Annotated in this window: 147 protein-coding genes and 2 pseudogenes (1 of these 149 running past the window's edge); 85 read left to right on the forward strand and 64 right to left on the reverse strand. The window is 46.2% G+C overall.

The window, feature by feature from the left end; translation table 11 throughout:
• From D7D25_RS00170 to D7D25_RS00300, 27 genes are all read left to right on the forward strand, one after another.
• Window positions 1-2,641, forward strand: partial view of a TonB-dependent receptor gene (locus D7D25_RS00170; RefSeq protein WP_158602496.1) — the 3' portion only. The gene continues 488 nt to the left of window position 1, outside the view; 2,641 of the gene's 3,129 nt are visible here — the last part of the coding sequence; its start codon lies off the left edge, out of view; the stop codon is at window positions 2,639-2,641.
• A 13-nt stretch (window positions 2,642-2,654) separates the two neighbouring features.
• Window positions 2,655-4,421 carry a RagB/SusD family nutrient uptake outer membrane protein gene (locus tag D7D25_RS00175; RefSeq protein WP_158602497.1) on the forward strand — a complete coding sequence of 589 codons (1,767 nt, stop codon included), beginning with the start codon at window positions 2,655-2,657 and terminating at the stop codon, window positions 4,419-4,421.
• A gap of 334 nt (window positions 4,422-4,755) precedes the next feature.
• Entirely contained in the window at window positions 4,756-6,792 is a 2,037-nt protein-coding gene (locus D7D25_RS00180) for a glycoside hydrolase family 127 protein (RefSeq protein ID WP_076931329.1), read from the forward strand.
• A gap of 9 nt (window positions 6,793-6,801) precedes the next feature.
• Entirely contained in the window at window positions 6,802-8,652 is a 1,851-nt protein-coding gene (locus D7D25_RS00185) for a right-handed parallel beta-helix repeat-containing protein (protein WP_076931328.1), read from the forward strand.
• 2 nt (window positions 8,653-8,654) lie between these two features.
• The gene (locus D7D25_RS00190; RefSeq protein ID WP_221407936.1) at window positions 8,655-9,728 is read left to right on the forward strand and encodes a Gfo/Idh/MocA family protein; all 1,074 of its coding nucleotides are present in this window, start codon (window positions 8,655-8,657) and stop codon (window positions 9,726-9,728) included.
• A gap of 15 nt (window positions 9,729-9,743) precedes the next feature.
• Complete coding sequence (locus tag D7D25_RS00195) at window positions 9,744-11,948, forward strand: alpha-L-rhamnosidase C-terminal domain-containing protein (protein ID WP_122966984.1); 2,205 nt, start codon at window positions 9,744-9,746, stop codon at window positions 11,946-11,948.
• Between the two features lie 49 nt (window positions 11,949-11,997).
• Window positions 11,998-14,730 (forward strand): hypothetical protein, encoded by a 2,733-nt coding sequence (locus D7D25_RS00200; protein WP_122966985.1) that lies wholly within the window; start codon window positions 11,998-12,000, stop codon window positions 14,728-14,730.
• A gap of 13 nt (window positions 14,731-14,743) precedes the next feature.
• Window positions 14,744-15,439, forward strand: coding sequence for an L-rhamnose mutarotase (locus tag D7D25_RS00205; protein WP_076931326.1), 696 nt, complete (start codon window positions 14,744-14,746; stop codon window positions 15,437-15,439).
• Complete coding sequence (locus tag D7D25_RS00210) at window positions 15,440-17,656, forward strand: alpha-xylosidase (RefSeq protein WP_122966986.1); 2,217 nt, start codon at window positions 15,440-15,442, stop codon at window positions 17,654-17,656.
• A gap of 17 nt (window positions 17,657-17,673) precedes the next feature.
• Complete coding sequence (locus D7D25_RS00215; protein ID WP_091906118.1) at window positions 17,674-18,738, forward strand: hypothetical protein; 1,065 nt, start codon at window positions 17,674-17,676, stop codon at window positions 18,736-18,738.
• Between the two features lie 23 nt (window positions 18,739-18,761).
• Window positions 18,762-20,315 carry a sodium/solute symporter gene (locus tag D7D25_RS00220; RefSeq protein ID WP_091906116.1) on the forward strand — a complete coding sequence of 518 codons (1,554 nt, stop codon included), beginning with the start codon at window positions 18,762-18,764 and terminating at the stop codon, window positions 20,313-20,315.
• A 186-nt stretch (window positions 20,316-20,501) separates the two neighbouring features.
• Window positions 20,502-21,185, forward strand: coding sequence for a B12-binding domain-containing protein (locus D7D25_RS00225; protein ID WP_091906114.1), 684 nt, complete (start codon window positions 20,502-20,504; stop codon window positions 21,183-21,185).
• Window positions 21,186-21,196: 11 nt separating this feature from the next.
• On the forward strand, window positions 21,197-22,195 hold the full coding sequence (locus D7D25_RS00230; RefSeq protein ID WP_370453811.1) for a uroporphyrinogen decarboxylase family protein: 999 nt from the start codon (window positions 21,197-21,199) through the stop codon (window positions 22,193-22,195).
• Window positions 22,196-22,207: 12 nt separating this feature from the next.
• On the forward strand, window positions 22,208-22,927 hold the full coding sequence (locus D7D25_RS00235) for a vitamin B12 dependent-methionine synthase activation domain-containing protein (RefSeq protein ID WP_122966988.1): 720 nt from the start codon (window positions 22,208-22,210) through the stop codon (window positions 22,925-22,927).
• On the forward strand, window positions 22,911-27,131 hold the full coding sequence (locus tag D7D25_RS00240) for a malectin domain-containing carbohydrate-binding protein (protein WP_091906168.1): 4,221 nt from the start codon (window positions 22,911-22,913) through the stop codon (window positions 27,129-27,131). Before D7D25_RS00235 ends, D7D25_RS00240 begins: the two co-directional genes overlap by 17 nt.
• A gap of 76 nt (window positions 27,132-27,207) precedes the next feature.
• Window positions 27,208-30,480, forward strand: a complete 3,273-nt coding sequence (locus tag D7D25_RS00245; protein WP_076931319.1) for a glycoside hydrolase family 2 TIM barrel-domain containing protein — start codon at window positions 27,208-27,210, stop codon at window positions 30,478-30,480.
• Window positions 30,481-30,761: 281 nt separating this feature from the next.
• Entirely contained in the window at window positions 30,762-33,632 is a 2,871-nt protein-coding gene (locus tag D7D25_RS00250; RefSeq protein ID WP_076931318.1) for a glycoside hydrolase family 2 TIM barrel-domain containing protein, read from the forward strand.
• A 38-nt stretch (window positions 33,633-33,670) separates the two neighbouring features.
• Window positions 33,671-37,012, forward strand: a complete 3,342-nt coding sequence (locus D7D25_RS00255; protein ID WP_122967327.1) for a glycosyl hydrolase — start codon at window positions 33,671-33,673, stop codon at window positions 37,010-37,012.
• A 245-nt stretch (window positions 37,013-37,257) separates the two neighbouring features.
• Window positions 37,258-38,685: a sialate O-acetylesterase gene (locus tag D7D25_RS00260; protein ID WP_083711168.1), complete on the forward strand. Its 1,428-nt coding sequence runs from the start codon at window positions 37,258-37,260 to the stop codon at window positions 38,683-38,685.
• An 80-nt stretch (window positions 38,686-38,765) separates the two neighbouring features.
• The gene (locus D7D25_RS00265; RefSeq protein ID WP_221407937.1) at window positions 38,766-40,985 is read left to right on the forward strand and encodes a DUF5703 domain-containing protein; all 2,220 of its coding nucleotides are present in this window, start codon (window positions 38,766-38,768) and stop codon (window positions 40,983-40,985) included.
• 88 nt (window positions 40,986-41,073) lie between these two features.
• Complete coding sequence (locus D7D25_RS00270; RefSeq protein WP_076931316.1) at window positions 41,074-43,695, forward strand: glycoside hydrolase family 2 protein; 2,622 nt, start codon at window positions 41,074-41,076, stop codon at window positions 43,693-43,695.
• A gap of 91 nt (window positions 43,696-43,786) precedes the next feature.
• Window positions 43,787-44,719 carry an aldo/keto reductase gene (locus D7D25_RS00275; protein ID WP_122967328.1) on the forward strand — a complete coding sequence of 311 codons (933 nt, stop codon included), beginning with the start codon at window positions 43,787-43,789 and terminating at the stop codon, window positions 44,717-44,719.
• Window positions 44,720-44,830: 111 nt separating this feature from the next.
• Window positions 44,831-45,844 carry a zinc-binding alcohol dehydrogenase family protein gene (locus tag D7D25_RS00280; protein WP_122966989.1) on the forward strand — a complete coding sequence of 338 codons (1,014 nt, stop codon included), beginning with the start codon at window positions 44,831-44,833 and terminating at the stop codon, window positions 45,842-45,844.
• A gap of 5 nt (window positions 45,845-45,849) precedes the next feature.
• Window positions 45,850-46,773: an amidohydrolase family protein gene (locus D7D25_RS00285; RefSeq protein ID WP_122966990.1), complete on the forward strand. Its 924-nt coding sequence runs from the start codon at window positions 45,850-45,852 to the stop codon at window positions 46,771-46,773.
• Between the two features lie 52 nt (window positions 46,774-46,825).
• Entirely contained in the window at window positions 46,826-51,208 is a 4,383-nt protein-coding gene (locus tag D7D25_RS00290) for a hybrid sensor histidine kinase/response regulator transcription factor (RefSeq protein WP_122966991.1), read from the forward strand.
• Between the two features lie 74 nt (window positions 51,209-51,282).
• Entirely contained in the window at window positions 51,283-54,366 is a 3,084-nt protein-coding gene (locus tag D7D25_RS00295) for a DUF6298 domain-containing protein (RefSeq protein ID WP_122967329.1), read from the forward strand.
• A gap of 273 nt (window positions 54,367-54,639) precedes the next feature.
• Complete coding sequence (locus D7D25_RS00300; protein WP_076932259.1) at window positions 54,640-55,170, forward strand: RNA polymerase sigma factor; 531 nt, start codon at window positions 54,640-54,642, stop codon at window positions 55,168-55,170.
• A 10-nt stretch (window positions 55,171-55,180) separates the two neighbouring features.
• On the opposite strand, the gene D7D25_RS00305 is transcribed toward D7D25_RS00300, so the two are convergent.
• The gene (locus tag D7D25_RS00305) at window positions 55,181-56,197 is read right to left on the reverse strand and encodes an N-acetylmuramoyl-L-alanine amidase (protein ID WP_122966992.1); all 1,017 of its coding nucleotides are present in this window, start codon (window positions 56,195-56,197) and stop codon (window positions 55,181-55,183) included.
• A 304-nt stretch (window positions 56,198-56,501) separates the two neighbouring features.
• Here D7D25_RS00305 and metK point away from each other — a divergent pair, with 304 nt between their 5' ends.
• The 9 genes from metK to D7D25_RS18360 all read left to right on the forward strand — a co-directional run bounded on the left by metK (window position 56,502) and on the right by D7D25_RS18360 (window position 62,904).
• Entirely contained in the window at window positions 56,502-57,806 is a 1,305-nt protein-coding gene (metK, locus tag D7D25_RS00310) for a methionine adenosyltransferase (RefSeq protein WP_122967330.1), read from the forward strand.
• Between the two features lie 149 nt (window positions 57,807-57,955).
• Window positions 57,956-58,570 (forward strand): TIGR00730 family Rossman fold protein, encoded by a 615-nt coding sequence (locus D7D25_RS00315; protein WP_255417109.1) that lies wholly within the window; start codon window positions 57,956-57,958, stop codon window positions 58,568-58,570.
• A 14-nt stretch (window positions 58,571-58,584) separates the two neighbouring features.
• On the forward strand, window positions 58,585-59,487 hold the full coding sequence (locus D7D25_RS00320) for a DUF4271 domain-containing protein (protein WP_148038813.1): 903 nt from the start codon (window positions 58,585-58,587) through the stop codon (window positions 59,485-59,487).
• Window positions 59,484-60,248 carry a uroporphyrinogen-III synthase gene (locus tag D7D25_RS00325; RefSeq protein ID WP_122966994.1) on the forward strand — a complete coding sequence of 255 codons (765 nt, stop codon included), beginning with the start codon at window positions 59,484-59,486 and terminating at the stop codon, window positions 60,246-60,248. The genes D7D25_RS00320 and D7D25_RS00325 overlap by 4 nt, the downstream gene beginning before the upstream one ends.
• 84 nt (window positions 60,249-60,332) lie before the next feature.
• On the forward strand, window positions 60,333-60,734 hold the full coding sequence (gene rnpA, locus D7D25_RS00330) for a ribonuclease P protein component (protein ID WP_148038814.1): 402 nt from the start codon (window positions 60,333-60,335) through the stop codon (window positions 60,732-60,734).
• 5 nt (window positions 60,735-60,739) lie between these two features.
• Window positions 60,740-61,003, forward strand: coding sequence for a membrane protein insertion efficiency factor YidD (yidD, locus tag D7D25_RS00335; RefSeq protein ID WP_122967332.1), 264 nt, complete (start codon window positions 60,740-60,742; stop codon window positions 61,001-61,003).
• A 3-nt stretch (window positions 61,004-61,006) separates the two neighbouring features.
• A complete protein-coding gene (locus D7D25_RS00340; RefSeq protein WP_122966996.1) occupies window positions 61,007-61,708 on the forward strand; it encodes a TatD family hydrolase in 702 nt (233 codons plus the stop codon).
• A 412-nt stretch (window positions 61,709-62,120) separates the two neighbouring features.
• Window positions 62,121-62,771 (forward strand): hypothetical protein, encoded by a 651-nt coding sequence (locus tag D7D25_RS00350; RefSeq protein WP_122966998.1) that lies wholly within the window; start codon window positions 62,121-62,123, stop codon window positions 62,769-62,771.
• A 10-nt stretch (window positions 62,772-62,781) separates the two neighbouring features.
• Window positions 62,782-62,904 (forward strand): hypothetical protein, encoded by a 123-nt coding sequence (locus tag D7D25_RS18360; protein ID WP_255417110.1) that lies wholly within the window; start codon window positions 62,782-62,784, stop codon window positions 62,902-62,904.
• A gap of 336 nt (window positions 62,905-63,240) precedes the next feature.
• Here the strand turns inward: D7D25_RS18360 and D7D25_RS00355 are convergent.
• The 6 genes and pseudogenes from D7D25_RS00355 to D7D25_RS00390 form a co-directional block, all read right to left on the reverse strand.
• Window positions 63,241-64,867: pseudogene (locus tag D7D25_RS00355) on the reverse strand (IS66 family transposase).
• Between the two features lie 89 nt (window positions 64,868-64,956).
• Window positions 64,957-65,325, reverse strand: a complete 369-nt coding sequence (tnpB, locus tag D7D25_RS00360; protein ID WP_185140189.1) for an IS66 family insertion sequence element accessory protein TnpB — start codon at window positions 65,323-65,325, stop codon at window positions 64,957-64,959.
• Complete coding sequence (locus D7D25_RS00365) at window positions 65,318-65,641, reverse strand: hypothetical protein (RefSeq protein ID WP_122966999.1); 324 nt, start codon at window positions 65,639-65,641, stop codon at window positions 65,318-65,320. Before D7D25_RS00365 ends, tnpB begins: the two co-directional genes overlap by 8 nt.
• A gap of 90 nt (window positions 65,642-65,731) precedes the next feature.
• Window positions 65,732-67,387, reverse strand: a complete 1,656-nt coding sequence (locus tag D7D25_RS00370; protein WP_122967000.1) for a glycosyltransferase — start codon at window positions 67,385-67,387, stop codon at window positions 65,732-65,734.
• Window positions 67,388-68,207: 820 nt separating this feature from the next.
• On the reverse strand, window positions 68,208-68,840 hold the full coding sequence (locus D7D25_RS00385; protein WP_122967002.1) for a viroplasmin family protein: 633 nt from the start codon (window positions 68,838-68,840) through the stop codon (window positions 68,208-68,210).
• 10 nt (window positions 68,841-68,850) lie between these two features.
• On the reverse strand, window positions 68,851-69,276 hold the full coding sequence (locus tag D7D25_RS00390; protein ID WP_185140199.1) for a hypothetical protein: 426 nt from the start codon (window positions 69,274-69,276) through the stop codon (window positions 68,851-68,853).
• 276 nt (window positions 69,277-69,552) lie between these two features.
• Here D7D25_RS00390 and D7D25_RS00395 point away from each other — a divergent pair, with 276 nt between their 5' ends.
• Both D7D25_RS00395 and murF read left to right on the forward strand, forming a co-directional pair.
• Window positions 69,553-70,722, forward strand: a complete 1,170-nt coding sequence (locus tag D7D25_RS00395) for an aminopeptidase C (RefSeq protein ID WP_122967004.1) — start codon at window positions 69,553-69,555, stop codon at window positions 70,720-70,722.
• A gap of 18 nt (window positions 70,723-70,740) precedes the next feature.
• On the forward strand, window positions 70,741-72,039 hold the full coding sequence (gene murF, locus D7D25_RS00400) for a UDP-N-acetylmuramoyl-tripeptide--D-alanyl-D-alanine ligase (protein WP_122967005.1): 1,299 nt from the start codon (window positions 70,741-70,743) through the stop codon (window positions 72,037-72,039).
• A 3-nt stretch (window positions 72,040-72,042) separates the two neighbouring features.
• Here murF and D7D25_RS00405 read toward each other — a convergent pair whose 3' ends face one another.
• Window positions 72,043-73,176, reverse strand: coding sequence for a metallophosphoesterase (locus D7D25_RS00405; RefSeq protein WP_122967006.1), 1,134 nt, complete (start codon window positions 73,174-73,176; stop codon window positions 72,043-72,045).
• A 308-nt stretch (window positions 73,177-73,484) separates the two neighbouring features.
• On the opposite strand from D7D25_RS00405, the gene D7D25_RS00410 reads away from it, so the two are divergent.
• The 5 genes from D7D25_RS00410 (at window position 73,485) to rfbB (ending at window position 79,687) form a co-directional block, all read left to right on the forward strand.
• On the forward strand, window positions 73,485-75,953 hold the full coding sequence (locus D7D25_RS00410; protein ID WP_122967007.1) for an outer membrane beta-barrel family protein: 2,469 nt from the start codon (window positions 73,485-73,487) through the stop codon (window positions 75,951-75,953).
• A gap of 72 nt (window positions 75,954-76,025) precedes the next feature.
• A complete protein-coding gene (gene trmD, locus D7D25_RS00415; RefSeq protein ID WP_019538667.1) occupies window positions 76,026-76,700 on the forward strand; it encodes a tRNA (guanosine(37)-N1)-methyltransferase TrmD in 675 nt (224 codons plus the stop codon).
• A gap of 222 nt (window positions 76,701-76,922) precedes the next feature.
• On the forward strand, window positions 76,923-77,792 hold the full coding sequence (rfbA, locus tag D7D25_RS00420; RefSeq protein WP_122967008.1) for a glucose-1-phosphate thymidylyltransferase RfbA: 870 nt from the start codon (window positions 76,923-76,925) through the stop codon (window positions 77,790-77,792).
• Between the two features lie 71 nt (window positions 77,793-77,863).
• The gene (rfbC, locus tag D7D25_RS00425; RefSeq protein ID WP_122967009.1) at window positions 77,864-78,412 is read left to right on the forward strand and encodes a dTDP-4-dehydrorhamnose 3,5-epimerase; all 549 of its coding nucleotides are present in this window, start codon (window positions 77,864-77,866) and stop codon (window positions 78,410-78,412) included.
• Between the two features lie 228 nt (window positions 78,413-78,640).
• Complete coding sequence (gene rfbB, locus D7D25_RS00430) at window positions 78,641-79,687, forward strand: dTDP-glucose 4,6-dehydratase (RefSeq protein WP_122967334.1); 1,047 nt, start codon at window positions 78,641-78,643, stop codon at window positions 79,685-79,687.
• On the opposite strand, the gene D7D25_RS00435 is transcribed toward rfbB, so the two are convergent.
• The 4 genes from D7D25_RS00435 to D7D25_RS00450 all read right to left on the reverse strand — a co-directional run bounded on the left by D7D25_RS00435 (window position 79,684) and on the right by D7D25_RS00450 (window position 84,042).
• Window positions 79,684-81,066, reverse strand: a complete 1,383-nt coding sequence (locus D7D25_RS00435; RefSeq protein WP_122967010.1) for a tyrosine phenol-lyase — start codon at window positions 81,064-81,066, stop codon at window positions 79,684-79,686. The genes rfbB and D7D25_RS00435 overlap by 4 nt on opposite strands.
• A gap of 240 nt (window positions 81,067-81,306) precedes the next feature.
• A complete protein-coding gene (locus D7D25_RS00440; RefSeq protein ID WP_122967011.1) occupies window positions 81,307-82,380 on the reverse strand; it encodes a GDP-L-fucose synthase in 1,074 nt (357 codons plus the stop codon).
• A 42-nt stretch (window positions 82,381-82,422) separates the two neighbouring features.
• Window positions 82,423-83,484, reverse strand: coding sequence for a GDP-mannose 4,6-dehydratase (gene gmd, locus D7D25_RS00445; protein ID WP_122967012.1), 1,062 nt, complete (start codon window positions 83,482-83,484; stop codon window positions 82,423-82,425).
• 9 nt (window positions 83,485-83,493) lie between these two features.
• On the reverse strand, window positions 83,494-84,042 hold the full coding sequence (locus D7D25_RS00450) for a hypothetical protein (RefSeq protein ID WP_122967013.1): 549 nt from the start codon (window positions 84,040-84,042) through the stop codon (window positions 83,494-83,496).
• Window positions 84,043-84,528: 486 nt separating this feature from the next.
• Between D7D25_RS00450 and D7D25_RS00455 the strand changes: the two genes are divergently transcribed.
• Window positions 84,529-84,990, forward strand: a complete 462-nt coding sequence (locus D7D25_RS00455; protein WP_255417112.1) for an Arm DNA-binding domain-containing protein — start codon at window positions 84,529-84,531, stop codon at window positions 84,988-84,990.
• Window positions 84,991-85,051: 61 nt separating this feature from the next.
• On the opposite strand, the gene D7D25_RS00460 is transcribed toward D7D25_RS00455, so the two are convergent.
• A complete protein-coding gene (locus tag D7D25_RS00460; RefSeq protein WP_122967014.1) occupies window positions 85,052-87,493 on the reverse strand; it encodes an erythromycin esterase family protein in 2,442 nt (813 codons plus the stop codon).
• 373 nt (window positions 87,494-87,866) lie between these two features.
• Here D7D25_RS00460 and glyA point away from each other — a divergent pair, with 373 nt between their 5' ends.
• Both glyA and recG read left to right on the forward strand, forming a co-directional pair.
• Entirely contained in the window at window positions 87,867-89,147 is a 1,281-nt protein-coding gene (glyA, locus tag D7D25_RS00465; RefSeq protein WP_122967015.1) for a serine hydroxymethyltransferase, read from the forward strand.
• 286 nt (window positions 89,148-89,433) lie between these two features.
• Complete coding sequence (gene recG / locus D7D25_RS00475) at window positions 89,434-91,530, forward strand: ATP-dependent DNA helicase RecG (RefSeq protein ID WP_370453813.1); 2,097 nt, start codon at window positions 89,434-89,436, stop codon at window positions 91,528-91,530.
• Here recG and D7D25_RS00480 read toward each other — a convergent pair.
• The 8 genes from D7D25_RS00480 to D7D25_RS00515 form a co-directional block, all read right to left on the reverse strand.
• Entirely contained in the window at window positions 91,523-94,294 is a 2,772-nt protein-coding gene (locus D7D25_RS00480) for a family 78 glycoside hydrolase catalytic domain (protein ID WP_370453814.1), read from the reverse strand. The genes recG and D7D25_RS00480 overlap by 8 nt on opposite strands.
• A 192-nt stretch (window positions 94,295-94,486) precedes the next feature.
• On the reverse strand, window positions 94,487-95,452 hold the full coding sequence (locus D7D25_RS00485) for a sugar phosphate isomerase/epimerase (protein WP_122967019.1): 966 nt from the start codon (window positions 95,450-95,452) through the stop codon (window positions 94,487-94,489).
• An 88-nt stretch (window positions 95,453-95,540) separates the two neighbouring features.
• Window positions 95,541-97,004, reverse strand: a complete 1,464-nt coding sequence (locus D7D25_RS00490; protein ID WP_122967020.1) for an Ig-like domain-containing protein — start codon at window positions 97,002-97,004, stop codon at window positions 95,541-95,543.
• Between the two features lie 83 nt (window positions 97,005-97,087).
• Entirely contained in the window at window positions 97,088-98,704 is a 1,617-nt protein-coding gene (locus D7D25_RS00495; RefSeq protein ID WP_122967021.1) for a DUF4998 domain-containing protein, read from the reverse strand.
• Window positions 98,705-98,771: 67 nt separating this feature from the next.
• Window positions 98,772-100,547: a RagB/SusD family nutrient uptake outer membrane protein gene (locus tag D7D25_RS00500; RefSeq protein ID WP_122967022.1), complete on the reverse strand. Its 1,776-nt coding sequence runs from the start codon at window positions 100,545-100,547 to the stop codon at window positions 98,772-98,774.
• A 30-nt stretch (window positions 100,548-100,577) separates the two neighbouring features.
• Complete coding sequence (locus D7D25_RS00505; RefSeq protein WP_255417113.1) at window positions 100,578-103,634, reverse strand: TonB-dependent receptor; 3,057 nt, start codon at window positions 103,632-103,634, stop codon at window positions 100,578-100,580.
• A 46-nt stretch (window positions 103,635-103,680) separates the two neighbouring features.
• Entirely contained in the window at window positions 103,681-105,561 is a 1,881-nt protein-coding gene (locus D7D25_RS00510) for a hypothetical protein (RefSeq protein WP_255417114.1), read from the reverse strand.
• On the reverse strand, window positions 105,558-108,254 hold the full coding sequence (locus D7D25_RS00515; protein WP_122967023.1) for an alpha-L-rhamnosidase: 2,697 nt from the start codon (window positions 108,252-108,254) through the stop codon (window positions 105,558-105,560). The genes D7D25_RS00510 and D7D25_RS00515 overlap by 4 nt, the downstream gene beginning before the upstream one ends.
• Before the next feature lie 385 nt (window positions 108,255-108,639).
• Between D7D25_RS00515 and D7D25_RS00520 the strand changes: the two genes are divergently transcribed.
• Window positions 108,640-112,713 (forward strand): hybrid sensor histidine kinase/response regulator transcription factor, encoded by a 4,074-nt coding sequence (locus tag D7D25_RS00520; protein WP_255417115.1) that lies wholly within the window; start codon window positions 108,640-108,642, stop codon window positions 112,711-112,713.
• A gap of 92 nt (window positions 112,714-112,805) precedes the next feature.
• Here the strand turns inward: D7D25_RS00520 and D7D25_RS00525 are convergent, their stop codons facing one another.
• Window positions 112,806-115,460 carry a DUF5686 family protein gene (locus tag D7D25_RS00525; protein ID WP_122967024.1) on the reverse strand — a complete coding sequence of 885 codons (2,655 nt, stop codon included), beginning with the start codon at window positions 115,458-115,460 and terminating at the stop codon, window positions 112,806-112,808.
• A gap of 184 nt (window positions 115,461-115,644) precedes the next feature.
• Here D7D25_RS00525 and D7D25_RS00530 point away from each other — a divergent pair, with 184 nt between their 5' ends.
• Window positions 115,645-117,486: a transglutaminase family protein gene (locus D7D25_RS00530; protein WP_158602499.1), complete on the forward strand. Its 1,842-nt coding sequence runs from the start codon at window positions 115,645-115,647 to the stop codon at window positions 117,484-117,486.
• A gap of 12 nt (window positions 117,487-117,498) precedes the next feature.
• Complete coding sequence (locus D7D25_RS00535) at window positions 117,499-119,703, forward strand: DUF3857 domain-containing protein (RefSeq protein WP_122967026.1); 2,205 nt, start codon at window positions 117,499-117,501, stop codon at window positions 119,701-119,703.
• A 109-nt stretch (window positions 119,704-119,812) separates the two neighbouring features.
• On the opposite strand, the gene D7D25_RS00540 is transcribed toward D7D25_RS00535, so the two are convergent.
• Complete coding sequence (locus D7D25_RS00540) at window positions 119,813-121,966, reverse strand: GH92 family glycosyl hydrolase (RefSeq protein WP_122967338.1); 2,154 nt, start codon at window positions 121,964-121,966, stop codon at window positions 119,813-119,815.
• A gap of 783 nt (window positions 121,967-122,749) precedes the next feature.
• Here D7D25_RS00540 and D7D25_RS00550 point away from each other — a divergent pair.
• The 11 genes from D7D25_RS00550 to D7D25_RS00600 all read left to right on the forward strand — a co-directional run bounded on the left by D7D25_RS00550 (window position 122,750) and on the right by D7D25_RS00600 (window position 139,414).
• On the forward strand, window positions 122,750-126,088 hold the full coding sequence (locus D7D25_RS00550; protein ID WP_255417116.1) for a TonB-dependent receptor: 3,339 nt from the start codon (window positions 122,750-122,752) through the stop codon (window positions 126,086-126,088).
• 3 nt (window positions 126,089-126,091) lie between these two features.
• A complete protein-coding gene (locus tag D7D25_RS00555) occupies window positions 126,092-127,954 on the forward strand; it encodes a RagB/SusD family nutrient uptake outer membrane protein (protein WP_122967028.1) in 1,863 nt (620 codons plus the stop codon).
• A gap of 36 nt (window positions 127,955-127,990) precedes the next feature.
• Window positions 127,991-129,847 carry a DUF1735 domain-containing protein gene (locus D7D25_RS00560; protein WP_122967029.1) on the forward strand — a complete coding sequence of 619 codons (1,857 nt, stop codon included), beginning with the start codon at window positions 127,991-127,993 and terminating at the stop codon, window positions 129,845-129,847.
• 317 nt (window positions 129,848-130,164) lie between these two features.
• The gene (locus tag D7D25_RS00570) at window positions 130,165-131,526 is read left to right on the forward strand and encodes a Gfo/Idh/MocA family oxidoreductase (RefSeq protein ID WP_122967340.1); all 1,362 of its coding nucleotides are present in this window, start codon (window positions 130,165-130,167) and stop codon (window positions 131,524-131,526) included.
• An 89-nt stretch (window positions 131,527-131,615) separates the two neighbouring features.
• A complete protein-coding gene (locus D7D25_RS00575; protein WP_122967031.1) occupies window positions 131,616-132,506 on the forward strand; it encodes a hypothetical protein in 891 nt (296 codons plus the stop codon).
• Between the two features lie 71 nt (window positions 132,507-132,577).
• Window positions 132,578-134,815, forward strand: coding sequence for a S9 family peptidase (locus D7D25_RS00580; protein WP_122967032.1), 2,238 nt, complete (start codon window positions 132,578-132,580; stop codon window positions 134,813-134,815).
• On the forward strand, window positions 134,812-134,997 hold the full coding sequence (locus tag D7D25_RS17810; RefSeq protein ID WP_148038816.1) for a hypothetical protein: 186 nt from the start codon (window positions 134,812-134,814) through the stop codon (window positions 134,995-134,997). Before D7D25_RS00580 ends, D7D25_RS17810 begins: the two co-directional genes overlap by 4 nt.
• Complete coding sequence (locus tag D7D25_RS00585) at window positions 134,979-137,273, forward strand: alpha-galactosidase (protein WP_255417117.1); 2,295 nt, start codon at window positions 134,979-134,981, stop codon at window positions 137,271-137,273. The genes D7D25_RS17810 and D7D25_RS00585 overlap by 19 nt, the downstream gene beginning before the upstream one ends.
• Before the next feature lie 468 nt (window positions 137,274-137,741).
• Window positions 137,742-137,870 (forward strand): DUF4160 domain-containing protein, encoded by a 129-nt coding sequence (locus tag D7D25_RS18705; RefSeq protein WP_370453815.1) that lies wholly within the window; start codon window positions 137,742-137,744, stop codon window positions 137,868-137,870.
• A 33-nt stretch (window positions 137,871-137,903) separates the two neighbouring features.
• Entirely contained in the window at window positions 137,904-138,305 is a 402-nt protein-coding gene (locus tag D7D25_RS00595; protein ID WP_122967033.1) for a DUF2442 domain-containing protein, read from the forward strand.
• 404 nt (window positions 138,306-138,709) lie between these two features.
• Complete coding sequence (locus D7D25_RS00600; RefSeq protein ID WP_122967034.1) at window positions 138,710-139,414, forward strand: porin family protein; 705 nt, start codon at window positions 138,710-138,712, stop codon at window positions 139,412-139,414.
• Window positions 139,415-139,849: 435 nt separating this feature from the next.
• On the opposite strand, the gene D7D25_RS00610 is transcribed toward D7D25_RS00600, so the two are convergent.
• From D7D25_RS00610 to D7D25_RS00665, 13 genes are all read right to left on the reverse strand, one after another.
• Entirely contained in the window at window positions 139,850-140,320 is a 471-nt protein-coding gene (locus D7D25_RS00610; protein WP_255417118.1) for an SRPBCC family protein, read from the reverse strand.
• Window positions 140,321-140,743: 423 nt separating this feature from the next.
• A complete protein-coding gene (locus D7D25_RS00615) occupies window positions 140,744-141,937 on the reverse strand; it encodes a FecR family protein (RefSeq protein WP_122967036.1) in 1,194 nt (397 codons plus the stop codon).
• A 119-nt stretch (window positions 141,938-142,056) separates the two neighbouring features.
• Window positions 142,057-142,614, reverse strand: coding sequence for an RNA polymerase sigma factor (locus D7D25_RS00620; RefSeq protein WP_122967037.1), 558 nt, complete (start codon window positions 142,612-142,614; stop codon window positions 142,057-142,059).
• A gap of 65 nt (window positions 142,615-142,679) precedes the next feature.
• The gene (locus tag D7D25_RS00625) at window positions 142,680-143,786 is read right to left on the reverse strand and encodes an amidohydrolase (protein ID WP_122967038.1); all 1,107 of its coding nucleotides are present in this window, start codon (window positions 143,784-143,786) and stop codon (window positions 142,680-142,682) included.
• Window positions 143,787-143,911: 125 nt separating this feature from the next.
• Complete coding sequence (locus D7D25_RS00630; protein ID WP_122967039.1) at window positions 143,912-144,367, reverse strand: nucleoside recognition domain-containing protein; 456 nt, start codon at window positions 144,365-144,367, stop codon at window positions 143,912-143,914.
• A 37-nt stretch (window positions 144,368-144,404) separates the two neighbouring features.
• On the reverse strand, window positions 144,405-145,079 hold the full coding sequence (locus tag D7D25_RS00635; RefSeq protein ID WP_122967040.1) for a nucleoside recognition domain-containing protein: 675 nt from the start codon (window positions 145,077-145,079) through the stop codon (window positions 144,405-144,407).
• Between the two features lie 93 nt (window positions 145,080-145,172).
• Window positions 145,173-145,325 (reverse strand): hypothetical protein, encoded by a 153-nt coding sequence (locus tag D7D25_RS17900; RefSeq protein WP_158602500.1) that lies wholly within the window; start codon window positions 145,323-145,325, stop codon window positions 145,173-145,175.
• Window positions 145,326-145,363: 38 nt separating this feature from the next.
• Complete coding sequence (locus D7D25_RS00640) at window positions 145,364-146,491, reverse strand: metallophosphoesterase (RefSeq protein ID WP_158602501.1); 1,128 nt, start codon at window positions 146,489-146,491, stop codon at window positions 145,364-145,366.
• A 76-nt stretch (window positions 146,492-146,567) separates the two neighbouring features.
• Window positions 146,568-147,506 (reverse strand): hypothetical protein, encoded by a 939-nt coding sequence (locus D7D25_RS00645; RefSeq protein ID WP_122967042.1) that lies wholly within the window; start codon window positions 147,504-147,506, stop codon window positions 146,568-146,570.
• Between the two features lie 25 nt (window positions 147,507-147,531).
• Entirely contained in the window at window positions 147,532-149,277 is a 1,746-nt protein-coding gene (locus tag D7D25_RS00650) for a RagB/SusD family nutrient uptake outer membrane protein (RefSeq protein WP_122967043.1), read from the reverse strand.
• Window positions 149,278-149,298: 21 nt separating this feature from the next.
• A complete protein-coding gene (locus D7D25_RS00655; protein WP_122967044.1) occupies window positions 149,299-152,871 on the reverse strand; it encodes a SusC/RagA family TonB-linked outer membrane protein in 3,573 nt (1,190 codons plus the stop codon).
• A 130-nt stretch (window positions 152,872-153,001) separates the two neighbouring features.
• Window positions 153,002-154,183, reverse strand: a complete 1,182-nt coding sequence (locus D7D25_RS00660) for a FecR family protein (RefSeq protein ID WP_122967045.1) — start codon at window positions 154,181-154,183, stop codon at window positions 153,002-153,004.
• 458 nt (window positions 154,184-154,641) lie between these two features.
• Window positions 154,642-155,175, reverse strand: a complete 534-nt coding sequence (locus D7D25_RS00665) for an RNA polymerase sigma factor (RefSeq protein WP_255417119.1) — start codon at window positions 155,173-155,175, stop codon at window positions 154,642-154,644.
• Window positions 155,176-155,270: 95 nt separating this feature from the next.
• Between D7D25_RS00665 and D7D25_RS00670 the strand changes: the two are divergent.
• Window positions 155,271-155,411, forward strand: a pseudogene (locus D7D25_RS00670) (aspartate dehydrogenase); the annotation flags it as partial.
• A 99-nt stretch (window positions 155,412-155,510) separates the two neighbouring features.
• On the opposite strand, the gene D7D25_RS00675 reads toward D7D25_RS00670, so the two are convergent.
• The 5 genes from D7D25_RS00675 to D7D25_RS00695 form a co-directional block, all read right to left on the reverse strand.
• Window positions 155,511-157,574, reverse strand: a complete 2,064-nt coding sequence (locus tag D7D25_RS00675; RefSeq protein WP_122967046.1) for a TonB-dependent siderophore receptor — start codon at window positions 157,572-157,574, stop codon at window positions 155,511-155,513.
• Window positions 157,575-157,661: 87 nt separating this feature from the next.
• Window positions 157,662-159,005, reverse strand: coding sequence for a magnesium transporter (gene mgtE, locus D7D25_RS00680; RefSeq protein WP_122967047.1), 1,344 nt, complete (start codon window positions 159,003-159,005; stop codon window positions 157,662-157,664).
• A 281-nt stretch (window positions 159,006-159,286) separates the two neighbouring features.
• The gene (locus D7D25_RS00685; protein WP_122967048.1) at window positions 159,287-159,820 is read right to left on the reverse strand and encodes an RsmD family RNA methyltransferase; all 534 of its coding nucleotides are present in this window, start codon (window positions 159,818-159,820) and stop codon (window positions 159,287-159,289) included.
• The gene (locus D7D25_RS00690; RefSeq protein WP_122967049.1) at window positions 159,811-160,626 is read right to left on the reverse strand and encodes a DUF3822 family protein; all 816 of its coding nucleotides are present in this window, start codon (window positions 160,624-160,626) and stop codon (window positions 159,811-159,813) included. Before D7D25_RS00690 ends, D7D25_RS00685 begins: the two co-directional genes overlap by 10 nt.
• A 20-nt stretch (window positions 160,627-160,646) precedes the next feature.
• Complete coding sequence (locus D7D25_RS00695) at window positions 160,647-161,351, reverse strand: hypothetical protein (protein ID WP_122967050.1); 705 nt, start codon at window positions 161,349-161,351, stop codon at window positions 160,647-160,649.
• 116 nt (window positions 161,352-161,467) lie between these two features.
• On the opposite strand from D7D25_RS00695, the gene D7D25_RS00700 reads away from it, so the two are divergent.
• The 5 genes from D7D25_RS00700 (at window position 161,468) to D7D25_RS00720 (ending at window position 166,160) form a co-directional block, all read left to right on the forward strand.
• Window positions 161,468-162,892 carry an ATP-dependent RecD-like DNA helicase gene (locus tag D7D25_RS00700; protein WP_185140190.1) on the forward strand — a complete coding sequence of 475 codons (1,425 nt, stop codon included), beginning with the start codon at window positions 161,468-161,470 and terminating at the stop codon, window positions 162,890-162,892.
• An 82-nt stretch (window positions 162,893-162,974) separates the two neighbouring features.
• Entirely contained in the window at window positions 162,975-163,781 is an 807-nt protein-coding gene (locus D7D25_RS00705; RefSeq protein WP_122967052.1) for a hypothetical protein, read from the forward strand.
• Window positions 163,782-163,798: 17 nt separating this feature from the next.
• Window positions 163,799-164,467, forward strand: a complete 669-nt coding sequence (gene rsmI / locus D7D25_RS00710; RefSeq protein WP_122967053.1) for a 16S rRNA (cytidine(1402)-2'-O)-methyltransferase — start codon at window positions 163,799-163,801, stop codon at window positions 164,465-164,467.
• Between the two features lie 70 nt (window positions 164,468-164,537).
• On the forward strand, window positions 164,538-165,392 hold the full coding sequence (locus tag D7D25_RS00715; RefSeq protein WP_148038817.1) for a hypothetical protein: 855 nt from the start codon (window positions 164,538-164,540) through the stop codon (window positions 165,390-165,392).
• Window positions 165,393-165,467: 75 nt separating this feature from the next.
• The gene (locus D7D25_RS00720; RefSeq protein ID WP_122967344.1) at window positions 165,468-166,160 is read left to right on the forward strand and encodes a YjjG family noncanonical pyrimidine nucleotidase; all 693 of its coding nucleotides are present in this window, start codon (window positions 165,468-165,470) and stop codon (window positions 166,158-166,160) included.
• On the opposite strand, the gene D7D25_RS00725 is transcribed toward D7D25_RS00720, so the two are convergent.
• On the reverse strand, window positions 166,144-167,415 hold the full coding sequence (locus D7D25_RS00725) for an arginine deiminase family protein (protein ID WP_122967055.1): 1,272 nt from the start codon (window positions 167,413-167,415) through the stop codon (window positions 166,144-166,146). The two genes, D7D25_RS00720 and D7D25_RS00725, sit on opposite strands and share 17 nt — an antisense overlap.
• 89 nt (window positions 167,416-167,504) lie before the next feature.
• On the opposite strand from D7D25_RS00725, the gene D7D25_RS00730 reads away from it, so the two are divergent.
• The 3 genes from D7D25_RS00730 to D7D25_RS00740 all read left to right on the forward strand — a co-directional run bounded on the left by D7D25_RS00730 (window position 167,505) and on the right by D7D25_RS00740 (window position 171,672).
• Entirely contained in the window at window positions 167,505-168,530 is a 1,026-nt protein-coding gene (locus D7D25_RS00730; protein ID WP_185140191.1) for a LacI family DNA-binding transcriptional regulator, read from the forward strand.
• A 242-nt stretch (window positions 168,531-168,772) separates the two neighbouring features.
• The gene (locus D7D25_RS00735; RefSeq protein WP_122967057.1) at window positions 168,773-170,320 is read left to right on the forward strand and encodes an MFS transporter; all 1,548 of its coding nucleotides are present in this window, start codon (window positions 168,773-168,775) and stop codon (window positions 170,318-170,320) included.
• Entirely contained in the window at window positions 170,317-171,672 is a 1,356-nt protein-coding gene (locus D7D25_RS00740) for an alpha-amylase family glycosyl hydrolase (RefSeq protein ID WP_255417120.1), read from the forward strand. Before D7D25_RS00735 ends, D7D25_RS00740 begins: the two co-directional genes overlap by 4 nt.
• Here D7D25_RS00740 and D7D25_RS00745 read toward each other — a convergent pair.
• The 9 genes from D7D25_RS00745 to D7D25_RS00785 form a co-directional block, all read right to left on the reverse strand.
• Window positions 171,660-172,166 carry a flavodoxin gene (locus D7D25_RS00745; RefSeq protein ID WP_255417121.1) on the reverse strand — a complete coding sequence of 169 codons (507 nt, stop codon included), beginning with the start codon at window positions 172,164-172,166 and terminating at the stop codon, window positions 171,660-171,662. The two genes, D7D25_RS00740 and D7D25_RS00745, sit on opposite strands and share 13 nt — an antisense overlap.
• A gap of 344 nt (window positions 172,167-172,510) precedes the next feature.
• Window positions 172,511-174,841 carry an alpha-amylase family glycosyl hydrolase gene (locus D7D25_RS00750; protein ID WP_122967059.1) on the reverse strand — a complete coding sequence of 777 codons (2,331 nt, stop codon included), beginning with the start codon at window positions 174,839-174,841 and terminating at the stop codon, window positions 172,511-172,513.
• A 237-nt stretch (window positions 174,842-175,078) separates the two neighbouring features.
• A complete protein-coding gene (locus D7D25_RS00755; protein ID WP_122967060.1) occupies window positions 175,079-176,911 on the reverse strand; it encodes a glycoside hydrolase family 13 protein in 1,833 nt (610 codons plus the stop codon).
• Between the two features lie 339 nt (window positions 176,912-177,250).
• Window positions 177,251-178,789: a SusF/SusE family outer membrane protein gene (locus D7D25_RS00760; RefSeq protein WP_158602502.1), complete on the reverse strand. Its 1,539-nt coding sequence runs from the start codon at window positions 178,787-178,789 to the stop codon at window positions 177,251-177,253.
• Window positions 178,790-178,806: 17 nt separating this feature from the next.
• Complete coding sequence (locus tag D7D25_RS00765) at window positions 178,807-179,967, reverse strand: SusF/SusE family outer membrane protein (protein WP_122967062.1); 1,161 nt, start codon at window positions 179,965-179,967, stop codon at window positions 178,807-178,809.
• A gap of 55 nt (window positions 179,968-180,022) precedes the next feature.
• The gene (locus D7D25_RS00770) at window positions 180,023-181,654 is read right to left on the reverse strand and encodes a RagB/SusD family nutrient uptake outer membrane protein (protein ID WP_122967063.1); all 1,632 of its coding nucleotides are present in this window, start codon (window positions 181,652-181,654) and stop codon (window positions 180,023-180,025) included.
• Window positions 181,655-181,666: 12 nt separating this feature from the next.
• Complete coding sequence (locus D7D25_RS00775) at window positions 181,667-184,681, reverse strand: TonB-dependent receptor (RefSeq protein ID WP_122967064.1); 3,015 nt, start codon at window positions 184,679-184,681, stop codon at window positions 181,667-181,669.
• 363 nt (window positions 184,682-185,044) lie between these two features.
• Complete coding sequence (locus tag D7D25_RS00780; protein ID WP_122967065.1) at window positions 185,045-186,085, reverse strand: GNAT family N-acetyltransferase; 1,041 nt, start codon at window positions 186,083-186,085, stop codon at window positions 185,045-185,047.
• Window positions 186,086-186,121: 36 nt separating this feature from the next.
• Window positions 186,122-186,943, reverse strand: a complete 822-nt coding sequence (locus D7D25_RS00785) for a 1-acyl-sn-glycerol-3-phosphate acyltransferase (protein ID WP_122967066.1) — start codon at window positions 186,941-186,943, stop codon at window positions 186,122-186,124.
• A 274-nt stretch (window positions 186,944-187,217) separates the two neighbouring features.
• Between D7D25_RS00785 and D7D25_RS00790 the strand changes: the two genes are divergently transcribed.
• From D7D25_RS00790 to D7D25_RS00855, 14 genes are all read left to right on the forward strand, one after another.
• The gene (locus tag D7D25_RS00790; protein ID WP_122967346.1) at window positions 187,218-187,661 is read left to right on the forward strand and encodes a division/cell wall cluster transcriptional repressor MraZ; all 444 of its coding nucleotides are present in this window, start codon (window positions 187,218-187,220) and stop codon (window positions 187,659-187,661) included.
• Between the two features lie 23 nt (window positions 187,662-187,684).
• Window positions 187,685-188,623: a 16S rRNA (cytosine(1402)-N(4))-methyltransferase RsmH gene (gene rsmH / locus D7D25_RS00795; RefSeq protein ID WP_122967067.1), complete on the forward strand. Its 939-nt coding sequence runs from the start codon at window positions 187,685-187,687 to the stop codon at window positions 188,621-188,623.
• Between the two features lie 20 nt (window positions 188,624-188,643).
• Window positions 188,644-188,976 (forward strand): FtsL-like putative cell division protein, encoded by a 333-nt coding sequence (locus D7D25_RS00800; protein WP_122967068.1) that lies wholly within the window; start codon window positions 188,644-188,646, stop codon window positions 188,974-188,976.
• A gap of 158 nt (window positions 188,977-189,134) precedes the next feature.
• Window positions 189,135-191,333, forward strand: coding sequence for a penicillin-binding protein (locus D7D25_RS00805; RefSeq protein ID WP_122967069.1), 2,199 nt, complete (start codon window positions 189,135-189,137; stop codon window positions 191,331-191,333).
• Window positions 191,334-191,455: 122 nt separating this feature from the next.
• Window positions 191,456-192,910, forward strand: coding sequence for a UDP-N-acetylmuramoyl-L-alanyl-D-glutamate--2,6-diaminopimelate ligase (locus D7D25_RS00810; RefSeq protein ID WP_122967070.1), 1,455 nt, complete (start codon window positions 191,456-191,458; stop codon window positions 192,908-192,910).
• Between the two features lie 105 nt (window positions 192,911-193,015).
• A complete protein-coding gene (gene mraY, locus D7D25_RS00815) occupies window positions 193,016-194,275 on the forward strand; it encodes a phospho-N-acetylmuramoyl-pentapeptide-transferase (protein WP_122967071.1) in 1,260 nt (419 codons plus the stop codon).
• A gap of 89 nt (window positions 194,276-194,364) precedes the next feature.
• Window positions 194,365-195,705 (forward strand): UDP-N-acetylmuramoyl-L-alanine--D-glutamate ligase, encoded by a 1,341-nt coding sequence (gene murD, locus D7D25_RS00820; protein ID WP_122967072.1) that lies wholly within the window; start codon window positions 194,365-194,367, stop codon window positions 195,703-195,705.
• A gap of 23 nt (window positions 195,706-195,728) precedes the next feature.
• Window positions 195,729-197,096, forward strand: coding sequence for an FtsW/RodA/SpoVE family cell cycle protein (locus tag D7D25_RS00825; RefSeq protein WP_122967073.1), 1,368 nt, complete (start codon window positions 195,729-195,731; stop codon window positions 197,094-197,096).
• The gene (gene murG, locus D7D25_RS00830) at window positions 197,093-198,211 is read left to right on the forward strand and encodes an undecaprenyldiphospho-muramoylpentapeptide beta-N-acetylglucosaminyltransferase (protein WP_122967074.1); all 1,119 of its coding nucleotides are present in this window, start codon (window positions 197,093-197,095) and stop codon (window positions 198,209-198,211) included. Before D7D25_RS00825 ends, murG begins: the two co-directional genes overlap by 4 nt.
• A gap of 107 nt (window positions 198,212-198,318) precedes the next feature.
• Window positions 198,319-199,701 (forward strand): UDP-N-acetylmuramate--L-alanine ligase, encoded by a 1,383-nt coding sequence (gene murC, locus D7D25_RS00835; protein WP_122967075.1) that lies wholly within the window; start codon window positions 198,319-198,321, stop codon window positions 199,699-199,701.
• 65 nt (window positions 199,702-199,766) lie between these two features.
• On the forward strand, window positions 199,767-200,498 hold the full coding sequence (locus D7D25_RS00840) for a cell division protein FtsQ/DivIB (RefSeq protein ID WP_255417122.1): 732 nt from the start codon (window positions 199,767-199,769) through the stop codon (window positions 200,496-200,498).
• Between the two features lie 149 nt (window positions 200,499-200,647).
• A complete protein-coding gene (ftsA, locus tag D7D25_RS00845) occupies window positions 200,648-201,994 on the forward strand; it encodes a cell division protein FtsA (RefSeq protein ID WP_122967077.1) in 1,347 nt (448 codons plus the stop codon).
• A gap of 21 nt (window positions 201,995-202,015) precedes the next feature.
• Complete coding sequence (ftsZ, locus tag D7D25_RS00850) at window positions 202,016-203,311, forward strand: cell division protein FtsZ (RefSeq protein WP_122967078.1); 1,296 nt, start codon at window positions 202,016-202,018, stop codon at window positions 203,309-203,311.
• A 61-nt stretch (window positions 203,312-203,372) separates the two neighbouring features.
• A complete protein-coding gene (locus D7D25_RS00855; RefSeq protein ID WP_122967079.1) occupies window positions 203,373-203,822 on the forward strand; it encodes a GatB/YqeY domain-containing protein in 450 nt (149 codons plus the stop codon).
• Between the two features lie 24 nt (window positions 203,823-203,846).
• Here D7D25_RS00855 and D7D25_RS00860 read toward each other — a convergent pair whose 3' ends face one another.
• From D7D25_RS00860 to D7D25_RS00895, 8 genes are all read right to left on the reverse strand, one after another.
• Window positions 203,847-204,554: a hypothetical protein gene (locus D7D25_RS00860; RefSeq protein WP_122967080.1), complete on the reverse strand. Its 708-nt coding sequence runs from the start codon at window positions 204,552-204,554 to the stop codon at window positions 203,847-203,849.
• A 199-nt stretch (window positions 204,555-204,753) separates the two neighbouring features.
• On the reverse strand, window positions 204,754-205,695 hold the full coding sequence (trxB, locus tag D7D25_RS00865) for a thioredoxin-disulfide reductase (RefSeq protein WP_122967081.1): 942 nt from the start codon (window positions 205,693-205,695) through the stop codon (window positions 204,754-204,756).
• 149 nt (window positions 205,696-205,844) lie between these two features.
• Window positions 205,845-206,498 (reverse strand): LolA-like putative outer membrane lipoprotein chaperone, encoded by a 654-nt coding sequence (locus D7D25_RS00870; protein WP_122967082.1) that lies wholly within the window; start codon window positions 206,496-206,498, stop codon window positions 205,845-205,847.
• A gap of 121 nt (window positions 206,499-206,619) precedes the next feature.
• Complete coding sequence (locus tag D7D25_RS00875) at window positions 206,620-209,154, reverse strand: DNA translocase FtsK (RefSeq protein ID WP_185140192.1); 2,535 nt, start codon at window positions 209,152-209,154, stop codon at window positions 206,620-206,622.
• A gap of 149 nt (window positions 209,155-209,303) precedes the next feature.
• Complete coding sequence (locus tag D7D25_RS00880; protein ID WP_122967083.1) at window positions 209,304-210,299, reverse strand: YihY/virulence factor BrkB family protein; 996 nt, start codon at window positions 210,297-210,299, stop codon at window positions 209,304-209,306.
• Between the two features lie 145 nt (window positions 210,300-210,444).
• Window positions 210,445-210,945, reverse strand: coding sequence for a thiol peroxidase (tpx, locus tag D7D25_RS00885; protein WP_122967084.1), 501 nt, complete (start codon window positions 210,943-210,945; stop codon window positions 210,445-210,447).
• Window positions 210,946-211,204: 259 nt separating this feature from the next.
• On the reverse strand, window positions 211,205-214,024 hold the full coding sequence (uvrA, locus tag D7D25_RS00890; RefSeq protein ID WP_122967085.1) for an excinuclease ABC subunit UvrA: 2,820 nt from the start codon (window positions 214,022-214,024) through the stop codon (window positions 211,205-211,207).
• 8 nt (window positions 214,025-214,032) lie between these two features.
• The gene (locus tag D7D25_RS00895; protein WP_122967086.1) at window positions 214,033-215,010 is read right to left on the reverse strand and encodes a lytic transglycosylase domain-containing protein; all 978 of its coding nucleotides are present in this window, start codon (window positions 215,008-215,010) and stop codon (window positions 214,033-214,035) included.
• Window positions 215,011-215,262: 252 nt separating this feature from the next.
• Between D7D25_RS00895 and D7D25_RS00900 the strand changes: the two genes are divergently transcribed.
• The gene (locus tag D7D25_RS00900) at window positions 215,263-218,247 is read left to right on the forward strand and encodes a PEP/pyruvate-binding domain-containing protein (RefSeq protein WP_122967087.1); all 2,985 of its coding nucleotides are present in this window, start codon (window positions 215,263-215,265) and stop codon (window positions 218,245-218,247) included.
• An 83-nt stretch (window positions 218,248-218,330) separates the two neighbouring features.
• Here the strand turns inward: D7D25_RS00900 and D7D25_RS00905 are convergent, their stop codons facing one another.
• From D7D25_RS00905 to nosZ, 5 genes are all read right to left on the reverse strand, one after another.
• Entirely contained in the window at window positions 218,331-219,101 is a 771-nt protein-coding gene (locus tag D7D25_RS00905) for an ABC transporter permease (protein ID WP_122967088.1), read from the reverse strand.
• Complete coding sequence (locus tag D7D25_RS00910) at window positions 219,094-219,810, reverse strand: ABC transporter ATP-binding protein (RefSeq protein WP_122967089.1); 717 nt, start codon at window positions 219,808-219,810, stop codon at window positions 219,094-219,096. The genes D7D25_RS00905 and D7D25_RS00910 overlap by 8 nt, the downstream gene beginning before the upstream one ends.
• Complete coding sequence (gene nosD, locus D7D25_RS00915) at window positions 219,807-220,973, reverse strand: nitrous oxide reductase family maturation protein NosD (RefSeq protein ID WP_221407938.1); 1,167 nt, start codon at window positions 220,971-220,973, stop codon at window positions 219,807-219,809. The genes D7D25_RS00910 and nosD overlap by 4 nt, the downstream gene beginning before the upstream one ends.
• A 65-nt stretch (window positions 220,974-221,038) precedes the next feature.
• Window positions 221,039-222,052, reverse strand: a complete 1,014-nt coding sequence (locus D7D25_RS00920; protein ID WP_122967091.1) for a nitrous oxide reductase accessory protein NosL — start codon at window positions 222,050-222,052, stop codon at window positions 221,039-221,041.
• A gap of 53 nt (window positions 222,053-222,105) precedes the next feature.
• Window positions 222,106-224,091: a Sec-dependent nitrous-oxide reductase gene (nosZ, locus tag D7D25_RS00925; RefSeq protein ID WP_255417124.1), complete on the reverse strand. Its 1,986-nt coding sequence runs from the start codon at window positions 224,089-224,091 to the stop codon at window positions 222,106-222,108.
• A 610-nt stretch (window positions 224,092-224,701) separates the two neighbouring features.
• On the opposite strand from nosZ, the gene D7D25_RS00930 reads away from it, so the two are divergent.
• Window positions 224,702-230,611: an alpha-2-macroglobulin gene (locus tag D7D25_RS00930; RefSeq protein WP_122967093.1), complete on the forward strand. Its 5,910-nt coding sequence runs from the start codon at window positions 224,702-224,704 to the stop codon at window positions 230,609-230,611.
• The last annotated feature ends 75 nt before the right edge of the window (window positions 230,612-230,686 follow it).

Below are 230,686 nucleotides of genomic sequence, written 5' to 3' on the forward strand. Positions count from 1 at the left end.
GGCAGGAATGGATATAACCCGGTCGAGCGGAAGCGCCGGATCAGGGGTGAACATTACCATAAGGGGTACCAAAACCCTGGGATATACGGATATCTATGGGACTAAAACAAGAAATACCGAACCGCTTTTCATCATAGACGGTGTGCAGGGCGGATCCTATGCGGATTTGAACCCTAATGACATAGAGAGTATCGATGTATTGAAAGATGCTTCTTCAACGGCAATATATGGATCATTAGGCGCCAACGGTGTTGTAATTATTACTACCAAAAGGGGACGGGAAAACAGGATCAGTATAAATTATGATGGTTATTATGGTGTCAATGGGTTTGTTGATTACCCGACGCCCAGGATCGGTGAATCGTATATGGATGTAAGAAGAGAGGCTTACAGGGCAGTTGGGGAATGGGAATCCCAGGCGGATGATTTCAAGATATTCTCGAACGAAGAATGGGATGCCATACAAAACAACCAGTGGGTGAACTGGATCGACGAACTGGTACGGCAGGGAAGACAACAAAGCCATAATGTGACAGTTTCTTCCAATAATGATAAATTGAATTCGTATCTTTCATTGGGCTATTACAATGAAGAAGGTATCTTTAAAAAAGATGATTTCACCAGATACACGTTGCGGGTAAATCTTGATTACGAAGTAAGAAAATGGTTGAATATAGGAGTGAATTCCCAGTTGACTTATTTCGATCAGAATAGTGTTCCAAGCAGTATGCTTACCCAGGCACTGACCTATATTCCGCTGGGTACTCCTTATGACGAAAACGGAGAAATAAATCTGTTTCCTGTGTCGGGTGACGCACAAAGATTATCGCCGTTGGCCAATTATGCCTCAGAGAATAAGGCGATTGACAATACAATTGCCCTGAGATCGTTTAATACGGCCTATCTGATTATCAGGCCCATTGAGCAGTTAAGCTGGAGGTCTAATCTTTCCACATCCGTAAATGCGCAGAGAAGGGGTATATATAATGGTCAATACTCCACCAGCCAGTATGGAGGAAGTTACATAAACCAGGCTCAGGTGAATAAGGATTTATTCAGGAACTATACATGGGACAATATAATTACCTATGCCGATAATATAGGAGATCATTATCTGGAAGCGACCGGGATTACCACATGGATCAAAAATATGGATGAAAGTTATTCATCGATTGGAAATGACCAACTGCTGGATTCATACCTGTTTTACTCCCTTGGCGCTACAGATCCTGCAAGCCGGTTGATTTATTCAAATTATATACAATCTCAGACATTTGGTCTGGCAGCGCGTCTTTCATACAATTATCTGGGTAAATATTATATTACGGCTACCGGCAGATGGGACGGTTCTTCGACACTTGCACCGGGCCATCAATGGGATTTCTTTCCCTCTGTTTCGGGTGCATGGCGCATAAATGAGGAACCTTTTATGGCATTTTCCTCAGATTGGTTAAGCAATTTAAAGCTAAGGGCCAGTTATGGTACATCAGGAAATGCCGGCGCGCCGCCCTATGCAACACAGGGTGGGAGCGTGTCTGCCAATACGAGATTCGGCTTTAATGATGATCCAGTTTTAGTGTATCAGTTCGCTTATCTGGTAGGGAATCCTTCGCTTGGATGGGAAAAATCAACTTCTACCAATCTTGGGTTTGACATCGGCCTATGGAATAACAGGATCGATCTCAACCTCGATCTGTACAATATTGATACGGATAATATATTGATGGCCAGAAGCCTGCCGCCATCCACCGGCGCCGGAGGATCCAGCTCGGCACAATTCTCCACCTATCAGAATATCGGAAAGACCAATAATAAGGGAATAGAGATCACATTGAACACGGTAAATATAGACAGAAGAGACCTGAAATGGAACTCAACCCTGACATTTACTTCCAATAAGGAAAAGATCGTGTCGTTGATTACCGGTGAAGATATCATATCAGGTCAAAATCCGGAGATAGCGTCCTTACTGATAGGGAGACCAATAGATTCTTTTTACTCCTATAAACTGGATGGCATCTGGCAATTGGGGGAAGAAGAGGAAATGGCTAAATATAAGTTGAACGGAGCGGAAAATGCTTTTACTCCCGGCAGTCTGAAAGTGGTGGACAGCAATGGGGATTTCAATATCACCACAGACGACCGTCAGTATCTGGGGAGCAGATCGCCCAAGTTCACTATCGGACTGAATAATTCTTTATATTACAAAGGTTTTGACCTGGGGTTATCTATGTTGATGAGATGGGGTCAAATGATCGATGCCGAGTTTCTAGGGAGATTCGATCCTTCGGGAGTATCCAATAGCCCGGATTATCTGAATTACTGGACTCCTGAAAATCCGTCGAATGATTTTCCAAGACCCAAAAAAGACGGGAGAATATATGATAACTTTGGATATATGTCCCTTAATTATATTGATGGCTCTTATTTTAAAATAAGGAATGTAAATCTCGGCTATACAATCCCTGCCGCATTATCGGGCAAAATGGGGATTAATAAGTTAAGATTCTATATTACGGCTTCTAATTTATTTACTGTCGCCAAGAGCCATTTGATAAAGAATTATGATCCGGAACGGGGAGGCTCTGAAAGTATGCCCTTGACCAAACAAGTGGTATTTGGTGTGAATTTTAATTTTTAACAGAATGATCATTATGAACACAAAATTACAGTATAAAATAGTAGTTCTGGTCATGACGCTCTCTTTCTTTGGGGCGTGTAGTCTGGAAGAATATAATCCTTCCGGCTCTACGGCCGATATAGTATTCAGTACCGAAGAAGGGATGAATGCACTGGTGAATTCAGCGTATTATAATTTTAGTGCGCAATTTTACGGAAGGGAAGATATCATGTTCCTGTTCGAAGGAGGAACCGATTTATGGTATATGGGCGCCAGGGGAACGTATGCGGAACAACTATTGGTTTATAACGAGAGATTGGATCCTACTACCGGGCAAATAAGAAACACATGGCAACGCCTGTACGAAATCGTGAATTATACCAATGCCGGAATAAACAGGATCGAGAATGTGGTATATTCGGATGAGAATGTGAAATTAGCCAAAGAGGGAGAGTTGCGATTTATACGGGCTTACGCCTATTGGATGATTGCCGAAACATTCGGTGGGGTGACCTTAAGGACTACTGAAACATCCGGGGTTCCTCTGACAGCCGAAAGAAGTCCCCTGAAAGATTTCTATGATTTAATAATAAGTGATCTGGAAAGGGCTGCGCAAATATTGCCGTACCATCAGGATCAGGTAGGGAGAGCCGATAAAAAAGCAGCGTATGGAATGCTTGCAAGAGCAGCATTGACCCGCGCTTCTTATCTGGAATATTTTGAAAACAATAAAGCGGAAGCAGATCAATTCTATCAAAAAGCATTGGATGCAGCCAATGAATTGATCGATAGCCAGGCAGAGTACGGATGTCGCCTTTATGACACGTTTGAAGAGGTTTTTGCCCCGTCAAACAATAAGAACAATGCTGAGGCTTTGTGGACGATAACCCATTCGACCAATTCCGCCCTGAATCCGCAGCCGAACAATGCCAATCGGCTGTTCAGGTGGTACCTGGCAAAATATACCGGACTTTGCGGTATGCCCTCTTTAGAAGTGACGGAATATGGAAGGGACGGCGCGAGTAGATTGATGCCTACCAGATTCCTGTTGGATATTTTCGATGAAGATATCGATGCAAGGTATTATGGCTCCTTTAGAGAGCATTTCATCCTTCCTCTTACTACCCAGCCTTACAGTTGGACTACAACCGATATTGCACGGTTTGAAAAATCTTTTTCTGCCGGTTCCGTGACCATTCAACCGGGTGACACCGCATTGTTTTATACCAAAAAGGTCATCACAGATAAGGATTCCAGACCGTACGGAGTGAAAGATATCAACGATACCTACAGTTCCGACGGGACAATTTCGACCAACGCAAACAATAATCCCTATTATCCGTCACTCATGAAGTTCAGGGATCCCGACAGGACACCCGGATCAGATGCCGGTACTAAGAATGTGATTGTCATGCGTCTTGCTGAAATGTACTTGATTGCGGCTGAGGCAAGTTATAAGTTAAACAGAACCTCTCCTGACGCTGCTTATTATATAAACGTTTTAAGAACGAGAGCTGCGGTAAAAACTCCTGTAGATCGTACCTCGGAGATGCAGGTATCGATCTCGGATATCGATCTCGACTTCTTGTTGGACGAAAGGGCCAGGGAGCTTGCGGGAGAACATCTGCGTTGGCCCGATTTAAAAAGGACCAAGCAGTTGGAGAACAGATTGGGACAAGGGAATCAGAATCCGGATATTACTGCTTTTAATCCCGATAAACATTATGTTCGTCCGATTCCTCAATCTGAATTAGATGTGCTGGAAAATGCGGATGAGTATGGTCAGAATCCCGGTTATTGATCAGGGATTAGTGTAAAAGGACAACCTACGTGATTAGATGCTCCCCAAAAGTTTCGGTCTAACTTTTGGGGGCATTTGTTTTTAGATTATTCCTTGTCAGATGTAATCACATTTGTTTGTGCGAAAGCATTTTGCTTATGTTTTCAATGACAAAAACAAAATGCAAAAAGTCTTTTACGTTCTTTAATCAACGGTGGCAGAATCCCGGTTCTTGATGAGTACAATGCAATATTGAGAACGTCATAAAAATGTGTAGTAACGTAAATAAAGATAACGAATTAAGGGATACCACAAGGATTATCGTGGATTCCTCAAATAAAATCACATTAACACTATGAGAAAGAGAAAGTTTCTGTTTCCTTTAGGGTTGCTTTGTTTCACTTTATCGGTGATGGCACAACAAAAAGGATTGTTAAATACGGTGAACAGCCAGCATGTAGTAATGAACAATGTAGATATGGGATCCGTACATTGGACGAAAGGATTCTGGGCAGACCGGTTTGAAGTCTATAAAGACACGATGATCCTGAGCATGTGGAAGACACTGAATAATCCTGAAGTATCCCATTCTTTCAGGAATTTTGAGATTGCCGCAGGTGATAAAGAGGGTGTCCATTCAGGTCCCCCTTTTCACGATGGTGATTTCTATAAATGGTTCGAAGGGGTGGCATCGGTCTATGCCGTCACAAAAGATCCCCGGTTGGATGCTTTGATGGACGAAATAATAGAAACCTTACAGAAAGTGCAACGTCAGGATGGATATATCCATACTCCCGTGCTCATTGAAGAGAGAAATGAGACGAATAAAGAAACGGCATTCCGTGACAGGTTGAATTTTGAGACCTATAACCTGGGCCATTTAATGACGGCCGCCTGCGTACATTACCGGGCAACCGGTAAAAGGTCACTGTTGGAGATGGCTATTAAAGCGGCAGATTTCCTCCGGAATTTTTATGAAACGGCCTCTGCCGAGTTGGCGAGAAATGCCATATGCCCTTCTCATTATATGGGGGTAGTGGAGATGTACAGAACCACTGAAAATTCTGCTTACCTGAAGTTGGCGCAAAACCTGATCGATATTCGTGGTCTGGTGGAGAGCGGAACGGACGACAATCAGGACCGGATTCCTTTCAGGGAGCAGACCAAAGCAATGGGGCATGCCGTGAGGGCAAATTATCTGTACGCAGGCGTGGCGGATGTATATGCCGAAACGGGAGAACAAAAGCTAATTGAGAATCTGAAGTCGATCTGGGATGATATTGTCAACAGAAAGATGTACATCACAGGTGCCTGCGGTGCTTTGTATGACGGTACTTCTCCTGACGGTACGAGCTATGAACCCGATTCGATCCAGAAAGTGCATCAATCGTATGGCAGGGCGTATCAATTGCCGAACAGTACCGCGCATAACGAGACGTGTGCCAATATCGGGAATCTGCTGTTTAACTGGCGCATGTTACAGGTGTCAGGGGATGAGAAATACGCCGACGTGATGGAAACGGCGCTTTACAACAGTATCCTGTCGGGAGTAAGCATAGACGGAAAACGATTCTTTTATACCAATCCTTTGCGTGTCTCGGCGGATTTCCCTTATACTTTGCGTTGGTCAAAAGAACGTGAAGAATATATCACATTGTGTAACTGTTGTCCGCCAAATACGGTGAGGACCTTGTGTGAAACACACAATTATTTCTATTCGGTAGCGGATAATGCCCTTTGGTTTCATACTTACGGGGGAAATAAACTGGATACCAGTTTACCCAATGGTACAGTGATTCAATTGTCTCAGGTTTCGGATTATCCCTGGGATGGGAAGAACAGTATCCGGATCGACCGGATCTCTGGAAACGATGAGGTTTCACTATTCTTCCGTATTCCGCAGTGGAGTGGAGAGGCTACCCTTTCTGTAAATGGTAAGGCAATCGATATCTCGTCTGAAAAAGGAGCGTATGCTGAAGTCAAAAGAAGATGGAAAAAAGGAGATATCATTGAGTTGGATCTGGATATGCAAACGGTTTTAATGGAAGCCAATCCTCTGGTGGAAGAGGTCAGAAACCAGGTCGCCGTGAAGAGAGGACCGCTGGTCTACTGTCTTGAATCGATGGATATAGAGGAGGGTTATCAGATGGATGATGTGATGCTGCCTGCGGATATGGAGCTTACACCACGCAGAATGGTTATCGATGGTAGCCCGATTATCTGTCTTGAAGGGCAGGCCGACCTGATTGCCGGTGACCCGTCGTGGAAAAACCAGCTTTACCGGCCTGTAGCCAAAGAAAAAGAAAAAGTGAATATACGGTTGATCCCTTATTATGCCTGGGGAAACAGGGGGAAAGGTGAGATGACCGTTTGGATGCCATTGTCAAGATAAAAGAGGAGTATGAAGCAAAACTATTTTTTCACGATCATTGTTTTTTTATCCTTTATAATAACCGATCTCTTTTCGGCAGATATCTGGATTTCATCTACGGGAAACGACAGTAACGATGGTTCTAAGGAATCCCCGAAGCTGACATTACAGGCTGCATTGCGCCAGGCACGCGAAATGCGCAGATTGAATATATCAGGAATCGAGAATGGGATAAACATTATATTGAAAGAGGGCACTTATTACCTTTATGAACCTCTCTATATCCGGCCGGAAGACAGCGGAACACCCCAGTCTCCGACGACCATCCGCGGGGAGAAAGGTGAAATGCCAGTTGTCAGTGGCGGCATGCCCATCACCCAATGGGAAAGAAGCGGAAAATACTGGGTTGCCGATGTGCCCGATTTTAACGGACGTCCCCTCGATTTCCGCCAGTTATGGATAAACGGGAGAAAGGCCGTGCGTGCCAGGGATGTGGTCGATTTTGAGGCGATGCACCGGATTCTGGATAACGATCCGGTCAATCAGGTCCTATGGGTGCCTTCCAGGGCTGTGGAACCCATACTGAATGCACCTTACGCCGAGATGGTGCTGCACCAGATGTGGTGCATTTCCAATCTGCGCATCCGGTCCATCGATATCCACGGGGATTCGGCTGCTGTCCGTTTTCATAACCCGGAGCATAAAATACAGTTCGAGCACCCCTGGCCCAGTCCCATGACTACACCCGGACATGAATCCGCCTTTTATCTGACCAATGCGATGGAACTGCTCGACCAGCCCGGTGAATGGTTTCATGATTTTAAGCAGCAAAAGCTGTATTATCTGCCATTGGACAATGAGGATATAAACGGGATAGAGGCCGTTGTTCCGGCGATAGAGACGCTTATTCTGGTGGAGGGCACGTTAGACCGCCCGGTGGAAAATATCCGGTTCAGCAATATCCGGTTCAGTCATACTACCTGGATGCGTCCTTCGGAAAAAGGGCATGTGCCGTTGCAGGCGGGTATGTTCCTGACGGAAGCCTACAGGATAGACCCGAAGATGAAGAGACCCGACAATAACCACGATCTCGATAACCAGGGATGGCTCGGGCGTCCTGCAGCTGCGGTATCGCTGTCAGGTACAAAAAATATTGATTTTGAGAGGTGTGTTTTCAGGCATTTGGCTTCCACAGGATTGGATTATGCCTGGGGTAACAGAGGTGGGAAAGTAGAGGGTTCTGTTTTCAAAGATATCGGGGGAAATGGAATGGTGATCGGTAGTTTTTCACCGCCGGCCCATGAAACGCACTATCCTTATAATCCGGCGGATGAACGCGAAGTATGTTCCTATCAAAATATTGTGAACAATCTGTTTGAAGATGTGACCAACGAGGACTGGGGTTGTGTGGCCATTGCCGCCGGATATGTGAACAATATCAATATTGAACACAATGAGATACGCGAAGTGTCTTATACGGGAATCAGCCTGGGGTGGGGATGGAACAGTACACCCGTATGTATGGGAAATAATCGTGTCCGCGCCAATCATATCTGGCGTTATGCCAAACATATGTACGATGTGTCAGGTATTTACACGCTCGGCAGTCAGCCCAATACGGTGATATCGGAAAATTATATCCATGATATCTACCGGCCGGGTTATGTGCATATTCCCACACATTGGTTTTATCTCTACACCGATGAAGGTTCTTCTTTTATCACCGTAAAAAATAACTGGACGGAAGGAGAGAAATTCCTTCAGAATGCCAATGGTCCGGGAAATGTGTGGGAGAATAACGGTCCTATGGTGGACGATTCGGTCAAAACCAATGCAGGACTCACCAAAGAATTTCAATATTTATTACACTCAGAAAAATAGGAATGATATTAAATATAGCTGTGTTGGGACTTGGGGAAGGCAGAAGTACAATCTCTGCTTCATTGGCAAGTGAGAAACTGAATCTTGTGAAAATTTGCGACAGGAATGAAGAACTTTGTAGACAACGGGCAAATGAGTTTCATTTTGATGCATATACCACCAAGTACGATGATCTTTTAAACGATCCGGATATCGATGTCATTGCTATTTATACGCCGGATCATCTGCATGCCGGACATATCCGGCAGGCTTTGATACATGGAAAACATGTGGTGTGTACAAAACCGTTCATCCACGATTTATCGCATGCCAGAGAGTTGATCGAATTGTCTGAGAAGAACAACAGGAAAGTATTTGTGGGACAGAGTTCCCGCTTTTTTGAGCCGATGAAGCGTCAACGGACCGACTTCGAGAAAGGAGTAATAGGCGATTTAATAACCGTTGAAGCATTTTATAATGCCGATCATCGCTGGTTTTTGAATAAAGATTGGTCATTGAAATCCGAATTTAAGTGGTTATATGGTGGTCTGAGCCATCCCGTGGACTTCATCCGGTGGTATCTGCCTGAAATCGAAGAGGTGGTGGGATACGGTATGCTCAGCCAAAATGGGGTAAAGGCCGGCCTCAAAAACGAAGATACGATGCATTTTATCTTTAGGGCAAAAGATGGTAGAATTGCCCGTGTGAGTGGGATCTATACCTCCCCGGTACAACCTGCTATGCGTGAAAGCGAGATGAGCTGTATTCTGCGTGGAACAGAAGGTGCAAGTCAGGCCGATTATCATGAATTACGATATTCGGTCACTACCCGTGAAGGCGAGGAAAAGATAATTACCTGGGGAGAAGACTTTAAGAATTACTATTTCCGCTTCGAAGGACAAAGCCATCATGCCGGTGAATACCAGAACTACCTGGAATATTTTGCCGATAGCATTGAGCAGAATTTCACCGCTTATCCCGATATTAGGGAGGGAATCGGGACAGTGGCGCTTCTTCAGGCAATGGACCGCTCTTTACAAACCGGGGAAAAGATCAAAATCGACGATATCTTAAAGGAATACAATATCAACTTATAATTACGCTTCAAATCAATGAAAAAGTCATATCTGTTTATTGTTGCTCTCTTTTTACTGTTTCAAAACAGTCTGTTTGCTTCCGGCACTGCCACATGGATCTGGTATCCGGGAGACTATGAAATATGGTTGGGAAACGAAATGAATAACCGTCGTACGGAACGGGGCGCTTTTTTTCCGCCGTTTTGGAAGATAGACAGCCATTATGTCGTGGTTGAATTCAGTAAAGAGGTAGCGCTGACCGAACCGGAAGAAATAGAAATCAAGGTGGAGGGCAGATACAACATCAAACTGGATGGGAAACTGCAGTTTGGAATGCCGGAAAGATTCTTGTTGCCGGCCGGAAAATACAGCCTGAATATCAAAGTCTGGAATCAGGCTACTCCCCCGGCCATCTTTGTAAACGGAAAGACCGTGAAATCGGACGGAACATGGAAGGTAACTTTTGAAGACAAGGAATGGATCGATGAAAGCGGAAAAGCAAGTGATACATCCACCACATTCTATATGCATGCCGGATCGGCCGGTTTTAATTCGATCGACAATCCCCCTTCAGCATACAAACTTGCCGTAACACCTCAGTCTGTGGTCAGCAAAGAGAGATATGGAGAGGGTGAGTTGCTCGATTTCGGGAAAGAAACCATCGGGTTTCTTCAATTGAAAGGTTTACGGGGAAAGGGAAACATCCATATTTTTTACGGTGAAAGCCGGGAGGAGGCACTCGATACCGCCTATTGTGAAACACTTGACAGGTTTTCTGTGGACGGCGTCCGGATCAGGGATGAATCACTCGGCCTTACATATCCCCTCTCGGACACTTTTACAATGGAGAACAGCAAAGCGTTCCGTTACATTTACATCACGAAAGATGCGGATGTTACCTATAGTGACATCGGTATGTTGTATGAATACAAGCCGGAGGAGTACCGCGGTACTTTCCGTTGCAACGACGAAGAGCTGAACAGGATATGGGATGTAAGCACATACACGATGCACCTTACCACAAGGGAATTCTTTATCGACGGCATCAAACGCGATCGTTGGGTGTGGAGCGGCGATGCGTATCAGAGTTATCTGATGAATTATTACCTCTTTTTTGATTCACAAACGGTAAGGAATACCATCTGGCTCCTGCGTGGTAAAGATCCGGTGACCAGCCATATTAATACAATTATGGACTATACTTTTTACTGGTTCTTATCCATTTACGATTATTATCTGTTTACCGGCGACAGTCGGTTTATTTCGGAGATATACCCACGTATGCAGTCAATGATGGAATTCGTACTGGGCAGGACGAATAAAAACGGAATGGTAGAAGGATTGGCCGGTGACTGGGTGTTTGTGGACTGGGCCGACGGTTATCTCGATAAGCAGGGAGAACTCTCCTTCGAGCAGGTACTTTTCTGCAAAAGCCTCGAAACGATGGCGCTTTGTGCTGAGCTGACCAACAACGAGGAAGATAAGGTTAAGTACGAAGAAATGGCATCCGGCCTGCGGGAAAAGTTGATTCCCGCATTCTGGGATGAAGACCAACAGGCGTTGGTGCATAATCGTGTCAATGGTATCCAACAATCCGAAGTGACCCGCTATTCCAATATGTTCGCGGTATTCTATGACTATCTCACTCCTGAGCAACGGCAATCCATTAAGAACTCGGTATTGTTCAATGATTCCGTCATGAAAATTACCACACCCTATATGCGTTTTTATGAGCTGGAAGCGCTCTGTGCATTGGGTGAACACGACAGGGTAATGACCGAGATGAAAGATTATTGGGGCGGAATGATCCGTGAAGGGGCTACCTCCTTCTGGGAAAAGTACAACCCATCGGACGAGGGAATTGAGCATCTGGAAATGTACGGGCGCCCGTATGGGAAAAGTCTTTGTCACTCCTGGGGAGCAAGTCCCCTCTATCTTCTGGGAAAATATTATCTGGGCATACAGCCGGTAAAAGCAGGATACAGTGAATTTTCCATCACGCCGAATTTAGGCGGGCTAAAATGGATGGAAGGCTCTGTACCGACACCTAACGGAGAGATAAAGATCCGGATGGATGAAAAGACTATCAGGGTGAAAGCCTCTGAAGGGAATGGTTACCTTACTTTTGTCAGTAAATCAAAACCAACCACATCCGTGGGAACAATCGAAAAAATGGATGGAAACCATTACAGGCTATGGATTGAAGAGGGAAAAGAGGTGGTTGTGAACTATAAATTTTGAGTACAGAAAAGTTCCTTCATCGTCTCGATAATACAAATTGGAATTAAAAATGAAGATAAGAACACTATTTATTCTTTCGGCACTCATTTTAATTGTGTCCTGTAAAAAAGAGTCTGTGACTATCCTTACATCTCCTTCCGCATCGGAAAGACTGTTATTCGGAGCTGAACATCTGAAGAACAGCCTGGCGGAACTTAAATATAAAGTGGTTATCAGGGAAGGCGGATCGACAGACCTTTCAGGGAATAATGAAAGAATTATCTGGATACTGGAGAAAGAAGATCCGCTTGCTTCGGGCGTTATCGATGGACTGGGTTTTTCACTCCCCGAAGAAATGGACAGTGAGGGGTATTATATCGCTACTGAGAATAATCGGACACTGGTCTATGGAGAGGACCCATCCGGCGCCCTGTATGGATGTTATACACTATCTGACCTGTTCAATGAGAAGCAACCTCTCCCCGCTGAGTTGGTGGACGCTCCTGAAATGGTTTTACGCGGGGCCTGTGTCGGCCTGCAGAAACCTTATTACCTGCCGGAAAGAACCGTGTATGAATATCCTTATACACCGGAGACATTTCCCTGGTTTTACGATAAAGAGTTATGGATAGATTATCTGGATATGCTGGTGGAGAACAGGATGAATTCTCTCTATCTGTGGAACGGGCATCCGTTCGCTTCACTTGTGAAACTGGATGACTATCCTTTTGCATTAGAGGTGGACGAGGAGACTTTCAGGAAAAATGAAGAGATTTTCTCTTTTCTGACAGAAGAGGCGGATAAAAGAGGGATCTATGTGATACAGATGTTTTATAATATAATCGTATCCAAACCTTTTGCGGAACATTACGGTATAAAAACACAGGACAGGAACAGGGCGATCATCCCTTATATCGCCGATTATACCCGGAAGTCCATCGCTGCATTCGTGGAAAAATATCCCAATGTGGGACTGCTGGTCTGCCTGGGTGAGGCGATGGCTACCCTTGAGGACGATGTAGTATGGTTTACCGAAACTGTGATACCGGGAGTAAAGGACGGGTTGGATGCATTGGGGCGTACCGATGAACCGCCGATTATTCTGCGTGCACACGATACCGATGCCGGGATGGTGATGGATAAAGCGCTACCGATATATAAAAACCTGTACACCATGCACAAGTATAACGGTGAATCACTGACAACCTATGAGCCGAGAGGCCCCTGGTCGGAAATCCATCAGGAACTCAGTGCTCTCGGGTCGGTACATATCGATAATGTACATATCCTCGCCAATCTGGAACCTTTCCGGTACGGCTCCCCCGATTTTATCCGGAAATCGGTACAGGCAATGCATCAGGTGCATGGTGCAAACGCATTGCACCTATACCCGCAGGCTTCTTACTGGGACTGGCCCTACACCGCCGATAAACTGGCGGATGGAGAACGCCTTCGGCAGATAGACCGGGACTGGATCTGGTATAAAGCATGGGGACGTTACGCGTGGAAAGCCGACCGGCCGCGGGAACAGGAGATCGGTTACTGGAGTGATCGGTTGGACGATCTGTACGGTTGTGGAAGTGAGGCTGCCTCTATCCTGGAAGCATATGAACAAACCGGAGAAATATCTCCGAAGCTTTTGCGCCGTTTTGGCATCACGGAAGGTAACAGACAAACTCTTCTGCTGGGGATGTTTATGAGCCAGTTGGTCAATCCTTATAAATATACAATTTATCCCGGTTTCTACGAGTCGTGTGGTCCCGAAGGGGAGAAACTGATAGAATTTGTTGATAAAAAGTGGAAAAATATTCCTCATACCGGTGAATTACCGCTCGATATCGTTGCGCAGGCCGTTGAACACGGCGACAAGGCAGTGGCTGCTATTGATAAGGCGGAAAGTAAAGTGACAAAAAACAGGGACGAATTTTTACGGTTGAAAAACGATGTATATTGCTACCGGGAATTTGCCTGGTTTTTCAATACCAAAGTGAGGGCTGCCGAGCATGTACTGGATTACCAGTACAGCAAGGATATCAATGATCTTGAAAAGGCGATCCCTTTGATGGAGGAGAGCCTGAATCACTACAGGAGGCTGGTGGAGTTGACTAAAGATACCTACCACTACGCGAATAGCATGCAGACGGCCCAGAGACGTATTCCTATCGGTGGAGATGACGGAAAAAACAAGACATGGGAGGAGTTGTTACCCCATTATGAGCAGGAATTGAAAAATTTTATGGAGAATCTGGCATTGTTGAAATCCGATCATTCAATGGGTAGCGATGTCGCAATTCCGGCGCTCGTCCCTGCTGAGGTGACCTTGTTAAATCCAAAATCCCAATGGATACCTGTGTCTGAGGGACAAAGAGGTATATCGGGGAGTAATACGGTAATTGAGAAGATTGCCCCGGAATTGCAAAATATGAAGATGTTGAGTTTGAATGCTGGTGAACAGAGGGAGAACGGAACCACCCTCGAATTTGAAACGGCAGGACCGGTAAAACTACTGGTGGGTTACTTCAGAAACGATCAGAACAGATATGCGAAAGCACCCACATTGGAGACCGATGCATCTGCCAATTTATACGGACAGGCTGATCCGGTGCTTCTCAACGCGATTCAACTGTCGGATCAACCGGCTGTAAATATTCATACCTACTCCTTTTCGCCGGGTAAACATACGTTGACTCTTGGAAAAGGTATGTTACTGGTAGTGGGTTTCACGGGATCTGATGTGCCCCCGAGAAACGCCGGATTGACGGATGAGGATGGAAGCGAAACCGTAGATTGGTTGTTTTATTAAAATAAAAAAAGGTATGACCTTCAGTAGTCCGATAAAAACGATCGCTGTTTTTCTTGTTACTGTCGTTCTTGTTTCATGTACATCCAACGACCGTTCTTTTTCTCCTTCCATTATTGAAATTGTGGATGGACGGTCTGTGATTTCGAAAGAAGAGATGATCCGATATGCCGAAGAGTGTCGGATCGATAAGAATTCATTATACAACTGGGAGAATCGTTGGGTATTGTATCTGGATGAGAACAGATTGGATGAGGTGAAATCCGGACTTGAAGATCGTTTTAAGGGGTTGGAAATAAAGGTCTTTGCAAAACCGTTCTATCACTTTGGCCGCGAGAAAAACTGCAACAAAAAAAGTGCGGCGCAGTGGTCTCATACTATTATGACCGCTAACCTGATTGCAGATACCCAATTGCAGGACGAATATATGGAGTATCACCGTCTGCAATTCGAAGAATGGCCGGAGGTGTCGAACGGCTTTTGCAATGCCCTTTTTCAACAGGTGCTGCTCTTTCGTGACGGCCGACAACTGATGTTGGTGATCAGCATTCCTGCAGGCGAAAACCTGGACGAGCTGAATCCTAAGACGACAGAAAATAATCCGCGGGTGGATGAATGGAACAGTATCATGGCGGGGTATCAGGAAGGAATTGAGAATGCTCCGGAAGGTGTTGTATGGATTGAATTAAAGCAGGTAAAAAGCGGGAAATAGATGAGACAGACTAATTATCAGCTTTTTGATTTTTTAGATTTTAGTCCGTTGTTGGACGAAGGCGACCGACTGTGGCGTGCATGTACACCTACACGGATTGTAGAGAGGGAAGGGGATATCTATATCTCCATCCCTTTTCAACAACAACACAACTCTAACGAAATAAAGCCCGATACAACGTACAGGAAAAAAGAGCATATATTACGTATCAGGAAATACGGGAATAAAATTTTGAGGCTCTCACTCTCTCTGGGTGATGAAATCAGTGAAGATTCCGAAATGCTTTCCTTTGCCGCTGAGCTGAAAACTGATACCTCCTTGTCTTACCTGCAATTAGAAGATAAATGGATCGTAAAAGATACCGCCGGAAATAAAAAGGCGGCTGTCAGCTTTGCAAAACCAATGATAGACCATTGGAGTGATCTTATTCCTCCACCTGAAGATACGATACAGATCAGTTTTTTTCCTGATGGTGAAAAGGAAATTTCGCTTTCTGCATACGACATGTTTTCCCCGGCACGGCATGATGCATTTGCCCTGGCCTATGTAGAGCATAACGGAAAGCCCGACAGAGCTACCTGTTCAATCAAGGCAAAACCGGATGAGTGCTTTTACGGTACAGGTGAACGCTTTACAAAAATAGACCTTGCCGGGAAGACCTTTCAACTGCGTAATCAGGACGGACAGGGAGTCAATAATCGTCGTACATACAAAAATATTCCTTTTTATCTCTCTTCCGAAGATTATGGACTCTTTTTGCACACTACATCATTTGCGAAGTTTTCACTGGCCGACCATTCTACACGTTCTGTACAAATTCTGACAGATGAACCGCTTATTGATCTCTTCCTGATCGGAGGGGACCATCCGGAAGAGATCCTACGCGGCTATCGCCAACTGACCGGATTCCCGTCGCTGCCCCCTCTATGGAGTTTTGGCATTTGGATGAGCCGTATGTCCTATTTTTCCGCTGATGAGGTGAATGAGGTCTGCGACAGGCTGCGTGAAGAAGATTATCCCTGTGATGTGATCCACTTAGATACCGGGTGGTTTAAGACTGACTGGCTTTGTGAGTGGAAATTCAACGAGGAGCGTTTCCCCGACCCCGAAAAGTTTATCGACAAGCTGAAAAAGAAAGGATTCAGGGTAAGCTTGTGGCAATTGCCCTATATCTCACATCAGGCCAAACAATATGAAGAAGCCGCTGCAAATAACTATATCAGCAAAAGCAATAAGAATATCTCCGGAGCTTCCAATTTCAGTATGGAGGATTATGCCGGCACCATCGATTTCACCTGTAGGAAGGCCTCAGAATGGTATAAGGAGCTGCTTAGGAAATTATTGAAGATGGGGGTTGTTTGTATCAAGACCGATTTTGGAGAAGATATTCATCTGGATGCTGTTTATCACGGTATGACAGCTGAAAAGCTGCATAATCTCTACCCGCTGTTGTATCAGAAAGCGGCCTATGAAGTGACAAAAGAGGTTACAGGCGAAGGAATCATCTGGGCAAGGGCCGGGTGGAGCGGATGCCAGCGCTATCCCCTCCACTGGGGAGGTGATGCCGCTGCTTCATGGGACGGAATGGCCGCCTCACTGAGAGGAGGGCTGCAACTGGGACTTTCCGGCTTTGGCTTTTGGAGTCACGATGTTCCCGGATTTCATGGTGTACCTGATTTTATGAATTCTGTTATTCCGGATGATCTCTATATCCGATGGACACAGTTCGGCGTTTTTACCTCTCACTTCCGTTACCACGGCACCTGTAAACGTGAGCCATGGCACTATCCCGCAATTAAGGATAATATAAGAAAATTATGGAAGCTTCGTTACCAGCTAATTCCCTATATTGTACAACAAAGCATGATCACAATCCGGACCGGAATGCCGATGCTGCGTGCACTCATACTGCATCATCCTGACGACAAAACCTGCCGTCATATTGATGACCAGTATTATTTTGGGGAAAATATGATGGTAGCACCGGTAATGAATTCTGACAACAAAAGAGATATCTACCTGCCTGAAGGAGAGTGGATCCATTTTTTCACAAAAGAGTGTTTTAAAGGCAACCAATGGTTGAGAAATAGCGATGTCCCACTGGATACGATACCTGTATTTGTGAAAAAAGGAGCTATCATTCCACTCTATCCGGAAGAGGTCTCCTGTACGGACGAGATGGATTTGAGTAAAGTGATTGAAGTCGTTTTCGCCTGAATTATTGCAAACTGCTTATGATGACATGGAAATCAAACTTTGACGAGACCAAAAAACATTACCTGGATTGGTGGAAGGGGAAAGGTATCGTCTTATCGATGTGGGAGCATCTCTTCAAAGAAGGTGAACCTTATGAAGAGATTCCACCCCCTCCGCGCCATAAAGATATCAACCAGTTTTGGTTCGATCCGGAGTGGCGGTCAGATTATCTGCATTACAGAATGTCGCGGAACTCCTATATGGCAGATATCCTTCCTGTAGCAAACGCACAGCTGGGACCGGGATCTTTGGCTTCCTTGCTGGGTTCGGAATTAGAAGGGCGTGACGATACAATCTGGATTCACCCAAAAAAGGATTTCGATGAAACAATTCAGTTTGATGAAGATAACCGGTGGTGGAAATTACACCAGGATTTGCTGAGTGCTGTGAAAAAAAGATCGGAAGGAAAATATATGGTGGGCTGTCCTGACCTGATAGAGGGATTGGATGTGCTGGCCAGCCTGAAAGGACCCGACAACGTGCTGGTAGACCTGATCCTTGAGCCTGAGAGGACTTTGGAGCAGTTGGCGGAAATAAACAAAGTTTATTTTGATGTCTTCGACCGCATCTATGATATCATCAATATGGAGGGTGAGATGGCTTTCTGCTACTTTTCGCTTTGGGCACCGGGGAAAGTATCTAAACTACAGGTCGACCTCTCCATCATGATTTCAGAAGAGGATTTTAGACACTTTTGTCTCCCTTTCCTGGAGGAACAGACCAGGCAAATTGATTATACACTCTATCATCTCGATGGGGTAGATGCCATCCGCCATCTGGATGCCGTATTGGAGTTGAAAGAGCTGAACGGGGTACAATGGACACCGGGTTACGGGCAACCACAAGGGGGAAATTCCCGGTGGTACGATTTGTATAAGCGTGTCCTTGCTGCCGGAAAATCTGTTATGATAAACTGGGTGACATTGGATGAACTGGAGCCGCTGATTGATCATGTGGGCAATCAGGGATTGCATATTAATGTGGATTTTAAATCTGAAAGAGAGATTGAGAAAGCATTGACAATTGTCGATAAGTACAGATAAACAATAAAAACAGATAATACCGCATGGACGCCCTGATACAATTATCTTCAGTAGATATTGCTGTGATCATAGCCTATTTTATTCTCCTTGGAATCATAGCCTATTGGTCCGGCTTCAGTAAAAAAAACAGAAGTGACAACCTTTTCCTTGCCAATAAATCACTGGGGTGGCTGGCAATTGGTTTAACCATGTGGGGTACCAACGTGGGTCCTTCGATGTTAATTGCCAATGCCAGCAGCGGATACGAGAGCGGTATTGTTGCCGGTAATTTTTCATGGTACGCTTTTCTTTTTATTTTTCTGTTGGCTTTTGTCTTCGCACCCCGCTACCTGGGAGCAGAAGTGACCACCCTCCCGGAATATATGGGTAAACGTTTTGGCGATACATCGCGGCGATACATTGCGTGGTATACAGTCGTTACAACGCTTATTTCATGGCTGGGACTGACACTTTTCTCCGGAGGTATATTCATGGCCCAGATACTGGATCTGCCACTCTGGTTATGTATCGTTCTACTGGTGTTGGTTTCCGCCCTTTTTGTGATTACCGGAGGACTGAAGACAATTGCCTATACCAATGTGTTTCAGATGCTCCTGCTGATTGGTGTCTCATTCCTCTTAGTGGTATTGGCCTTGCACAAAATTGGAGGTATAGGAAGTGTGATAGAGGCCACACCGCCTACATACTGGAAACTGTTCCAGCCGTTAGAAGACAAAGACTTTCCATGGCTGGCCATTCTGTTAGGCTATCCCGTCATGGGTATATGGTTCTGGTGCACTGACCAATCGATGGTTCAATCGGTACTGGGTGCGAAAAATCTTAAGGAGGGACAAAAAGGTGCCAATTTCGTTGCATGGTTGAAACTGATCGATATACCTCTTTTCATCCTCCCGGGAATTCTGGCGTTTATCCTTCTTCCGGATCTGTCAAACTCCACCGATGCCTATCTCTCCCTGGTCCAGGCCGTGCTTCCGGTCGGACTGACAGGCCTGGTAGTGGTGGTAATGCTTGCTGCACTGATAAGTACAATAGGATCGGCGCTCAATTCATTGAGTACGGTATTTACAATGGATATTATAAAGAGGTATAAACCCGATATCGAACAGAAAGAGATCAAGAAGATCGGACGGATTGTGGTATTGACAGGAGCAATATTATCCGTTTTTCTCGCTATCGGTATCTCCTCTATCCGGGGGTTGAGCTTTTTCAATATTTTTCAGTCGGTGCTTGGATTTCTGGCTCCGCCCATGGCAGCTGCCTTTTTGTCCGCTGTACTGTGGAAAAAAACATCTCGAAATGCCGTGAATTGGGTACTCTCTGCAGGAACACTGTGTAGTTTGGGGACGGGACTGCTCTATTACGGCAATGTGGTTTTTCAGGGGATTCACTATCTCTACGTTTCCGCATTGATTTTTGTCATTCTATGTCTGTTTCTCTTTCTCTATTCTCTGTTCGATAAAAGCGACGATACTGCCCGGTTATTGGATTATCGCCCCGTGAAAGTAGACAGATCTGTAAAAATTGTCTGGCTGGTATTAATTCTTGTCATGGTCATGGTCTATATCATATTCAATTAGGAAGGTCAATGCCTTTCTTGGTTCTTGAATGCTTTAGTTGTAATCATACGACTTGCAAAAGTTGAATCAAGAGTCCACTTGAATAAGTCGAATTTAAGTAAAAATAACGCCCTACAGATACTTCTGGATGGGGCAAAATTGAAAAAATATACTTTTTAAAGGCGACTCAATCAATAATAAAAAAGTATGAAGTTGGAATTGATTAATAAATTATTTGAGTGTGTGGAGTTCGGGAAAATTAATATCAACTCGCCTTATCCTCCGCAAATGAAGGGACTACCCGGTGCCGATGAGATCACCCAAGAAGCATTGGTAGCAGGAGTAAATCCCGATGAAATATTAAACCGGGCGCTGATTGCTGCCATGAACAAAGTAGGAGAAAAGTTTACGGAGAAAAAAATCTTCGTACCACAAATGTTGCTATCGGCAAAAGCAATGAATGCCTCCATGAACCATCTGAAGCCTTACTTTGCTGACGGCTCTGTCAAACGGAAAGGAGTTTTTATTGTGGGCACCGTTTTTGGAGATTTACATGATATCGGTAAAAATCTATTGAGTATGATGGTGGAAGGAGCCGGATGGGAGGTGATTGACTTGGGGATAGATGTGAACACAGAGGCATTCGTGGAAAAAGTAAAAGAATATCCCGATGCAGTGGTGGGTATCTCGGCACTACTTACCACCACAATGGTGAACATTGAACCGGTGATCAAAGCCATTAAGCAGGCTTCACCCGCTACCAAAGTGATTGTAGGAGGCGCACCACTCACTGCTGCTTTTGCTGCCTCTATCGGTGCCGATGCATATGGAAAAAATCCCAGAGAAGGCATTATATGGTTAGACTTACAATCCCAAAAAATGAATAACTAATTGACAAAGTAATGAAAGAGTGGATAGACAGCGTGTTAAACCATAAGAGGCGACAGGCCTTTCCATTGATCACCCATCCCGGAATTGAACTGATGGGTGCCACGGTAAAAAGTGCGGTCTCTGATGGAAGGGTGCAGTATGAAGCTATCAGAGCGGCGTCTGAAACATTCCATCTGTCGACCTGTAGCTCCATGATGGATCTGACAGTGGAGGCCGAAGCATTTGGTGCAAAGGTGAATATGCCTGAGGATGAAACACCGCGCGTGGTGGGAAGATTATTGAAGGAGATGTCCGACGTGGAGCAACTGCAAGTGCCGGCTTTGGATCAGGGGCGTCTGCCTGCTTATCTGCTGGCAAATCAATTGTGTGTCAGTAATATCAAGGAGAGAACGCTCTTTTCAGGATGTATCGGCCCCTTTTCTTTAGCCGGCAGGTTGTACGACATGTCAGAAATAATGGTTTCAATCTATACCGAGCCGGAGACAATTCTCTTGCTGCTCTCGAAATGTAGTGCCTTTTTGGTGGACTACTGCAAAGCGATGAAAAGTACGGGAACTGCCGGTGTTATTATGGCTGAACCCGCTGCAGGACTATTGTCGGATGAGGATTGCCGTCTCTATTCGTCCGATTTTGTGAAGCAAATTGTACAGGAGGTGCAAGATGATAATTTTACGGTCATCCTCCACAATTGCGGCAATAGCGGCCAATGTACCCAGGCAATGATAGAGAGTGGTGCCAATGCTTTGCATTTCGGCAACGCGATAGATATAACGGAAGCACTGAGTGAGTGCCCTCCCCACTTGATCGTGATGGGAAACCTTGATCCTGTAAGTCTGTTCAAACAGTCCAATCCCGATCAAGTAAAACAGTCGACCTTGGAACTATTAAATCGTACAAAAAATTATCCTAACTTTGTGATATCCAGCGGATGCGATCTCCCTCCACAAACCCCGCTGGAAAATATTCGCGCTTTTTTGGAGGCTGTAGAAGAGTTTAATCGCTCTATCTGAAGGAGGTGACAGATGTCGGATACATTTCAATATTTTCAGTTTGCGTTTCGGGAAGTCGGACCTGCTTCGGGCGAAATCTTCCGTTTTATTCAATCAACCGATATAGAAGATGAACACCCTGCAAAGATTTTCGTCCACCAGATAAGGGAAAAATTGAAATATATAGAAGGAATTTCAGGAGGTTATCTGATAAAAAAAAACAGCCCTGTTTCCGTGAAACAGGGTAGTGTACAGATCGACCAAACTGAATTACAAATAGGCCGCCAGATTTCAGATTATCTCAAAGAAGCTTCTTCCATGGCTCTTTTTGTCTGTAGTGCAGGGCCGGTTTTCACGGATATGATCAATGAGCAGAGTCAACAGGGGAATATCATGGAGGCATACCTTCTTGATGCAATCGGTTCGTTGACAGTGGAAAAGGCGATGGATCATGTTCAACAGGTGCTTTCCGATGAAATGCGGCAAAGGGGCATGCATATCAGCAACAGATACAGTCCGGGCTACTGTAACTGGGAGCTGCAGGAGCAGAAAAAATTGTTTTCACTTATTGGCAGAAATCCGGTAGGTGTGACTCTCACGGACTCCTCTCTTATGATTCCGGCAAAATCAGTGAGTGGGATTATAGGTATTGGACGCAACCTGAGGAAACGTGCATATGGTTGTAAGATATGTAATAACAGTACCTGCACATATAGAAAAATAATTGATGAGCAAAATGAAGAATATAAATAAAAAAAGATTGTATCCAAGTATAATTCTCTTTTTACTGACCTCTCTCAATTGTATACATCTCCTTTCCCAAACGGTTGTTCCGCAATCAAAGATGGAGAAAGTATATGAGGAGGTAAAAACACCCTATAAATACGGACTGGTGATCGCTCCCGGAACAAATAACGAGAAAATGGATTGCCCCACCGTCTTCCGCAAGGGTGATAAATGGTATATGACCTATCTTCGCTATGATGGTCAATCCGGCAAAGATGGACGGGGATATGAGACATGGCTGGCTGAAAGTGACGATTTGTTACAGTGGAAAACATTGGGACGGATACTCTCTTTTCGTGATGGAAAGTGGGATGAGAATCAGCGTGGCGGCTATCCTGCATTGGAAGATCATACCTGGGGCGGCAGCTACGAATTGAATACCTTCGATAATAAGTATTGGATGACTTATATCGGGGGAGCCGAAAGGGGGTACGAGACAGGCCCGTTGAAGATAGGGGTTGCCTACACGGACAAGGATCCTTCCGTAGCCCATGAATGGCAGGGTTTCGATCGACCCGGGATGTCGCCGAACGACAAAGAGGCGCAATGGTTCGAAAATATCATCCAATATAAAAGCAGCGTGTTTTGGGATAAAACCGGGAAATTCGGTAAGCCGTTTGTTATGTTCTATAACGCCGGCGGGATCAATCCGGAAAACAATGTGAAGGCCGAGAGAATAGGTATTGCCTATTCCGATGATATGGTCAACTGGGAACGCTATGAGAATAATCCCGTCTTTTCTCATGAAGAGGGGATCACCGGTGACGCACACATTCAAAAGATGGGCGACCTGTACGTGATGTTTTATTTTGGAGCATTTCGTGCGGACCGGAAATACAAAGCATTCAATACTTTTTCCTGTTCCTATGATCTGGTAAACTGGACCGATTGGAATGGTGATGATCTGATTGTACCCTCGAAAGACTATGACAACCTGTTCGCTCATAAATCTTACCTGATCAAGCATGACGGCGTTGTGTATCATTTTTATTGTGCCGTCAATGAGCATGACCAGCGGGGGATCGCGGTTGCGGTCTCCAGGCCGGTGGGGCGGTCAAAGTTGAGATTCCCCGAACCGGAGCAGAAAGGGAAAAGAGGGATTATAGCACTTGATAAGGATTGGTATACCATTGCTGCGGAAGAAAACAGTGGTCAGTACGATGCTTTTACCGTGGATAGTAACTGGATAAAAGTGGATATCCCTCACAATTGGGATGATTATCATGGTTATCGCCAACATCTTCATGGAAACAGGCATGGAAATGCATGGTATATGAAAGAGTTCTTTTTGCCGGAATATGATACCGATAAACGGTTTTTTATCCGTTTTGAAGGGGTTGGCACCTATGCTACGGTCTCTTTAAACGGAAAAGATCTTGGCCGCCATCCGGGGGGAAGAACTACTTTTACGCTGGATGTGACGGATGCTGTCAATAAAGGGGAGAATAATATCCTTACGGTGAAAGCCGAACATCCGTCGTTTATCACCAATATGCCCTGGGTATGCGGAGGATGTTCTTCCGAATGGGGTTTCTCCGAAGGATCGCAACCGATGGGGATATTTCGTCCTGTGGTGTTGGAGGTAGTCGATAAAGTCAGAATAGAGCCGTTTGGTGTACATATCTGGAATAACGATACCCGGTTGTTACATATCGAGACAGAGATAAAAAATTATAGTGATAACGAAGAAACATTCGAACTGGTCACCAGATTGAACGACGATAACGGCATTGCTGTATTCCGCTTATCCGACACGATTATGCTGCAACCGGGTGAAACCAGGGTTATCAAACAGGTCAGTCCTGAAATAAAAGATGCCCGCCTGTGGTCTGTGGAAGATCCATACCTTTATCGGCTTGCATCGGTATTGAAGAGAAACGGGGCCACCACAGATGAAGTGACCACCCCTTACGGAATACGAACAGTCAGTTGGCCGGTTATACGAAATGACGGTGATCCCACTTTTCATCTGAACGGTCAATCCTTCTTCCTGAACGGTACGGCTGAATACGAACACCGGTTCGGACAGTCGCATGCTTTTTCGAAAGAAGAGATACAGGCAAGGGTCAGACAGATACAGGATGCCGGGTTCAATGCGTTCAGGGATGCCCATCAGCCTCATAACCTGTTGTATAAGGAGGCCTGGGATAAGAACGGTATTCTTTTCTGGCCGCAGTTTTCTGCCCACATCTGGTATGATACGCCGGAATTCCGGGAAAACTTCAAACAACTGCTTCGTCAATGGGTAAAAGAGCGGCGAAATTCACCGTCGGTGATCATGTGGGGATTACAAAATGAGAGCGTGCTTCCTAAAGAATTTGCCGAGGAATGCGTCGCCATTATCCGGGATATGGATCCTACGGCAACCGTCCAGCGGGTCATTACAACCTGTAACGGTGGTCAGGGGACCGACTGGAACGTTGTACAGAACTGGTCGGGTACCTATGGAGGCGATCCGGATAATTATGCCAATGAGTTGAAAATACAGTTGTTGAACGGGGAATATGGCGCCTGGCGCTCTCTCGATTTTCATGCCGAAGGTGATTTCGAACAGGATGGCCCCTGGAGTGAAGACAGAATGTCCCTGTTGATGGAGCAGAAGGTGCGGTTGGCAGAAACCGTGAGAGACAGCGTCATCGGACAATTTCAATGGATATTCAATTCGCATGACAATCCCGGAAGAAGACATCCCGATGAGGGATACCGTGTCATCGACAAGATAGGGCCGGTAAACTATAAGGGTTTGCTCACATCATGGGGAGAGCCGTTGGATGTATATTATATGTACCGCTCGAACTATGCCCCGCCAAAAGCAGATCCTATGGTTTATATCGTATCCCATACCTGGGCCGATAGATGGAGTTCGCCCGGAAAAAAGGATGGTATACGTGTCTTTTCAAACTGCGATGAAGTGGAACTTTTTAATGATATCCACTCGGAATCACTGGGGCGGCAAAAAAGAGGCGCCAAAGGTACACACTTCGTTTGGAATAATGCGGATATCAAGTACAATGTGCTTTATGCCGTTGGCTACGTGGATGGCAAGCCGGTAGCAAAAGACTGTCTCGTATTGGATAATCTGGAACAATCCCCTAATTTTGAGAAGCTTTATCAGGATGCCCGGCCGATATTAAAGGCGGAAGAGGGTTATCATTATATTTATCGTGTCAATTGCGGTGGAGATGCCTATGTGGATGAATTCGGACAGGAGTGGAGTGCCGATATTGCAAGGAAGGATAATGGAAGCTGGGGTTCGGTCTCCTGGGCGGATGATTTTGAAGATGTGAATCCTTACCAGGGAAGCCAACGTTATACCACAGATCCGATAAAAGGTATCAGGGATTGGAAACTGTTCGGACAGTTTCGGTATGGCCGTCACAAACTGGCATACCATTTTCCTCTTCCCGACGGAAAATACAGGGTGGAGCTCTATTTTGCAGAACCCTGGTATGGCACTGGTGGAAACAATGATTGTGAAGGATACCGGATATTTGATGTTGCACTCAACGACTCCGTCTATATAGACGATTTGGATATATGGGCAGAAGCAGGACATGACACGGCATATAAACAGGTGATCGATGCTGAAATAGTGGGAGGTGAACTGAAAATCTCCTTTCCGGAAGTAAAAGCAGGGCAGGCGGTAATCTCAGCAATAGCCATTGCTTCCGAATATCCCGGTATTGAGCCTGCAAAAGTATCCCCCGCTGCAGGATGGTCATGGAATAATATCGACAGAATTGCCAAAACCCCTGTAGAAACATTGCCGGAAGGAGATGACGGCAGAACAGCGACCCTGTATCCGGCAGAAGAAGCGGATATCGACGGAACCACAGAAAAGAGTGAGGTGAGAAACAGGACGTCAATCGGTTTTACAGGTGACAGGCAAGGCGCTATTACATGGGATGTTTTTACCGGTGTAGCCAATATCTACGCCTTCAGATTTTCCTATATGAATACAAGTGGCGCGCCCAAAGAGGTGCGATTCAGACTGATCGTTGAAGATGGAACGGTATTGAAAGATGATTTGATCACTTTCCCGATGGAAAATGAGAAATGGCGTACATTGAATACAAGTACCGGTGGTTATATCAATGCCGGGCGTTATAAAGTAGAATTGTCGTCGGAAAATATGAACGGTTTGAGATTGAATTCTCTGACTGTACAATAAAGTGTTAAAGTATTGGTATTTATGCAACTAAATTTTCGACTGACGATATTTTGTGACCCATCTAAATTAAAAATAAATGCAACGAGTATCCATATTGCTGTTTTTTCTTCTTTTGTCAGTTGTTTTATTCCCGTGCTTTGCGCAAAACGACTGGGAGAATCATCACCTACTGCATATAAACAGGGAGCCGGCCAGGGCCTCTTTCATCCCCTATGCCGAAGAAAAGAACGACAGGATGTTCTCTTTGGACGGTGAATGGAAATTCAACTGGGTTCCCACACCTGAAAAACGACCGGTGGATTTTTATCGGAATGATTTTGATGATTCCGGTTGGATTGAATTTCCAGTGCCCGCCAATTGGGAAGTAAACGGTTTTGGAACACCTATTTACGTAAGTGCAGGCTATCCATTCAAGATTGATCCACCTTATGTGACCAAAGAGCCGAGAGAGACTTACACATCCTATGCAGAAAGGAATCCAGTGGGTTCCTATCGCCGCTCATTCACTCTTCCCGCCGGGTGGGAAAAGCAACAGGTTTTCCTTCATTTTGAAGGAGTGCAGAGCGCATTCTACGTATGGATCAACGGAGAAAGGGTAGGATATAGCCAGGGAAGTATGGAGCCTTCCGAGTTCAGGATCACGCCTTACCTGAAAAGCGGAGAAAACAGGATCGCCGTGGAAGTATATAAATATTCCGATGGGAGTTATCTCGAAGACCAGGACATGTGGCGTTTCGGCGGTATCCATCGTTCCGTTTACCTCTATGCCACTGAAAATATCCGTATCCGGGATTTTGGAGTAAGGACCATCCTGGATGAAAACTATGAGGACGCGACGCTGCAAATCAGCCCTGCACTGGCGCTGTATGACGACCAACAGGAAGACGGATATACCGTACAGGCACAATTGTACGATGCTGATGGTAAGGCGGTGTTCGACACCAATCTATCGCAGGATGTGACGCCCATATTGAACCTGAATTACCGGGCAGCCGTGATGAACGACCGTTTTCCGCAACGCGGCATCCGGAAGTTTGCCTGGTTGGAATCGAAGGTTAAGAATCCCGGGAAATGGACAGCCGAAACGCCTGTTCTTTATACGCTTCTGCTAACATTGAACGACTCAACCGGCAGAGCCGTAGAGCAGATCACTACAATGGTCGGATTCAGAAGTGTCGAAATCGAGAACGGACAGTTTCTTGTGAACGGAAAACCGGTACGGTTCAGAGGGGTGAACCGGCATGAACAGGATCCCTACACGGCAAAAGTGATGACCGAAGAACGCATGATACAGGATATAAAGCTGATGAAGCAAGCCAATATCAATGCCGTACGTACGGCCCACTATCCCAGTGTACCACGCTGGTACGAATTGTGTGACGAGTATGGACTGTATGTAATGGATGAAGCCAATATCGAGACACACGGTATGCGGGGTATCCTGGCCAGTGATCCGGAGTGGGCACACGCCTTTATGGACAGAGCTGTGCGGATGGCCGTTCGCGACCGGAATCACCCATCTATCGTGGTATGGTCGATGGGAAATGAGTCGGGATACGGATTCAATTTCGCCGCTATTTCGGCCTGGCTGAAAGATTTCGACCCAACCCGTCCCATTCATTATGAGGGAGCACAGGGGGAAGAGAATGACCCCGGCACGGTGGATATGATCAGTCGCTTTTACACACGTTTGCAGGAAGAATATCTCAATCCCAATATACCGGAAGGCGAGAGCCAGGAAAGGGCAGAGAATGCCCGTTGGGAACGGCTGCTGAGTATCGCGGAGCGAACCAACGACAACCGGCCTGTCCTGACCAGCGAATATGCCCATGCGATGGGGAATGCGATGGGGAATTTCAAAGAGTACTGGGATGAAATCTATAGTAATCCGCGAATGCTTGGCGGTTTTATCTGGGAATGGGTAGATCATGGAATTATTACGAAAACCGCCGAGGGACAAGAGATCGTGAATTACGGAGGTGATTTCGGAGATCAACCCAACCTGAAAAATTTCTGTCTGGATGGAGTCCTTTTTTCGAACAGGGAAATCACGCCCAAATATCTGGAGGTGAAAAAGGTGTATCAGCCTGTGCTCATCGAGTTGATTGACAGGGATCCGTTGCGGATAAAGATCACCAACCGGCACCATCATGTCGATCTCTCCGGTTATGATATACAATGGAGCATATCGGTAGACGGGAAAAAAGAAGAATCTCATGAGATCTCTCCCGTACCGGTATTACCCGGTGAATCGATTGTTGTCGATCTTCGTCCGGAAAGAACAATTCCTGAGAGAGGGGATGTACAGCTTATGGTAAACTTTCTGCTCAGAGAAGGCGATCGTTTGACCGAGGCAGGGTTTGAAGTAGCATGGGAGCAGTTTACACTCAGGGATGGATTGACCGGTCGCCAGAATAACCGTAGGACAGAGACAAGTAGAAACATCATAACCTCTGTGGATGGTGATTTGCTTTCCATTTATAATGACTATTTCCAGATTAAATGGGATTTGAAAAAGGGTGATCCCGTTTCATTGCACTATGACGGAAAAGAGATTTTCGCGGACAACAGCGAGTTGCCGTCTCAATTTTCTACCCAGGCCTACCGGGCGCCGGTGGATAACGACAGAGGATTTGGGAACTGGCTGGCGTCGGACTGGGAAAAAAACAGGATGGATAGTCCGGTAACCAAAACGGAGTCGGTACAATGGGAAAGAACGCAGGATAACCGGATCCGTATCGTTACGGTTAAACGTGATTCATACCTGAACGGAAGTATTATTACCCATGCGACCTATACCATCTCCGGCAATGGTACAATAGATGTACAATTCCAATTTACCCCGACGGGTGAATTGCCGGAATTGCCCCGCCTGGGAGTGCTCTTGTCGCTGCAAGCCAACCTGGAGTATTACGCATGGTATGGCCGCGGACCGCATGAAAATTATCCCGACAGAAAATACTCTTCACCTGTAGGTTTGTGGAAATCAACGGTTACGGAACAGTTTGTGAATTATCCTGTCCCGCAGGAAAATGGGAACAAGGAAGATATTCAACTGCTTACGCTCACGGATGCCGATGGGAAAGGAATACGCATCAGTGCCAGGGATACTCCCTTTTCTGCGTCGGCACTGCACTATCTGGCAACAGATCTTGCCGCAGTAAGACATAATTACGAATTGGAACCCAGACCTGAAACGATCCTGTCAATCGATGCCCGGCAGTTAGGATTGGGAAACAGCAGTTGCGGTCCCGGGGTTTTAAAGCGTTATGCGATTGAGAAAAAGGAACATCGGTTGCACTTTACGATTTCACCGGCACAGGCGCCCTTATCGCCCGGAGAGTTGTAGATGGGTACAAATGACGGTTATAAACGTCTCTCAAAAAACAGATATTATATACTTACTTAAGTTTCGTATGCAAATTTAATAGTGTATGCAACTAAAAAGGAGACCTTTAGATATTTTATGGGGACCCATAGTGCTTGATGAGTGTCAAAAGAGTAGTTGTCTGAGCGAAGCGAGTTCTACTCTTTTAGCGAGCACTATTATGGGTCATAAAATATTGTCAGTCGGAGATTTTAGTTGCAATTACACGAATTACGAAACTTAAAATACTTACGATTACTTCTATGCGGACTAAATTTCTTTTATGCTACGTAGTATGCATCCTCTTGGCTGCGAACTTTTCTTTTTTGTACGCACAAAAAAGCGCCCCGAAAACGGTGATTGAGTATCTCTCCGGAAAAGGCGCCGATGATGCGGTAGACTGGGATTTTTATGTTACCGGGGGTATGAATTCGGGAGAATGGACTACCATCAAGGTTCCATCATGCTGGGAAACACAGGGTTTCGGACAGTTTCAGTACGGGATCTCTTTTTATGGAAAACCGTTTCCCGAAGGAATTGCCAAAGAAGAAGGGAGGTACAAATACGAATTTGAAGCTCCGGAAGAATGGAGAAACCGCCATATCCGGCTTGTGTTTGAAGCGTCGATGACCGACACCGAAGTTCGGTTAAACGGATTGAAAGCCGGCCCAACCCATCAGGGTGGGTTTTACCGTTTTTCCTACGATGTGACCGATAAGTTGAGATACGGTGGAAAGAATCTGTTGGAAGTAACCGTAAAAAAGGAATCGGAGAACGCAAGTGTGAATCTGGCGGAACGGAGAGCCGATTACTGGAATTTCGGCGGGATCATCCGTCCTGTATTTTTAGAGATCAAACCGGTCCGGCATATTCACAGAACCGCCATCAAGGCAGAAGCCGACGGATCATTTACAGCAGAATGTTATCTGGGAAATGCGGTGTCGGACGCGTTGAGTATCAAAGCAGAGATTTTCGATGCGGCAGGCCGTAAGGTTCGTGAGACCGTCTCGCCAATAAAAAAAGGAAGCGACTGGACGACCGTTTCCATGCATGTACCGACTCCTGCATTGTGGACTGCCGAGACCCCGAACCTTTACACAGTGCAATTTTCATTGACAGGAGATGCGGGTGAGATCCTTCATCAGACTGAAGAGCGATTCGGTTTCAGAACCATAGAGGTCAGAGAAAGTGACGGGCTCTATATCAATGGTGTAAAGGTGAATATCCGGGGAATCAACAGGCACAGTTTCCGTCCTGAAACCGGCCGCACACTGGACCGTGAAAAAAATTACGAAGATGTACGTCTGATCAGGGAGATGAATATGAATGCTGTCCGGCTTTCCCATTATCCTGCCGATCCGGAGTTCCTTGAAGCCTGTGATGAGTTGGGGCTGTATGTGATGAACGAATTGGCCGGCTGGCATGGTAAATACGATACGCCTATCGGGAAAAAGCTGGTAGAGTCACTGGTTACCCGCGACGTGAATCATCCCTCTGTCATCTGGTGGAGCAACGGCAATGAAAAAGGATGGAATACCGAACTGGATGGTGAGTATCACAGATGGGACCCGCAACAACGTCCTGTACTGCATCCGCAAGGTAATTTCGGAGGCTTTGAAACAATGCACTATCGTTCGTATGGCGAAACGCAGGAATATCTGCGTTTGCCGGAGATATTCATGCCCACCGAGATTTTGCATGGATTGTACGATGGCGGTCATGGTGCAGGATTATACGACTATTGGGAGATGATGCGCAATCATCCCCGTTGTGCCGGAGCGTTTTTATGGGTTTTTGCCGATGAAGGCGTAAAGAGGGTAGATGAAGACGGGCGGATCGATAACCAGGGTAATTATGCGGCCGATGGTATTGTGGGACCCCATCACGAAAAGGAAGGCAGCTTTTATACCGTGAAAGAGATCTGGTCGCCCGTACAGATCATGAATGAACGTATCGGAAAAGATTTCGATGGCAACTTTGTTGTAGAGAACCGGTATGATTTTACCAGCCTGAATGCGTGTACCTTTAAATGGGAACAGGTTTCGTTCCCTTCCGTATTCAATGCCGGGGACGATGTTTCCGTCATACGAAGCGGTAGTCTCAGGGGAAGTGATATCGCCCCGCATGAGAGTGGAGTAATGTCGATCAATATGCCGCCCTTCAGTGATAAGGTGAATGGTTTGTTTGTAACGGTCATCGATAAATTCGGAGAGGAGCTTTGGCGGTGGAGCTGGAGAATCGAAGGAACTGAAAAGAGCAGTGCGGAGGTAAGCAAAAGCGGTACCAGGGCATCCTATGATGAAACAGCGAATCATATCATCCTCTCGGCATCCGGCAGGAAATATACTTTTAATAAGGGAAACGGTTATTTAGAGCAGGTTGAAGCGGATGGGCGCAGCATATCTTTTGGCAATGGCCCGAGATTTTTCGGTGTCCGGAGAGGAGACCGGTCGTTCGATCAATTCTACAATCACGATGATCCGGATGCCAGAAGCGCAGAGAGGATATACAAGGAATTTGAGGATGCCGCCCGTCTCGATACCGTTTTTGTAAGTGAAGAGGGTGACAGGCGCACATTGCACGTTCTCTATAAACTGGGGAATATGAAAGAAGCGGCATGGACAGTGATGCCCGATGGTACAGTCGAATTGAATTATACCTATAATTTCAATGGGGTGGTAGATATGATGGGTGTTCGTTTTGATTATCCTGAGGAAAAAGTTGTCGGTAAGCGATGGCTCGGAGACGGCCCTTACCGGGTTTGGCAAAACAGGCTTCACGGTACAACTTACAATGTCTGGGAAAATAAATATAACGACCCGGTGCCCGGTGAATCATTTACCTATCCCGAATTCAAGGGTTATTTTGCCAATTGCAGTTGGATGAATATTGAGACGCAGGAAGGGGTCATCTCGATCTCCAATGAGACGCCGGATGCATATATTGGTGTTTATCAGCCCCGTGACGGCAGGGATGCCCTGTTATATACTTTCCCCGACAGCGGAATATCGATACTGGATGTAATTCCCCCTGTACGTAACAAAGTAAATACGACCGATCTTATCGGGCCATCGTCACAACCAAAGTGGGCGAACGGGGACAAAAGCGGAAGAATTATTTTAAGATTTCATTGATGATTGTGAGCAAGAAGAAAAGTCAATTATGCCTGTTGATGACAACATTCCTGTTGCTGCCGATGATGATCGGTTGTGGTAATGCTGTGCAAAAGACCAATCTGGAAGAGCAGTTTCGTAATCCCCTGTCGGAAGAAGCCGCTCCCTGGACATTCTGGTATTGGATGTATGGTGCAGTCTCAAAAGAGGGAATCACGGCAGACCTGGAAGCCATGCAGGAGATCGGTTTGGGTGGCGCTTATCTGATGCCTATCAGGAGCGCGGCCGAGAATAAAACGTTTGACTATTCGTCCGCTTATGACCAGCTTACCCCCGAATGGTGGGAGTTGGTCCGTTTTTCCATGGAGGAGGCAGACCGGCTGGGGTTGAAACTGGGAATGCATATCTGTGACGGATTTGCGCTAGCGGGAGGACCGTGGATCACGCCTGAAAAGTCGATGCAGAAAGTGGTCTGGAGTGACACGGTGATCGACGGTGGGGCAGTGGACCAACTGCCCATCCCGCAGCCTGAGAGTTATGAAGGTTTTTACAGGGATATTGCTCTTTATGCAATTCCTGTTACGCGCGATATTTCCCTGGATGATAAAAAACCTGTGGTGACTTCCGACACAAAGGATAGAAATCCCGCTTATCTGGCCGACAGGGAGGCTTCCGGAACGTTCAGAAGTGCTGATCCCTGCTGGATTCAATACACCTTTGATACCCCTTTCCTCTGTAGATCGGTTCAGGTTGTTCCGGGAGGGAACAATTTTCAGGCGCAGCGTCTGGCCGTGTATGCCAGCGATGACGGTATCCGTTTCAACAAGATCAAACAATTGACTCCCCCTCGTCAGGGATGGCAAAACACCGACGAGAACTTTACCTATTCTATTCCAGCCACAGAGGCCCGTTTCTTTCGGTTTTACTGGGATCCTGCCGGCACCGAACCGGGTGCGGAGGATCTGGATGCCGCTAAGTGGAGGCCTAACCTGAGGGTCAACCATATCTTTTTGTCCGGTGAGGCGGCCATTGATCACCATGAAGGGAAAAGCGGACTGGTATGGCGGGTAGCCCAAAGGACACCATCCGACGAGATACCGGACGAAGCGTGTGTGAACCCCGAAGATGTGATGGAGATACCCCTCTCTTCACTGGAAAATAATGATTTAAGTACGACCCTTCCTTCCGGAAAATGGAGAATAATCCGGATGGGCCACACTTCGACAGGGCATACCAATGCTACCGGTGGTGCAGGAAGAGGATTGGAATGTGATAAATTCAGCAGGGAAGTAGTAAGGATCCAATTGGAGAACTGGTTTGGTGCCGCTTTCCACAAGACAGATCCGGTGCTTGCCCGGAAGGTGCTCAAATATATGCATGTAGACAGTTGGGAGTGCGGCAGTCAGAACTGGTCGGAAAACTTCCTGAGCGAATTCAAAGAGCGCAGAGGATATGACCTTTCACCCCATCTGTTGGTCTATACCGGAATACCGGTAGGAAGTGTGGAAGCTACGGAGAGTATCCTGCACGATATTCGTCAGACCATTGCCGAGTTGGTGGTAGAGGTGTTTTATGATACGTTGGCCGGCTTTGCGAAAGAATACGATTGTGAATTATCGGCAGAGTGTGTTTCGCCCACCATGGTAAGTGACGGGATGATGCACTACCGGATGGTAGACAGGCCCATGGGTGAATTCTGGTTGGATAGCCCTACCCACGATAAGTTCAACGATATGCTGGATGCCATCTCCGGGGGACGTATTTACGGAAAGAATATCATCCAGGGTGAAGGATTCACCCAACTCCGTACCATGTGGAATGAAAACCCGAGGATGGTTAAACCGTTGTTGGACAGGAATTATGCACTGGGGTTGAATAAGGTCTTTCACCATGTCTATGTGCACAATCCTTTTATGGATCAGTATCCCGGAGTAACGCTCGACGGGATCGGGCTTTATTTTCAACGTGACCAGACCTGGTGGAAGCAGGGCAAAGCATGGATCGATTATATAAAACGTTGCCAGACATTGTTACAGTCCGGCCATCCCGTCGTGGATATTGCGGTCTTTACAGGAGAGGAAACACCCCGAAGGGCGTTCCTTCCGGAAAGACTGGTAAGTTCGCTGCCCGGGATCTTTGGCGAAGAGAAAGTGAAAGCGGAACAGAAGAGAATCGCGAATGTAGGACAACCCCTCAGGGTAAAACCGGTAGGTGTTACGCATTCCGCAGGAGTGACGGATGCAGGAGACTGGATCGATGCGTTGAGAGGATATGCATACGACTCTTTCAACCGGGATGCGCTGCTGAATGATGCGAAGGTGAAAAATGGAAAGCTTGTCTTTCCGGGAGGTATGGAATACAGTATATTGGTTATTCCGAAACCCTATAGTCTGTCGCCTCATGGTGAGTATATGAGTGAAGAGGTCGCATCAAAAATCAGGGAGATACAGGAGCAAGGCGTTATTGTCTTGCTGGGAGAAAAACCGTCCCGAACACCTTCTTTTCATAATAAAGAGCATGCAACCGAAAACCTGAAAGAGCTTACGGACAGGATCTGGTCGGTTTCCGATGCATATCTGTTGCCCTATCATGAACCGGATTTCCGTCAGTTTGGGTTGGAGAAGGATGTAGACCTGTATGGAGCGAAAGAGATTGCCTGGACACATCGGGCAAGTGAGGGAATGGATATTTATTTTATATCGAATCAGAAAGAGGAGAACCGGAATCTGAATATCTCTTTACGATGCGCAGGGAAACAACCCGAGTTATGGGATCCTGTGACCGGTGGAATAAAAAATATAGAGAAATGGAGCATTGAAAACGGAAGAACCCATATAAGTCTGGAACTCTTCCCGCATCAATCGGTTTTTATTGTCTTTCGGAATCCGACCTCGCATACACAGATAGACGCTGTTACAGCATCCCGGACAATACCATTAGAGACAGCAGAGTGGAACATTGTTTTCGAACGGGATCCCTCGTTGCATTATACCGTAAAAGAGTTATTCGATTGGAGTAAGGAGGAGGATAAGAGCGTGAAGTACTATGCGGGGACGGCCATTTATACAACCAATTTCCAGTTAGACACAGGTTTGGATAAAGAGGATATCCGGTTGGATTTAGGAAAAGTGCACGATATGGCGGAAGTGTATGTAAACGATGTATATTGCGGATCCGTCTGGACATATCCGGATAGAGTAAATGTGACAGAAGTTGTAAGAGAGGGTGATAATGCCCTGGAAGTAAGAGTTGTAAACGGATGGGCCAACAGGATAAAAGGGGTGCATGACAAGCAGATCACAGATGGACATATCTGGACAAATGCCCGTTACTGGATTGAAAACCAACCTCTGCAAACATCCGGCTTGCTGGGCCCGTTGACGCTCGTGGTTTCAGAATAGAATAGGAAACTCAAGTTTCGCAAGTCGTATGATTGCAACTAAAACATTCGTCTGGCGATATTTTGTGACCCATTATAACTCTCATTCGCTAAAAGAGTAAAAACTCGCTTCGCTCAAACAATTACTCTTTTTACGCTCTTCACGAGTTATGGGTCCCCACAAAATATCTAAAGGTCTCCGTTTTAGTTGCATATATACTCTCCAAAGATACATACGAAAGCTGAGTAACAAATAAAATGAATGGGATGGATAAAATTCTAAAAGCAATATTCTTTTGTTTGCTGTTTCTTGCAGGATCAACAGTAAAGGCCGATATTATTTTTCCGGCCTTTATTTCCGACGGCATGGTACTGCAGCAGCAGACCAATGCCCCTTTATGGGGAAAGACGTCCGCCGGCAACCGGGTCACTGTAGTCACTTCCTGGAACAATAAAGAATATGTGACCGAATCTGATAACAGAGGGTACTGGAAGCTGAGGGTTGAAACACCTGGGGCGGGCGGACCCTATTCCATCACTTTTAAAGAAGAAAACAATTCCATTACCCTGCAGGATATCCTGATCGGTGAAGTGTGGCTCTGTTCCGGCCAGTCGAATATGGAGATGCCGATGAAAGGGTTTAAGAACCAGCCGGTAGAGAATGCCAATATGGATATCCTGAAATCGGCCAATCCCCGGATCAGGCTGTTTACGGTAAAAAGAAATTCAACCCTTGCTATCCAGGAAGATGTGACAGGCGAATGGGCACCGGCAACCCCTGCTTCTGTAAAAGAATTCAGCGCTACCGGCTACTATTTCGGACGGTTGCTGCAGGAGATACTCGATGTTCCCGTAGGACTGGTTTGTGCGAGTTGGGGCGGATCATGGATTGAGGGCTGGATGGGAACAGATATGTTACAGTCATTCCCGGAAGTCCGTCTGCCGGAAAAGGAGAGCGATATCAGGGAGAAAAACAGGACGCCCACGACGCTTTACAATGCGATGATCTCTCCGCTGGTTGGTTTTTCAATCCGGGGAGTGATCTGGTATCAGGGAGAATCCAATTATGACCGTTATCACAACTATACCGACCTGTTTAAAACCATGGTGGACGGGTGGAGATCAAAATGGGATCAAGGCCCTTTTCCGTTTTATTATTGCCAGATAGCCCCGTACGACTATGCATTGGTCACACCGGAAGGGGAAGAGGTGATTAATTCGGCTTATTTGAGGGAAGCGCAGTTGAATGCGGAGAGAGCGATTGAAAATTCGGGAATGGTGGTTTTGCTGGATGCCGGATCGGAAAAGGGGATCCATCCCGCAAAAAAGCAGGTTCCCGGAGAGCGGCTGGCATTACAGGCTCTGGCAAAAACCTATAAGATCGAAGGAATTACGGCAGACTCGCCCGTTTACAAAGAAATGGAGATCCGGGGAGATACGGTCATCCTGAGTTTCGACAGGACCGATATGTGGATCACCGCATTGAACGGTGAATTGAATCATTTTACAATAGCGGGAAGCGACAGGCAATTCCACAAAGCCGAAGCATGGATAAGCCGAAGTAAAGTGTATGTGAAAGCGGATATGGTGAAGGAGCCTGTGGCCGTACGCTATGCGTTTGAGAATTATGTGGAAGGGGATCTCTTCGGGACCGAGGGATTACCCGTATCTTCTTTCAGAACAGATAACTGGTGATGATGAACCGACAATTAATTATAGGATTTTTAGTTGTTTGCATTCCTGTTTTTTGTTATTCGCAACCACCGGGTAACAGGATGGATATATATAACCCTGTATGGACCTCACAAAGCGCCGGCTCCCATGAGTCGATGCCGTGCGGGGGCGGGGATATCGGCCTGAATGTGTGGGTGGAGAAGGATGATGTCCTGTTCTATATTTCGCGCAGTGGTTCGTTCGACGAGAACAATACCCTGTTAAAATCCGGGCGCGTTCGTCTCAGGTTGACACCCAATCCTTTCCGGGATAACGATTTCAGTCAAACGCTCAATCTGTCTGACGGTAAAGTGATAATAAGGGGCGGCACTACGGCAATAGAGGTATGGGTGGATGTACATAATCCCATTATTCATGTAGAAGTAAACAGTAAAGAGAAGGTTGAAACCGAAGTGTTTTACGAAAACTGGCGATATAAGGACCGTTTGGTGAGAAAAGGAGAGGGGAACCAGAATTCCTATAAATGGGCGCTGCCTGAAAAGTTATTCACAAAGAGTGACATCATAGAAGTCGAAAAAGAAGCCGTCTGCTTTTATCACAGGAACAGTTCACCGACCATTTTCGATGTAACTGTTTCTCAGCAGGGACTGGACTCGGTGAAAAACAGATTTTTCAATCCGCTGGAAAACCTGATCTCGGGCGGAAAATTATGGGGCGATAATCTGAAATACAGTCACACGGGGTATGGAACGTATATGGATACAGACTATCAATTCTGGTCGCTTAAAAGTAAAAAACCGGCTTCCGGACATCGTATCTGTGTGGCTTTGCATACTGCGCAGGAAGAGGGTATCGACGACTGGAAAAAAGCATTGGATCGGATTTCCCGTCAGGCGGATGTGCTGTCGGCAAAACAAACTGCACAGAAATGGTGGCAGGATTACTGGGAAAGGAGTTATATCATTATAGATAAGGACAGGAAAGGATCGGAAGCATGGAAAACAGGACGGAACTATCAACTCTTCCGTTATATGCTGGGATGCAATGCCTATGGTGCTTATCCGACCAAATTCAATGGCGGGCTGTTTACATTCGATCCCGTGTTCGTCGATTCAACACAGGCTTTTACGCCCGATTACAGGAAATGGGGCGGCGGCACCTTCACCGCGCAGAACCAACGCCTGGTATATTTTCCAATGCTGAAAAGCGGGGATTTTGATATGATGGGTGCGCAATTTGATTTTTACCTGCGTATCCTGAGAAATGCCGAAATCCGATCGCAGAGCTACTGGGGACATGACGGTGCCTGTTTTACCGAACAGATGGAGAATTTCGGTTTGCCCAACCCAAGTGAATACGGATGGAAAAGGCCCGACTATTTCGACAAGGGTATCGAGTACAACGCCTGGTTGGAGTATCAATGGGATACGGTCCTGGAATTTTGCCTGATGATATTGGAGACCAACGCGTACAATAACAGCGACATCACCCGGTATATTCCGTTTATAGAGAGTTGTCTCACCTTTTTCGATGAACATTATACCCGTCTTGCGAAGAGAAGAGGTGCCAAATCGTTGGATGAAAACGGTCATCTGGTTTTATATCCCGGCACGGCGTGTGAAACCTATAAAATGGCATATAATGCGACCCCCACTGTCGCGGCATTGACGGTTGTGCTGGAGAGGCTGGTGGCGTTAGACAACCACCCTGTGGACAAAGAAAAGTGGGAGGGTATGTTATCCCGTATTCCGCCTATCACTACCCGTGTAATGGACGGCAGGGAACTGATTGCCCCGGCAAGATTGTGGGAGCGGGTAAATAATGTGGAGTCCCCCCAGTTGTACCCGGTTTTTCCCTGGCGCCTGTATGGTATCGGGAAAAAAGATATCCATTTGGCGATCAATACCTACCTGTACGATCCCGATATGCTGAAGTTCAGGAGTCATGTCGGCTGGAAGCAGGATAATATTTTTGCGGCTTGCCTGGGACTCACTGATGAAGCGAAGCGGTTGACATTGCTGAAGATGGCCGATGGCCCTTTTCGTTTTCCCGCATTCTGGGGACCCGGATTCGATTGGACACCCGACCATAATTGGGGCGGGAGCGGTATGATAGGATTACAGGAAATGCTTGTGCAGACGGTGGACGACAAAATCTACCTGTTCCCTGCATGGCCCAAAGAGTGGAACGTCCACTTTAAACTGCATCTGAGCGGCAATACAATTGTTGAGGCTGAGCTTGTGAACGGAAAACTGGGAAAGCTGAATGTCTCGCCTTCCCACAGGTTGAAAGACGTAATAAACATGATAGGTGATAGATGATAAATGACTGAAGTTTCGTATGTAAATTTGGGATGTCTCCTGTTTAGTTGCTGTTATCCTACAAATGATAAATAATAAACGATAAGTAATGAGAAAAAATCAGACATTGCTATGTATAGCGATCCTTTTCTTCGGTATTCAACCCGGTATATTGGCCAATAACCCGGAGACATCCGTAGCCGGTTTTTTTGACCTGGAAAAGAGCGGACGGATCATCTATAATTTTAATCCCGGATGGCGATATCATAAGGGAGATGTGGATAACGGGGAATCTCCCCGGTTGGACGACTCCTCATGGAGGGTGGTTTCTATTCCCCATACCGTTGAACTGATGCCGGCTGAAGCGAGCGGCAACCGCAATTACCAGGGACCTGCCTGGTACAGGAAACATTTTGTGGTCGACCAGTCACTAACGAACAGAGATGTATCCCTTTATTTTGAAGCCGTTATGGGGAAATCGATCGTATATATCAACGGCAGAAAAGTAAAAGAACATATCGGGGGATACCTTCCCTTTACGGTTTCGTTGACCGATGCCGGTGTGCAGGCAGGGGATACCTGCCTAGTGGCGGTATTTGCCGATAATAGCGACGACAAGGGGTATCCACCGGGAAAGCCGCAATACACGCTCGATTTCGCCTATCACGGAGGAATTTACCGGGATGTGTGGATGATGGCAAAAGCAAAAGTCGCCATTACCGATGCGGTAGAGGCCAACAAAGTGGCAGGCGGAGGGGTATTCGTTCACTACGACAATATCAGTGAAAAAAGCGCCGATATTTTTGTGGATACCGATATCCGGAACAGGGATACCAGAAGCAGAAGTGTGGTGCTGTTGACCGAACTTTGTGATAGCGAAGGCAATGTGTTGCGATCGGACAGGAAGCAGGTACGGCTTGGCCCCGGAGAGAGCAAAGCCGTGAAACAAAAGATGACCGTGGAAAATCCGGACCTTTGGTCGCCCCGTAGTCCGTACCTCTACCGGATCAATTCGAGGGTGTTGGACGGGAATACACCGCTGGACGGTGGTACCACACGTATCGGAATAAGGAAAGCGGAATTCCGGGGAAAAGACGGGTTCTATCTGAACGGGAAACCCTACGGTCAGCTCATCGGAGCGAACCGCCATCAGGATTTTGCATACGTAGGTAATGCAGTACCCAACTCACAACAATGGCGTGACGCGAAAAAGCTGCGTGATGCCGGATGCGAAATCATCCGTGCGGCCCATTATCCGCAGGATCCCGCCTTTATGGATGCCTGTGATGAACTGGGGCTTTTTGTGATCGTAGCCACTCCCGGCTGGCAGTATTGGAACAAAGATTCGGAATTCGGACGTTTGGCACAGGAAAACAACCGGCAAATGATCCGCCGTGACAGGAACCACCCCTCGGTGCTCGTCTGGGAACCGATCTTAAACGAAACCCGCTTCCCTCTTGATTTTTCGTTAGAGGCATTGAAGATCACGAAGGAGGAATACCCTTACCCGGGTGCTCCGGTAGCGGCGGGTGACCTTCATTCCGAAGGGATTGCGGATCATTATGATTTGGTGTATGGCTGGCCGACCGATGAAGGTAAGGTAAAACAGAGTATCTTTACCCGTGAATTCGGCGAAAATGTGGATGACTGGTATGCCCATAATAACAATAACAGGGCATCCAGAAGCTGGGGTGAGCATCCTCAATTGGTGCAGGCGTTATCACTGGCCCAATCCTATGGGGATATGTTCAACACTACAGGGCAGTTTATCGGTGGAGCGCACTGGCATCCGTTCGATCATCAGCGCGGTTATCATCCCGATCCCTATTTCGGCGGTATTTTCGATGCTTTCCGTCAACCGAAATACGCCTTTCAGCTGTTTAAAAGTCAGGTTGATCCGGAAATATCGCATCCGGTAGCCGAGACAGGGCCCATGGTGTTTATCGCCCACGAGATCACACCTTTCTCCGGCAGTGACGTGGTGGTATTCAGTAACTGCGATTCGGTACGCCTGATTGTCTATGAAACGGATACGATCGTACAGAAAGTGGAAAACGGGGTGAATGGAATTCCGTATGTTCCCGTGGTATTCAAGGATGTTTTTGACTTTTGGGAGATGAGAGAATATACCTACGTACAGAAAAACTGGCAAAAGATCCGTTTCGTGGCAGAAGGGATTATCGATGGAAAAGTGGTAGCTACTACTACAAAGATGCCGTCGAGACGTTCCACGAAACTCAGGCTGTATGTCGATCATGAAGGAACATCGCTGGTTGCGGACGGCTCCGATTTTGTGACGGTAGTGGCTGAAGTGACCGATGACAACGGCAATGTGAAGAGGCTGGCCAAAGAGAATATCCTCTTTTCCGTAGAGGGAGAGGGAACCATTATCGGAGACGCGCATATCGGCGCCAACCCCCGGGCTGTAGAGTTCGGGTCGGCGCCCGTATTGATCCGGTCGACCAAAACTCCTGGTAAAATAACCGTCAAGGCACGCGTGTTATTTGAAGGGGCACATGCTCCCACGCCCGCTGAAATTGAGATAGAGAGTGTCGCTCCTGTGAGGGAAATGAATTACCTGGAAGAGGACGATGACTATTCCGGAGGACCCGGATTTTTCGATGTAAAACGACCGGTAGAAGAACCGATGAGTGAAGAGCAGATCAGAAAAGCGTTGGACGAAGTGGAGCGGCAGCAGACAGATTTTGGTGAGAAGCATCAGAAAAAGTAATTGTTATTATAGTTTATATCGAATAAGATATATTAGATGTCTGGTTGTCTGTTATCTTATTCCGTAATCAATATTATGCCTATTGGAAGATATGGAACAAAGAGAACTTGGAAAAACAGGAATGAAGGTCTTTCCTTTAAGCTTCGGTGCATCCTCACTGGGAGGCGTTTTTCATTCCCTGAAGGAAAACGAAGGGATTGAAGCAGTCCATACTGCTGTGGAAAAAGGGATCAATTTTATTGATGTATCACCCTATTACGGACACCTGAGAGCAGAGATCATCCTGGGGAAGGCATTGAAAAATATTACCAGAAACAGCTATTATCTTTCTACAAAGGTGGGACGATACGGTAAAGACGGTAATAACTATTGGGATTACTCGGCAGGAAGAGCTGTGGAAAGCGTCTACGAAAGCATGGAAAGGCTGAATGTGGATTATATTGATTTGATCAATGTTCATGATATTGAGTTTGCCGATCTGGATCTTGTATGTAATGAGACGCTTCCTGCTTTGGTTGAGTTGCGAGACAAAGGGATTGTAAAACATGTCGGGATCACCAACCTGACACTGCGCCATTTTGTCTATGTGATTGAGCATGTTCCGCCTGGTACCGTAGAGACAGTGCTGTCGTTTTGCCATTTCACCCTGAATGATGATTCGTTGGTCGACTACATGGATTTCTTTGAACAACACGGTATCGGCGTGATCAATGCATCCCCCTTCTCAATGGGATTGCTTACCGAAAGAGGAGCGCCCGACTGGCACCCTGCACCGGAACCGCTAAAAATCCTGTGTAAGAAAGCGGCTGATTTTTGCAGGAGCAAAGGGAAAAGTATTGAAAAACTGGCTGTGCAGTATTCGGTTTCCAATCCGCGGATCGCTACTACCTTATTCAGCACTACACGGGCATCCTCTGTGATCAACAATATAGAATGGACGAACGAGCCATTGGATGAGGAATTGCTGGAAGATATAAGAAGAATTCTGAAACCCCGTTTCCGTGATACGTGGTTGAACAGTTGAACAATATGAGATGGAACCGGCATGACTAAAATAATCGTATGAAACGAGTATGTAAGTCGATTGAATGATCCCGACGAGCCGGGGCGAGTAATGATAATGTGAAAAATAAATATGAAATCTCTCAGTATTTTAGATAGTAAACAGGTCGCATTGGTTGAGAAAGAGAAACCGGTACCTCAGCATGGTGAAGTATTGTTGAAAATAAAGCATGTCGGTTTCTGCGGATCCGATCTGAACACCTTCCTGGGCAGGAACCCGATGGTGAAGATGCCGGTCATTCCCGGCCATGAGATCAGTGCCGTGGTGGAAAAGACTACCGCAGGTGTACCCGATACAATCAGGGAGGGGATGCCCTGTACGGTGAATCCCTATACCAGTTGCGGAAAATGTCCGTCGTGTCGCAACGGACGCGTCAACGCTTGCCAGTTTAATCAGACGTTAGGTGTGCAACGCGACGGGGCGATGAGTGAATATATTGTTGTTCCCTGGCAGAAGGTGATCGCGGATGATGCTATTTCGAGCCGGGATCTCGCATTGATCGAACCCCTGAGCGTCGGATTTCATGCGGTCTCAAGGGCCGAAGTGACAGATCTCGATATGGTGATGGTGATCGGTTGCGGGATGATCGGTATAGGGGCGGTCATCCGCTCCGTACTGCGTGGAGCCCGTGTGATCGTGGTCGATCTGGATGATGAGAAACTGCAACTGGCAAAAAAATTGGGAGCCCATTACCAAATTAATTCGACAACGGAAGACATTTATTCCCGTTTGATGGAAATTACGCGAAATATGGGGCCGGATGTAGTCATTGAAGCGGTAGGAACACCGGCAACATACCGCATGGCAGTGGACGAAGTTGCCTTCACCGGAAGGGTGGTATTTATCGGTTATGCCAAATCGGAAGTTGCTTTTGAAACAAAATATTTTGTTTCAAAAGAGCTGGATATCAGAGGATCGCGCAATGCGCTGCCGGAAGATTTCCGGGCTGTGATGGAATATGTAAAGCGGAACGAGCTACCCGATACCTTTGTCACCGCAATCTATCCACCTGAAAAGGGACAGGAAGCGTTGGAATACTGGGCGGAGAATACGGGAAAAGTATTTAGAATATTTATTGAATTTTAACCGGTATGGATTATACGATCATTGATGCCCATGCCCATCTGTGGCTCAAGCAAAATACCGAGGTGGACGGACAAAAGATAGAAACATTGAAGAACGGAAAATCGCTCTTTATGGGTGAAATTCGCCAGATGGTACCACCGTTCATTACCGACGGGCGAAATACGGCAGAAATCTTTTTGTCGAATATGGATTATGCGCAGGTGTCGGCAGCGGTGATTACCCAGGAATATATCGACGGACTACAAAATGATTATCTTTGGGAGGTACAACAGAAATATCCTGACAGGTTTCTCTGTTGTGGTATGGTCGATGTCCGTAAGGAGGGGTATTTACAGCATGCCGTACAATTGATCCGACAGGGATTCAGGGCCATTAAACTGCCTGCTAACCGGTTTTTATTGCCTGACAAAAGAATCTATCTTACATGCAATGAGATGATGCAGGTTTTTGAATTGATGGAAAAAAATTGTATCTTGCTGTCGATTGACCTGGCGGATGGGGCAACCCAGGTTGCCGAGATGGAAGAAGTAATCACTGAATATCCCGGATTAAAGATTGCCATAGGCCATTTCGGAATGGTTACCCGTCCTCAGTGGACCGGGCAAATTAAATTGGCCGGACACAAGAATGTAATGATAGAATCGGGTGGCATTACCTGGTTGTTCAATGACGAGTTCTATCCTTTCAAAGGAGCTGTCCGGGCAATTAAAGAAGCTGCTTCGTGGGTGGGGATGGAAAAATTGATGTGGGGGTCTGATTATCCCCGCACCATCACGGCTATTACATATCGTATGTCGTATGATTTTGTACTGAAATCGGACTTGCTTACCGAAGAAGAAAAGAGGCAATTCCTTCGGACCAATGCCGAACAATTTTATGGATTTGATAATCTTGTCGATTTACCGTATATCAAAAATATGTCGGAATAAACCGTACTGAAGTTGCATATACCATACCGGCAAGAGAAAGGAATTTAATAGTATGAAACTCAAATTTATATCTCTTTCTTTATGTCTGTTTTATGCTTTCTTTGCATGGACCGATAATACTATCATCATAGAGCAATACTCTACGGAAAAAGGATTGGCTCATGAAACAGTGAATTGTATATTAAAATCCCCCGATGGGTTTTTATGGATCGGTACCTGGTATGGTTTGTGCAGTTTCGATGGAAAAGAATTCAAAACCTATAACAGCAGCCATAAATTTCAGGCAGATGTGCCGCCACGCAAAATCCAGCATATCATTGAAGATAAATACGGGAATCTGTGGCTGAAAACAACCGATCATAAATTATATATCTTTGATAAGAAAAAGGAACGATTCCATGCCATATTCAATCGCTTGTCCAGTGAGTTCTCGGTGAATACACAAATCATTAAGATGACAGAAACAGAAGAAGGGGACTTCCTTTTGCTGACCAAAGACAAGGATCTGCTGTTGGCTATACCTTCCGAAGATATTTTTGTTGACATATTGTTGCAGTATAAATCGGATAACAGAACCGGAGATTCGAAACTAAAAAAGAACATTCTCTATGAAAGTGCCGACTATATTAATTGGATAGGAATGGATTTTTCGATCTTATCCTGTAAAAAGGGGGATGAACTACGAAAAAAAACGGTGAAGTATATTTCGGAAAAACTTTCCCCATTATCTGACGGCTATTATTATACATGTGCTTTTGAGCAGGATGATAGACTATGGTTGGGGAACAGGACGGGAGAGATTATTTGCGTATACCTATCGGATGGAGATATTGATATAAACAAGACGTTGTCAGGTGTAGGAGAGATCCGGAATATAATTCCGGGTGTTGACTCCGTACTGTATGCAGCAGTAAAAGATAAAGGGATATACAGGCTGAACCCGAAAACCAATGAATCGAAAATGCTTATCCCTACGAAATTAAACATTGTCGACTCATTCCGTGACGATAGTGGAATGATGTGGTTTGTGACGGACAGCAATAGTGTCATCGCATTTGATCCCGGAAATGAGAGTACAAGCATTTTTGAATTTCACGGACAGCAACAAATAAACGAAACACTGAACTGGCAGGATGGACAGGAACTGGGCATGTTTTTCCTTGCAACATCGGGAACTGTTTATCAGATTGACAGAAAAAGCATGAAGTGTGCCCCATTGAACGGTATTTCTGATCAGGGTGACGATATAAGCAATAAGACCTCCAACCTGTTATTTGATGACAACGGTATTTTATGGCTTACTTCTTATGAGAATGGAGTTTTCAAAATAAGTTTTCCGGAAAAACAGTTCAATCTGTTCAATCCGTTTTCTGCTTCTAACATAGCTTATTTTGTTTCAGAAAGAGATATAATGCCGGTGAAAACGCTCTTTCGGACCAAAAACGGCGATATATGGATAGGAAACCGGTTATCGGAAGTTTTCTGTTTTAGTAGTGATGGTGTGCTGAAGCATACTTTTTCCTCTTCCAATTATAATATCGGGAATGTGTATCACATTATGGAAGACCGGCAAGGTACGCTGTGGTTCTCAACAAAGGGAAAAGGGCTTGTAAGTGCTATACGGGATGAAAAGAATCCCCTCGGATATCAATTTAAAAGATACCTGCACGATGCGGATATTGCCAATTCTATCAGTAGTAATGATGTCTATTATACATATCAGGACGGTAAGGGGCGAATATGGGTCGCCACTTTTGGCGGTGGTTTAAACCTGATGCAGGAGGAGCAGGGTTTTATTTTGTTTAAACATAAATACAATTCTTTTTCCAACTATCCGGAATATGGGCAGTATATGGAAGTACGGGCAATTACAGAAGGCAAAAACGGTAGAATATGGGTAGGTACAAGTGACGGATTGATGTCCTTCGATGGAAATTTCACCTTGTCTAAAAATATTGCATTCGAAACGTACAGAAATGATTTGAATATAAGTAATGATATTTATAATCTGTATAAAGACAAAAACGGTACCTTATGGCTAAGTGTCTTTGGTGTGGGATTAAATAGGTTAGTGAAGTATGACGAAGAGAAAAAGAAACCTCTGTTTGAATCTTTTGGTATTAAAGACGGAATTAACAGCGACGTCATTTTGTCGATAGTGGAAGATGACCACAACAATTTATGGCTTTCAACGGAAAAAGGAATTTCCCGCTTTGATCCCCACACCAAAACTTTTCGTAACTATGGTAAATATGACGGATTAGCCGACTTTTCGATGGAAGAAACAAGCGCTCTTAAACTGGTTGACGGTACCATATGGTTTGGGAGCAGAGAAGGTATCCTGCAATTTAAGCCGGAAGATATAAGTGACTATCACGTGACTTATCCCACTTATATCATAGACATGAAGGTCTCAAATAGGAATTATGATGAGTGGAGTACCGATAGCATATCGATTAAATATTTGGATGAAGTGGAGTTGAAGCATAACCAATCCATGTTCTCCATTGAATTTGCCGCGCTTAACTATCATATTCAAAATCATGTGTGTTATAAATATATTCTGGATGGATATGAGAAAGAATGGCATATTACCGACAAAAACAGGATCGCCTCGTATACAAATGTACCGCCCGGAAGATATTTGTTCAGAGTACATACTGTTGATGAAACGAATCCTTCACTATTCTCGGAAAGAACGCTCCAGATAAGGATACTTCCGCCCTGGTGGAAATCAACATGGGCATATGTTATTTATATCATTCTTTTGCTCTTCTTTTTATATTTCTTGCTCAGATTTATAGCGCTGATGATTAAAATGAAGAACGATGTCTATATCGAACAGAAAGTCTCTGAACTTAAAATAAAATTCTTCACCAACGTATCGCATGAACTGCGCACTCCGCTCACTTTGATCAAAGGGCCCATCCAGGAATTGAAAGAGAACGAGAACCTTTCAGAGAAGGGGGCTAAGTATATAACTCTTATGGAGAAAAACACCAATCATATGTTGGGATTGGTCAATCAAATCCTGGATTTCCGTAAAATTCAAAATAAAAAAATGCGGCTGCATATTTCTCCAGTTCGTTTGAATACACTTATTGAATCGTTTTACAATGAATTTTCCCTGCTCTCCATGGAAACAAACATCAGCTATGATTATCACTTATTGGGTGATAATATTGTGGTATGGGTAGACAAGGAGAAACTGGAGACAGTGATACGCAATATTATTTCCAATGCGTTTAAGTTTACTCCTTCCGGTGGAAGTGTTTTGATTACAGGTGGTTGTGATGAACAGAACAACACCTGTTTTGTACGTATTGAGGATAATGGTATTGGTATTCCGAAAAACAAACTGGATGAAATATTCGAACGTTTTACCCAAAACAGCTCTTATTATCAGGGCACAGGGATCGGATTAGCGTTGTCGAAAGAGCTCATCACACTGCATCATGGTCGTATAGAAGTTGAAAGTGCTCAGAATGAGGGGTCTGCATTTACTGTAGTGTTGCCGTTGGGAAAAGAGCATTTCAAAGAATCAGAAGTGGAGTTTTATATGAGTGATATTATTGAAACAGATTCCGCTTTACACACCAATGGATTTCCGGTTTCGGCAGTCGTACATGAATATATGGATGACAGATCCGATTTGCCCAATATCCTTATTGTGGAAGATAACAAATCGTTGTGTGATTTTCTGAAGCTTCAGCTGGAAGACTCATTCAATGTACACGTTGCGTATGACGGAGAAGAAGGATTGAAGAAGGTTCACCTTCATTATCCCGATATCGTTATCACGGATCAAATGATGCCCAATGTCAGTGGATTGGAATTGTTGGGACATATCAGGAATGATTTTCAAATAAGTCATATTCCCGTAATTATTCTTACTGCGAAAGACGACGATGAAACCCAAATCAAATCCATGCATTCAGGTGCAAATGCATATATTACCAAACCGTTCAGTAAAAAATATTTGCTTGCCCGTATCGATCAACTATTGAATGATCGGAAAATTTTCAGGGAAAAGTTATGGAATATGGACGAGAATGCATTGCCGTCGAGCAACAGCTATGGGGAATACCTGATCAAAAAAGACGTGGAGTTTCTGAAAGATATTAACCGGATAATTGAAGATAATTTGGAGAATAGCGATTTCAATATCGATACTATTGCCTCCAGTCTGAATATAAGTCGATCCGCCTTTTTCAAGAAACTGAAAAGTATTACGGGACTGGCTCCTGTGGATCTTGTAAAAGAGACCAGACTAAGGAAAGCCGTTGAGTTGATTAAGGGAACAGACCTGTCGGTATCTGAGATCGCTTTTACTGTCGGATTCAAAGATCCCGGTTATTTCGGAAAATGTTTCAAGAAAAAATACAATCTTTCTCCCCGTGATTACCTGAATGAATACAGGTATAGTAAAGTTTGATTACAAAATAGGCTCCTGTTCGTCTATAAATAAAATAATCGTATATGGTATTGCGAAAATTCAATTTTCGGATAATGGTATTTTATGCAGCATTCTTCTTTACAATACCGCTGCTTTTTGCTCAAAACTACTCGTTAGCCGTAGAAGAAGGTAAAATTATATACAACGAAGACCATTTGGGGAATAGGGTGCTGGATTTTTCTTATTGCGGGTATAAAAATTCAAATGAAGATATTCCTTATATAGACAATACGGTTTTTGTGGCGCATCAAATCGGAGATGCCTCCCAAATAATCCAACGGGCCATAAAGTATGTAGAGAGTCTCCCGCTAAATGACGATGGATTCAGAGGGACTGTTTTGCTGGATAGAGGTGTTTTTACTCTTAACGAACCGTTAACGATTACCCAATCGGGAGTTGTGCTGAGAGGAACCGGGAAAAACGAAACTGTGCTGCGAAAAGCTGGGATTGACCGTAATGCTTTTGTCCGGATTGAGGGTACAAATAACATACAATACACAGATACATTTACCATTTCTTCGGAGTATATTCCGGTAAATTCCCGTGTGATAGCTCTGCAAACGGTTTCAGGTCTAAACAAAGGGGATGGGATAATGGTATTCCGGCCCTCGTCCACAGAATGGATTTCCAAACTTGGATGCGATCATTTTGGTGGTGGTATCACCGCTTTGGGATGGAAGGCGGGCGATATAGACATAATGTGGGATCGAAATATTAGGGAAGTAAATGATGGTGCCATTGAAATAGATGCTCCGCTCAGTATGACACTTGACTCCAAAGAGGCAGTGTCTGAAATATATACTTATCAATGGCCGGGGCGGATAACGAATAGCGGGATAGAAAATATACAACTTGAATCGGAATACGATAAAAATTATCCAAAGGATGAAGACCATTGCTGGACGGCTATATCGATAGAAAATGCCCGGGATTGCTGGGTAAGAAAGATCGTTTTTAAGCATTTCGCAGGAAGCGCCGTCATACTTCAACCCTCCGGTTCACGGATAACCGTGGAAGACTGTATCTCTTTGCAACCTGTTTCTGAAATAGGGGGGATGAGGAGAAACACATTCCTGACCATGGGTCAGTTGAATCTTTTTCAGCGTTGCTATTCCGAAGAGGGTATTCATGACTTTGCCGCCGGGTACTGTGCACCCGGGCCCAATGCATTCGTACAATGCGCGACAAAAGATTCAAAAGGATATAGTGGTGCAATTGATAGTTGGGCATGTGGTCTGCTATTCGATATTGTCGATATCGACGGAAATAACCTGGTATTTAAGAATCTCGGACAGCATAAAAACGGAGCAGGGTGGGGTACGGCCAATAGCCTGTTTTGGCAGTCTACAGCAGCGGAAATAGAGTGTTATTCCCCCGATCCGGAGAATAAAAACAGGGCATACGGGTGTTGGGCCCAATTTTCGGGTGATGGGGAATGGTACGGATCGAATAATCATTTGCGGCCGAGAAGTATATTTTACGCTCAATTATCAGAACGATTGAATGTAAATATCGATGAGAGAGCGAGAATCTTACCGATAAATACAAGCGCTACAAGTAGTCCAACGGTCGAACAGGCGATGGAAATGGCACAGGAAGCATATAATCCCAGACTGACCTTGCAAAAGTGGATTGAAGATAATCTCTGTATGGATACTGCCGGAAGCAGTACTCTTTTATCCGTTAGTGAGTTGGATGAATCGGATAATTCTGAGAACAAGCAGTTTATACGTTCCATTGAAATTGTAGATGGCAAGATCAGTATGGATAAGCGTCTGTTGACCGGTGGAAAACAGGATGTGCCTTGGTGGAGCGGAAAATTGAGGACCGGTAATATCCAAAATTCAAAACCGCATATAACCCGGTTTGTACCGGGAAGAGAAGGCTGGGGATTGACCGACAGAATTGATTCTGTGATAGCTTTTATGGCCGGGAATAACCTGGTGGTTCTGGATCATAATTACGGATTATGGTATGATCGGAGACGGGACGATCATCAGCGGGTAAGAAGGAAAGATGGTGACGTCTGGGGACCATTTTACGAACAACCTTTCGCCAGAAGCGGAACAGGAACTGCCTGGGACGGATTGTCCAGATATGATTTATCGAAACCGAATGAATGGTACTGGTCGAGGCTTAAAGAGTTTGCCGACAAAGCTTCGGATAAAGGGATCCTGTTATTCCACGAAAATTATTTTCAGCATAATATACTCGAAGCGGGCGCGCATTGGGTGGATTCTCCCTGGCGGACAGCGAACAATATAAATTCTACCGGATTTCCCGAACCTGTACCGTTCGCCGGAGATAAGCGAATATTTATTGCCGATATGTTCTATGATACCGATAATCCTGTGAGAAAGGAGTTGCATAGGGAATACATCCGTCAGTGCCTTAATTCTTTCGCAGACAATACCAATGTAATACAGTTGATAAGCGCGGAATTTACCGGTCCGCTCCATTTTGTACAGTTTTGGATAGACGAAATTGCCGCCTGGGAACAGGAAACGGAAAAAAATGCCATAGTGGCCCTGAGTACGACCAAAGATGTGCAGGATGCAATATTGAACGACCCTGTCAGATCGGAAGTTGTTGATATTATTGATATCAGGTATTGGCATTACAAAGATAACGGGGATCTGTATGCACCGGAAGGGGGCAAAAATATGGCGCCGCGCCAGTTTGCGAGACAGATGAAAGTCGGTAAAATTACTTTTGAGGATGTCTATAAAGCCGTGAAAGAGTATCGTGAAAAATATCCGCAGAAAGCAGTTACCTATTATTCCCGGAAATACCCGGAAATGGCATGGGCCATTTTTATGGCCGGCGGTTCCTTGTCGCAACTGCCGGTAATACAGGATGCATCATTTTTTAAAGATGCTTTGTTGATGGATGCCAAGGTGACCCCTGACTATTATAAACTTGAAAAATCCGGTATAGGAGCAATCATTTATTCTCGAAATAACCTGGAAAATACCCCTGTGCAGCTTTCTTCCGGGGTATACCAGTTAAAAAATGTTGACACAAAAACGGGTAATGTAGCCATTGTAGACAGTGAAATAGTTGTAAAAGAAACATACACTTTCAACCCCTCTCACGATAAAGAGCAGGTATATTGGTTTAAGCGGATTGGTAATTAAGGTATTAATAATCTCTTGTGTTGTAAATAGATCGAATTGTGTAATTATTTGATTTAGAATCGTTTTAAGGTGTTAGCCTTAAGAAAACACTCTCTTGGAGATTCTTTTTTCTGCGGAAAATGTGTTATAGGACATGTTTGTCAATTTTTTCCAGTATAATACCAGAAAACACCAATTGTCGGGATAAATATGCTGTACGTTTGTCAAAAATAAATAAAAGATAAAACGTATTTTACTATGATTACTCAAATTCCGAATACCGCAGAAAAAATAATGGAAGGAAATCCGATGGAATTTCTTAATCTGAAAGATGTGGATACCTTTACTTATTTGTATGATGTCTATGCCGATTCTCTTTTCAATTATGGATGTAAATTGACCAGTGATCATGAAATGTTGAAAGATTGTATCCATGATGTGTTCATCAAAATATATAATAAACGCTATGAATTGGATGAAGTATTTAATTTCAAATCGTATCTGTTTGTTTCGTTAAAAAATAAGATATTTGATGAATTAAAGAAGAAGACCCTGCTTGCCGAAAAACAGGTAGAAGAGTATCATCCTGTCGCCGCTGAGAACGTAGAGGCTGATTATATTATAAACGAAAAAGAGAGATTTTTTAATAAAAAAGTTACCACCCTGTTAAATCAGCTTTCCGTGCGACAAAAGGAAGCAATCACTCTCTACTATCTGGAAGAAAGAAAATATGAGGATATCTGCGTAATTATGGATATCAATTATCAATCATTGCGAAATTTAATTCATAGAGGGCTTACAAGATTACGGGTAATAGCGAATTGACCCGGAGTGTTCACCGGACCGATTTCTTGTAATCTTCCATAAACGCCTGTGCCATCCAATTGGCCAATGCCTGGCGATTGTTGCTTGAAAGGATACGCCGGCGGTCAAATTCGTTTTGGATATTTCCTGTTTCGACTAAAATGGACGGTGGTTTCAGATGGCGGAGCACATAGAGGTTGCGTTGTTCTACAAATCCTCCGAATCCTCTGCCGGGCTGATGCGTGTCATATTTTACGCGGAACAGGTCGCGCATGGTAGTCGCAAGTAATTTGGAATGCTTGTCGTCGGAATGGTAGAAAAAGACATCGATACGTTTTCCCTTGTTACGGCTGTCTACATGGATGTCGATGGCACGGATATATTTAAATTCCCCTTTGTCTCTCTGGTACAACTCGTTTACTTTGTCCACACGTTGTTTTAGCCGGTCGAGTTGATCCCTGGGAATTGGTTCACCCATGCATGTCTCATTAGAACTGTTGTCCAGGTACATTTCGTCTCGGATTCCGTCGTTTGGATCCTGAATAATCACGTATACTGTGGCGCTTTCCATCATCAAATTACGGGCAAGCCGTAAGGCCATGTCGTACGCATACTCGTCTTCATGCAACACCCTGTTGCCTATCTTGGCAATAGCCCCCGGGTCGGGCCCTCCGTGCCCGCTGATGATATAAAAACAAGCATCTTTCAACCGATCGGACTGCAGTGTGATCTCGCTTAGTTTTTTTCCAAAAATGGCGGGATCGGTTCCACCGCTTGCTATTTCTTTGGAAGGCGGGTACTCGTCCCCCGGATGGAGGGGTGGGATCAGGTAAACCGTACCCAATTCCAGTCCACCCTGGGCATTAAGCCTGTCCGCATTCAGTTCCATAAACTCCCGCACATACGAATCGTTGATCCTGTTCCACCGGCGCAGGAAAGAGAGCACCCCGTCACCCTCCACAGGGTAGGCCATGTCTTGTGCCGTTAACGAAAAGACTCCCACTAAGAATATCCATATAATACTGCCGCGAAAAAAATAAATCTTCATACACAAAACTCATCGTTTCACCCCGTGACCAAAAAATAACAACGAGAGGCGTAAAAATATTTTGTCCTGATTGCCGCCAAAAATAGTTATTTTATTTCTCTTTCCCTCTCATAGGAAGAACAGATAATACATTTTAACCTTTATTCGAAACTTCCTTCCTGTTTTATTACTACCTTTGCAGGCGACATAATGAGTGTGGACAGATTTGAACTGCTTGCAACCACAGAAAAAAATGCTAAAACGCTTTTCCGCATTTTCCTTTCTCTTCATTGCTTCGGTTCTTCTAATTTTTATCAGATTAAAGATGAATTATTTTTTTACCTCCGAATCGGTGTCGGAAGGGCACCCCGATAAAGTAGCCGATCAGATATCGGATGCTTTGCTTGATGAGTTTTTAGCATACGACCGTGATTCAAAAGTAGCGTGCGAAACCCTGGTGACAACCGGACAGGTTGTGTTGGCCGGCGAAGTAAAATCAAAAACATATGTCGATGTGGCCGAAGTGGCACGTGAAGTGATTGCCGGGATCGGTTATACCAAAAGCGAATATCGTTTCGAAGCGCTATCATGTGGCGTTTTTTCCAGTATACATGAACAGTCGGACGACATCAACCGGGGTGTGGATCAGAAGGCCGATCCCATGGATCAGGGGGCCGGCGACCAAGGGATGATGTTTGGGTATGCTACAGATGAGACGGAAAATTACATGCCTCTCTCTATCGACCTGAGCCATGCCTTATTGCAGGAACTGGCCAATATCAGGAAAAATGAGCCGGAGCTGATGCCTTACCTGCGTCCTGATGCCAAGTCGCAAGTGACGATTGAGTATAATGAAGAGGGAGTGCCCCAGCGCATTGATACCATTGTGATCTCAACGCAGCATGATGAATTTGAACAGCCGAGGGGCAATACGAAGGAGGCGGCGCTTGAAGCTGACAGAAGGATGCAATCACGGATAAGATCGGATGTGAAGTCAATCCTTATACCGAGGGTACAGGCGCAATACAGAAAGAGAAAAGATGTGCACAAACTGTTTGACGGGGATATTACTTATCATGTGAACCCCACAGGGAAATTTGTGATTGGCGGTCCGCATGGGGATACCGGATTGACAGGCCGGAAAATTATTGTGGATACATACGGAGGAAAAGCCCCCCATGGAGGAGGCGCTTTCTCGGGGAAGGATCCTTCAAAAGTGGACCGTTCGGCAGCCTATGCGGCACGGCATATCGCCAAGAACATGGTGGCGGCGGGTGTCGCCCAGGAGATGCTGATCCAGGTCTCTTACGCCATCGGCGTGGCTGAACCGATGAATATCTACGTCAATACCTTTGGAAAAAGCAATGTAAGTCTTTCAGACGCGGAGATCGCGAAAAAAATTGGAATGTTGTTCGATTTGCGTCCGAAGGCCATTGAACAGCGATTGAAACTGCGTAACCCGATTTACCGGGAAACAGCGTCGTATGGACATATGGGACGCGAGCCAAAAGTAGTGAAGAAGGTGTTCAATTCGCGGTATATGCCGGAGCCTGTGCGGCTTGAAGTGGAGCTGTTTACCTGGGAGAAACTGGATTATGTGGACAAGATCAAAAAGGAGTTTGGCCTGTAGAAGGAGTGGGATGATTATTTTAAACATGTCGGTTTCATATTGTTTTTTGCCCTTTTTCGCGCCTTTGAACTTTCATTTCCTTTAAGTGGCCCGTCACATATCAATCAATGAAAATCCAAATCCATCAAAAAATGGCTAAAAAACAATGGATGAAAAAATTCAAAAAAGCTTCTAAAAATATGGAAAACGGAAAAAAGGAAGTAGTGGTTTATTGCGCGTCCAGTGCGGAAATCGACCCGCTTTATTTTGATGCTGCTTCGAAATTGGGGGCGTTATTCGCGGAGAATGGCATCACCTGTGTCAATGGAGCCGGAAGACAAGGTCTGATGGGGGCTTTGAATGATGCCGTGCTGAAAAACGGCGGCAGGGTGAAAGGTATTATCCCGCAATTCATGGTCGATGCCGGTTGGGGACACGCCCACCTTACCGAAACAATTATCACCGAAACCATCCACGAGCGAAAGGCTGCCATGGTGAAATCGGCCGATGGGGTAATCGCTCTCCCCGGTGGAGTGGGGACGTTGGAAGAGTTGGCAGAAATCATCACCTGGAGACAGCTGGGTTTATACCAAAAACCGGTTATTGTTTTAAATATCAACAACTACTACCAGCCGTTGCTCTCGTTTTTGGAGAAGATGATCAGTGAAAAGTTCATGAAGGAGGTCTATCGGGAGTTGTGGCAGGTGGCGACCACTCCCCAAGAGGCTGTCGCTCTTATCGGGGCTATTCCCGACTGGAGTAATGATTATACTAAATACGACTAACCAATGACCGCATTGTGCTGGAAGGGATGATACTGGTTTCAGATACTATCCGCGACACTTTTCCTTATTATTTGGGGGCTGAAGTGGGGCAGGTTGTCCCGGAGTCATGGGCGATGACTTTCGGACAGTATGACCTTTTTCCCACTGACAGTACCCGGCTTTTCTTCAATTTTGAAGAGGGGACAACCCTCTCCGCACAGTTGTTACCGGGCGGAACCATGGGTGTGCCACTGCCTTTTTCTCCCTGGATACACTCTGTTTTTTTTCTCCTCTTTCTCTTTAGCTTTATGGTATTCGCTTTCATTTTTCGATGGGAAGGGACAGCATTGAAAAGTAATTTTAAGAGTGTGTTTTCCCCCGGAAAGCCTGTTTCATCCGTACATAAAAGCCAGGTAACCAAGACGGAGGCATGGGGGGAATTCTATCTGCTCCTTCAGACTATCCTGATTTTCTCCATTCTGATTTTTTCATGGCTGTGGAGCCAGGGATTTTCGCTTTTTTCCACCAAAACCCAGGTGCTGGGTTTTATTGGAATTTTTGTGAGCCTTGCCCTGTTGGTCTATCTGAAAATCACGGGTTACCGATTGATCGGCACTTTCTTTTTGCAGAACCAGATGAAGGGTTGGTCTGTTTTCTATTCCCGGATGATGGAGTTGCTCGGAATGGTGTTCTTTCTCCCGGTCGTTTTTTATGTTTATTTACACGAAGTTAGAAATATTATACTGATAGGCCTTATTGTGCTTTTTTTTATCAGTCGCCTGGTCATTTACATTGAGTTATTAAATATTTTTGTTAAAAATAAGATCGGCCCTTTCTATTTTTTTGTCTATCTTTGCGGCATTGAAATCGCACCTTATTTGCTATTGTATAAAGGGGTGCTTTTTGCCATAACTATTGCAGGAGATAACATTATATGAACGCGCGGAAAGTAAAGAAAATTCTCATATCGCAACCTAAACCGAGTAGCGAGAAATCGCCCTATTACGAAATAGCGGAAAAGTTTCATGTAGATACCCACTTCTACCCCTTGATTAAAGTGGAGAGGGTCTCGTTGAAAGAATTCCGTCAGCAACGCATCAATATATTGGATTTCACGGCGGTCATTTTCACAGCAAGAACGGCGGTCGATAAGTTTTTCTCGATTTGTGAAGAGATGAAGATTGTCATTCCTGAAACCATGAAATATTTTTGTATTTCGGAGACCGTTGCGCTCTATCTGCAGAAGTATATTGTCTATCGCAAACGGAAGATTTTTTTTAGTCAGACCGGCAAGATCGACGGATTAAATAACGCTTTTACCAAACATGGGAAAGAAAAATTTCTTTTTCCTGTTCCCGAAGAACATAATGATGAAGTGACCAATTTCCTTGATCAGAAGAAGATAAACTATACCAAGAGTGTGATGTATAGGACGGTAAGTAATGAATTCGATAAAGATGAGAAGTTCGATTACGATATGGTGATCTTCTTCAGTCCGTTGGGGATACAATCCTTATTGAAGAATTTCCCCGACTTTACACAGGGGGACATAGCCATAGGATGCTTTGGCAATGCTACGGCGAGAGCGGTGATAGATGCAGGTCTGAGACTCGATTGCGAAGCTCCGCAACCCGATTATCCTTCCATGGCTGCCGCGTTGGAAGCTTTCCTGAAAGAAAACCACAAACATTGGGCTTGATTTTTTTCTCGAATCTGTAACGATTGATTCCAAAAACAATTATCTTTGTCGATGTAATTGCTTTCGGAGGATTGCATATATTATATGGAACAACGCTTCAGGTTTACAAAGAAAGAGCGGGTAACAGGCCAAAAAAGAATTGAAGAACTCTTTGCGCGGGGGCGGTCTTTTTTGTCGTACCCCTTTCGGATAGTATATCTGGAGACGATGCAAAACAGGACGATACCGCTGTCGATACTTATTTCCATCCCCAAGAAGAGGATGAAGTCGGCAGTTGACCGTAATCGGATGAAGCGGCTCACGAGAGAGGCCTATCGGCTCAATAAGCATCTGTTTCTCTCCCGGGAAAGGGAGAAAGACAAACATTGGGATGTGGCATTTGTCTGTGTGGCAGATAAGCCCTGTGATTATGCTACTGTGGAGAAGGGGATGCGGAAAGCTATGAAAGAATTGAATTACCGGATTGAGGAAAGTAAACAGTGCTGAAAATAATCAAGAACGTGCTGACGTGGATCTTGCTTCTGCCGGTCTATTTCTACCGGGCTGTCATTTCTCCGCTTGCGCCGCCGAGTTGCCGTTATACGCCTACCTGTTCCCAATACACAATAGAGGCGCTTAAGAAACATGGACCTTTTAGGGGGTTCTATTTGTCTGTCAAGCGTGTTATCAGTTGTAACCCCTGGGGAGGATCCGGATATGATCCCGTGCCTGATCCCAAGCTGAAAAAGCGAAAGTCGAAAGCAGAGGTCAATTAAAATATGGAATTTTACGACGTACATACCCATCAAATCTTTATTGAGGATAGCGATGATCCTTATCACTCGTGTATCTTCGATGTCTATCCCCTTGAATTTGAAGTAGCCAAAGAATCCTATTCGCGTCACGCTTTTTCGTGCGGCATCCATCCCTGGTACTCGGAAGAGAGCGATAACCAGATGGCCTATCTGTCAGAAATTGCATCCAATCCCCGTATCATTGCTATAGGGGAAACGGGTCTGGATAGGTTAAAAGGGCCTTCATTCGACCTGCAGATACCTGTTTTTAAAAAGCATATCGAACTCTCTGAAAAATTGTCGAAGCCGGTAATCATTCATTGCGTAAAGGCGTGGGAAGAGCTGATACGGGTCAGAAGAGAGGTGAAGCCCACCCAGCCATGGATCATCCATGGTTACCGTAGCAAACCGGAACTTACCGAACAACTTGTCAGGGAAGGATTCCTTTTTTCCATAGGAGACAATATCAATGTGGATTCCATGCAACTGATTCCCCTCGACTCCCTATTCTGTGAGACGGATGAGGGAGAGATGCCCATTCGTCAGGTCTATCTGCAGACTTCCCGCGCCTTGAATATGAATATAGAGGAATTTGCAGAAAAGGTCGCCGGGAATGTGCGCCGCATATTTCCCACGCTTCAACCCCCTACACCTTATTATCCCGACGAAGAAGAAGCGGAGGACTGAAAACTTTGTGTTACCGGTTTGATTTCTAATGTTTTCCAGATAGAGATACGTTGTTTATTTATTTATAAATGTAGCCTTGTATGCTCCTTTAGACATAAATTATTTAAAATTGAATCCGGAATACTATTATTCTAAAATTGATTGTCCTACTTTGATGCTGTTTGCAGAAAAAGATATAAATATTGACATAAAAGGAAGTATTGAAAACTCAAAGAAAATAGTCAACACTCATAAAAAAACAAATTTTTCAATTGTTGTTATTCCCAATGTAGATCACAGCTTTAATGAACCAGAAAAAAGTTTTTTTTGAGGAGAACGAGAACGGTCAAACACGCTCATTAAATAAACAATCCGACATTTTTTTCAGTCTATGTTAAAGTGGCTAGAAGATATACAATTTTAAATACCCAATATGAAAATATACTTTATTATTACAGCTATAGTACTCATTGTCTTGAGTTCTTGTGACCGAACATATGTTGTCTCAGGAAAAGTGATTAGCGATGTAGATGGGCAGATGATAACGAATGCAAAGATAATTACTTCTGAACGCCTTACGATATATAGTGATTCGTTAGGTAAGTTTAGGCTAAATTTATTCGGACCTGGGTCACGAAGTGATAAATTAGAAGTCTTAGTGATTAAAGAAGGCTACGAGACAAAATATTTTGACTTAAGTAAATATGAGGACGTTCATAATATTACATTAGAATTAAAGCCTTATAATACGCCTTTCATAACAAAATATCCACTTTCATTTGTTACAACAGCTTATTATGTTAATTTGACAATTGTCAACTTGATAGTTTTGTTTACGCTAGGTTTCGTTTTTTTTAAAAAAGTTAAATATCGTTGGCTTTGGATAGCATTAATTCTTCTTGTAAATTTAACATTGAGAGTCAATTATATCAATGGATATATTGATGTCGATTTTTTTCATTTTCCTTTTTATTTTAAGCATTATTCATTTTATCCTTTTACCTTTAAAATACCAATACTATTCTCAACTATTGCATTTTGGAGTATTTATTTCATAGATAGAAATAGAATTATCAAAAATTGATTGTAACTGAATGAAAGAAGACAGGCTATCTCAAACAAACGAGAAAAATCACCTACATACCAAATCCGAAGAAGTACAAGCCATAATCGACCGTATGCCCACCTATTGGGTGAAATGGGTGGCGCTGTTGTAATGTAAGCATTCGGTGTACCCCGTATTGTTTGTACCTTTTTAAAAATTCATGCAAGATTACTTCCAAAAAAGTTGTAAAACATTCGGAGTCGGTTTGGAGTTTTTAGGACTTTTCCTGCACCCACCTGTCGGGTAACAGTTCCGCCAGGTCCCTTGAGTAGTCGTTGTCGTAATCATGGATATGCGCAAGCACATGGATCATCCAGCCGCGGAAGTCCAGTAAGCATTCGATAAACTACAGGTATTAAACCTTTATATATAACAATAGCGACTGTCACTATGAACCTAATAGTTGCAGTCGCTATTGTTTTGTTGAACCTATATCTTGCAGCTTGGGTTAGTTACCGGATTCTGCAGTTTGTCTGGTCAGCACACTTTCCGGATGTTGCAACTTCCATTTGTGCGGAAGCAGATTCAGGAGTTCCTCATGCGTGGCCTTTTTATGATAAGGCATTCGGGCAATGATGTCATTCAGGTAATCCCTCGGATTCACATCGTGTGCCTTGCAGGTAGCCAGCAGGGAACAGATTACAGACATGTTGACAGCCGCCTCGTGGTTACCGCGGAAGAGGTAATTCTTTCGTCCCGGTGTGATGGGGCGGATGACATTTTCCGCCAGATTGTTGTCCCAAAGCAGGCGTCCGTCTTCCAGGCATCGCATCATGTTGTCCCATCGGGTATAGGCATATGTGATGGCTTTGCCGGCCTGTGAGTTGGGGCTGTACTTGATGCCTTCCGTTTCCATCCATGCCTTCATGGCTTCCAGGATGGGACGGGCCAGTTCCTGACGCTTCATCTTGCGCTCACCGTACGACAAGCCCGCTTCATTGCAGCCATGCTCTATCTGATAGACGTGCTGTATCCGGGTCAGCCCATGTCCGGCCATCTCCCTGTTTTCATCAAGGGCCTGTTCAAAATGGCGGCGGATATGCGCCAGGCAGTTGACCGGCCGCACGTCGGGGTTGGTCTTGAAGGCTGTTTCATAGCCTGCAAAACCGTCGCATTGAAGATATCCCTTGAAGTGGTGTTGATTTGCCAGGGATTCGATGACCGCTCCGGCCCGCGATCCCTTGTCGTAATGGAAGATGACCGGTTTCTCCATGACCGACCTGACCATCCATAAGTATTCCTTGTCGGCCTTGTGCTTTTCCCTGTTGATGACCGGAACGGTGGTCTCGTCCGCCCGCACATGGTCACAGGAAAAGACTTCTTGCTTAAGCACCTCATACAGAGGCTGCGGCAGCTCCACCGTTTTCTTGAACCATCCGTCCAGCGTGCTTTCCGTAAGGCCTTTCATCCCAAGATGCCGGTATTGCTGTATCTGACGGTGGAACGGGACGTGATATTCATACTTCTGGAGCAGTATCTCGGCAAGCAGAGTGGCATCGGCGATGCACTTGTCGACAGGCATCGACGGCATGGGGGCAATCTCCACTCCTTTCCGCCCCCCCGGGAGGAAGCCGCGTGTTGTCCTTGAGCGCATATTTGGGGCGGATGATTTCCTTTACATAGAGCATCCCCGGCTTGTGTTTGACAACCCGGGTTACCTCTTCACCCATTCCGCGGTATAAGGACAGGTCCACGCCATCCGGTTCAATCACCTCGGTTTCAAGTACAGGCAGGTCTTCTATCATTTTTCGGTTCTGCCGCTTCTGTTTCTTTTCCTCAGCGGATTCCTTTTCTATCTTTTCCACAGCCTCGTCGCGCTTTTCTTCTGCCTGTCGTTGTAGACCGGCAAATTCATCCGCAAAGAGATCCGGCATGCCGGGGTCGTAGACGGGAAGCTTTTCCGATTTACGCCCAAAGAGTTGGCGGTTCAGCCATGCGACCCGGGCCGTCAACTCCCTGACACGTTCCCGCAGTTTTTCATTCTGCTCCGCTTGTTTTTTATTGGTGGCGGACAATGAGGCAATGGAGGCATTCAGCTCTTCTATCGTCTTGAGTAATATATCCTTTCCGTCCATTGCCTGTCTCTTTTTTATTGATGCAAATATACTAATTGTTAGTGGATTACACAAATATTATCCGTACTTTTGTTCAAGAAAAAAGCAGGTCACACATGGTACTCCTTACGCTCAGCCCTGAGTCGCCGGAGCCTTTGCCGCGGATTCTCCCGGATGCCCTCGACCATCATCACCAGGTCGCGCCATTCCATGGGATAGCTGTTTGATTCAGGGTCGTATTCCGGCAATTTGAAGCGCCCCGCCTCCAGCCGTTTGACGTACATCACCATGCCACCGTCTTCGGCATGAGGCAGTTTCATGAGTTTGCGCCCGGAGCCGACAAAGATGAACACGTCGCCGTTCCTCACTTCGCTCCTCATCTTCTCATGCACCAGTCCGCACAGCGAACTGATGCCCTTGCGCATATCCGTCCTGCCGGGACACGGAAAGTGGCGCATCGTGTCGTTCAGGCTAAACATGGCCGCCTTCGAGACTATGGGTTAACAGTTTCATCAACAGTTTCTCTGATCCGCTCCCGAAGTGGGCACGGAGTCCGTTGGGAAACAGTAAGGCCACACCCTGCGACACCTGTTCACCCAAGGTCAATTCCGCGGTTGGTTGTTTGAAGCTGATGGGAGCCAATTCCTGTTTGAGACTGTCTTTTTCGGCAGAACATTTTTTACGCCAGTAGTGATAGGTTGAATAACTTACACCTATCTGTTGCAGGTACAACTTCAATGGCAGGTCGCTTTGTTGAACCTGCAGTTCCAATTCTTCAAATTCGGATCTATTCATAATAATTGAGGTTTGATTGTATATGCTACTGCAAAGCTACAACCAAACCCCAAGGTTTAAAAGGTGTATTTGTTCGAATGCTTACGGTTCTCAATTCAATATTCTGTTTTTCAATACTTTCTTTCTTATCGAAAATAACTTGTAAGCAATTTTAAAATTTGATTTGAAATCATATAAATTTAATCGTAAAAGGCTACTTATGGCTTCTTTTAGTATATAAAATACATAACGATTATAATTTATGTTTAAATTAGGGTTCTTCAAATGAGCAATAGAAAGTATATATTTATGGTAGTATCTCTCAAATCTCAAATCGGGAATAATACGATTTTCCCGTGCGTGAAAAGCTTTTGCATAAGGTGAGAATCCAATATTCAATCCTTTGTATATAACTCTGTTACAGTAATCCACATCTTCCCCTGTGTGAAAAAATAAAGGATCAAATCCTCCAACTCTCCGAATGCATTCTATAGATACCAACCAAATAGCCGCATTAATAAAATTACATGAATATACACGTGATCTTATTTTATTCAAAATAAGGTCTTTGATAAATATTGGGGCCCCCGACGAAATGTATCTAAAAAAGTTTTTATCAAGGTCGAGCCCATCACCCGTTAAATGAAGGGGACTCAATATCCCATAATTCGAAATGTAAGAAAAACAATCTATTAACTCTCTTATCATTTGTTTTTCTACACGTACGTCTTGATTAACAAGTAATACATAGTCGTAATTGTTATCCAATGCATATTGAAATCCGAGATTATTGGCTTGGCCAAACCCTATATTTTTCGTATTCTCTATTAAGGTTATGTGCGGATATTCTGTTTTTAATATTTTGATCGTGGAATCTTGGGAAGCATTGTCAATAACTAAGATTTTTGTTTTGTATGACGATTCTTCTAAAGATGAAAGACATGATTTAATCCAATTTTCACCATTATATGTAACAATAACAGATAAGATTTCAGGACTCTCATGAGATTTTACCGGATGGTATAATTTGTTAATTTCTGTAACTTCATTTTCATAATAAGCAGGTCGATAGCGCATCGAACCATTATTGTGACCCTGAGATGAATAAAACTTTTCTTCATTACCTGGAATAACGAATTCTCCATGCCCCCCAAAATCGATGATTTTCATTCCAAAATAGTTCAAAACTGTCGGGATGAAAACTTCGTGATGTCCCCAACTTCTTCCCCCCTTTAATGTATTATTCAAAAGCTTCAATGCACCTTTTGAAATCCGGTAAATCGGATTAAAAGATTTAATCATCTGTGACAAAGGTAAATCGACATCGTTTAAATGGAATGAATGCCACCAATACCAATTGGGAAAATCTTTAAACCTCTCTATGTGAGATGAAAGAAAATCAGCATCAATATGGTCAAACGAAGAAAACAGATAATCCCATTCTCCCGTAAAATAGACATCATATTCTATATTCCAATAATAATCATATGTAGGGTAATCTTTAAAAAATTGCAATACAGCAAAGTGGTTGCTTCCGGGTATAATTGTTTCTTTGATTGGTTCATAACACAAATTGTTTAAAGATTCAACATCAAAATAATAAGGAATGATCCCTTCCGGTATATCAACATTTTCTTCCTCTTTATTAAAAAGAAGAAAAACGTCACTCATATTTTTTACAGAGTTTTTAATATTTACGTATCTCTCTATAATTGTTTCATCAATTCTATGGGTAACATATAAGATTACTGTTTTTTTCTCTTCCATCACTAATGATTGTAGTTTTGCAAGTTAAGAAAAAATAAGATGGTCTAGCCTCCTCATTAATCGGACTTTATTTTCCCAGGTGTTGCAAAGTTACCATTTTCCCTGAAAATGAGAAAACGATATAAAACCGTTGTTTTTATATGGAAGGTAATTTTTTTATATATTTCCTCTATAAATCCTTTTTTTGCTTGAATAAACCCTTTTAGTGATAGTTTACATCACTTTAGGCCAATAAATATACTAACGGAAGAAGCGGGTCTTTCGTCAAAGTATAATAAATTTCCTCTTCGAACTCTTATGTTTCTTGAGCGGCGTTCAATACGGATTGTCTGCCAAAGTCAGTTTGCAAAATCGGGGTATGAATCCACCACAAATATAAAGGCTTTACAAACAATCCGAAAAAACCAAAGGAAATCTCCTAGCCAAGAACAAAAAGCCCAAAACCAAAAAGTATCATCATTCAGAGTACGTGTGGAGCACCCCATCGGGAATGCAAAAAACTGAGAATTGTCAATGATGAGTGCCGTTTGAGAAAAAATCAGTTCATCCAAACAGTATTTGCAACCGCTGCTGCTCTCCACAATATGAGGGTTACGCCTTACCCCGCCTAAGGATAAAATTTAAAACTATGTAATGTCAATTCAATACCGCTGATACTTGCCTGACAAAAAAAGAAAGTAGCGCGACTTTGCGATTTGGACACGAATCCGCCTCCTTCCATTGGCCTGTTTGATGGAGCTGGGCGATTGTGGATATCAAACTGACGATTTGGAAAATCCGCATAAAAGCTGTCGGTCTTTCAGGAGATCGCCTCAGGAAATCATTTTCTTCCGAAATCAGCGGGGATCTCACCCCATAATTTTGTTTCCCATTTCAGGATCGGGTTGGGATAGCTGTTGGCTCTGAGCCAGGCCTCAGCACGTTCGATCAGGTCAAAGACCGGTCTGTTTGCGGTGGTTTGCGCTAATTTGGTGTTGCATTTTTTGTTTGCCACCCATTTGATGGCATTCACACTGTCGGAATAGACGGGGATGGTGCTGCCTCTCTGTTTGAGCAGCGCCAGTGCATGTACAATGGCGAGGAATTCACCGATATTGTTTGTTCCCTCTGCCATTGGCCCCATGTGGAAGATCTCTGTCCTGTCCGCCACAAATACTCCGCGATATTCCATTAAACCCGGGTTTCCGCTGCAGGCGGCATCGACCGCGATACTTTCCGGGAGGAATTTTTCCGCGGGCTTGGATGCTCTGCCTGAAGCCGGCTTTTTTTGCTGTCGGGGCTGTAGGGACTTCCATGGGTTTCCCGAGAAAGCCTTTTCCGCTTCCTCAAGAGTGGAAAACGATTTGTAGAGGGCGCTCTCGAAACCGGAAACCTGTGCTTTACAATCATCCCAGGAATGGTAAATCCCTGGTTTCACCCCTTTCCAAACGACGTAGAACTTCTTTTTCGCCATCGACCGGGCCTCACATCGATTCGAGGATATAGGGGGTTAACTCCTCTTCCAGTTCCTGATGGCGGGGTTTCTCCTCTATCATGACGATGCTGTCCACGATGAATTTGGTATATCCCCGCCAGGGCAACGCGCCGAAATACTCTTTGTAATGCAACTGCACATTCTTGCCGCCGGATGTCATCAGTTGTTCCGCAATTTTTTTGTCCTCTACCGAGAATTCAAACTGATTCGACTGTAACCCACCCGGTTTGTCGGCCCGGAATCCCGACTGGATCAGTTTACCCTCGTAGGTTTTAAAGATAACCCCTTTGTAGACAAGATAGTTCAACTCCCCCGATTTTACCCCCGTTCCAAATACATAATAGAAACGTACGTAAATGAAAATTCCGAGGGCGAATATCAATATTCCGAGGAACCATAATAGTCCCTTGCGCATTCTTTTTTTAGTAGGCTTTAAATCATCCATATCAAAATAATTTATGTGTAGAATATAAGACGCGCCTCGGGTAAGCTTAAGCAAGTTTAGCTTACCTCTCGACTTTCTTTATATTTGAGTCCGTAAAGATACCTCTTTTTTGACTTTTTATGGAAATCGTTGTGCAAAAAACAGCGGTAATTCTCCGATTTATGGTATATTTGTGCCTTGCGCGTCATTAGCACTTCATACGTTATGTATTTCATGTGACAACTGATAAAAAATTGAACTATTATTATGAACAGATTGATTGCGGTCTTTATTCTTCTTTTGGCGACCTCAGCCCTTTCGGCACAAAGTGCATATCACTTTTCAGTGATCAAGGAAAATCCTATTACACCGGTAAAAAATCAGGCCAGTTCGGGAACTTGCTGGAGTTTTTCGGGTATAGGAATGTTAGAGTCGGAACTGATCCGTATGGGGAAAGGGGAATTTGATCTCTCTGAAATGTATGTCGTACGCAGAAACTATGAAGACAAGGCGCAAAAATATGCACGCCTGCATGGCAATCTCAATTTTGCGGCGGGGGGGTCTTTCGCCGATGTGGTGGAGACCATCAATGAATATGGCATAATGCCGGAGGATGCATACCGGGGACTCAATTACGGTTCTGAGACACATAATCACGGCGAGCTGGATAAAGTACTGAAAGGCTATATGGATGGCATTATAGGCGCGCGGAGCCTCTCTCCTGTCTGGTCCGACGCGTTTTCGGCAATACTGGATACTTATCTGGGCCCTTTACCCGAAACATTTACCTACCAAGGCAAACAATACACCGCGCATACCTTTAAGGAGTTCCTTGGACTCAGGCAAGAGGATTATATTTCGTTGACTTCCTTTACGCACCACCCTTTCCACCAGGCTTTTGCAATTGAGGTGCCCGATAACTGGCGCTGGGCTAATTCTTATAATCTTCCTATCGATGAATTGATGGAAGTGATGGAGAATGCGATTATGAGGGGATACACCCTTGCGTGGGCCTCCGATGTGAGTGAAGCGGGTTTTTCACGTGAAGGGATTGCCATTATACCCGACGAAAATGCTGCCGAGAATGCGGGGAGTGATCAGGCCAAGTGGCTCGGGCTCTCTACCCGCGAACGGGATGCCAATCTGAGAGCCCGCGTGGGGACTGAACTGCTTGCGGAAAAAGAGATCACCCAAGAGATGAGGCAGGAGTCGTTCGATAACTATCAGACTACCGATGATCATGGCATGCAAATCTACGGTATGGCTAAAGATCAGAATGGAAACAAGTTCTATATGGTGAAAAATTCATGGGGTGAAACCGGTCCTTACAAAGGTCTTTGGTATGCCTCAGATCCGTTCGTGCGCTACAAGACTTTGAGTATTGTCTTGCATCGGGATGCCATACCCGCATCCATCGCGGCGAAATTGGGTTTATAGATCATTAGCTTAAGCTATATGGAAACCGCGGCCCTATACAATCTGTTCCTTCAATATCCTTCCGTCACTACCGATTCGCGGATATGTCCCAAGGATTCTATCTTTTTCGCCTTGAAAGGAGAAAGATTTAATGGAAACCTGTTCGCCGAAAAAGCGATCGAGGCAGGATGCGCTTATGCCGTTGTGGATGAGCCACCGGAGAGGGAAAACGACAGGATCATCCTGGTGAAGGATGTATTGCTTTCTCTTCAGCAGCTGGCCAATTGGCACCGCAAGAAGTTGAAAATTCCTATTGTCGGCATTACCGGGACAAATGGGAAAACAACTACCAAAGAACTGATCGCCGTGGCCCTGTCGAAAGAATTTAAAGTAGCTTATACCCAAGGAAACCTCAATAATCATATTGGTGTTCCCCTTACATTGTTATCCATGAATAAATCGCATGAGATAGGCGTGGTGGAAATGGGGGCCAGTCACCCGGGAGATATCAGGGAGCTGTGTGAGATGGCCGAACCCAACTATGGAATTATCACCAATGTGGGAAAGGCGCATATGGAGGGATTTGGAAGCTTCGAGAATCTGGTCGGCGCCAAATGCGAATTATATGATTTTATCCGCGAGCGAGGCGGAAAAGTGTTTGTGAACAAAGACAACCAGATCCTGTACGAGCGGTCGGAAGGTATGAACAGGATACTTTACGGCAAGAATGATCCGTCGCTCTTTGCTTCGGGCACGATTGCCAATGCCACCCCATTCCTCGAATTCGACTGGAGTTTTTTCGATAGCCCTTACCGTGTCAAGACCCGCCTGGTAGGCGAATTCAACTTCGATAACGCCATCGCGGCGGTTGCAGTCTGCAAATTCTTCGGGATCAATGCCGGGCGAATCAGTGCTGCGCTGGAAGAATATGAGCCTACAAACCATCGTTCCCAGTTCAAGCGCACTGAAAAAAACGACCTCATCATCGACGCCTATAATGCAAACCCCACCAGCATGAGGGCTGCATTGGAGTTCTTCTCTTCCATCCCCTCATCGTTATCCAAAATGGTGATACTGGGAGAGATGAGAGAGTTGGGGGAGAGTAGTGATGAAGAGCACGAGAAGATAATACGGTTTTTGCGGGAACAGCCCTATGAAAAGGTTTATCTGGTAGGTCCCATTTTCAGCAAGTCGGTCGCGGAGAATGATACTTTCCGGTTGTTTGACGATGTGGAGGAGTTAAAAGAGACGCTCAAAAAGGAGCCTGTCTCCAATCGCTATATCCTGTTGAAAGGGTCCCACTCCGTCCATTTGGAGAAGGCGGTTGAATGCCTGTAAAGATTATTGACGGAATTTTACAGTCAGCATCACCATTTCCGAGACTGTGCCGATGCGGTATTGGGGGCCGACGAGCCCGATACCGGAAGTCACATAGATATGGGTGTTCCCTTTTTTCTTGTAACCGTGGGCAACCTCAAAAACAAACTCCGTGGCTATGTTCCCCGGAAAGGCCTGCCCGTGGTGTGTATGTCCGTAAAGCGCGATATCTGCTCCAGCTTCCGCTTCCTCGGCCAGATTGTCCGGCGTATGATTCAGCACGATCACCGGTTTCGACATCTCCACCGACTGGTCGGCAAGTATTTTTTTCAGGGGTTTCCTGGTGGGGACAACCTTGTCTTCACGTCCCACCACGTAAAGAGTGCTGTCTATTAGTACGGCCGAATCGCGCAATAGAGTGATCCCCACATTGTTCAATAGTGCGATTTTCTCTTCCGCATCGTAGCGGTACTCATGATTGCCCGTACAGGAGAATACCCCTAAAGGAGCGCGCAAACGCAGCAGTTCATCACCCATCCGTTGTTGCAGTATGGGTTCGATATGGGAATCGATAATATCTCCTACGAAGAGGATCAAATCGGGCTGCTGTGCCATGATGAGGTCTACAAACCGTTTTGTGTGCTGCCTGTTGATCATGTATCCCAAATGCAGGTCACCGATTACCGCAATCCTTAGGGAATCCCTTTGTCCCGCCGGTTTATGGATAGTTACGGGCACCTGTTGCACTACCGGATGCATGAATTGGTGTCGACCATGGGCCATGATGCCCGCAACAATCAGTATTGTGGCGAGATAGGTCGTTATTTTGAAACGCTGCGATTGTTCCCTTATACGCCATGGCTTGTGTGATATTCTTTGGCGTATGGCATTCGCCAGGTCGATTATCAGCCATATGCCGCCACTGTATAAAAGGAACAACATCCAACTGGTACCCATTACACGGATAAACTGGGTGATGGCCTCCGGCAGATGGCGGTAAAAAATAAAACCAATGGAATAGGCCAGCAGTTCCGTCCCGAAAATGGCAATCATTATGAGGCGTGCTGCTTTTTTCCCTTCAAAGGCGTTCCACCCTTTCAGGAAAACCAATATGTTGAGCGTAAGATGTATGATAAAAGCATTGATCAGCGCGCGCATGTCAGGAGAATTTTGAGGATGATTTTTTCGACGACTATCTTTAAACAATCGATAGTCACAAAGGAATTGCAATAGTACAACAAAAGTTGAACATAGTGAAATGTTTTTCAGGAATAATTTTACACCCTGATGTTTAAATATGCAAAAATCAAATCTAAACAAAAAACATATTACTAAATTTTCGTAACAGCCGCTGTTTTATTCGGTATCTTTCAATTAAATGCTTATTTTAGCGGCTTATAAATAAAACCACTAGACGCGCGTGGTAAATGTTCCAAATGCCGGAATGAAAAAAATAAAGTAATCGTATGAGACCAACATTTGTTTTACTGTTGAGTATTCTGTTCTCGACAACATTATGGGCTGAGTCCGTGACAGTGAGAGGAAAATTGATATCGGCATCCGATCAAAAGGGGCTGCCTTACGCTACCATTTCGGTGGCACGTGAAGCGGCTCCTGCCACTGCGGTGAAAAAACTGGCCACACAGGAGAACGGTACGTTTTCCACCTCACTCGATCCCGGAAAATATGTCTTTACTTTTTATTTTGTGGGAATGGATCAGATGGAAAAACCTGTAGAGATCGGCCCGTCACAAAAATCGGTTGACATGGGTGAAATCGAGATGAGGGAGAGCTCTACCGAACTCGATGAGATCAGTGTGACTGCCCAGGCGCCTTTGGTGAAGGTGGACATCGACAAATTGACCTACAACGCCAAGGACGATCCGGAATCATCCACTTCCAGTGTGCTCGACTTGCTGCGTAAAGTGCCGCTGGTGACGGTGGACGGGGAGGATGAAATTCAACTGAAAGGTTCCACTAATTTTAAGATATATCTGAATGGGAAACCCTCGAATATGATTACCTCGAACCCGTCACAGGTGTTGAAAAGTATGCCTGCCAACAGTGTGAAAGATGTGGAGGTTATCACTGATCCCGGTGCCAAGTATGATGCGGAAGGGATAGGAGGCATTATCAATATTGTCACCGACAAACGGGCCGATGACGGCTATTCCGGTTCCGTGGGCGTCCATGGCGACACTTTTGGCGGTTATGGCGGAAATGCATATCTGGCTACCAAGTACGACAAATTCGGGTTTACGGGAAATGCCGGATATTACAATTTCAGACGTCCGGCATCCGAATCTTCTTTCTATCGTGAAGAGACCGATCCGGCAAATATCCTGTCGCTCAACGGAACCAATAAAGGGAAGGGCGGCGGATTGTATCTGAGCGGCGCGCTCAGTTATGAACCCGACACGTTGAATCTGTTCAACCTGTCGGCCTCCCGGTTTGGGGGAGAGTACAATTCTATTGGTGTCCAGAATGCCATTTCCAAAGGCGCGCGCCCGCACTCCTATGATACCCGGACGAACAGCACCTCACAATATGGGGGAATGAATTTGTCTGCCGATTATCAGCGAAACTTCAAAAGAAAAGGGGAAATGTTAACGGTTTCTTATCGTTTCGAACGTAATCCCAACGACAGTGAATATGAGAGTGAATATGATCATGTGATAGATGAGCAAGAGACGTTCTATTATCCCGACGGATACCGGATGAAAAGTGTGAACAATGCCGGAGGAAACGAACATACCGGACAGGTCGACTATGTGAATCCACTCAACGGAAAACATAGTATTGAGGGGGGTGTGAAGTATATTTTCAGGGATAATTCCAGTGAGGGTGATCATACTTTGTTTGACGTGGAAGAAGGCATATGGAAGCCCGATCCGCGCCGGAAAAATGACCTCGAACATCAGCAGAAAATCACTTCAGGATATGCCGGTTATGGCTATAAAACAGGTAAGGTGGGAATGAAGGTCGGATTACGGGCTGAACATACCCTGCAGGATATCCATTTTATGAGCGCCGCTCAGGATACGATTGTCAAGACCCATTTCTTCGATCTGGTTCCCTCGGCTACCCTCTCCTGGCAGTTGGGGATGACCCGTACACTGCGGGGCGGATACAATATGCGTATTTCCCGTCCGGGGATATGGGTGTTGAATCCTTACGTGAATGATGTGGATCCCAACAATATCAGTTATGGTAATCCACGCCTCGATGCGGAACAGCAGCATAACTTCAATATCAACTACGGCTCTTTCTCCCAGAAGCTCAACTTCAATGCCACCGTCAGCTATTCTTTCGCGCAGAATGCGGTGACGAGTTACAGTTTTATCGAGAATGGGGTCACCCATAACACTTACGACAATATTGGCCGGAACCATACGGTGGGAACCAATGTGTATCTGAGTTGGACTCCCACTCAGATGATCCGCACCTATCTCAACGGGGGGATAAATTACACCGATATCCAGAGTACCGAAAACAGTGAATTAAGGAATAGCGGCTTTTCAGGACGCGCTTTCGGGGGGCTCACATTCACCTTTCCCAAAGATCTGAGGGTAGGTGTGAACGGAGGACTGTTTTCGAGCCGCGTGCAGTTGCAGACCAAACAATCGCCCTTCTATCATTACAATTTTAATGTGATGAAAAGTCTTTTTAATAAAAAACTGGATGTCTCCCTTTACGCGCAGAGTCTTTTTTCCAAATACAGGGAATTTTCTTCCACAACCACCGGGGACGGGTTCACTCAAAAGAACAAATTCCTGAATCCTATGCGTAGCCTTAACCTGAGTGTTACTTACCGGTTTGGTGATTTAAAATCTTCGATGAAAAGAGTGCAGCGGACAATCAGTAATGATGATGTCATGCAGAACCAGGATGGAAGTTCTCAGGGAGGCACTGCACCGCCACAAGGAGGAAATTAATGAGTCTTGAGCCATGCCATTTCTTTTTCCCGTTAAGATTGATTATCTTTACACCACATATATCGATGGAGTATGAGAATTGATATCATTACCGTACTTCCGGGAATAATAGAAGGGGCGCTTCACACCAGTATCCTGAAACGGGCTCAGGAGAAAGGACTGGTCGAATTCGGACTGCATAACCTGCGTGATTACACGCTTGATAAGCATAAGCGGGTGGATGATTATCCGTTTGGCGGTGAGGCCGGCATGGTTATGCAGATAGAGCCTATCGACAGGGCTATCAGTTATCTGAAGTCGCAACGGGACTATGATGAAGTGATCTTCACTACCCCCGATGGCGAGCAATTTACCCAGTCCACCGCCAATGAGTTTTCTCTGAAAGAAAATATTATTATTCTTTGCGGACATTACAAGGGAGTTGATTACCGGGTAAGGGAACACCTGATCACCAAGGAGATATCCATCGGCGATTTTGTGTTGACGGGTGGCGAACTGGTTGCCGCCATGATTGCCGATGCGGTAGTCCGTGTCATTCCCGGAGCCATCGGTGATGAACAGTCTGCTTTGTCCGACTCATTCCAGGATGGACTCCTCGCGCCGCCGGTGTATACCCGTCCTGCTGAATACAAAGGCTGGAAAGTGCCCGACGTGTTGCTGTCGGGACATGAGCGGAAAATAGAGGAATGGCGTCATGAACAGGCATTGGAACGCACCCGCAGATTGAGGCCGGATTTACTTCGATAGTTGCCCGGTTGATATTCGTGAAAATTTGGGATGCCGGATATCGGATTTAGGAAGTAAATAATTCCCAAATCCCAATACCCAAAACATTCGGTAGTTATTCCCTGCGAGCCGAATATTTTTCACCTTTAGAGAAGATAAGACGCGCTCCGGAAATCTTTTGATGGTAAACTCTCGCGATTTCTTTCAGCTTTCACTATCTTTGTGGAAAAAGTGGATTAATTTATGAAGGGAATCGTTTTAGCCGGAGGATCCGGTACAAGGTTATACCCTATTACCAAAGGAATATCGAAGCAATTACTTCCCATTTTCGATAAACCCATGGTCTATTATCCTATTTCTGCGCTGATGTTAGCCGGTATCAGGGATATTCTCGTCATCTCCACTCCGCTTGATCTGCCCGGATTTCAGCGGTTGCTCGGTGACGGATCCGACTATGGCGTCCATTTCAGTTATGCCGCGCAGCCTTCTCCGGACGGGCTGGCGCAGGCATTTATTATCGGAGAGGAGTTCATCGGGGATGACGCCGTATGTTTGGTGCTGGGCGATAATATTTTCTACGGGCAGGGATTTCCCTCCATGTTGCGCAAAGCGGTGGAAGATGCCGAAAGAGAGGGGATAGCTACCATCTTCGGTTATAATGTGACTAATCCGCAACGGTATGGAGTGGCGGAATTGGGTGAGGATGGCAAGGTGTTGAGCATCGAGGAAAAACCGTCTGAACCTAAGTCGAACTGGGCTGTCACGGGACTTTATTTTTATCCTAACCGGGTGGTGGAAATTGCGAGGCAAGTCAAACCGTCGGCCCGTGGGGAGTTGGAGATCACCTCTGTCAATCAGGCTTTCCTGGACGAACAACAGTTGCAGATGCTGCTCTTCGGCCGGGGTTTTGCCTGGCTCGATACCGGGACCCACGATTCCCTCTCGGAAGCGTCCACTTTTATCGAGGTATTGGAGAAACGGCAGGGGTTGAAGATATCTTGTCTCGAGGAGATCTCCTGGAGAAACGGCTGGATTACCGACGAGCAATTAAAGGAAATCGGGATGTCGATGAAAAATAGCCCATACGGAAAGTATCTGCTTAGATTGGTCTAGGTGGGAAAGGTTGCAAGAGATAAAGATTGGGTAATTGGGAATTATAATTGCTGATTCAGTTAAATGTTCGTATGTATATTATACAGACTGAGATAGAAGGAGTTGTGATCGTTGAGCCGAAAGTGTTCGGCGATGAGCGTGGCTATTTTTTTGAATCGTTTTCACAGAAAGAGTTTGAGGAGAAAGTATGTAAAACCGTTTTTGTGCAGGACAACGAGAGCCTGTCGGGATACGGGGTGGTGAGGGGGCTGCATTTTCAAAAACCTCCTTATGGACAGGCGAAACTGGCACGCGTGGTGAAAGGCAAAGTGCTGGATGTGGTGGTGGATATCCGCAAGGATTCTCCTACCTACGGGCAACATCTATCGATAGAACTCTCTGCAGAGAACAAGCGCCAGGTCTTTATTCCCCGCGGTTTTGCCCATGGTTATGCTGTGCTGGAGAATGAGACCATCTTCCAGTATAAGTGTGATAATTATTACGCGCCGGACTATGAAGGGGCAATCCTTTGGAACGATCCGCAACTCGGTATCGACTGGCATTTACCTCCCGAAGATATTATCCTTTCAAAAAAAGACCGGCAAAACCCACCATTTCAATCGCTGAATACTGATTACTGATTTGATTACTGATTTGATTACTGATTGCTAATTACTGAATACTAATTACTGATTAATAAAATTACCGGTTGCTTATGGTGCACATCCGTTTTTTAATTTTAACTCGATTGATTTCCGGTGGTCACTCGGCACAGAGTACAAACGAGCATGTTTCCGCTCTCATTCCTAAGAAAATTCAACTTTCAATTTAATATGTAAGTACCTCGGATGGGGGAGAATAATTCAATCATGGCAAAAAAAATTATCCTGATCACCGGTGGAGCCGGCTTTATCGGATCCCATGTGGTACGATTGTTTGTGAATCAATATCCCGAGTATCAGATCATCAACCTCGATAAGTTGACTTACGCGGGCAATCCTGCGAATCTGAAAGATGTGGAAGGGAAGCCCAATTACAGGTTCCTGAAGGCCGATATCTGTGATTTTGAAAAGATAAAAGAGGTTTTCACTACCTTCAACGTGACCGACGTGATCCATCTGGCTGCCGAAAGCCATGTGGATCGTTCCATTACCGATCCCTTCTCATTTGCGAAGACCAATGTGTTGGGTACCCTTAATCTGTTGCAGGCAGCGAAAGAAAGCTGGAAAGATACCTGCGCGGATAAACTCTTTTATCATGTTTCTACCGATGAGGTATACGGAGCGCTGGAGTTCGACGGTACCCTTTTCACGGAAGAGACCCGCTATGACCCGCATAGTCCCTATTCCGCATCAAAGGCCGCATCCGATCATTTTGTCCGGGCCTACCATGATACCTATGGTTTGCAAACCATTATCTCCAATTGTTCCAATAATTACGGGCCCAATCAGTTCCCTGAGAAGCTGATCCCGCTGTTTATCCATAATATCCGCCAGAATAAACCGCTCCCTGTCTATGGTAAAGGGGAAAACGTGAGGGATTGGCTCTATGTGGAGGACCATGCGCGCGCCATCGATTTGATCTTCCACAAGGGAAAGGCAGGAGATACCTATAATATCGGTGGTTTCAACGAGTGGAGAAATATCGACTTGATCCGGGTAATTATCAAAACTGTGGACCGCCTGCTGGGAAGGGAGGAGGGCGCATCGGAAAAGCTGATCACTTACGTTACCGACCGGGCAGGCCATGATTTGCGTTATGCCATCGATGCCTCCAAAATCAAGAACGAACTAGGATGGGAGCCTTCTCTCCAGTTTGAGGAAGGTATCGAGAAAACCGTGCGTTGGTATATCGAAAATCAGGAGTGGCTCGATGACATTGCCAGTGGAGCCTACCACGACATTTGCGGTGATTAGTCTATCTCTTCGAACCTGGCGGTGAAGAACCGTAATTGTTTCGGTTCATAGACAAAACGGAGCCCTTTGATAGTGTCCCTTTTTCGGTAGAGTGATTGAACGGCTTCTGCCACCAGATCCATATGGCGGTAAGTGTAGACACGGCGGGGAATAGTGAGTCGTACTGTCTCCAGCTTGGGTCGGTGATGGTCACCTGTGTTTTTATCGCGCCCGGCAGAGACGATACCCCGCTCCATGCTGCGCACGCCTGATTCCACATAAAGGTTGGCCGCGAGGCTCTGCGCCGGGAACTGATCCTGCGTGAGGTGCGGGCAGAAACGGCCGGCGTCCAGAAACACAGCATGCCCGCCGGTGGGCTCGATCATTGGGATACTTGCCTCCCGCAGCCGGTCGCCCAGGTAGCGCACCTGTTTCACGCGATGTGCTATATATTCATACTGCAACGATTCTTTCAGGCCGATGGCCATTGCTTCCATATCGCGTCCGGCCAGTCCCCCGTATGAGGGCATCCCTTCATATACAACCACCAACTCCTTTGCCTCCGCAAAAAGATCGTCATCGTTCAAACATAAAAATCCGCCGATGTTCACCAAGCAATCTTTCTTGCCACTCATGGTGCATCCGTCGGCATAACTGAACATCTCCCGTACGATCTCTTTGATGGAGAGGTCGCTATAACCATCCTCCTGCTCCTTGATGAAAAAAGCATTCTCCACACAGCGGGTAGCATCATAAAACAGTTTGATGCCATGCCGGGAGGTCAACTTCCGTACCTCTTTCATATTTTTCATCGATACCGGTTGACCGCCAGCCAAGTTGACCGTTACGGCAAGACATACATAGGCGATATTTTCGGCCCCTTTCTCGTCGATCAGTTTTTGCAGTTTAGCCAAGTCTATATCCCCTTTAAACGGGATGTTCAGCGAAGCATCATGCGCTTCGTCGCGGATGACATCGACAAAAATCCCGCCGTTGCGTTCCTGATGATAACGGGTAGTGGTGAAGTACATGTTGCCAGGCACATATTGTCCCGGTTGGATGGCGATCTGCGACAGCAGGTTCTCCGCTCCTCTTCCCTGGTGAGTCGGGACCACGTGCCTGAATCCGAATATATCCCGCACCGTCTCTTCGAGATGACGGAAATTACGACTGCCGGCGTAGGCTTCATCTCCCATCATCATGCCGGCCCATTGACGGTCGCTCATGGCATTCGTGCCGCTGTCGGTGAGCAGATCGATATATACATCGTCGCTTGGAATAAGGAACGTGTTAAACCCTGCTTCTCTGATCACTTTTTCCCGTTCTTCATGCGGAATCATTTTGACAGGCTCTATCGATTTGATGCGAAAAGGCTCTGCCGGATAGCTGTTCAGATTCATATTGGTGTCTTTTTGATGGTTTTTTCTTTACAAAAGTAATAAGTGTCGAGGAAAAAAACAAGGTTGCTTGAATTTTTTTGAGGGGCATCTTTTATTTTTTTTATGTAGCGGGAGCCCACAGGAATGCCGAATTTATTGGGGCATTTCCGAGGCGCATTTTACATTTAGTGGAAATTCATTTGTAAAAATAAATTTAAGGTGAAAAAAACAGTGCCCGGGCGCTGCCTGGCACGAAAATATTTAACCCTGCATGTACCAATCATACATCCTCTTCACACCTTCATCAATATCGACAGTATGTTTCCATCCCAATGCGTTTAATCTGGAGACATCAGTCAACTTTCGCATGGTGCCGTCGGGTTTTGAGGTGTCGAAAGTTATCTCTCCCGTATAGCCGATGGTTTTTCTGATTAATGTGGCCAGGTCGCGGATGCTGATTTCTTTTCCGGTGCCGATATTGACATGACAATTCCGTATCTCGGTTTTCCCTTTCACCAGATACGGAAAATCCACATTCTCCATAATATAGACGGAGGCGTCGGCCATATCTTCACTCCAGAGGAATTCCCGCAATGGTTTTCCGCTTCCCCATAATTCCACCCTTTCCTTATTGATGCCGTATTTCCGGAATATACTTTCCATATCCTGCCGCGTGCTGTTACCCGAAATTCCCTCCACCGGACGCCGGGCAAGATCCCGCCCGACAGTGTCCCAGTCATCGTTCATCAACGCTTTTGCCAGATGGATCTTGCGGATCATTGCAGGCAATACATGGCTCTTTTCAAGGTCGAAATTGTCGTTCGGTCCGTAGAGGTTGGTGGGCATCACCGCGATATAGTTGGTGCCATATTGGATATTGAAGCTCTCGCACATTTTTAATCCCGCGATTTTGGCGATGGCGTAAGGCTCATTCGTGTATTCCAGCGGCCCGGTAAGCAACGCCTCCTCAGAGATGGGTTGCGGTGCTTCCCGGGGATAAATGCAGGTGCTGCCAAGGAAAAGGAGTTTCCTGACATTATGCCGGAAACTCTCTCCTATGACATTATTCTGGATTTGCAGATTGCGATATATGAAATCGGCCCGGTAAGTGTTGTTGGCGACAATACCACCCACGTGGGCCGCGGCAAGGATCACATACTCGGGCTTTTCCCTGTCAAAAAAAGATTTCACGGCTGCGGCATCCAGCAGATCCAATTCCTGATGCGATTGACCGATCAGGTTGGTATATCCTTTCGATTGCAGGTTTTGCCAAATGGCTGATCCCACCAATCCGCGATGGCCGGCGACATATATCTTACTCTGTTTATCCATCATCAATTCCTATTAATTATCCATTCCTGAAATCGGGCGGGAAACCTACCGGGAGTATTTTCTCGCAACTTCCATATCGTGCTTCACCATGCGTCTGACCAGTTCTTCGAAGGATGTCTTCTGAGGATTCCATCCCAATAGGGATTTGGCTTTGGTGGGATCTCCCAACAACAACTCAACCTCCGCGGGACGGAAATATTGGGGGTCTACTTCTACCAACACACGTCCTGTAGCATTGTCGATTCCCTTTTCGGCAATACCTCTGCCTTCCCATCGCAACTTTATTCCTGCTTCGGCAAAAGCGAGGATGCAGAATTCCCGTACGCTGTGCATCTCTCCCGTGGCGATCACGAAGTCCTCCGGCACTTCATGCTGCAGCATCAGCCACATGCACTCCACATAATCGGGCGCGTAACCCCAGTCGCGTTTCGCATCCAGGTTCCCGATATACAACTTATCCTGAAGGCCCTGTGCGATACGGGCGGCCGCCAGCGAAATTTTCCGGCTGACAAATGTCTCACCTCTTCGTTCACTCTCGTGATTGAACAAAATGCCATTCACCGCGAACATTCCGTACGACTCCCGGTAATTTTTCGTGATCCAGAAGCCATATAGTTTCGCTACCCCGTAAGGGCTGCGGGGATAGAACGGTGTGGTCTCTTTTTGGGGGATTTCCTGTACCAGCCCGAATAATTCTGAAGTAGATGCCTGGTAGATCCGCGTCCTGTGTTCCAATCCCAGTATCCTCACTGCTTCCAAAAGACGAAGGGTGCCAACAGCGTCGGTTTCCGCCGTGTATTCGGGTACGTCGAAACTCACTTTTACATGGCTTTGTGCGGCCAGGTTGTAAATCTCGTCAGGCTGGACGTGCTGGATGATACGGATGAGCGAGCTGGAATCGGTCATATCGGCATAGTGCAGGTTGATGAGTCGCTGCTGTTTCATATCACGGATCCACTCATCAAGGTAAAGATGCTCTATCCTGGCGGTGTTAAAAGAAGATGAACGCCTCAGGGTGCCATGTACCTCGTATCCCTTCTTCAGAAGTAGTTCGGCAAGGTAAGACCCGTCCTGGCCGGTAATGCCGGTGACCAGTGCTTTTTTCATATAGAAGGGCTAATTTAAATTGATATTATACGCCACACTGATACCGGGTGTAAAGAAACTTTTTTTGTGGATAGCGCTCTCTTTACTGCCAAAACCCATATCGCAGTAGATGGAGAAATTGAATTGCCGCACGGCATAACCGGCTAAGGGTGAAAAAGCAAACCCTGCATAACTGGAACCGAATACTGCTCCGATACGCGGTTCCACAAAAAAGCCGTCGGCAATGCCTTCCTGGGTGAAACGATAACCGGCTAACGGCATGATGTAGGTGAAGCCGTCGTCGGCATCATTCTTAATGTTGGAGAGAAATTTCCCTTCCCCGTAAGGATTGTTGAAAGCTTTCACACTTAGGGAGATATAGTTGTTCGGGTTGGACGAGAGCAGGTTGTCCCGGGTGATCCAGCCAATAGTGCCGCCCATGCCGAATTTCTTGTCACGGCCTGTGTTGGCCACTAAACCGGCATCAACCGAAATATTGATATAATTGGTTTCCTGTGCTTCAGCCGACCGGATAGTTAGTGCGGCAAGTAAGATGATGATAAAAATAGTTCGTTTCATTTTTTTGATAATTTTAAGGGTGACTAATAGACGTTTGATTGCGTTTATATGCTGCAAATATACCGATTTAATTCTATTTTGCTTCGTTTTATCCCATTATTTTACTTTTTTAGAAGCTGTTTTGAATTTTTTCATCGATTGTTTTTTAGCCATTTTTTGATGGATTTGGATTTTCATTGATTGAAATGTGGTGGACTACTTAAAAGAAACAGCAACTTATCAGGAATCGTGGAGCAAAATAGTGTAACAATATCGGATTCATCACTTTAAAAGAAAACTTGTTTTAGCGAAAACGGGAGAAAACGCAATGAAAAGCAAAGATAACGCCGAGTTGCGTTACCAAATCGTTAGCTAAGGAGTTTTCTGATTCTTTTTCAACGAATTGTTTTACAATAGTTTGCATTGTTTTTCATTGGGTCGGATAACTCTAATAGAATTAAATTTGCAATTAAAACAATTAGAGTTAGGAGAAGTACCTTTAAGGTGTTGTTCTGCCTGAAAAAGAACGAGTTAAGACCCGACGGCAAAGCACCCGTCATGGGACGCATCACCTTCAACGGCACCATCGCCCAGTTCAGCTGTAAGCTGAACGTCATACCCTCGCTGTGGGACACCAAAGCCAACCGGGCATCGGGTAAAAGCATCGAAGCGCAGAAGATCAACCGGAAGCTGGATAATATCCGCACACAAATCGGCAAGCAGTACCAGCGTATTTCGGATAAAGACAATTTCGTTTCTGCCGAAAAAATCAAAAACGGATATCTTGGTTTCGGAGATGAATACCGCACCCTGTTGTCGATAGCCGACGAATTCTACGAGCAATACGCCAAACGCGTGGGAAAAGACCGCACCGAAGGCTCCTACGAGCAAATGCTTATCAACCGTAAACGCATGGAGCTGTTCCTAGGCGACAGATACAACCTGTCCGATATTCCCATCAAGAAATAGAACCTTCTTTTATTGAGGACTACTATACAAATAGGTATGCATAACCCAAAATTGAAATGAATTATTTAAAACGGACAAGTGACTCGATCCCTGTTCGATATTTTCTTTTGTTTTTAAAACCTTTATTGGTGTAAAAACATTTTAATATTACAGTTCCGCCATCTTTTTCAATAAATATTGCCTCGCCAAAATTGTATTGACCCAAGACAAGAATTTTGTCATTCAATGGAATACTTAATGTAGATTCTGCAACCCTATCTGCATTGAAAACCTTCTTTGCGTACCTCTTTGTCCTGTATTTTATGTGTTTTTCGATTAAAATTTCATTATTTTTTTCAGGTATTTGATTGAAGCCAAGTATTTGTGAAAATGATTTTTTTATCTCTGTTTCGATATCCTTTTTGTTGATAATTCCATTTAATGGCGGAAAATTTAAAGGGAATTGCGGATTATCTATCACAACAATACAATTTTTATCGTTCGATTCAAAGAAGCCCCTAAATGTAGTAGGATAGTTTAAATTGCCGTTAAGGTTATATATGTAAAAGAATTCTTTCCATCTGAATCCTTCAGGCATAGCAATTTTCACATTATTGACAGAATCAGCATAAATTTTATACTCATAAGCTTTGTAAGGGGCATATAATACCTTGATGGAGTCCACATAATTTCTTTTCCTTATAATTCTCTTATTTTCAAATGATTTGTTGTACTGAATGGGTGTGCAGGGTGTGGATTCATTAAGGTATACATACCCATCAAACCTGAATTTTGATAAAGGATAAAATTGATTTATCAATGCTATATTAGCTATGTACCTCAATGATGTAATCGAACTAAAATCTGTGCTTTGACAGTAAAATTTGCAACAATCGACTTTATCAGCAGCCCATTCAAAACTACCATGAACCGGTTTTTGCAAGTACCCTTCTCCAACTGATCCTTTATTGTAGGTTTTATATTTACCACTACCCACACAAAAAGTAACAGTGTGAAAATTATTACCATAACTTTCAGCAGTATATACGCCAAGATTTTTTATAGCAAACGGATGCGTTATACTATGCGGATTGTATGTGCGACTTAAATGCATACTGTGAGCATCTATTATTATTCTGTCGGATTCATTTGGGGCATATGTTGTGATTGCATGTTGCAATATTTTCCACATGTATTCATCCCTTTTCCGGGCAATAGCAATATTTTCAAAGGCATCTTTTTCTGTTGGTATACTCAACGAAATACCTTCCGCGAAAAAACTAAAGTTTTTTTCTCCCATCAGTTTTTTTAGTTTCTCATTCTTCTCCAGTAAATCTATAAGAGCGTCAAATCTTTTTCTTTCCGGGATTATTTCCCATCCTTCTTCAATAATATCCATGGATCCTTTAGCGCGTTTAGCGTAATAAGAACCTTGCTGGTTGTAACTTAAAGTATCCATTTTCATTAAAACATCATCAAGAAACTTTTCACTTTTTTCAATATTTTTATACGCTTCAAAATATTCAAATACGTAATAATCATTTCTTCTCAAATCAAGTCCTACAACATGTATTTTATCTGTGTTTTGTCGATTTCGATTTATTGTTCTTAACCTGTTTAGTAGTTCTACAGTTAGCTCTGCTTCGGAAAAAGAGTCGGTCACTTCTTCCATTATTCGATTTTGATAACTTTCTGGCAGAACTCCTTGTATATATAAGTCCCAGTTCATCACCATATCGAATCCGGCTTCAAAACATATCAGCTTTATACTTTTATCCTTACATAATTTTTCGATGATGTTTTTTTTCTCTTCTTGAATACTGAGGCTTCCGTGAATGGACTCTCCCAATCCTATAATTTTCTTATTCTTAAAGTCATTTAAATCGTCTATTAAAGGTAAAGATACAGCATCTGATTTATTTATCATAGGAGAATATTGTTGCAAAGCATGAGATAAATTCTGACTGGAAGTGAACATTTTAAAGTCGTTTATTTTTAATGATATTGAATCATATCTCATCATACTTTTCCCATAGATATGTACATCCATTACGGTTGCATCTGTATTTTTGAAACTCACTTTATTCAATCCGTTCATATTGAGCGGAAAAACGAGTTGTTCTAAAAATTCTTCATTATTTTGATAAAGTTTTACTTTTAGTAATAAGCTGTCAACTTTTAGACTCGAACAATTAAAAGAGAAATGAACACTATCTTTTGATAATATAAAACTACTGCAAATATCAAATGTTTCCGCTTCTTGTGGGTTATTCCACTTTATCGCCATACTCATCAGATACTTTTTAGAAAAAAACACTTGAAAAGTATTTTTATTTTCAATAATGTCGCTCTTTTTAACGCCAAAAGGTTCAGAAAAAAACTCCCAATTATATAGATTATTATAATCGTTGTTGTTTATTAGGTGCTGAGAATCAATGTTTTGAGCAAGTAGCAATAGTGATAAAATAGTCAATTCAATTCTCAAAATAACTAATTTTTCAAAAATAAAAAACTTCCAAATCATTCGATATCTTTTTTATTTAGTTGATAATTTAGGTTAATTAAAAAGAGTTTACTGACTTCCATTTAAGATACCTGCTTCTATTGACATTTTTATTTTCAAAGTTTTGAGTTTTTTACAAAATTGCAAAAAAAACACCATTATGAGGAATAATAAATGTTAATTTTTTTTGTTAAGTTTCAACTTAGAATTCAAAATTGTCTTTTATCTGCAGTAAAATATTCGTTATTATGTAAAATATCAATCATTATTTTATAGCAAATAAAGTATGAACTCGTTCTGCTCTCTTTTCACGGAAATGCTCAAACAAGTTTGGCATTTCTTTCGGCTTTCATTATATTTGCACCCAATTCTTTTCTTTTTTAAAACTATTCGAATGAAGCAAGACAGGCAGATCGCAGAGATCATAGGGAAAGAGCGTGAGCGGCAGTTAAAAGGCATTGAACTGATTGCCTCCGAGAATTTTGTGAGCGACCAGGTGATGCAGGCCATGGGATCGGTATTGACCAATAAATATGCGGAGGGGTATCCCGGAAGGCGTTATTATGGTGGGTGCGAAGTGGTGGATATGAGCGAACAACTGGCCATTGACCGCCTGAAGGAGTTGTTCGGGGCCGAATGGGCGAATGTGCAACCTCATTCCGGCGCACAGGCAAATGCCGCGGTATTCCTGGCCTGTCTGAAGGCTGGCGATAAGTTCCTCGGGTTGAACCTCTCGCACGGCGGTCACCTGACACATGGCTCTCCGGTCAATTTTTCGGGATTGATGTTCCAGCCGGTGGAGTATAATGTCTGTGAAGATAATCAACAGATCGACTATGATCAACTCGAAGAAGCGGCGCGTAGGGAAAGGCCCAAGCTGATCATTGCCGGTGCGTCTGCCTATTCCCGTGAGTGGGATTATGCCCGTATCCGCAAGGTGGCCGACGAAATCGGTGCCATCTTTATGGTCGATATGGCGCATCCTGCCGGATTGATCGCTGCCGGATTACTTGAGAATCCGGTGAAACATGCCCATATTGTTACCTCTACAACCCATAAAACCCTGCGGGGGCCGCGCGGGGGGGTGATCCTGATGGGGAAAGATTTTGAAAACCCGTGGGGTATCACCACCCCTAAGGGAGAGGTGAAGATGATGTCGGCACTTTTGGATTCAGCTGTATTCCCCGGCATGCAGGGGGGGCCGTTAGAGCATGTGATCGCTGCCAAAGCCGTTTCGTTCCATGAAGCGCTGCAACCCGAATACAAAACTTATCAGATGCAGGTGAAGAGGAATGCCGCCCGGATGGCGCGGGCGTTCATCGACAAGGGATATAAGGTGGTTTCCGGAGGCACGGATAACCATATCATTCTGGTGGATCTGCGCACCAAATTCCCCGATCTTACCGGTAAAATGGGTGAGAGGGTACTGGTGGAAGCCGATATCACAGCCAACAAAAACATGGTCCCCTTCGATAGCCGCTCTCCTTTCCAGACTTCGGGATTGCGCTTCGGCACACCGGCCATCACCACCCGCGGTGCAAAAGAGGAACTGATGGGAGAGGTCGTGGAGATGATCGACACCGTGCTTTCGAATCCGGAAGATCGCACCACCATTGCCGCGGTTCGTGAAAAGGTGAACGCCACCATGCGGGAATATCCGTTGTTTGGTTGGTAATATCAATGTGCCAATGTGACTAATGTGCCAATGTGCTGATTGGTTGATTTAACTATTTGATGATTGATTGTTATTGGAATTTGGCTGATTGGGAAATAAGTAATGAGGAATGGTTTGAGCTGTTCCTCATTTTTGTTTACATTTGCGAAAAACTTGCGGCTTGGAAGGTAATGAAAATTTGCAATGAAAATACTATACCGCATAAAAAGAGCACTCTTTTGTTCCGTTGAGTCAATTATGTCGCGGCGGAAAGAAGAGCGTGATCCGGAACGTATAGCAAGTAACCATAATGAGTATTCTTCAGACTGACATACAATTCGTTCCCGGCGTTGGCCCCAAAAGGGCGGAGATCCTCAATAAGGAGATCAATCTCTTCACGGTCGGCGACCTGTTGAGGTGGTATCCCTACCGCTATATCGACAGGAGCAGGATTTGTTATATCCATGAGATCGATAACTCAATGGCCTATATTCAGCTGAAAGGGAGGATCACCGCGTTTGAATCCTTTGGTGAGGGACGCCGCAGACGGTTGGTGGCACACTTTACCGACGGTACCGGTTTTGCAGATCTGGTCTGGTTCCAGGGCACACGGTTTATAGAAGGGAAGTACAAGCTCAATCAGGAATATGTGGTTTTTGGCAAGCCCTCCCTGTTCAATGGCAAGTGGAATATAGCCCATCCCGATATCGATCCTTTTATGAATGAGTCGGATCGCCCCGAAGGGTTGATGGCAATGTATAACACCACGGAGAAGATGAAGAACCACTATCTTAACTCCAGGGCGATACAGAAGATCATCGACAATGCTTTCGGGTTGATGAAAGAGCGGCTTGCGGAAACACTTTCGTCCGATGTGGTGAAAGAGGCCAAGCTGATGCCGTTCCATGATGCGTTGGAGAACATCCATTTCCCGAAATCAGCTCCTTTATTACGTGATGCCGAGTATCGCCTGAAATTTGAAGAGCTCTTCTATATCCAGCTTAATATTGTCCGCTATGCCTCGGAAAGGAAAGGAAAGTTGAACGGTTTTATTTTCAAAAAAGTGGGTGATCATCTCAATTCTTTCTATAAGCAAAAACTTCCGTTCCCTTTGACCAACGCGCAGAAACGGGTAATTAAAGAGATCAGGAAAGATACCGCCTCAGGAAGGCAGATGAACCGCCTGTTACAGGGAGATGTGGGTAGCGGTAAGACGCTGGTGGCGGTCATGTGCATGCTGATCGCACTTGATAACGGCTTCCAGTCCTGCCTGATGGCGCCGACGGAAATCTTGGCCTCGCAGCATTTTGAGACTTTCACTGAAATGCTTTCGGGGATGGATTTGAAGGTGGAGTTACTGACAGGTTCCACCAAGAAGAAGGAGCGGGAGAGGATCCATGCCGGCCTGCGGTCGGGAGAGATCGATATCCTGATCGGAACCCATGCCCTGATTGAGGATACGGTGCAGTTCCACAATCTCGGGTTTGTGGTGATCGATGAGCAGCATCGTTTCGGGGTGGCGCAAAGGGCCAAGTTATGGGCCAAAAACAACCAACCCCCACATGTATTGGTGATGACCGCCACCCCCATTCCCCGCACGCTGGCCATGACGGTGTACGGTGACCTGGATGTGTCGGTGATCGACGAGTTGCCGCCGGGCAGAAAACCGGTACAGACGCTCCATAGGTACGATAAGAAGCGGGGACCGCTTTATCAATTTATCCGGGAACAGATAAGGGCCGGCCGACAAGCCTATATTGTCTATCCATTGATCGAGGAGAGCGAAAAACTCGACTTGAAGAATCTGGAGGAGGGATACCAGCATATCAAAGAGGTCTTCCCCGAATTTACCGTTTGCAAGATGCACGGTCGGATGAAGCCGGCTGAAAAGGATGAGGTGATGCGGCGGTTCGTGGTCAATGAAGCGCAGATCATGGTGTCCACGACTGTAATCGAAGTGGGTGTGAATGTGCCCAACGCCAGTGTGATGGTGATCGAGAGTGCCCAGCGGTTCGGTCTCTCGCAATTGCATCAGTTGCGGGGCCGGGTAGGGCGGGGTGCCGACCAGTCCTATTGCGTACTGATCACTCCCTATGAGATCTCATCCGATACCCGCAAGCGGATGGAAATCATGACCGAAAGCAATGACGGGTTTGTCATTGCCGAAGCCGACCTGAAGCTGCGGGGTCCGGGCGACCTGGAAGGAACCCAACAGAGCGGTATCCCTTTCGACCTTAGAATTGCAGATCTGGTAAAGGATAACAACATCCTTTACCGTGCCCGCAAGATTGCCGAGGATTTGATTGAAAAAGATCCCGCACTGGAGCAGCCTGAACATCTGGTATTAAAACAACAGTTGGACCGTCTGGGCGGAAACCGCTACGAATGGGGAAGGATCAGTTGAGGAAAACTACGAACCGATATTCTCCCGAACCGATTTCGAAAACCATGAATTCCTTTTCCTGCCTTAAAAGCTTAATTCCCCGGACTTTGGAAATATCATTTCCGCTTTCTGTGATCTGCCTCTTCTCTTTTGCCGGAATATAAACTACGGCACTGCTGTTACCTGGAATGGTTACCTCCCATTCAAAGGAGTTTCCGGTTTTTCGCCAAGCGCTTTTTATTAACCCTTGTATGGAACGGTGGGTGGCGGTAACATAATCCACTCCGTCAACGACCAGGGGTTGCATGTGTATGTTGCGAAATCCGGTGCTGCCTGCCAGGTTTTGAATGCCGGCCAGGTATTCGTAGAACCAGACGATAATATCCCCCAGAAGCATCACGTGGTTATGGGAATTCATGGTGGGGTCGGCGGTATTTCCGTTCCAAAGTTCCCAGATGGTGGTGGCCCCGTTTTCGATCATGTAACCCCAGCTTGGATAATCACGGTTGGTGGCTATTTTATGGGCAATATCTCCGCGTCCCTGTTTGGATAATCCCCGCATGAGCCATTGAATGCCCACTAAACCGGTGCTCACATGGCCGTTGAATTCGTGCATGGTCTTGTCCACGATGTTGGAAAACACCCTTTCTTCAAACCCTTCCGGAACCAATCCGAGTTGCAGCGACAACAAATTGGCCGTGACGGTGTTATTGCTGTATTGAGCGGTTCCTTTGTTGAAGAAACGGGCATTGTAAGCCTCTTTGACGAGTGCGGCTTGATTCGAGAAGGCTGTTGCTTCTTCGGTTTTATTTTGCAACAACGCGAACTTTTCGAGCAGACCCAACAGGTGGTGGTAAAACGATGTTGCCAGAAGGGTGCCGTCTGTTTTGCGGGCCGGATCCGCCGAGTGTATCATTTCGGGAGACTCGGGAGGCATGCACCAATCGCCATATAAATCACGGGGCATGAGGTGATCTTCCATATAATTATCGCGCATATACTTCATCCATTTTTTCATGGAATCATAATGTTTGACGATGGGCCTGGCATCTCCGAACTGCTCATACAACATGTTCGCAATGATTAAGTAAGCTGCCGGCCAGGTTATGTTGTCGTTGTAGTTCCGCCAGTAGGCGGGAGCCACGTCGGGCACGCTTCCTTCCGCAGTCTGCGCCTCTTCTATATCATCCAGCCATTTGGCATACAGGTTGTGATTGTTAAAGATGAAACTTTCACCATGCGAACCTGTTGCCCGGTCACCCAGCCATCCCATCCTCTCGTCGCGTTGCGGACAATCCGTTGGCATTCCACGGTAGTTCCCGCGGATTCCCCAATAGGCATTTTTATAGATCTGGTTAATCGTTGAATCGGAAGTTTCAAAATGGCCGATGGTCTCCATTTCGTCGTAAATGACTTTTCCTTCAAAATCATTCACGGAGGGCACCCTGGGATAACCGGTAACCTCCACATAGCGAAATCCGTGATAGGTGAAAGAGGGTTCCCAGCGTTCGTTTTCCGCTCCCTTTAACGTATAGATGTCAGTCACCCGCGCGTTACGGATATTGCCCAAGTAAATCGTTCCGTCATCATTCAGCACTTCCGCGAAACGTAATTTCACCTGCTCGCCCGCCTTGCCGTTCACCCTCATGCTTACCCATCCCACCATGTTTTGCCCCATGTCGAGTACATAAACGCCTGGTTTTGGTGTGGAAACGGATTTCGGCGGCAAGGTTTCCATGATTTTCATATTCGAATTGAGCTGCGCCTCCAGCTTACCTTGCGGGGCATCCGTTAAATCGACATTCAACCAGTTTCCGTCGTCGTATCCCGGATTATTCCATCCGGGCATTTCTTTCCGGGCATCGTACTCTTCCCCATCATATTCATTATTGGCAAGAATGGGCCCATTAGCCGTTACTTTCCAAGATTCATCACTAACAACCGTTTGCTGGCTTCCGTCTGTATAAAACACCTCAAGCTGGAGGATCATTTTGGGATAGCCATAGTTTTGGGTGGGTGGAAGGGGAGGGAAAGATTGATCCTCGACCGTGCGCATATTAAAAAAACGCCCGTTTCCCAGCACAACCCCAATCGAATTATCCCCTGCCGTGAGAAGATCGGTGACGTCGAAAGTGTTGTACTTCACACTTTTCGTATAATCGGTTGGCGTGGGTGCCAATGCCTGGTCACCTATTTTTTCCCCGTTAATGTAAGCCTCGTAAAGTCCCAGTCCGGAGATGTAGAGCATCGCTTTCTCAACTTTCTTTTCATTTTGAAATTCTTTGCGGAAATAACGGGCTGCCAGACGTGTCTTTCCCTTTAAAATATCGCCGGGAAAGCTCTTGTCAAGCCCGATCCATGTAGCTTTCCAATCCTCATCATCCGTGAACGCCATACTCCATCGTGCCGGTTGGCTCCAATCGGAGCTGCCGAGGTTGGTGGTCGTTTTCACTTTCCAATAACAGGTTGTCCTGCTGGCAAGAGGTTTCCCGTTATAAAGAACATTCGTGGATTGTTCCGAACGAACTGATTGAGAATCCCAGAGGTCGCCCTCATTTGCGTTGAGTTTTTCGAGTGAGGAGGCTACAAGCAGACGATAACCGGTTTGTTTTACTCCCCTGGCATCGGCGCCAATTTCCCAACTCAAGGAGGGGTTGGCAAGATCAATGCCAAGGGGATTCTCCATGAATTCGCACCGCAAGTGGCTTACCTCTATTTTCGCTTCTTGGCTGCATGCTTGAAAAAGAAAAGCGGCTGCCGCCAGGACGGTGAAAAAAGGGTTCAGTCCTCTTTTTTCCAGATGTGTACAGATTGGTTTCATATGATTATTTTATTTCTTTTTATTTTTAATGCGTGTATCTATATCCTGTTTTTCCGTACCTGCTAAAACGCCATAGGAACAACTGGAGGCAGAACGTTTCTGTCCCGGCCAAAGCGACTAAAACAACCCCAAAAGGCTTTCGAGAGTTGAATGCTGTTAGAACAACACTTTCCGCATGAATCGGGAAGTGGCGATTGCGTCATTCATTTCAACCAGTTCTTCTAGTTCCGCGTAGTTTTCCTCTACAATTTTTTCGAATTGACGTACCCACATGATGCTTTCCCCAATGGCTTCCATCGCATCTTCGCGATAAGGATACTGGTCCATGGAGAGCCATCCTTTGTATCCGGTTTTCTTCAAACTCAATAGCAAATCGATATAGACCGTGCTGTGTACAGAAGCGACAATCATGTCATCGTCCCACGCCCCGTGATTGTCATTGAAGTGCATGTGGAAAAGCAGATCCCCGGCACGTTTTGCCAAAACGACAGCTTCAGCCACGTTTTCTCCGGCACAGAAGCCATGTCCGGTGTCGATACATATTCCCACGTTGTCATAACCTGTCTCCTTTGCCGCGAGGATTGTATCGGCCATTCGCGCATGGAAAGAAAAGTTACGCGGCTCTTTGGGCTTATACTCTAAGGCATATTTCAAATCCGGAAACTCCTGTGCCAACCGTGCGGTTCCTTCCCGAAGCCATTCCCGTTTCTGATCGTAGTTGGTGGTCAGGAGGTAATCATAGCCGTCTTGGGCCATCCACAGGTTCACTACCTTGCAGTTCATCTCCAAGGCAATGTCACTCATCTGGCGCAAATAGTCGAGGGACTGTTGCCGGATTTTAGGGTCGTTGTTTGTAATTGTACCCTTGGCATATTCTTTTACCGTGAATACGTCGGGTATAATGGAAACACAGGTCTTTCCATAGTCTTCCAGTCGTTTTTTCATGTCTTTCACGTTGTCGGGACGGATGTCCCAGGTTCCCACCAGTTCAATTCCTTCCACGTGGGGAATTTTGGCTGCCTGAGCCAACATCTCTTCTGTGCTTGGATTTTCCTTGTAACCCTTACAGAACCGGTCAGATGTATTTCCCAAATTTCCTAAAATAACTGAGTACTTGTACATAATAATTTGTTTTAAAGATAATATAACTATTATTTGCTAACATGTCAGTAGCGCGATTAACTGCACTCATTCATGGGCGAGAGTTGGGTTATTCATAAATCTCGGGAATATCAGTGAGCGTGCGCTCATACATTTTCCTGCCGCCTTTTTCATTCGGGTGATGATAAACCTGCCAGCCGTAACTGTTTGAATAATCTTCCCAATACATCAGCGATTTGTTTACCTCTTTCCCGTCTCCGTGGATGGAGGTGGGGAGATCAAATTTACAGCCTTTGATCCCCAGTTTTTCCCGCACTTTTTCCATAAGCCGGTTATTTTCAATTTGTGTCCCGCTTTCATTACAGGGGATATTATTGAGAATGGGAATGGCTCCTTGTGCGCTGATGTAATTAACCAACTCGGTCAGGTTGTCTTCGGTATTGCCTCCATTGGTGCCGATGGTCACCATCACGTACTTGGCCTCGATATAGGGTAGTTCGTTTTTTATATAGTCGAGCAACATCGTGACGGTTCCCCCGCCTCTCCCGCTGGACATGGCATTTCCTTTCAATCTGTTGATGATCATTTGCGTCCAGGATTCTGGAAAATCCGCGGTAGGGAAGTATCCTTCCGGTTGGGAGATTGAATCCCCGTAGATCAACACGTTAACCGATTTTTTTAAAGCGAACACGGTCAGTTGCTTTACCAAGACAAATGAACCTTCCACCAGTCCGAAGCAATAGTGGTCCCATTGCATGCCAACGGCGAATCCTTTTTGCAGGGCGCCGGCTCCCACCCCTCCCTGGCCGTCGTTGGTAACCGAAACTTCAATTTCTTCACCTGTTTTTGGATCGATGATACGAACTTTTGCCTGTTGGTAGATATGGAATATCTCCACGATATATTCCCGGTTTCCTTCGAGGAAAGGAACCGGTTTTTCACTTGCCGGATTTGTTGCGATGGAAACACGTTTGTTGGGTACATCCACAAAAGCATTAAAATCGCCTTCGCTGCTTCTGAAGAGGATCTTGGCATCATGAGCCGGTTTTATGTGATACCTGGCCATTCGCTCAGCTAACGCATAAAATTTGTCGAGTTTCACAACACCCCTCGTTCCGGTTACCTTTAATCCTTCCACAGTGTGCTGAGCCACACCGTTTAACTGCAATTCCCGGACGGGGGTGTTGTTCAGCTTCACATCATACAGGACAGTTCCCTGTAGGGGTTTAGCTGCTTCCACGGTTACAGGGATATCCACACTCACCTCCCGGTGTTTTACAGTGATCACTGCCTTTCCTACGGCGACCGCCTCCACCAGCCCGTTGACAACTGTGGCCACCGATTCATCCGATGAGGACCATTGGAAGGCGGGTTGATGGGCAACAGAAGGAACCTGGAGCGCCGTAACCTGCTCTTTATCTCCCACCTGCAGGGTTAAGGATGGTTTGTTCAGGTGGATATTTTCTATCTTATATTCCTCTTCTATTTTGCTTTTTCCACACCCGGCAGAAAATAAAGTCGGAAAAAAAAACAATGCAAAAATTAGGAAGAACCTGCATCTACGATTTTTCATCTGACTAAGATATTTATTTTTTCATTAATGCCAGTTTTATTCATTGTTATCAAAACAATAGCTGCCTGTTGTTGCAGAAATAGTTATTTCATGAGTAACTCAAAACCATTAATATTCATATCGCTCCATGGAATACCGGTTGCTCCAAAAATATCGTGTGTGTTATAGACTACTCCAATGGTAATACGGGTTGCTTTTTCAATGGTAAATGGGATGCTGTTCACCGATTTCTGGTTGGCTACCAGATCGCTGAACCCCAATACTTCAGGCGTAGATATAACCCGGTTGTGATCGGGCATTACGGTTCCGTGGGCGATGACCCCATACATGTCTACACAATCCGGGCTGGTTGTGTGTGCCGCGTCGATATCCAACACAAAACTGCCCGGCAAAATATCCAACGTTTGGTAGATTTTTCCGTTTGTCACTAGCGGAGCCCCCCAAACAGCGGCACTCCAAACACAGAAAGTCCCCACGTTACTGTCAAAGCTTATGTATGCGTTGCTGCTGTGTGTCCACCCGGTTAGTTTTTGGAACCTTCCAGCGCCTACCAGGGGGAACAGGTCCGAACCGTCTCCCTGAAAAGGTTGCTTTCCATTGATCAGGACGGGTAGACTTACCCCGTTTGTCCCACTCACGTTTAAATCATTGAATAGGTCTATCTCTGCTATCTGCGTGCTGGTAGTTGGGTTGTGGTTATCAAGGACGGATATCTTGAAATAGCGGGAAACGACCGATTCTTTGAATTTAAAAGTCTGTTTATGGCTGTTTGCCTTGAACCTGTCTTCCGATATTACCGTCCAATTTTTGTTGTCAGAGCTTATCTCAAAGGTAAATCGCCGGGCATAACCCGTAGTGCCCGGTTCCTGTGCTTGGACAAAATGAAACCCGTCGAACTTCTTTTCGCTTTGCATGTCCACGATTATCCAATGGGGCATCGTTCCCTGTTGCGTATGCCAAACGGTTTCCACCTCGTTATCGATGATATTCTTGGCTGCTGCGGCAGGATCCTCCCCGGAAACTCCGGCGATTGTCCAGATATCCTTCTCAAAGTTTTTCATTGCCGCCTCTTTCGCGTCGATGTGGGGGGCAGTAAACTCGTCAATAAAGTCACTGGTTGGTTTAAAAACTGTACAGAAATAGTAGGCTTTACCTAAATCAATGTTATTGATGACGATCGACTGATTGCCTAAGGGCATCATTACGCTGTCGGAAACGCCGGAAGTGTTTGTGAACAAGATTCTTACTCCTATCTCCTCGGAGATGTTATCATCGAAAAACATTTCTATGGAAGTAGGAGAGAGTGTTCTCTGGTTCAATAATTTTCGGTTCATCAAACCTTTTTGGTAATTATCTCCATAAATGGTGACGACCACTCCTTTAGGATCGGACGTTTCCCCCTTGCTATTAAGCGTCACCACGCGAAGGGTTATCTCCCCCTCCGGAAGATTTTCCACTGTTATTGTTTGTGTAGTTTCAGCTTTATCGATTGTAAATTCTTGAAAATTGCCGCTTCCGTGAAATACCTTTCCGGTCACAGATTCCGCGGGAGCTTGAAATTCAACTTTTGCACGGTATTTACCCGGAAATGCGTTCAGCTCACCTACAACCGATGGTGGATTGACTCCCTCTTCCGTACAGCCAACACATAAGGCTGTAAAAATAAACAGGCTAGAAAGTAAATATGCTAAGTTTTTCATATGATTGTTTTTTTCTTGTGGGTTTCATATTGATTATGCTTAATGGATAACAGTTCATCCATATGAATTATCGCCATGCTTCAGGCTGAGTCATTCCCGCTAATTTCTTAGCGTCTTCCAACGGTATCGGCAGCACCAGGTATTTGTCGGTATACGATGCATAGTCCCGTATTTTCCTGCGTTCATAATGGAATTTCCCGTCGTCATCCTTGGTTATTCTCATTCCAGTTACAAAACGATTTGTTTCGTTAAGAATTTTCCACCTGCGTTGGTCATGAAACCTCCATCCTTCCAGGCAAAATTCAACGCGCCGCTCGTTACGGATACGCTGCATTATGAAATCGTAGTTTTTTTGAAAGCCGGGAACCTTTTCAATTCTTGGTTGCAACGCCCTTTCCCTGATGATATTCAGCATGGTCATTGCTCCATCCAGATCGCCTAATTCGCACAATGCTTCCGCGCGGTTAAGATAGAATTCGGCCAAACGGAAGAATACCCAGTGCGTGGGTTCGCCTCCTCTGCTGTTTCCCGGTCCCCAGAACTTAACTTGTTTGTCTTTGCGGCTGTAATACCCGGTGCAAGAACGTTGTGTTTCCTGCGAGATGACATCATTGAATCCGTTTCGACCCCCGACAAATGTTTCAATGATAAACGGTTCCGTGCAGTTATAGGGCACGCCATAGTCGGCCATGTTATAGAGTATATTTACGTAGAAACGGGCGTCTCTGTTGGAATAAGGATCTCCCCCCGGCTCCTCACTATACCCCAGTTCGGAGGCTTCGGGCGTGACTGTGATCCTGGTTCGCGTCGCGTCGTTATAGGTTACCGGCAAAGCTCCGTTCGTCATTTCAAAACAGTCAACCAGTTCCTGTGTGGGAGACTCCCCGCAATTCCAGATATGTGAGATGGAAGCATGGGGGTATGTGCCCACATCTACTCCGTTGGTATTGTTAATATGCGAGTTGTCACTCCAGGATCGCCAGATAATTTCCGGAACAGGTGTTGCAAAAGCTCCTACAAAGAGTTCTTTGTATTTTTCCATCGGAACGAGGCTGTATTCAGACATGTTTATGACATCCTGCGCGGCATCGGCGGCACGTTGCCATTTGTCACGATCTTTTGCGGGGTTATTGAGTATACTTGCGTTATTGAGCAGGACACGCGCCCGGATAGCATATGCGACGCCGTTATCCACATGCCTTGCCTCGCTCGCTGTTTGCCTGTTTGGAAGGATACCTGATTTAATCACATCCATCAACTCATCGGATATCTTGCTGGCTATCTCGTCATAGGCCGGTCGCGTGAGCATGTGCCAATCTTTGTAAGTCGCTTCAAAGGGCTCCTCGATCCAAGGCAGCGGCCCATAAAATTCCAGCAGGTTCATGTAAAACCAACAACGCAGGATGCGTGCTTCCGCCATCCAAGTGTCTCGTTCCTGTTCGGTGATAGCCGTTGACAGCGGTAGGTACTTGAGGGCATTATTCGCAAAACGGATCCCTCTCCAGAAATCGGGCCATAATTGCTCCGGGTTCCCGTGCCATGCCCAGTTAATAACAGGATTGCTCAAGGACAAGGAGCCATTGTGCCATTCATACGCGTTATAGGTGGCGGCCCAAAAAGCATTGTCGGTTAATGTTTCTATGGGATTAAATACGAAAGAAATCTGATCCCTGGCAAGATAAATCTCCCCATACGTCTCATCGATAAGGCCTTTGCTGCGTTGGTAGTTGTTGAGTATCTCGTTGATGGTGATCTGTCCATCGGGAGTTTTATCGAGAACGTCTTCACATCCATATTGGAATATCAGCCCTATTGCTATAAATAAACAAACTATTCTTTTCATTGTATTCAAATGTTATAAGGATGACGTTAACTAAAATGAAATATTTAATCCCACGTTATAGGTTTTGAACACGGGATAAAAGAGTTCATGGTTCTGTTCCGGATCCTGGTACTTCACCGGATAATGATCAAAAGTTAGCAGGTTTAAGCCATTCACATACAAACGGACAGACGAGGCGCCGATGGCGTTGGCCGCCCTCGACGGCAACGAGTAGCCCAGTTCAATGTTCTTCAACCGGATATAGTCTCCGTTTACTTGCCAGAAATCGGCTTGCAATTTGCTGGCGTTACTACCGGGTTCCAAACGGGGGTAAGTAATCCTTTTCCCGCTCTGGTATCGCTCCTGACTCCAAGCTTCCTTATGCCACTCGTTAAAGTTATACGTTTCCCATATTTTCTGGCCGGTCAGGAAATAACTTCTGGCGGCGGCACCCTGCCACATCATGCTGAAATCAAAATTCTTGTGTTGAAAGGTGATTCCGGTGCCAAATGTCCATTCCGGCACCTCTGGATTCCCGATTGGAACCATATCTTTTTCATCAATCACGCCGTCGCCGTTCTGGTCTTTATATTTCAGATCCCCCAGTTTGGGAGAAGCGCCCACGCCCGATTGGTCATACCAGTCCACCAAATCCTGTTCGGTGTTGAAGAACCCGGCGGTTTCATATCCGAAACTTTGCCCCAGTCGATATCCGGTGCTGCGTAGGCGATAAGCATAATCTTCCGGTAGCAGCACTTCACTCAGGTAAACCACTTTGTTCCTGTTAAAGGCTGCGTTAGCCTTGATATCCAAGCGGGTTTCCCTGGCAAATGATTTCTGATAACTTCCTGTCAGTTCAAAACCCTTGTTCTCGATTACGCCGGCATTAATTTTAGGAATAATTCCCGAAACGTGTACCCCGCCGGTTCCAAATACCCCGGTTGGTATTAATCCCGTAGCGGGAATCAGAATGTTGTTTCGCTTCTCGTAAAATATGTCGGCATCAAGACTGAAATTATTAAAAAACCGGGTTTCAAGCCCGACGTTGTATTTGTTGGCTTTTTCCCACACGAGTTCGTTGTTTCCAATCTGCGATTCGTGGCTTCCGCTCCATAAGGTGAGGAAGGCAAACCTGGCACCGTTCATGTTGTCATTTCCCACCTGGCCGTAAGAGGCGCGTAGTTTGGCGAAAGAGAGCCAATGGCCGGTATTGCTCATGAAGTTTTCTTCTGACAGCACCCATCCCAACGAGAAGGAGGGGAAGAAGCCCATCTTGTGTCCCGGGGCAAACTGTTCCGAACCGTTGTATCCGAAATTCACTTCCCCAAGATAGCGCCGGTCGTAACTATAGGTGGCCCGGCCTACAAGTCCGATGTAATTATAGGGTAACTCGATATTGACTACCCGTTGGTAACGGTTCAGGAGAATCATCGCTGTCACATCGTGTTTGTCGAAGGTGCGCGCGTAGTGAATGGACGCATCCACGTTGAAGAGGTTATTGAAGGTTTGGTATTGGGCATCCGACAAGGTGCTGTTGGAGTTTGTCCCTGTGGGCTGGTAGCTGACCGAATCGGGGGCAAGGGGATCTTTGACCGCCTCGTAAAGCTGAAAAGTTCGCTGCCTTACTTGCTGATTGCTGGAGAATGCGTCGTAGGAAACCACCACCTTGGCCGACAGGCCTGGCGTGATAAAACCCAAACTCTGCTCCACGCCCAATGTGGCGGTTACCTGGTTGGTTTGTGTGTTCCTGAATCCCGTTCTGTTCAACATGCCGTAAGGTACGTTTTCGATATTTCCTCCCTTAAGGGAATTTGTCAGTACCTCTCCGTCGGGGGTAAGGTCGTTATGGTAATTGCTTGGTGTTTGCAACAGGGAACCGATAACGACGGAGTAGGCATTCACGTCATTCAAGTACCCGGCATTATTGGGAACGACCACCGGATCATTTTTTTTCTGCATGTATCCGCTCACGTTGAGGAACATTTTTAAGTTATCGGTCAAGTCAATATCAAAATTTGATCGGAAGTTCACCCTGTTGGCTTTTGATTTAGGGTCATAATCATAGTCGGCGAACTTTTCGGTTTTGAAGATTCCTTCCTGATACAGGTAGCCAACGGTCGTAAAGTAACGCATCTTCTCTGCTCCGCCGCTCACGTTCACGTTTACCCGTTGCATGGGGGAATAGTCTCTGATGAATTCTCCCACGAAGTCCCGCACGGGATATAACTCGGGGTTGTCCCCTAGCCGGTAGCGTTCCAAGGTGTAATCATCATAGATAGGAGGTCTGTTATTTTGTAATTCCACCTGATTTCTTAACAATGCATAATCGTAAGAAGAGACCATACGGGGGAGGCGGGTGGGGGCCTGCCACGATTGTTCAGTTGTGACATCAATGACCGGTTTCCCTGCTTTGCCCCGTCGTGTGGTGACAATAATGACGCCATTGGCCCCTCGCACACCGTATACCGCCGTGGCGGAGGCGTCCTTCAATACCGTAATTGTTTCCACCTCCCGGGGATCAAGGGCCTGGAAATCCCTTTCAACTCCATCCACCAATGTTAAAGGTGCCTGTCCGTTGATTGTGCTTCTTCCCCGGATGAAAAAATCCATTGCTTCCCCTCCCGGCACCCCGGAACGCTGCAATACGGTCAACCCCGGCAAACGGCCAGCCAATGCGATCCCGAGGTTAGAGGCGGGTGTTTGCCTTAATCCCACTGCAGATATGGTGGAAAGCGCGGCAACCACGCTCTCTTTTTTCTGCTGTCCATAGCCCACCACGACCATCTCTTCCAACTCAGTGAGGGATTCTTCCAAAACAACATCTATAACGCGTTGATTTCCGACGGTTACTTTCTGGGCCTGATAGCCCAGAAAAGAGAAAACCAAAACGGCATCATCACTGGTCGCAACGATAGAATATTTACCATCGGTATCTGTGATGGTACCTTGGCCTGATCTTTCTATCTGAATGGTCACACCGGGCAAAGGTTCATTCTGGTTGTTCACGACCGTACCCGATACAGTAAGTTGCTGATTTTGTTTGGCGTGTATGCTGAAATTACACGACAACGCCAACACAGCCAAAAACAGATACATCTTTGTTTTCATGATCATAAAATATAATTTGTAAAAACACCTCTTTCCTTCATGCTGATTACCGATCCATGTGATACATATAGCTCAATCTCCCCATCGGCATCACACTCCCCGACTTGTAGTAATCCATTATCTCCATGGAATGGGTTACTCCCATGGCTGCTTTAAAATAAAACTCAAGGCTATTGTCCAGCCCGACAGCGGATCGGGGAATAGAGAGTTGAATCACATCGCCGGCTTTGGAAAACTTCCCCTTCGCAACAAGTGATGTTTTGAACCCGTCTTCCAATTTTTCAATGGTAACCTCATTGTCCTCGATCTTCCTTCCGATAACATACTCATAGCCTTCCCAGCCTTTCAGGGAAGGGTTGCCGGTACCCACGAAAATATTCATCCAATTGTCGTTTCCATCGTAGTCATTGAAACTGCCTTTCCCTTTCAGGTATAAATATAGGTGGTCGTTGTCGTGAATAACCCTGATTTCAAATAACTTGTTGACGGGTGCCGCCTGAGAATAGCGTACCGTATTTGAACCGCCAAAGGCATCTCTTGCCATAAATTTATGATCGGTATTTCGTACGATATATTTCACGTCGTTCCACTGTGTCAAGCTGCCCTGAATGTCCATTTTTTTAGGGGTATTCGGCTTGGGTTGGTTTTCTTTTACCCCCTTGTAACGGCGGATGTTAGTGATTAGCTGCAAATAGAAAGCGTCTTGATAACCGCCGGTCATAGGTTCGATATCGCGCGAATACTCCATGTCTACTGCGTCACACAACATGTATTCCCCCTGGTAGGGTTGTTTATACGCGATCCATTCGTTCCACCCGCCTACGGAAATCATCGGTGGATCCATGGCAATGGCATGATCCCATTGTGATTGGAAAAATGCACCCCTCTCCACATCCGAGGCTACGTTTAGCCGGGTGGATGGATTCCATCCACGCCCCCAGTTGACCCAGTCCGACCGGGTTAAAGAAAAGGACATAGGTACTCCTGGATGACTTGCCACAGTGACATTCATCACTCCCGACCCCGTATGTAAGGGCTGTGGAAAGATCCACTCCACCCATGGGAATCCGCCGGGATAAACCGGGTCAGAAGGCCATTGAGGTTTCATGAAATGGAAGAAACTCAGGATTTCGTCTGACAAGATTCCCGGCTTGTAGCCGGTATCGTTTCGCGACGCAGCCTCCCTTAAATCATCTTCCGCCTTGGTATATGCGATAATCAAGGGTTTTCCGTCCACCCTGTACCACGTGTCGGGGAACCGGTGGGGCTTGTATAGTTCTTTGTAAAGCGCCCTGACGGTTTGGAAAGAAAGCGAGTGGGTATAGAATGCGACTTTGGGAGCGTTCCATCCCTCTTTCAGCATCTCGTCGATTACCGCGCATACTTTTAAGCACACGTTGGCATAAATGAGGGCGTTGGTCGTGTCGAAAAAAATAAAATCAATACCGGCCATGGTCAGCATCTGCATTTGTTTTCTAATCACCCACTCATCTTCCGAATTGTAGTATCCCCACAAAGGTTCACCCCAGTAGTGGGCTTGTCCATTCGGGCTGATATCCGGATCGTGGTGGTTAAAATCGGTCAGAAGCTTTAGCCCGTTGGGCAGTGCCAGAATCTTGGAGGCATCATATATTCCCGATGCATACGGCTGTCCAATCCATGGCCAGTAGAATATACCGACTTGCCTGTCGTTTTTTAAGTCTGAAATCACGTCGAAACTACGTCCGAAGTGATCGACCCCAACAAGGTTGAAGTTGTGGTACTTGCCGGGTAAGGGGTCTTTGGCGATCTCTTTTTCCTCCTCCGGCTCCACTTCTTTTCCTCCGATTTCAGCTGGTAATATGGGGCGCGGGTTTGCACACCCCATACAGATGCAAATCCAGAGTATCAGCCAACAAGTAATAAAAGCACCGAATCTTCTCATCATATTTTACTGTTAAATTGATAATCTCCCGAACCCACTTTCAGAACAACGTTCCCGTTTTCTTCCGCCATAAGTGAAATTTCATTTATTGAAGATATACTCTTCCCGTTTTCGGTAACGCTCTTCGCGTTCCGTGCCGGAATATACAGCAACGCCGTGGAATTGGCAGGTATAGTCACCTCCATGACAAACCGGTTGCATTGCTTTCGATACGAAACCCGGATTGGACCTTTCACGGTATCCAATTCACCTTCGGCAAATGTCAGCTCTTTCATGAGGTATGGTTTGATCGTAAACTGTTCAAATCCAGGATAACTGGTGTTGGGGACAATTCCCAGCACGTATTTGTAAAACCATGACCCCACGGACCCCATCATGGGGTGGTTGTGGGAGTTCATGGCATCGCCAGTGAGGTATTCCCAACGTTCCCACAGCGTGGTGGCTCCGTTTGCCAGCATGAATCCCCAGCTGGGGTAGGTGGTTTGTGTGACAATTTTGTAGGCAACCTCCGCATATCCGTTTTCGGTCAAAACCTCCAGTAAGTATTTGGTGCAGAGGTTCCCCGTGGTAAGGTGGTAATCCCGCTTCTTGACATCGTTGACCAAATTGGATAACACACGGGGAGCTTTATTTTCATCCGCGAGGCCCAAATAAAGGGCAAAGGAGTTGCTTGCCTGATTGTTGGAGGCATACCCCCCTGCTTCCTCGTTCCAGTATTCACGGTTAAATGCCGTGTATATCTCTTGGGATAATCGCTTGTAATGGATGGCGTCGTTCTCCCGATCAATTACTTCCGCCATCTCAGCCAACAGAAGGGCACAGTAATACAAATAACCTGTCGACATCAATTGTCCGGGAGTGTCCCTTGACACACCCGATCCGTTCGCATCCATGAGAAAATCGCGTGGGGGGCACCAGTCGCCGTAGTAGCTGTAGTCAACAATGCCGTTGCTTGTTCTCGAGTACAAATAATCAACCCATGCTTTCATTCCTTCAAAGTGGTCAGAAATGATGCGTTTATTCCCGTAAAACTCGTAACATTTCTGAGCCAGGAGCAAATAGCTTGCTGAAACGGGATCGGCAGGCCTGGCGCCAAACAGGAAAGGGGCAACGCACGTGATAGTGCCTTTTTTGTCTTGTGTGTCGTGAACATCATCCATGAATTTGGGATAGAATCGCGAAAAGTCGAAATTATAGATTGCCTGTTCTATCCTGACAGTTAGATCGTTGAGCCATCCCATGCGTTCATCCCGCTGGGGACAATCGGTTGGTACACTGTGCAGGTTGGCTGCTTCCGTATTTACCACCATCCGGTGGATATCGTTCAGGAGGGGATTGCTGCAGTGGAATGATCCCGTTCTTTTAACATCCGAACGAACCACTTTGATGATCACATCTTCGGGTTTAGGGGGGTAAGGAAACCCTTCCACCTGAACAAACCTGAAGCCGTGGTAGGTAAATGAGGGTTCCCATGTTTCTTCGCCTGTTCCACATAGGATGTAACTGTCTTCAGCTTTGGCATTCCTTAGGTTCTCTTGGTTGACAAAGCCATTGTCGTAGACTGTTTCGGCGAATCGGAGGATAATTTTGGTGCCGGCTTCTCCTTTCACTTTAATGGCGGCCCATCCGGCCAGATTCCGGCCGGCGTCAAACACATACACGCCGGGCGAAGGTTCCTTGAACAGGGTTGGGGTTATTTGCTCTACGATTCGTATGGGATCAATTTTTTGTGCCACCATCTCTCCCACGGGATCGTCGGTATTGTGAGCCCACGCCCAATGCGCATTCATCAGTCCTTGGGGAATTCCCGGCTCGTGTATTGGTGAAATATCCAACCGGGCATCGTACTGTTCACCGTCGTATATGCTTGCATACATTATCGGGCCGGTGGTTACGGATCGAAACCTGTCGGATGTGAGGATTTCCGTGGAATTGTCCTGATAGTCTATTTCAACCTGAGCCCTCAATCTTGCCGTTCCCAGCCATCCGGGCGCCACGGGAATAACGATGCTGTTGAGTTGGGGCAGCAGGTGGTCGGTGATGTCGTACGTCACATAATAGACTCTTTTGCTGTAATTGCTTTGGGCCGGATCAAGGACGTGATCACCCACCTTTTTACGGTTGATGAACAGTTCGCTGTATCCTACGCCCGCGATATATGCCCTGGCTTGTTTGATAGGTTTTGGAGGTACGAACGTGCCTTTGAAGTACAAGACCCTGCCGGGCATACCGGGAGCATACCCTATCCAATTTGATTTCCAGTCTTCCTTATCCAGCAAACCCATCTCGAATGAAGCGGGTTCGGACCATGCTGACGGGGTATATGTGTCTTGCCATACCTTTACCTTCCAATAGTAGCGCTTGCGGCTAACCAGGTTCCCTCCGTTAAAAGAAATACCGACAGATGCGGCAGAGTTTACCTGACCACTGTCCCAGATGTCGCCGTGATTGGAGTGGAGCTTTTCTAACGACGAAGACACGATGATCCGGTATGACGTTTGCAGTATTCCTCTTTGATCGGATTCCAGCCGCCAACTGAATTGTGGAGCCAGGTCTATGCCTGTCGGATCTGTTTGGTACTCCGATTTCAGGTCTGTAACCTTTACCTGTTGGAACTTTTCCTTGCCCTCTAGACCGCAGAGGTTCAGGGCAAGGAGCAATAAAGACAAGACAAAACAACTTTTTTTTGTTTTCATATGACTATTTTATTTTTTTTCTTGTCGGTGTATGGAACCTTTGATGTTCAAAATATTCATTCCCTTCGGGTGTGTAATGATTATTTTAAACAAGTCGGTTTCATATGATTCGTTCTGATGTTTAAAAAAATAGATCGTTGCTGTCCGATTGAGACGGGTATTGTATAAAATTGTATAAAAAGTTTCTTAGGCATCGTTGAAACTAAATGGTATGGTGCAAATATAGCGTTGAAAAAAGCTCCGGGCGTTGTAAAAGCTGGTCGTTTTTTTGTACATTCTGGTTTATTTTCATCCCTTCTTGTAATTTTTGTTTTTTTATTGTATAAACTGTTCTTTGGTCAAAAAAATAAGTTGTACTTTAACGTTTGAAAAATTCATTGGCCTTATGAATGGGTTTCAATTGATCGGTAAAATAATGCATCTTAGGAAGACAATATTGATTGTGACTGTGGTCTTCTATTCATCCGTTGTGGCCATTTTTGATCTTCCGGCCCAGAGGCAAACGGTCCAAATGGGGCAACATGCTGCCTTTTCGCCGGATATATCGTTCTTGGATGTAAATGCCTTCGCTCAAGACTCGTTGGGATACATGTGGATAGCCACCTTGGATGGATTAAACAAATACAATGGGTATGAATATCGGCATTTTTTGCATATCCCGTCCGACAGCACTTCTCTGGGAAATGATTTTGTTTTTTCCTTATTGATAGACTCCTCGCACACTTTCTGGGTAGGCACCGCTAACGGGGTGAGTACTTTCAATTTCGAGACAAATCGGTTTACCCATTACTCGGGTAGTGTGACGCCCGTGTATTCTTTTTTTGAGGACCACAACAGTCAAATCTGGGTGGCGACGCCGTTAGGACCGGGCAGGGTTGACAGGGAGATGCAAACCGTGTCTTTCCCGTGGGAACCTCAGTTGGTGAATCTGTTTTGGGAGGACGATTCCCATCGGCTGTGGATGGGATTAAGTGAACGGCAAGGATTGGCTGTTCGGAAAGACAACCGGTCTTGGGAGTATTATTCGGTGCCGGGGAGCAGAAGTGTGACGTGCATGTACTGCGATCCCCAAGGGATATGGTGGCTGGGAACAAACGCGGGAGTTGTCCTGTTCGATCCGGCTTCCCATACTTTTAGAGATCCCGGCTTCCCGGCCATACCCGAAAACACGAAATTAAACCGGACACAAATAAACTTCATCAAGGAGGTGGAACCGTTAAAACTGTTGATTGGTACCACCACAGAAGGTTTTTTCTACTATGATCTCTTGTCTAAGAAACTGCAACAAAACGTGCCGGCACGGTTTAACCCATTTTATTCCGCACAACTCCATACCTGCTACATTGACCAACAGGGGGGCGCCTGGATAGGGACCTACGATAAAGGTTTTGTAATGGGTAACAAGCAGTCGGATTGTTTTAACGTTGACCATGTCTTGAGTAACCAATTCAGGGGAAAGTTCGTTACCCGTGTCATTGAGGACAATGATCATCATTTTTGGATAGCAACCCGTTATGACGGATTATACAGGTACAGCCCATCGGGGGGACTGGTCGGGTATGAGAATCGGAGTTTGTTTCCGGATAAAAATGAATTTCTGGAAGTGATTTTTATTGACTCGCAACAACGTATATGGATTGCTTTTGAAACGCAATTGATCGTTGCCCGTCTAACACGGGAGGGGCGCATTGCCATTATCAAGCGTTTGAACATAGAGAATGTACGGGTTGTAAAGGAAGACCAAGCTGAAAATATCTGGCTGGGTACCTGGGATGGCTTGTACAAAACAACGGTCAGTGACAGTCAGGTGACGATTGATAAGGTCCGTTCATCCAATGTCCCCGATATTTGTATTCTACGTTCGGGCGATATCTTGTTCACGGTGTTTGGGGAAGGTGTTTTCGCGATCCGAAACGGGGATCCGGTTCCTCAACGGATTGATTTCCCGAAGGATATAAACCCGGTGACAAGTACCAGCGTGACTTTGTTTGAAGACTCGCAACACCGCATTTGGATGGGGAGCTACGGGAACGGGGCCGCCTGGTATCTTGACGGCGCGTATGGCCATTTTTCGAAAGATAACGGATTGCAGAGCAACAATGTGCTCTGCTTTCAGGAAGACTTACACCGCGATATTTGGATGAGCACGTCGCATGGAATATCCCGGTTAAAGTTCACAGAGGACGGTGCCGTTTTTTCCGGCTTTTTTAAAAATGACGGCACTTTAGGTGATCAATACCATGAAAAGGCAGGGTGCAAGAGTTCCGACGGGCGAATATTCTTCGCCGGCAACCATGGGCTTACTTTTTTCAATCCCTCGTCCATTGTCCCTAATCAGAATCCACCCCTGATCAATATTGAGGACCTGAAAATATTTAACCAAAGCGTTCAACCCGCACTCCAGGGATCGGTCCTGAGCAAAAACGTCTCCCATACTACAGAGATTGTTCTCACCCATAAGCAAACAACCATTTCATTAGATTACGCGGGGATAGATTTCTCAGCCCCCGCTAAACTCACCTACAAGTATATGTTGGAGGGTTTCGACAGGCAATGGAATGAGGTGGGCAGTTTTCGCAGGGCCACTTATTCGAATATCCCCCCGGGGAAATACATGTTTTACGTCACGGCAATCAACGGCGATGGGGTCGAGAGCGTCTCTCCGGCAAGCTTGAAAATTACCGTAAGACCCGCTCCATGGTTTTCCTGGCAGGCATGGGCCGGTTATACCGTTTTGTGCTTGGTCATGATTTTCACGGTACTTCGGTTCTGGTATAACACGAAGATAAACAGGCAATTGATCGAGATGGAGCACAATGAACGGATGCGGGAAAAGGAAGTCTCAAAAATGAAAATCAACTTTTTCACAAATATTTCTCATGAGTTCCGCACCCCGCTGACACTTATCTCCGCTCCTTTGGAAAAACTTTATACTACCGTTAGATTAGAAGATCACGATTTAAAATTACTGGACACCGTTTACCGGAATGTTCAACGGATGTTGCAGCTGACAAATCAACTGCTGGATTTTATTAAAATTGAAAACGGGGCTTTAAAGCTGAGCGTTCAACAGGCAGACCTTATCCACGAACTCCACTGCATTTACGAGTCATTTCTTTATTTGGCAGAAAGAAAAGGGGTAAAATTAAGGTTTGATCCGCATATCCCCTGTGAAACGATATGGATCGACACCGATAAGATCGAAAAAGCCATGTATAATCTGCTTTCGAACGCCATCAAGCACACACCCCGGAGCGGCACGATAGAGATTTTCACACGTATGCTGGAGAGGGAAGAATGCATTGAACGTTATGGCGAAAACAACCATATCGATTGCAGCTTGTTTTTGGAGGTTACGGTTTCCGATACAGGTCCGGGAATTCCCGAAGATAAACTCCAGGAGTTATTTATCCGATACCGTCAGATCAACGGCTCTTCGGGGCTTCACCATGATTACAGTGGAAGTGGTATCGGCCTGCATTATACCAAAACGCTCGTTGAGAGCCATAGGGGAAAAATTCGCGCCCGTCTCAAACCCGAAAAAGGAATGGAATTTTCATTCGTTCTCCCTGCAAAAGATGTTTATTCGGATGAAGAGAAAGCCGCTGTTCAAAAGGGTATTTTCACCGAGGATATGCCCAGGGTGCAGTCGACGCTGAAACGGGAAAGAATTGAAACGGATCAAAAGAGGGATTGTTCCGTTTTAATTGTCGAAGACAATATAGAGTTGATGGATTTCATTTCGAGCCTGCTTTCAGAACAATACCATGTGTTGGAGGCCAGTGATGGCCAGCAGGGTTGGGAACTGGTTCAAAGTGAATCTCCCGATTTGGTATTAAGTGATGTGCTTATGCCGGGGATTTCGGGTTATGAATTATGTTCGCGTGTTAAAAAAAGTCCGGAATACTGTCATATTCCGATTGTGTTGCTCACTGCGAAAACATCCATGCCTGAGCAGTTAGCCGGGCTTGAACAGGGTGCGAGCGCATATATCTGCAAGCCGTTTCATCCCGATTATCTTTTATTGACCATTGCTAATCTTTTGAAGAATAAGGAGATATTGCGCCTCTATTTTTCCACCCCTCAGCAAAAAGAACCCGATCATATTCCGGTAACCTTGAACAAACATGACCAGGTTTTTATGGACAGGCTAACTTGCCTTTTGGAAGAAGAAATGTCCGATCCCGATTTAAATATAGACTATATTGCCAGGGAACTCGGGTTTAGCCGCACTGTTTTTTTCCGAAAAATAAAAGGGCTGACGCACATTTCACCCAATGATTTTCTAAAAAATTATCGGTTAAAGTCCGCGGCAGAAAAAATATTAAGCGGTACGGTTTCACTGGTTGAAGTGGCGGAACAAACGGGCTTCCGATCTTATTCCTATTTTTCAAAATCGTTCAAAAAGCATTTTGGGACGACCCCCAAGGAGTATCAGAGCGGCAAGAGTGACTTTTAACTTGAAAACCCCGTTTGTGGTTGCCTATTTGCCCTCGTGTTGAAAAACTCGCGCATGGTTGAAAAGTGGCGAAGTCATGCACCAATCGAAAGTTATTTAATCGGTTTTTCCATAAGATTCCATAGCGGATAACTTAACCTTACTCCGAAACGATCGAATTTCTTCTCGGTAAAACCGGTGAAAATGCCTGCTCTGCCCAAGCCGAGGAACCCTATGGAATAACCGCCCTCCAGGTAGAATCTCCTGTTTTCGGTGGATAATCCGTGTATATGAAGAGCTTCATCAAAGGAAAAACGTTGCAGGAAAGGCAGGTTTTTCAGAAAGAGGTACTGTGACTGATAATTCAGGTGCCCTTCCATCCACCATTCCCCCGAAGCGGTATACGGTTCCAACAGATTGAAACTCCGGTTAAAATCGGACGCGGTGAAGAGCATTTGGTTATTCCTGAAATATTTGAGATCATTCAGATATAACCTGTCGGACGATAAGAAGGTGCCACCCGAAAACAGGTAATCGATCTCTTCGAAAGGGGAGACTTTGATGGTTTGAGAGATCGATGCGGAAATCCGCTCATATAACGGAGCCGCGTTATCAGGAAAAAGATCGACTCCTTTTTTGTATAAAACGGAGAAAGTGGGATATTTGGTGGAGACATACCATTTTCGGCCTTCTCTCACGCGGTAGCGGTAGCGTGGGGTATAGGAGAGTTCCACCGTGATATTTGTGGCTGTGTGATTGGGATATAAAGTGGCGTGGGCGGGAATATTTTCAGGAACATCTTTGCCGATAAAATTAAACGAGGTTCGGTTACGCAGTGCCGACCGTTTATCTATTTCCGCGCCGCCATACAGATGCAATCCGTTGGCAATATCGATGTGATGATCGGCTTTGATGTGGCGGCTGTCGTAAAAGCGGATGAAATTCTGTCCCAGGTCGATGGCTGCAAGGGTGTTCATCAGTCTCGACTCGCCGTTCTCACTGTTCAGGTCACGGGAGATATGTCCCGCGGAGGCTTGAAACTGTCCGAGTGACATAGGTGCATAGATCAACGAAGTGGAGAAATGCCATAACCATTCTTTTCGCGCTGTGGCGTAGTAGAGCGACGGGGAAACCGAGAAATTCCGGTTCTTATCGATGGCCCAATTCAAGGAAAGGGTTTGTCCAAGCCAAAGTCCGTCGGTGAAATTGTATTCCCTCAATCCACCCGTTAATCCGCCGTAACGGAGTGAAAGATCCCGGTTCATTTTCCATACGCCTCCCTGTGTGATTTTACCGAACACGGTTTTCGGATTTTCGTCAATCGATAGTACCACTTCATTCCTGTCGCCGGCGGTTTCGGAAACCGTGTCGCCGCCCGAGAGTGAATCCCTTGTCTGATAACTTCTCCGTTCATCTTCCCGAAGCGGTAGTTCGCGGATAGCCGCCCAGTAGGTCGAATCTCTCTTCCATGCCAGCGTGTCCACGTTCATCTTTACCTTTTCAATATCTTTTATCTCGAGCGATTCCCGTTGTTTTTTCACCTCTTCCGGTTCCCTCATCCGGCTCATCAGTCTTGACATCTTATAAGCCTCTTTGGTGGAGAGGTCTTCCTTGTGGGCCAACTTGTCCAATTCATCCGATATTTTTTGTTTTTCTGGCGGTATTTTCTGTTCTTCGGATTCATCCGGCAATGCTGTTTCATTGATGGCGGCAGGATCCGGGGTTTTATCTGCCTGTACCGAGTTGTATTTCATAGACGCGTAGTATTTCCCTGATCCTTTTACACCCATCGTATTGATAGTCATAGTCACATCATAGGTGGTGGGCAGGTAGACCGAAGGCTGCACCTGATGGTAGTTGATGCGGTAATGCAAGGTAGTGCCCAGCTCACTTGCGACCAGGTCGGCAATATATATGTTCCATGTATCTTCCAGGATGTAGATATGACCCGAGAAGAGGTTGGGGTTTTTCTTTCTGGGAGTTACCTTGATCTTGTTGATGATATGCTCGGGCCGGTAATCCACATTCTCCAATTTGAAGGCATAAAACCTGAATGCCCCGGGGGCGAGCGGCGAGATTTTCCCGTTGAGTTCAGCGTTGTAAATGCTTGAGGTCATGATGCTCAATCCCTTGTCCACATTGAATTCTTTGGGAATGGAGCTTTTCAGTGCGGTCACATTTTGTTGGTAAGTGTCAGGAGATGTGAACCGGATATTGCTTTTCGATTCCATTACCAGCGGCTTCCCTATGATGGCGTTGATGTCGAAGTCACTACCGTTTACTTTCATGGCGCGTTTGAAGATCCCCGGGATCTTATCGACAGTCAGGCTTCCTTTTATATAGGCCTCCGAGGTATATTCCTTTATCTGGTAACGGTAATAAGGGGCATGGGCGATCGCTTTGCGCATGATACGGTAGGCCGGATCTTCATTGCTCGCGGTAGCGTAGACCACCACCTCCTTCAGCAGATAAGATTTTTCCTGAAGTTCCACACGGATAGTCTGGTTTTGGTTTCCCATTATTATGTCTTTCTTGACACTCTCGTATCCGAGGGAACGAAATTCACACGTATAGGAGCCCGGCCCCAGGGCGGTTTGAAATTCGCCGAGGTTATCGGCTGCAATTCCTTTGGCAATGTCATGGATATAGACGGTGGAGTTTGGAACAGGTTCCCCTTTTTTATTGACAATAATGCCTTTGAGTTGTTGTGCCTGCAGGTTTGAGGTTATGATAACGCAACCCAACGTGAGGAGCAGATATTGCTTCATTGCTGATGTCAATTGTTAAATGAATATTGTGGCGGTAAAGTTACATATTTCCATTCAACAAATATCCAACAATTACAGGGGATTTTCTTGTGGGATGATGTGTAATTGAAGTTAATTTATTATTTTTGCAGTGCCCGAATATTTTTCAATTATTGCATGAATCGTTCCATTGGGTTTTATGCCTATGAAGTATCTTTTATTGTTGTTAATCGCTTTCCTGCCCATTCCCCTTTTATCTCACAATGACGATGATAATATGATCATCAGTGATCAGCAATCCACATATACCTATATGATGGAGAATAACAAGGTTGTTGTGAAAGAGAATCAGGATGTTACTTATATTTGTGCGAGAAATCTCCAACCGGTTACTTTCTATCGGTTTTATGATATGAATTCCGAGATAACCAAAATCAGGGTAAAGGGGGTAAAAGCTTCTTCTCCCAGATATGAGACTTATACAAAGGAAAATATCTTCTATGATGATAGTAAAGTCTGTCACCTTAGCTTACGCTTTAAAGATAAAAATGAAGTGGGGACGGTAACTTACGAAAAGAAGTATAACGATGTATGTGGATTCTCGTTTGTCAATATCTTGGAGAACCATTTCATCAAGAATAAAACGATCCGGATCATTGTTCCGCGGTGGATGGAAATAGATATTATCGAGAACAATTTCGATTCGGGAATAAACAAATCGGTAATCGTAGACCCTAAGTCGGGAGACACAATATACACCTATCACCTAGAAAATCAGGAAGCATACAGATCTGAGGATTTTATGCCCGATTATATGCTTGCGTTTCCCAATATTCAGATTGTTCCCCGAAAAGCGGTAATAAATAAAAGAACGGAAGAATATTTTTACAGCTTCGAACATATGTACAGGTGGTGCAAGAGCAAGGCTGATATGACCGTGAATGACCACACTGTGATAGCAGAATTGGCCAAGGAGATAACCAAAGAGAGTGGAACCGACGCGGATAAGATTAACGCATTGCTGAATTGGGTTCAGAATAATATAAGATATGTCGCGTTCGAATACGGTATCCAAGGATTTAAACCTGATGAGGCGCAGGCTGTGGTAAGGAAGAAATACGGGGATTGCAAAGGAATGTCCAACCTGTTGAAATGCCTGTTGCTTGCAGAAGGATTTGACGCCCGCCTGGTATGGATAAACACAACGGAATCGGGCCGCGAATGGACGTTGCCTATCCCCTCTGCCGATCATATGATATGCGCGTTGAACTATAATGGCGGATTTCATTTCTTAGATCCCACAGTTAAATTCATGCCTTTTGGCGAAATAGCTTATCCCATCCAGGGAAAAATGGCCATGGTGGAGGACGGCGATCGTTATTTGATGCTTCGCACTCCATCGTTTCCCCCCTTTCATAACCGGACTCGGTTGGAGAGTGAGTATGTGGTGGATGGTGGTAAGTTGGCTGGTGAATCGCAATGGTCTTTTGGCGGAGAACCCAAATATGCGATGATCTCTTCTATCCGATACGCCAGTAAAACCGATGCCGATATCTATCTGAAGAATTGGCTGAAGAGCAACAATCCTGCCGATTCGATTTTGGAAATGGATATCCAGGGGGTGGAGACCGGATCAAAAGGCCTGTCCATATCATACAAGGATCTGCGGCCTTCGTGTGTCCGTTCTTTCTCTGACGAGTTATATATCGATCCGGATGTTTTCAAAGATTTTTCGATGTTGGCTGTCGATACGCTTAAAAGAAAGAACGACTATGCTTTTCCTTTCAGTCAAAGTCTTCAGAGCCACATCCGGCTTATAATTCCTGAAGGTTATCGGGTGAAAGATATTCCCCCGAATATGGAAATAGAGACAGATGATTATCAATTCAGTATTCGATATATTGTAAGCGACGATAGCGTCCTGTATCATAAAGAAATCACGATAAAAAAAACAATGTTGCCGAAATCAAACTTCCGTCGATGGAATGCGGATATAGCCATGTTGAGGAACGCCTATTTAAGACAGATCACCCTTGAAAAAATTTAAACGACTATATTTATGACTACGAAGATTTCCGTCCCTGTTGTATTACTGCTCTTATTATTTTCGACAGGTGCTTTTGCCGATGACCGTCAGGCGCATGCGAAAACCGTAAGGGAAATGGTCTGGGCCTGGGATAAACCCGAGTTCAAACAGTATGAATTACCGGCCGGTTATGAAAACGAATCGGCTGTTATTCTTGCCCGCCATCAGCATATAGAAGCGACCAGCAAAAACCGGTTCAGGATGAATGCCCTTCTGTTTGGGGATATCAACCGTGAGCTATATTATACCAATATCGACAGACGGATGGTTAAGATAAACGGTCTGTCGGCTTTGACTGAATTTTCGGAATTGTCCTTCAGGGAAGAAACCAAAATGAGTGGACATATGCGCTCGAACAGACTTCGGACAATTGTCGGTGCAAGGGTGATCAAACCGGATGGCAGCACGATAGAAGTTGCCGTTGATGAAGAAGCGGTTGCCATGACGGAAGGAAAAAAAGAGAAAGAGATGCTCAAGAAAGTGGCTATTCCAGGCTTACAAGTGGGTGACATTCTGGATTACTTTGTTTGTGATGAGATGGAACTCGAGACCTATAACGTTCCCCCGGAGATATTTGCCTTTTTCGGACAATATCCCGTATTAAAATATTCTATCCATTGCGAATTCGGGAATAAACTCACTGTGGAATACCGTTCTGTCAACGGCGCTCCTGAAATGAGACAGACCATTGATGCCGATAACAATTATATACTCGACACCGAAGCGGAGAATCTTATGAAAGTACGGGCGCTGGATGATACGCGCTGGATTTCGCCTTACAGGAGCCTTCCCATGATTCGTATGTATGTGCTGAATAACGCTTCCAAATTGATATTTAAATCGCCCAATGCCCGTGCCGGCGGAGTGTATGAAAACTTGCCTTATGATGAATATCTGAATGATTCCAAAACTTTTCTGGCGGCCCAGGAAAAGCAAATGTTCTGGATGAAGGAAATCGATAAGAAAGTTAAAAAGACCGTATTGGCCTACAAGGACAAACACCCGTCGATGAGTGATGACGAACTGGCGGTATTGTTGTATGACGCGTTACGTTTTCATTGGCCGAACGATTATGCCAATTATCCGAGGTTGAAGTTTGTTGTCAGGTTGCAACAACTCTTTAAAGAACATGATGTGCCGCACAAACTTCTGTTCGTTACCAGCCGGTTCGGCCCCGGAAAAGACGCAGTGGTCTCGGATGACGATATTTTTGCCGGTTTGTTGGCGAATGATCGCCAACTCTTCTTTTTCGTCAATGGATACAGATATGCCGGAGAAATCCCGCCCCCCTATCAAGGGGAGGCCGCTTCCACGGTTGAGGTGGTGAAATATGCCATGAATAAGAAGTACGGGATAGAAGGCAGTGCGGGGCAATATGAAATTCCGGAGTCAAAAGCAGGCGATAATCGTTTAAACTCCAAGATTGAGGTGAGTTTCCCGGTCGATAATCCGTTACAGTTAAACGTGAAGCGCGATCTCAAATGCACGGGTAGTATGAAAGAAGACTATTGGCCGTTGGTGATTTATGAAGATTGGGATAGAGAAATGAGGGAAAAGCTTGGTATAGGACAAACATTGATGGAAGAGTTGCAGGAAAATAAATCGACCCGTAAGCGTGTGGATGAATATGTCTCGGCGTTGGAGAACCGCAGGGAGAATCAAAAAGAGAATGTCGAACTGGAGCTTACAGCCTATCATGGACAAAAACCGGATAAGATAACAGATTATTCACTCAATGCGATCGGTGTGACCGCTGACCGTCCCGCACTGGATTATACGGTATCTTACACATTAGACGGATTGGTGAAGAGCGCGGGGAGCAACCTCATCCTCGAAATAGGCAGGCTGATAGGGCAGCATTGGGAACCTGACGAGCTGGATGAAAAACGTAATATCGAAGCATATCTCCCGACTGCCATGCGTTTGGATTATGAAATTGAGATAGCGATACCCGAAGGATATGCCGTTGAGGAGTTGGATGCATTGACTTCTGCATATTCAAACGATTGCGGCGGATTTCAATCCGGTTATAAGTTGGAGGGAAACAGGTTAGTCGTGACGGTAAATAAGCTGTATGAGAAATCTTATGTGCCGGTCGACAAATGGGGTGAAATGCTTCTGATCGCCAAGAGAACAAACGATTTCCAGGCAAAAACAATTATTCTCAAAAAGTTATAACACGGGTTTTTACCGTGTTTTGATTACATAATGTTTACGCTTATTTTTCCACTCTTTACTGGCGGAAAGAGTCGGAATAAGATGAAATTGTTAGCAACCCGTTATTTTACTATTCACTAGTAGTGATGACCAGTTCTTTGCCCCGTGCCAATTGGTCGTGTCGAATAAACCATCCGTCTATGGTTTCGTTGCCATATCTGATCTGTTGTATCTTCTTTCCGTTGCCCTCCTTCCTGATGGTAAATTCCCTGCCTTCACCCAAAGAAAATTTCACCTCGTCGAACAGGGGAACAGAGATGATATATTCCGGATCGGCTGGTGAATAGGTATACAGCCCGATGGCGTTGAACACGTACCATGCCGACATCTCACCCGCGTCGTCCATGCCCGCATAAGCCAGTTTCTCGGCGCCCATATCGTAGAAACGATCCATGATACTGTCCAGCACGCATTGCGCTTTCTCCTGCCTGTCGATAAAATAATAGGTGTAGGGTATCGAGTGGGAGGGCTGGTTACCGTGGCAATAATTACCGATAAAACCGGTCATATTATGTGCTTCATATCCCCTCCAGGGCTCGGTAAAGAGAGAGTCGAGTTCCTGATCCACTGCCTCATGAGACGGGTACAATGCAATCATTCCTTCCGGATCGTGTGGTGCGAAGAAGAGTGACTGCCAAGCATTTGCTTCCCGGTACATATAGGCGAAATAGGGATAGTAGGGATCGAAGTCCTCAATCCAGTTTCCGTTGTCGATCTTTCCACGCCAAAACCCGGTGGATGGGTCAAACAGGTTCTTATAATTGTAGGAACGTTCCATCAGTAACGTGTAATGCTCTTCATCGCCCAGTTCCCTGGCGATCAAAGCCGTCGCGTAATCATCATACGCATATTCCACTGTTTTGGTAACAGCAGCCTTGTATTCATCCCATGTGGGCACGTTGGTGGTGTCTTTTTCCGCAATCCAGCCCCGTTCAATGTATTCGTCCAGATAAGGCCTTCCACCACGTCCGGGTACAGTAGCATTCTTCAGCAACAGCTTATAAGCACGTTCCAGATCGAAATCGGTGATGCCGCGAAGATAACTGCCCGCCACGAATACCGAGGCGTGGTCGCCGTGAAAGAAGGTCGGCATATAACCGCCTCTTTTCTCCCCTTTGTCGGTAATCGATTTGATGATATCAGCGGTCACATCGGGTGATAACATAGCCAGTAGTACTAACTTGTTGCGATAGTCGTCCCAGAACGAGGGATTGGTGTAATAACGGAATCCTTCATTGACGACTTCTCCTGTTTCATCCGTGAAATCCCCGTTTATATCACTGCGCAGGGCGGGCCAGAGGAATGAGCGATAGAGGGTAGAGTAGAAGATCCCTTTTTCACGCTCGCTACCACCTGATACTTTGATCTTCGACAGCAAACTGTTCCACTCTTTGTCGGCCTCTTCACGGACCTGTTCGAAACTTTTATTCAGCATCTCCTCTTCCAAGTTCATCTTTGCATTTTCGATGCTGACAAAGGAGAATCCTATTTTGAGTTCCAGCGGGTCTTTCTGACGGTTTTCTCCGAAATTTACCAGTGAAATTTCATGCTGATCGTCTTTTACCTGTTGGATATCCTCTACCGGATAATTGGATACTGCATAGAAATACATTTTTCCTTCGGCATCCTGAAAACCGGAAAAAGTATACTCATCTACCTTTTGGATGCTCCACTCCTTTACCCGATTATTGGAACGGTTCATATCGGCAATCAGCTTTTTGTCTTCACCCTGGGGATAGGTATACCGGTGAAATCCGCAACGCAGGGTAGTAGTCAGTTCCACGTCGATACTATATGTTTCGAGGAATACCTGATAGTAGCCCGGGTGAGCCGATTCGTTATCATGACTGAAAGCGGAGGCATAATTTCCGGGAGCAATCTCTCCGGTCACCGGTAACAGGGGAATATGCAACAGATTCCAGTGCCCTTTATTGGTATGTGAAAAACCATAGATCACTGTATCCTCATACTGATAGCCCGCTCCGCTCCGGAACTGGGTGACGGGACTCAACTGCACCATGGCGTTGGGCAGGGAACTTCCGGGAAAGACCTCGGCCCCCCAGGTACGCACATCCCAGGTACGTACATATCCCAGATCCTCCGGTTCCCATAGGGTGGCTGTACCCAAGAAAGGGTTCACATAATCGGTGAGAGGTTTCTCTGGAGTACTTGTGCAACCGAATAAAACGATCGACAGGAGAATAATGGGTGAAATTAGTTTCATCTTGTTGCTGAAGGTGAGGAAATAAGTGATCATAAATGAATGACAACATCAAAGTTAGTCAAAAATTAATTTATTTTTGAAATGCTTATCGGTAAAATCCAGATAATCCAGATAACATTTCCACTCATATCCCGTCACATCGTGTTCGCACTTTTTGTGCCTAAACGGATTCTCTGTATTCCCTTTCACCTCAAAATCCAATGCGATCTGAAGGCCTCTATCAAAAGAACAAATTTCGTCCGCCGAATCTTCATTTTTCCACTTTTTGAGAAAACGGGGTTTGCAGAGTGGCTCAAATTTAAAAGTTAAAATTTTAAAGTTTTTTCAATTGGAAGGGGATATTTTTTTTATCGGGTCGTCTTTTATAGACAACAGTTGGGTATTTTTTTCGGAAAATTGCTTATGAGTGCTTGATAATTAGGAAATGCATTTTTTTAAGCAATCAAGGCAATTTGATGATTATGTGGCTGTTAAATAGAGATTTGCAGAACTGCGGATAAAAAAGTAGGGGGTCTAAATCGTTCACCCAAATGAACCGTGTTTTTGTGTCTTAAAGACCAGCAAGGATTATTCTGATCAATATAATTTAAATACGCATGCCTATGAGATAGATAAAAAAAGCGCCGATAATAACTAAAAAAGTCGAACGATACCACGAATACCGTTCGACGGGGGTAATTTAATTTTCTTAGTTCAATAATAATTAAATCATACAAATATATGAATACGCATTCGATTGAGAAAACAAAATCTCTCAATTATTACAAATATATTCTAAAAATCATGAGGATAACCGTATTTTTTCTCTGTTTTAGTATCATGTTTTCTCATGCGGCCATAAGTCATTCACAGGAAGTGATGCTTTCCTTGAATTTAAAAGCGACAACAATAAAGGAAGCCTGCAAGGAGATTGAAAAACAAACCGGATTCGTATTTGTCTTTGCTGACAACACGGAAGCGGCAACGGTTAAAAAAGTAGACATACAAGTGAATAATGAATCCATCACCGCCATAATGGACAAACTACTCTCCAACACCGACCTTACTTATAAGATATTGGATAAACAGGTTGTCATTTTGCATGGGAAAGCAAGTTCTGTCAATAGCACTGCTTCAACCTCCGTTTCAAGGGTAAATCAACAACGCTCTATCGAGGTGAGGGGGATTGTGCAAGATACTGAAGGCTCCCCCTTGCCGGGCGTGACAATTGTCGTGGAAGGATCGTCCAGGGGAGTGATTACCGATAACGACGGTGTTTACAGGATTGACGTCCAGCCCACCGATAAATTGGTCTTCACTTTTGTGGGGTTGGAATCCCAAACCATCGAAGTCGACAACAGGCGCGCGATCGATGTCGTTATGCGGGAAAAGACAGATGAGTTGCAAGAGGTGACTATTGTCGCATATGGCAAGCAAAGGAAAGAGAGTGTGATCGGGGCAATATCGGGACTCTCTGTGGATGATATAAAAATGCCGGCGGGAAAGTTGAGTACCGCGCTGGCCGGCCAGATTGCCGGCATCGTTTCCGTGCAGAGCACGGGAGAGCCCGGTTCTTCTTCGAACTTCTGGATTCGAGGTATTAGTACTTTCGGTGACTATAACAAGCCATTGATCCTTGTCGATGGAATAGAGAGGGATTTAGATTTGGTAGACTCGGATGATATCGAATCTTTCTCTATTCTAAAAGACGCGACAGCCACTGCGGTATATGGAGTGAGAGGCGCCAACGGAATTGTGCTGATAACAACCAAAAAGGGGAAGGAAAGTACCAAACCAGCTATCCAGGCGAAATTAGAATATGGCTATTCCAACCCGGTGAAACTGCCCAAGCTGGCGAATGCGGCGCAATGGATCGATTTTTATAACGACGTGAACTATGATATATCCGGTTTTTATCCCATCTCCGCGGAGGAAAAAGAGAAGTACCTGGATGGATCGGATCCTGATTTGTATCCCAATGTGGATTGGATGAAGGAAGTATTCAAGGAGGCGACTCCCAATTCCCGGGCTTCCGTGAGTGTGACCGGCGGAAGCAATATCTTCAAATATTATGTTTCCGGGAATTTTTATAGGGAAGAGGGTATGTATGCCCCGATAAAAAACGATATTTATGATAATTCAGTGGCATTTAATAGGTTTAGTTTCCGCTCCAATATCGATGTGAGTATCACGAAATCCACCCTGCTTACCTTGAATCTGGCGAATCAATATGATACCAGAAACCGCCTGGGAGCTAATCATACCGATCTCTGGACAGGAGTCCTTCAAACGCCGGCAATCTCTTATCCTACCATATACTCCGATGGAAGCTATGCACGGATGAAGCCGTCCAATTCCCGGAATCCATACTATGACCTTAATTTTACCGGTTATTCACGCGATACTTGGTTCAACTCGCAATCCTTGATCAGCCTTACCCAGGACTTCTCCGATATAATCACGCCCGGCTTGACAGCAAATGTGAAGTTTTCTTGGGATGCGCAGAGCGCAAATGTCATTGATCAACGGAAAACACCCAGTACCTATTTTGCCCTAGGGCGCGATGAAGAAGGCTATTTGATTTTTGAAGAAACCAGGACAGGGAGTGATTACCTGCAATTAAACCGCACCAATAGCGGATGGAAGGCTACAGACTTTGAGGCCTCTGTCATCTATGACCGGGTCTTTAATCACCACCGTGTAGGATCTATGTTCCTGTTTAGCATGAGGCAACATACCAACGATTTTCCGGCGGACTTCATAGCAGCTATACCTAATAGAAATACCGGTATCGCGGGTCGCGCCACCTATTCGTTTAAGGATCGATATTTTATTGAAGGGAACTTTGGGTACAACGGATCTGAAAACTTCGCACCAAAACACAGGTTCGGGTTTTTCCCCTCCGTTGCCGTAGGTTATCTGGTAAGCAATGAAGATTATTTTCAATCATTGGTGTCGACAATACATCTTTTAAAATTAAAGACTTCTTATGGCATTATCGGGAACGATCAGATTGGGGGAGATCGCCGGTTTGCATTTAATACCGAGATGAACGGGGATGCCGAGGGTTGGATTTTCGGCAGTTCCGGGCAAGCCTCATACACCGGTATTACAACGGGTCATCCCGGAAATCCGAATGTGGCATGGGAGGAAGCTAAGAAATTCAATTGCGGGCTTGAAATAGGCCTTTTCAATTCTTTAAGACTCGATTTGGATTATTTCTTTGAAAGGCGCGATGGCATATATATCCAACAAGAGAGCGTTCCCTCGATAGTGGGGAATAATGTAAAGCAATATGTCAACTTGGGGAAAATGCAAAATCAGGGCTTCGATTCTTCCTTGGAGTTTTACAAATCATTTGGCGATCTGTTTGTATCTACCCGGGGAAATTTCACCTTTAACCGCAACAAGAAATTGTATGATGACAAGCCGACACCCACGTGGGCTTACCAGGAAGAGGTAAATACACCCCATCTCCAACAAAGGGGATTAATTGCTTTGGGTCTTTTCGAGTCGGAGGAAGAAATAGCCACCAGCCCCAGCCAGTCCGCGTTTGGAAAAGCAAGAGTGGGAGATATCAAATACAAGGATATCAATGGGGACGGCGTAATTGACCAATTCGATTTTATTCCTATCGGTTATTCATCCATACCCGAAATAAGTTATGGTTTTGGCCCCAGCATCAGTTATAAAGGATTTGATGTTTCGGCATTCTTCCAGGGGGTTGCCAATGTGACAAAGTTTATCGAGGGTAACAGCATTTTTGGTTCAAGTGGCAATCTCCTTATTTCAGGACAAATATTCTCAGAGGTGGCCGATAAGAGGTGGACGCTCCGGGATCCAAATCCTCAGGCGGAATTTCCAAGATTATCAGTGGATATTAACCATAATAACAGGCAACGCTCCACCTACTGGCAGCGTGACATGAGTTTTCTCAGACTCAAAAATGTCGAGCTCGGCTATACCCTGCCCAAAAAGGTTACCGAAAGGTTTGACATAAAAACTATAAGGTTCTATGTGACGGGAGTGAATCTCCTGACCTTTAGCCGTTTTAAGATGTGGGATCCCGAGTCGGGGGGGACCACAGGCGGATCGTATCCCATGATGAAATCACTCAATTTAGGATTAAATATAAACTTTTAAATCATGATGACAAAGTCAATTAAATATACCATCCTTTCGGTAGTGGCATGCAGCATGCTGGTATCCTGCAGTAATTACCTGGATGTAAATCTACAGGGTAACCAGCTCACTATGGAAGAGACATTCTCAAAAAGAGCCACTGCTGAAAGGTACTTGGCGCATGTCTATTCTTATCTGTCTACCGGATTTGACATTTTGAACGGAGACTATAGTGTGGTATCCAGAAGTGACGAAGCGTTATTGTCCTATACCTACGGAGCATGGAATAATTTCAGACAGGGGGCCTTTGGAGTGTCGAGCAATGATTATCATATTTGGGCCTCAAGGTATCAGGGTATAAGCCAGGCAACTATCTTTATGGATAATATTCTCAATGTGGAGGATCTGAGTGCTGAACAGAAAGTAATCATGAAGGCTGAGGCCCGTTTCTTGAGGGCTTATTACTATTTTACCCTTTTAAGGCAGTATGGACCCGTATATGTATGGGGCGATCAAATGCCGGATCAGTTTATCGACGCCGAAACAGTCGACAGGCACACCGTTGAACAGAATGTGGACTTTATTCTCTCTGAATATGACAAGGCCATCTGGGATTTACCCGAGCAAAGAACATCCACTTCCGAATACGGGCGTATTACGAAAGGAACGGCCATGGCAGCCAAGGCGGAATTGTTGCTGTATGCGGCCCGTCCTCTGTTCAATGGCTGCGCGTTGTACCGGGGTGAGATGATGAACTTGTATGGCGACTATTTGTTTCCTCAAACGCCCGATCCGAATAAATGGGATTTGGCGGCCAAGGCGGCTAAAGAGGTCATAGACTTGAAGATGTATGACCTGTATAATTATCCCGGTGTGGTGGACCCGTTTGAAAAGGCGATGCGCTCGTATATGGGAGTGTTTTTCGAAAAATGGAACAATGAGGTCATCTGGGGAAAATGGGCATCTGCCACTGAATATGGCGGTTTTTACCAAAGAGCCCTGCCCAGGACGTCAAGACTGCTCGGTGGAGGAAACTCGGGAACCGGAGCCTCCTTGAAATTGGTGGATACCTATCCTATGGCTTCCACAGGAAGATACCCTGTTACCGGCTATGATGGAGTAAGGCCGATCGTCGATCGATTATCCGGCTATGAAGCAACGGGTTTTACCGACAACTGGACACACCCGCTGGACAAATTCGCCACTTTTAAAGCCCACAACAGCCTGAAAGGGAGAGATGCCCGTTTCTATACATCGGTATTGGCCAACGGCATGTACTGGATTGAAAATTCCTTCCAAGGAACCATTCAATTGACATTTTTTAATGGGGGAACCGCCTCTTACTATTCTTCTCAGGAATGCCTGAAAAGCGGATTCTTATGGAGAAGGTTTAGTGATCCCGGGGCTGATGTGGGGAAATATGCCTATGGCAATATTGTGTGGCCTTACTACCGGTTGGCCGAAATCTATTTGAACTATGCGGAAGCATGTAATGAAAAGCCCGACAGGGACGAGGCCGAAGCATTGAAATATATGAATCTGGTACGTGCCCGAAGCGGTCTGAATAAGATTGAGGAAGCCTATCCGGAAGTGATCGGGAACCAAACTTTATTAAGAGAACTATTGCGGAAAGAGCGGATGGTGGAGTTGGCTTTTGAAGGCAAACGGTACTATGACGTGAGGACTTGGATGATTGCAGAGCAGGAGTTTAATTATCGTCCTCACACCTTGAATCTGGCCGCGACCAATTATGAAGATTCCTGGGAACGGGTGGATGACATGTTCGAACCCGGAAGACTGGTGTTTGAACCCAAGCACTATTTTCTTCCGATACATGAAAATCAACAGGCCGAGATGCGCAATATTACGCAGAATTATGGATGGTAATAAAGTTACATCGACAAGAAAAAATATAATAATTGTATGAAGAATAATATAAGACAAATCAGCTTTAGCCTGGTTATCGCATCATTCCTTGGCATTCTCGTGCTTTCATGTGAAGACTACCGGATGAATAAAATGGTGGACGACCAGATCTATTTCTTGGAATTCGGCTTTGTCGCGAAAAATATTCCAACCCTCGAGAAATCCACCCTTGAATTGTATGTGATAAAAAGTGGAGTAGGACAACAGGGCGCGGAGGTGTACCTTGACATCGATCCGGATGCGTTGGCGGAGTATAATGCGGAAAACAGCACCTCTTACATGGTGTTGCCTCCGGAATATTATACACTGAAATCCAATAAACTGGTATTCCCGAAAGAGGGTTATAAGGACTTTTTTCAATTTGATCTTGATACCGATCGGATCAGTGCCTTGCAGGAGGACGGCGATACCTATGTGATACCATGCCGGTTAAGGGTGGAAAATTCTTCCATCGCATTTTCCAGCCCGGAGAGGGCAATCCTGCTGGTGTCTCCCGTAGTCATTGAGCCTTATGTGGAGTTTGTAAAGCAGATGGATAGCATGGAGTATCCATTCTCGGTTGAAACGGTGGGCTATCACTTCGAACTACGTAAGACCTATGACTGGTCCGAAGAGGTCAGGGTAGAGATAGATCTCGACGAGGCGTTGATTGACGAGTATAATGCCGCGAACAACACCTCTTATACGCTATTGCCATCCGCCGTAATTGACAACATGACACCACCCTTTACGGCCGTGATACCGGGTAATGGGACTACTGTGAATTACCACCTCAATCTTGTGAAGGAGGGATTCCGGGATAGCAAAGGAAACTTCCTGTTTGGTGAGTTTATGTTGCCATTACGCATCACCGGTGTGTCGGCTAACAAGATCAATGAACGTAAATCGGTGTTCTTGTTGCAAGTCTCCTTTTCGCCCACAATATTGAATCCATTGGAACGTTGGGCCAAATTCAATGTGGGTGAATTGAACACCTTTGCCACAGGCGATGAGAAAACAGCGAGTGGCATGCTCTACCAGTATGGAAGAAACATACCGCTTCCTCCCACAGGTAATATACCCATCGTAAGAGGTGTCACGTCTCCCACGGATCCGGGCACGTGGACCAACACCAACACCCTTCTCCTCCAACCGGGTAGCGCGGCCGGGAATGCCAACTGGTATTCCGAGGTAAGGACCGATCTGGATAGCTGGAAGAAGGTGGTGGCAGAGACAAACACGGCCAGCGGAGTACCTTCCACATACTTCGGCAGTAACGGTGGAGACCCTTGCCCTGCCGGGTGGCGTGTTCCAAAGATCAATGAATCCTATTCAATGATCTATGGAGGGACTGTCAATTTCGTGACATTGACTGCGGCGAATGACGTGAGAGAGAATAATATCGATCTGTTGGGGAATAACCAGGTGGCTGATTATACGGCCGATTATAAGAAGATAGATGCCACCACCGTGGTTGCCCTCCGGTTCAAAAACACGGTTTACGCCTCAGCTTTCCGTTACAAGCTGGTCGATTATCCCACAGCCGGATCCGCACATATAGAGATTACAGCCAAGTTGGTGCCCAACAGTGTTACCATTGGCGATGTGGAAACCTTCACAGGAAGCGATTGGGCCGACGCGGAGATTCGCTATATTCCTATCGTCGGATATCGGTTACATGCGAATGGCGCCGTTAATAGTTTGGCAAATTCCGGAAAAGAGACCTACTTCTGGGTGGATCAGGTGACTTCCCACACCCAGACCATTTCGCATGGATTCGTCGGCTGGAATGCATCCAATCTTCAATTCGGAACAGGTATGCCTCGATATCGGAATACGGCAATTTGTGTTCGTTGCATTAAAGATGATAAATAAATTGGCATATAATGGATATTCTATTGATTAAGGAATAAGATTGCTGATAATCAGGCATCTAAAATCTTATTCGATATGAACTCCAATGTATGATTATAAAATAAGAAACTGTTTTGAATTTTACGAGTAATTATTTTACGCTTATTTTTCCGCTCTTTCATATTGTTTTTTGCCCTTTTTTGCGCCTTTGAACTTTCATTTCTTTTAAGTAGCCCGCTACATTTCAATAAATGAAAATCCAAATCCATCAAAAAATGGCTAAAAAACAATGGATGAAAAAATTCAAAACAGCTTCTAAGCAATCAAGTAACAATAGAATGTTAAACAGAAGAGATTTTTTGAAGACAGCCGCCGCTACCGGGGTAGGATTGGCGGTAGCTACAGAACAGGTTTTCCCGCGTTCCTCCCGTAAAACACCCACACCCAAAGCAAAAGAAAACGTGTCTATTGCCGTGATAGGGGTGGGTAACAGGGGGAGGCATCTGCTGAGGCTTGCCGCCGTACAGCCTGGTGTGAAGATTGGAGCAATATGCGATGTCAATCCCAAAGCCATTGAGGAAGCGCAAAAGGTATTGGCCCAAAACGGTTACCAAGCGGGGAGTGTGCCCGTATACACAGGCGGTGAATATGCTTATCGCGACCTGTTGAAACGGGATGACATTGATGGCGTGATCGTGGCCACAAACTGGGACTGGCATATGCCCGTGGCCCTTGATACGATGCGTGCAAACAAATATCTGGGCCTGGAAGTGCCGGGAGCAAGAACCGTTGAAGAGTGTTGGGAGTTAGTCAATACCCACGAAGAGACAGGAACGAATATGATGCTATTGGAGAACTGCTGTTATGACAGGGAGTGTATGGCTGTGTTGAAAATGTTGAGAGAAGGCATTTTCGGTATTCCCATGCATGCCACGTGCGGTTACAGGCATTCTGCGTGGGGAAGCCCCAAATGGCTCCAGCCTGTGGATGTCAAGACCACCACAGAACATTTCGTGAAGTATGCGGCCTTGCGCAATGCCGATCAATATCCGACGCATGGCATAGGACCGGTGGCCAATTGGCTCGATATCAACTGTGGTAACCGCTTTTTGTATTTGACTTCGGTGGCAACCAAGGCCAAGACAATTAACGAGTATGTCAAGAATCATCCCCAGGGAGGCCCTGACCATCCCAATGCCAGTTATAATTTCAAACAGGGAGATATTGTAACAACAACCATCAAGACCTATAGAGGTGAGACGATCATTGTCAACTACGACAATTATCTCCCCCGCCCCTATTCGAGAGACTACTCCCTGCAGGGCACTAACGGGATCTGGGAAGGATTATACAGGTCGAGAGGCATTTATATTGAAGGCAAATCGCCCAAACATCATCAATGGGAAAAGGGTGATGAGTACGATAAATACATGAAGGAATACGATCACCCTGTATGGAAGGATCATTACGAAAAAGCCCAGAATGCCGGGCATGGAGGAATTGATTATTTTACCATTAAAGATTTTGTGACTTGTGTGAAAGGCAATCTCTATCCGCCTATTGATGTGTACGACGCCGCTACCTGGAGTGTGATCATTCCGTTGTCGGAAAGATCCATCGCCAACGGCAGCACCCCTGAATTTTTCCCCGATTTCACGCGAGGAAAATGGGAAACAAGAGAGCCTTATTTTGGCGTGTAGCCATCCATTCCTCAGGCAACAAGGCTAATTTAATTTAGCCATTGTTGCCTGAGATTTGGGAATAATCATAATAACAACGAGAAGAGAGGATGAAAGGAAAATGGATTTATTATTGCCTGTTTTTTATCGGCGCGCTGGTTTGGTCGTGCGGTGATGCGGAAGTGATTGACAACACCAATCCCAAAGAAGAGGAAGGGGAAAAAGTGGTTGACGAGCAAATTCCTGTTCCGTTCGATTACAGGGGTGTGGATAATAGGCCTCATTTGACAGGCAATTCATATACGCAAGAAGAGAAAAATGAATTGAAAAGAAAATTTGAGGAGCAGATGAGCAAGGCAAAGACGGTACGGGGTAAAGTGGCTACTGCGGGATTGTTTCTGTTGGCGGAATTTGACTATTGTATCCCCTATGCGTTTCCTATCTGGCATCATACCAACCCCGACGTTGATCCCGAATATAGATATTTTGGCATGTTCATGGAAAAGGGGTTGTTCCTCGATGAAATTCATCATAACGGACTTGTATACAAGCCTTGGGGGGCTTCTTATCCTTCCGGTCCGGTACGCCCTCATTGGCCTAATGTGAAAAATATGGGGGAAACGGTGGACAATGGCTTTACCTGCTCGCAATACGTGGGCTGGGCCTTGATCAATGCGGGGATTACAAAATATGGAAACCAGGAACTGTATAGCAAATGGGCTGGAGATCTCAGGGTATATCCCGGAAGCCAGGAAGTCTCCTTGAAAAGGGGCTACAGGGATATACGGCCGGGCGATTTAATCGGTTTCGAGGGACACATCGCGCTGGTAGTGGCCGTGGTGGAAGACAAGTATGTTATTTTTGGCAGTGCCGACGGTGGTGGAGATGTGAACTGGCGCGGACATGGTGTCAGGTGGCACATGTTTAACCGGGAGACCACGAATTATGACACTTTCCAATATAAATTTTTGATAAAAATGGCAGGGGTCTATAAAGATTAGCTATTGTGCACCCACAGCGGGCGCATAAGCGTTTCCGTTGGGGACAGCGAGGTTATTAAAACGATAATTTGATGCGGGATACAATAATTGCAGCGTCTTTAGGGCTATTCCTGGTCATTTTTGGGGTATCTTCTCAGAACAAATGGACCATTGACGATATTCTAAGAACCGAACAGCTTGTTTTCTCGGAAATATCTCCTGACGGAAAATATGTCTTCTATCAGACAGGAACAACCGGTGGCGGTTATCCTGCCGTGCCGTCAAAATTCTATGCTGTACGTATTGACAACGAACATACCGTCGAGTTAAATATGCCCAACACTGTTCCTTCGGTAAATCCCAAGGCAGGCATATACCAATGGTCCCCCGATTCAAAACAGATATCCTATTTGGCCAGATCGGAGAAAAACAATGGATCCATACAGGTATGGGCTATGATGCCCGACGGAGGGGAGCCCCGCCAACTTACGCGTCATGACGGCGATATCAGCGCGTACGCATGGTCTCCCGACGCATCCCGGTTATTATGTGTGACCAACGAACCGGCTTCCCCCGAGGAGATGGCATATAAGAAGGAATGGGGTGTGGTGCTCTCTCCGGAAGAGAAGATTTGGCCGCAGAAGAAGGTGCTATGGATGGTGGATCTCAAGAACAGCGAGACCCATAAACTGACTGATGCCTTGATTTTGTCAAACACCCCCCAATGGTCGCCCGACGGACGCACCATCGCTTTCCTTTGCCGCAAGACCATGGAGGAAGCTCCCCAATTGTGTGCCATTGACGCGAACGGCAATAAAACACTCGCGTTTTTGACCGAGTCAGAGGATGGAGTTCGTTTCTTTGCTTGGGCGCCTGATGGAAACAATATTGCCTATGTCGTCGCAGGAATGGAGACCCCCGATTATGTCAATTATCACGACGGGGCTTCTCTACTCCCGGGAAAAATATGGCTGCATGACGTAGCAGGGAGGGCTTCTAAGCTGTTGACACAGGATCCGTTCCCTCAATTGGGTAGTCTCAAATGGTCGAGAGACGGCAAGCAACTCGTTTTTACTGCCCAAGACCCTGAAACGGCCGATTTCACCATCTATAACCGCTATATTCCACTCAGGTTGCATGTGCTGTCAATAAGCACAGGGGCGACGAAAGTGATCTCCAGGGATGCTCATCTTTTCCGTGGAGGTGAGAGCATCACCTGGTCTGCCGATAACAGGGAGGTGTGGTTTACGAATGGAGAGGGTGTGGGCTATAACCTGTTTGCCGCTGACGTGGCCACAGGGGAGTTACGCCACGTCACCAGGGGCAAAAAATGTGTGAGCCAGGTTACTTTTGACAAGGATTTCAAAAGGGTTGCTTTTATCTGGCAGGACATCAATACGAAACCCGATATATACACCACAGACTTGACCCTTTGGCGGCCCAAGCGCGTTTCAGATCTCAATCCCTGGGTGGAAAATTATGAGCAAGAGCAAGGGGAAATCATTACCTACAATAATGAAGGATGGGAAATTGAGGCTTTACTTATTAAACCGGCAGACTTTGATCCGAATAAGAAATATCCGCTGTTATTGATTACGCATGGTGGTCCCAATTGGCATAAGCTGAATGAATGGTTGCCCGATTGGGAGCAATATCCCTTGAAAGCCTATTCCTCGGCTGGTTATGTGATGCTGTTCCCCAATTTCCGGGGGAGTGCCAATTATGGTACGGAGTTTATAAAAGTAACCCATCACGACCTGGGAAGGATGGATTTCAGGGACGCCATGCGCGGCGTGGACTATTTGATAGACCAGGGATTTATAGATGAGGAGAGGATGGGAGTTTGCGGTTGGAGCTACGGGGGATTCCTAACTCCATCCATCATCACGCAAACCACTCGCTTCAAGGCAGCGCAATTCGGAGCCGGATTGCCGAGTATCGAGGGCATGTATGCCGGTCTTTGGACAGTGGAAAGGATATTGCACAGGGCGTTCGATGCGCGTCCTTGGGAAAATGGGGCGATGCATATTCAATATTCACCTCTTTACCATGCCCATAAAGTGAGAACCCCCACCTTGATACAGCATGGAGAAAAGGATCCGGCGTGTCCGGTAGGAGGGGCCGTACTGTTTTATAAGGCGTTGAAATCGTATGGAATTCCTGCGGTTTTGGAAATATACCCCGGAATGGGGCATAGCATAACAGACCCTCTTTTATATAAAAGAATTCTGACTAAAAACCTTGAATGGTTCAATAAATGGTTGAAAAATGACACGACAACCTCATTTGAGGATCTATATCCAACAGGAGGGGTCGCTGATGAAACATGAATCCCGCGGACATCCTCCATGCGGGACGCCCGGACCAGTGCCGGGGCGTGGTCGCGGGAATGATGAACCGGAGCTTGAGGGAGATCCTTGCGGGCAAGACACCGATGACGAATGGGGTGGAGGGGGTAAATCTGGGAATAACCACCCGCGAACAAAAAGAAATATGGCAAACAACAATATGATGAAAAAAAAGATGGTATGCCTGGCAATCGTGTTTCTGTCCATGGGGCTTGTGGCGCGCGTGTCGGGTGAGAATGAACTGATAGTCCTCAATACGGAGAACCTCTCGCTGGTCATGGAAGTGGACGACAGGGGCGTGTTGCTGCACCGCTATTTTGGAAAGAGGTTGCAGGATCCCTCCCCGTTCCTGTCAAAAACACTTTACCGTACGGATGAGTACGGGACGAGGAACGAGGCCTACTCCACCATGGGCGGGAAGAACTTCAGGGAGCCGGCTCTGAGGGTAACCCACCACGACGGGGACCTGAACACGGAGTTGAGGTATGCAAGATCGGAACGCATGATTGACCACGATAAGAACAGATCGGAACTGGTTATCCACCTGGAGGATACCAAACACCCATTCCGGGTGAAGCTGGTCTACAGGGCCTACCGTGCGGAGGACACCTTCACCATGCACGCCGAGATTGAAAACGGCGAGGAAGGGGAGGTGGTGCTGGGCAACTACTACTCGTTCTACCTGCCGGTGGAGGCTCGCGGCTATTGGTTGACCCACTTTCACGGGATTGCCACCACCGAGATGTCGGTGGTGGAGGCGAGGCTCACCCCGGGGATGAAGACCATACAGAGCCGGAAGGGGCTCCGCTCGACCCACAGCGAGAACCCCTCGTTCCTGCTCTCCCTGGATGGCCCGTTGCGGGAGAACGGAGGGGAGGTGATCGCGGGGGCGTTGGCTTGGGGAGGCAACTACAGGATCAACTTCGATCTCGACGAGTTCGGCACGCTGAACATCTCGGCCGGGATCAACCCCTACGCCTCGGAATATCGCCTCTCACCGGAGGAAACTTTTGTTACCCCCGAAATGGTGTTTACCTACAGTGCCCGCGGGGCGGGCGACGCGAGCCGGAACCTGCACGACTGGGCTAGGAAGGACGGGCTCTATGATCCCGCGGCCATCCGACCCGTCGTGCTGAACAGCTGGGAGGGGGTCTACTTCGACTTCGATGAAAAAGTGCTCAGGGAGATGATAGACGGTGCCGCCGCGCTGGGTATCGAGATGTTCGTCCTCGATGATGGCTGGTTTGGCAACAACTATCCCAGGAACAGCGCCGCGGCGGGCCTGGGCGACTGGCAAGTGAATAAGGACAAGCTCCCGGGAGGGATAGACGCGCTGGCAAGGTATGCCGAAAGCAAGGGCGTGAAGTTTGGGATATGGATCGAACCGGAGATGGTCAACCCGCGGAGCGATCTGGCGAACAGACATCCGGAGTGGATCGTGAAGGCCGGAGGACGGGAAGTGCCTACCCGCAGGAACCAGTGGGTACTGGACATGACCAACCCGGAGGTGCAGGACTTTGTGTTCGACACCTTCGACAGCGTTTTGAAGCTCTCCGACAGGATATCCTATGTCAAGTGGGATGCCAACAGGCATATCGAGTCGGTGGGGTCGGCCTGGCTTCCCCCGGAGAGGCAGTCGCACTTCTGGGTCGACTATACGCGGGGGCTCTACAAGGTGTACGAGAGGATCAGGGAGAAATATCCGGATATCATCATCCAGGCATGCTCTTCCGGCGGGGGACGGGTGGATTACGGGTCGTTGAAGTACCATCAGGACTTCTGGACGAGCGACAACACCGACGCCTTCAGCAGGGCCTTCATACAGTACGGCACCAACCTTGTATACCCCGCCATAGCCACCGGGGCGCACTTCTCGCACGTGCCCAACAGGCACACCCGCAGGATAATCCCCGCCAAGTTCAGGATGGACATGGCCATGACGGGCAGGCTTGGCTTTGAGATGAAGCTGGCGGACCTGACCTCGGATGAAGCTGCCCCCATCAAGAAGGCCATCGCCCAATACAAGCAGGTGAGGGATATCATACAGTTCGGAGACCTCTACAGGATCGTCTCTCCGTATGACGAATCGGGTTACTACGCGCTGATGTACGTGAGCAAGGACAAGAAAAGGGCACTCTTCTTCGCCTTCTGCCTCGACTACAAGGGCTACCTCTCGACCGTCAACTTCAAGCTGAACGGCTTGGATGGGGATACGAGCTACCGGATAAGGGAACTGAACAATGAAAAGCCCGCTTTCTGGGCCGAAGGGAGGAACATCGACGGGGATTTCCTGATGAAGGAAGGGATCAACCCCAACCTGCAGAACATCTACCAGAGCATGGTACTCTACCTCGAGGCATCACAGGATGGCAGTAAGCCGGAAGAAAAAGGAAAGCAGCAAACATCCACAGCGACAGTTATTCATACAGAGGAATTTTAATATTGAGAGACCGCCTGTATACCCTGAAAAGCCGGACTCATCTGAATGAGTCTGACTTTTCGTCCTGTTTTAATGCAAGTTTCCAATAATCAACGCTATTTGTGCTCCCAGAGAGTACAAATTCCTACTCTTTGTTGAAAGATTTACGATCTGTTAACCAATTAAAGGACAGTCCATACCAGTATGATTTAGAAGAAAATCAACCCAAAGGGAAACAGTCTCAAATCACAACAACGGTTCGAAGATGAAAAAGGTGAGAATAAAATCAGATCAAAACTAAGATTTCCTGTAAAATGATCCACAAAATATTTGCAGGTTATAATTTTATAACCTATATTTGTGGTGTGAAAAAATAATAGTTATGCCTACGCTTTTAATATTATTCGGATTAAGATTCTATTTCTACACGCGTGATCATGAGCCATTCATATTCCCGTAAAGAGTAGCGATGGAGAGGCGAATTTTGAAATTGAAGAGGATCTCCGGTTAGTATACAATAACGGGCTGAAACCAAAAGATGTGAAACTTGCCGAAAGTATTCTCGAGGAGAACAAGGAGAATTTTATGAAGGAATGGAAAAGGGTTTTCGGCGAATAATCCCCGGAAATCAGGATTAAAACAAGTATTACTATGAAAGTTGAAAAATTATGGTTTGAAGGTGAAAAAATTTTCATCCTTACTGATGACGGAAGGGAACTGTGGCAATCGCTGTTATGGTACCCGCGGTTACTGAATGCAACCCCGGGACAACGCCAGAATTACGAAATAGACAACTCCGGCATACGTTGGGAAGATGTGGACGAAGATATGTCGCTGGACAGCTTTCTCTATGATGATCCGGAACCTGTAGGAGTTGCAAGGATTTTCCGCAAACATCCCGAACTGAATGTATCGGCGATTGCCCGGCGCCTGGGGATGAAACAAAGCCTTTTGGCTGCTTATATAAGCGGAAATAAAAAGCCTTCAAAAGAACGGGAGAAGGAAATTATAAATGTCGTGAAGCAGGTAGGGAAGGAACTGATTGAGGCCTGACCCAGAGAGAGGAACGTTTAGTTGTCTAATAATATACTGCAGCGCCATCATCATACCTAATGTCATAGATCCATTCATTACAGAATAGGAGGCAATAAATGATATCATCCCATTTTTTGTATGATCAATAAAGGCGCACCCACTTCTTGAACTTGATGAATGGTTAAACTTTTAATATTAATACCATATAATTTTACTTGACTTTTCTCCCATTTCCAACGTTTGAAGGTGAAAAAGTTGTCGAAGTCAGGTGGCAGCTCTTTTTTTGCAAGCAGTAATTTTTTGTGATTTTTTTCAGTTCACCCGTGAGGGTTTTTTGTTTTCCCGCGTCTTATTCTCGTAAGCGGATAAAAAGACCGCTTCACTGTATTTTTAAACAAACTAACCGTTAATTTAAAAAAGTTATGAAAAAGATTGTATTGGCGTTGGCCATGGTGGCCATGGTTGGAGCCGTGAGCGCTCAGGGATTGTCTTTAGGGATTAAAGGCGGAGTAAACATGTCGAATCTTTCCGGTAAAGAGGTGAAAGACTCCAAGATGAAGTTAGGTTTTAACGTGGGTATGGCAGTTGATTATGAGTTTGAATCCAATATGGCTATCCAGTCGGGATTGTATTTTATTAAAAAGGGAGCGAAACTGTCATCCATAAAAATAGACCAGAAAGTGGGAGAGATCCAGCTTTCGGGCACGGTGGATAAAACAGTCAATGCCATGTATTTGCAGGTTCCCTTGCATCTTGCCTATAAAATAGATGTGAGCCCCGAGGCGCGCCTTGTGTTGCATGCCGGTCCCTACGCGGCTTACGGAATAGGAGGCAAAATAAGCGGCAAGTCCACCGTGAAAGCTCCCGGCAATGTGCCGGCAGATAAAAAAGCAGCCGTCGAGGCTGCCCTTAAGGAGATAAATGCCTCGACAACCGGTGTGAAGACTTTTGATAAAAAAATGGGGTACAAGCCTTTCGATGCCGGTGTCGGCATAGGGTTGGGCGCCGAATTCGGTTCTTTCCTTGTTGATTTGGGATGGGACATGGGCTTGCTCAATATTTCGAGGAATAAGGGGGTTAACGTAAAAAACCAAAATGCGTACCTCTCAGTAGGTTTCAAATTTTAAGAACACCTGTTTAAACAGAGATCATAAAAGGAGCTGTCTCAAAACGAGACGGCTCTTTTTTTATATCAAGCAGCCCAAGGTAATTTTTCTCTAACCGGATTTTGCTTTGTGCGTCTCTGTTCTTCTGGAAGATACCGTTTACAACCACTTCGCTTATCTGCACTGTTGACGGAGCCAAAGTCAGGTTGCGCGTTTGATCAGCAGTTAGTTCCCTTGTCAATTGTGACCTGCTTCGACTCCATGCCCACAAATGAGAATGTCAGGACTCTCCTCCCTGTCGGAATCTTAATGGCACAGTTACCGTTTATATCAGTAACTTCACCTCTCTTATACCGGAACATGGCCGCTTGAGACTTCGGTGGTGACAGCCGTTTTCCTCTTTCCAACGCCTGGAGTCATGATTTTCAACTCTCTTCCCCCGTTACGTTTGTTCTTTTACTGGCCGTGATTGCTAATTTCTTTTGGAAATTTATCGGCCACTAAATTTAATCTGATATTGTGTTCTAAATAGGCTTTCATTCCGTCTAAAACCGTTGTGAAACCGCCTGTATTGTCTTTAATTGCCTGAATTAAATCGTCCCCCGTTTCTTTGAAGCCGTAATTTTTGATTACAACGTAAGTCGTTTCGTCTGTCAGTGCCCTAAACTCGAAATCCACTGTCGTTGGAGGGTTGTCCCATTCAATCGAAATTTTCTCGTGAGGTATGATTTCTTTTACCCGCACTTTACTTGAAACATTATACATTTCCCATTCCCATTTTACGGTTTTTCCTGTTTCTAACTTTCCGCTTGATTTTGTAAACCAAAAGTTGGTTGTAATTGTCGGGTCAATAAATGCCTGAAAAACGTGTGAAACAGGTTTTCTAATAAGCATTTGTGCTTCTACTGTCGGTCTGTTATTTGCCATTCTATTGTTTTTAAAAGTTCAAATTCCCGTTTTAGTCCGGTTGTTTTTGGCAGTCTCGGCTATATAAAAAGCCCTTTCTGTTTGTCTTCTGATTTGGTTAACAGGCTGATACCATGATGCCAGGTGATTTGTGCAAGTGCCGCTTGCACAAATTCATTTTTAGATTGTGCAAGGACTTTGTTGCAACGGTATGAAAAATAGGGGTTATTGGTATATTTTTGTATTTGCAAACTAAAAATGTAGATACCAATGAGTACCTTTCCAACCACCCCGCACAAAGATAAATATAAAATAAGGAATTGGAAAGAATATAATCGGAGTTTATGCAACAGGAGACGTTTGACTTTATGGATAAATGATTCGGTACTGGACGAATGGGAAAAGTTTCCCGAGAGCACGCTTCCGTACTACTCTTATTAACCCTTAATCATGATCGTTGGTGATATATATCTTGTTCTCCTGTTTTTCGTATTTGGTAGATGTCAATAGAGTGACGGTTGTCATTACATTATCCAGATTATCCGATAAGTAAATCTTTCCCGTACAGCTCCGTTTCTGGAGGTTTATGTCATTGTTGAAATCGAATGAGAGGTTGTAATATTTGCCGATCTGTTGGAGCACTTCAGTCATCGGTGTCTTGTCGAAAGAGAAATAGCCGTCTTTCCAACTGATAAACTGAGCCACATCGACCATTTCCGTGTTGAAGACACCTTCGGAGTAAGTGGCCTTTTCACTGGGCTTAATAAATAACTCCTTATTTCCTTTCATTTGCAAGCTGATACTTCCTTCCACCAGCACCACAGATTGGGGTGAGCCTGAATAGTTGGTGATATTGAATTTGGTGCCATGCACCCTTATGTTGAGATTGCCTGTTTGCACATGGAATGGTTTCTCCTCATCGTGCGTCACCTCTATATACATCTCTCCGGAAGCCAGTCGTATCCCCCGACTATTACCGACGAACCGGGCCGGAAACTCGAGTACCGATCCGGAGTTGAGCCAGATCTTGCTGCCATCGGTGAGGGTGACGGTGGAGCGCTTGCCATACGGAACGACCAACGAATTGAGCTCATCCTGGGTTATCTTGATTTTGCTGCTCTCCCGATTGCCTTGCATGATTTCGGCGGTACCTTCTTTATTCAAGGTGACATCCACGTCATCCTGAAACAAAAGGGTTTCCCCGCTAGTGATAAATTGAATATCCTGATTGTTCAGGAGCTCTCCCACAATCAGTTCCCTGTCGGAATCGGAGTGAAGCACCGATTCCCGTAACGGAGAAAACAACATTATGCCGATGACGAGTAACGCAATTGCGGCCGCGGAAGTAGATGCGTACAGGATAAGCCTGCGTTGTGCAACCTTTTTCTTTCGACGGACACTCTTTTGAATTCTTTTGAATAATGCTATCCGTTCATTTTGGGTTAAAGGGCTTTCATTTAATCCTTTTGTTCTTAAGTAGGTGATTGCCTTTTGCAACTCTTCCTCCAATTCCGGATGCTGTTTGAAGAACCGTACCCAATAGTCGTTCAGTGCTTCATCCGGCATCAGTTGCCATTGAATGAACTGTCTGTCTTTCAAAAGATCCGTATAACTCGTGTAAATATCATCCGTCTTCATTCGGGTATCTATTTTCTTGTGCCAAAAGGACTCCTTTTCATATGCTTATTATACTATTAAGACGATTCCAACTTTTATTTGTCCCCCTGATGCTGATAAAATCTTTAAAATTAACATTATCAACTGTTAAAACAGGGAGGGTATGACGACAAAAGAAGGAGAAAGAGAGCGTACTTTTCCCGCAGGCTGAGGATGGCTTTTGAGACTAACTTGCGGCAACCGTGGACGGAAATCTGTAGTAATTCGGCAATCTGCGCGTAATCGTAACCTTGCACATAGCGAAGATAGATGATTTCACGTTGCCGGTCGGTAAGGGATCCGAGTAATTGTTCAACCTCGGTTTTTATTTTTATCTGTTCCTCTTTCTCAATCAGGAGCTCTTCCATGTTCACTTCCATTTGGAAGGGTATCTTTCCGGCAGAGTCGATATTTTCGAGTTTCATATGCTCTTTTTGATTTTTGTGGATATCGAGAAGTCGGTTTTTCAATGATCTGAACAGATAGAATTTCATGTTTGTTATGTCGACTAACTTGCCGGTATCGGTGGTGACCTTCACAAAAACATCATGAATGGCATCTTTTACGGTCTCTCTTTCAAAACCAAGGTAGCAACCATAGGTGAACAGGTCATCCACGTACAGGTTATAAATTGAAGCGATATCTTTTTCTTTTTTCACCGATCTTGTAGAACTTCCTTACTGAGGTGCAAAATAAGTAAAAAAATATTGAATAAAGAATTTTATCAGTTTAATATGGTATTTATAATTTCAAGGAAAATGTCGACACCGTTATCCAAGGCTTTCCTTTCAAACACCATCTCTTTGTGATGCAACCCTGGTTTTGCGTTTGCTCCCAAGGCAACGTATGCCGCCTTGCAGCCAATCTCTTTCGTGTAATAGTGAAAGTCTTCCGCGCCCACGGTATGTATTTCTTCCACAAGCCCGTCGGCTCCTAACACTTTTTCAATCGCTCGGGAGGCGGCATCAATCATATCCGAAGAATACTCGGCCGCGGGACAGCAACTTACGGTACATGCTGCTTTCGTGCGGGTTATCTTGGCGCATGATTCGACGCGTAGATTGAGTTCTTCCAGAAGGGTCCGCATGGTTGTATTGTCGGCGCATCTTACGTCGATGCACATGTTTAATTCTTCAGGTAGTGAGTTTTCCGCATTGTCTCCTGTGTTAACCCGGGTTATATTAATAGAGCTGCTTACCTGCGGGTTGATTTTTATCGTATTGATGGCATTTGCGATCAGAATGGCTGTCTCAATGGGGTTGGCACCCAGATGAGCTCTGCCAGCATGGGCGGTTATCCCTGTAAGTTTGATGTTTAGTCGTGCCAGGGCGGAGTGCCATAACGCCGGTGCGGCCTGGCCGAAAAGACATTCCTGATAAGGTCGGATATGCATGCCGATAATATGGGTCATATCATTTAGTAAGCCGCTGCTTATTACTGTTTTTGCTCCTGTCAGCAATTCTTCCGCGGGTTGAAAAATAAAATATAGCTTTCCGCGGGCAACCCCCGAGGAGTAAATGCTCCTTGCCACAGCTAACGCTATCGATGAGTGCGCATCATGGCCGCAGGTGTGGCGGTATTCTATCCTGCCATCCATTTGATAGGGCAACGCATCCATATCGGCCCTGATCCCCACAAAAGGGCCTTCCCTGTTACTGTCCAGGACCGCGATTATGCCGGTGCTATTGGCCACATTTCGGTGTATTTTATATCCCCATTTTTTTAATTCGGATTCAATGAATTCGGATGTCTTGAACTCTTTATAACCGGGCTCGGGTATTTGATGTAACGCGTCATAAACGGTATGCACATATTCGTTTCTATTTTCCATACATTTTCCTATTGCATAGATAACTAGTGTGATGTGAAGGCTGTTTTGTCAATGGGTTCGTAAGAATCGGTCCTACGGTTCGTAGGATATGAACAGTGAAAGCCGACATTTGAACATTCATAGCACTAGACGAAAAGTTTGGTGAAAAACATGCCCGCGAAAGCAATGAGTAAATTGACAACAACCAGTAACAAATAAGATTTGCTTGGTATTTTTATTGTCCCCAAAATACGTCCGGTATATTGAATCAATGACCCTAAAAGCATTATACCTACCAGCAAGATTGCGATTTGTCCGGCGGAGAGTAGCCCGTCAAGAGCTAATGAGGCCGCTACTCCCATCCCCCCTCCTGTGGAGAGTAAGGCCGTTACCAAGGCAGTGGCTGAAACCCCCGGTAGACCAAAAACCTTCATTATCGGCTCAAAAACCACTCCAATCAGATTTGTCAACCCGGCAAGATTCAATATTCTGATAATGGCAAATGCAAACAGCACATGCGGGAGCATATTCAGCACGCCGAGGCGAAGGCCGTTTCTTGCCCCATCAACAAAACTTTGCAATATATTATACTTGTTACTCATTCTTACCGCTTGTTTGAATTACCGCTTTTCTGAATTGCTACTTGTCTGAATAACTGTTTGTCTGAGATTCTTGGGAGAGATAAAGGAGTAAAATACGGATAATATTTCCTGCCAAAAATTTAAATAGAAGCACGATTAGTAAAGGGATTATCAACGGGATATGAAGAAAGGGAAACAATGCGGCTCCACTGGAGAAATAGTTGGTGATCAATCCTCCCCCGGAAAACTGGAATCCGGTGTAAATCAATCGTTCATTATTATTGATCTGCCCATTGTCATGAAGTTCTTTTGTCAATGCGGCACCTGCATCCACAGACTGTAAGCTCACCATCAACGATAAGCCGCAAATTCCGGGCAGTCCGAGTAAGGGCCTTAGCAGCGGAGTTAACAGCTTTTGAGCTACTTTGAGACCCTCCGCGTCTTCCACTATTTTTATTAATCCAAGCGCAAAAATAATCGCAGGTATCAACGAGAGTGAAAATAAAAATCCATCGCGGACACCCACGCCGTTAGTACCCCGAAAGTCCTTGGCCAATAACCCGTGATCATCGGATACATACCCCAGCTCCCCAAAAGTTCCCAGGATATTGGTAAAATCAAACGCGCTTAAAGGCATGGGAGCATTTTTGAAAATCCCCGAAAAGAACAACAGGGCCAAGATCAATGAAATTACCCCTGTCTTGCGGACTCCTGACTCTGGATTTTTTGACATATATGATCTGTTGTTTATCCTTTTGATGGGTGAAGTACCAGAAAAAAGAGTATATGGCAATCACTTTATTAATAGGACGATTTAAGCGATTTTTTATCCCCTTGTCTTCCGGGAAATTTTCAACATTAGGAGGTTAATGAGGATGCATTCGTAGCCTTCATCCTCCAAGGCTTTCAGATTGTCGTTGGAGAGCAAGCCGGAATCGGCGATAACGACGGGTTTGCTGATGCTGAATTTCTCTTGCATTTTTTGCAAAAAAAGAGCTGGCTGTAATCAGCTGTTTTTCATTTGTTTAGCTTGACTTTATCTCCTGTGTAATTTACGGTAAAATAATTGTCTCCTTCAATCAGTAGGCCGGCCGTCCTGTGCTTTCCGAAATTCCTATAGTGACGTACATTCACCGCAATAACCCGGCCATTGTACCGCCAGTCGACCTCATCCACTTCGGTATGTCCTACTATGATTCTCGCTGCGTCATAATATTCCAGCACTTTATCCAAATCTTCGGATTTGAGCGGGGAGTGACGTTCAGCATCGGAGGCCAAGCCCCGGTACCACAACGGACCACTATCGCCAAAGAGCAGTTCATTCCTTCTGTGCAGTTCTTTCTTGGCTTCTGTCGGGATACCGATGAAACGCCATCCCAGTTCGTTGATCTCCCCTATCTTATACTTCTTTTCGGTGATCTTTGGGTGCAGTCCCGCATGGACAAACAGATTGTCGCCTACAACGAGAATTAGATAACTGTCCCTGATCCAGCGTCCTAACTCGGAATGGGACGCGTACAGATCTGCATATGGAATTCCGGCTTTGGCCGCAAAAATCAGGTGTTCCTCATGAACGTAGCGGATATCGTCTCTCAGCACCAAGTCCTCGTGATTGCCCAGAATAAAATCGAGTCGCCCGCCGGCATCTTCCGCTTCTTTCTCCAGTTTATAAACCAACCACATGATTCCATTGTCGTTACGTCCGCGGTCAAGGATATCCCCTAAAATGAGGAGTTGGTTCTTTCCATATACCCACTCCAGATTGTCGTTCACAACTCCATTTCCTTTCAAGAATGCGACAAAGGCATCGAGTTGACCGTGCAGATCCGCCACAACGAGGGTCTTTTCCGGTTTTTCCTGGCGCCACGAGTGTTTGATACGCTTGTGAAGCTGGAATTCAAAATCGATGCCGCTATCTGGCGCCGCAGCGAAATAATGGAATTTTAAATTTTCAGGTAGTTGAACGAGTGTGGTATCCAGCACGTTTCCATTGTTCCGGGCGGCTATGACCCGAACCGTGTTGTCGGTGTTATGAAGCACATATAAATCTCCATGCCCTTCGATGGTGAAATCCGGCGCCGGTTGCGCGATGAGATGACCGGAGATCAACAGAACAACGGCGATAATCATATTTGTCGGTTTCATTGGCATATACGTGAAATTTTGAAATCGTCGGAAGGTTCATTCCTTCCGACGATTTTGATGGATGACTGCGCGGTTCTTATTCCCAGGAGATGTTGAAGGCGATGCGCCCCGAGGACGAAATGGAATAACGGGAATATCCCATCATACGGCCTGTCTTGGTGGACAAGTCCAGCCAGAAGGCCGTATAAGATGATGGATTGTCCGCCGTGTAGAAATAGATATATGTCACATAATCATCGGGATTGGCTCCGGGTATATAACAGGGGATGCGGGCGGAAGAGGCGCTCGAGTTTTCCGAATAGAAGTACCAGCGGTTTTCGTCTGTGTCGTGGTATCCGTTCGAAATCGACGGCCTGATATTGTTTTCTTCGTCTATGGAAAACGTGAGATCATAGCCGGAATTGTTATAGAGGAAGTTCTTTATTGTGTAACTCCCGTCCCGGTTGTCATAGATGTTGTGTTTAAATGGGGTGAACTCGGGTTTTCTCGAACCCGAATAATCCGTGGGGGTAAACGTGGCCTCTCCCACGAGAGAGACGACCTCTATTTTGGCATCGAGACGGGTGCTTCCTCCTTTTTCATCGTTGCCATATACCTTATAAGGGTTTGAATAATTCTCGTCGATTTCAATGGAAAAGGCATATTGCTCCTTGAACTCAAATTTCCCGACATGTATGGTCAGCTCTGCCGTTGCGCTTCCGGCTTCAAAGACTGCCGTTTCCGCGACTGTTAAATTGGGATCGGCATGCCGGATCCTTACCGGTACGCGAAGCGCCGGGCCTGCTTTTGATTCGTCTCTTCCCAGTTTGATGGCGACAAACTCTTGGATTAGAACACCTTGTTGGTTGGCTTCCAATTCAATTACTTTGGGGATATCCTTGTCGAAATATACTCCCGGATTATCGGCTGCCGGTTGCGGTCCGGACTTCCACTTGTCGCTGTCATCGCACGAAATAACCGTTATTATTGCGCATATAACGGACAGGTATGCTGTAATTGCAATTATATTCTTCATTTTAGTTGTCTTTAAATTAAAAAAGCTATTCTACCCATAAATCATAGACGTCATAGACCTGAGGATCGGGATTCAGCTTTATCGCGTGATTCAGCGACGCCTCTCCTTCATTAGGCAGGTATAGGTTGAGCCACGATGGCGTATGTCCGGGCAGGGAATTGTACCGGTAACTGGATATCCAGTTGCTTCCCTTGTATCCCCGGGTAATGGCCAGCTCGCGCCTTTTTATATCGAAAAAGGAGAGTCCCTCTCCCCAAAGCTCTATCCTTTTCTGCGTGATCAGATAATTGTCCACGAAATCTTCCACATTTTCCGGAGAGATATCATAGGAGGCGTCCTTATACCGGTGTGCGTTAAGAAACGAGGCAAGCGCGTTCATGCCTGAATTTAAACCATCGGTATAGGCTTTGGCTTCCGCTTCGATGAAATACATCTCTTCCACGCGGATTATCGGGAAATCGACCTGCAGTGCGTTTGTATAATCTTCCGAGATATCCCCTTGGTTGGGACGGAATTTGAAACCCACGTAGGCGTCCCTTAGCGCCCATTCAGTGTCGTCCAAAAGGGTGTGGTATTTGGAAGGGGTGGGTTTGGCGCCCGCATCGGCCGGATCGATCCAGGTAGCTTTCCTCCAGTCATTCTCATCGATTTGGTCATACAACCTCTTGTCGATCATCCGGTAGCAATGGTATTGCGAACGGCTGTAACCTCTTGAGTATTCGGTTACACAATTGGAATAGAAGTTGTTGACCCGGCTGTAAACCGCATCGATTGAATTGATGGTAATGGCGAAGATCCATGAATTCACGCTGGCGTCATTGAATCCGTGGGTCAGGCTATGCCATTGATTTTCAGACAGGGGATTGTATTTGTTGATTACCAGACGGGCGTATTGCGCCGCCTTTTGATAGCAATCATTTGCCGTGGTTATTCCCAGCTTGTCATATATGGCCAGTTCTTCGTCATCTTCATGACTGAGTTGGGTCTGTAGATCCTGCGGGTATTTCTGGAATCGGGTGGCGATTTCGAGCCACAAGCGGGCCTTATATGCCTGCACCACGGATAAATCGGCTCTGATCTTTGAATTCCGGTTATACCCTTCCAGGTATTTTTCCGCCTTGTTCAGGTCATTCATGATAAACCTGTACATTTGATAAAATGGAACGCGGGGGTTGTTTTCAGCATTGTTGTCATCGAAGTTTTCATCGATAATCACGGTGGTCAACCCATAAATTCCACGACTTTCGGCTTCGGCATCCAAAGATTGTACTCCTGTTTTTTTGTATTCGTACATCCGCATCAAATCCATATAAGCCATTGCTCGATAAACGAGAGCATTGCCATAAAAACGCCGTATCTTTTCTGTTGCCTCTTCGGGATTTCCAATCGCAATGATCGTGTTATTCGCATTGAGTATCATGCGGTAGTAGTAACGCCACGGCTGTTTTGCCCGGCCGGATGAAAAATCCACCAAGGATGCCCATGGAGTGTTGAAATGGTTATAATTGGTTGTAACATAGGGACAGTCGGTGAGTGCATCCCTTATTATCATCATGGCAGGATAGCCGAATTCCTGATTACTGGACGTGCCAAAGTAATTATAACTGTACATGAACGCGGCCGTGCTGTTGGCAAGTGACTCAAGTGCGGTTTCAGAACCTCCGATCTGATCGCCTGTGGCATAATCGGTCGCGATGGATTCATCGATACATCCGATGAAAGAGAGTAGGATGGTGCTGAGTGCTATAAATTGAATGGATATATTCTTCATATTTCGTCTTTCTTAATTTAGTTAGAATTTGAAATTCAGATTCAACATGTACCTGCTCATGGCAGGGAAATAGCCGAAGTCCACATTTCCATCAAAATCCCGGCTGGGGACGAACCCTTTTCTGTGTGAAAAGAAGAGTAAGTTGTCCACACCCGCGGAAACGGTCAACCCTTCAATCCTTAACCGGTGAACCAGATTTCTGGGGATTCTGTACCCGAGTGAGATATTCTGTAAACTTAAATAGTCGGCTTTTGTCAACCAGCGATCCGAAGCCGAGGTGAAATAACGGTCATCGTACTGCCACCGTGCGAATTCGTTGTTTTTATTTTCGGGTGTCCAGGAGTTTCTCACGTCCTTATGGAAATTGTAACCTGTACGTCCGTTATACGGGGCGGTCATCAGTGTTGAGTAGCCGGAGTCGTATCCGTAGCCGCCAAGCCTGTAGGCAAAAGCGTAGGTGAGCTCCAGGTCTTTCCAGGAGAAACTGCCGCCGAAACCTCCGAAAATTTTCGGTTGTGAGCTTCCGCTCTCAAAGTAGGTAGCTGTGCTATAAGTGGTGGTTGTGGATATTTCACCGGAATTCTCGTCCCAGACATACCAGGTTGCCCTTCCTTCGTCATTGATCCCGGCAAATTTTTTCAGGTACCATGTCCTGAACTCCAGTCCTTCACCGTAAAAGTACCCGCCGGAACTATAGCCCGAGGCTACGGCGTTGCCGTTCAGGTCATATAATGTTTCACCTTTCCTTTCTTCGGCAAGCTCCAATATTTTACTCTTGTTCAAGGAAGCATTCAGGTAGATGCTCCATTTGAAATCCTTTGTGCGGATAATATCCCCGCGCAGATCAAATTCGAACCCGCTGTTGCGCATACTCCCCACATTGTCGTAGTAAGATGAGTATCCCAGGGAATAGGGTACCGATACGGCGGCAAGCATATCGGTGGTTTTGTTGTTGTAATAATCCACACCACCCCTAAGCCGTCCATGAAAGAGTTCAAATTCCACGCCGGTGTTGATGGCGGTTCGGGTTTCCCAGGTAATTCGTTTATTCCCCCGATTCAGGAAGGTGACGGCAATTTCCCCGTCCAGATTTTCAATGCTATAGGTGTCTATGTAACGGTGATTGCCGATCTGGTCGTTGCCGTTCTGACCAAATGATAATTTCAGCTTCAGTTCGTCCACCCACGATACTTTGAAGAAATCCTCCCTTGAGATAAGGTAGGCTCCGCCAAACGAGAAGAAATTTCCCCAGCGATGATCGGGGTGGAAGCGGGAGGATGCATCGCGCCTGAACGATGCGTCGAAGTTATAGGTGTTTTTATAATCGTACAACAGGCGTCCACCGTATCCTTCACTCTGGTAGTTGCGGGTATAGGAGTCGTTGTCGGTGATGGTGATGGCTCCGGCAAGTTCCTGGTTGTCGAAATAATTGAACATATTGGATCTGCTGCCCGAGAGGATGTATGAATTGGAGTCGAACGATTCGTGGAGTAGGGTCACTTTGACATTATGGTCATTGAACCGTTTGCTGTAATTGACCAGTTGCTGAAGGTTCATGGTTTTGCTTTTAGTGGCACTGACCGATACGGTGCCACCGGGATTGGATGATCCGTAGAAGGGTTGTCCCGTAGTGATGTATCTTCTGTCCACCTGGTCGTAGGCGATGTTAAGGGTGGCGGTCAACTCGGGCATGATGATGAAATCGGCCGCCACCTTTGACCCCGTTCTCATCGATTCATATTTTCTGGTTTGGATAAGGGCTTCCTGCAATCTGTTGGATCCAGTATTGATCGGACGTGATATGCCGTCATTGTATGTGCCGTCACCATAATCGTAGACTTTTCCGTTTTCGTCATAGAGGAAATTTCCGTCCTTGTCTCTTACATAAATCGGATAGATGGGGGCTACCCTGTTTGCATTGGAAAAAATATTGTTGCTATTATTGCTATAATCGATATTGTTGGCATATTCGGATACCGCCATGTCGAGATTTGCCGTAAGCCTGAGCCACTTTCTCGCGTTAAATATACCGTTTAACCGTCCGGTATAGCGTTCATAGAATGCCGCATCCGTGATGCCTTCATCGTTGGTGTAACCCACACTTGCCATGAGGGAAAGGTTTTCCGCGCCACCGTTGATATTCAGGTTGTAATCCTGACGCAATCCCGTTTTGTATGTCTCGCTTACCCAATCGTCAGGAGTCTGGAAATATTCCCTGCCGTCGGTTCCGGTCACTATTCTTCCCAAGGTGGCATTGGGGTTCAGTTTCCCGTTATACCCGATCAACTGTTCACCATCGGGTACTGTGTAGAGAAGATACCCCAAGCCTCCTTGGTCGCTGTTTTTCAACCATGATTCATTGGCGGCGCGGTTAGCTTCATACGAATTATAACCGGCCACATTTTGGTAATAGTTATACATTGCCTGATATTGTAGCTCATAAAATTCTCCGGGAGTATTTATGACATCATACAGGTCATTTTGGCGTACTTGGGAAAGGGCCAGTTTGGTGTCCAGAGTGATGGATGTTTTTTTATCCCGGGTGGCCTTTTTGGTGGTTACCAATACCACCCCGTTTCCTCCCCTGGCGCCATAAATTGCCGTGGAGGCGGCATCTTTAAGCACGGTGACGGACTCTACGTCGTTGGGGTTGATGTTGTTCCATCCACTTTCGTAGGGAACTCCGTCAACAACAATCAAGGGCGATCTGCCGGCATTGATGGAGCTGGCACCGCGAATGCGGAAAGAGGGAGTTGCGTTGGGCGAGCCCGACGAGTTTTCCATCTGTACCCCCGGAGATATACCTTCCAAGGCGCTCATGACATTTGAAACAGGCCGGCGGCTGATGGTTTCCGATGATACTACCACGGCTGATCCGGTAAATGCCGATCTTTTCTGCTCGCCGTATGCGATAACCACTACTTCGTCGAGTGCCTGGGTGTCTTCGAGCAGTGTAATGTTGAAAGCACTCCTTCCGGCAGTATTTATTTCCCGCGCCAGATAACCGATATAGGAAACGAGCAGTACCGCATTCTCTTCCACCTGCAAGGTGAAGTTTCCGTCTATATCGGTGACGGTTCCGTTGGTTGTCCCGGCTTCAATAATATTCGCTCCAATCACGGGTTCGCCCTGGGCATCCACCACTTTGCCGGTTATTCGTCTTTTTTGCTGTTGAGTTACTTGTTCTTGTACGGGTTCCTCGGATTTATTTTCGATTTTCTTATTTTTATCAAGAAAAACAACTACCTGATAGTCCAGGATCCGGTATGCGAGTTTTGTGTCTGAAAGAAGTTCATCCAGTATTTTTTCGACACTCTGCGAGTTGACGTTCACGTCTATGCGCTTATTCGCCGTTTTGTTCGCGTTACCCGCAAAAATAAACCGGTAGTCGCTTTTCCTTTCCAGTTCTCTGCAAACCTCTTTGATGGTCGTCGATTTCAGATGGAGCGTGAATTCGGTTTCTTGTGAAAAACCGTTGCTCGCTTGCGAAAACAAGATGCTAAAAAACAGAAAGAAAAGGGTCGCCTTCATGATTGTTACAACATGTCTGTGATTATTGAGAGGAATTTTCCCTCCAATAGGATATTTATTCATAAATTTGTACGATTTTAATTGTCAATTAATAAACGGGATGATTAAATTCGATTCAGTCGGACGGTATTCGCGCTATCGTCCGGCTTTTTTGTGGTATTGTATTTTCATTTTTCCATAGGCAGATATGCATTTAATCGGGTTCGTTGGTGATATATATCCGGTTGTCCTCCTTTTTGTATCGGGTGGATGTGAGTAACGCGATGGTGGTCATGACATTGTCCAGGTTTTCCGACAATATGATTTTCCCGGTGCACGTCAGGTCTTTCAAGGTGACGTCCTTGTCGTGATTGAACGACAGGTTGTAGTATCTTTCTATTTGTTTCAACACCTCGGACATGGGGGCATCGTCGAACATCAGATAGCCGTTTCTCCAACTGATAAAATGGGAGACATCCACTCTTTGTGTGTTGAATGTTCCGTCCCGGGAGCAGACAGCCTGTTCGTTGGGCATGAGTCTTATTTCGTTCCCGCCGACGGATTGCAAGCCAACGCTTCCTTCTACCAAAACAACGGATTTTGGAGAATCGGCATAGGCCGACAGATTAAACTTCGTGCCGTGGACCCTTACGTTGAAGTCGGAGGTGCGGACGCAAAAGGTTCTCTTTTTATCGGGCGCCACTTCGATGTACATTTCGCCCGATGCCAGCCGGATTTCACGGTTATTTCCGTCAAACTGCGCCGGAAACTCAAGCACGGAACCGGAATTGAGCCAAACCTTACTCCCGTCGGAAAGGGTAAGGGTTGAACGCTTTCCGTAGGGAACGATAAGGGTATTGAGTCTCTTCTTGTCCATGGAAATATCTTTCCGGCCTTCACGGTCTGTTTCAACCCGCGCCACACCGGCATTGCTGATTTCGATATCGATATTTTCCTGGAAAGAGGCCGTTTGGTTGTTGGTGATAAGTCGAATATCTTCGGACTGCAATTCGTTTCCTACGATGTAATCAGGGGAAATAACGCTGTCTTTTGCCGGGTCACGGACTACATGTACGTATAGAACCGATAGGATAAACACGGAGACGCATGCGGCGACATATGAGATACGTCGGATTTTTTTCTTGTTTTGGAAGGTATGTACGGATTGTTCCAGCCGTTTGAACGCTTCTTCTTTTTTCTCTCCGGAGAGGTTGTGCGACGATAGGCGTACATTCCGGAAATGGGCTTCTGCCAAGCTTATATTTTCCCGTTCCCCGGGATGTTTCTGCAAAAAATCTTTCCAATAAGCGTTCATTTCATCGGAAGGGAAAAGTTTCCATTCGATAAATTTTTCATCTTTAAGAAAGCGGAGAAAACCGGAACTGTCTGTTTTCATACGACTAAAATATTTATTTTCAATGGTGTCATATGGAATTGAGCGAAGCGAAATCGCCGATTTCCATTGATATCAAAACCGGAGGCAACATCGCTTTAGTCATGATCTTGTGTGATAATGATTATCATGCTCGTTTCATTTACATTTTCTGTGTTATAAATCAAAATATCTTTTATAAGTTCTCGTTTGAATTATTTTTCCCATTGAATTTCAGATGTTTATCGTTTCGGATAATCTCATCTATTTACTGTCCTGTACTTATTCAGCAAGAGGTTTGTATTATAAAGACGAAAAGAGATGAAAAACATCATCCCTTTTGTCTGAAAAAACACATTTTGTGTTTTGAGAAGATTCAACTTTTTTCGCAAGCATCAGTTACCTGTGGAACACATCCCGGGCGGCCTTGCGGTTTGAGCGTAAGCGAGCCGGCAAGCGGCCGAGGGTGGCAAAAGCGAAACTTAAATAAAAGGATCAAGCCGGTTTTCTCTCAGCTTATTCATCGCTTTACTCGTGAGGTTGCGGCACGATTCGACCGATATGCGCATAAGCTCGGCAATCTCCTCGTAACTCTGTTCCTGGATATAGCGCAGGTAGATAATTTCGCGTTGCCGGTCCGTTAACCGGTTCAATACGTTTTCCACCTTCCGGCGTATTTCTTCCCGGTCTTCTTCCTGTATCAGCTCATCTTCAACGGTCACGTTCAGCCGGAACGACATGTTTTCGCAGATATCCTCGTCGGAGGATAAAATTTGCGGATGTTCCTTGTTTGTCCGTTGAATGTCGATAAGCCTGTTTTTCAGTGCCCTGAAAAGATAAAACTTCACATGGGTTATCTCTTCCAAGGAGGCGCTGTTGATGCAGAGTTTGTAAAAAACATCGTGTATGGCATCCATGGCAACCTGTTCGTCGAATCCCAAATGCAACGCATAAGCATATAACTGGTCTATATGCTTGAGATAGATTGATTTGACATATGGTGAAAAGATCGGCACGTGAAGTTGTCATTTGCTAATAATTTGCAAATTAATAAAAAAAAGTCAAGAAAATAAAATTGCGACTCCGTCAAAAAGTGACTATCTTTGCATATATGAATAACAAGAAACTGGTGATTGTTGGATGCGGTTATCTGGCCGATATTGTGGCAGATGCGCTATTAAAGGGGTTGTTGCCCGGTTATGATCTGGTGGGAGTCTATTCCCGGACGGCGTTAAAAGCTGAGCGGCTTGCAGCCCGGTGATCCCCGTGCTACAGGCGCGGATGCCTGCCATAAGCCGGCCACCATCGCTATCCTGTAGCAACACTGCATTCTTACTATTGGAAAATTAATTTAAAATCGCATACTCGCGCCACCCGATAACCAGAATCCCGGTTGAGGAATATTGCCAAAGTCGACATGGGTGGTATTGAAAATATTGTTCGCATTCACAAATAGTTCCACTCGAGGGAATTTGTAGCCGGCTTTCACGTCCAAAAGGGAGAAAGGAGAGAAATCCACCCGTTCATCTTTTTCAGCGTTGACGTATCGCATATAGGACCCGGCCCTTTCCTGCCAACGGAAATTCCATGATACCGACAGGTTTCTGCCAATGCGATGAGTGAGGTTTGCCGTGAATTTATGTTTCAGATAATTGCGGACGTACATCGATACAGGATTATTGACCTCCTTGCGGGAATCATAGTCTTGCGTAAGATAAACATATCCGATCTGTAGTGAGCGGAACGGTTGCGCGGAAGGAAAAATCTCGCTGAGATGTAGAGAAACAGACGTTTCCACACCATAGGTTTTAAGTTTTTCATTTTCCGGCAGGTTCACGGCATGCCATTTTTTGTCGTCGTCCGAATATTCCCAATCGATCAGGTTTTGCCCGTGGTTGAGATAGCCGGTGACAGAGCCGCCAAGAAAGCGGTTGCGATACTTCATCCCCGCTTCTAACGATTGAATATATTCCGGCCGCAATAAATCATTGCCCACATGGTCACCCGCCCTGTAATACAGGTCGGTGAAAGTGGGCATGCGGGTGGCTTTGTTCCAGGAGGCATAGATCGTCAGCGACCTTGACGGCCGGTATGACGCGTTCAGCGCGGGATACAGGTCGAATTTATTCACCACCGCCGTATTATGGTTCATCAAACCGCCTATGGAGAGAGTGAAGTGGTTGAAAATGAAGTTATGCTCCAGGAAATAACTGATATTGGTTCGGTTATCCGAATGAGTATATTTTCCGAAGGTGTCCTCCAAAGGTTTTCCCAGCACACTGCTCAAAATGCCTTCATTGCGGAACTCGCCTCCAAAACCGGTAATACCCCATCGCGAGGCGTACCGCATGGCGAGATTCATGCCGAAAACATCGCTCCGGTGATAGTTGTGGCCCTTGTACCAGTCAGGTACGTCCGGGGTGCCTTGCCGGATGAGCTGGTATTCGTCATGGTGGCGGCTCCAGTAAATATGGGGGATAAATTTCAGTTTTCCGCCGGTTTCACCACGTATGGATGCAAACATACCCTGCGTGTCGTCGTGCTGGTTGGGAAATGAGGGCGAGTAAAACGTATTGGCTCCGTAAGCCTTGCGGTTATAACCTGCCTGGATATCGAGCAGGGTATTTTGAAGATTGAACCGGCTTTGCCAGAGAAGGTTTGCGATGTCGTATTCGCTGTTGGCGATATATCCGTCCGATCTTTTGTATCCTGCCGATAAGCTGTGTAGTGAACCGTCCGTTTTGTAGGCGCCCCTTGCTTCGGCGCCGAAAAGGCCATGCATGCCGCCTTCCAGTTTCGCGAAACCGTTCGATTCGGTATCCTTCCGGGTGATGATATTCACGCCGCCGGAAAAGGCGCTGGCGCCGTAGACCAACGAGGATGGCCCCTGCACGATCTCGACGCGTTCGATATCGGAAAGGTTGACCGGAATGTTAAAAGTGTAATGTCCTGTGTGAGGGTTGGTGAGGTTTACACCGTTGAGCAGGATGGCTGTCTGGTCGAATGACCCGCCGCGAAGGGAGATGTCCGCCTGTACGCCGTGCGGCCCGCGTTGCAGGATATCCACACCTGCCACATAATTCAAAAGGTCTTCGATACCGCGGACGGGCGCCCGCTCAATCTCTTGTCTCGAAATGACGGTTACCTGCTTGGCTGCCAGGTTCAATGGCAGGTCGACCTTTGAAGCGGTAACCACCACTTCATCCAGCTCTGTCAGAGGAATGGAGTCTGTGGTTGTTTGGGTATGTGTCCGTTCCGCCGGTTCCACCGCCGCCGCGTGGGCGTTTATCAACGCGCAACCCGACAGTACGCCGATGGTAACTCTCTTGTGCAGGCTGTTGAAAACGCTGTACGACTTACGGGCGAATCGTTTGAAACGAAATACCTTCATCGTGTTCAATTGTTTCTTACGCATATTTATTTGATTTTATAAGAATGCGGTGCAAAGATATTCCAATTTTTTGTTTGTAGGAAGTTTGTATCATCGAAATAGGGATGACATTTACAATCCGAAAAACCATTTAGCCATGGAAAAATAGATAAGCACACCCATTATATCGGAAATGGTGGTGATCATGGGTGCGCTGGCGGTAGCCGGGTCTAACTTCAGCCGGGTGAAGACAAGGGGCAGCAGCATGCCCGTCATGCTTCCCACCATCACTGTGGCGAGCATGGTGAGGGCCACCACGGGAATGATAGCCGGAGCGCGCCAGGTGGCGATCAGGGAGACTCCTGCCGCCATAGTCATACCCAGTAGTAATGAAACCGCCAGTTCTTTACTCAACAGGCGTATCCAGTCTTGTCGGCGAACATCGCCCATGGCCAGGGCACGGATCATCAGGGTGGCGGATTGTGAACCGGCATTTCCTCCACTGTCTATCAGCAGGGGCAGGAAAAATACCAGGGCAACGACCGTTTCAATCACATTCTCAAATTGTGACATGGCATATCCTGAGAAGACATTCATGAACACCAACACCAGTAGCCATCCCACCCGTTTCTTGTAGAGAAATGAAACGGTAGCCAGCACGGGATTGATGACGGCATTCTGCATCGCGCCGAATTTATGGAAGTCTTCCGTGTCTTCTTCTTCTGCCACATCGAAAATATCATCAATCGTAACGATGCCGAGTAGCGTATGGGTACTGTCCACCACGGGTAAAGCTACCCGATTGTAATCCTTGAATATCTGCACAGCGGTTTCCTGGTCGTCGAAAGCATTTAATACCACCAGTTTATGGTCGACCAGATTCTCTATCATTTCATCCTGACCCGCGAGTAATATATCGCGGATAGGGAGGTCGTCGATCAATTTCCAGTGTTGATCCACCACATATACCACATCCAATGTTTCAGATTCCTTGCCGAAGCGGCGGATATGTTGCAATGTCTCTGCCACGGTGAAGTGTGATTTCACGGCCACATACTGGGGCGTCATCAGCCGCCCGATGCTTTCTTCCGGATATCCGAGCAATTGTGTGGTTTTCTTCAGATTCTCCGTGCTCAACAATTGCATGAGTTGTTGGGCTACTTTTCCGGGTAACTCTTCAAACAGGGCTGTACGGTCGTCCGGATCCATATCATTCATCAGGTCGCTGAGACGCGATGCATGATGTGCCAGGCCGTTGATGATTTCGCCCTGTTTGTCGGGATGGAGTTCACGGAAGACCTCCTTTGCTTCTTTTCCCGGAAGCAGCCGGAACAAGATAATGGATTGTAGCTGGTTGCTATGCTCAATAAGGTAAGTGATATCTGGAACATCGAGTTTGGTGAGTTCCCTTTTCAGGCTAGTCCAAGCCCTCTCTTGTATGAGTCTCTGAAAAGTGATTTGGGTATCTGTCATCATACTCTCCTTTCCGCTTTGCCTGAAAGGAGGGTATTCCCTTACAGGTCAAAGGTATTGCTGTTATTATGTTTTCGGGAATCTTCGTCCATTTGACAATTTCTTACTCAACTTTCGCAAGTGGTATGATTGCAACAAAAGGTCTCCGCTTTAGTTGCATGCATTTCAAACTTACATGCGAAACTTGAATTTGTTATTTTATCGGGGACAAATATACGCAATTTTCTTGTAAAAGCCATGCGGGAAGGTGGAAATACCCTCTGACTTATGGGAAAAAGCGGGATCTAAAACTCAAAAAAGGAAAAATGCACATTCCCGTACTTCCGCTCTTCTTTGAAATGCGGGAGGTGTGAAAAGTGGTGGTTTTTGGAGTGTTCCATCACAAAGAATCCTCCCTCTTTGACCAATTGTTTATTGAGGATAATTTCAGGAATTTTCCCCAGGTCGGGAAGGTCATAAGGAGGATCGGCAAAGATAAAATCGAATTGTTGTCTCAGGGATTGCAGATATTTAAATGCATCCGCTTTTACAGGAAACAACTCCGTTGTTCCGAGTTTTTCCTGTGCCTTGTTTATGAAATTAAAATGGTTTTGATTCTGTTCCACGCTCACCACATAGGCGCATCCTCTTGAAATCAACTCAAAAGCGATACTTCCTGTTCCGGAGAAAAGGTCTAGGGCGGTTATTTCTTCCCAATCCAAAAGGTTGTTGAGAACGTTAAAAAGTCCTTCTTTGGCAAAATCGGTTGTAGGACGGGCTTTCAGATTTGGTGGAACCTGAATACGTCTGGATTTGTATTTTCCTCCGATTATACGCATAAGGCAGCCAATATGTCAGTGGGAAGCGTTCTCTTTTGCTCTTCTGTCAATATCACCTTCGGACTCAGTTCCACCTGCTCCACCCGTCGAATCAGTTTTCTGAGCAGGTCTGTCGTCGCTCTTTGGGAATCGATATCGCCGGAAAGAAAAAGCCTGTCGGTAGATTGGTCGAAACTGAGTTTTTCCCACACACTCGCGATAAAATAAGTGGCGTCATGAGGATCCGTTGCCAGAAACGTATTGGTGGAGAGCAGCCGGTTTCCCGAGAAACAAACTATAGTGACATATTTGTCGTGAAAATCGGCGAAGCAACTCTTTCCGGTTTCATCAGCGCTGTGGGATGTGAACAGACCGATAAGAATAGAAGAGTGGTGGTGGAATGCAGGATTCCATAAATTCCGCGAAAGGAATGAATGCACCTCTTCATCTATATTGAAAAGAGTCCTGAGATCATTTTCCGGAGTTCTATCTGTAAGAATAACACCGTTCGTTTCATGAAAATTGAACCGGAACAACTCGTCCATCCGCTTCTTTTCAAAATAAGCTTCGGGCACAAGCGTATAAAAAGGGGAAACGACAGTAACGGTTACCTGATTGAAAGTCTGGCTGAAAAAACCAAGGTCAAAGATCAGTTTTTTGATGTTGTCTATATAGGAGAGTTTCCCACTTAGCCCGGTTTCCTGAAAATGAAAAATAGAGATGTCTCCCGGCGAATACATACAAAAAGAAAATCCATTCGGCGAGAGCCGAATGGATAAATTGTATCTTTCCGAATATGCCAGATCAATATTTTCGGGTAAAAACATACGCTGATGTGGGAAGATGCTTATTCCCAGTTACCGGCATTATTGTTAGCCACTTCAAGTGATCCCACCTGCATTCCCGGATATTTTTTACCCGGACGATCAAGCACTTCCTGGATTTTCTGATTCACTAATTTTTGGTCAAGATCTCCCAAGTAAACCGAAAAGTGTGTTTTTGCCTCGAACACTTGGATAGGGTACCCCGATGCTGTAATCAGTGAATCGACTCCCATTTCGAATTTAGCCCCCTTTCCATAGGGGACGAATGCCAGCGAATCCGGAATGAAATTGCGGCGATTCGGATACAAAACCTGAACGGTAGGAGAGTAGATAGAGTCTCTTACCAACTGAGGAGCATTTTTTGTTTCATCCCAAAGCCCCGCGGCCCTTATGGCTTTTTCATTCCCTGAATTGATGATTTGCATGGCTTTTACCTCTGTCATGCCTGCTTCCAACTGAGCTTCAGTGAGATCTCCTGCTTTTACCACGGTAGCGATTCTTCCATCTTTTATGAACTGGATCAGCGTGTCAAAACTGGCTGTGTAAGATCCGGACTGGGCACGTAAAGCGACTTGCGCTGTACGGATATCCACCAAGCGCTGGATTACTTCCCTGTCTCGTCTTGCCACTTCGGCATCGAAATCAATCTGTCCTTGGATACTTCTCCAGCTAACATAAGCCAGAAGAATAATGGCTACTGCTAAAAGCACTCTCATTACAACTTTCATGGACTTTTCCTTTTTAATATTTATACTGTTTAAATTCTGATTTTCTGATTTTAGACTACAAATTTAGAAAAAGAATGATAATTGTGCTACTTTTACGGGAAAAAATACCAAAAAAAATGGTAAATCGGTTTTTTATTGAGAAAATCAGCGAGAATTTCCCGTTTCACTTCACGGACGACCAGATGAAAGCCTTGGAAAAGCTTGCCGGTTTTCTTTTTTCAGGGATCGACGATCATATTTTTTTACTTACAGGATACGCGGGCACGGGAAAATCTTCTCTTATCGGGAGTCTTGTGAAGACGATGACCGGCTTCAGACAAAGGGCCGTTTTACTGGCACCCACCGGGAGGGCCGCGAAAGTTTTTTCGGGTTACGCATCCCAACAAGCGTTTACTATTCATAAAAAAATATACCGTCAACAGAAATTCGCGGAGGGATCACCTCATTTTTCCCTTTCTGAGAATCTGCACAAACATACGCTTTTTATTGTGGATGAAGCATCGATGATCAGCAATGAATCGCCCGACTTTTCTATTTTCGGAACGGGAAGATTGCTGGACGACTTGATAGAATATGTTTATTCCGCCCAGGGATGCAGGATATTGTTTGTAGGGGATAGCGCTCAGTTACCGCCTGTCAATCAGGAGAATAGCCCGGCGCTGGACAGGGATGTGTTGCGTTCCTATTCGCTTGAGGTGACGGAAGCGACCCTGACCCAGATCGTGCGCCAGGAGGAAGAGTCGGGTATCCTGTACAATGCCACAATACTCAGGAACGCGTTGAGATTGCAGATGACGGAAGAGTATCCGAAACTGAAGGTGGAGGGCTTTGCGGATGTGGTACGTATTACAGGAACAGAACTGATCGACGAGATATCCGATGCTTACCAGAAGGAGGGCATGGAGGAGACTATTGTTATTTCCCGTTCAAATAAGCGGGTGAATGCCTATAATAACGGGATCAGGAATAGGGTGCTGTACCGTGAGGAGGAGATTTCCGCGGGGGACATCCTGATGATTACTAAAAACAACTATTTCTGGGTGGACAATTTCGAGGATCCCGACTTTCTGGCCAACGGTGAATTTGTGGAGGTCCAGCGCGTCAGGGGTGAGGAAGAGATGTATGGTTTCAGATTCTGTAATGTGTTATTGTATCATCGTGATTATGAAATTGAATTTGAGGCGAAAATCATTTTGGATGTGCTGCATACCGAGGTTCCGGGACTCACGCGTGAACAGAGTGATCGGCTCTTTTTCAACGTGATGGAGGATTATGCCGACATACCGGGTAAACAGCAAAAATACAAGAAGGTGAAAGCAAATCCCTGGTTCAATGCCTTGCAGGTGAAATACGGATATGCTGTCACCTGTCACAAGGCGCAGGGCGGAGAGTGGAAGAATGTATTCCTCGACCTGGGATATATCCAACAATCCTATATGGGTGAGAACTTTTATCGCTGGCTTTACACTTCTATCACCCGGAGCTCCCGCAAGTTATTTCTTGTGAATTTGCCGGATAATTTTGTGGAGCTTTCCAAATAATGATTACTTTTGTAAGCTGTAAAGATCGGAACATTGCTCAAAGTGAGCGTGTAATGGAAATCACCGGCAAAAAGAATATCAGATGTCGAAAAAAAGAAATGAATATATTGATCAGCTTTTGGGCGATCTCAAATTGTTGGAACAACGGCTCCTTTCAGTCCGGGAAAGCGACACGTTGCCCTTCTCTTTTTTCAGCTCCTCTTTCGACCGGATAGAGAAGATTTCACGGTCGCTCCATGAACTGGAACTGATGCAGATCGGAGAGATGAAGCAGCAGATGGAGCGGCTGGTGCGATTCCTGTCAGAGTCGGATGCGCGGGGTAATGCTGTCAGGGGAGTGGATCAGGAGGTACAACAAACCACGCCGGATGATGCAGGCCCACCGGAGTATTCAGAACAAACCCATTACGAAGGTCGATCGGAAGGCTCAGGGCAACCAAAGGATTCTGAATCGCCGGAATATCCTTCGCCAGGGATGGATGAGATGGTGATGGAACAAGAAAGAGCCGGTTTTACAGAAAGAATCATCCTGCCTGAATACCGGGATCCGCGAATCAGCAAAGAGGTTCCCCCCTCCGTGGAAGTGGCGCAAGTTCTTCCGGAACAGAACGGAGAGGAAAAACGGGTGGCGCGCTCATTGAATGATATGATTCAGGCTCCTCCTGCTTTACTGGATTTGAAACGAGGAATCAGTCTCAACGATCGTTTTTTGTTCCAGAGGGAACTCTTCAATAACAATCGCCAGGAGATGAATAGGGTTATGGAGATATTGAACGGCTTGGGTAGTTTTGACGAAGCTGAAAATTACTTGAAGAAAGAGTTGAATTGGAATTTTGAAAGTCAGACGGTAAAGGAGTTTCTCCTGGTTATCAAAAAGGGATTTGAGTGAGTGCGAAAGCAGTGAACATGGGAAAACTCTATGTGGTGCCCACACCCATAGGTAATCTGGAAGATATCACGCTAAGGGCAATCAGAGTGCTGAAGGAATGTGACCTGATTTTGGCGGAAGATACGCGCACCAGCGGTGTCCTGTTGAAGCATTTCGATATAGGGACACCTATGCAATCCCACCATAAATTCAATGAACATCGGTCGGTGGCGCATATCCTGGAGAGGATAAAAGCAGGAGATTGCATCGCTTTGATATCGGATGCCGGCACACCGTCTGTCTCTGACCCCGGCTTTTTGCTCGCACGCGCCTGTGCGCGGGAGGGGATGGAGATAGAGTGTCTCCCCGGGGCAACCGCCTTCGTGCCTGCCCTTGTGGAATCGGGATTGGCTTCTGATCGTTTTTGTTTTGAAGGCTTTCTGCCGCAGAAAAAAGGAAGGCGGACACGGTTGAAACAACTGGCGGAGGAGAACCGGACTATGATTTTCTATGAATCACCGTATCGTGTGGTGAAAACACTCTCCCAACTGGCGGAGAATATGGGTGATGACCGTGCGGCTTCGGTGTCGAGAGAGATATCGAAGTTCCATGCGGAAACGGTGAGAGGTCCTCTGGGAGAGTTGATATCCCATTTTACCCAGAATGAACCGCGGGGGGAATTTGTGATTGTAGTGGCGGGAAAATGAAAGTGAAATTTACAGATCAAACTATTTTATAGCATCAATCGTTTAATTAGAGAAGAAAATTTTTAGTGATATGAAAAAGATTGGAATACTGTTTTTTGTCATGGGACTCATTGTCTCATGTACAAATGTAAGGGAATCGAAAGAGTATAAAGAGCTTCAGGCTCAACGTGATTCTTTGTTGCAGCAGTCTGCCGGGACGGAAGCTGAGGCAGCCGAGATGATGGTTGTGATCAGCGAGGTGGAAGAAAACTTCGCCAAGATCAGGGAAGCTGAAAAATATATCTCCACACAGTCGGCGGAAGGTGGTGAGATGAGTCAGGCTACCCGGGACAGGGTAAATGATAATTTCAAGATGATCAACGAAATATTACAGAGAAACAAGGCCCAACTGGATGAACTGAACAGGAAATACAGTGGGAGCAATAAAGAGATAGCGTCGTTGAAAAATACCATTAACCGTTTGAATAACGAGATGAGAGAAAGCACCACACGTGTGGCTGAATTACAGACCCAACTGGCAGAAAAAGATGAGCAGATCACCCGGCTGTCGCAAGATATCGCTTCCCTCGCTGTTGAAGCCGAACAGCAATCGCTCACCATCCGTGAACAGGACAGGTCGTTGCATACGGCTTATTATGTTTTTGGCACCGCCAGCGAACTGAAAGACCAGAAGATCCTTTCCGGTGGATTTCTCCAACAGACGCGTGTGTTGCAGGATACATTCAACAAGGATTATTTTCTGAAGATCGATATTCGCGAGGTGACGGAGATTCCATTGTACGCGTCAAAAGGTAAACTCTGGTCCACACATCCTGAAGGGACTTACCAGTTTGTAAAAGGAAGCGACGGAAATCTCACTTTCCAGATTACCGACACTCAGCGTTTCTGGAGCCTCACCAAATATTTGATTATTGAAGTGAACTGAGATTGCGGGCGGAAGATGTCAAACTGAAAATCAATGTCGCGGAGTGGCCCAAGACCACTCCGTGATTTTTTACTGATGCAATACAGAAATCTTTTTATTGACTTGGACGATACCCTCTGGGATATTCATAGAAACGGGAAAGAGTGCCTGGAGGAAATTTATCGTGATTACGGATATGAGGAATTCTATCCTACGTTCGAAGCATATTACAGTGTCTATTTGCCCGGAAATTATCATCTCTGGGGCTTATACGGGCAAGGGGAGATCACCAAGGAGACGCTCGTGGTGGAACGCTTCCTGGCTCCTGTGAGGGCGTTCGGGATTGATGACCCGGCCTATGCGAAGAAATTGAGTGACGATTTTCTGGAAAGAACTACCCGTAAGACGAAACTGATTGATGGGGCCCTGGATCTGTTGGATTACCTGAAACCGAAATACAAAATGCATATTCTCTCCAATGGATTCAGGGAGGTGCAGTTCAAGAAGATCACAAATTCGGGGCTAAAGCCTTATTTTGATAAGATAATCCTCTCGGAGGATGCAGCCACCAACAAGCCACATCCCGATATATTTACCTATGCCCTGAAGAATACCAATTCCCGACGCGATCAGACGGTGATGATCGGTGACAGTTGGGATGCCGATATCGTCGGGGCGCGCCAAAGCCGGATTGCGCAGATATGGTTCAACCCGAAAGGGTTGGCTTCGGATGGCTTTGAACCTACTTACACTGTGCAAAAGCTGGCTGAAATTAAAGATATTCTGTAGTTCGTCGTAACGGCATCGTCATACATCGCGGGCCGCCACCTCCGCGGGGAAGTTCAGATCCTTCGAGGGTAATTACGCAATTGCCCAGGGAGACAATATCCCGTTGGCCGTTAATGATATCGGCTGCTTTCACCACTTCAAACCCGTTCTTGTTCAACTCTTCCAATGTGTGGATATTCCTTGCGTAGGAGATCACTTTGCCGGGTGCGAGTGCTAAGAAATTCGCGCCGCTATGCCACTGTTCCCTTTCCTGATCCCAATCGTCGGATTTGCCACCACAAACTATCGGCATCAGGTCGATTCCCAGTTTTCGTAAAACGCTGAGGATGCCGCCCACCGAAGAGATTTTTGTCACCTTGCCATTATCGATCTGCATGTGCACTGTCTGGTAAGGTGAGTCGTCCATGATCAGTGGTTTGTAGACCATTGCCTTGTCGTTGTCGAGCATGGTGAAAACCATGTCGAGATGGATAAACGATTCGGGAGATTCCGGCAGTTGCTGCACGATGACATGCTTCTTCCCCGATCCGGTCTTGCAGAATTGCCGCACCAGAAAGTCTATTCCCTGCGCGCTGGTTCGCATGCCATTGCCGATCAGAAGGATGTCGTCCCTTACCACCAAGATATCACCACCCTCCATCTTTACCAGAGGGTCGTTTTGCGACAGCTCATAACTGTTCACGATGTTTCCACTAAAAAAGAGATCGCTTTTAAAAATGGCATCCATGATGAGCGATTCCCGTATGCGGACACTGTTGGCCATCTTGCAGACCAGTGCGTTATTCCCGATAACGGCCGACGGATCGCGGGTGAAATAATAGTTGTAAAGCGGTTTCAGCGCGTAATATTCTTCGCGCAGGAAATCAGTCAGGGTGTTAATTTGCAGAGGAAGTCCCTCAATGAGTACTTTCGTAAGATGAAGGGCGGAAAGGTCCATTAGATAATCGATGTAGTTCGTTGCCTGTTCCCTGGCACATATCTTGCGGATCAAGTCCTCTTTCAGAGGTTCATGTTCCAATACCTTTTCCAATAAGTCAGCAACTTCGTACACATCCGATATTTTTTTCAATACGGCCAGGAGCTGATTATATTCCCTGCGCGCGATGGAAAGATTCAATATGTCGCTGTATAAAGCCCTTTGCGCATGCCGTGGAGTCATATTTTCCACCTCGGCGCCGGGATAATGGATCAGTACGGCTTCCAGTTTTCCGGTTTCCGACTGAACTTGTAAAGTGCATTTTTTGTTTTCGGTCATAGCGCTAAATCAATAATTATGACAAAAGTAGGAAATATCTATTGCTTTCTTCCCATTTTTTCCCTATTTTTGGAGAAACTATTTTATATATGGGACGAATCACCCTGAAAGATATTGCCCGGGCGCTCAATCTCTCTCCATCCACTGTCTCAAGAGCGATGAAAGACCATCCTGCCATCAGTGAGGATACCAGGAGAGTTGTGCGACAATATGCGGAAGCACACAAATATAAACCCAATACGCTCGCCATGCAGCTCCGCACCAACAGAAATAACACCATCGGAGTGATTGTGCCCGAGATTGTACATTATTTCTTTTCCACTGTCCTTTCAGGGATCCAGCAGGAGGCCGAGAGTGAAGGCTATAAACTGCTTTTCTGCCATTCCCAGGAAGATTACGAACGTGAAGTGAAAAGTGTGGAAACCCTGCTCGATGCGCGGGTATGTGGAATTTTGGCGTCACAGTCGAAAGAGACACGGCAATACCGTCATTTTCAGGAAATCATCGACAATAACATTTACCTTGTGTTTTTTGACAGGATCTGTACCGGAATCAATACCGATAAAGTAGTGGTGGATGACTATGCGGGTGCCTTTAACGCGGTTGAATACCTGATAAGCACGGGATGTGGCCGGATTGCTTTTCTCGGCTCCCATCCCTCGATGCCTATCGCCAATAACCGTCGTATGGGTTATGAAGACGCGTTGAGGAAGCATAAATTGCCTGTTTTGAAGGAGATGAACAGGGTGTGTGACACGCCTGAGCTGGCAAAAAAAGTAGTGCCGGAAATGTTGCGCCTCGATCCGCGCCCCGACGCCTTCTTTTGTGTGAATGATGAGGTGGCTGCCTATTGTATGCGGATGGCGAAATCCGCCGGATTTAAAATTCCGGAAGAGATATCGGTGTGCGGTTTTACCAACAGTTATATTACGGATGTGACGGATCCCGCGCTGACCACGGTAGACCAGCATGGATTCGAAATGGGGAAAACCGCCGCGCGATTGCTGATTAACCGTATTGAAGGCAAAGAGACCAAACCCGGGGTCGTGAGCCGGTTGATCAAAACCGACCTGGTAGTGAAGGGATCCACACGGCAAATGCACACGATTGCATGAATAATTCATACAGTTTTTCTCTGAACTATTTTTCGGCTATTGAACGGAGTGTATATTTGTGTGAATTAAATTTATATCATTCAAAAATTTAGACTATTTCCGCATTCGGCAAAACCAAAGCAAGCTTTGTTTCTGCTCTCATTGAATGAAATAGTTCAATTACATTAGACATTTTCTGTGTTCGGCAAAACAAATAAATTTGTTCTGCTCTTGCTTGACGAAAATGTTCATAATCTTACAACATGAAGAAAAGACGTTTATCTTTTTGGGAGATCTGGAACATGAGTTTCGGTTTTTTGGGCATCCAATTCGGCTTTGCCTTGCAGAACGCGAATGTGAGCCGTATTTTCGAGACCCTTGGCGCAAGGGTGGAAGATATACCCATTCTGTGGATCGCCGCTCCCATTACCGGGTTGATTGTGCAACCCATCATCGGACATTTGAGTGACAAAACCTGGAACCGTTTTGGACGCCGGCGGCCCTATTTCATGATAGGCGCCCTTTTTACTACCTTGGCGCTGTTCTTTATGCCCAATTCCCCCTCCCTTTGGATCGCCGCGGGGATGCTCTGGATTATGGACGCCTCCATCAACATTTCCATGGAGCCCTTCAGGGCATTTGTAGGCGACAATCTGCCTACCGAACAGCGGACGATGGGTTTCGCCATGCAGAGTTTCTTTATCGGTACCGGTGCCGTGGTGGCTTCCGCATTACCCTATATATTGACCAACTGGTTCGGCGTCTCCAACATAGCCGAAGAGGGAGTCATTCCCCAGTCGGTGAGACTCTCATTTTATATAGGTGGTGTGGTGCTGCTTGCTTCAGTGCTTTATACCGTTTTCACATCGAAGGAGTATTCCCCTGAAGAACTGGCTGCTTGTGAGGAGGAGAGAGAAAGAACCACCGGTGTGAAGATGATGGTGAAAGCGCCGGTGACCCCGACTCAGTTTTTAAGGAACGGGGCCGTATGGACTGTCATAGGTCTCGCCGCCACTTTGTTGATCATGTTTACCGACCTGGGAAATCAAAATCAACAGCTTTATATAGTGGGAGGTCTCTTGCTTGTATTCGGCATTATCCTGATTATTTCAGGCTTTATCAGGGGAAAATCGGATCAACCCACCGGACTGGTGGGAATCATGAACGATCTGTTGCATATGCCCAAGACCATGAGGCAGCTGGCTGTGGTTCAGTTCTTTTCCTGGCTGGCATTTTATGCTATGTGGATCTATACCACGCCGGCCATTACGCAGCATGTATATGGTACGACCGATTCCGCGTCGGTTTTGTATAATCAGGGTGCCAATTGGGTAGGGGTGTTGTTTGCCGTGTACAATGCTGTTTCAGCCGTGACTGCCTTTCTTCTGCCGTTGATTGCCCGGCAGGTAGGCCGGAAAGCGACCCATGCCGTGGCGTTGGCATTGGGAGGAATATCCTTTATCTCGCTCTATTTTATCAAAGATCCCATGATGCTGCTTGTTCCGATGATAGGGGTGGGCTTCGCCTGGGCCAGCATCCTTTCCATGCCTTATGCGATCCTTACCGGTTCATTACCGGCCGCTAAAATGGGCACGTATATGGGCATCTTCAATTTCTTTATCGTAATACCCCAGATACTGGCTGCCAGTATCCTGGGCTCAATTACCCGCGATCTGTTCCATGGACAGGTGATCCTGACGATGGTGCTTGCCGGTTGTTCCCTTCTTTTGGGGGGACTTTCCGTCTTTTTCGTGCAGGACCGGGATGATGTGTATCGGTTGCGTAAAAACAGTCTTTATTCTTCAAAATGAAAAAAATATTTCTATTATTTCTTTTGTCGGTGCTGTGGGTGGCATGCGGCAACCGTGACAGGAGCCACGAAAACGGGAATGTTGGTAAAAGCGCGCATCCTGAATGGGTGTACGACGCGGTAATATATGAGGTGAACATCCGGCAGCATACGCCGGAAGGGACACTCCAAGCCTTTTCGGAGCATCTGCCCAGATTAAAGGAGCTGGGAGTAGATATCCTTTGGTTTATGCCGGTACAGTCTATCGGTAAAGAAGATCGGAAGGGTTTGCTGGGCAGTTACTACTCCATCGAGGATTACACTGAGGTGAACAGTGAGTTCGGCACGCTGGCCGATTTTAAAGCTGTAGTGAGACAAGCACAGGGACAGGGAATGAAGGTGATTCTCGACTGGGTAGCCAATCATACTTCCCGTGACGCTGTGTGGGTGAAAGCTCATCCCGAATGGTATGTAAGGGATAGTTTGGGAAATCTGAATATTATGTACGACTGGACTGATATTGCCCAGTTGGACTACTCTGTTCCCGGGATGCGTGAAGCGATGATCGATGCGATGAAATTCTGGATCCGGGAGACTGGCATCGACGGCTTTCGTTGCGACGTGGCCGGTGAAATACCTACTGATTTCTGGGAGGCGGCAAAGGATTCCCTGGTGATGCTGAATCCTGATATCTTCCTGTTGGCCGAGGCGGAAAAGCCGGAACTGAACGAGTCGGTATTCGATGCTTATTACGCCTGGGACTTCCATCATAAAATGAATAGCATAGCACAGGGAAAGGAGCCTGTCGATTCATTACGCGCTTCGCTGCAAAGAATGAATGAACGTTTTTCATCGCATGCCATACCGATGTACTTTACATCCAATCACGATGAGAATTCATGGAACGGTACCGAGTTCGAACGGATGGGTGAAGCGGCAAAACCTTTCGCGGCACTGACCTACATGCTCCCGGGAATTCCCCTGATATACAATGGACAGGAAGTGGGATTGGACCGCCGGCTGGAATTTTTTGAGAAGGATATTATCGAATGGGAAGATAAGGGCGGCTTCAGTGACTTCTACGGGAAGCTGAACAGATTGAAAAAGAAGAATAAAGCACTCTCGGCTCAGGAGCGTGACGGGGAGATGACAGAGATCCCTAACGATTGTGGGGAAAAGGTATGGTCGTTCAAACGGGTGAACAATGGAAACGAAGTGGTTTGCGTTTTCAATTTCAGCCCTGAAACCGTGAATGTGCAATTTGACGGAAATGTGCCGGGTGAAGGATTTTCTTCTTTTCCCGACACATCCGAAGTGCTCCCTGTGAGAGAAATGGAACTGAAACCCTGGGAATACAGGATCTATTCCAAATAGGGTTTCAACTTTTCTATCCAGTGGATGATACGCCCTTCCGTCAGGTCGGGTTCGTAATCGTCATCGAGCGGCAGGCCGACGAATTTACCGTCTTTGATTGCCCTGGAATATTCGAAATCATATCCTTCGGGGGAAACTTCACCGATAACGGTCGCTCCTTTTTGAATGACAATTTCATACAATATGCCCATGGCATCCACGTAGGAGCTGGGATAAATGGAAGCGTCACCCAATCCGAAGAGTGCCACGGTTTTCCCCGACAGGTCCAGTTTTTCCAACTTGGGATAGAAATCATTCCAATCGTCCTGCAAATCCTGCACTCCCCAGGTGGATACGCCCAGGATCAACACATCATGGGTGAGGAACGGCGTTTCATCGCCTTCATAAATATCGGCAAGGGTGGGGGAGTAATCAGCCAGCAATTCGGCTATTTTTTCCGCCGCATTCTTGGTGTGTTCGGTGCTCGAACCGTAAATAATTGCGATCGACTTCATAAGATTATTCATTTTTTTATGTTCGGAATAAACATCTACTGTTTCATACGACTATTTTATTGTTTTATTTCGGTATATGTTTGTTTCCCAACCTTCATTTTCCTTCTTAATTGCACAAAGTTAATATAAGTTTTAAAACAGCCAAAAACAGGGAAGATAATTATCGCATAATCCTATGTGAGTGTCCATCCCCCGGATCAGAAATGTTCTTTTAGCTTATCCGCTTACTTTCAAATTATGGTAATTGAAAATCAAAGAAGGGCATACCACAAAGTGAAATGCCCCCAAAGGTTAGACAAAGATCTTTTGGGGGCATTATTGAAGCAGTTCCCGAGATATCCTGTTTATTCTGTGAAACTGGTATACATTTTGAAACTGTTGGCCGCCACGGTGATGTTTGTGGCCGATGTGGCGCTTAACGGCGGTTCGCCGGGCGCCATAAAATCATACCAGGTGCCGGTTTCCGGGAAGGTGGCCGAGAGAGGGTCATTGGTGAAGTTTCCTATCACCACGACTTGTTTCGCCCCGCCAAATGAGGAAAGGGTGATAAACCGGCCGCTTTCCCAGAAGGATTCCGTTACTTTCCAATCCAAGGTGGCCGTGGCGTTGAACAGTTCGGGATGATCGAAACGGAGGGAGATCAGCTTTGAATAGGTATCGTGTAACCCTTTTCGTTGCGGTACTTCCAGATAATCCCATTTGGTCGGTTTCCTGCCGGTACGGCCGTTTTGCTCGATGGAAACATCATACCCCATTTCGCCGAACTGCCAGATCATTTTCGGGCCGGGCACGGTGAGGAAAAAGGCGGCGTTGGTCGCCAGCTGGTTCATCCGCGCGCCCGGATCGGTTTTGAGTATGCCGTTACCCCATTGGCCCTGTTTATAGGCGGCGCGTTCCTCGTCATGGCTCTCCATATAGCTTACCAGGCTGTTTGCCGGGCGGTTTGCGCCGTAGTAAGCGTCTGTGAAATTGCAATTGTCCCTGTTCCATCCCATAGCCGATTGGCAGTATTGCCAGTTCATGTTTCGCCAGACCATCATCCCCGCATCGCCCAGCTCCCTCTCTTCCTTGTCGTCGCAGAAATGTTCGAGAATGACGTGCGCGTCGGATTTCACCGCCTTGATGGCGCTGTTATAGTCTTTTAGTATGTCCACGCGCGAAGCGTCGTAGTTGCCGGCTGTGGCCTCGGTGCTTCGGTTTTGAGTAAATCCTTTGGTCAAATCGAAACGGAAGCCGTCGATGTTGTATTCTTGCAGCAGGAATTCCAGGTTTCGTTTCACGAAGTCGCGCACCAGGGGTGATTCATGGTTGAAGTCGTGAAAGACACTGTAGGGATGGGGTGCATCTACATTGAAATAGGGATTGTTCGATGCTGTTTTGTTATTAGCTGCATCCCACCACATCTTGGCAAACGGATGGGCTCCGGTGGCGTGATTGTACACCACGTCGAAAATGACGGCCATGCCCCGTTTGTGGCACTCGTCGATAAACTGCTTGTACATCCGGTCGGTGCCGTAGGCTTTGTCCATCGCGAAATAGAAGCAGGGATTGTAACCCCAGCTGTCGTTGCCGTCGAACTCCTGCACCGGCATCAGCTCGATGGCGTTCACGCCGAGCGATTGCAGGTAATTGAGTTTCTCCATGGCGCCGTTGAGATCGCCGGTTGTGGTGAAGTCGCGTAACAACATCTCATAGATTACCAGATTGTCCCGCGACGGGACCTCGAAATTCGGAACCTGCCAGGTATAGGATTCCGGCCGGGTTTGGAATACTGAAACGATGCCTATGGCCCCTTTCGGATAATCCATATTGCCGGGATAGGTGACAGGTGAGATGTATTTGTCGTTTGACGGGTCGAGTATTTTGCGCGCATAGGGATCGGCCATGCGGATAGGATCTGCGTCGGTGTCACCCACGTAGTACTGAAAAGCATATTCCTTTGTCGGATCCAATCCCGGGATTGTGATCCACCAGCAACCGGCGGCTTCATCGCGGAACATCTGCGATTTTTCGTCGTTGCTCAGTGTCCAGTTGTTGAAATCCCCTACCACATGGGCGAAATTCTTGCGGGCGCCGTTCTTATCCTTGTCATACAAAACGAGTGTGACGGTACTGTTGTCCCTAATGTTAATACCATGCTGTAATCCGGATGGCATGGTTCCGGATTTTATTGCAGCCGGTTGAAAGGCTTTGAATTTCGTATCGGTGACAGGGATAAAAAGATCTTCGGTTTGCTTCGACCCATCGGCGGAGCGGATAACAATACCCAGTTTGTTGACCGGTGTTTCTCCCGAACCAAACCATTGACGGATAGATGGGGAGAATGGGATAGTCCATGTGCTCAGTTCACCCTCTACCTTCGTCATTTTGCATTTCGGCAGGTTTTCATCCCACCCGGCGGGAACGAATTGCCATACGCCTTCCGATATAACACCCGTGTGAATATAGACATCACCTTGGTAATTATAGAGTGGTGTGGCTGAACGTGGCTTGAACCAGATGGTCAGCTCCTTGTCGGCATCCGCCTCTTCGGGACTCCAGGAAAGGCCAGCCTTAATTACTACAGGTGGTTCCGGTTCCGGTTCCGGATCCGGAGTAACCACCGGATCTTCCCCGCAGGCAAAAGCGAAAAGCAGGAGAAGCAGTAAGTAGAATGTTTTTGAGTATGGTTGCATATGATTATTTATATTTTAGAATCAAGCATTCCAGCACGTTTTCACCGTTCAAAAAATGCGTTGAAACTTTTGTTTCTTAAGAGACTATATGAATGTGATGATTTATTAACATGCCAATTAAATTACTCCATTATTCCCATTGTCCCATTGTCCCATTGTCCTATTGTCACATTATTCACATTGCCACATTATTCCCATTATTCCCATTGGCACATTGTCACATTAGTGAATTGGCTTTCATTCCAGCACCAGCACCTCTTTGGGCGCGAGTGTCAGGGTTTTTCCCGGCGAAACATTCCTACCCGAGAGCAAGTCAGTCCATCCGGTACTCTTTCTTATTGACTCGGCATACCGGTCGAGGTTTATCTCTACCTGCTTCGATGTCCCGTTCATAAAGATCAATACACTTTCCTTCCTTAAGTAGCGCTCATAGACATAGACGCCTTTTTGGAGCACGTAATGTTTCATCTTGCCTTGGGCAATGATCTTGTTGCCGCGACGCCAGTGAAGCAGCTTGCTGAGAAAGTCGAACGCTTCGTTCTGAAGCTTGTCGCGCCCTTCCCGGGTGAACTGATCGGTCTTATCCCCTGGCCATCCGCCCGGCATGTCGAGACGGATGTCGCCGTCGCTGCGGCTTTTGTTGCCGTGCATCAGCAGCTCGGTGCCGTAGTAGATCTGCGGGGTGCCGGGCATGGTGAGCAGGAAGGTGATCGCCTGCTTCCAGCCGGAGAGATCCCCGGGATACTCTTTCAGGAAGCGGTCGGTATCGTGGTTGTCGAGGAAGCGGAGCACGTTGTGGATATCGGGATAGATGAAATCGTAGGTCATGTGGTCGTAGATAGCGTGCAATCCCCCGTTCCATTCTCCCGTTTCTTCAAAGAAAGCGCTCTGCGACAATCCCATAAAGCGGAAGTCCATCACTGATTTCAACTTGGTGTTGTTCGGATTGAGCGGACTGTTCCTCTGCCAGAAAGAGGTGCCGATAGGGTTATTAAGCCAGGCCTCGCCCACAATATTGTATTGGGGATATTCTTTTTCCACGGCTTCTATCCAGTCGATCATCATATGGTAATCGGCGTAGGGATAGGTATCCTGCCGGATGCCGTCCACCCCGGCATATTCGATCCACCAGATACTGTTCTGGATGAGGTATTTCGCCACGTGCCGGTTGCGCTGGTTCAGGTCGGGCATGGTGGGCACGAACCAGCCGTCGGTCATTTTCTTTTTATCGTATTCCGAGGCGTAGGGATCGAAATACATCTCTTTCATGTGCGAAGTCTGCACATATTCACCCATGTTGTTGAACCAATCGCGTGAGGGCACGTCTTTCACCCAAGGGTGATCGCTTCCGCAGTGGTTGAAAATCATGTCCATCACCACCTTCATTCCTCTGGAATGGGCGTCGGCGATCAGATTCGCGTACTCCTCGTTGGTGCCGAACCGGGGATCCACCCGGTAGTAATCGGTGGTGGCGTATCCGTGGTAGGAGCCGCCCTCCATGTCGTTCTCCAGCACCGGGTTGAGCCAGATGGCGGTTACGCCCAGGTCGGACAAATAGTCCAGCCGGTCGGATATGCCTTTCAGGTCACCCCCGTGGCGCGCGCTGTGGTGATTGCGGTCTACCTTGTAGGGCATCCGCATCGGGATCTGGTCGTTGTCGGAATTGCCGTTGGCAAAGCGGTCGGGCATGATCAGGTAGAGCACATCCGATGCGTCGAAGCTTTTTATGTTATATCTGTCGGGATCACGTTCTTTCAATTCATAAGAACAGGTGATTTTCCCCTTTCCGTCGGTGAACAGGATATCGAATGTTTCGGGTCTGCTTTCCGAGATATCGAGATAAAGGATCAGGTAATTGGGACTTTCAAGCCGTACCGATTCTTTGATCCTCACATTTTTCGAAGTCACTTCCGGAATATAACCAGCAATATTTTCGCCGTATACCATCAACTGCAGTTCCGGCTCTTCCATGCCGCTCCACCAGAAGGCGGGTTCGACATGTACATCACGGGCATATACGGCACCTATTGTTATTACGGTAAGAAAAAAGAATAAAATTATTTTCTTCATACGATTATTATGTTTAATGCAGATAAATAGATTGAGAAAATGATCAGGGATTTATATTTTTGAATTCCTTTACCGTCGGTCCCTTTGGCAAACATATCTTCCGGTTTACCTCCGTCGTCGTTTGTTGGCAGGAAAGGCACAGAAGCAATAGATAAAAGCAAAAGAGAAAAGCTTTTTCATCGTTTGTCCAATTTAAATGCCTGAGCGGCATTATTCTATCGTCATCGTGATTCTTTAGGCAAAAGCCGTGATAATTCTGCTTTGCTGTGCAGGAATCGAAAAGCGACAAAAAGCACGGCAAAGTCACCGTGCTTTTTATAATCCCATTTGCCCTATTATTTATGGTAACTCTGCTGTCGGTATGATAATATAATGTCCCGTCAAATCATTTAAAGCAATATAATAGGTTCCTGCCGTTTCTATTGCTATGTTTGCTCCATTATTCGTTGTGCCTGTTCCGAACGGGAGAGACTGATTATCTTCGGAAGTGGCTCCCCAACTGACATCCCAGGCATCGTTCGCGCGGATTTTCAATTCTCCTACCGTAAGTTCTATTGCATTTGAAGTCCAGATATGTTCGGCTACCTGGGTTAAATCCGTATCGGTATCCCATCCCCCGGCGGTTGCCGTTCCAATTACGCCCATTGAATGATAGGTAACGCTAACATCACCCCTATAGGGGATATATTCAGCTGTTAAAGTTCCCAAGTCTAACTTTAAGGTGTAGTAACCGTCCGTAGCGGGACCGGGTAGGTTGGGAGAGTTGTTTTCCAGCACCAATGCACCATCCCTAAACCCCCAGCAAGGATCCCACACTCCGGCTTTAATCGGAAACTTCTGCTCCCTTCCTCCTGTGAAATGTGCCGTGAAGGTATATTTCGAATCAGCCGAGCTATTGTCGGCGAAGAGGATCTGCAGGCCGTTTCCTATTGCACCAATCTCATTGTTCCATTCCGGCAAACCGGTGATAGCGTTTCCCGTCATATAAACAACATCTTTCGTATAGCCTAAAAGTTGGATGGTATAGGTATACTCCATCATATTGAGCGTAATCCTCACCCAACCCGGTTCCATTACCCGCATGGCTTGGGATTTTTCAATGATAAGATCCCCTTCCAATTCAGTGTTCCCGTCTACGGGGTTACCCAGCACACCATCCCATGAAGCGGCCTCTTTACCCGATTTTGGAACGATCTTGAAATATCCGTTGAAATCCCCGCTTTCCGGTTGTTTCATTTCCACCAAAATAGTAAAGATAGGATCTTCATATACATCTTTACCGCTATGGTTGAATTTGTAGTCGTCAAGATCTTCAATATTCCATCCATTGACATTGCCAATCAGGTAATACTCCTCTTCAATGACGGGTCCTACGGGCGTAACGGTAACGGGACCCAAAACAGCGGGAGTAGGCATCATCACCGACGAAGTGCCGTCGTTGATATAATATTTTACCCGTATGAAGAGTTCACGTGCGTTGGGTGCTTTCCCATAGAGGCTTTTCACCGCTTCGTCCAGATCACGGGGCGTAATGGTTGCGGCATTTTCCCCGCTCTCCGATGGAAGTTCCACCACCTGTTCGACATTTTGCGTAGAGGATAATTCCAGTTTAAACGTCACGGTGGCACCTTCCGCCAATTGCGGCGTAGCTGTTACTTTCACCGCTTCGAAAGGGGTATTCTCTTCCAGTGCTTCCTCCGTCAATGCTATCGCCGAACCAAAGCCTGATCCCAGGGCAATGGTGAATCCGTCGACCGATTGCGCATCTTCCTGTTCATAGGCTTGCGGCGGGGCGGCCATATGGTCGTATACATCATCGCATGATCCGAAGCCGACCAATGCGAGCAGGGTTGTCAAAAGGTATATTTTAGGTTTCATTGCACACATTTTTATAGTTATTCTATTTTACCTGTCCTCTTGGTAAAGTTAATGGATAATCTCTGTCCCGCTTTTCCAGCCACACGAGCCTGGTCGTTTCCTGCGCCGCGGGGTACGAATAGGCCGTCAAACACCATGAACTCGGTCTGCCACCATTCGTGGCCGGGCAACTGGATGCTGGCACGTACTCCGCCGTCGTCATCTCCCTGGGCAGCGGCAGTAAACGCGGGCGATATGAATTCCGCATCGGCTCCCAGAGATAGCGCGGGTATCGCAAACCGGTGGATCTCATCGGTAGTTCCCCAGTGACCGCCATTTACGTTGCCTTGCAGATAAACATGGGGCGGAAGGAAGTCCACCCTAAACGCATACTCACGCCCTTCTATGGCAGTGGTTACCACTACTATATACCATCCGGGATTCCCTATTTTTATATTACCTTCTGCGTCGGATGCGTCGGCCGGTACATTCGTGTCTTCACCAATGGTTACCTCGTTGTAGCCGAAATCATTTCCGTTCCATACCATAGCGTAATTGAATTTGATTTCCGCATTTTCGCCATCTTCGGTTTGTCCGAGATATTGCATTGCCCAGAACTTCCCTGGGGCTCCTCCTACCGGTATCATCTCGGTGGAATTATTCCAATCCCAGTTGCCGGCAACGTTACCGATCAGGTACATCTCTTCTGGCATCGTCATTGGTTCAAGTGCGAAATAACCGAGTACCTGAGGGAGTTGGATCACATTTGAATAGACCGGTTCCACCTTGCTTCCCGCGATGGTGGCGGTGAGACGAACGTACAGTGGATGCGGGTCGGCGGGATAATCACTTTCCTCTTCCACGTCATGCAAGGCGACCAATGCTACGGCTACATCCTGTGCAGATATGTCGAATTTGGCTGTGGAATAAGTACCCGGCAGTGTGGCATATTCCGCGAAATTCTGCGAGAGGGAAATTTGCACTGCATAAAGGGTCGCGGCAGTAAACCCATAATCGGGTTGAGAGGTGGTAAATTCGATGGTTTCCGTATTCTTCAAGTCATATATCCCCGAAGCGTACTTGGGTACGTTGAGCACGAAACTCTGCGGCTGCTGCAGGACAATTTTGTCATTATCCTCGCATGCATGGAAAAATCCTATACCGGCCAGTAGAATTATTAAATTAAATATATGTTTCATACGATTATTTTTATCTTATTAGTGTCATTAGCACATTCATCACATTGGCATATCCTCAATAACCCGGATTCTGTGTCAGGTTTCGATTGGCTCCTATATCGTCTGAAGGAATTGGATACACCCTATAAGTATCGGCAATGGATCTTCCTGCCGGTACATTGCCTTTCCAAGGCCATATATAGGAGGAGCCGGTAAATTTCCCGAAACGGACCAGGTCGGTGCGACGCTGTGCCTCGAAGAAAAATTCACGACCTCTCTCGTCCAGGATAAAATCGAGCGTAAGCTGGCCGGCGGTAATTGTGGCTGCTGTCGCTGCCTCATTTTTGTAGGCGCGTCGGCGAAGGTCGTTTACCAGTTGCAGCGCAGTGGCCTGATCACCTCCCGTTCCGCCTCTTAGGACAGCTTCCGCATAATTGAGATGGATCTCTCCCAGACGGAAGAGCGGGAAATCGGTATACACAATATTACTGGGAGGGAGTGTCCCGTCGCTGTAGGTATTGTAGTATTTCACGATCGGTATTCCGTTATTGGTGAACAGGGAAGGGTCTACAATTTCATTGTTCTCGGTTTGGTCGGTACGTACCATAGAGAAACGGGTATCATCTTCATGTCTGTTTTCTCTTTCGAAAAAGCGTAACAGGGAAACCAACGCGCGGTTACCCTGCCATGCACCCACAGAATTTATTTCGGCTTGCAGGGCGGAAGGAACCGTACTGCTCATCAGGAAGGTCATTCCTCCCCAGGTCTGGGTGTCTTCCCCTTCGTAACGGATTGGAAGGATCATTTCTACCGAATTTTCGTTGTCAGCCGTGAATACATTCTTATACACCGGGTCAAGGGCAAAATTTTCGTCGAGTACCTTTTTGCTGTAAGTAATACTCTCCGTATACTTATTCAGTCCGATATATGTTTCCGCATTGAGGTAGAGACGCGAGAGCAATGCCCAGTTGGCGGCTTTATGTGCACGTCCGTAGTAGGTTGGGTGATAACCCACAAATGGGTCGAGCATATCCGCTTCACATTCCGTCAGCTCTTTTTGGATATAGTCAAACAGGTCTTCCGCCATAATCTGAGAAGGAAGCGTACTGCCTACCGGACTCTCTTCATTCACAAAAGGCACATTCCTGAACATATCCAGCAGGTAGTAGTAAGAGAGGGCCCGGGCAAAGCGGGCTTCGGCGCGGTATGTTTTGATCTGCGCTTTTACTTGCTCATTTGCTCCTCTTGAGGAGAGTTTGTCTTCAGTTGTTTCTCTCAACAGGGCATTCGCCAGATTGATTTGATAATAAAGGCGATAGTAAAATCCTTTGATAAAAACATTGTTCGCAGTCCAAGTTATATAGTTCAGATCGGGTATACCTACGTCATTCCAGGCGCAGAGCGCTTCGTCGGTAGGCAGTGTTTGCAGGTTCCAGAGCCCTCTCAGAAAAGATGCCTGGCTTCCGCCGTCCACACCTGCCACATCGGGATCACCGTCGCCGCCACTATTACCACTGATAGCCAAACCGGCGTAGATTTTAGCAAGCAGTTCCTGATAAGGGCCTATTTCACTTCCGAAAACCACTTCCGACACCAACTCTTCCTTGTCGAGTGGGATGGTGTTTAAGTCATCGAGACAGGAGGATAGTCCTGCAACCATGATAGTGATTGCTACGATGAACAAAAATTTATATTTTACTCGTTTCATATTTTTCAAGAATTAAAAATTTAAATTTAGCCCAAGGATAAATACACGTGGGTGAGGATAGATATTGTTGTCTATACCGTCATTGGTGAATTCGGGATCAAGCCCCTTGTATTTTGTGATTACAAGCGGATTTTGTACGGTAAAATGAATCCTGCCGGAATGAGGCGCGTTGAGCAGATGGGTGAAATTATACCCCAGCGAGATATTATCCATCTTTAAGAAAGAAGCGTTTTGAATATAATAACTCGACTGATAATACACGGCGTCGAAATTGGTGAAAGTCGCGCTGTTCACTCTGTTCTTCAACCAGCCGGAAGGATCGTAGGTGATTGATTTGGACTCACGGTTCGATTGGATGTTGTTATAGGCATAATTTCCCATGTTGGCTCGCAATGAGAAATTGAGATCCCAGTTTTTGTATGACAACTGAGAAGATAGCCCCATAAACAGGTCAGGTGCCGCGTTTTTATAAACGATCATGTCATCTTCGTTGATCTGTCCGTCCGCGTTTTGATCGACGAATACTCCTTCCAACGGTCTGCCGTCTTTATCATATACCTGTTCATATACGTAGAAAGAGCCGGAAGGATAGTTCACGCTGTGGATGGCAATGTTGTTCCCGGTTCCGCCATCGATGCCTCCGAAGCGTACGCCCACATAACTGGGATCGTCGTTAATAGTCAGCTTGGTAATCCTGTTTTTGTTATAAGTGACGTTGTAGCTTACATTCCAGTTCAGATCCCTGCTTACAATGGGTCGTCCCGTGATACTGAACTCCACTCCCTTATTTTCCAACTCACCCACATTGGTAAGTAATTGGTTGCTGAAATTCGTTCCGGCAGCTATGCCTACGGTATTGAGCAGGTCGGTGGTTTTGCGATAGTATAGATCGAATGTGGCGCTGATACGGTTATTGAGGAAGCCGAAATCCAGTCCGGCGTTATAGGTGGCTGTTTCTTCCCACTTCAGGTTTTCGTCGTATGCCAGCGGGCGGATTAGGGGAACTCTGGTATCTCCGAAGAAATAGTTGGCTCCTGCCTGACTGTAACTATATCTTCCCATCCAGGGATAATCGCCGTTGCCCAGATTCTGCTGTCCGGTAACTCCATAACCTAAACGTAACTTCAGGTCGGACACCCCATCTCCGGCATTTTCCATAAAAGGTTCGTTGATGATACGCCAGGCGAAAGCAGCAGAGGGGAAAAGACCCCATTTGTTGCCCGGACTGAACCGGGAAGAACCGTCGTTACGTAGTGTGAGTGTGAGGAGGTAACGCTCCAACAATGAGTAGTTTAAACGGCCAAAGAAAGAGATCACATAGCTTTCCGTGGAATAATCATTTCCTTCCTTATAGAATTCATTCCCTGTTTGGGTAGCCATCGCAGCCGAATAGGGATATGTATTTTCCTCTTCACGATAGAAGCGCTGCCAGGAATAACCGCCCATGGCGTCGAACCTGTGTACACCGAAATTGTTCGTATAATTCAGATAGAAATCGAGCAGGGTGTTGCTCTTATACTCATAATAGGTGGAATTCTCTCCCCAGCCCGCTTTGTAACTGCCCCATACCCAACTCATGGGAGAGTTGTCGGTTATGATTACGTCTCCGTTACTTTCTGAGATGTCGTATCCCATATTGAGGTTGGCTCTCAGTCCTTTCAAAAACGGCAGGTTGTAATCGAGTTGCAGATTGCCGATACTCCGGTAGACTTTTGATTTGTCCGATTTTTGTTCCAGTATGGCCAGCGGGTTAGCCAATCCGATATCGATGGGTGTCCCGTCGGCTTTGAGTGACATATAATATCCATTCCCGTAAGAAGAATTGGTGGAATAGACCGGCATGGTCGGATCAAACTGGGTGGCCGAGTTGATGGCTCCCCGATCTGCAAAACGATTGCTGTTATACACGCCTTTCGCGTTCAACTGTACCCTTAGTGAGCCGTCGAAGAACGTTGGCGACAGGTTGACGCTTCCGGTATATCTTTCCAAACCGGAGGTCCTGAGAATACCGTTTTCATTGGTATATCCCACCGACAGGCGATAAGGAAGAAGATCCCTTACGGCGCCGGAGATACTGAGGTTGTGGTCGGTACTGGCAGCGACCCTGAAGATCTTATTCTGCCAGTTGGTTTCGGTATTACCCAAGGCGGCCGCCTGTTGGCTGCCCTCACCGAAAGAGTCAATAACATAATTCCTGAATGTGGATGCATCCATCACATCCACTATACCTGTTTTGGTGCTGACAGACATGTTTCCGCTATAGGACACCCGTGAATTCCCACTATGCCCTTTTTTAGTCGTAATGATGATCACACCATTCGAGGCGCGTGAACCATAAATGGCGGTTGCCGACGCATCTTTCAATACGGTGAATGTTTCGATGTCATTAGCGTTGATGGTACTTAACGGATCATCCATCCCTTTAATACCTTCAGTATCCACAGGCACACCGTCGATAACGATCAGGGGATCGTTACTGGCCGACATAGATGAACCGCCACGAATACGGATAGTGGAAGACCCGCCGGGCGCTCCGCCCGAGGAAACTACGCTCAAACCAGCCACCTGTCCCGCCAGTAGTGCGGAAGGAGAGGTGGCAAGCCCTTTGTTTATTTTTGTGGCATCCACAGCGACCACCGAGCCCGTCGCATCTTCTTTGCGTACGGTTCCGTAACCGATCACCACCACCTCGTCCAACAGTTCGGTATCCTCCTCCATCGTTACATAGATGGTATTTCTGTTGTTAATGGGAATGGATTGCGGCCTGTAACCGATAAAGCTTATCTCCAGCACGCCGTCGGCAGGAGCCTGAAGCGTGAAATTACCGTCATAATCGGTGACTGTACCCGAGGAAGTGCCTTGTACAAGGATATTGGCGCCGATAATAGGTTCGCCGGCAATATCAGTAACTATTCCTCTCACATTTATCGTAGCGCGGGTTTGGGCACTGGCCGATAAAACCATTAGCATTCCTGACAACATGGTCATCAGAAACACTCTCGTAATTCTTTTGAAATTTACATACATATTGTTAACATTATAAGATTAACTGATTAATACTCCCTTCGTCCTTCACATAGCTATCAGGTGGTACACCAATAAGACACCAACGGTTCATGGACGTTTATATATTATTGACACCCTACTTCCGGCATCAAAATTAGGTTTTCTGATACGGAAGAGAGTTGAAAAGGTGTTAATTAACTTGGTTTGCTTGTGCAAACGATTGCATTTTGGAGGATAAGGTGTGAATTATCAGTTGGTTATGATTCGGTATGAGGCCGCGTGAAAATGTGCGGTTCTGAGGGGGTATGCAAGACCAGTGCGGAAATAGTGGATCTATTCCTGTCTTTTTGATAGTGTCCAGAGGCGGATAAATGACGGAGGTGCCTATTTCCTCTCTTTTCTTTTTTCCATACGCTTTAATTGTGGAAGTGTAACCTTTCTTACCGAACTGCCGGCTATCCTTTTTCGGAGCAGCATAAGAAAACGTTTGCTGGGATTACTCTTCAGGTAAGACTCAATGTGGCGTGCCCGTTTTTCTTCGAGTATCTGGTCTATCTCAATGAGGATCCCCGATTCTTCCACATCGCCGAACTCATCGTTGATGGCAGTGCCAAAGAAGCGCATGGTGGGCGACAGGCTCATATAGGCATTGATCAACGGAGGGATATTATATCCCAAGGCGCGTACTTCCTTGTTAAGTATCCTGTAATCTTCACTGAATTTTTTTCCCGCGAAGAGCTGCCTCATCCGAACAATGTCGGTATTTGTCATGAGCGGATCGATGGGGGTTACCAGCTTTTCATTATCGGGAAAATGCTTGTGAAGGAAATAGAGTATCATGTTGCGCGCATCCTTGTTGTAGGTGCCGTACATGGTGACTTTTCCGAAAAAGTATTTGATTCCCGGATCGATCACGGTGAGCGCTCCCAATCCGTCCCAGAGGTTGTCGAGCGCGAAAATGCCTTTTCTGCCCAGCAATGTCGACTGATACTCGAGTGAAACGAATGACCGGCCCAGTTCTACGGTATGTGGCAGGTATTCCGAAATGAATTGCTCTGAAAAATTGTAAAGATGGGCGGTGGCGAGCATGGGTTTGTTTTGCCCGTCAAACTCCACATCGGAACCGCAGATAAAACGATAGCCGCCTAATATCTCTTCATTCTCGGGATCCCATACGATCAGCTGCCGATAGGGCACATCCATGGTGTCGTATTGGTCGATGTCTGCCTCTAAACCGGTTCCCCCTCCATAGTGGCGGAAAGCGATCTCACGCAGCCTTCCGACTTCTTTCATCAGGTAGGGTGAATCGTGCGCTGTGAACACATAAATCTCATTATTGGCTTTATTGGTCGTTCTGACCCTCTTTTGAACGGTCAGTTCGCTTTTTATCAGATTCTTATCGATAGGATTTATGATCTTCTCCATGATACTTTTTCTTTTTTATTTTTTAATGAGGCGTTGTCATGCCATCGAGTAAACCACATCTTTCACATATCGGGCCCATTCTGCCGGTGTTTTGGATTTGTCGAACATTTGGTAGGGAATAGGCTTTCCAAAGGTGATGGTGAACGATTGGTTGCTGTTCTTGAACATTTCGTCGGGCAGCCAGATCAGCTCCACGTTGAATTGTATACCCGATGATTTGCGCAGGTTGGCAAAATTGTAGAAAAAATTGGAATTCCTGCCTGCAAAATGTACCGGAATCACATCCCTTTTGTATTCAACCGCTTTTATGATGAAGTTTTTCATCCATTCCGGATCTCTGATGAGCCCTTTCTGCTTTCTGGAGCAGAGTCCGGCCGGAAAGGTGATCATCTGGTTGTCAGACGCATAAGCCTCATTGATGGCCCGCGCCGAATCTTTCGCTTGGGAACCGTATTTGTTAATGGGCACAAAGATGGGTTTCAGCGGATCAATATAATAAAGCACATCATTTACAAGATACTGGATTTTCCCGTTGTATTTCTCTCCCAGAATGGCAGAAAGGCAAATGCCGTCCAGTCCCCCCAGGGGATGGTTGGAGGCGAAAATAAACCTTCCCTCATCGGGAATGTTCTCCTCCCCCCTGGTTTGAAGCATTAATTTGAATTCTTTATCGATAAGGGCACGCATAAATGCTACCCCCTCAAGTCCCCGGTTCCGTTCCAGGATGCCGTTAATGTCATCCTGATGGAGAATCCGCTTGAGCCAATTGATCAGAAATTTGGGAATTTTATTGTAGTATCGGGGTGATTTATCCCTTAAAATACGGTCAATATCAACCCGGAATACATTGTGATCCATTGCATCATCCTCTTCTTCTATTTGTCGCAAAAGTACAAAAATAGTGGATATAAGTGAACGTTCACCCCAAAAATCTTCAATTCAGAGGGAAGAGGTGACCATTTGGGAAAGAGCCGGGTAAAATTCCCCACTTTTTGTTTTTTATTAATGATTTCATTCCTAATTATTTATGGAAAGTTTTCCGGCTGTTGAAAACTTTTTTATAAATTTTTGTGTGGAAATGTGGGGAAAAGTGGATTATTTTGTACTTTTACCGCGTTATAAGGTATGCCATATGCTGCAATTTCTGGGAAATATGGAAGCAAAAGCCGATGCAAAGGGAAGGATCTTTGTGCCGGCAATTTTTCGCAAGCGTTTGCAGAGCGAGGGAGAGGAATTTCTTGTGCTTCGAAAAGATATTTTCCAGGAATGTCTTGTGTTATATCCGGGGAGTGTGTGGGAGAAAGAGATCGAGACACTCCGAGGCAGATTAAATAAATGGAATAAAGAGCAACAGCAAATCTTTCGCCAGTTTGTGCTGGATGCTGAGAGGCTTGAAATGGACGCGAACGGACGGATACTTATCTCGAAGCGTTATTTACAGATGGTTTCCATTGGATCGGATGTTCGTTTTCTCGGTGTGGATGACACAATTGAGATTTGGGCGAAAGAGAAACTTGAAAAGCCGTTGGTTGATCCCGACGAGTTTTCGTTGAAATTACAGCAATTAATGGAATAGAATGTAAGGAGTAGAACAGGATTATGTCTTCACAAGGCGGACAAGATGAAACGGTATATCACACGCCGGCATTGCTTGATGAAAGTGTCGACGGGCTGAACATTTGTCCCGGCGGAGTCTATGTGGATGTCACTTTCGGTGGCGGAGGTCACTCCCGTGAGATACTGAACAGATTAGATGAAAATGGGCGGCTTATCGCGTTCGATCAGGATGAGGATGCTGCCGGGAATATTTCGGCCGATCCCCGTTTTACCTTTGTGCGCGGCAATTTTCGCTTCCTGAAGAACTTTCTTCGATATCACGGCGTGGAGGCGGTGGATGGTATTTTGGCTGACCTGGGTGTGTCGTCGCATCATTTTGATATTTCGGAACGTGGTTTTTCATTCCGTTTACCGGGTGAGTTGGATATGCGCATGAATCGCCATGCCCCAAAGAAAGCTGCCGATATCCTCAATGAATATGGAGAGGAGCGGCTGTCTGAAATTTTCTTTCGGTATGGCGAATTGAGGAATGCGCGACAGATCGCCTCGGCTGTGGTACGATACCGACAGGATAAACAAATCAGGAAGACTGACGACCTGCTTGCAATTCTGGAGCCTTTCACCCGTAGGGAAAAAGAAAAAAAGGTGCTGGCGCAGGCATTTCAGGCACTCCGTATTGAAGTGAACGGTGAGATGGAGGCATTGAAGGAGATGCTTTTACAGGCTTTACGGTTGTTAAAACCGGGTGGACGCCTTTGTGTGATCTCCTATCATTCGCTGGAAGACCGTCTGGTGAAGAATTTTTTCAGGACAGCCAATTTCGAAGGGGAGCTGGTGAGGGATTTCTACGGAAATGTGGAGACGCCTTTCACGGTGATAAACCGCAAGGTGATTGTTCCTTCGGAGGAAGAGATACGGCGTAATCCGCGTTCAAGAAGCGCTAAGCTGCGAATTGCCGAGAAAAGAAAGTTAATGGGATGATTTACTGATTGGATGATTAGGTGAAATTTAAGTTCGATAACATACGAAAATCGTTTGTCCATGTTTTTGGGGGGAGTGTCCTCACTGAGGACTTCTTCCTCAAAAACATGAGATTTGTGATTGCTGTCGTGCTGGTGATGTTCTTGTTTATCAGTCATCGATACAAAGTGCTTCAGCAGATGGCGGAGATAGAAAAGCTGCAGCAGGAGCTCAGGGATGCGAAATATGAATCGCTCACCATTTCCTCGAGTCTCACCGAAGCCAGCAGGCAGGGCGAGATTGAGCGGCGTATTGAGGAGGCGGGTTTGGAACTGAAAGTGACCAATGAGCCCGTCTATTATTTGGATAAATAAGCAGCGGGTAAGCTTGCTTATGCTATGCCATTGCGGGAATTGGAAATCGAGGAGCGAAGGCGACTCAATTGGAAATCGAGGAGCGGAGGCGACTCAATTGGAAATTGGGGAGCGGAGGCGACTCAAAACGACGAATGTGATTGGACGACTTGCAGAAAATGACACAACAAAATCGGAATAACAAGCGGGCTATTTTGGGCAGATACGGATTTATCGTTGCCCTGTTGATGCTGTTTGCCGTGATGATCATTGTTTCTGCCGGTAAGATCGTGTTTACCGCGGAAGGGAAAAAATGGCGTGAGGTAGGTGAAAAAGAGACAGTGATCAGGGATCGTGTGATCCTGCCCAAAAGAGGTAATATCTACACACACGATGGTAAACTCCTGGCAACTACAGAGCCGCTATATAATATTTATATGGATTTCTGGGCGGATGGGATGCGGAAAGACACACTTGTCAAGTATGTGGATGACCTGTCGGTGGCGTTGGCTAAGAAATTTCCCGACAGAACCGCTGCCCAGTATAAGAATGTGATTATGAACGGATGGTCGATGCGCGAAAAAGAAGAGCGCCAAATCCGGGAAAATCAGGAGAAAGGGAGCGATAAGCGGGTGGCGATCCGCTCCCGTTACGTAAGGATTTTACGTGACGATATCTCTTATGTCGATTTAAAGCAAATCCGCACCTATCCGTTCTGGAACCAGCGTTCTAACCGCAGCGGACTGATCGCTGAAGTGCGGAATGCCCGCAAAAAACCTTTCGGTAACCTTGCCAACCGTACAGTCGGCAGTGTCTATAAAGATATGGATAAGGGAGGTGCCAGCGGTCTTGAGTTGAAATATGACTCGTTGCTCAGAGGCGTTCCCGGCATAAAATTCCGCCAGAAGATACAAGGTAAATGGATGGATGTGGTGGAGCAACCGGCCGAAGAGGGTTGGGATATTGTCACTACCCTCGATGCGGCCATACAGGATATTACCGAACGCGCCTTGCGGGAGAAGCTGATTGAGACGGAGGCCGAGTCGGGTACAGCCATCGTCATGGAGGTGAAGACCGGGGAAATAAAAGGAATTGTCAACCTCGACCGTATGAGTAACGGGGATTATGCCGAGGGAAATCCTAACGCATTCTCTTATATGAACGAACCGGGTTCCACTTTTAAGACAGTGACTACGATGGTGGCGCTCGATGATGGAGTGATCACTCCTGCCGATTCATTTTATGTGGGGAACGGGCTCTTTCAGTATAACAAGAGATGGGTGCGGGATCATTACTGGCGTAGGGGACAAGACAGGGGCTACATGACTGTGGCCGAAGGGATGGCTGTCTCATCGAATGTGGTGATGAGTAAAATTGCATTAAAAGGATACGAAAACAACCCGACAAAATTTGTAGAGGGAATAGACCGTATCGGTTTGCGAAAACGGCTCACATGGGATGTGCCGCTTAACGGGATCGAAGGCACTTCATCCATCCGTTTCCCTGATGACAAAACCAATTACTGGTCGAAAACCACCCTTCCCTGGATGTCGTTCGGATATGAAACCCAGGTGCCGCCCATCTATATGCTGATGTTCTATAACGGCATCGCTAACGGCGGAACAATGATAAAACCCTTTATCGCCAAGCAGTTTTTCGAAAAGGGAAAAATGGTGAAGAACGTGGAAGCCGAGGTCGTAAATCCCAAAATGTGCAAGGAAACCACGCTGGAGCAGATCCATCAGATGTTGTTGAAAGTGGTGGAAGAGGGTACGGCCAAAGTGGTGGGTTCCGACTATTTCACCATAGCCGGTAAGACCGGTACGGCACAGATCGCTTCCGGAGGAGGTTACGGAGGCTATTACGTTTCGTTCTGCGGTTATTTCCCGGCAGAAGAACCGATGTACACCATTTTTGTAGGGCTGAGAAAACCAAGAGGCGTGCCCTCGGGGGGAGGAATGGCAGGTATGGTCTTTAAGAATATAGCCGAGCAGACCTATTTAAGGAAAGTGCGGTTGGATGTGGAGGCTTGCAGGATAGACTCCACACTGCAAAAACAACCTTTGCTGAAAAACGGTAACTGGGATCGTAACAGATCGCTGTTGAACGCATTGAATTTGCCGGCTGAAGGTCCGGCAGAAGCTGCCGATTGGGTGAAGATGAAATATGACAGCACCACTTACCGGTCGGAACCAATCGCATTGCACAGTGCTCTGATCCCCGATGTGAGGGGGATGGGTGCCCGCGATGCGATCTATCTGCTGGAGAAGTCGGGGTTGAGGGTAAACCTGATCGGAGCGGGAAAGGTGGTGTCCCAATCGCTTTCGCCCGGCCAGAAATTGGTGAAAGGCACCACCGTCACCATTACGATGAGATAGATTCAATGTGCCAATCCCGACAAGTGGGATAAGTAGTGACTCATGAAAAAGAAGTCAGAAGTTAAGAAGTAAAGAAGTTGAGAATTCATTTTTAATTTTTCACTTTTAATTTACTAAAGGGTATGAACTTAAAGAAATTGATCGAGGCTTGTGACGTTGTTGCCCTGCGTGGCAAGGGCGAGGTGGAGGTGATCTCCATCACCTCCGATTCGCGCAAGGTGACTCCGGGTTCCCTTTTTATTGCGGTGGAAGGGATCTTTACCGACGGCCATGCTTATATCGGTAAAGCGATAGAACAGGGAGCCGTGGCGGTGGTCTACGACAAGCCAATGATCGAGGAGTATTTTTCCCGTATTACCTATGTGCAGGTCAAACAGAGTGCGACAGCTCTTGCACAGGTAGCTTCTGCATGGTACGGACACCCGTCGTCATTGCTGAAACTGGTCGGTGTTACCGGCACAAATGGGAAGACGACTATCGCCACATTGTTGTACGATACGTTTCGCCATCTGGGTTATCCTTCCGGATTGCTGTCCACGGTAGCCAATTATGTGAATGGTGAACGGTATCCCACCACGCATACCACACTCGATCCGATCACTCTCAACGATTATCTTCGCAAAATGGTGGACGCGGGATGCGAATATGCTTTTATGGAGGTGAGTTCCCACGCCATTCACCAGAAACGTGTGCATGGTCTCCGGTTTGCAGGAGGTGTTTTTACGAACCTTACCCAGGATCATCTCGATTATCACAAAAATATGCTGGAATACCGTAACGTGAAGAAGGCCTTTTTTGACGATCTTCCGGCTGATGCCTTTGCATTGACCAATATCGATGACAAGAACGGCACGGTGATGTCGCAGAATACGAAAGCTACCCGCTATACCTATTCGGTGACAGGAATGGCCGATTTCAAAGCCCGCATCTTCGAGAAGCATTTTGATGGAACAGACATAGAGATAAACGGAAAAGAGTTGACCGTCCAATTCGTGGGAACTTTTAATGTGTATAACCTGCTGGCAGTATACGGAGCGGGTATCCTGCTCGGAGTCGATGAAGAGGAGTTACTCCGGACGCTCTCGCTGTTAAAACCGGTAGCAGGGAGATTCCAGACACTCCGTTCGCCCCGGGACTATACTGTTATCGTGGACTATGCGCATACACCTGATGCGCTGAGCAATGTGCTGAACGCTATCAATGGTGTGCTTAACAAGAAGGGCCGGATTATCACCGTAGTGGGGTGCGGAGGGAATCGCGACAGAACCAAACGGCCTATTATGGCACGTGAAGCGGTGCGGCTCAGTGATAAAGCAGTCTTTACCTCTGACAATCCCCGGTTTGAAGAACCGGCAGAGATCCTTCAGGATATGCTGAACGGGCTTACTGAAGAGCAGAAAAGTAATACGTTTACCATTGCCGACCGCAGGGAAGCAATTAAAACGGCCTGTGCCCTGGCACAACCCGGTGATGTAATTCTCATCGCCGGAAAAGGTCATGAAGATTATCAGGAAATAAAGGGAGTGAAACATCACTTCGATGATAAGGAAGAAGTGGAGAGAATATTTGGGGAATGAAGAATGAAGAATGAAGAATGAAGAGTGAAGAATGAAGAGTGAAGAGTGAAACAGTTTCTTAGTTATAGCTTCAATTAATACATCGGCAAATCATCAAATCAACAAATGTTATACTATCTATTTGAATATTTAGACCAACTCGATTTTCCCGGCGCGGGCATGTTCCAGTTCGTGATGTTCCGTTCTGCCATGGCAGCTATTTTCTCCCTGCTGATCGGGATCTTTGCAGGGAAAAGGATTATCAGTGCGCTACAACGCAGACAGATAGGGGAGGTTATCCGGAATTTAGACCTGGAGGGACAATACAGTAAGCGGGGGACACCCACTATGGGAGGTGTTATTGTGATCCTTTCCATTTTGGTTTCCACGCTGCTCTTCGGGAAATTGGAGAATATCTATGTTATCCTGATGCTTGTCAGCACCGTTTGGTTGGGCGCGTTGGGATTTGCCGATGATTATATCAAGGTGTTCAAAAAGGATAAAGAGGGGTTAAAAGGGAAATTCAAGATCGTGGCACAGGTTGGATTGGGGCTTATCGTCGGCCTGACTATCTATTTCAGTCCTGAAATGGTTGTCCGGGAGAATACCGAGATCCGGGTGAATAATGTGATAGAGGAAGTCACTTATCAGAATGAAGATGTGAAGACCACCAGCACCACTATCCCCTTTGTAAAGAATAACAACTTTGATTACAAATGGCTTGTCAACTGGATGGGCGACTTTGCCGATACCGCGGTATGGATCATTTTTATTCTGGTGGTGATTCTCATAGTGACAGCGGTCTCCAACAGTGCCAACCTGACGGATGGACTGGACGGACTGGCCTCCGGCTCTTCGGCTATTATCGGGGTGGCATTGGGCATCCTTGCGTATGTCTCGGGACGTGTCGACTTTGCCTCTTACCTGAATATAATGTATATACCGGGTGGTGACGAGCTGATGGTGTTTGCCTCTGCCTTTGTCGGCGCTTGCGTCGGTTTTCTGTGGTATAACGCTTATCCGGCCCAGGTATTCATGGGCGATACCGGTAGTCTGACGATGGGAGGTATTATCGGTGTTTTTGCCGTGTTGATCCACAAGGAGCTGCTGTTGCCCATTCTATGTGGGGTATTCTTTGTGGAGGCGTTGTCGGTGATCGCGCAAGTATTCTATTTTAAATTTACGAAGAGGAAATATGGTGTGGGTAAGCGCATCTTTAAGATGACGCCCCTGCATCATCATTACCAGAAAACGGGTGATGGAAGTATCGATGCGCTTATTCAGAAGCCATTTGCTCCATTGGCCGAGCCGAAGATCGTGAGCCGCTTCTGGTTAGTAGGGATGATCCTGGCCGTATTGGCGCTGGCGACACTCAAGATGCGGTAATGATAGTGAGCGGAAAAAGAGAGGCGGGGATTGAGTACACCCGTAAGGCGTGTTGAACCGACCGGCTTGTTCAATTAAATAAAGCAATGATGGATAAAAAAAGAATAGTGATCCTTGGTGGCGGCGAAAGCGGTGTGGGTTCTGCCATACTGGCCCACAAGCAAGGCTTCAGGGTGTTCCTTTCCGACAGTAATATGCTGAGCGACGCACATCGTGAAACGCTGGAAACCTACCGGATCGATTTTGAGGAGAAAGGACATACCGACGAATCTATATTGACGGCCGATGAAATTGTGAAAAGTCCCGGTATCCCCGACACTGCTCCCATCATGCGGAAGATATTGGCGAAAGGTATTCCTGTGATCTCCGAGATTGAGTTTGCCGGAAGATACACGAATGCGAAGATGATCTGCATCACCGGAAGTAACGGTAAAACCACCACAACCAGCCTGATCTACCATATCCTCCGCTCGGCAGGATTGAATGTGGGACTCGGCGGTAATATCGGAAAGAGTTTTGCCCGCCAGGTGGCAGAAGAGTCTTATGACTATTACGTGTTGGAGTTGAGTAGTTTTCAATTGGAAGGGGTGTATGATTTTAAGGCTGATATCGCAGTGCTGCTGAATATTACCCCCGATCATCTGGATCGTTACGATCATAACCTGCAAAATTACGTGGACGCCAAAATGAGGATTATCCGGAATCAGAAAACCGACGATGCCTTCATTTACTGGGTCGATGATCCTTTAGTGACGAAAGAGATTGAGAAGTTGAAGCCAGCGGCCGCCACATATCCCTTTGGAGAGAAAAAAACCGGTCAAATGGCAGCATATACCGAAAACGGGAAACTCTACATTCAAAAGAAAGAAGATATATTCGATATGGAACTGGAATTGCTTGCTTTGGAAGGGATGCATAACGTCTATAACTCGATGGCATCAGGAATTGTCGCTAAACTGATGGATGTCAGCGATGAACAGTTGCGTACATCCCTGTCCGATTTCAAAGGAGTCCCGCACCGGCTCGAGAAAGTGGCTACGGTGCGTGGCGTGCAGTATATTAACGACTCCAAAGCGACCAATGTGAATGCATGCTGGTATGCCTTGCAAAGTATGCGTGCGAAAACCGTATTGATCCTTGGAGGAACCGACAAAGGGAACGATTATGCCGAAATTGAAGAGTTGGTACGTGAAAAGGTAAGGGCACTGGTCTTTCTGGGAAAAGACAATAGTAAACTGCACGCATTCTTCGACGGTAAAGTGGATGAGATACGCGATGCGGCTTCGATGACCGGGGCGGTGGAGGCAGCCTATCAACTGGCGCGGAAAGGCGACACGGTATTACTCTCGCCCTGTTGTGCCAGCTTCGATCTGTTCAAAAACTACGAAGACCGCGGCGACCAGTTCAAGGAGTGCGTCAGACGGCTTTAATCAACAAATCAACAAATCAAATTATGCTTGACGACAGTAATCAAATGGCTGATTCCGATCAGTTTTATGATGGGGCGGCAGAAACGGAGTCTTCGTTAGGTGAGTTCGGACGTAAGATATTCAAAGGTGATAAAGTGATCTGGCTGGTCTTTATCATTCTGTGTGTTATTTCACTGGTGGAGATATTCAGTGCTACCAGCACCATCGTCTATCGTCAACAAAATATGTGGGGGCCGATACTCCGTCACGCCATGTTCCTGATTGGCGGGGTGGGAGTGATCCTGCTTATTCACAATATCCCCTACCGCTACTTCTCATCGTTGATATTCGTACTGATGGGAGCCATTGTGTTGCTGATCCTGACACCGTTCATAGGTACCAGCGTCAATGGGGCCGACCGGTGGATATCTTTTATGGGTTTCACTATCCAGCCTTCGGAAATAGCCAAGATCTCACTCATGGGGACCATCGCCTTTCTTCTCAGCAGACAGAACGGGGAGAACGACGGCCTTCTCTTCCGATGGATGATCGGCTTGATGGTGGTTGTCTGTGGGATCATCGCCATGGATAACCTCTCGACAGCTGTGTTGCTGTTCGGGATCTGTTATCTGCTGATGTTCATCGGCAACGTGAAATTCCTGCGGTTGTTGAAAGTCGCAGGGGTGGGGATAGGAGCAGTACTCCTGTTTATTCTGCTGTTGAATGTGATCCCGGAAAACTGGACCGACTCCGGACCCCTCAACCGCATGGGTACATGGAAAAACCGCATCGCGAATTTCAGCACGCATAAAGAGTTATCGGAAGAGGAGTACTTTACCATTACCGACGAAAATTATCAGGTGGCACATGCCAAGATAGCCATTGCCAACGGCAGTGTATTGGGAGTCTTTCCCGGCAACAGCACCGAACGCGATTTTCTGCCACAAGCCTATTCCGACTTTATCTATGCTATTATCATTGAAGAGATGGGGCTCCTGGGAGGGGTTTTTGTCCTGCTGCTCTATGTGATTATTCTGATTCGCGCGGGAATGATCGCGCGGAAGACTGAGAAACTCTTTCCCAAGTACCTTGTCCTGGGGTCGGCGTTGATGCTCTCCATCCAGGCTTTTGTCAATATGGCGGTGGCAGTCAACCTGATCCCGGTCACCGGACAGCCATTGCCATTGGTAAGTCGCGGTGGGACTTCCACGCTGATCACCTGTGCCTATTTCGGGTTGATCCTGAGTGCCGACCGGTTCGGCATCGGCAAGAAGAAAGAGGAGAAAACTCTTGAGACAAAAGCCGACCAGGATGAGGAGAGTGATGACGATCTTCCCAATCCCGCCAATGAAATAAAAGAGTCGGTCGACAAATTGGAAGATAAGGTTGAATTTGAAATTATTCAGGTATGAAGCGAGTAATTATCAGCGGCGGTGGCACAGGCGGACATGTTTTTCCGGCAATAAGCATCGCCAATGCCGTGAAGGAGCGATGGCCCGACAGTGAGATACTTTTCGTGGGAGCGGAAGACAGGATGGAGATGGAGCGGGTGCCGGCAGCCGGGTATAAAATCGTTGGCCTGCCGGTGGCCGGATTCGACCGGAAGAATCTTCTCAGGAACGTCTCTGTGATGGTAAAACTCTTCAAAAGCATGCGGAAGGCGCGTAAGATCATTAATGACTTCAGACCCGATATCGTCGTGGGCGTGGGAGGATATGCCAGTGGTCCCACATTGAAGGCGGCATCGGTGAAAGGTGTGCCGACCCTTCTGCAGGAACAGAACTCTTACGCAGGGGTAACCAATAAGATGCTGGCACGCAAGGCGGACACTATTTGTGTGGCCTATGAAGGGATGGAACAATTTTTCCCGAAAGAGAAGATCGTCCTCACCGGTAATCCCTGTCGCCAGGATCTGGTCATATCGGAGGAGAATCGGAGGCGGGGACACGTTCATTTTCAGTTGGATCCCGCCAAGAGGACTATGCTGATGTTGGGAGGGAGCCTTGGTGCCCGTACCCTCAATCAAAGTATCACACGCGCGTTTCCAAAACTGGCTGAAGCTGATGATCTACAGGTGATCTGGCAATGCGGAAAATATTATTATAAGGAGATGCGGCAACTGCAAGCCGAAGGTAAGATACCGTCAAACGTGCATCTGTTTGATTTCGTCTCGCGGATGGATTACGCTTATTCTGTGGCTGACCTGATAATATCCCGTGCCGGTGCCGGCTCTATCTCTGAATTCAGCCTGTTGGGAAAGGCGGTCATTCTGGTGCCTTCCCCCAATGTGGCCGAAGACCATCAGACAAAGAATGCCCGGGCGCTGGTGGACAAGGGCGCGGCTATTATGATTCCGGATGATGAGGCTTCCGGTGTCCTGTTCGACAAGGCGATGGCACTGGTAAGAAATGATGAAGATTTGAAAAGGCTGGGCGATAATATCGCGAAACTGGCACAACCCGATTCAGCAAAACAGATCGTCGACGAAATAGAAAAGATCGTTTTCCCGAAAAGGGGAGGGGATTGAGAGAGATTGATTTAGATTGAATGAGATTGAGAATGATTGATTCAACATATTGACACATTATTCACATTGGCACATTAGCACATTAGCACATTATTCACATTGGATAGATGAACTATGAATCGATATATTTTATAGGTATTGGCGGCATCGGCATGAGCAACCTGGCCCGCTATTTTCTTTCGAAAGGGAAAAAGGTGGGAGGTTATGACCGTAGCGAATCGTTGCTTACCCGCTCGTTGCGGGAAGAGGGCGCATTTATCCATTATGAGGATGATATTCATGCTATTCCGGCGCCATTTTTCAATAACGAGAAAACGTTGGTAGTCTATACACCTGCCGTCCCCGCGTCACATGGTGAACTTCGCTATTTCCGCGGGAACGGATATGTGGTGATGAAAAGGGCGCAGTTGCTCGGCGAGATCACCGCCAGCAGCGATGCTGTCTGTGTGGCGGGAACCCATGGAAAGACTACCGTGTCGAGCATGATCGCCCACCTGTTACGGCAGTCTCAAGTGGATTGCAATGCCTTTCTGGGAGGTATTCTGAAAAATTATAATAGTAATCTGCTGCTCTCTCGCGCGAGTCACATTACGGTTGTGGAGGCTGATGAATACGACCGTTCCTTCCACTGGCTGAAGCCGTGGATCGCGGTCGTCACTTCGGCTGATCCCGATCATCTCGACATTTATGGTACGGAAGAGGCGTATAGGGAGAGCTTTGAGAAATTCACCTCACTGATCCGGCCCAACGGGCACCTGATCATCAAGAAGGGGATACCGATGACCCCACATGCCGGAGAGACGGTGAAGATATGGAGCTATGGAGAGTCAGACGGTGATTTTCACGCGGAGAATATCCGTATAGGAAATGGGGAAATTCTGTTCGACTTGGTGACACCTTCGGAGGTTATCAGGGATATTTCACCGGGTGTTCCCGTGAAGATCAATATTGAGAATGGCGTGGCTGCCGCGGCTGCGGCGCTGCTGAGCGGTGTCACACCTGGCGAGATCCGGGAAGCCATGCATACCTTCCAGGGAGCCGCCAGACGGTTCGATTTTCGTATCAAGACCGACCGGATAGTTTTTATCGACGATTATGCCCATCACCCGCGGGAACTCTCGGCAGCCATCGAGTCGATCAAAGCGCTCTACACAGGTAAGAAGATAACAGCTGTTTTCCAACCCCATCTCTATTCACGAACCCGTGATTTCGCGCAGGAATTCGCGGAGAGTTTGTCGCTTTTGGATGATGTGCTACTGCTGGATATTTATCCGGCCAGGGAAGAACCCATTGAGGGAGTCTCCTCACAACTCATTTTCGACAAGATGACATCGGCGCGGAAATTGCTTTGCACAAAACAGGAATTGACCGGTCTGCTCCGGAACAAGGATGTGGAAGTATTGGTGACGTTCGGAGCGGGAGACATCGACCAGCTTCTTCCCCAAATAGAGCAGGTGTTGAAAGAGAAATATCTGTCGGGAAGTAAATGATTTTGAAGAGTTCATGTGATTAAATAACAAATTGTATCTTTGCAGGTGATAAATATTTTTATCAGGTGAAAAGAATTCTCATCATATTGATTGCGGCAGTGGTCATTGGCTACCTGATCTTTTCGGCATCCTATTTCAGGGAAATGTCGAGAAACAGAGCATGTGAGAGGTTTGGCGTAGTGATTCAAGACAGTGCCCACTACCGGTTTGTATCGCCGCAGGATATTGTGAATCTGGTGAAACGGTACGACCTCGATCCGGTCGGCAAGAGATTCGGTGAGATCAACACGCTGGCCATCCGGGATACCATCCTTACCAACAGGCTGGTAGAGTCCGCAAGGGTGTACATCACCCCGGGCGGTTCTGTGATGGCGACGGTGTCTCAACGGAAACCGGTATTGAGAGTTATCTCTGATATAAAGGGCAATTTCTATGTGGATCATGAGCGAAGTATTATGCCTGTATCCGGTAATTTCGCTGTGTATGTACCTGTCGCCACTGGGGTTATTGACGAGGAATTTGCCCGGACCCGGTTGTATGACTTTGCCCTCTTCCTTCGTTCCCATCCCGATTGGGATGCATGGATAGAGCAGATAGTAGTGCAAAAGAACCAGGATGTGGAGTTGATCCCCAGGGCAGGTAATTTCAGGATCATTATGGGAAGCCTCGACGATTATCAGGCAAAGCTGGCCAAATTTGCCCGTTTTGTGGAGGAAGGACTGAATGTGGTGGGATGGAATCGTTATTCTGCCATCAATCTGAAGTATGATAACCAGGTGGTTTGTACCAAAAAATAGGTATGCTGCCGGTGGAAAATTCATTTACGGTGGATATACCCACATTGCTTAGCTGCAAATGATGTTAAAAAGCAAACAAAAGGCATTGTCAGGACGTTTGTTAAAAAATAATGTGACTGTAACTCAAGGTTCATCTTTGACTGAATAATATGACGCAATCAGGATTTATAGCTGTAATTGATCTTGGCACTTCCAAGATCAAAGGAGTTGTTGGCCGTAAAAACGAAAATGGGGTTATCTCCATTCTGGCAAGCAGCTCCATCGATTCCGGGAACTCGATCCGCAGAGGTATGATTTACAATATCGAACAGGCCGGAGCAAATGTGCATAAACTGATCATGATGCTTGAAAACAGCTTGGAGCGAAGAATCGGCAAAGTGTATGTTTCTCTCTCAGGCCAATCATTGCATACGATGGAATTCAGTGAGATGCTGCGAGTCTCGTCCGGAATGGTCACCGAGGAAGAGGTGAACCGGTTACGTAAATCGGCCGAGAAATTCCAGCCCGAGCTGAAACGCAATTACAGGATTGCAGATGTGGAATATTATATCGACGATAAACCGGAACCGAGTCCGGTGGGAGTGACGGGTTCCGAGATAGAGGCCGGTTTCAAACTGATTGTCGGACGTCCCAATCTACTCGTAAACATAGAGAAGAGTATTGCCGCTAAAACCGATCTGGAGATTGCCGATTATATCGTAGGGCCGATGGCGTCGGCATCTATTGCGTTAAATGACGAGGAAAAGGAGTTGGGTTGCGTTTTTCTGGATTTCGGGGCGGGCACTACCACCCTGTCGGTCTACAAAGGCGGAATACTGCGTCGGATGATAGTCATTCCTTTTGGCGGAAAGAATCTCACGAAAGATATCTGCGCGTTGAACTTTACCGAGAATGACGCCGAACAACTGAAGATAAAATTCGGAAAAGCTTTTGAAAGCCAGGAGGGGCCTGTGTTCTTGTCTCCTTTTTCTTCGAAACCGGATGTCGATCTAACCGAGCTGAACAAGGTGATAGGCATGCGGTTGGATGAGATAACGGCCAATGTCAAGGAGCAGATCTCCCTGTCGGGATATGAAGGCCAGTTGGGTGCGGGGTTGATTATTACAGGGGGTGCCTCGCAGCTGAAAAACCTGGATCTCTATCTCACACAGAAATTGAAGATGCCGGTAAGAAGAGCCTCTGCCAAAAAAACACTGGTCAATAACTTTCCCGACCTGATGCATGATCCTGCCTTCACACAAGCGTTGGGAATGCTTCTTTTTGCTGAAGAGAATTGTGAGATGATAAAATCGGAACCTGTGGAAACCGCGGATGAGGAAAGCGGCAGATCCGGTGCTTCCGGTTGGTTCAGCGGGATAGGACGAAATTCGAGACCCGAAAGAAAACCGAAACCCCCTAAAGTGAAGAAATCCAAGCCTGAGAAGCATGAGGGAGGATTTTTCTCGAAAATGGAAGATGTATTCGGAGGTATTTTCTCTGAAGATGATGAAGAATAAGACTGTTTTTATTTGCGACAGATGGACGACGAATTATTGGATTTTCAGATAGAGAGCCGCACCGACGCCATTATCAAGGTAATCGGAGTGGGCGGCGGCGGCGGCAACGCCGTGAACCATATGTTTCAAGAGGGGATACACGATGTCTCTTTCGCTTTGTGTAATACCGATAACCAGGCACTGATGGAATCGCCGGTACCGGTAAAGGTGCAACTGGGTGGTCAGACCACCGGAGGGCTCGGGGCCGGGAATAAACCCGAGATTGCCCAACGCGCGGCCGAAGAGAGTGTCGATTTGATTGAAGATCTCCTGAACGACGGCACGCGGATGGTTTTTATCACTGCCGGGATGGGCGGTGGAACCGGAACAGGAGCCGCTCCCGTGGTGGCGCGTGTGGCAAAGGACATGGGAGTGCTCACGGTGGGCATTGTAACCATTCCCTTTATGTTTGAAGGCCCAAGGAAAATCGTGCAGGCATTGAAAGGGGTGGAGGAGATGGCGAAAAACGTAGATGCATTGCTGGTGATCAATAACGAACGCCTGCGGGATATCTACAGCGACCTGACTATGTTGAACGCTTTTGCCAAAGCGGATGATACTTTGGCCACAGCCGCCAGGAGCATCGCCGAGATCATCACCGTGCACGGACATGTGAACCTCGACTTTGCCGATGTGAACACCACCCTGAAAGACGGTGGTGTGGCTATCATGAGTAGTGGTTTGGGTAAAGGGGAGGACAGGATCAACGATGCGATAAAGAATGCGTTGCACTCACCGTTACTCAATAATAACGATGTGTTCAGTGCCAAGAAGATACTCATCAATCTCTCTTTTGGCGAAGCACATCCGCTGATGATGGAAGAGATGAACGCGCTTCACGATTTTATGTCGAAATTCAGCAGGGAGATAGAGGTTATCTGGGGAGCTGCCGTGGAAGAGTCGCTCGACGAAGAGGTGAAGGTGACATTGCTCGCTACCGGTTTTTCGATTACCAGCGTGCCGGGTATCGAAGAGCATGAACAGGAAAAGAGCCGGGCCGAGCAGATCCAGCAACAGATCGAAAAGGATGCGAAACTGGCACAGGAGAAAAAAGACAAGGAACTGATCGAGAAATATTACGGCAAAACCGGGCTGAAAACACTCACCAGCGTCAACTACCGATTGGAGCCTTTTGTACTGACCATCGACGAACTGGATGACGATAAAGTATTGGAGGCCTTGGAAAAGACTCCTGTGTTTAAACGGGAGTCCACCTTTAATCCCCGTATTTTCTCATCTGATGCGCAGCCACAACAATCATCCTCGTTATTCGATTGAGGAGGATGGTAAGAGATCACTATTCAATCAACAAAATAGATATATCATCCAATCAAACATTATGTCACTCATAGATACTATTACCGACGAGATAAAGAAAGCCATGCTGGCCAGGGATAAGGTGCGGCTGGAGGCATTGAGGGCAATCAAGAAAGAATTGCTGGAAGCTAAGACGGCCAAGGGAGCGGGCGATGAACTTACGGAAGAGGCGACGACCGCTCTTTTGCGGAAGATGGTGAAACAGCGTAGGGAGAGTGCGGAGATTTATACGGCACAAAAACGGGATGATCTTGCCGGCCCCGAGATTGCACAAATGGAGGTGATAAGGGAATTCCTCCCGGAACAACTTTCCCCGATAGAGCTGGAAGCCGCTGTGAAACGTATTATTGAGAAGACAGGAGCGTCTTCCCTGAAAGAGATGGGAAAGGTGATGGGCATTGCCTCCAAACAGCTTGCCGGCGGGGCCGAGGGGAAAGATATCGCGGAAACAGTAAAACGTTTGCTGACATAACCGCCCCGCGTTTTGTGCAAGAAATCAGTTTCTCCTGTTATAGGGTATATAGACCTTTTTTAACCGTTTGTCCAGTTTGTTGGTTTTTCGCGCCCTGTTCTCTAATTTCTGTAACTCCTTCTCTCTGTTTCTGCCCGTATCAAAATCGTCCGTCAGCATCAGCAGGGAGAGGGTTTCCTCGTCAATGAAGTTGATCTTGAAAGCAACCGTCCTGTTTTCTATTATATCGTTCTCGGCAAGTCTGATCCTGTAATCTTTCCCCGGCGTGTAATCAAGGGAGATGGAGTGATACCCCAGTGAAGTGGCTGAAAGGGAGGAGATTTTATGGCAAGGGGTGAAAAACACTTTTCCATCATTGCCTGTCACCTTGCCGCTGACGAGCTTACCCGATTTGGTTCGTGATTCCACCAATATGCCCTGAACAGCATAGTTCTGCGGACTGACCGTATGAACCACGCAAGTGTCTTTTCCGGAACCGTCCAATAACTCATAGGTTGTCTTATTCCCCGAATAATCGGATGTGTGAATAAACAGGTAATCACCGGCCAGTTCATAGGTGCCTTCTCCCGCATGCGCTGAAGAAAGTCCTCCGAAACCGCTGATGCGGAATATTACTTTTTCATTCGAAAAAGCAAGGGAGTCGGCTCCGTTTTTATAGGTTCCATCCAATTGTTGCGCAAAGAGAGATATTCCCGATAAGAGTATACCTGTAAGTAACAGAAATTTTTTCATGCTCGTTTAGGTGTCATGTATTATAAAAGGCAAAAATACGATGAATATTCGTGATGAAAAAAAATGAAATGTTAAATCGTCCCTTGTGACCGATATCTTTTCACTCTGCCATGAGTGGTCTCAAAACCAAGAAGGAGAAAAACCTGTGGTTCTCCTCCTTTCCGGCTATTGAATAGGGTAAGCGGCAGTAAACTGTCTTTTACAATCCTTTTTCCGCAAGATAACGTTCGGCATCTATGGCAGCCCTGCATCCGGTTCCGGCTGCGGTGACAGCCTGACGGTAAATGGGATCGGCCGCGTCGCCGCAGGCGAAAACACCTTCTACATTGGTTTTTGCGGTAGGGTGTTCAGTGATAATATAACCTACCTTGTCCATCCTGATGAAATCTTTGAATATGTCGGTGTTGGGAGTGTGGCCGATAGCGAGGAAGAATCCGTCGATGGGGAGATCGTACCGTTCCTCGTCCTGTTCACCCATGCGTTTTACCAAATGGACGCCTTCCACTCCGTTTTCACCGTAGAGGCCTACCGCGTTATGCTCGAAAAGGACATCGATTTTGGGATTATTCATCACTCGCTCCTGCATGATCTTGGAAGCGCGCAGGTGGTCCTTGCGGACAATCATATAGACTTTGTTCGCCAGGCCTGACAGATAGGTAGCCTCTTCACAGGCGGTATCGCCGCCGCCCACCACAGCTACCACTTTCTTGCGGTAAAAGAAGCCGTCGCAGGTGGCACAGGCCGACACTCCTTGTCCGGCGTACTTGATTTCATCCAGTAGGCCGAGGTATTTGGCGGATGCCCCGGTGGAGATGATGACCGTGTCCGCCTCGATCACCTGTTCGTTGTCAATGGTTACTTTGAGCGGACGCGCCGAAAAGTCGACCGCCGTAGCTCTTCCGGAACGGACTTCGGTGCCGAATCTCTGCGCCTGCTTTTTAAGATCTTCCATCATCTCCGGCCCTGTAATCCCCTGGGGATAACCGGGGAAATTCTCTACCTCGGTGGTAGTCGTTAGCTGTCCCCCCGGCTCCAAACCCTCATAAAGAATGGGTTCGAGATTTGCTCGTGAAGCGTAAATGGCAGCTGTATAGCCGGCCGGTCCTGATCCGATGATCAGGCAACGTGTTTTATTTCTCATTGCTGTTTTTGAATTTAAAATCCTTCTTCACTCTTGTTATACCGGAAGAAGGTGTATGGATTATTAATTAGTTCAAAGTTACAACTTTTCTTGCATATGCCGTATCGGTTATTATCATAATCTATTTGCGGTAAACGGAAAATATGGGCTTACCTGAGATCCACTATTTCCACGCCGGGATAATCGTTTTTGTCGAATCTGAATAGGGTATCACTGAATTGATGATTCGTGTTGTAGCCGGAAATATCGATTTTGTTTTTCATCCCGTCGGCCATGGTAAGGATCACCTGAATGATATTGCCGCTCTCCTTGTCAATGGCTGCAGTGATGGATTTGAAATCTTTATTCCGGCTGGCGGGAACCATGTCGACCAGGTGCGCGCTCTTGCCGTTGATTGTTTTGGAAGCAGGTGGTTTCAACGTGAATCCGTTCTTGTATATTCCCAGAAGCGCGAGCGGGCTGATGGAGGCTATTTCGCTGGGAGTGGGAGCGCTGATATTCAATTCGTTCACATCTTTCATCAATAACCATTGGGTTTTTCCGTCGAACCAGATATCCATGGCTTCCATCTCGAGTTTGAATTTGTCGCCTTTTATATAAGCTTCGCCTGACTGGGGATTATAGGCTGTGCCATCCTTATCGGTCAGTGTCGATTTGAATGATAACCTGATACCGTCGGAAGCCTCGTAAGTGGCATAGGCTTTGTCCAAAAGCGCCTTGGCATCGTTTGAATTCTGGGCGAATGTATATCCTGTATATGCTGACAGGAGGAAAAATAATACTATGGATGAGATGGTCTTCATTGTAGCTGTTTTTGTTTGTTTGATGGATTGGACTGCAAAAACGGGAGTTGGTTTATTCAGGGAACTCACATGCCGGGAACTCACATGCCGGGAATCCACATTCGAAAAATATACCGGTCATTTACCTCAATGAGTCCAACAACTTTTCCAGTGAATATTCATCGGCAATGAATACTTCGCGCGGTTTGCTGCCCTGCACGGCACCTACTATTCCCGCGGCCTCAAGTTGATCCATCAGTCTTCCGGCACGGTTATAGCCGATAGAGAACTTACGCTGTATGAGCGAAGTCGATCCCTGCTGATGTACTACGATAAGGCGGGCGGCCTCGTCAAAAAGAGGATCCCTGTCACCCAGGTCGGCGGCACCGGGTCCGGCTTCCATGTCGGAAATCACCTCCGGAAGAGCGAAAGCAGCGTCATATCCCCGCTGTTTCCCGATGTATTGGGAGATCTCCTCCACTTCGGGAGTATCCACAAATGCGCACTGGATACGGATCAGCGAGCTCCCTTGTGAAAAGAGCATATCGCCCCGTCCGATGAGCTGGTTGGCCCCGCTCATGTCGAGGATGGTGCGGGAGTCGATCTGGGAAGTGACCCGGAAGGCCATCCTGGCGGGAAAGTTCGCTTTGATGGTGCCGGTGATGATGTTGGTGGTGGGACGCTGTGTGGCGATCACCATATGCATCCCCACGGCACGCGCTTTCTGTGCGATACGGGCGATAGGCATCTCGATCTCTTTTCCGGCCGTCATGATCAGATCGCCAAACTCATCAATCACCACCACGATGTAAGGCATGTACCTATGTCCCTTTTCGGGGTTCAGACGGCGTTTGACAAACTTTTCGTTATATTCCTTGACGGTACGCACGTGCGCCCTCATCAGCAACTCGTAACGGTCGTCCATCTCTTTGGTGAGTGAGTTCAGTGTCTGGGTCACTTTGGTCACATCGGTGATAATGGCTTTCTCTTCATCCGGCAGTTTCGCCAGATAATGCTTTTCGACAGCGGAATAGATATTGAACTCCACCATCTTGGGATCGATCAGCACCATCTTCATTTCCGAGGGATGCTTTTTATACAACAAAGAGGTAATGATGGCGTTCAAGCCGACCGATTTCCCTTGCCCGGTGGCCCCCGCCACTAACAGGTGGGGCATTTTGGTAAGGTCGAAGATAAAGACCTCGTTGGTAATGGTCTTTCCCAATGCCACGGGCAGTTCGTAGTCACATTCCTGAAATCTTTTGGAACTGATCACCGATTGCATCGAAACGATTTGCGGGTCTTTATTGGGCACTTCAATGCCGATGGTTCCCTTTCCGGGCATGGGTGCGATGATACGGATACCCAGTGCGGAGAGGCTGAGCGCGATATCATCTTCAAGATTCCTGATCTTTGAAATACGCACGCCCGCTTGGGGCACGATCTCGTAAAGCGTGATAGTGGGCCCCACGGTCGCTTTGATCGAGGTTATTTCGATACCGTAATTGCGTAATGTGTGGATGATCTTTTCTTTATTTTCATTCTGCTCGTTCATATCCACCGCCCGGTCGCCGGTATTATACACCTTCAACAGGTTCATGGTGGGGAATCTGAATGAAGAGAGATCTTTCCGCGGGTCGTAATCCTCTTCCAACTCCGGTGTCAATTCCGGCAGCCCGGTTTCTTCTTTTGGCTTATTTTCTTCGGCATGGGGTGTGTGGACAGCTTCATCATCCTCCGGAACGATCACCTCGAAATCATCCTCCACCTGGAGTGGCTTCTTTGTCACGGATGGTTTTGGAGATAGGGTGGTAGACTCCGTAAAGTTGTGTGTGGTACTGGCGGTTGTGGTTTCCCGTTGCACTGTCCGCGCTGTTGGTTTATCCTGCTCATATGTTTCCTCCTCCTGCCCCTCTTCCCTGAGAGGCTTTACATTCTTCAACCATGTGAAGAACCGTCGGGTCAATCCCGGCTTTTTCTCTTTTTCAGGCTCATCCCAGCCCTCTTCAATGGCGGAGGATATGTCGTTTTGCGGAGCAAAGGAGGATGTGCTGTTGATCAGTGTCTCCTGTATCTTGTACATCGAACTCTTCCGGAATGCCACTACAATGATCGTGATGAACAATAAGATAAGCAATAGAATGCCCGGCCATCCTACACTGTTTTCCAATATCTGTTCAATCTGGATGCCATGTGAGCCGCCCCATTTCACATGAGTATCCGGAAAAAGCCTGTCCAGAATGAAGGCGCTGGAGACGGAACCGCCGATAAGACCGAATGCGGTGATAAAAAGGGCTTTCAGGAATGAGAGGCGCGTCACATTCATTATACGCAATCCGATATAGATCAGGAAGATGGGGATAAGTGCGGAGAAGAGGCCAAACCAGTCATTCACCAGTCTTTCGGCAATGTAGGCGCCGCCCGCACCCGTCCAGTTATCTATCTCGGACGCGTCAGAGCGTACTACCTCCAAGTATGTTTTGTTGATTACTTTGCTTTGGTCGTCCGCGCCGGTAAAAAAGAACGATACAATGGCAAGCAACATGAAGATGCCCATGAAGGCGATTATCACCCCCGAAATGAAATGCACCCGTTCATTCTTCAAAAAGGAGACAATCCTCTTCTTTTGTCCTTGTTTTGGTTTTTGTCTTTGTCTTTTTTTCTTTCTTCTGGCCATATAGGATATATTTCCTGGACTGTTTGTGATTGCGGCAATCTATGAGATAAACGCTTTGCAAAAACGTCACCACAAAAGTAATAAAAAAATATCGTATAACAGAAGAATGCGGGTAAACAAACTAAGTGTCTGGAGAATAAGTTGGTGTTTTAATTTGTGACAGGCTCATCCTCTTTGTTGTCGGATGAAAGATCTGTTTCTGTTTTGTTGATGACTTCAATCGGCTTATCGTCTGTTATTTCTACAATCCTTGTGGAAACAGCGTATTGGTCGGGATAGATCTTTCCCCCGATTTCATTGGCCCACGCTTTGGTGAATTCGGCACCGATATAGACAATAATGGACGAATAGTATATCCATGAAAGAAGGATAATGAGGAATGCGGCGGCACCGTATACCGATAGGGTATTGCGTGTCCCGAGATAAACGGATATGGCAAATTGGCCGATCAGGAAAAAGATGGTTGTGACAATGCCCCCTACCATCACATCCTTAAACTTTATTTTAGCATCGGGCAATATTTTGAAGATCAATATGAATAGGGAAGATACGACCAAGATATTGAGAACCATCCCGATAACCTGAAAAAGAATGGCCGTTATGTCCGGGAAATAAGCAATTAATTGTTGCCTCAAACTGTTTATAAGGGTGGAAACCGACAAGGTGATCAGCAATAGGAATCCCAGGATCAGAATGATGGAGAAAGAGAGCACTCTGTTTCTTACATAGTGCAACCATCCTTTTTTAGGCTTGGGCTTTATTCCCCAGATGGTATTCAAGGAAGTTTGCATCTCCGCAAAAATGGCCGTGGCACCGAAAATCATTACTCCTAAACTTATAAGTCTCGCGAGGGTGGAGCTGTCAGCATCCGATGTGTTTCTTATAATGTCCCGCAATTGCGCGGTAACTTCGCTGCCCACCAACTCATCCATTGTTCCGTATACCTGAGATGAGATATCCTGATCGAACCAGGTGCCGAAGGTAACCATGAAAGTAAGAAAGGGCACAAGGGCAAAAATAGTGGCATAAGCCAAAGAAGCACTTAGCTTGGTTACCCCGTCATTGGTAAATCCTTGTATGGTCAACTTAATGATATTAAGGATCGACCGGAATGAAATTCTCTTGCGGATTCGTTTTTTTGCCATAATAACAGTCAGCTATAGCCTCTATAACAAAGTTCACCTGTGCATTGTTCTTCCTTTGACCTATCTAATCTTACCTGCTGAAAAGCGAAAGGTCCGCGAATCACTTCGCAGACCCTTCTTGTTAACACAATCTTCATGAAACAAACTACACTATCGAGTTGATTGCAGAATGATAATCCGGCTCCTGTGCAATCTCAGGAACCAGTTCGGTATATACTACCTTTCCTTGCGGGTCTACTACCACCACCGCCCGGGCCAAAAGACCTTTCAACGGGCCGTCGGTCATCAGCAGGCCGTAATCTTCTCCAAACGACTTGTGGCGGAAACAGGAAAGTGTGACCACATTTTCAATGCCTTCTGCACCACAGAATCTTCCGGCTGCGAAGGGCAGATCCGCGGAAATGCAAAGCACGACCGTATTTTTCAACGAAGCGGCTTCTTGATTGAAACGACGCACCGAGGCGGCGCATACACCGGTGTCGATGCTCGGAAAGATATTGAGAACAACATATTTCCCTTTGAAGTCCCCTAACCCGGCTTCCGAAAGGTCACCCTTTACCAACGTGAAATCGGGTGCCACCGAGCCTTTTACAGGCAGCTCTCCGCTTGTCTGCACGGGATTGCCTTTCAATGTTATACTTGCCATTATATTATTGCTTATTTAAATTCATTCAATTTCATTGGCCGTTTTGAGTCGCCTTTGCTCCTCAATTTTCAATTGTCACTAAGGGAAAGTTCAAGGATCCTCAACGAAAAGACTCAAACAATGAAAACAATCAAACAAGTTTGACTTTCCCTTTTAGCTTGACGAGCACATTTTAAATTGTCCCTTTTATGTAATCTCTAAACAATGAGTTCATTTAAATGTTCATGGCTATTCCATTTTTAACTTTAGATGCAAGTTGTTATAATTCCTCTTTAAGATAAACCGCGGTATAACTTTCTCCGTTATGGACAATCTCTTCAGGAGTCCCTTTGGCGAGGATCTGACCCCCTCTTTCTCCTCCTTCCGGCCCCAAATCGATGATATAATCGGCACACTTGATAATATCGAGATTGTGTTCAATGACAATTACGGTGTTGCCTTTTTCCACCAATTTATTCAATACTCCCAGGAGCACGCGGATATCTTCGAAGTGCAGTCCCGTGGTAGGTTCATCCAGCACATAAAGGGTATTGCCCGTATCGATACGGGCCAGTTCGGTAGCCAGTTTCACCCGCTGGCTCTCTCCCCCGGAGAGGGTGGTGGAGGATTGTCCCAGTTTGATATATCCTAATCCCACCTCCTGCAATACCTTAATTTTATGCAATATGTTTGGCACATTTTCAAAAAAATCCACCGCTTCGTTGATCGTCATGTCCAATACATCCGCGATCGATTTTCCTTTGAATCGCACTTCCAATGTTTCGCGGTTGTATCGTTTGCCATGACATTCTTCGCAATGAACCATCACGTCGGGCAGGAAATTCATCTCAATGGTTTTATATCCGTTGCCGCCGCATTTTTCACACCGGCCGCCTTTCACATTAAAAGAGAATCTCCCCGGTTTATATCCCCTGATCTTGGCTTCCGGCATTCCGGCAAATAAGAGGCGTATATCGGAGAAGACACCGGTGTAGGTCGCCGGGTTGGAGCGGGGCGTACGGCCTATGGGCGACTGGTCCACACTCACCACTTTGTCGAGATGCTCAAGCCCTTTGATCGATTGATAGGGTAGAGGATCTTTCAGGGAGCGGTAAAATTTCTGGCTGAGGATGGGTTGCAGCGTTTCGTTGATTAATGTTGATTTTCCACTGCCGGAAACACCCGTCACGCAGATAAGCGTACCTAATGGGAATGTGGCGGTCACATTTTTCAGGTTATTACCCGAGGCTCCTTCAATCGTGAGGTTTTTGCCATTTCCTTTCCGTCTTTTTTCAGGAATGGCAATTTTTAATTTGCCGTTCAGGTAGTTGGAGGTAAGGGTGTTTTTCTGCAACATTTCCGAAGGAAGGCCCTCGAAGACCACATCGCCTCCTTTCTGCCCGGCAAAAGGCCCCATATCGACTATATAGTCAGAGGCGAGCATCATGTCTTTGTCGTGTTCCACCACTACCACCGAGTTGCCCGAATCGCGCAGTTTCTTCAGCGAGTCGATCAGGCGGTGGTTATCGCGCTGGTGGAGGCCGATACTGGGTTCGTCAAGTATATAGAGCACATTCACCAACTGCGATCCGATCTGGGTGGCCAGTCGAATGCGCTGGCTCTCCCCACCGGAAAGGGATGCTGACGCGCGCGAGAGCGAGAGGTATCCCAGCCCCACGTCCAGCAGGAATCCAAGGCGCGAAAGGATCTCTTTCTTAATCTCTCCTGCGATAAGGCGTTGCTTCTCCGTCACTTCGGTTTCGGAAGAGATAATCCATTGATACAGAGATTGTATGTCCATTTCCGCCAGTTCGGCGATATTTTTCCCGTTGATCTTGAAATGCAATGCCTCCCTGTTGAGCCGCTGTCCGTGGCATTCGGGGCAGACTGAGGTGGTGATGAACTGTCCTGCCCATTTCTGGGCGGTAGCCGAAGCTTCGTCTTCCTGCTGCATTTCAATGTATTTGGCCACACCTTCGTAGGAGACCATATAATTGGAGTTTCCCAGCGACTCATTCTTTATCTTGAGCCTTTCGTCGGTGCCGTACATGATCTCATCGACAGCTTCTTGCGGGATATTTTTAATGGGTGTTTTCAATGTCACTCCATATTTTTCGCAGATGGCCGCAATTTGCCAGAAGAGCAGGTTGCTCTTTTCTTTTCCGAGAGGGGCGATACCTCCTCCGGCGATACTCAGATTGGGATCGGGTATGATCTTCTCGGTATCGATCTGGTCTACCGAACCGATACCCTTGCAGCGGTGACAGGCTCCCTGCGGTGAGTTGAAAGAAAAATTATGGGGCGCGGGTTCACTATAGGAAAGACCGGTGGTCGGGCACATAAGGCTGCGGCTGTAGTGGCGCACTTCGTCGGCCTCCACATCCTGGATGAGGATCAGGCCGGAACCCTGTTTCATGGCAGTCCGTACGCTGCTTTGCAACTTGTCGCTGAATTTATTGGATACAGCCAGCTTGTCGATCAGGATCTCGATGTTGTGGTTCTTGTATCGGTCCAGCCGCATGCCGGGAATGATTTCCCGGATCTCACCGTCGACCCTCACATTGAGGTATCCCTTTTTCCGGATCTGTTCGAACAGTTCCTTGTAGTGTCCTTTCCTGTTCCTCACTACCGGAGCAAGGATATAGATCTTTTTACCGATATACTTTTCCAGTATCAGTTCCAGTATCTGGCTGTCGGTGTACTTTACCATTTTCTCGCCGGTAACATAGGAGTATGCCTCACCGGCACGGGCGTAAAGCAGACGGAGAAAGTCATATACCTCAGTAGTGGTGCCGACTGTGGAACGGGGATTTTTGTTGGTGGTCTTCTGTTCGATGGAGATGACCGGGCTTAAGCCGGTGATCTTATCCACGTCGGGACGCTCCATCTTTCCCAGAAATCCACGCGCGTAAGCCGAGAAGGTTTCTATATAGCGACGTTGTCCTTCGGCAAAGATGGTGTCGAAAGCAAGTGATGATTTCCCGCTGCCGCTCAATCCGGTGATTACCGTGAGAGAGTCACGCGGAATAGTTACGTCTATGTTCTTTAAGTTGTGTACGCGTGCGCCGTACACCTGTATCTGTTCAGTTTCGGATGCCATAGTCTTTTTTATTTCACCACCCATGCCGGATTATGAACCTTGGGGCTTTCCCCCTTCTTGTAGTAGAGGTCTTCCTGTGTAGGAATAAGCAGGGTGTAGGTCTTACCCGACGGATTGCTCAGGCTGGTATTTCGTAGCCACGAGTTGAAGTCTTTCAACTGCGCGTAGGTGATGTTGTGTTGTTTGGCAAAAGTTGCCAGGTCGGGTATGGAGGAAAACACCTTCACCTCTTTGAACTGCATGGGCTTATAGAGATGATCCGGCCTTATGACGAATCCGTATTGCTGCGGATTTTCGAAGATCTGTTTGATGGCGAGCATGCGGTAGTAATAGCGGGAAGTCTCTTCCACCAACCAGAGGTCGAGCGAATCGTCCACCCCCTGGTCTCTCAACCCGTTGGTGACACGGGCCTGACCACCGTTATACGACAACGCGGCGGCACTCCATGAACCGTGCCTGTGGTAAGCTTCTTTCAGATAGCGACAGGCAGCCACAGTCGATTTTTCCACATGGTAGCGCTCATCCACATCGGATGTTGTCTCCAGCCCGTATTGTTTACCCGTGCTTTGGAGGAACTGCCAGAGTCCTGCCGCGCGTGCGGGAGAGACCGCCCTGGGATCCAGGCTGCTTTCTATGACCGCCAGATATTTCAGGTCATCGGGAACGCCTTGTTGTTTGAGGATCGGTTCAATGACCGGGAAGAAGCGGTTGGCCCTTTTGAAAAGCAGTAGGGTGGTGGAATGGAAGTAGGTGAAACTATTCAGTTCCCGATCCATCCGCTCCCGTTTATCATAGCGGTCGAAAGTGATCCGTTCTCCCGCAAATTCCATACTTTCCGGAATGGCCACCGAGGCGGTCATGGAGAGTACCAATGGTCGTTCCGATTCGGTTTTCTCGATGTTATTTCCCGAAGTGAGGGCTATGAATAATATCCCCAATCCTATTATCAATATTGAGAAAGAGATCAATAGTGCCGATTTCTTCATTCTTTATTTAGCTTTGTGAATTCTTATAATATTTTTCCGGCGACTGGGTGCCGGTATATTTTTGTGTAGAACAAAGATAATCGTTTTTTTGAAAATTTGGAAATGAGCAGTGAGAACTCAAAATTTTCATATATATTCGCACTTGGTGTTATTCGGCTTTGCCGATATTCATTCGCTCCGGTTATGTTTAACAACAGGGCGACAACTCAATAACAATCGAATAGTCACTTTATTGCTTTATTCCAAAAGAAAATGAAACTAAAAACGCCAGGGTCAGTAATTAAAGCACATGATATAAACCGGTTCAGATTCCGGGATACCCCGTTTGTGAAGTTGATGAACAAACGGATTTACAACGTCCTGATGGTGGCTTCCAGATATGATATGTTCATCCTGGAAGATGACGGTCGTGTCGATGAACAGATTTTCAATGAGTATACCTCACTCAACCTCCGCTATCCGCCGCGCTTTACACAGGTGGGCAACAGCCGGGAAGCGCTGGCAGAGCTGAAACAGAATCGTTATGAGTTGATCATCTGCATGCCCAACATGGATAATAGTGACACTTTCGACCTGGCGAAGCAAATCAAAGCGCGCTACCCGGATATTCCTGTAGTGTTGCTCACACCTTTTTCCAAAGCGGTCACACAATCGTTACGGAAGTCAGACCTGAGCGGTATCGATTACGTCTTCAGTTGGTTGGGCGACACGGATCTGCTGTTGGCGATCATCAAGATCATTGAAGACCGGATAAATGTGGAGCACGACGTAAAGACGGTCGGCGTGCAGACTGTGCTCTTGGTGGAAGATTCCGTGCGTTTCTATTCAACGGCATTACCCTTGCTTTATAAGTTTGTGCTCAGTGAATCGAAAGAGTTCTCGAAGGAGGCCCTCAATGACCACCTGAGAATGCTCCGCATGCGCGGACGTCCAAAGATCCTGCTTGCCCGTAACTATGAGGAGGCGATCACCTATTACAAAAAGTATGGTGATAATATGCTGGGTGTGATCAGTGATATGAGTTTCAATATTGATGGGAAGAAGGAGAAATTAGCCGGTAAGCAGCTCGGTGAATGGATCCGGAAGAAAGACCGTTATATCCCGATTATTTATGCTTCGTCGGAGTCGGAAAACCGGAAATATGCAGCCGATGTGGATGCTGTATTTATTGATAAGAATTCCAAGACTTTTCCGCAGGATATGCGGAAAGCAATCAAGGAGAATCTGGGTTTTGGAGACTTCATTATCACCGATCCCATTACCCAACAAGAGATATTCCGGATCAAGAATCTGAAGGAGTTGCAAATGAATATCCGTAATATCCCTGATGATGCTTTATATTACCACCTTTCGAGAAACCATTTTTCCAGGTTTTTTTATTCCCGGGCCATGTTTCCTGTGGCAGAGATGCTTAAAAAGATAGATGTCTCGGAATATGCCAATATGCATGACGCGCGAGAACTTATTTACGCGACTATCGTGCAATACAGGCGTATGAAGAATACCGGAGTGGTAGCTGTTTTCGAGAAAGACCGATTCGACCAGTATTCGAACTTCGCCCGTATCGGAGAGGGTTCACTTGGAGGTAAGGGAAGAGGATTGGCTTTTATCGGTTATATGGTGAAAACCCATCTGGAGTTGAATAATAATCACAACTTTCCTGTGACCACTCCCAAGACGGTGGTGCTATGCACTGATATCTTCGATGAATTCATGGAGGCCAATAATCTCTATCCGGTGGCCCTTGCGGATCTGGAAGACGAGATGATCCTGAAGCATTTTCTTGCCGCCAAACTTCCGAAACGGTTGGTGAGTGATTTTCTGGTGTTCTTTGATGCGATAGAGACGCCTATCGCCATCCGTTCTTCCAGTTTGCTGGAGGACTCACAGTATCAGCCCTTCGCGGGGATTTATTCCACCTACATGATCCCTTATGTGAACGATAAATATGAGATGGTGCGCCTACTCAGCAATGCTATCAAAGCGGTATATGCTTCTGTTTTCTATAAGGATAGCAAGACCTATATGTCCGCAACGCAAAACCTGATCGATCAGGAGAAGATGGCGATCGTCTTGCAGGAGGTGGTCGGCTCTCAATATGGCGGCCTGTTCTATCCTGCCATCTCGGGTGTGGCCCGTTCACTTAACTATTATCCTCTCGGGAATGAAAAACCGGAAGATGGCATTGTGAGCATAGCCTTCGGGTTGGGGAAATATATTATGGATGGTCATACAGGTCTCCGTTTTTCTCCGCTCCATGCATCCAATATTCTGCAGCTGAGTTCGCTCGACTTGGCGCTGAGTGATACCCAGACCCGCTTCTATGCGCTTGACCTTCACTCGGAGATAAAAGATTTCATGATCGACGACGGGTTCAATCTCTTGAAACTTCGTCTCAAAGAAGCCGAAAAAGAGGGCCCTCTCAGGTATGTGGCTTCTACTTATGATCCTCAGGATCAGGTTATCCGGGATGGCTATTATGAAGGAGGACGCAAGATCATCTCTTTCGCCAATATTTTACAGCATGGAATGTTTCCTTTGGCGGAGATCCTGGACAAACTGTTGAAAGCAGGGCAGAAAGAGATGGGGCGGCCGGTGGAGATAGAGTTTGCCGTGGATATCGAAGATAAGCAGTTTGCCTCTTTTTATGTACTACAGATCCGTCCCATCGTGGATAGTAAGGAGGTGGTGCATGAAAACCTGGAAGCCGTGGAGCCGACCCATACGGTGCTCTTCTCGAAAAATGCGCTCGGAAATGGGATATCCAACGATGTGTATGATGTGGTTTATGTGAAATCCTCCACTTTTGAGGCTGCGAAAAACGGATTGATAGCCCGTGAAATAGAAGCGTTGAACAGCCGTTTCGCTGCTGCCGGCACCCATTATGTGCTGGTTGGCCCGGGACGGTGGGGGTCTTCCGATCCATGGTTGGGTATCCCCGTGAAATGGCCGCATATCAGCCAGGCACGGGTAATTGTGGAATCAGGGATGAAGAATTACCGTATAGAACCGAGTCAGGGAACCCATTTCTTTCAGAATCTGACCTCCTTTGGCGTGGGGTATTTTACAGTGAATCCCTTTGCTGGGAACGATGGGTTTTTCGATGAGGAGTTTTTGAATGCGCAACCCGCCGCACATGAGACGGAATTTATCCGGCAGGTACACTTCGATCAGCCGGTGATCATCAAGATAAATGGAAAAAAAAGAGTGGGAGTAGTGATGAAGCCGGGAAAATGACTTGTTTTAACTTTGTGTGCTGATAATTAGATTGTTATGGGTGGGTGCGGAGCCTTTTTTGTGAATGAGTGTTGCATCACTATTCACACAATATCTTTTTCACGAAATATTTTTAAGGAGAACCGGTAAGGAATGCCGATCCAAGCGGTCAATAATATGAATGAGAGGATTGTACTGAAAGTAGTTCCCAGAAAATGGGTAAATACAGCTCCCGAATAACCCAACATGGCAGAGACATCCAATCTCATCATGATTTGCAATCTTGCCAAGTCGATCGGATTGAGCATTAATAATAGTACTGTTAGTTTATCTATTGGATAATCGCTGAATTGAAAAAGAAGAAATAGCATGATTGCGTCATAAAGCAGTGTAAAGAACATCCATAAGAGTATAGAGAGTCCTATTCCAACAGATTTGTCGTCGGTGAATACGGCGATCAAAAAAGACAATGACACCGACACAAGTGTTATGGCCGTTCCTATGCTCAGGATCAGGAACCCGGTCATATCAAAAGAATAGATGATGATGGGAATGCCGGCACTTAATAGGAATGCAAGGCATAGGCTGCCGGAAATTCCCAGATATAGACTGCTCCAAAGGGTGCCTCTTTTTATGGGTTGGCTCAATAGGAGCGTGATAAACTCACGGCTGTTGTAAATATAGATGGTGGAATACAATAAGGCCATAAGTGGTACACTGAAAAGGACAATGTATGCTACAGTCAATAATCCTTTGGAAAGGCTGTCTTCAACCAGAAAGGATATCCATGTGACCAAAGAAAGCACAATAAAATAAACAAATGTTATTTTACTTTTCAAGATATCGAGGAATATGATTTTGGCAATGTTATTCATTTTCGGTTTGAATGAGAATTTTCATAATGGCATCGGTGATTGTGTGCTTACCTGTCTCTTCCAAAAGCATGTGCACTGATTTATAAAATATAATTCGGCCCTCTTCCATGAATATGATATGAGAAGCGAGATTGTCCAATTCGCTGATTACGTGTGAGGTGATAAAGATGAGCTTGCCGTTTTCCTTTTCTTTTTGTATTTTTTCTTTTAATATCCCTGAAGCCAAGGGATCAAGGCCGGCGAAAGGTTCATCGAGAATAATTATCTGAGGATGGAACATAAAAGCGAGTGCCGCACTTACTTTCTGAACGGTTCCTCCGGAGAGCGCTCCCATTTTCTTAGTCGCGATCGCATCGAGTCGGAACGACCGATATAGTTCATCATCGGTATTGTCAGCCTCTGCCCTTACCGATCGGATCAGACGGAAAGTTTCCGCCACTGATAAGTGTTTAGGAAAACTGGCCGCCTGTGGCATGAATCCGATCAGTTTCCGTATTGCAGGGTCGTCCTTTACATTGCGGCCGGAGATGATCACTTCTCCTGATTGAGGAGTGACCAGATTCAAGAGGCACTTGATAAGAGTGGTTTTTCCACATGCATTGGGACCTATTAGAGCGATACATCTTTTTCCGTCATCAAACTCCAGATTGATCCCTTTCAATACATGCAGTTTCTGGTAATATTTATGTAAGTTCTGAATCGTAATCATAAGGCATATTGTCTCATCGCAGGTCTCTCATCCATGAAATTACTGGGGGTCACGGTGGGGATGACCCTTTCAGCCTGTTCCAGCAGATCGACCAAAAAACTACGGAAGAATAGCATCGCCGCAGGCGTATATTCCGAAATGACAGCGAATAAACTCAAGGGATGATAGGGGACATCGCCAATGCCATCGCGGTCAAGGTCGTATCCCCTGTATTTATCCCAGTAGTTTTCGCTGAAATAATTTTTTTCAGAAGTACCGTTGGTGGTGATATCAAAAGTATTTCCTAAAAAGTTGTTTCGGGTAAATCTGTTTTCAGTGCTGCTTGCCATCAAACGCACGGCCCAGCCGTTCTCGCTAAAAATGTTGTCCTGCAGGATGAGTGAAAGGCCACCATCCATCAATATGCCCACCGTATTTCGGGTGAATTTGTTGCCTGCGACGTTGCCTTGCGATATGTCTTTGAGGAGGAGTCCGTAAGAAGCTCCTCCTTTGTTATTGTCGAAAGTATTGTATAGCATGTTGATGTTGGTGGAATACATCACTGCCACACCAGCTCCATTTTCACTGAATAGATTATAAAAATAGTCATCTTCATTGGAGAACATGAAGTGCAGGCCGTATCTCAAACATTTCGCCACATTATTATCACGGATAATGGAGTTGGAAACAAATTCGAGATAAATACCATCCCTGTGCCCGCGGATATGATTCCCTTCTATTTCCATATTTTTACATTTCCAGCAGTGAATGGCATTTCCCATTAAGACACTTTCCTCGATGGATGTGCCGATCCGGTTGTTGGTTATCCGGCAATCTTCCGCGTCCTGTACAAATATTCCGATGGAGTTGTCCGAAAATATATTGTCGTTGATGACGATCCCGCTGCAACCCTTATTTATTTTTAATCCGCAATAATCGGTCAGCGATGATTTCCCCGAATTGGCGATGGTAAGTCCTTCCACAACCACCCTGTCGGTAAAGATAGAAACTACATCACCCTGATTACCACCGTCAATAACCGGAAAGCCGATTCCTTTTAAAATAACAGGGGTCGAGATGACAAGTTTTTCTTGATATACTCCCTCATGAACGATAATGCTATCCCCTGCATTGGCCGTTTGCAAGGCTTCCGCAATGGCGGTGACAGGCCATCCCTTTCCCACGTGTAGATTACCCGCGGTGAGAAGAGAGACGAAACTACAACTGATAAGAAGGGAAAGCCAAAAAATTAAAAATCGATATCTTCCCATGAAATGATCTCCGCATTTAGTTGTCTTGCAGCCTCTTCGGCTTCCTCGCGGCTTTCGAAAGCGGCAATATTCGCATTCATCGGACTTTTGACTTCTCCTCCTCTTATATAGAACGCCTTTTCCGCTTCTATGAAATGGTCTTCTTTCAAATAATCTGATACGTATATCTTCTTTGCTTTTGTGCTTTCTTTTTCTTTCAAATGGCGGATAAGACAAGAGAGGTCGTCGAATTTCAGGCAGCGGCCCCGCGCAGTGATGATTTGCGTGTCGAATTTGGGATCAACGATAGTCATCCTGCATTTTTCACACTCGTCCTGATTCAGGCGCACTGGCTGCGCGCTGTCGCTTACACAAGAAAGAAAGGGGAGGACTAGAAAGGCGATGAGCACTGCTGCCGTTCTTTTTTTTCTGAGAAATCTATGGATACCATACTCCTTGAAAATCACAAAAGCCAGTATTAAAGCGACGATGAGAACCAGGATACCTCCTATATCGGGAATAGAGTAGGCCCCGAAATTAAGAAGTTGCTTATATCCCAATACCGGGGGCGAATAAGACATTCCCGGGACTTTTATGGCTGCCGACGGATCCAGATTGTGCCCATAGTTGTAATTCCACCGATAAAAATCAATCAGGGAAACAATACCGAAAATAACGAACGCGATAAAACTTATCAACGACATTTTCCGGCTTTTTATGATGGCGGTAACAAGGAATAATAGGGCAAATCCTGCTAAAATATAAGGTAGAACGGTAAACTCGATAAAGTTTTCAGTGTGCAGTGTCTGCATGCCAATATAATGGTTGAGACCGTTAATGGCGTCCACATCTCCTCCTATTTTATTGGGATATAACAGCAATATCAATCCTTCGGGATATTGGGGAGCCGATAATTCGATTCTCCACAACGGAACGAAAATAGATGCCACAAGTATGATGGCGCATAGGATCAATAAAACTCTCGATAGAGTGGATAGCTTATTTTTACTCATAACTGTTTTGTTTGTTAAGAAACAGGGGAAGGGACTCCTTCCCCTGTGGGATTTTATTTGTCGGTAGTTTTATCATCTAATGTGTAAGAGAGAGGAACCTTATTTCCTTGGGCTGAGACGCGTGCATAGCCTTGCATTTCCTGATGCAGCGCGCTGCAGAAATCGGTACAGTAGAACGGGAAGATACCTGTCCTGCCGGGAACCCATTTTAGGGTTTGTGTTTCACCGGGCATTACCAGTAATTCGGCGTTTGTATTTCCCTTTACGGCAAAACCATGAGGAATATCCCACTCCTGTTCAATGTTGGTCAGATGGAAATAGACGGTGTCTCCCAGCATTATGCCTTCGATATTATCGGGAGCCATGTGGGAACGTATCGCCGTCATGTAGACATGCACCACGTTGCCTTCCCTTACCACTTTTGCCTCTTTTTGGGATCTGGCCACGTAAGGGTGCTTGTTTTCGGCGAGGTTGTAGAATTGTATTTGATTGTCCTTGATCATATTGGCAGGTAAGGCCACGGCATAATGAGGTTCCCCGATAGTCGGAAAATCAAGGAGCAATTTCATTTTATCCCCGCTGATATCAATTAATTGCGCACATTGGGCAAGCTCGGGGCCAGTGGGTAAGAAACGGTCTTTGGTGATCTTATTGTAAGCAACCAGGTATTTCCCATAAGGTTTCTTGGTATCTCCACCCATTACCGAAAGGTGCCCGATGGAATAGGTGGAAGGAATCCTGTCCAATACTTGTAAATCTTTTATGTTCCATTTCACTATTTCAGATGAGACGAAAAAGCTGGTATAAGCATTTCCCTTTTCATCGAATTCCGTATGTAATGCGCCCAACCCTGGATTTTGCACTTCACCGTATAGCGCGGCTTCGTAATTGATGATGTGGATCCCTTCTGTTTCGCCTTCAAAACTCTTTTCTTGAATTGCTTTTTGTATCTTGTCGAAACTGAATACCGGAATCACGGTGGCAAGTTTCCCACTGGCTACGATATATTCTCCGGAGGGATCGATGTCGATGCCATGTGGCGATTTCGGACATGGAATGTAATAGAGGCAATCTTTTACATCTTCGATATTTAATACGGTGGTTTCCTCAAAGATTTTGGATGTGGCCACATGCATTTTCTCGTCATACATGTTGTGGGCATACCGGCATTTCACCTTTTCACCCTTGCCTGCTTTCAGATGTTCTTCGATTTTTTTCCAGTTGACGGCCAAGACAAAATCCTTGTCGTTTTGTGAGGCATTCACTTCCAGATGGGTATGGGCCTGTTCGGAATTATAGCAAGTGAAAAAGAACCATCCGTGAGACTTGCCTTTTCCCGGATGGGAAAGGTCATAATTAAAGCCGGGCACGGCTAACTGAAAAGATAATTTCATTTCACCTGTTAGGGGATCCACACTGATAAAACTGATGTGCCCTTTGAAATTTTCTTTATAACTGGTGATGGGAACATCACCGTCAATATAATCGGGTGGAACACTGAAACGTGTCCCCGCAACGATATATTCCGTGTTTTCGGTGACATACGCCGAAGGATGGTTCCCGGCACTATTGGGCAATTCCAGCATTTCTACCGTTTTAAAGCTCTTCAGGTCGATACGCGCTATGCGAGGCGTGTTGTTGGCATTGATAAATACCCATCGTCCGTCGTATTCACCATTGGTCATGGATAGGTTAGGATGGTGCGAATCATCCCAAGGAACCTCCCCAAATGAGGTGTGCAGCATAGGTTTTGTCTCTTCGCTGAATCCCCATCCGTTTTCCGCATTCACGGAAAATACCGGAATAACCTTAAGTAACCTACCTGAGGGTAGGCCGTATATGGCGAGTTGACCGCTAAAACCTCCCGATACAAAATTGTAGAATTCGTCATAATTTCCCGGTGCGACATACGTTTTTACTGCCGCATCTTCACTAAAAGCACTTGTTGCAGATTTTGGTCTGCACGATGACAGCCCGACAATGGTCATGAACATTATCAAGGTTATCACCAACTGTTTTTCATTTCTTTGAGTTTTCATTTGCATGGAAATTTAATAAAATGTAAATATGGTCGTATGAGTAACCTCGTCTTATAAAGGTCTTTGTCAGCGATTTGTGTCTATTGCATTTGTTTCTATTACAAGAGCGATTGTAGCGAATTGTTTCCCAAAAAGTAACATGTCTGGTCGTATTCTCTTATATCTTTATTGTATGCAACACAACCGGGACTCGCAATTTAGTCCATAAAGGTAAAAGTTTTACAGGTTCAGTTACAACTTGCAGGTTTAATTAAAAATAAATATATGTAACAAAATTAAAATCATTTTTAAAACAGAAAAAATATACAGTCGTTTTTCTGTTTTTTTAATTAGAATGAATGATGATGGTTATCGCACTCTATATCAATATCCATCTAGGGGTCATACTGATAATTGTAATCTCATGAAAAGGTGCGATAATATCCGGACTGCCACTTTTGGAAGTTCTTTACTGGCGATTTATTTGGATTTATTTTCTAAAATTGGCAAATGAAAGGTTGATCGATTTCCCCAAAACAAAAAGCAGTTGAAATTGTTAAGAGATAGCTTGACTACATTAAACTATTTCTATTTTCGTCCATCGAAGTGGTTTACTTATTTGCAAACGAATATGAACAAGATATACCTCACACTGCTCCTTGTGGCACTTGCTTCAGGAGTTTTTTCCCAGACTAAACGACCGATGAACAGAGACCATTATGCGAACGAATGGGCAAAAGTGGCTGATTTTGAAAAGAAATCACTTCCCCGGTCAGCTGCGGATGTTGTGAACACCATTTTACAACAGGCAGTAAAGGATAGAAACAGTCCTCAAATCATCAAGGCCTTGATCCATCAGGGAAAGTATGACCTGACGCTGGACGCGCAAAATGATACGCTTATTTTCCGGAACCTGAATGAAATGCTGGAGAAGAGCAGCGATGTGGTGGAACAATCGGTATTGCACTCCATGCTGGCAGAGTTGTACTTGCAGTACTATCAGAAAGACCGCTGGAATATCGACCAGCGTACCGATTTAGGTGATTTCGTGCCGGCCGACATGAAGGAGTGGACACGCAATATCTTCTTCCACAAAGTCGTGGAACATCTGGATGCTTCTGTTGCCGCTGAGGGGGAACTGGTGGAGGTTAAAGTGGAGTCCTATGCTGCTGTGGTGGAATTGGGCAAGGCTTCGAGACGGTTTTACCCTGCCATGTATGATTTTTTGGTGCGGCGCGCCATAGAGCTGTCGGGGCAAATCGATCAGGATGAGGACCTGAGCCGTGTGCTGGCAAGGAAGAATATCCCGCGGGAGTCGTTGTTTGCTCCGGCCGATGAGTTTGTGAAGTTGTCGTTCACTCCCCAACAGGCGGAATATGGATTATTGATACTGGAAAATTATAGAAAGTTGTTGAGTTCCCTGTTGCGTCGAAATATGGATAGCTCGGTTTTGCTGGTCGAACTGGAAAAATCGGATTATTTGAGGGATCTCTCTTATTCTACCTATATTTCTCTGGCACGCCCGGCATTGGAGAAGTTACTGGCAAAATGGGAAGGGAACGAAATGAGTGTGGAAATTATCGACAAGCTGTCTCAATTTTATCTACTCGAAGTCGACCAGACCAATGCGGAAGATACCATTCAACGCAGGGAGAAAACAGCACAGGTATATGAATTACTGAAAAAAACAATAGCCGCTTTCCCGAAATACGAGCGGATATCGATACTTCAAAACAGGTTGTCGCAACTTACACAGCCCGCTTTTACGGTTACAGGGGCGGGTACTTTCCCTAAAGAGGGTGATAAAGAGTTAAAAGTGAATTTCAAAAATATAGGGTCGCTCACCGCAAAGCTGTATCGCATTCACTCACCCGTGGAGATGTTGGAAGAGAAATCGAAAGTGAGAGGCCAGATAGCCGGAAAACGTGTGTTGATCAAGGAAATACCTATATCTTTGCCGGACACGCCTGAATACTGGCAAGGAGAGACAACCTTTACGGTCAACCCCGGAGGGTTCGGTAGCTATATGTTGACTTTCAGTTCCTCCCCTGGAACCAATGATACCCGGGAATCAGATTATTATTTTTCAGTCTCCGATATGGCTGTTTTCGCCCGGGGATATTCTGATAATCAATATGATTTTTTCGTGGTGGACAGAACGACCGGTATTCCTGTCCCTGATGCCAAAGTCGATATTTATAAACTGCCGGCTAATTGGAACAATTCGAAGCTTACCTTGGATCAATCCATCACTACCAATGCGTTGGGATTGGCTGTGTATCATAAAAAAATTCCCAATAACGATGTCTTTTATCACGCTGTTTCAGGGAATGACAAAGGCGCCGCATTGACTCGATTGCCCTCGGCTTTTTATAGTTACTCCGACCGGACGGTCGAATCGCGGGAAATGACAAATATTTTCACCGACCGAAGCCTCTACAGGCCCGGACAGACAGTTTACTTTAAGGCGATACAGGTTCGCAGAGATGCCGGGCGGCAATCGGTGATTGCCGGTAAACCTCTTGAGATTGTATTGAGAGATGCCAATAACAGGGAGATCTCGAAGCGGACCTTCACGACGAACGAATTTGGTTCGATAGCGGGTGAATTTGTGTTGCCGCGAGGTGTGCTGCCGGGACATTTCACGATCGGATCCGGAGAGGGAACGGTGGGTTTCCGGGTGGAGGAATACAAACGGCCTACCTTTGAGGTGAGGTTCGATAAAATAGAGAAAACCTATCAATTCGGTGAGGAGATCACGCTGAAAGGAAAAGCGGAAAGTTTTTCAGGTATCAGCCTTCAACAAGCGAATGTGGAGTATGATATTACGCGAATGCAATTGTGGTGGAGGATATGGAATGGAAGGAGTTCGGGCCACTATGCCTCAGGTAGTGTGACTACCGGCCAAGACGGTGGCTTCGAGATTACCTTTACTCCGGAAAAACCCGATAGCCAAGCCTCTTCCAAGGTGGTTTATGCCTTTGAAGTGGCAGTTGCGGTGACCGATATTAACGGTGAAACCCAAACGGGATATTATACTGTGACGGTGGGGGATGTCTCCATGATGTTGTCGTTGGACATGCCTGACAGGTGGGCAAAGGAAAGTGATGAAAAGATTATCATTTCAGCCAAAAATCTGGACGATAACGATGTGACAACCGGCGGAACTTACCGGATTTTTTCACTTCAAGAAAACGATTCTATCGGCCCATTATCGGCAGAAGGAGAATTCAAGACCGGAGAACAACCGGCATTGAAAAAACAACTGTCAGGCTTGCCATCGGGAAAATACCGCGTGAAACTGGAATCGAAAGACGACAGGGGAAATTCCATTGTGACAGAAAAAGATATTATCCTCTTTTCTTATTCCGACAAGCGCCCGCCGATAAAAACCAACGAATGGCTTGTACAAAAGAACAGCAATTTCTCGCGCGGTAAAGACGCGGAAGTGATCCTGGGAGTATCCGACAAAGTGCATGTTTTGCATGAATTATGGCAGGGGGATAAATTGCTGGAGCGGAAATGGATCGGATTGGATAATGAAAACAGGCTCTTTTCGATCCCCTATAAAGAACAATACAAGGAAGGTGTCACCCTGATGCTTACCTATATAAAGGATGAAAAGTTCTATGCGCACAGGGTGGATCTCCTTCCCGAAAAGGAGGAGACGGACCTAAAGGTGAAATTGGACGTGTTCCGTGACAAAATCCGTCCCGGCGCGGAAGAGGAATGGCGGATCACGGTAACCGGTGCCGATAATAATCCCGCATTGGCAGAGGTGCTGGCGTCGATGTATGATTTTTCGCTCGACAAAATTTATGTGTCATCGGATTGGTATTTCTCTCCTTTTTCTTATGCGCGCTATTTCTCGAGGATGGGATTCTCCACTGATCAATCGTTCCATGCCGTCACCGCCCATAGTAATATACCCGTACAGTGGAAGAATGTTACTGCTTTTGAATTCGACCGTTTTCACTGGTTCGGTTACTCGCTTTTCTACTCCGGCAGGATGATGGTGAGAAGTGCCAAAGCGGGCAATGCGCAGCTGCAGATGTATGCCGGTGCGGAGGAGATTATCCTGGCGGAGGATCTTGCCGGTCAATCTTCGGATAGGGCAATCGCGGAAGAAATCGAGATTACCAGTGGCGAAGGAGCTCAGGCCCCCCCTCCCGCCCCTGCCTCCAGAGGGTCCGGGCAAGAAAATGAAGCCCTTCAGATACGGCGCGATTTCAACGAGACCGCTTTCTTCTTTCCCCATCTCAAGACCAATAGTAAAGGCGAAACCCAGATTGCCTTCACTGTTCCGGAGAGCAATACGAAATGGCGTTTCCGCGTGCTGGCGCACGATAAGGAACTGAATACGGGAAAGGCCGAAGCTTTTACCGTGTCGCAGAAAGAATTGATGGTGACGCCCAATCTGCCGCGTTTCCTTCGTCACGGTGACAGGACGGCTATTTCCACCAAGATATCCAACCTCTCTGATGGCAGCGTCAATGGCAACGTGAAACTGGAATTCTTTGATCCGGTCACGGAGGAGGTGATCCATCACATATCGATCGAGAACCGTGAACAGCTGTTCTCATTAGCGCGGGGTGCCTCTTGGGATGCATGGTGGACATTCGATGTCCCCGCCGATGTGGATATACTTGGTGTGCGGATCTTAGCCAGTAGCGAGCAGTTCAGTGACGGTGAGCAACATGCGTTGGCCGTGCTTCCTAACCGGATGCTTGTCACCGAAAGTATGCGGATGGATCTGAACGGTGGACAGACCAAGCAATTTTCCATGAACAGGTTGGTCGACAGATCGTCCGAAACCATACAGGATTACCGTTTGACGCTTGAATTTACTTCCAATCCCGCATGGTATGCGATACAGGCATTGCCGGTGCTGGGTGAGCCGGATAGCGACAATGCGGTTTCCTGGTTTGCTTCCTACTACGCTAATTCGCTGGGAGCACATATCGGACAGGCATTTCCGAAGGTGAAAGCCATGGTAGAGGCGTGGAAAAAACAGGGTGGCAGTAAAGAGACGCTCCTGTCAAATCTTGAGAAGAATCAGGAGTTAAAGAGTGTGTTACTCGAAGAAACTCCCTGGGTGCTGGAAGCCCGGAATGAATCGGAACAGAAAGCGCGGCTGTCGTTGCTGTTCGACCTGAACCGTAGCCGCGACCTTACCGGTGCCGCTATACACAAGCTGTGGGATTTGCAAACCAATCAGGGCGGATGGAGTTGGTTCAAGGGCTTCCATCCCAGCGTAAGCATTACGCAATATATCCTTCACGGATTTCATCAGTTAAAACGACTGGGAGCCGCGGAGTCGTCGCAAGAGATCCTTTCAATGCAGGAGAAAGCGGTTTTTTATATCGATACTGAAGCCCAACGCCGCTTCGAGGCGCTGAAGAAATACAATAAAGAGTGGAAGAATATCAAAACCATTTCCACCACCGACCTTGAATATCTCTATGTCCGTTCAGGTTATTCCGGATATCCGTTGGACAAAGAAGGGGAGAAAATGACCGATTTTTATCTTTCAATCATCGAAAAGAACTGGACACAATACGGATCATATGAACGCGCATTGATTGCCATGCTGATGGGCCGGAAAGGGAAAACAGGCGTGGTGGAAAGCATATTGGCTTCTTTCCGCGAGCATGCCACCCGTTCAGGGGAAATGGGCATCTATTGGGCCAATAACCGCGCGCAGGTGTTTATGTCGCAATCTGCCGTTTCGGTGCACACCTTTATCATGGATGCTTTCCGTATCGGAGGAGCGAAGGCCGATGAAATGGACGAAATGAAACGTTGGCTGTTAAAACAGAAACAGACACAGTTGTGGGAGACTACCCATGCTACGGCAGATGCCGTATATACGCTATTGAATACCGGGAGCGATTGGTTCATCCCAGAAGGGGAAACAACCGTGACATTGGGTGAACTGCGTGTGGAACCTGAGAACAAGGAACCGGGAAGCGGCTATTTCAAGGAGTCGTGGTACCGTGCCGAGGTAACTCCAGGAATGGGTGAGGTCACGGTGAGGCATCAGGGAAACACTCCCGCGTGGGGCGCGCTTTACTGGCAATATTTCGAAGATATGGACAAGATTGAAAAAACCGACGCTTCGCTCGACGTGGAAAAGCAGCTTTTTGTGGAGCAGGCTACCGCATCCGGACCACAGCTGGTGCGGATTACGCAGGATAGTCCATTGAGGGTGGGAGACAAGGTGGTCGTACGTCTGACGGTACGGAGCGATCGCGATCTGGAGTTTGTCCATTTGAAAGATATGCGTGCAGCCGCTTTTGAGCCGGTCAACCAGATTTCAGCTATGGGATGGCAGAACGGGATTCCCTATTATCAGACATCGAAAGACGCCTCCACCGGTTTCTATTTCGATCACCTGCCCCGGGGTACCTATCTGTTTGAATATGCGGTGTATGTGAGCCGGCCCGGCAACTATTCCAACGGCATCACCACCATTCAGAGCATGTATGCCCCTGAGTTCACCTCGCATACCGCCGGAATGAAAATTATTGTTAAAGAATAAACAAGCTTTAAACGAATTTGTTATTTTTGTAATCTTATTATCTGCCGGGCAAGTTGCTGAAGTGGCAGGAATCTC

The sequence above is a fragment of the Proteiniphilum sp. X52 genome (assembly GCF_003712195.1).
Classification (GTDB): domain Bacteria; phylum Bacteroidota; class Bacteroidia; order Bacteroidales; family Dysgonomonadaceae; genus Proteiniphilum.

Bases quoted from the DNA above. Each gene is read 5' to 3' on its own strand.
- D7D25_RS00530 (WP_158602499.1), top strand. From the start codon at position 115,645: ATGAAGTATCTTTTATTGTTGTTAATCGCTTTCCTGCCCATTCCCCTT.
- D7D25_RS00515 (WP_122967023.1), bottom strand. From the start codon at position 108,254: ATGAAAACAAAAAAAAGTTGTTTTGTCTTGTCTTTATTGCTCCTTGCC.
- D7D25_RS00210 (WP_122966986.1), top strand. From the start codon at position 15,440: ATGAGACAGACTAATTATCAGCTTTTTGATTTTTTAGATTTTAGTCCG.
- D7D25_RS00755 (WP_122967060.1), bottom strand. From the start codon at position 176,911: ATGAAGAAAATAATTTTATTCTTTTTTCTTACCGTAATAACAATAGGT.
- D7D25_RS00645 (WP_122967042.1), bottom strand. From the start codon at position 147,506: ATGAAGAATATAATTGCAATTACAGCATACCTGTCCGTTATATGCGCA.
- rsmH (WP_122967067.1), top strand. From the start codon at position 187,685: ATGTCTTCACAAGGCGGACAAGATGAAACGGTATATCACACGCCGGCA.
- D7D25_RS17810 (WP_148038816.1), top strand. From the start codon at position 134,812: ATGAATCCCGCGGACATCCTCCATGCGGGACGCCCGGACCAGTGCCGG.
- mgtE (WP_122967047.1), bottom strand. From the start codon at position 159,005: ATGATGACAGATACCCAAATCACTTTTCAGAGACTCATACAAGAGAGG.
- glyA (WP_122967015.1), top strand. From the start codon at position 87,867: ATGAAGCAAGACAGGCAGATCGCAGAGATCATAGGGAAAGAGCGTGAG.
- D7D25_RS00260 (WP_083711168.1), top strand. From the start codon at position 37,258: ATGGATAAAATTCTAAAAGCAATATTCTTTTGTTTGCTGTTTCTTGCA.
- D7D25_RS00250 (WP_076931318.1), top strand. From the start codon at position 30,762: ATGCGGACTAAATTTCTTTTATGCTACGTAGTATGCATCCTCTTGGCT.
- D7D25_RS00350 (WP_122966998.1), top strand. From the start codon at position 62,121: ATGAAAATATACTTTATTATTACAGCTATAGTACTCATTGTCTTGAGT.
- D7D25_RS00900 (WP_122967087.1), top strand. From the start codon at position 215,263: ATGAAACTAAAAACGCCAGGGTCAGTAATTAAAGCACATGATATAAAC.
- D7D25_RS18360 (WP_255417110.1), top strand. From the start codon at position 62,782: ATGAAAGAAGACAGGCTATCTCAAACAAACGAGAAAAATCACCTACAT.
- D7D25_RS00220 (WP_091906116.1), top strand. From the start codon at position 18,762: ATGGACGCCCTGATACAATTATCTTCAGTAGATATTGCTGTGATCATA.
- D7D25_RS00920 (WP_122967091.1), bottom strand. From the start codon at position 222,052: ATGAGTAAAAATAAGCTATCCACTCTATCGAGAGTTTTATTGATCCTA.
- D7D25_RS00295 (WP_122967329.1), top strand. From the start codon at position 51,283: ATGGTATTTTATGCAGCATTCTTCTTTACAATACCGCTGCTTTTTGCT.
- D7D25_RS00910 (WP_122967089.1), bottom strand. From the start codon at position 219,810: ATGATTACGATTCAGAACTTACATAAATATTACCAGAAACTGCATGTA.
- tpx (WP_122967084.1), bottom strand. From the start codon at position 210,945: ATGGCAAGTATAACATTGAAAGGCAATCCCGTGCAGACAAGCGGAGAG.
- D7D25_RS00625 (WP_122967038.1), bottom strand. From the start codon at position 143,786: ATGGAAAATAGAAACGAATATGTGCATACCGTTTATGACGCGTTACAT.
- D7D25_RS00635 (WP_122967040.1), bottom strand. From the start codon at position 145,079: ATGTCAAAAAATCCAGAGTCAGGAGTCCGCAAGACAGGGGTAATTTCA.
- rfbB (WP_122967334.1), top strand. From the start codon at position 78,641: ATGGCAAAAAAAATTATCCTGATCACCGGTGGAGCCGGCTTTATCGGA.
- D7D25_RS00215 (WP_091906118.1), top strand. From the start codon at position 17,674: ATGATGACATGGAAATCAAACTTTGACGAGACCAAAAAACATTACCTG.
- D7D25_RS00305 (WP_122966992.1), bottom strand. From the start codon at position 56,197: ATGAAGATTTATTTTTTTCGCGGCAGTATTATATGGATATTCTTAGTG.
- D7D25_RS00775 (WP_122967064.1), bottom strand. From the start codon at position 184,681: ATGTATGTAAATTTCAAAAGAATTACGAGAGTGTTTCTGATGACCATG.
- D7D25_RS00525 (WP_122967024.1), bottom strand. From the start codon at position 115,460: ATGAAGCAATATCTGCTCCTCACGTTGGGTTGCGTTATCATAACCTCA.
- D7D25_RS00610 (WP_255417118.1), bottom strand. From the start codon at position 140,320: ATGGCAAATAACAGACCGACAGTAGAAGCACAAATGCTTATTAGAAAA.
- uvrA (WP_122967085.1), bottom strand. From the start codon at position 214,024: ATGGCATCCGAAACTGAACAGATACAGGTGTACGGCGCACGCGTACAC.
- D7D25_RS00695 (WP_122967050.1), bottom strand. From the start codon at position 161,351: ATGAAAGTTGTAATGAGAGTGCTTTTAGCAGTAGCCATTATTCTTCTG.
- D7D25_RS00770 (WP_122967063.1), bottom strand. From the start codon at position 181,654: ATGAAACGAGTAAAATATAAATTTTTGTTCATCGTAGCAATCACTATC.
- D7D25_RS00765 (WP_122967062.1), bottom strand. From the start codon at position 179,967: ATGAAACATATATTTAATTTAATAATTCTACTGGCCGGTATAGGATTT.
- D7D25_RS00510 (WP_255417114.1), bottom strand. From the start codon at position 105,561: ATGATGAGAAGATTCGGTGCTTTTATTACTTGTTGGCTGATACTCTGG.
- D7D25_RS00405 (WP_122967006.1), bottom strand. From the start codon at position 73,176: ATGCGCGCGCTGATCAATGCTTTTATCATACATCTTACGCTCAACATA.
- nosZ (WP_255417124.1), bottom strand. From the start codon at position 224,091: ATGAAAACTCAAAGAAATGAAAAACAGTTGGTGATAACCTTGATAATG.
- D7D25_RS00785 (WP_122967066.1), bottom strand. From the start codon at position 186,943: ATGGATCACAATGTATTCCGGGTTGATATTGACCGTATTTTAAGGGAT.
- D7D25_RS00240 (WP_091906168.1), top strand. From the start codon at position 22,911: ATGAAGAATATAAATAAAAAAAGATTGTATCCAAGTATAATTCTCTTT.
- D7D25_RS00185 (WP_076931328.1), top strand. From the start codon at position 6,802: ATGAAGCAAAACTATTTTTTCACGATCATTGTTTTTTTATCCTTTATA.
- D7D25_RS00580 (WP_122967032.1), top strand. From the start codon at position 132,578: ATGCGGGATACAATAATTGCAGCGTCTTTAGGGCTATTCCTGGTCATT.
- rfbA (WP_122967008.1), top strand. From the start codon at position 76,923: ATGAAGGGAATCGTTTTAGCCGGAGGATCCGGTACAAGGTTATACCCT.
- metK (WP_122967330.1), top strand. From the start codon at position 56,502: ATGAATTATTTTTTTACCTCCGAATCGGTGTCGGAAGGGCACCCCGAT.
- D7D25_RS00230 (WP_370453811.1), top strand. From the start codon at position 21,197: ATGAAAGAGTGGATAGACAGCGTGTTAAACCATAAGAGGCGACAGGCC.
- D7D25_RS00880 (WP_122967083.1), bottom strand. From the start codon at position 210,299: ATGGCAAAAAAACGAATCCGCAAGAGAATTTCATTCCGGTCGATCCTT.
- D7D25_RS00180 (WP_076931329.1), top strand. From the start codon at position 4,756: ATGAGAAAGAGAAAGTTTCTGTTTCCTTTAGGGTTGCTTTGTTTCACT.
- murF (WP_122967005.1), top strand. From the start codon at position 70,741: ATGGAAACCGCGGCCCTATACAATCTGTTCCTTCAATATCCTTCCGTC.
- D7D25_RS00630 (WP_122967039.1), bottom strand. From the start codon at position 144,367: ATGAGTAACAAGTATAATATATTGCAAAGTTTTGTTGATGGGGCAAGA.
- D7D25_RS00235 (WP_122966988.1), top strand. From the start codon at position 22,208: ATGTCGGATACATTTCAATATTTTCAGTTTGCGTTTCGGGAAGTCGGA.
- D7D25_RS00245 (WP_076931319.1), top strand. From the start codon at position 27,208: ATGCAACGAGTATCCATATTGCTGTTTTTTCTTCTTTTGTCAGTTGTT.
- D7D25_RS00450 (WP_122967013.1), bottom strand. From the start codon at position 84,042: ATGAAACGAACTATTTTTATCATCATCTTACTTGCCGCACTAACTATC.
- D7D25_RS00265 (WP_221407937.1), top strand. From the start codon at position 38,766: ATGGATATATATAACCCTGTATGGACCTCACAAAGCGCCGGCTCCCAT.
- D7D25_RS00905 (WP_122967088.1), bottom strand. From the start codon at position 219,101: ATGAATAACATTGCCAAAATCATATTCCTCGATATCTTGAAAAGTAAA.
- D7D25_RS00875 (WP_185140192.1), bottom strand. From the start codon at position 209,154: ATGGCCAGAAGAAAGAAAAAAAGACAAAGACAAAAACCAAAACAAGGA.
- D7D25_RS00555 (WP_122967028.1), top strand. From the start codon at position 126,092: ATGATGACAAAGTCAATTAAATATACCATCCTTTCGGTAGTGGCATGC.
- D7D25_RS00855 (WP_122967079.1), top strand. From the start codon at position 203,373: ATGTCACTCATAGATACTATTACCGACGAGATAAAGAAAGCCATGCTG.
- D7D25_RS00720 (WP_122967344.1), top strand. From the start codon at position 165,468: ATGCAATACAGAAATCTTTTTATTGACTTGGACGATACCCTCTGGGAT.
- D7D25_RS00280 (WP_122966989.1), top strand. From the start codon at position 44,831: ATGAAATCTCTCAGTATTTTAGATAGTAAACAGGTCGCATTGGTTGAG.
- D7D25_RS00615 (WP_122967036.1), bottom strand. From the start codon at position 141,937: ATGAAGACGGATGATATTTACACGAGTTATACGGATCTTTTGAAAGAC.
- D7D25_RS00190 (WP_221407936.1), top strand. From the start codon at position 8,655: ATGATATTAAATATAGCTGTGTTGGGACTTGGGGAAGGCAGAAGTACA.
- D7D25_RS00705 (WP_122967052.1), top strand. From the start codon at position 162,975: ATGTCGAAAAAAAGAAATGAATATATTGATCAGCTTTTGGGCGATCTC.
- D7D25_RS00255 (WP_122967327.1), top strand. From the start codon at position 33,671: ATGACAACATTCCTGTTGCTGCCGATGATGATCGGTTGTGGTAATGCT.
- D7D25_RS00535 (WP_122967026.1), top strand. From the start codon at position 117,499: ATGACTACGAAGATTTCCGTCCCTGTTGTATTACTGCTCTTATTATTT.
- D7D25_RS00395 (WP_122967004.1), top strand. From the start codon at position 69,553: ATGAACAGATTGATTGCGGTCTTTATTCTTCTTTTGGCGACCTCAGCC.
- murC (WP_122967075.1), top strand. From the start codon at position 198,319: ATGAACTATGAATCGATATATTTTATAGGTATTGGCGGCATCGGCATG.
- D7D25_RS00410 (WP_122967007.1), top strand. From the start codon at position 73,485: ATGAGACCAACATTTGTTTTACTGTTGAGTATTCTGTTCTCGACAACA.
- D7D25_RS00595 (WP_122967033.1), top strand. From the start codon at position 137,904: ATGAAAGTTGAAAAATTATGGTTTGAAGGTGAAAAAATTTTCATCCTT.
- D7D25_RS00700 (WP_185140190.1), top strand. From the start codon at position 161,468: ATGGTAAATCGGTTTTTTATTGAGAAAATCAGCGAGAATTTCCCGTTT.
- tnpB (WP_185140189.1), bottom strand. From the start codon at position 65,325: ATGTTTAGCCTGAACGACACGATGCGCCACTTTCCGTGTCCCGGCAGG.
- D7D25_RS00740 (WP_255417120.1), top strand. From the start codon at position 170,317: ATGAAAAAAATATTTCTATTATTTCTTTTGTCGGTGCTGTGGGTGGCA.
- rnpA (WP_148038814.1), top strand. From the start codon at position 60,333: ATGGAACAACGCTTCAGGTTTACAAAGAAAGAGCGGGTAACAGGCCAA.
- D7D25_RS00460 (WP_122967014.1), bottom strand. From the start codon at position 87,493: ATGATTTGGAAGTTTTTTATTTTTGAAAAATTAGTTATTTTGAGAATT.
- D7D25_RS00895 (WP_122967086.1), bottom strand. From the start codon at position 215,010: ATGAAGAAATCGGCACTATTGATCTCTTTCTCAATATTGATAATAGGA.
- D7D25_RS00730 (WP_185140191.1), top strand. From the start codon at position 167,505: ATGGGACGAATCACCCTGAAAGATATTGCCCGGGCGCTCAATCTCTCT.
- D7D25_RS00315 (WP_255417109.1), top strand. From the start codon at position 57,956: ATGAAAAAATTCAAAAAAGCTTCTAAAAATATGGAAAACGGAAAAAAG.
- D7D25_RS00365 (WP_122966999.1), bottom strand. From the start codon at position 65,641: ATGAATAGATCCGAATTTGAAGAATTGGAACTGCAGGTTCAACAAAGC.
- D7D25_RS00660 (WP_122967045.1), bottom strand. From the start codon at position 154,183: ATGAAAACAGACAGTTCCGGTTTTCTCCGCTTTCTTAAAGATGAAAAA.
- D7D25_RS00860 (WP_122967080.1), bottom strand. From the start codon at position 204,554: ATGAAAAAATTTCTGTTACTTACAGGTATACTCTTATCGGGAATATCT.
- D7D25_RS00675 (WP_122967046.1), bottom strand. From the start codon at position 157,574: ATGCGTAAGAAACAATTGAACACGATGAAGGTATTTCGTTTCAAACGA.
- D7D25_RS00485 (WP_122967019.1), bottom strand. From the start codon at position 95,452: ATGTACAAGTACTCAGTTATTTTAGGAAATTTGGGAAATACATCTGAC.
- D7D25_RS00200 (WP_122966985.1), top strand. From the start codon at position 11,998: ATGAAGATAAGAACACTATTTATTCTTTCGGCACTCATTTTAATTGTG.
- D7D25_RS00760 (WP_158602502.1), bottom strand. From the start codon at position 178,789: ATGAAACCTAAAATATACCTTTTGACAACCCTGCTCGCATTGGTCGGC.
- trmD (WP_019538667.1), top strand. From the start codon at position 76,026: ATGAGAATTGATATCATTACCGTACTTCCGGGAATAATAGAAGGGGCG.
- D7D25_RS00300 (WP_076932259.1), top strand. From the start codon at position 54,640: ATGGAAGGAAATCCGATGGAATTTCTTAATCTGAAAGATGTGGATACC.
- D7D25_RS00440 (WP_122967011.1), bottom strand. From the start codon at position 82,380: ATGATGGATAAACAGAGTAAGATATATGTCGCCGGCCATCGCGGATTG.
- D7D25_RS00490 (WP_122967020.1), bottom strand. From the start codon at position 97,004: ATGAAAAATCGTAGATGCAGGTTCTTCCTAATTTTTGCATTGTTTTTT.
- D7D25_RS00560 (WP_122967029.1), top strand. From the start codon at position 127,991: ATGAAGAATAATATAAGACAAATCAGCTTTAGCCTGGTTATCGCATCA.
- ftsZ (WP_122967078.1), top strand. From the start codon at position 202,016: ATGGACGACGAATTATTGGATTTTCAGATAGAGAGCCGCACCGACGCC.
- D7D25_RS00750 (WP_122967059.1), bottom strand. From the start codon at position 174,841: ATGCAACCATACTCAAAAACATTCTACTTACTGCTTCTCCTGCTTTTC.
- D7D25_RS00805 (WP_122967069.1), top strand. From the start codon at position 189,135: ATGACACAACAAAATCGGAATAACAAGCGGGCTATTTTGGGCAGATAC.
- D7D25_RS00505 (WP_255417113.1), bottom strand. From the start codon at position 103,634: ATGAAAACAAAGATGTATCTGTTTTTGGCTGTGTTGGCGTTGTCGTGT.
- D7D25_RS00275 (WP_122967328.1), top strand. From the start codon at position 43,787: ATGGAACAAAGAGAACTTGGAAAAACAGGAATGAAGGTCTTTCCTTTA.
- D7D25_RS00690 (WP_122967049.1), bottom strand. From the start codon at position 160,626: ATGTTTTTACCCGAAAATATTGATCTGGCATATTCGGAAAGATACAAT.
- D7D25_RS00285 (WP_122966990.1), top strand. From the start codon at position 45,850: ATGGATTATACGATCATTGATGCCCATGCCCATCTGTGGCTCAAGCAA.
- rsmI (WP_122967053.1), top strand. From the start codon at position 163,799: ATGGGAAAACTCTATGTGGTGCCCACACCCATAGGTAATCTGGAAGAT.
- D7D25_RS00270 (WP_076931316.1), top strand. From the start codon at position 41,074: ATGAGAAAAAATCAGACATTGCTATGTATAGCGATCCTTTTCTTCGGT.
- D7D25_RS00435 (WP_122967010.1), bottom strand. From the start codon at position 81,066: ATGAATCTGAACAGCTATCCGGCAGAGCCTTTTCGCATCAAATCGATA.
- D7D25_RS00870 (WP_122967082.1), bottom strand. From the start codon at position 206,498: ATGAAGACCATCTCATCCATAGTATTATTTTTCCTCCTGTCAGCATAT.
- D7D25_RS00930 (WP_122967093.1), top strand. From the start codon at position 224,702: ATGAACAAGATATACCTCACACTGCTCCTTGTGGCACTTGCTTCAGGA.
- D7D25_RS00715 (WP_148038817.1), top strand. From the start codon at position 164,538: ATGAAAAAGATTGGAATACTGTTTTTTGTCATGGGACTCATTGTCTCA.
- trxB (WP_122967081.1), bottom strand. From the start codon at position 205,695: ATGAGAAATAAAACACGTTGCCTGATCATCGGATCAGGACCGGCCGGC.
- D7D25_RS00500 (WP_122967022.1), bottom strand. From the start codon at position 100,547: ATGAAAAGAATAGTTTGTTTATTTATAGCAATAGGGCTGATATTCCAA.
- D7D25_RS00600 (WP_122967034.1), top strand. From the start codon at position 138,710: ATGAAAAAGATTGTATTGGCGTTGGCCATGGTGGCCATGGTTGGAGCC.
- D7D25_RS00390 (WP_185140199.1), bottom strand. From the start codon at position 69,276: ATGCGCAAGGGACTATTATGGTTCCTCGGAATATTGATATTCGCCCTC.
- D7D25_RS00575 (WP_122967031.1), top strand. From the start codon at position 131,616: ATGAAAGGAAAATGGATTTATTATTGCCTGTTTTTTATCGGCGCGCTG.
- D7D25_RS00735 (WP_122967057.1), top strand. From the start codon at position 168,773: ATGAAGAAAAGACGTTTATCTTTTTGGGAGATCTGGAACATGAGTTTC.
- D7D25_RS00780 (WP_122967065.1), bottom strand. From the start codon at position 186,085: ATGGAGAAGATCATAAATCCTATCGATAAGAATCTGATAAAAAGCGAA.
- D7D25_RS00290 (WP_122966991.1), top strand. From the start codon at position 46,826: ATGAAACTCAAATTTATATCTCTTTCTTTATGTCTGTTTTATGCTTTC.
- D7D25_RS00540 (WP_122967338.1), bottom strand. From the start codon at position 121,966: ATGAAACTAATTTCACCCATTATTCTCCTGTCGATCGTTTTATTCGGT.
- D7D25_RS00340 (WP_122966996.1), top strand. From the start codon at position 61,007: ATGGAATTTTACGACGTACATACCCATCAAATCTTTATTGAGGATAGC.
- D7D25_RS00725 (WP_122967055.1), bottom strand. From the start codon at position 167,415: ATGACCGAAAACAAAAAATGCACTTTACAAGTTCAGTCGGAAACCGGA.
- D7D25_RS00825 (WP_122967073.1), top strand. From the start codon at position 195,729: ATGCTTGACGACAGTAATCAAATGGCTGATTCCGATCAGTTTTATGAT.
- D7D25_RS00810 (WP_122967070.1), top strand. From the start codon at position 191,456: ATGAACTTAAAGAAATTGATCGAGGCTTGTGACGTTGTTGCCCTGCGT.
- D7D25_RS00195 (WP_122966984.1), top strand. From the start codon at position 9,744: ATGAAAAAGTCATATCTGTTTATTGTTGCTCTCTTTTTACTGTTTCAA.
- D7D25_RS00585 (WP_255417117.1), top strand. From the start codon at position 134,979: ATGGCAAACAACAATATGATGAAAAAAAAGATGGTATGCCTGGCAATC.
- D7D25_RS00520 (WP_255417115.1), top strand. From the start codon at position 108,640: ATGAATGGGTTTCAATTGATCGGTAAAATAATGCATCTTAGGAAGACA.
- D7D25_RS00570 (WP_122967340.1), top strand. From the start codon at position 130,165: ATGTTAAACAGAAGAGATTTTTTGAAGACAGCCGCCGCTACCGGGGTA.
- gmd (WP_122967012.1), bottom strand. From the start codon at position 83,484: ATGAAAAAAGCACTGGTCACCGGCATTACCGGCCAGGACGGGTCTTAC.
- murG (WP_122967074.1), top strand. From the start codon at position 197,093: ATGAAGCGAGTAATTATCAGCGGCGGTGGCACAGGCGGACATGTTTTT.
- D7D25_RS00650 (WP_122967043.1), bottom strand. From the start codon at position 149,277: ATGAAGAATATATCCATTCAATTTATAGCACTCAGCACCATCCTACTC.
- D7D25_RS17900 (WP_158602500.1), bottom strand. From the start codon at position 145,325: ATGCAAGAGAAATTCAGCATCAGCAAACCCGTCGTTATCGCCGATTCC.
- D7D25_RS00385 (WP_122967002.1), bottom strand. From the start codon at position 68,840: ATGGCGAAAAAGAAGTTCTACGTCGTTTGGAAAGGGGTGAAACCAGGG.
- D7D25_RS00640 (WP_158602501.1), bottom strand. From the start codon at position 146,491: ATGAAACCGACAAATATGATTATCGCCGTTGTTCTGTTGATCTCCGGT.
- D7D25_RS00325 (WP_122966994.1), top strand. From the start codon at position 59,484: ATGAACGCGCGGAAAGTAAAGAAAATTCTCATATCGCAACCTAAACCG.
- D7D25_RS00790 (WP_122967346.1), top strand. From the start codon at position 187,218: ATGCTGCAATTTCTGGGAAATATGGAAGCAAAAGCCGATGCAAAGGGA.
- D7D25_RS00745 (WP_255417121.1), bottom strand. From the start codon at position 172,166: ATGAAGTCGATCGCAATTATTTACGGTTCGAGCACCGAACACACCAAG.
- D7D25_RS00685 (WP_122967048.1), bottom strand. From the start codon at position 159,820: ATGCGTATAATCGGAGGAAAATACAAATCCAGACGTATTCAGGTTCCA.
- D7D25_RS00495 (WP_122967021.1), bottom strand. From the start codon at position 98,704: ATGAAAAACTTAGCATATTTACTTTCTAGCCTGTTTATTTTTACAGCC.
- D7D25_RS00370 (WP_122967000.1), bottom strand. From the start codon at position 67,387: ATGGAAGAGAAAAAAACAGTAATCTTATATGTTACCCATAGAATTGAT.
- murD (WP_122967072.1), top strand. From the start codon at position 194,365: ATGGATAAAAAAAGAATAGTGATCCTTGGTGGCGGCGAAAGCGGTGTG.
- D7D25_RS00550 (WP_255417116.1), top strand. From the start codon at position 122,750: ATGAGGATAACCGTATTTTTTCTCTGTTTTAGTATCATGTTTTCTCAT.
- D7D25_RS00175 (WP_158602497.1), top strand. From the start codon at position 2,655: ATGAACACAAAATTACAGTATAAAATAGTAGTTCTGGTCATGACGCTC.
- ftsA (WP_122967077.1), top strand. From the start codon at position 200,648: ATGACGCAATCAGGATTTATAGCTGTAATTGATCTTGGCACTTCCAAG.
- rfbC (WP_122967009.1), top strand. From the start codon at position 77,864: ATGTATATTATACAGACTGAGATAGAAGGAGTTGTGATCGTTGAGCCG.
- D7D25_RS00225 (WP_091906114.1), top strand. From the start codon at position 20,502: ATGAAGTTGGAATTGATTAATAAATTATTTGAGTGTGTGGAGTTCGGG.
- D7D25_RS00655 (WP_122967044.1), bottom strand. From the start codon at position 152,871: ATGAATAAATATCCTATTGGAGGGAAAATTCCTCTCAATAATCACAGA.
- mraY (WP_122967071.1), top strand. From the start codon at position 193,016: ATGTTATACTATCTATTTGAATATTTAGACCAACTCGATTTTCCCGGC.
- D7D25_RS00205 (WP_076931326.1), top strand. From the start codon at position 14,744: ATGACCTTCAGTAGTCCGATAAAAACGATCGCTGTTTTTCTTGTTACT.